General features: G+C 71.1%; 206 protein-coding genes, 4 tRNA genes and 5 pseudogenes (2 of these 215 only partly in view). 95 read left to right on the plus strand and 120 right to left on the minus strand.

The window, feature by feature from the left end; genetic code table 11:
• Nucleotides 1–651, minus strand: the 5' portion of a protein-coding gene (locus tag ACFYYJ_RS01055; RefSeq protein ID WP_385126406.1) for a diacylglycerol kinase. The gene continues 174 nt to the left of window position 1, outside the view; only the first 651 of its 825 coding nucleotides appear in the window; its start codon is at nt 649–651; the stop codon falls past the left edge of the window.
• A 184-nt stretch (nt 652–835) separates the two neighbouring features.
• Here ACFYYJ_RS01055 and ACFYYJ_RS01060 point away from each other — a divergent pair, with 184 nt between their 5' ends.
• Nucleotides 836–2,119 (plus strand): adenylosuccinate synthase, encoded by a 1,284-nt coding sequence (locus ACFYYJ_RS01060; RefSeq protein ID WP_389127578.1) that lies wholly within the window; start codon nt 836–838, stop codon nt 2,117–2,119.
• Nucleotides 2,120–2,211: 92 nt separating this feature from the next.
• Here ACFYYJ_RS01060 and ACFYYJ_RS01065 read toward each other — a convergent pair whose 3' ends face one another.
• The 13 genes from ACFYYJ_RS01065 to ACFYYJ_RS01125 form a co-directional block, all read right to left on the minus strand.
• Nucleotides 2,212–3,843, minus strand: coding sequence for a PKD domain-containing protein (locus tag ACFYYJ_RS01065; protein WP_385126311.1), 1,632 nt, complete (start codon nt 3,841–3,843; stop codon nt 2,212–2,214).
• 380 nt (nt 3,844–4,223) lie between these two features.
• Nucleotides 4,224–5,102 (minus strand): alpha/beta hydrolase family protein, encoded by an 879-nt coding sequence (locus tag ACFYYJ_RS01070; protein ID WP_385359803.1) that lies wholly within the window; start codon nt 5,100–5,102, stop codon nt 4,224–4,226.
• A 171-nt stretch (nt 5,103–5,273) separates the two neighbouring features.
• Nucleotides 5,274–6,506 carry a kynureninase gene (gene kynU, locus ACFYYJ_RS01075; RefSeq protein ID WP_385126307.1) on the minus strand — a complete coding sequence of 411 codons (1,233 nt, stop codon included), beginning with the start codon at nt 6,504–6,506 and terminating at the stop codon, nt 5,274–5,276.
• Nucleotides 6,499–7,344, minus strand: a complete 846-nt coding sequence (locus ACFYYJ_RS01080; protein ID WP_385126305.1) for a tryptophan 2,3-dioxygenase family protein — start codon at nt 7,342–7,344, stop codon at nt 6,499–6,501. Before ACFYYJ_RS01080 ends, kynU begins: the two co-directional genes overlap by 8 nt.
• 170 nt (nt 7,345–7,514) lie before the next feature.
• Complete coding sequence (locus ACFYYJ_RS01085) at nt 7,515–7,928, minus strand: DUF3151 domain-containing protein (protein WP_385126303.1); 414 nt, start codon at nt 7,926–7,928, stop codon at nt 7,515–7,517.
• Between the two features lie 88 nt (nt 7,929–8,016).
• A complete protein-coding gene (locus ACFYYJ_RS01090) occupies nt 8,017–8,820 on the minus strand; it encodes a BTAD domain-containing putative transcriptional regulator (protein WP_385126301.1) in 804 nt (267 codons plus the stop codon).
• 160 nt (nt 8,821–8,980) lie between these two features.
• Complete coding sequence (locus tag ACFYYJ_RS01095; RefSeq protein WP_385359795.1) at nt 8,981–9,697, minus strand: ScbR family autoregulator-binding transcription factor; 717 nt, start codon at nt 9,695–9,697, stop codon at nt 8,981–8,983.
• A gap of 179 nt (nt 9,698–9,876) precedes the next feature.
• The gene (fbaA, locus tag ACFYYJ_RS01100) at nt 9,877–10,899 is read right to left on the minus strand and encodes a class II fructose-bisphosphate aldolase (protein ID WP_385131031.1); all 1,023 of its coding nucleotides are present in this window, start codon (nt 10,897–10,899) and stop codon (nt 9,877–9,879) included.
• A gap of 306 nt (nt 10,900–11,205) precedes the next feature.
• Entirely contained in the window at nt 11,206–11,745 is a 540-nt protein-coding gene (gene pyrE / locus ACFYYJ_RS01105) for an orotate phosphoribosyltransferase (protein WP_385131034.1), read from the minus strand.
• 21 nt (nt 11,746–11,766) lie between these two features.
• Nucleotides 11,767–12,555: an aldose 1-epimerase gene (locus tag ACFYYJ_RS01110; RefSeq protein WP_385359791.1), complete on the minus strand. Its 789-nt coding sequence runs from the start codon at nt 12,553–12,555 to the stop codon at nt 11,767–11,769.
• A gap of 37 nt (nt 12,556–12,592) precedes the next feature.
• Nucleotides 12,593–13,603, minus strand: coding sequence for an SRPBCC domain-containing protein (locus ACFYYJ_RS01115; RefSeq protein WP_389127583.1), 1,011 nt, complete (start codon nt 13,601–13,603; stop codon nt 12,593–12,595).
• A 32-nt stretch (nt 13,604–13,635) separates the two neighbouring features.
• Entirely contained in the window at nt 13,636–15,279 is a 1,644-nt protein-coding gene (locus ACFYYJ_RS01120) for a polyamine aminopropyltransferase (RefSeq protein WP_385359786.1), read from the minus strand.
• A gap of 137 nt (nt 15,280–15,416) precedes the next feature.
• Nucleotides 15,417–15,947 (minus strand): DUF2617 family protein, encoded by a 531-nt coding sequence (locus tag ACFYYJ_RS01125; RefSeq protein ID WP_385359784.1) that lies wholly within the window; start codon nt 15,945–15,947, stop codon nt 15,417–15,419.
• A gap of 270 nt (nt 15,948–16,217) precedes the next feature.
• On the opposite strand from ACFYYJ_RS01125, the gene ACFYYJ_RS01130 reads away from it, so the two are divergent.
• The 3 genes from ACFYYJ_RS01130 to ACFYYJ_RS01140 all read left to right on the plus strand — a co-directional run bounded on the left by ACFYYJ_RS01130 (nt 16,218) and on the right by ACFYYJ_RS01140 (nt 19,166).
• A complete protein-coding gene (locus ACFYYJ_RS01130) occupies nt 16,218–16,379 on the plus strand; it encodes a hypothetical protein (protein ID WP_385359783.1) in 162 nt (53 codons plus the stop codon).
• Nucleotides 16,380–16,664: 285 nt separating this feature from the next.
• On the plus strand, nt 16,665–17,855 hold the full coding sequence (locus ACFYYJ_RS01135) for a pyridoxal phosphate-dependent aminotransferase (RefSeq protein ID WP_385359781.1): 1,191 nt from the start codon (nt 16,665–16,667) through the stop codon (nt 17,853–17,855).
• A 117-nt stretch (nt 17,856–17,972) separates the two neighbouring features.
• Nucleotides 17,973–19,166 (plus strand): hypothetical protein, encoded by a 1,194-nt coding sequence (locus ACFYYJ_RS01140; protein WP_385131052.1) that lies wholly within the window; start codon nt 17,973–17,975, stop codon nt 19,164–19,166.
• A gap of 4 nt (nt 19,167–19,170) precedes the next feature.
• On the opposite strand, the gene ACFYYJ_RS01145 is transcribed toward ACFYYJ_RS01140, so the two are convergent.
• The gene (locus ACFYYJ_RS01145; RefSeq protein ID WP_385131055.1) at nt 19,171–19,710 is read right to left on the minus strand and encodes a YbjN domain-containing protein; all 540 of its coding nucleotides are present in this window, start codon (nt 19,708–19,710) and stop codon (nt 19,171–19,173) included.
• Nucleotides 19,711–19,828: 118 nt separating this feature from the next.
• Between ACFYYJ_RS01145 and ACFYYJ_RS01150 the strand changes: the two genes are divergently transcribed.
• Nucleotides 19,829–20,293 (plus strand): hypothetical protein, encoded by a 465-nt coding sequence (locus ACFYYJ_RS01150; RefSeq protein ID WP_389127587.1) that lies wholly within the window; start codon nt 19,829–19,831, stop codon nt 20,291–20,293.
• Between the two features lie 80 nt (nt 20,294–20,373).
• Here ACFYYJ_RS01150 and clpB read toward each other — a convergent pair whose 3' ends face one another.
• On the minus strand, nt 20,374–22,974 hold the full coding sequence (gene clpB / locus ACFYYJ_RS01155) for an ATP-dependent chaperone ClpB (protein ID WP_385359776.1): 2,601 nt from the start codon (nt 22,972–22,974) through the stop codon (nt 20,374–20,376).
• Between the two features lie 130 nt (nt 22,975–23,104).
• Here clpB and ACFYYJ_RS01160 point away from each other — a divergent pair, with 130 nt between their 5' ends.
• Complete coding sequence (locus tag ACFYYJ_RS01160; RefSeq protein ID WP_389127589.1) at nt 23,105–23,518, plus strand: pyridoxamine 5'-phosphate oxidase family protein; 414 nt, start codon at nt 23,105–23,107, stop codon at nt 23,516–23,518.
• A 159-nt stretch (nt 23,519–23,677) separates the two neighbouring features.
• Here the strand turns inward: ACFYYJ_RS01160 and ACFYYJ_RS01165 are convergent, their stop codons facing one another.
• Nucleotides 23,678–23,959, minus strand: a complete 282-nt coding sequence (locus ACFYYJ_RS01165) for a (2Fe-2S)-binding protein (RefSeq protein WP_051734285.1) — start codon at nt 23,957–23,959, stop codon at nt 23,678–23,680.
• A gap of 353 nt (nt 23,960–24,312) precedes the next feature.
• On the opposite strand from ACFYYJ_RS01165, the gene ACFYYJ_RS01170 reads away from it, so the two are divergent.
• Complete coding sequence (locus ACFYYJ_RS01170) at nt 24,313–25,356, plus strand: helix-turn-helix transcriptional regulator (protein ID WP_385131067.1); 1,044 nt, start codon at nt 24,313–24,315, stop codon at nt 25,354–25,356.
• Between the two features lie 97 nt (nt 25,357–25,453).
• On the opposite strand, the gene ACFYYJ_RS01175 is transcribed toward ACFYYJ_RS01170, so the two are convergent.
• Genes ACFYYJ_RS01175 through dnaK form a run of 4 tightly spaced genes read right to left on the minus strand, consistent with a single transcriptional unit; the run spans nt 25,454 to nt 29,675 of the window.
• Nucleotides 25,454–25,924 (minus strand): heat shock protein transcriptional repressor HspR, encoded by a 471-nt coding sequence (locus tag ACFYYJ_RS01175; RefSeq protein ID WP_385131069.1) that lies wholly within the window; start codon nt 25,922–25,924, stop codon nt 25,454–25,456.
• Nucleotides 25,925–25,926: 2 nt separating this feature from the next.
• A complete protein-coding gene (gene dnaJ / locus ACFYYJ_RS01180) occupies nt 25,927–27,114 on the minus strand; it encodes a molecular chaperone DnaJ (RefSeq protein ID WP_384580352.1) in 1,188 nt (395 codons plus the stop codon).
• A gap of 39 nt (nt 27,115–27,153) precedes the next feature.
• Nucleotides 27,154–27,831, minus strand: a complete 678-nt coding sequence (gene grpE / locus ACFYYJ_RS01185) for a nucleotide exchange factor GrpE (protein WP_385131072.1) — start codon at nt 27,829–27,831, stop codon at nt 27,154–27,156.
• Entirely contained in the window at nt 27,831–29,675 is a 1,845-nt protein-coding gene (gene dnaK / locus ACFYYJ_RS01190; protein ID WP_385131075.1) for a molecular chaperone DnaK, read from the minus strand. Before dnaK ends, grpE begins: the two co-directional genes overlap by 1 nt.
• Before the next feature lie 243 nt (nt 29,676–29,918).
• On the opposite strand from dnaK, the gene ACFYYJ_RS01195 reads away from it, so the two are divergent.
• Both ACFYYJ_RS01195 and ACFYYJ_RS01200 read left to right on the plus strand, forming a co-directional pair.
• Complete coding sequence (locus tag ACFYYJ_RS01195) at nt 29,919–30,449, plus strand: sugar transferase (protein ID WP_389127593.1); 531 nt, start codon at nt 29,919–29,921, stop codon at nt 30,447–30,449.
• A 110-nt stretch (nt 30,450–30,559) separates the two neighbouring features.
• Nucleotides 30,560–32,809, plus strand: a pseudogene (locus ACFYYJ_RS01200) ((Fe-S)-binding protein); the annotation flags it as partial.
• A 627-nt stretch (nt 32,810–33,436) separates the two neighbouring features.
• Here the strand turns inward: ACFYYJ_RS01200 and ACFYYJ_RS01205 are convergent.
• Nucleotides 33,437–34,444, minus strand: coding sequence for a hypothetical protein (locus ACFYYJ_RS01205; RefSeq protein WP_389127595.1), 1,008 nt, complete (start codon nt 34,442–34,444; stop codon nt 33,437–33,439).
• Nucleotides 34,445–34,704: 260 nt separating this feature from the next.
• Here ACFYYJ_RS01205 and ACFYYJ_RS01210 point away from each other — a divergent pair, with 260 nt between their 5' ends.
• Nucleotides 34,705–35,607: a Yip1 family protein gene (locus ACFYYJ_RS01210; RefSeq protein WP_389127597.1), complete on the plus strand. Its 903-nt coding sequence runs from the start codon at nt 34,705–34,707 to the stop codon at nt 35,605–35,607.
• Between the two features lie 108 nt (nt 35,608–35,715).
• Here the strand turns inward: ACFYYJ_RS01210 and ACFYYJ_RS01215 are convergent, their stop codons facing one another.
• Both ACFYYJ_RS01215 and dcd read right to left on the minus strand, forming a co-directional pair.
• Nucleotides 35,716–36,216, minus strand: a complete 501-nt coding sequence (locus tag ACFYYJ_RS01215; protein WP_384748958.1) for a phosphoribosyltransferase — start codon at nt 36,214–36,216, stop codon at nt 35,716–35,718.
• Nucleotides 36,213–36,800, minus strand: coding sequence for a dCTP deaminase (dcd, locus tag ACFYYJ_RS01220; protein ID WP_376660035.1), 588 nt, complete (start codon nt 36,798–36,800; stop codon nt 36,213–36,215). The genes ACFYYJ_RS01215 and dcd overlap by 4 nt, the downstream gene beginning before the upstream one ends.
• 461 nt (nt 36,801–37,261) lie before the next feature.
• Here dcd and ACFYYJ_RS01225 point away from each other — a divergent pair.
• Nucleotides 37,262–37,332, plus strand: a tRNA-Gly gene (locus ACFYYJ_RS01225).
• A 296-nt stretch (nt 37,333–37,628) separates the two neighbouring features.
• Here ACFYYJ_RS01225 and ACFYYJ_RS01230 read toward each other — a convergent pair.
• Nucleotides 37,629–37,883, minus strand: a complete 255-nt coding sequence (locus ACFYYJ_RS01230) for a hypothetical protein (RefSeq protein ID WP_389127600.1) — start codon at nt 37,881–37,883, stop codon at nt 37,629–37,631.
• A gap of 317 nt (nt 37,884–38,200) precedes the next feature.
• Between ACFYYJ_RS01230 and ACFYYJ_RS01235 the strand changes: the two genes are divergently transcribed.
• The 4 genes from ACFYYJ_RS01235 to ACFYYJ_RS01250 all read left to right on the plus strand — a co-directional run bounded on the left by ACFYYJ_RS01235 (nt 38,201) and on the right by ACFYYJ_RS01250 (nt 41,043).
• Complete coding sequence (locus ACFYYJ_RS01235; protein WP_385130196.1) at nt 38,201–38,404, plus strand: cold-shock protein; 204 nt, start codon at nt 38,201–38,203, stop codon at nt 38,402–38,404.
• Nucleotides 38,405–38,714: 310 nt separating this feature from the next.
• Entirely contained in the window at nt 38,715–40,229 is a 1,515-nt protein-coding gene (locus ACFYYJ_RS01240; RefSeq protein WP_385130194.1) for a DEAD/DEAH box helicase, read from the plus strand.
• Between the two features lie 46 nt (nt 40,230–40,275).
• A complete protein-coding gene (locus ACFYYJ_RS01245; RefSeq protein WP_389127603.1) occupies nt 40,276–40,680 on the plus strand; it encodes a CBS domain-containing protein in 405 nt (134 codons plus the stop codon).
• A gap of 51 nt (nt 40,681–40,731) precedes the next feature.
• Nucleotides 40,732–41,043, plus strand: coding sequence for an SCO5918 family protein (locus ACFYYJ_RS01250; protein WP_389127605.1), 312 nt, complete (start codon nt 40,732–40,734; stop codon nt 41,041–41,043).
• Nucleotides 41,044–41,155: 112 nt separating this feature from the next.
• On the opposite strand, the pseudogene ACFYYJ_RS01255 reads toward ACFYYJ_RS01250, so the two are convergent.
• Nucleotides 41,156–41,463: pseudogene (locus tag ACFYYJ_RS01255) on the minus strand (hypothetical protein).
• A 772-nt stretch (nt 41,464–42,235) separates the two neighbouring features.
• Here ACFYYJ_RS01255 and ACFYYJ_RS01260 point away from each other — a divergent pair.
• The gene (locus tag ACFYYJ_RS01260) at nt 42,236–42,574 is read left to right on the plus strand and encodes a helix-turn-helix domain-containing protein (protein WP_376659698.1); all 339 of its coding nucleotides are present in this window, start codon (nt 42,236–42,238) and stop codon (nt 42,572–42,574) included.
• Nucleotides 42,575–42,631: 57 nt separating this feature from the next.
• Nucleotides 42,632–42,757 (plus strand): annotated as a pseudogene (locus ACFYYJ_RS01265) (transposase); the annotation flags it as partial.
• A 73-nt stretch (nt 42,758–42,830) separates the two neighbouring features.
• On the opposite strand, the gene ACFYYJ_RS01270 reads toward ACFYYJ_RS01265, so the two are convergent.
• Entirely contained in the window at nt 42,831–43,136 is a 306-nt protein-coding gene (locus ACFYYJ_RS01270; protein ID WP_384747543.1) for a putative quinol monooxygenase, read from the minus strand.
• A 292-nt stretch (nt 43,137–43,428) separates the two neighbouring features.
• Between ACFYYJ_RS01270 and ACFYYJ_RS01275 the strand changes: the two genes are divergently transcribed.
• Entirely contained in the window at nt 43,429–43,809 is a 381-nt protein-coding gene (locus ACFYYJ_RS01275; RefSeq protein ID WP_389127608.1) for a hypothetical protein, read from the plus strand.
• Between the two features lie 638 nt (nt 43,810–44,447).
• On the opposite strand, the gene ACFYYJ_RS01280 is transcribed toward ACFYYJ_RS01275, so the two are convergent.
• Nucleotides 44,448–45,161, minus strand: coding sequence for a DUF4232 domain-containing protein (locus ACFYYJ_RS01280; RefSeq protein ID WP_389127610.1), 714 nt, complete (start codon nt 45,159–45,161; stop codon nt 44,448–44,450).
• Between the two features lie 329 nt (nt 45,162–45,490).
• Between ACFYYJ_RS01280 and ACFYYJ_RS01285 the strand changes: the two genes are divergently transcribed.
• Complete coding sequence (locus ACFYYJ_RS01285) at nt 45,491–47,008, plus strand: helix-turn-helix domain-containing protein (protein WP_389127612.1); 1,518 nt, start codon at nt 45,491–45,493, stop codon at nt 47,006–47,008.
• Nucleotides 47,009–47,230: 222 nt separating this feature from the next.
• On the opposite strand, the gene gntD is transcribed toward ACFYYJ_RS01285, so the two are convergent.
• The 19 genes from gntD to ACFYYJ_RS01380 form a co-directional block, all read right to left on the minus strand.
• Nucleotides 47,231–48,253, minus strand: coding sequence for a guanitoxin biosynthesis L-enduracididine beta-hydroxylase GntD (gntD, locus tag ACFYYJ_RS01290; protein WP_385127209.1), 1,023 nt, complete (start codon nt 48,251–48,253; stop codon nt 47,231–47,233).
• A 41-nt stretch (nt 48,254–48,294) separates the two neighbouring features.
• Entirely contained in the window at nt 48,295–48,951 is a 657-nt protein-coding gene (locus ACFYYJ_RS01295) for a hypothetical protein (RefSeq protein ID WP_389127614.1), read from the minus strand.
• Nucleotides 48,952–48,953: 2 nt separating this feature from the next.
• Nucleotides 48,954–50,258, minus strand: a complete 1,305-nt coding sequence (locus ACFYYJ_RS01300) for an MFS transporter (protein ID WP_389127616.1) — start codon at nt 50,256–50,258, stop codon at nt 48,954–48,956.
• Entirely contained in the window at nt 50,255–58,576 is an 8,322-nt protein-coding gene (locus tag ACFYYJ_RS01305; protein ID WP_389127618.1) for an amino acid adenylation domain-containing protein, read from the minus strand. The genes ACFYYJ_RS01300 and ACFYYJ_RS01305 overlap by 4 nt, the downstream gene beginning before the upstream one ends.
• Nucleotides 58,576–58,803: an MbtH family protein gene (locus ACFYYJ_RS01310; protein ID WP_385127204.1), complete on the minus strand. Its 228-nt coding sequence runs from the start codon at nt 58,801–58,803 to the stop codon at nt 58,576–58,578. Before ACFYYJ_RS01310 ends, ACFYYJ_RS01305 begins: the two co-directional genes overlap by 1 nt.
• Nucleotides 58,804–58,808: 5 nt before the next feature.
• Entirely contained in the window at nt 58,809–59,885 is a 1,077-nt protein-coding gene (locus tag ACFYYJ_RS01315) for a phosphopantetheine-binding protein (protein WP_385127203.1), read from the minus strand.
• A gap of 102 nt (nt 59,886–59,987) precedes the next feature.
• Nucleotides 59,988–60,986, minus strand: coding sequence for a TauD/TfdA family dioxygenase (locus tag ACFYYJ_RS01320; protein WP_389127621.1), 999 nt, complete (start codon nt 60,984–60,986; stop codon nt 59,988–59,990).
• Nucleotides 60,987–61,080: 94 nt separating this feature from the next.
• Nucleotides 61,081–61,818 carry a thioesterase II family protein gene (locus ACFYYJ_RS01325; RefSeq protein WP_385127200.1) on the minus strand — a complete coding sequence of 246 codons (738 nt, stop codon included), beginning with the start codon at nt 61,816–61,818 and terminating at the stop codon, nt 61,081–61,083.
• A complete protein-coding gene (locus ACFYYJ_RS01330; RefSeq protein WP_385358077.1) occupies nt 61,815–63,044 on the minus strand; it encodes a cytochrome P450 in 1,230 nt (409 codons plus the stop codon). Before ACFYYJ_RS01330 ends, ACFYYJ_RS01325 begins: the two co-directional genes overlap by 4 nt.
• Nucleotides 63,041–64,843 (minus strand): non-ribosomal peptide synthetase, encoded by a 1,803-nt coding sequence (locus ACFYYJ_RS01335; RefSeq protein WP_389127624.1) that lies wholly within the window; start codon nt 64,841–64,843, stop codon nt 63,041–63,043. Before ACFYYJ_RS01335 ends, ACFYYJ_RS01330 begins: the two co-directional genes overlap by 4 nt.
• Before the next feature lie 17 nt (nt 64,844–64,860).
• Nucleotides 64,861–65,619, minus strand: a complete 759-nt coding sequence (locus tag ACFYYJ_RS01340; protein ID WP_385358073.1) for a thioesterase II family protein — start codon at nt 65,617–65,619, stop codon at nt 64,861–64,863.
• A complete protein-coding gene (locus tag ACFYYJ_RS01345; RefSeq protein WP_389127627.1) occupies nt 65,616–65,831 on the minus strand; it encodes an MbtH family NRPS accessory protein in 216 nt (71 codons plus the stop codon). The genes ACFYYJ_RS01340 and ACFYYJ_RS01345 overlap by 4 nt, the downstream gene beginning before the upstream one ends.
• A gap of 71 nt (nt 65,832–65,902) precedes the next feature.
• On the minus strand, nt 65,903–67,303 hold the full coding sequence (locus ACFYYJ_RS01350) for a cytochrome P450 (RefSeq protein ID WP_389127629.1): 1,401 nt from the start codon (nt 67,301–67,303) through the stop codon (nt 65,903–65,905).
• Nucleotides 67,300–67,521: a phosphopantetheine-binding protein gene (locus ACFYYJ_RS01355; RefSeq protein WP_385127191.1), complete on the minus strand. Its 222-nt coding sequence runs from the start codon at nt 67,519–67,521 to the stop codon at nt 67,300–67,302. The genes ACFYYJ_RS01350 and ACFYYJ_RS01355 overlap by 4 nt, the downstream gene beginning before the upstream one ends.
• A 146-nt stretch (nt 67,522–67,667) precedes the next feature.
• The gene (locus tag ACFYYJ_RS01360) at nt 67,668–68,438 is read right to left on the minus strand and encodes a thioesterase II family protein (RefSeq protein WP_385358069.1); all 771 of its coding nucleotides are present in this window, start codon (nt 68,436–68,438) and stop codon (nt 67,668–67,670) included.
• Between the two features lie 85 nt (nt 68,439–68,523).
• On the minus strand, nt 68,524–70,269 hold the full coding sequence (gene leuA, locus ACFYYJ_RS01365) for a 2-isopropylmalate synthase (RefSeq protein WP_385358067.1): 1,746 nt from the start codon (nt 70,267–70,269) through the stop codon (nt 68,524–68,526).
• Nucleotides 70,270–70,772: 503 nt separating this feature from the next.
• Nucleotides 70,773–71,711: a 4'-phosphopantetheinyl transferase gene (locus tag ACFYYJ_RS01370; RefSeq protein WP_389127632.1), complete on the minus strand. Its 939-nt coding sequence runs from the start codon at nt 71,709–71,711 to the stop codon at nt 70,773–70,775.
• A gap of 60 nt (nt 71,712–71,771) precedes the next feature.
• Complete coding sequence (locus ACFYYJ_RS01375; RefSeq protein ID WP_385358063.1) at nt 71,772–73,163, minus strand: helix-turn-helix domain-containing protein; 1,392 nt, start codon at nt 73,161–73,163, stop codon at nt 71,772–71,774.
• A 156-nt stretch (nt 73,164–73,319) separates the two neighbouring features.
• Nucleotides 73,320–74,297 carry a hypothetical protein gene (locus tag ACFYYJ_RS01380; RefSeq protein WP_389127635.1) on the minus strand — a complete coding sequence of 326 codons (978 nt, stop codon included), beginning with the start codon at nt 74,295–74,297 and terminating at the stop codon, nt 73,320–73,322.
• Nucleotides 74,298–75,298: 1,001 nt separating this feature from the next.
• Here ACFYYJ_RS01380 and ACFYYJ_RS01385 point away from each other — a divergent pair.
• Nucleotides 75,299–76,291 (plus strand): LuxR C-terminal-related transcriptional regulator, encoded by a 993-nt coding sequence (locus ACFYYJ_RS01385; RefSeq protein WP_385358059.1) that lies wholly within the window; start codon nt 75,299–75,301, stop codon nt 76,289–76,291.
• Between the two features lie 31 nt (nt 76,292–76,322).
• Here the strand turns inward: ACFYYJ_RS01385 and ACFYYJ_RS01390 are convergent, their stop codons facing one another.
• Complete coding sequence (locus ACFYYJ_RS01390) at nt 76,323–77,474, minus strand: glycosyltransferase family 4 protein (RefSeq protein ID WP_389127638.1); 1,152 nt, start codon at nt 77,472–77,474, stop codon at nt 76,323–76,325.
• A complete protein-coding gene (locus ACFYYJ_RS01395) occupies nt 77,471–78,610 on the minus strand; it encodes a glycosyltransferase 87 family protein (RefSeq protein WP_389127640.1) in 1,140 nt (379 codons plus the stop codon). The genes ACFYYJ_RS01390 and ACFYYJ_RS01395 overlap by 4 nt, the downstream gene beginning before the upstream one ends.
• 142 nt (nt 78,611–78,752) lie before the next feature.
• On the opposite strand from ACFYYJ_RS01395, the gene ACFYYJ_RS01400 reads away from it, so the two are divergent.
• The 3 genes from ACFYYJ_RS01400 (at nt 78,753) to ACFYYJ_RS01410 (ending at nt 81,280) form a co-directional block, all read left to right on the plus strand.
• Entirely contained in the window at nt 78,753–79,997 is a 1,245-nt protein-coding gene (locus ACFYYJ_RS01400; RefSeq protein WP_389127642.1) for a sensor histidine kinase, read from the plus strand.
• Nucleotides 79,998–80,020: 23 nt separating this feature from the next.
• Complete coding sequence (locus tag ACFYYJ_RS01405; protein WP_385127177.1) at nt 80,021–80,686, plus strand: response regulator; 666 nt, start codon at nt 80,021–80,023, stop codon at nt 80,684–80,686.
• Between the two features lie 63 nt (nt 80,687–80,749).
• A complete protein-coding gene (locus ACFYYJ_RS01410) occupies nt 80,750–81,280 on the plus strand; it encodes a GNAT family N-acetyltransferase (protein WP_385127175.1) in 531 nt (176 codons plus the stop codon).
• On the opposite strand, the gene ACFYYJ_RS01415 is transcribed toward ACFYYJ_RS01410, so the two are convergent.
• The 4 genes from ACFYYJ_RS01415 to ACFYYJ_RS01430 all read right to left on the minus strand — a co-directional run bounded on the left by ACFYYJ_RS01415 (nt 81,273) and on the right by ACFYYJ_RS01430 (nt 84,306).
• Nucleotides 81,273–81,899, minus strand: a complete 627-nt coding sequence (locus ACFYYJ_RS01415; RefSeq protein WP_389127645.1) for a hypothetical protein — start codon at nt 81,897–81,899, stop codon at nt 81,273–81,275. The two genes, ACFYYJ_RS01410 and ACFYYJ_RS01415, sit on opposite strands and share 8 nt — an antisense overlap.
• The gene (locus tag ACFYYJ_RS01420) at nt 81,896–83,146 is read right to left on the minus strand and encodes an MAB_1171c family putative transporter (RefSeq protein WP_389127647.1); all 1,251 of its coding nucleotides are present in this window, start codon (nt 83,144–83,146) and stop codon (nt 81,896–81,898) included. The genes ACFYYJ_RS01415 and ACFYYJ_RS01420 overlap by 4 nt, the downstream gene beginning before the upstream one ends.
• A 72-nt stretch (nt 83,147–83,218) precedes the next feature.
• The gene (locus ACFYYJ_RS01425) at nt 83,219–83,761 is read right to left on the minus strand and encodes a toxin (protein ID WP_389128047.1); all 543 of its coding nucleotides are present in this window, start codon (nt 83,759–83,761) and stop codon (nt 83,219–83,221) included.
• A 101-nt stretch (nt 83,762–83,862) separates the two neighbouring features.
• The gene (locus ACFYYJ_RS01430; protein WP_385127170.1) at nt 83,863–84,306 is read right to left on the minus strand and encodes a hypothetical protein; all 444 of its coding nucleotides are present in this window, start codon (nt 84,304–84,306) and stop codon (nt 83,863–83,865) included.
• A gap of 389 nt (nt 84,307–84,695) precedes the next feature.
• Here ACFYYJ_RS01430 and ACFYYJ_RS01435 point away from each other — a divergent pair, with 389 nt between their 5' ends.
• Both ACFYYJ_RS01435 and ACFYYJ_RS01440 read left to right on the plus strand, forming a co-directional pair.
• A complete protein-coding gene (locus ACFYYJ_RS01435) occupies nt 84,696–84,914 on the plus strand; it encodes a hypothetical protein (protein ID WP_385127169.1) in 219 nt (72 codons plus the stop codon).
• Nucleotides 84,915–85,148: 234 nt separating this feature from the next.
• Nucleotides 85,149–86,567 (plus strand): DUF2252 domain-containing protein, encoded by a 1,419-nt coding sequence (locus ACFYYJ_RS01440; protein ID WP_389127650.1) that lies wholly within the window; start codon nt 85,149–85,151, stop codon nt 86,565–86,567.
• A gap of 17 nt (nt 86,568–86,584) precedes the next feature.
• Here ACFYYJ_RS01440 and ACFYYJ_RS01445 read toward each other — a convergent pair whose 3' ends face one another.
• Both ACFYYJ_RS01445 and ACFYYJ_RS01450 read right to left on the minus strand, forming a co-directional pair.
• Nucleotides 86,585–87,142: a hypothetical protein gene (locus ACFYYJ_RS01445; protein ID WP_385358039.1), complete on the minus strand. Its 558-nt coding sequence runs from the start codon at nt 87,140–87,142 to the stop codon at nt 86,585–86,587.
• Nucleotides 87,143–87,283: 141 nt separating this feature from the next.
• Nucleotides 87,284–87,907, minus strand: coding sequence for a TetR/AcrR family transcriptional regulator (locus tag ACFYYJ_RS01450; protein WP_385127163.1), 624 nt, complete (start codon nt 87,905–87,907; stop codon nt 87,284–87,286).
• Between the two features lie 135 nt (nt 87,908–88,042).
• Between ACFYYJ_RS01450 and ACFYYJ_RS01455 the strand changes: the two genes are divergently transcribed.
• Complete coding sequence (locus ACFYYJ_RS01455) at nt 88,043–88,984, plus strand: alpha/beta fold hydrolase (RefSeq protein ID WP_389127652.1); 942 nt, start codon at nt 88,043–88,045, stop codon at nt 88,982–88,984.
• On the opposite strand, the gene ACFYYJ_RS01460 is transcribed toward ACFYYJ_RS01455, so the two are convergent.
• A complete protein-coding gene (locus ACFYYJ_RS01460) occupies nt 88,981–89,904 on the minus strand; it encodes a LysR family transcriptional regulator (protein ID WP_389127654.1) in 924 nt (307 codons plus the stop codon). The genes ACFYYJ_RS01455 and ACFYYJ_RS01460 overlap by 4 nt on opposite strands.
• A gap of 70 nt (nt 89,905–89,974) precedes the next feature.
• On the opposite strand from ACFYYJ_RS01460, the gene ACFYYJ_RS01465 reads away from it, so the two are divergent.
• Together ACFYYJ_RS01465 and ACFYYJ_RS01470 are read left to right on the plus strand one after the other, a co-directional pair.
• A complete protein-coding gene (locus tag ACFYYJ_RS01465; RefSeq protein WP_389127656.1) occupies nt 89,975–90,622 on the plus strand; it encodes a maleylpyruvate isomerase family mycothiol-dependent enzyme in 648 nt (215 codons plus the stop codon).
• A gap of 13 nt (nt 90,623–90,635) precedes the next feature.
• Nucleotides 90,636–91,130, plus strand: coding sequence for an anthrone oxygenase family protein (locus ACFYYJ_RS01470; protein ID WP_389127658.1), 495 nt, complete (start codon nt 90,636–90,638; stop codon nt 91,128–91,130).
• 192 nt (nt 91,131–91,322) lie between these two features.
• Here ACFYYJ_RS01470 and ACFYYJ_RS01475 read toward each other — a convergent pair whose 3' ends face one another.
• Nucleotides 91,323–91,769, minus strand: a complete 447-nt coding sequence (locus tag ACFYYJ_RS01475) for a hypothetical protein (protein WP_385358027.1) — start codon at nt 91,767–91,769, stop codon at nt 91,323–91,325.
• 4 nt (nt 91,770–91,773) lie between these two features.
• On the opposite strand from ACFYYJ_RS01475, the gene ACFYYJ_RS01480 reads away from it, so the two are divergent.
• From ACFYYJ_RS01480 to pucL, 6 genes are all read left to right on the plus strand, one after another.
• A complete protein-coding gene (locus tag ACFYYJ_RS01480) occupies nt 91,774–92,514 on the plus strand; it encodes a PP2C family protein-serine/threonine phosphatase (protein ID WP_385358123.1) in 741 nt (246 codons plus the stop codon).
• Between the two features lie 156 nt (nt 92,515–92,670).
• Nucleotides 92,671–92,874, plus strand: a complete 204-nt coding sequence (locus tag ACFYYJ_RS01485) for a cold-shock protein (protein WP_376659720.1) — start codon at nt 92,671–92,673, stop codon at nt 92,872–92,874.
• 176 nt (nt 92,875–93,050) lie between these two features.
• Nucleotides 93,051–93,419 carry a hypothetical protein gene (locus tag ACFYYJ_RS01490; RefSeq protein ID WP_385127150.1) on the plus strand — a complete coding sequence of 123 codons (369 nt, stop codon included), beginning with the start codon at nt 93,051–93,053 and terminating at the stop codon, nt 93,417–93,419.
• 118 nt (nt 93,420–93,537) lie between these two features.
• Nucleotides 93,538–94,278, plus strand: a complete 741-nt coding sequence (locus tag ACFYYJ_RS01495) for an SDR family NAD(P)-dependent oxidoreductase (protein WP_385358023.1) — start codon at nt 93,538–93,540, stop codon at nt 94,276–94,278.
• Between the two features lie 92 nt (nt 94,279–94,370).
• Nucleotides 94,371–95,732, plus strand: coding sequence for an aspartate aminotransferase family protein (locus tag ACFYYJ_RS01500; RefSeq protein WP_389127662.1), 1,362 nt, complete (start codon nt 94,371–94,373; stop codon nt 95,730–95,732).
• 232 nt (nt 95,733–95,964) lie between these two features.
• Nucleotides 95,965–96,882 (plus strand): factor-independent urate hydroxylase, encoded by a 918-nt coding sequence (gene pucL / locus ACFYYJ_RS01505; RefSeq protein ID WP_376660728.1) that lies wholly within the window; start codon nt 95,965–95,967, stop codon nt 96,880–96,882.
• Nucleotides 96,883–96,924: 42 nt separating this feature from the next.
• On the opposite strand, the gene ACFYYJ_RS01510 is transcribed toward pucL, so the two are convergent.
• Complete coding sequence (locus ACFYYJ_RS01510) at nt 96,925–97,320, minus strand: histidine phosphatase family protein (RefSeq protein WP_389127664.1); 396 nt, start codon at nt 97,318–97,320, stop codon at nt 96,925–96,927.
• A gap of 297 nt (nt 97,321–97,617) precedes the next feature.
• Between ACFYYJ_RS01510 and ACFYYJ_RS01515 the strand changes: the two genes are divergently transcribed.
• From ACFYYJ_RS01515 to ACFYYJ_RS01540, 6 genes are all read left to right on the plus strand, one after another.
• Entirely contained in the window at nt 97,618–97,830 is a 213-nt protein-coding gene (locus tag ACFYYJ_RS01515; RefSeq protein WP_384580282.1) for a CbtB-domain containing protein, read from the plus strand.
• A 43-nt stretch (nt 97,831–97,873) separates the two neighbouring features.
• A complete protein-coding gene (locus ACFYYJ_RS01520; RefSeq protein ID WP_389127667.1) occupies nt 97,874–98,635 on the plus strand; it encodes a CbtA family protein in 762 nt (253 codons plus the stop codon).
• Nucleotides 98,636–98,667: 32 nt separating this feature from the next.
• Nucleotides 98,668–98,931, plus strand: coding sequence for a hypothetical protein (locus ACFYYJ_RS01525; RefSeq protein WP_385358016.1), 264 nt, complete (start codon nt 98,668–98,670; stop codon nt 98,929–98,931).
• Nucleotides 98,932–99,166: 235 nt separating this feature from the next.
• Nucleotides 99,167–99,787 (plus strand): hypothetical protein, encoded by a 621-nt coding sequence (locus ACFYYJ_RS01530; protein ID WP_385358014.1) that lies wholly within the window; start codon nt 99,167–99,169, stop codon nt 99,785–99,787.
• 78 nt (nt 99,788–99,865) lie between these two features.
• Complete coding sequence (locus ACFYYJ_RS01535) at nt 99,866–100,207, plus strand: hypothetical protein (RefSeq protein WP_389127670.1); 342 nt, start codon at nt 99,866–99,868, stop codon at nt 100,205–100,207.
• A 65-nt stretch (nt 100,208–100,272) separates the two neighbouring features.
• Nucleotides 100,273–100,482, plus strand: coding sequence for a hypothetical protein (locus tag ACFYYJ_RS01540; protein ID WP_389127672.1), 210 nt, complete (start codon nt 100,273–100,275; stop codon nt 100,480–100,482).
• A gap of 185 nt (nt 100,483–100,667) precedes the next feature.
• Here ACFYYJ_RS01540 and ACFYYJ_RS01545 read toward each other — a convergent pair whose 3' ends face one another.
• Entirely contained in the window at nt 100,668–101,072 is a 405-nt protein-coding gene (locus ACFYYJ_RS01545; RefSeq protein WP_385358009.1) for a hypothetical protein, read from the minus strand.
• A gap of 250 nt (nt 101,073–101,322) precedes the next feature.
• Between ACFYYJ_RS01545 and ACFYYJ_RS01550 the strand changes: the two genes are divergently transcribed.
• The 4 genes from ACFYYJ_RS01550 (at nt 101,323) to ACFYYJ_RS01565 (ending at nt 106,552) form a co-directional block, all read left to right on the plus strand.
• Nucleotides 101,323–102,150 (plus strand): hypothetical protein, encoded by an 828-nt coding sequence (locus ACFYYJ_RS01550; RefSeq protein ID WP_384752429.1) that lies wholly within the window; start codon nt 101,323–101,325, stop codon nt 102,148–102,150.
• Nucleotides 102,151–102,231: 81 nt separating this feature from the next.
• Nucleotides 102,232–104,226: an FUSC family protein gene (locus tag ACFYYJ_RS01555; RefSeq protein WP_389127674.1), complete on the plus strand. Its 1,995-nt coding sequence runs from the start codon at nt 102,232–102,234 to the stop codon at nt 104,224–104,226.
• A 389-nt stretch (nt 104,227–104,615) separates the two neighbouring features.
• On the plus strand, nt 104,616–105,305 hold the full coding sequence (locus ACFYYJ_RS01560; protein ID WP_389127676.1) for a hypothetical protein: 690 nt from the start codon (nt 104,616–104,618) through the stop codon (nt 105,303–105,305).
• The gene (locus ACFYYJ_RS01565; RefSeq protein WP_385365662.1) at nt 105,302–106,552 is read left to right on the plus strand and encodes a sensor histidine kinase; all 1,251 of its coding nucleotides are present in this window, start codon (nt 105,302–105,304) and stop codon (nt 106,550–106,552) included. Before ACFYYJ_RS01560 ends, ACFYYJ_RS01565 begins: the two co-directional genes overlap by 4 nt.
• 56 nt (nt 106,553–106,608) lie before the next feature.
• Here ACFYYJ_RS01565 and ACFYYJ_RS01570 read toward each other — a convergent pair whose 3' ends face one another.
• The gene (locus tag ACFYYJ_RS01570) at nt 106,609–108,714 is read right to left on the minus strand and encodes a PhoX family protein (RefSeq protein WP_389127678.1); all 2,106 of its coding nucleotides are present in this window, start codon (nt 108,712–108,714) and stop codon (nt 106,609–106,611) included.
• 294 nt (nt 108,715–109,008) lie between these two features.
• On the opposite strand from ACFYYJ_RS01570, the gene ACFYYJ_RS01575 reads away from it, so the two are divergent.
• The gene (locus ACFYYJ_RS01575) at nt 109,009–110,970 is read left to right on the plus strand and encodes a VWA domain-containing protein (protein WP_389127680.1); all 1,962 of its coding nucleotides are present in this window, start codon (nt 109,009–109,011) and stop codon (nt 110,968–110,970) included.
• Nucleotides 110,971–111,069: 99 nt separating this feature from the next.
• Here ACFYYJ_RS01575 and aspS read toward each other — a convergent pair whose 3' ends face one another.
• Nucleotides 111,070–112,887: an aspartate--tRNA ligase gene (aspS, locus tag ACFYYJ_RS01580; protein WP_385127121.1), complete on the minus strand. Its 1,818-nt coding sequence runs from the start codon at nt 112,885–112,887 to the stop codon at nt 111,070–111,072.
• A 136-nt stretch (nt 112,888–113,023) separates the two neighbouring features.
• On the opposite strand from aspS, the gene ACFYYJ_RS01585 reads away from it, so the two are divergent.
• Both ACFYYJ_RS01585 and ACFYYJ_RS01590 read left to right on the plus strand, forming a co-directional pair.
• Nucleotides 113,024–115,228 carry a SpoIIE family protein phosphatase gene (locus tag ACFYYJ_RS01585; protein ID WP_389127682.1) on the plus strand — a complete coding sequence of 735 codons (2,205 nt, stop codon included), beginning with the start codon at nt 113,024–113,026 and terminating at the stop codon, nt 115,226–115,228.
• Between the two features lie 56 nt (nt 115,229–115,284).
• A complete protein-coding gene (locus tag ACFYYJ_RS01590; RefSeq protein WP_385127117.1) occupies nt 115,285–116,340 on the plus strand; it encodes an AI-2E family transporter in 1,056 nt (351 codons plus the stop codon).
• On the opposite strand, the gene ACFYYJ_RS01595 is transcribed toward ACFYYJ_RS01590, so the two are convergent.
• The 4 genes from ACFYYJ_RS01595 to ACFYYJ_RS01610 all read right to left on the minus strand — a co-directional run bounded on the left by ACFYYJ_RS01595 (nt 116,337) and on the right by ACFYYJ_RS01610 (nt 118,824).
• Nucleotides 116,337–116,714 (minus strand): hypothetical protein, encoded by a 378-nt coding sequence (locus ACFYYJ_RS01595; RefSeq protein ID WP_385127115.1) that lies wholly within the window; start codon nt 116,712–116,714, stop codon nt 116,337–116,339. The two genes, ACFYYJ_RS01590 and ACFYYJ_RS01595, sit on opposite strands and share 4 nt — an antisense overlap.
• 70 nt (nt 116,715–116,784) lie before the next feature.
• Nucleotides 116,785–117,780, minus strand: a complete 996-nt coding sequence (locus ACFYYJ_RS01600) for a pirin family protein (RefSeq protein WP_385127113.1) — start codon at nt 117,778–117,780, stop codon at nt 116,785–116,787.
• A 190-nt stretch (nt 117,781–117,970) separates the two neighbouring features.
• Nucleotides 117,971–118,417 carry a hypothetical protein gene (locus ACFYYJ_RS01605; RefSeq protein WP_385366170.1) on the minus strand — a complete coding sequence of 149 codons (447 nt, stop codon included), beginning with the start codon at nt 118,415–118,417 and terminating at the stop codon, nt 117,971–117,973.
• Between the two features lie 26 nt (nt 118,418–118,443).
• Complete coding sequence (locus ACFYYJ_RS01610; RefSeq protein ID WP_385366168.1) at nt 118,444–118,824, minus strand: hypothetical protein; 381 nt, start codon at nt 118,822–118,824, stop codon at nt 118,444–118,446.
• A gap of 362 nt (nt 118,825–119,186) precedes the next feature.
• Here ACFYYJ_RS01610 and ACFYYJ_RS01615 point away from each other — a divergent pair.
• A pseudogene (locus ACFYYJ_RS01615) lies at nt 119,187–119,414 on the plus strand (helix-turn-helix domain-containing protein); the annotation flags it as partial.
• A 156-nt stretch (nt 119,415–119,570) separates the two neighbouring features.
• Nucleotides 119,571–120,929, plus strand: coding sequence for a beta-galactosidase (locus ACFYYJ_RS01620; protein WP_389128049.1), 1,359 nt, complete (start codon nt 119,571–119,573; stop codon nt 120,927–120,929).
• 45 nt (nt 120,930–120,974) lie between these two features.
• On the opposite strand, the gene ACFYYJ_RS01625 is transcribed toward ACFYYJ_RS01620, so the two are convergent.
• On the minus strand, nt 120,975–121,943 hold the full coding sequence (locus ACFYYJ_RS01625) for an ArsR/SmtB family transcription factor (protein WP_389127684.1): 969 nt from the start codon (nt 121,941–121,943) through the stop codon (nt 120,975–120,977).
• 93 nt (nt 121,944–122,036) lie between these two features.
• Here ACFYYJ_RS01625 and ACFYYJ_RS01630 point away from each other — a divergent pair, with 93 nt between their 5' ends.
• A complete protein-coding gene (locus tag ACFYYJ_RS01630; protein ID WP_389127686.1) occupies nt 122,037–122,321 on the plus strand; it encodes a hypothetical protein in 285 nt (94 codons plus the stop codon).
• A gap of 15 nt (nt 122,322–122,336) precedes the next feature.
• Here ACFYYJ_RS01630 and ACFYYJ_RS01635 read toward each other — a convergent pair whose 3' ends face one another.
• The 3 genes from ACFYYJ_RS01635 to ACFYYJ_RS01645 are packed head-to-tail and all read right to left on the minus strand — an operon-like array spanning nt 122,337 to nt 123,884.
• Nucleotides 122,337–122,795, minus strand: coding sequence for an SseB family protein (locus tag ACFYYJ_RS01635; RefSeq protein WP_385133950.1), 459 nt, complete (start codon nt 122,793–122,795; stop codon nt 122,337–122,339).
• A gap of 47 nt (nt 122,796–122,842) precedes the next feature.
• On the minus strand, nt 122,843–123,025 hold the full coding sequence (locus tag ACFYYJ_RS01640; protein ID WP_389127688.1) for a DUF397 domain-containing protein: 183 nt from the start codon (nt 123,023–123,025) through the stop codon (nt 122,843–122,845).
• Nucleotide 123,026: 1 nt separating this feature from the next.
• Nucleotides 123,027–123,884 (minus strand): helix-turn-helix domain-containing protein, encoded by an 858-nt coding sequence (locus ACFYYJ_RS01645; protein WP_389127690.1) that lies wholly within the window; start codon nt 123,882–123,884, stop codon nt 123,027–123,029.
• 120 nt (nt 123,885–124,004) lie between these two features.
• Here ACFYYJ_RS01645 and ACFYYJ_RS01650 point away from each other — a divergent pair, with 120 nt between their 5' ends.
• The 5 genes from ACFYYJ_RS01650 (at nt 124,005) to ACFYYJ_RS01670 (ending at nt 129,090) form a co-directional block, all read left to right on the plus strand.
• Nucleotides 124,005–124,211 (plus strand): hypothetical protein, encoded by a 207-nt coding sequence (locus ACFYYJ_RS01650; RefSeq protein WP_389127692.1) that lies wholly within the window; start codon nt 124,005–124,007, stop codon nt 124,209–124,211.
• On the plus strand, nt 124,208–124,594 hold the full coding sequence (locus ACFYYJ_RS01655; RefSeq protein WP_389127694.1) for an ATP-binding protein: 387 nt from the start codon (nt 124,208–124,210) through the stop codon (nt 124,592–124,594). The genes ACFYYJ_RS01650 and ACFYYJ_RS01655 overlap by 4 nt, the downstream gene beginning before the upstream one ends.
• A 94-nt stretch (nt 124,595–124,688) precedes the next feature.
• Entirely contained in the window at nt 124,689–126,515 is a 1,827-nt protein-coding gene (locus tag ACFYYJ_RS01660; RefSeq protein ID WP_385133938.1) for an acyl-CoA dehydrogenase, read from the plus strand.
• A 440-nt stretch (nt 126,516–126,955) separates the two neighbouring features.
• Nucleotides 126,956–127,699, plus strand: coding sequence for a hypothetical protein (locus ACFYYJ_RS01665; RefSeq protein ID WP_384587337.1), 744 nt, complete (start codon nt 126,956–126,958; stop codon nt 127,697–127,699).
• Nucleotides 127,700–127,797: 98 nt separating this feature from the next.
• Nucleotides 127,798–129,090: a M18 family aminopeptidase gene (locus tag ACFYYJ_RS01670; RefSeq protein ID WP_385128583.1), complete on the plus strand. Its 1,293-nt coding sequence runs from the start codon at nt 127,798–127,800 to the stop codon at nt 129,088–129,090.
• Nucleotides 129,091–129,179: 89 nt separating this feature from the next.
• Here ACFYYJ_RS01670 and ACFYYJ_RS01675 read toward each other — a convergent pair whose 3' ends face one another.
• On the minus strand, nt 129,180–131,027 hold the full coding sequence (locus tag ACFYYJ_RS01675) for an NHL domain-containing thioredoxin family protein (RefSeq protein ID WP_389127697.1): 1,848 nt from the start codon (nt 131,025–131,027) through the stop codon (nt 129,180–129,182).
• A gap of 78 nt (nt 131,028–131,105) precedes the next feature.
• On the opposite strand from ACFYYJ_RS01675, the gene ACFYYJ_RS01680 reads away from it, so the two are divergent.
• Nucleotides 131,106–131,771 carry an MSMEG_1061 family FMN-dependent PPOX-type flavoprotein gene (locus tag ACFYYJ_RS01680; protein ID WP_389127699.1) on the plus strand — a complete coding sequence of 222 codons (666 nt, stop codon included), beginning with the start codon at nt 131,106–131,108 and terminating at the stop codon, nt 131,769–131,771.
• Here ACFYYJ_RS01680 and ACFYYJ_RS01685 read toward each other — a convergent pair.
• Both ACFYYJ_RS01685 and ACFYYJ_RS01690 read right to left on the minus strand, forming a co-directional pair.
• Nucleotides 131,762–132,319, minus strand: a complete 558-nt coding sequence (locus tag ACFYYJ_RS01685) for a DUF4240 domain-containing protein (RefSeq protein WP_389127700.1) — start codon at nt 132,317–132,319, stop codon at nt 131,762–131,764. The two genes, ACFYYJ_RS01680 and ACFYYJ_RS01685, sit on opposite strands and share 10 nt — an antisense overlap.
• Before the next feature lie 28 nt (nt 132,320–132,347).
• Nucleotides 132,348–133,166, minus strand: a complete 819-nt coding sequence (locus ACFYYJ_RS01690; protein ID WP_385363797.1) for a hypothetical protein — start codon at nt 133,164–133,166, stop codon at nt 132,348–132,350.
• A 32-nt stretch (nt 133,167–133,198) separates the two neighbouring features.
• Here ACFYYJ_RS01690 and ACFYYJ_RS01695 point away from each other — a divergent pair, with 32 nt between their 5' ends.
• Entirely contained in the window at nt 133,199–133,684 is a 486-nt protein-coding gene (locus ACFYYJ_RS01695) for an LURP-one-related/scramblase family protein (protein WP_385128588.1), read from the plus strand.
• A gap of 44 nt (nt 133,685–133,728) precedes the next feature.
• Here ACFYYJ_RS01695 and ACFYYJ_RS01700 read toward each other — a convergent pair whose 3' ends face one another.
• A complete protein-coding gene (locus ACFYYJ_RS01700) occupies nt 133,729–134,520 on the minus strand; it encodes a carbon-nitrogen family hydrolase (RefSeq protein ID WP_385128589.1) in 792 nt (263 codons plus the stop codon).
• A 147-nt stretch (nt 134,521–134,667) separates the two neighbouring features.
• Between ACFYYJ_RS01700 and ACFYYJ_RS01705 the strand changes: the two genes are divergently transcribed.
• A complete protein-coding gene (locus tag ACFYYJ_RS01705; protein ID WP_389127703.1) occupies nt 134,668–135,498 on the plus strand; it encodes a maleylpyruvate isomerase family mycothiol-dependent enzyme in 831 nt (276 codons plus the stop codon).
• A 45-nt stretch (nt 135,499–135,543) separates the two neighbouring features.
• Here ACFYYJ_RS01705 and ACFYYJ_RS01710 read toward each other — a convergent pair whose 3' ends face one another.
• From ACFYYJ_RS01710 to ACFYYJ_RS01720, 3 genes are read right to left on the minus strand one after another with little or no spacing between them, the layout of a single operon-like run.
• Nucleotides 135,544–136,527, minus strand: coding sequence for a helix-turn-helix domain-containing protein (locus tag ACFYYJ_RS01710; RefSeq protein WP_389127705.1), 984 nt, complete (start codon nt 136,525–136,527; stop codon nt 135,544–135,546).
• Between the two features lie 19 nt (nt 136,528–136,546).
• A complete protein-coding gene (locus ACFYYJ_RS01715; RefSeq protein ID WP_389128051.1) occupies nt 136,547–137,923 on the minus strand; it encodes a nitrate/nitrite transporter in 1,377 nt (458 codons plus the stop codon).
• 5 nt (nt 137,924–137,928) lie between these two features.
• Nucleotides 137,929–138,603, minus strand: a complete 675-nt coding sequence (locus tag ACFYYJ_RS01720) for a GntR family transcriptional regulator (RefSeq protein ID WP_384587358.1) — start codon at nt 138,601–138,603, stop codon at nt 137,929–137,931.
• 145 nt (nt 138,604–138,748) lie between these two features.
• Here ACFYYJ_RS01720 and ACFYYJ_RS01725 point away from each other — a divergent pair, with 145 nt between their 5' ends.
• A complete protein-coding gene (locus tag ACFYYJ_RS01725; RefSeq protein WP_389127707.1) occupies nt 138,749–139,924 on the plus strand; it encodes a DUF418 domain-containing protein in 1,176 nt (391 codons plus the stop codon).
• Nucleotides 139,925–139,937: 13 nt separating this feature from the next.
• Here ACFYYJ_RS01725 and ACFYYJ_RS01730 read toward each other — a convergent pair whose 3' ends face one another.
• Together ACFYYJ_RS01730 and ACFYYJ_RS01735 are read right to left on the minus strand one after the other, a co-directional pair.
• A complete protein-coding gene (locus ACFYYJ_RS01730; protein ID WP_385128594.1) occupies nt 139,938–140,243 on the minus strand; it encodes a protease inhibitor I42 family protein in 306 nt (101 codons plus the stop codon).
• Nucleotides 140,244–140,274: 31 nt separating this feature from the next.
• On the minus strand, nt 140,275–142,167 hold the full coding sequence (locus tag ACFYYJ_RS01735; protein WP_385128595.1) for a C1 family peptidase: 1,893 nt from the start codon (nt 142,165–142,167) through the stop codon (nt 140,275–140,277).
• 296 nt (nt 142,168–142,463) lie between these two features.
• Here ACFYYJ_RS01735 and ACFYYJ_RS01740 point away from each other — a divergent pair, with 296 nt between their 5' ends.
• Nucleotides 142,464–144,071, plus strand: coding sequence for a PKD domain-containing protein (locus ACFYYJ_RS01740; RefSeq protein ID WP_389127710.1), 1,608 nt, complete (start codon nt 142,464–142,466; stop codon nt 144,069–144,071).
• 30 nt (nt 144,072–144,101) lie between these two features.
• On the opposite strand, the gene ACFYYJ_RS01745 is transcribed toward ACFYYJ_RS01740, so the two are convergent.
• Nucleotides 144,102–145,211 carry an FAD-dependent monooxygenase gene (locus tag ACFYYJ_RS01745; RefSeq protein ID WP_385128597.1) on the minus strand — a complete coding sequence of 370 codons (1,110 nt, stop codon included), beginning with the start codon at nt 145,209–145,211 and terminating at the stop codon, nt 144,102–144,104.
• Nucleotides 145,212–145,394: 183 nt separating this feature from the next.
• Between ACFYYJ_RS01745 and ACFYYJ_RS01750 the strand changes: the two genes are divergently transcribed.
• Entirely contained in the window at nt 145,395–146,375 is a 981-nt protein-coding gene (locus tag ACFYYJ_RS01750) for a TetR/AcrR family transcriptional regulator C-terminal domain-containing protein (RefSeq protein WP_389127712.1), read from the plus strand.
• 62 nt (nt 146,376–146,437) lie between these two features.
• On the plus strand, nt 146,438–147,661 hold the full coding sequence (locus tag ACFYYJ_RS01755) for a DUF1266 domain-containing protein (protein WP_385128599.1): 1,224 nt from the start codon (nt 146,438–146,440) through the stop codon (nt 147,659–147,661).
• 84 nt (nt 147,662–147,745) lie between these two features.
• On the opposite strand, the gene ACFYYJ_RS01760 is transcribed toward ACFYYJ_RS01755, so the two are convergent.
• The 6 genes from ACFYYJ_RS01760 to pdhA (ACFYYJ_RS01785) form a co-directional block, all read right to left on the minus strand.
• Nucleotides 147,746–150,514: a PKD domain-containing protein gene (locus tag ACFYYJ_RS01760; protein ID WP_389127714.1), complete on the minus strand. Its 2,769-nt coding sequence runs from the start codon at nt 150,512–150,514 to the stop codon at nt 147,746–147,748.
• Nucleotides 150,515–150,677: 163 nt separating this feature from the next.
• A complete protein-coding gene (locus ACFYYJ_RS01765; protein WP_389127716.1) occupies nt 150,678–151,454 on the minus strand; it encodes a hypothetical protein in 777 nt (258 codons plus the stop codon).
• A 38-nt stretch (nt 151,455–151,492) separates the two neighbouring features.
• Nucleotides 151,493–152,431, minus strand: coding sequence for a GNAT family N-acetyltransferase (locus tag ACFYYJ_RS01770; protein WP_385363805.1), 939 nt, complete (start codon nt 152,429–152,431; stop codon nt 151,493–151,495).
• A 120-nt stretch (nt 152,432–152,551) separates the two neighbouring features.
• Complete coding sequence (locus tag ACFYYJ_RS01775) at nt 152,552–153,970, minus strand: dihydrolipoamide acetyltransferase family protein (RefSeq protein WP_389127717.1); 1,419 nt, start codon at nt 153,968–153,970, stop codon at nt 152,552–152,554.
• Between the two features lie 12 nt (nt 153,971–153,982).
• Entirely contained in the window at nt 153,983–154,963 is a 981-nt protein-coding gene (locus ACFYYJ_RS01780) for an alpha-ketoacid dehydrogenase subunit beta (RefSeq protein WP_389127719.1), read from the minus strand.
• Entirely contained in the window at nt 154,963–156,162 is a 1,200-nt protein-coding gene (gene pdhA / locus ACFYYJ_RS01785; RefSeq protein WP_389127720.1) for a pyruvate dehydrogenase (acetyl-transferring) E1 component subunit alpha, read from the minus strand. Before pdhA (ACFYYJ_RS01785) ends, ACFYYJ_RS01780 begins: the two co-directional genes overlap by 1 nt.
• Nucleotides 156,163–156,488: 326 nt before the next feature.
• On the opposite strand from pdhA (ACFYYJ_RS01785), the gene ACFYYJ_RS01790 reads away from it, so the two are divergent.
• Both ACFYYJ_RS01790 and ACFYYJ_RS01795 read left to right on the plus strand, forming a co-directional pair.
• On the plus strand, nt 156,489–157,151 hold the full coding sequence (locus ACFYYJ_RS01790) for a response regulator (protein WP_384587384.1): 663 nt from the start codon (nt 156,489–156,491) through the stop codon (nt 157,149–157,151).
• A gap of 152 nt (nt 157,152–157,303) precedes the next feature.
• Entirely contained in the window at nt 157,304–157,720 is a 417-nt protein-coding gene (locus tag ACFYYJ_RS01795; protein WP_389127722.1) for a pyridoxamine 5'-phosphate oxidase family protein, read from the plus strand.
• 76 nt (nt 157,721–157,796) lie between these two features.
• Here ACFYYJ_RS01795 and ACFYYJ_RS01800 read toward each other — a convergent pair whose 3' ends face one another.
• Entirely contained in the window at nt 157,797–159,338 is a 1,542-nt protein-coding gene (locus tag ACFYYJ_RS01800) for a protein kinase (RefSeq protein ID WP_385366292.1), read from the minus strand.
• 239 nt (nt 159,339–159,577) lie between these two features.
• Here ACFYYJ_RS01800 and ACFYYJ_RS01805 point away from each other — a divergent pair, with 239 nt between their 5' ends.
• The 9 genes from ACFYYJ_RS01805 (at nt 159,578) to ACFYYJ_RS01845 (ending at nt 170,738) form a co-directional block, all read left to right on the plus strand.
• Nucleotides 159,578–161,233 carry a protein kinase gene (locus tag ACFYYJ_RS01805; protein ID WP_385366293.1) on the plus strand — a complete coding sequence of 552 codons (1,656 nt, stop codon included), beginning with the start codon at nt 159,578–159,580 and terminating at the stop codon, nt 161,231–161,233.
• Nucleotides 161,234–161,403: 170 nt separating this feature from the next.
• Entirely contained in the window at nt 161,404–161,877 is a 474-nt protein-coding gene (locus tag ACFYYJ_RS01810) for a hypothetical protein (RefSeq protein WP_385128608.1), read from the plus strand.
• Between the two features lie 63 nt (nt 161,878–161,940).
• Nucleotides 161,941–162,672 carry a PadR family transcriptional regulator gene (locus tag ACFYYJ_RS01815; protein WP_389127726.1) on the plus strand — a complete coding sequence of 244 codons (732 nt, stop codon included), beginning with the start codon at nt 161,941–161,943 and terminating at the stop codon, nt 162,670–162,672.
• 24 nt (nt 162,673–162,696) lie between these two features.
• Nucleotides 162,697–163,443: an ABC transporter ATP-binding protein gene (locus ACFYYJ_RS01820; RefSeq protein WP_389127728.1), complete on the plus strand. Its 747-nt coding sequence runs from the start codon at nt 162,697–162,699 to the stop codon at nt 163,441–163,443.
• 101 nt (nt 163,444–163,544) lie between these two features.
• Nucleotides 163,545–166,304, plus strand: coding sequence for an FtsX-like permease family protein (locus tag ACFYYJ_RS01825; protein WP_389128053.1), 2,760 nt, complete (start codon nt 163,545–163,547; stop codon nt 166,302–166,304).
• An 81-nt stretch (nt 166,305–166,385) separates the two neighbouring features.
• On the plus strand, nt 166,386–166,919 hold the full coding sequence (locus tag ACFYYJ_RS01830) for a bacterial proteasome activator family protein (RefSeq protein WP_385128611.1): 534 nt from the start codon (nt 166,386–166,388) through the stop codon (nt 166,917–166,919).
• A 515-nt stretch (nt 166,920–167,434) separates the two neighbouring features.
• Entirely contained in the window at nt 167,435–168,298 is an 864-nt protein-coding gene (locus tag ACFYYJ_RS01835) for an NTP transferase domain-containing protein (protein WP_385128612.1), read from the plus strand.
• Complete coding sequence (locus ACFYYJ_RS01840) at nt 168,295–169,650, plus strand: molybdopterin molybdotransferase MoeA (RefSeq protein WP_385128613.1); 1,356 nt, start codon at nt 168,295–168,297, stop codon at nt 169,648–169,650. Before ACFYYJ_RS01835 ends, ACFYYJ_RS01840 begins: the two co-directional genes overlap by 4 nt.
• A complete protein-coding gene (locus tag ACFYYJ_RS01845) occupies nt 169,638–170,738 on the plus strand; it encodes a potassium channel family protein (RefSeq protein WP_385366725.1) in 1,101 nt (366 codons plus the stop codon). Before ACFYYJ_RS01840 ends, ACFYYJ_RS01845 begins: the two co-directional genes overlap by 13 nt.
• 28 nt (nt 170,739–170,766) lie before the next feature.
• Here the strand turns inward: ACFYYJ_RS01845 and ACFYYJ_RS01850 are convergent, their stop codons facing one another.
• Complete coding sequence (locus ACFYYJ_RS01850) at nt 170,767–171,195, minus strand: nitroreductase family deazaflavin-dependent oxidoreductase (RefSeq protein WP_385366724.1); 429 nt, start codon at nt 171,193–171,195, stop codon at nt 170,767–170,769.
• Nucleotides 171,196–171,297: 102 nt separating this feature from the next.
• On the opposite strand from ACFYYJ_RS01850, the gene ACFYYJ_RS01855 reads away from it, so the two are divergent.
• A complete protein-coding gene (locus ACFYYJ_RS01855; RefSeq protein WP_385128616.1) occupies nt 171,298–172,275 on the plus strand; it encodes an NAD(P)H-quinone oxidoreductase in 978 nt (325 codons plus the stop codon).
• A gap of 166 nt (nt 172,276–172,441) precedes the next feature.
• Here ACFYYJ_RS01855 and ACFYYJ_RS01860 read toward each other — a convergent pair whose 3' ends face one another.
• The 3 genes from ACFYYJ_RS01860 to pdhA (ACFYYJ_RS01870) are packed head-to-tail and all read right to left on the minus strand — an operon-like array spanning nt 172,442 to nt 175,937.
• Complete coding sequence (locus ACFYYJ_RS01860; RefSeq protein WP_389127732.1) at nt 172,442–173,785, minus strand: dihydrolipoamide acetyltransferase family protein; 1,344 nt, start codon at nt 173,783–173,785, stop codon at nt 172,442–172,444.
• On the minus strand, nt 173,785–174,753 hold the full coding sequence (locus ACFYYJ_RS01865; protein WP_385128627.1) for an alpha-ketoacid dehydrogenase subunit beta: 969 nt from the start codon (nt 174,751–174,753) through the stop codon (nt 173,785–173,787). The genes ACFYYJ_RS01860 and ACFYYJ_RS01865 overlap by 1 nt, the downstream gene beginning before the upstream one ends.
• A gap of 47 nt (nt 174,754–174,800) precedes the next feature.
• Nucleotides 174,801–175,937 carry a pyruvate dehydrogenase (acetyl-transferring) E1 component subunit alpha gene (gene pdhA / locus ACFYYJ_RS01870; protein ID WP_385362075.1) on the minus strand — a complete coding sequence of 379 codons (1,137 nt, stop codon included), beginning with the start codon at nt 175,935–175,937 and terminating at the stop codon, nt 174,801–174,803.
• Nucleotides 175,938–176,116: 179 nt separating this feature from the next.
• Between pdhA (ACFYYJ_RS01870) and ACFYYJ_RS01875 the strand changes: the two genes are divergently transcribed.
• Complete coding sequence (locus ACFYYJ_RS01875) at nt 176,117–176,665, plus strand: Lrp/AsnC family transcriptional regulator (RefSeq protein ID WP_385128619.1); 549 nt, start codon at nt 176,117–176,119, stop codon at nt 176,663–176,665.
• A 72-nt stretch (nt 176,666–176,737) separates the two neighbouring features.
• On the opposite strand, the gene ACFYYJ_RS01880 is transcribed toward ACFYYJ_RS01875, so the two are convergent.
• Together ACFYYJ_RS01880 and ACFYYJ_RS01885 are read right to left on the minus strand one after the other, a co-directional pair.
• The gene (locus tag ACFYYJ_RS01880; RefSeq protein WP_385362077.1) at nt 176,738–177,325 is read right to left on the minus strand and encodes a TetR/AcrR family transcriptional regulator; all 588 of its coding nucleotides are present in this window, start codon (nt 177,323–177,325) and stop codon (nt 176,738–176,740) included.
• The gene (locus tag ACFYYJ_RS01885; RefSeq protein WP_385362079.1) at nt 177,322–178,857 is read right to left on the minus strand and encodes a 3-hydroxyacyl-CoA dehydrogenase; all 1,536 of its coding nucleotides are present in this window, start codon (nt 178,855–178,857) and stop codon (nt 177,322–177,324) included. Before ACFYYJ_RS01885 ends, ACFYYJ_RS01880 begins: the two co-directional genes overlap by 4 nt.
• A gap of 124 nt (nt 178,858–178,981) precedes the next feature.
• Between ACFYYJ_RS01885 and paaN the strand changes: the two genes are divergently transcribed.
• Nucleotides 178,982–180,673 (plus strand): phenylacetic acid degradation protein PaaN, encoded by a 1,692-nt coding sequence (gene paaN, locus ACFYYJ_RS01890; protein ID WP_385128622.1) that lies wholly within the window; start codon nt 178,982–178,984, stop codon nt 180,671–180,673.
• Nucleotides 180,674–180,738: 65 nt separating this feature from the next.
• Here the strand turns inward: paaN and ACFYYJ_RS01895 are convergent, their stop codons facing one another.
• The 4 genes from ACFYYJ_RS01895 to ACFYYJ_RS01910 form a co-directional block, all read right to left on the minus strand.
• Nucleotides 180,739–181,368 carry a hypothetical protein gene (locus ACFYYJ_RS01895; protein ID WP_385128623.1) on the minus strand — a complete coding sequence of 210 codons (630 nt, stop codon included), beginning with the start codon at nt 181,366–181,368 and terminating at the stop codon, nt 180,739–180,741.
• Between the two features lie 99 nt (nt 181,369–181,467).
• The gene (locus ACFYYJ_RS01900) at nt 181,468–182,232 is read right to left on the minus strand and encodes a TrmH family RNA methyltransferase (protein ID WP_389127736.1); all 765 of its coding nucleotides are present in this window, start codon (nt 182,230–182,232) and stop codon (nt 181,468–181,470) included.
• A 211-nt stretch (nt 182,233–182,443) separates the two neighbouring features.
• Nucleotides 182,444–183,601, minus strand: a complete 1,158-nt coding sequence (locus ACFYYJ_RS01905; RefSeq protein ID WP_389127737.1) for an HTTM domain-containing protein — start codon at nt 183,599–183,601, stop codon at nt 182,444–182,446.
• On the minus strand, nt 183,589–184,272 hold the full coding sequence (locus ACFYYJ_RS01910) for a DUF5819 family protein (RefSeq protein ID WP_389127739.1): 684 nt from the start codon (nt 184,270–184,272) through the stop codon (nt 183,589–183,591). Before ACFYYJ_RS01910 ends, ACFYYJ_RS01905 begins: the two co-directional genes overlap by 13 nt.
• A 159-nt stretch (nt 184,273–184,431) precedes the next feature.
• Here ACFYYJ_RS01910 and paaA point away from each other — a divergent pair, with 159 nt between their 5' ends.
• The 6 genes from paaA to ACFYYJ_RS01940 all read left to right on the plus strand — a co-directional run bounded on the left by paaA (nt 184,432) and on the right by ACFYYJ_RS01940 (nt 189,315).
• A complete protein-coding gene (paaA, locus tag ACFYYJ_RS01915) occupies nt 184,432–185,442 on the plus strand; it encodes a 1,2-phenylacetyl-CoA epoxidase subunit PaaA (protein ID WP_385124733.1) in 1,011 nt (336 codons plus the stop codon).
• Nucleotides 185,439–185,723, plus strand: a complete 285-nt coding sequence (paaB, locus tag ACFYYJ_RS01920) for a 1,2-phenylacetyl-CoA epoxidase subunit PaaB (protein WP_384757985.1) — start codon at nt 185,439–185,441, stop codon at nt 185,721–185,723. The genes paaA and paaB overlap by 4 nt, the downstream gene beginning before the upstream one ends.
• A 17-nt stretch (nt 185,724–185,740) precedes the next feature.
• Nucleotides 185,741–186,445, plus strand: coding sequence for a 1,2-phenylacetyl-CoA epoxidase subunit PaaC (gene paaC / locus ACFYYJ_RS01925; RefSeq protein ID WP_389128055.1), 705 nt, complete (start codon nt 185,741–185,743; stop codon nt 186,443–186,445).
• A 23-nt stretch (nt 186,446–186,468) separates the two neighbouring features.
• Nucleotides 186,469–186,969 carry a 1,2-phenylacetyl-CoA epoxidase subunit PaaD gene (gene paaD / locus ACFYYJ_RS01930; RefSeq protein WP_385124732.1) on the plus strand — a complete coding sequence of 167 codons (501 nt, stop codon included), beginning with the start codon at nt 186,469–186,471 and terminating at the stop codon, nt 186,967–186,969.
• Nucleotides 186,970–188,073 (plus strand): 2Fe-2S iron-sulfur cluster-binding protein, encoded by a 1,104-nt coding sequence (locus ACFYYJ_RS01935; RefSeq protein ID WP_385362090.1) that lies wholly within the window; start codon nt 186,970–186,972, stop codon nt 188,071–188,073. It abuts the gene before it with no gap.
• A gap of 99 nt (nt 188,074–188,172) precedes the next feature.
• Nucleotides 188,173–189,315: an acyl-CoA dehydrogenase family protein gene (locus tag ACFYYJ_RS01940; protein WP_385124729.1), complete on the plus strand. Its 1,143-nt coding sequence runs from the start codon at nt 188,173–188,175 to the stop codon at nt 189,313–189,315.
• A 9-nt stretch (nt 189,316–189,324) separates the two neighbouring features.
• Here ACFYYJ_RS01940 and ACFYYJ_RS01945 read toward each other — a convergent pair whose 3' ends face one another.
• From ACFYYJ_RS01945 to ACFYYJ_RS01970, 6 genes are all read right to left on the minus strand, one after another.
• Entirely contained in the window at nt 189,325–189,669 is a 345-nt protein-coding gene (locus tag ACFYYJ_RS01945; protein ID WP_385124727.1) for a rhodanese-like domain-containing protein, read from the minus strand.
• Between the two features lie 257 nt (nt 189,670–189,926).
• Nucleotides 189,927–190,751, minus strand: a complete 825-nt coding sequence (locus ACFYYJ_RS01950) for a hypothetical protein (RefSeq protein WP_385362092.1) — start codon at nt 190,749–190,751, stop codon at nt 189,927–189,929.
• Nucleotides 190,752–190,852: 101 nt separating this feature from the next.
• Nucleotides 190,853–192,259, minus strand: a complete 1,407-nt coding sequence (locus ACFYYJ_RS01955; protein WP_385124725.1) for a DUF2252 domain-containing protein — start codon at nt 192,257–192,259, stop codon at nt 190,853–190,855.
• A 60-nt stretch (nt 192,260–192,319) separates the two neighbouring features.
• A complete protein-coding gene (locus ACFYYJ_RS01960; protein ID WP_385362094.1) occupies nt 192,320–192,979 on the minus strand; it encodes a response regulator in 660 nt (219 codons plus the stop codon).
• A gap of 8 nt (nt 192,980–192,987) precedes the next feature.
• Nucleotides 192,988–194,712 (minus strand): sensor histidine kinase, encoded by a 1,725-nt coding sequence (locus tag ACFYYJ_RS01965; protein ID WP_385362096.1) that lies wholly within the window; start codon nt 194,710–194,712, stop codon nt 192,988–192,990.
• 300 nt (nt 194,713–195,012) lie between these two features.
• Nucleotides 195,013–195,095 (minus strand) — tRNA-Leu (locus ACFYYJ_RS01970).
• Between the two features lie 293 nt (nt 195,096–195,388).
• Here ACFYYJ_RS01970 and ACFYYJ_RS01975 point away from each other — a divergent pair.
• The 7 genes from ACFYYJ_RS01975 to ACFYYJ_RS02005 all read left to right on the plus strand — a co-directional run bounded on the left by ACFYYJ_RS01975 (nt 195,389) and on the right by ACFYYJ_RS02005 (nt 204,692).
• Entirely contained in the window at nt 195,389–196,216 is an 828-nt protein-coding gene (locus ACFYYJ_RS01975; RefSeq protein ID WP_385124721.1) for an FhaA domain-containing protein, read from the plus strand.
• 10 nt (nt 196,217–196,226) lie between these two features.
• Nucleotides 196,227–196,727, plus strand: a complete 501-nt coding sequence (locus tag ACFYYJ_RS01980) for an FHA domain-containing protein (protein ID WP_384586105.1) — start codon at nt 196,227–196,229, stop codon at nt 196,725–196,727.
• Nucleotides 196,728–196,865: 138 nt separating this feature from the next.
• Nucleotides 196,866–198,347, plus strand: coding sequence for a PP2C family protein-serine/threonine phosphatase (locus ACFYYJ_RS01985; RefSeq protein ID WP_389127746.1), 1,482 nt, complete (start codon nt 196,866–196,868; stop codon nt 198,345–198,347).
• Between the two features lie 31 nt (nt 198,348–198,378).
• Complete coding sequence (locus tag ACFYYJ_RS01990; RefSeq protein WP_385362101.1) at nt 198,379–199,803, plus strand: FtsW/RodA/SpoVE family cell cycle protein; 1,425 nt, start codon at nt 198,379–198,381, stop codon at nt 199,801–199,803.
• Nucleotides 199,800–201,266: a peptidoglycan D,D-transpeptidase FtsI family protein gene (locus tag ACFYYJ_RS01995; RefSeq protein WP_385362102.1), complete on the plus strand. Its 1,467-nt coding sequence runs from the start codon at nt 199,800–199,802 to the stop codon at nt 201,264–201,266. The genes ACFYYJ_RS01990 and ACFYYJ_RS01995 overlap by 4 nt, the downstream gene beginning before the upstream one ends.
• 215 nt (nt 201,267–201,481) lie before the next feature.
• Entirely contained in the window at nt 201,482–203,497 is a 2,016-nt protein-coding gene (gene pknB, locus ACFYYJ_RS02000; RefSeq protein WP_389127749.1) for a Stk1 family PASTA domain-containing Ser/Thr kinase, read from the plus strand.
• Nucleotides 203,498–203,633: 136 nt separating this feature from the next.
• Complete coding sequence (locus ACFYYJ_RS02005; RefSeq protein ID WP_389127751.1) at nt 203,634–204,692, plus strand: restriction endonuclease; 1,059 nt, start codon at nt 203,634–203,636, stop codon at nt 204,690–204,692.
• 30 nt (nt 204,693–204,722) lie between these two features.
• On the opposite strand, the gene ACFYYJ_RS02010 is transcribed toward ACFYYJ_RS02005, so the two are convergent.
• The 6 genes and pseudogenes from ACFYYJ_RS02010 to ACFYYJ_RS02035 all read right to left on the minus strand — a co-directional run bounded on the left by ACFYYJ_RS02010 (nt 204,723) and on the right by ACFYYJ_RS02035 (nt 208,743).
• Complete coding sequence (locus ACFYYJ_RS02010) at nt 204,723–205,427, minus strand: class E sortase (RefSeq protein ID WP_385362108.1); 705 nt, start codon at nt 205,425–205,427, stop codon at nt 204,723–204,725.
• A gap of 53 nt (nt 205,428–205,480) precedes the next feature.
• Nucleotides 205,481–206,365, minus strand: a pseudogene (locus ACFYYJ_RS02015) (class E sortase); the annotation flags it as partial.
• Nucleotides 206,320–206,958, minus strand: coding sequence for an aminodeoxychorismate/anthranilate synthase component II (locus ACFYYJ_RS02020; protein WP_376657434.1), 639 nt, complete (start codon nt 206,956–206,958; stop codon nt 206,320–206,322). The pseudogene ACFYYJ_RS02015 and the gene ACFYYJ_RS02020, both read right to left, overlap by 46 nt.
• Nucleotides 206,955–207,155 carry a hypothetical protein gene (locus ACFYYJ_RS02025; RefSeq protein WP_329391308.1) on the minus strand — a complete coding sequence of 67 codons (201 nt, stop codon included), beginning with the start codon at nt 207,153–207,155 and terminating at the stop codon, nt 206,955–206,957. Before ACFYYJ_RS02025 ends, ACFYYJ_RS02020 begins: the two co-directional genes overlap by 4 nt.
• Nucleotides 207,156–207,221: 66 nt before the next feature.
• A complete protein-coding gene (locus ACFYYJ_RS02030) occupies nt 207,222–207,998 on the minus strand; it encodes a class E sortase (RefSeq protein ID WP_389127753.1) in 777 nt (258 codons plus the stop codon).
• A complete protein-coding gene (locus ACFYYJ_RS02035) occupies nt 207,955–208,743 on the minus strand; it encodes a DUF881 domain-containing protein (protein WP_385124712.1) in 789 nt (262 codons plus the stop codon). Before ACFYYJ_RS02035 ends, ACFYYJ_RS02030 begins: the two co-directional genes overlap by 44 nt.
• Before the next feature lie 91 nt (nt 208,744–208,834).
• Here ACFYYJ_RS02035 and crgA point away from each other — a divergent pair, with 91 nt between their 5' ends.
• Nucleotides 208,835–209,089, plus strand: coding sequence for a cell division protein CrgA (gene crgA, locus ACFYYJ_RS02040; RefSeq protein WP_384586085.1), 255 nt, complete (start codon nt 208,835–208,837; stop codon nt 209,087–209,089).
• A 115-nt stretch (nt 209,090–209,204) separates the two neighbouring features.
• Here the strand turns inward: crgA and ACFYYJ_RS02045 are convergent, their stop codons facing one another.
• Both ACFYYJ_RS02045 and ACFYYJ_RS02050 read right to left on the minus strand, forming a co-directional pair.
• Entirely contained in the window at nt 209,205–210,089 is an 885-nt protein-coding gene (locus ACFYYJ_RS02045) for a rhomboid family intramembrane serine protease (RefSeq protein WP_389127756.1), read from the minus strand.
• 21 nt (nt 210,090–210,110) lie between these two features.
• On the minus strand, nt 210,111–210,638 hold the full coding sequence (locus ACFYYJ_RS02050) for a peptidylprolyl isomerase (RefSeq protein ID WP_376657449.1): 528 nt from the start codon (nt 210,636–210,638) through the stop codon (nt 210,111–210,113).
• A gap of 174 nt (nt 210,639–210,812) precedes the next feature.
• On the opposite strand from ACFYYJ_RS02050, the gene ACFYYJ_RS02055 reads away from it, so the two are divergent.
• Nucleotides 210,813–211,502: a DUF5324 family protein gene (locus ACFYYJ_RS02055; protein WP_385362115.1), complete on the plus strand. Its 690-nt coding sequence runs from the start codon at nt 210,813–210,815 to the stop codon at nt 211,500–211,502.
• A 77-nt stretch (nt 211,503–211,579) separates the two neighbouring features.
• Here the strand turns inward: ACFYYJ_RS02055 and ACFYYJ_RS02060 are convergent, their stop codons facing one another.
• A complete protein-coding gene (locus tag ACFYYJ_RS02060) occupies nt 211,580–212,125 on the minus strand; it encodes a LysM peptidoglycan-binding domain-containing protein (RefSeq protein WP_389127758.1) in 546 nt (181 codons plus the stop codon).
• 108 nt (nt 212,126–212,233) lie between these two features.
• Nucleotides 212,234–212,713 carry a MarR family winged helix-turn-helix transcriptional regulator gene (locus tag ACFYYJ_RS02065; RefSeq protein ID WP_385124707.1) on the minus strand — a complete coding sequence of 160 codons (480 nt, stop codon included), beginning with the start codon at nt 212,711–212,713 and terminating at the stop codon, nt 212,234–212,236.
• A gap of 119 nt (nt 212,714–212,832) precedes the next feature.
• Between ACFYYJ_RS02065 and ACFYYJ_RS02070 the strand changes: the two genes are divergently transcribed.
• Nucleotides 212,833–214,296 carry an MFS transporter gene (locus ACFYYJ_RS02070; RefSeq protein WP_389127761.1) on the plus strand — a complete coding sequence of 488 codons (1,464 nt, stop codon included), beginning with the start codon at nt 212,833–212,835 and terminating at the stop codon, nt 214,294–214,296.
• 73 nt (nt 214,297–214,369) lie between these two features.
• Complete coding sequence (locus ACFYYJ_RS02075; RefSeq protein WP_385365049.1) at nt 214,370–214,906, plus strand: GNAT family N-acetyltransferase; 537 nt, start codon at nt 214,370–214,372, stop codon at nt 214,904–214,906.
• 70 nt (nt 214,907–214,976) lie between these two features.
• On the opposite strand, the gene ACFYYJ_RS02080 is transcribed toward ACFYYJ_RS02075, so the two are convergent.
• A tRNA-Ala gene (locus tag ACFYYJ_RS02080) sits at nt 214,977–215,049 on the minus strand.
• A gap of 161 nt (nt 215,050–215,210) precedes the next feature.
• Between ACFYYJ_RS02080 and ACFYYJ_RS02085 the strand changes: the two genes are divergently transcribed.
• Both ACFYYJ_RS02085 and ACFYYJ_RS02090 read left to right on the plus strand, forming a co-directional pair.
• Nucleotides 215,211–215,759, plus strand: a complete 549-nt coding sequence (locus tag ACFYYJ_RS02085) for a helix-turn-helix domain-containing protein (protein WP_376657837.1) — start codon at nt 215,211–215,213, stop codon at nt 215,757–215,759.
• Between the two features lie 52 nt (nt 215,760–215,811).
• Nucleotides 215,812–217,260 (plus strand): protein kinase, encoded by a 1,449-nt coding sequence (locus tag ACFYYJ_RS02090; protein ID WP_389127763.1) that lies wholly within the window; start codon nt 215,812–215,814, stop codon nt 217,258–217,260.
• On the opposite strand, the gene ACFYYJ_RS02095 is transcribed toward ACFYYJ_RS02090, so the two are convergent.
• From ACFYYJ_RS02095 to ACFYYJ_RS02125, 7 genes are all read right to left on the minus strand, one after another.
• On the minus strand, nt 217,247–218,566 hold the full coding sequence (locus ACFYYJ_RS02095) for a hypothetical protein (RefSeq protein WP_389127765.1): 1,320 nt from the start codon (nt 218,564–218,566) through the stop codon (nt 217,247–217,249). The genes ACFYYJ_RS02090 and ACFYYJ_RS02095 overlap by 14 nt on opposite strands.
• Nucleotides 218,567–218,679: 113 nt before the next feature.
• A complete protein-coding gene (locus ACFYYJ_RS02100; protein ID WP_208809277.1) occupies nt 218,680–218,814 on the minus strand; it encodes a DLW-39 family protein in 135 nt (44 codons plus the stop codon).
• A gap of 146 nt (nt 218,815–218,960) precedes the next feature.
• Nucleotides 218,961–219,034: transfer RNA gene (locus ACFYYJ_RS02105), tRNA-Ile, on the minus strand.
• A gap of 101 nt (nt 219,035–219,135) precedes the next feature.
• On the minus strand, nt 219,136–219,756 hold the full coding sequence (locus ACFYYJ_RS02110) for a DUF3566 domain-containing protein (RefSeq protein WP_385365045.1): 621 nt from the start codon (nt 219,754–219,756) through the stop codon (nt 219,136–219,138).
• A 3-nt stretch (nt 219,757–219,759) separates the two neighbouring features.
• Nucleotides 219,760–222,375 carry a DNA gyrase subunit A gene (gyrA, locus tag ACFYYJ_RS02115; protein ID WP_385124700.1) on the minus strand — a complete coding sequence of 872 codons (2,616 nt, stop codon included), beginning with the start codon at nt 222,373–222,375 and terminating at the stop codon, nt 219,760–219,762.
• A gap of 41 nt (nt 222,376–222,416) precedes the next feature.
• A complete protein-coding gene (gyrB, locus tag ACFYYJ_RS02120) occupies nt 222,417–224,438 on the minus strand; it encodes a DNA topoisomerase (ATP-hydrolyzing) subunit B (RefSeq protein ID WP_385124738.1) in 2,022 nt (673 codons plus the stop codon).
• 489 nt (nt 224,439–224,927) lie between these two features.
• A protein-coding gene (locus ACFYYJ_RS02125; RefSeq protein ID WP_385365043.1) for a DUF721 domain-containing protein crosses the window boundary here: on the minus strand, nt 224,928–225,101 show its 3' portion. 393 nt of this gene lie beyond the right edge of the window; only the last 174 of its 567 coding nucleotides appear in the window; its start codon lies beyond the right edge, outside the window; the stop codon is at nt 224,928–224,930.

Below are 225,101 nucleotides of genomic sequence, written 5' to 3' on the forward strand. Positions count from 1 at the left end.
GCCCGATCCGGCCCGGACCACCACCTCCGCCAGGCCCTCCCGCGCCGACACCGACACGTCGAGCACCGGCTCGTCCAGGTCCGCCAACAGCACCCCGTCCGCCTCCACCCGCAGCCCGCCGCCCGCCGGCGGGCGCACCAGGGTGCGCACCAGCGAGCGGTACGCGTTCCACACCGACGGGGCCGCCGGACGGGACCCCGACCGCTCGGACGAGGCGATCCGCAGGTCCCCCAGCACCACCCCGTCGCTGTCGTCGACCAGCAGGTCGCAGGCCCGGACCACGCCGTCCAGGACCGCCCGCGCCGCGGAAACGGCCGAAAGCGGCACACCGAGCGATCCCGCCAGCACCAAGGACCCCACGGGCCCCACGGGAATCAGCGAGATCACGCCCCCCGACAGCGCCCGCTCCCGGTGCAACAGCCCGACGGCCCGCACCAGCGCCCTGTCGTCGCCCACGATCACCGGCCGCCTTTGACCCCGGCGGGCAAGGGCCCGCGCGAACTCCTCCCGTGAGTCGGGAAGGCAGATCTTCGCCGCCGCGCCCGCTGACAACACATCTTTCGCGATCCGCACGGACTCGCCGTCAAGACGGCGGGCGACCGGGTCGACGAGCACGAGCAGGCCGCCTACCGGCGCGCCCGCGTGGCTCATGGTGGGCTCTGGAGCCGACACCTCGGTCCTTCCTCGGGTAGCATCTTTGTGCAAGAGGCCCTTGCGCTATTGCGCCAGGGCCTTCGTCTATTCCGGGGTACCGGTCCGACGGCTCAGCCTGCGGTGTACATCGTCGTACGCCCCCTGACCTTGGACATGCCCCATCCGGAAGAGGTGTACGCCTGTGCCCGCTCTTGTGCTGCTCGGAGCTCAGTGGGGTGACGAGGGCAAGGGAAAGGCCACCGACCTGCTCGGTGGATCCGTTGACTATGTAGTGCGCTACCAGGGTGGCAACAACGCCGGCCACACGGTCGTCGTGGGCGACCAGAAGTACGCGCTGCACCTTCTCCCTTCCGGCATCCTCTCCCCCGGATGCACCCCGGTCATCGGTAACGGCGTCGTCGTCGACCCGGCCGTCCTGCTCTCCGAGCTGCGCGGCCTGAACGAGCGCGGCATCGACACCTCCAAGCTGCTCATCAGCGGCAACGCGCACCTGATCACGCCGTACAACGTCACCCTCGACAAGGTCGGCGAGCGCTTCCTCGGCAAGCGCAAGATCGGTACGACCGGTCGCGGCATCGGCCCGACGTACGCGGACAAGATCAACCGCGTCGGCATCCGCGTGCAGGACCTCTACGACGAGTCGATCCTCACGCAGAAGGTCGAGGCGGCGCTGGAGGGCAAGAACCAGCTCCTCGCGAAGCTCTACAACCGCCGCGCCATCGAGGCGGGCGCGATCGTGGAGGAGATGCTCCAGTACGCGGACCAGATCAAGGGCTACGTCGCCGACACCACCCTGATCCTCAACAACGCGCTGGACGACGACAAGGTCGTGCTCTTCGAGGGCGGCCAGGGCACCCTGCTCGACGTCGACCACGGCACGTACCCCTTCGTCACCTCGTCGAACCCGACCGCGGGCGGCGCTTGCACCGGTACCGGTGTCGGCCCGACGAAGATCAGCCGCGTCATCGGCATCCTGAAGGCCTACACGACCCGCGTCGGCGCCGGCCCGTTCCCGACCGAGCTGTTCGACCAGGACGGCGAGGACCTGCGCCGCATCGGTGGCGAGCGCGGTGTGACCACCGGTCGCGACCGCCGCTGCGGCTGGTTCGACGCCCCGATCGCGCGCTACGCGACCCGCGTCAACGGCCTGACGGACTTCTTCCTCACCAAGCTGGACGTCCTGACCGGCTGGGAGGAGATCCCGGTCTGCGTCGCGTACGAGATCGACGGCAAGCGCGTCGAGGAGCTCCCGTACTCGCAGACGGACTTCCACCACGCGAAGCCGATCTACGAAAACCTGCCCGGCTGGTCCGAGGACATCACCAAGGCCAAGACCTTCTCCGACCTGCCGAAGAACGCGCAGGCGTACGTGAAGGCGCTGGAGGAGATGTCGGGCGCCCCGATCTCCGCGATCGGCGTCGGCCCGGGCCGCACCGAGACGATCGAGATCAACTCGTTCCTCTAGGCACGGCGGGCACGGCGAGCGGTACCTGAACGCCCGAAGGGGCGGTGCGCATCTCGCGCACCGCCCCTTCGGCGTACCTGCTCTACCGCGTGTTACTTGGTGTCGTAGAAGCCGAAGAGGTCGACGACGAGGTCGGTGTTGCCCCAGCCCTTGTTCCAGAAGTCGATGATGCCGTTGTTGCCGGTGCTCGCCTGGACGAGGTTCGGAACGGTGTCACCCGAGATCCAGTTCAGGTTCGAGACGAACGGCGGGTTCGGCCAGCCGGCGGTCTTGTTCTTGTACTGCTCGATGGTGTTCGGGTCCGGCGCGACCGTGAGGTAGCCGGGGCTCTTCGTGTTGGTGACGGTGGCGTTCGTCACGAAGGCCGTGATGCTGGGACGCCGGGTGGACAGCGGCGCGTAGATGTAGCTGTCGCTCTCCATCGGTCCGTACACCGGGTCCTGGGGGTCACGGGTGTCGAACAGCCGCTCCGGAGCGATCGGCATGTACGCGCCGGACTCGGACTTGCTGTACGCGCCGACGACGTCGATGACGACGTCGGTGGCGCCGTTCCACGTGCCGTTGAAGACGGTGATCTTTCCGTCCGGCGACACGGGCACGATCACCGAGTTGGCGAGCGTCTGGCCGTAGGTGAAGTTCAGGTTGGACGCGTTCGGGATGGCGCCGCCACCCGGCAGGACGGTCAGGTAACCCGTGGACTTCGGGTTGGTGACCGTCACGTTGAGCGCCACGGCGGAGATGCCGCTCGGCACGCCGCGCATGCCGGCGATCTGGGTGGTGAAGCTGCCCCGCGCGGGAACCTGACCCTGCTTCGTGCCGAGGCCCTCACGGGTGTCGACGAAGCGGACCGGGTCCAGCGACTTGTAGCCGCTGGCCGAGGACTGGCTGAAGTAACCGGTGACGTCCGCGATCAGGTCGACGGTGTCACCGGCGTTCCAGGCGCCGTTGTACAGGTCGACGTAGCCGTTCTTGCCGACCGGCACGACCACCAGGTTGGGGATGGTGTGACCGGCGTGGAAGTTGACGTTCGACGAGTTCGGTCGGTCCGAGCCCTCGGGGTACGCCGTGATGAAGCCGTTGCTGCGCGTGTTGGTCACGGTGACGTTGAGGACGACGGCGGTGACCCCCTGGGGGATGCCGCCGTTGCCGCCGACCTTCACGCGGGTGATGCCACGGCCGGGAACCGGGGCCACGGGGGCTCCGATGCCTTCGCGGGTGTCCAGGAGGCGGGTGGGCCCGTACGGGGTGAACTCCGAGCCGACCGTCCCGACGTTCTCCAGAACGTTGGTGACTTCCTTCGCGTTCGCGGCGTCCGTCACCGTCACGGTGACCTGGTACTCGCCGAGCTCCGCGTAGACGTGCTTGTTGTTCACCACGCCGGGGCCGCCGGCCGGGGTGACGTCCTTGGGCGAGCCGTCGCCCCAGTCGACGGTGAGGGTGAGCGAGACGTCCGGCGCGCTCAGGATCTCGGTGTCGAGGCTGAAGCCGTGCGCGGAGATCGGCGTGGCGTTCAGGACCATGTTCAGGTCCGGGTTCCCCGCGGAGACACCCTCGGCCTGGAGGGTGGCGGCGCCCTGGTTCTTCGCGCCCAGGTTCTTCTTGACCGACTTGTCGGCCGAGCTGTGGTACGTCTTGAAGTTCTGCGACGCGGCCTTCGTCAGGTCGACGGCAGGCGCGGACACCCCCCTGGTGCCGTGCGAGCCCGGGTCGGCCGCGTGGGCCATACCCGGCATGAGACCTACACCGGCCGCAACGAGTGCGGCAGCGGACATTACGAGACGGCGATTGCGCACCGGCCCCCCATTTTCGTTTTTGAACGCGATCAGGAACGCAAGCGAGCCCAGAGTACACAGCCGAGTTGGACGGTCAACGGCGGGTCAGTGTTATTCGCCCGGGCCCCCCGGCCCGGGCGTCCGTCGCCGGCTTCGTGTCACGCTTCCACGCCGCCGTCCGCCCGTGCTGCGCGGGCTCCGACCTGAAGGAGAGCAGCAATGCCGGACAGGATCAACCCCATTTCCCGGATGTCCGGACCCGGCGCCCGCCCCGATGCCCGGCCCGCTCCCCGGCCCGCTCCCCGGCCCGATGCCCGGCCCGATGCCCGGCCCTACCAGGCCAGCTGCGAGATCTCCTCCGCGACCACCGCGCACGCGTCCGCCGCCGGATCGATCAGCGGGAAGTGACCGATCCCGTCCAGCAGGGTCAGCCCCACCGTCTCCCCCGCCTTCGCGGCCGCCGCCACGTACGACTCCGCCACCGCCGCCGGGACGACGATGTCCTGCCGCCCCTGTACGACCGCCGTGGCGATGCCCGTCGGGAGCAGCGCCGCCGGGTCCGCGTACGGCAGGCGGGCCGTGAAGTGCGGATCCCCGCCGAGCAGCTGGGCCGAGGCTCCGCCGCACACGCCCAGGTCCTCCGCCACCGCGAAGTCCGCGATCGGGGCCAGCGCCACCACGCCGCGCAGTTCCGGCGGGGCGGGCAGCCGCCACGGGGAGTCGGACGGGAGCACGTGCCGGGCGGCGACCCACAGCGCGAGGTGGCCGCCCGCGGAGTGGCCGGTGACGACCACGCGGCGGACGTCGGCCTGTGGGAGGGCCGTCGCCACGAGGCCCGGGAGGGCGTCCATGGCGGCGGCCACGTCGTCGAAGGTCTCCGGCCAGCGACCGGCGACGGGCCCCTCGGCGTCCTGGTGCGGCAGGGAACTGCCACGCCGGTACTCGACATTGGCGACGGCGAAACCCTGCCGGGCCAGGAAGTCCGCGAGCGGGGTGACGTGCAGGCGGTCGTACGGGGCCCGCCACGCCCCGCCGTGCAGGAGCACCACCAGCGGGGCCGGGCCCGCTCCCGCACCGCGCGGGGCGTAGAAGTCGACCACCTGGTCCGGGTGTTCCCCGTACGCGGCCGTAGCGTCCGGCGCGACGGCCGGATGGGAGAAGGCCGAGGCGGCCTCGGCGGCGTCCCGTTCCACGGCGGCGGGGTCCGTCATCGGCTCAACCTCTCGGTAACGCGTGGGACAGCGGGGACAGATGTTCCGGTGGTCCGGCAGAGCGGGACCGTATCAGTCTGGAACACGGCGTTCCGTGCGAGGCCCGGGATGTGGCGGGGCGGGCGGAGCCGTAGCCCCGCCCGCCCCGCGCCGTGACGTTTCGCTACCGGGTCACCCGAAAATGTGACCCAGCGTGCGCGCGGCGCGCTCCGCGTCGGCGAAACCGACGTAGAGCGGCGTGAAGCCGAAGCGCAGGACGTCGGGGGCCCGGAAGTCGCCGATCACGCCCCGGGAGATGAGCTCGCCCATGACCTCGCGGGCGTTCTCGGTGCGCAGCGACACCTGGCTGCCGCGCTCGGCGTGGCCGGCCGGGGTGACCGTTTCGACCTTGCCCTGCGGGACGTACGCCGCCACGCATTCGAGGAAGAAGTCGGTCAGCGCGAGGGACTTGGCCCGTACGGACTCCACGGAGACCCCGTCCCAGGCGTCGAGCGCCGACTCCAGGGCCAGCATCGACAGGATGTCCGGAGTACCGACGCGGCCGCGGCGCGCGTCGTCCGCCGGCCGGTAGTCCGGGGTCATCGCGAAGGGTTCCGCGTGGCTGTTCCAGCCGGGCAGGGGGGAGTCGAAACCTGCCTGGTGGCGAGCGGCGATGTACAGGTACGCGGGCGAGCCGGGGCCGCCGTTGAGGTACTTGTACGTGCAGCCGACGGCCAGGTCGACGCCGTGGGCGTCGAGGCCCACGGGGAGCGCGCCGGCCGAGTGGCACAGGTCCCAGACCGTGATCGCCCCGGCCGCGCGGGCGGCGGCGGTGAGGGCGGGCAGGTCGTGGAGGCGGCCGGAGCGGTAGTCGACGTGGTTGAGGAGGACGACGGCGGTGTCGCCGTCGATCGCCTCGGCCGCGCGGCCCGGTTCCACCGGGGTGACGGTGAGGCCGGTCATCCGGGCGGCGGACGCGGCGATGTACCCGTCGGTGGGGAAGGTGGTCGCGTCCACCAGCAGCTTCGTCCGCCCCGGGAGGGCGAGGCGGGCCGCGCCGACGAGGGCCTTGAAGAGGTTGACGCTGGTCGAGTCGCCGACGACGACCTGGCCGGGGGCCGCGCCGACGAGGGGGGCGATCCTGTCGCCGATCCGCTCGGGGGCGGTCCACCACTCGCTCTCGTCCCAGGAGCGGATGAGGAGTTCGCCCCACTCGCGGGAGGCGACGTCGGCGAGCCGCTCGGTGACCCCGGCGGGGAGGGCGCCGAGGCTGTTGCCGTCGAGGTAGACGACTCCGTCGGGCAGGACGAAGCGCTCCTTGAGCTTGGCGAGCTCGTCGGCGGCGTCCAGGGCCGCGGCCCGGGCGCCGAGGTCCTGCGCGGCGGGGGCGGCGGGCGCGGCGGGTATCAGGGTCTCGTCAGACATGGCTGCGGGCCGTCCAGAGCTCGGGGAAGACGTTCTTCGTCGCGCGCTTCTCCAACCAGGTGACCCCGGCGGAGCCGCCCGTGCCCGTCTTCGCGCCCATCGCGCGGCGGGTCGCCACCAGGTGGTCGTTGCGCCAGCGCCAGACCAGTTCGGCCACGTCCGTGAGGACCTCGCCGAGGCGGTGCAGGTCCGGGTGCTCGTCGGGGGCGGCGTACAGGCCCGTCCAGACGGCTTCGACCTCGGGCGAGGCCTCGTACCGCAGCGAGAGGTCGCGGTTCAGGACCTCCGCCGGGACCGGGAACCCGCGGCGGGCCAGCAGGCGCAGGACCTCGTCGTAGAGGCTCGGCTCCTGGAGGGCCTTCTCCAGCTCGGCGTGGACGCGCGGCGCACCGCGGTGCGGGACGAGCATGGAGGAGGACTTCTCGCCGAGCAGGAACTCCATGCGCCGGTACATCGCCGACTGGAAACCGGAACCCTCGCCGAGCGCGGCCCGGTAGGCGTTGAACTGGCCCGGGGTGAGCTGGGCGAGCGGACGCCAGGAGTTGTTGAGGGCCTCCAGTTCGCGGAGGGATCGTTTCAGCGCGTCCATCGCGACGGGGATCCGGTCCTCGCCGAGCGCGCGGGCGGCCGTCTCCCATTCGTGGACGATGACCGTGAACCACAGCTCCATGACCTGGGTCGTGACCAGGAAGACCATCTCGCCCGGATCGTCCGAACGGGGGTGCTGGAGGTGGGTGAGGACGTCCGCCTGGACGTAGTCCTCGTACGGGGTCGTGCCGGCGAAGTCGAGGTTCGGGGTGTCCGAACCGGCTCCGGAGGCATCAAGGGTGTTCGACATCGCTGTCTCCTCGACACGTGCTTCCGGGTAGCGGTCCGCTCCTTCCGTGAGGCAAGTGGAGCCCCGGTCCCCTGCCCGCATCGTAGGACACGGTCGGGGCGGGGCTCCAGCGGAGAGTGACACAGGTCACAGCGGGCCTCGCGTCACACCCTTCGTACGGACCTGTGGACTCAGGCGGTCAGGACGTCGGCCGCCGTCGGGGAGGAGTCCCGCAGGAAGGTCGAGCAGCGCTCGTACTCCTCCTTCTCGCCGATCGCCTCGGCCGCGCGGGACAGCGCGTACAGGGCGCGCAGGAAGCCCCGGTTCGGCTCGTGCTCCCACGGCACCGGGCCGTGGCCCTTCCAGCCGGCGCGGCGCAGGGCGTCGAGACCGCGGTGGTAGCCCGTACGGGCGTACGCGTACGACTCGACGGTGCGGCCGGCCTCGAAGGCCTCGTCGGCGAGGACCGCCCAGGCGAGGGAGGAGGTGGGGTGCGCGGCGGCCACCTCGACGGCGGGGGTGCCGGCCGCGACGGCCTCGCGGCCCGGCTCGTCGGGGAGGTGGGTGGGGGCGGGGCCCCCGAGCAGGTTCTGGTGAATCGACATGCCCCCAGTCTGCCGGGCCCCCCGTCCCGACGGCATCCGCCCCACCCGGGTGGGGCGGCGCGGACGGCGCGTCGGATCCCGGGCGGGATCAGCGGGCGTGCGTGCGCCGCATCCGGCAGGCCGCGAGGCGGATGCCGCCCCGGTCGGCGGCGTCAGGGGCGGTCGTACGGGAGGATGCCCGTCCGGGACGCATCCGGTTCCATCCGGAGTCCCCCGCGGCGACGAGCGCGAACTGCCGGGGCAGCGGCCGGAGTCCCGGCACGGGCGCGGGTCGGTTCTCGCGCGCCCCGTCGAACGCCGGGGCCGGTTCTCCCGCCCCTCCCTCCGCCCCGTCGAAGGACCGGCGCAGCCTGTCGAGCTCCAACTGGGCCTCCACCCAACCTTCCACGGCGCTCTTGCGGGCCGACTCCAGCTCCACTATGCGCGCGGTGAGGCGGGGCCCGGGGGTCACCCCGTCGAAGGCCGGGCCCTTCCAGAGGCGCAGCGCACCCCGCAGCCGGACGGCCGCCGTCGCGTACTCCCCGCGGGCCAGGGCGAGATGTCCCGCGTCCGCCTCGCGGGCGAACTCCCGTACGTCGAGGCCGCCGCCGTCGGTGTCGAGGCGGTAGCCGTGTGCCGTCCGCACGAGCGCGGATCCCGCCGTACGGTCACCGCACGGGGCGACGGCCGCGTCCAGCCGCTCGTACAGCCGGCGCACGGCGGCCCGCAGCACCGGATGCGTCTGCTCCCGCGGCACTAACGCCCGGAGCTCCTCCGCGAGTACGTCGACCGGCACCACCCGGTCGGCGTGCGCGGCCAGGACGGCGAGGACCTGCCTCTCCGACGGTGCGGCAGGCGCGATGGCCACACCGTTCTCGAAAACGTCCAGCCCTCCGAGCACGTCAATGTCCACAATCTTCTCCCAGGCAGGCGGAGTCCGCGTCGGCACGGACTCGACTCGATCCAAAAAAGAATATCGAGGTTTATGTTTCAGCCATCACCGGCCCCCGGGGCGGGAGTTGCCCCGGGGGCGGGCACACGGGCATGCCCGTACGCGGCCCCGCGTACGGACGTCAGCCCGCTGTGAGCGCCTCCACGAGCGGCTCCGCGGCGGACCGTGCCGCGCAGTCGCACGACAACGCCCCGTCCGGGCCGTGCAGGGCCCTCGCGCCGCGACCCGGCGCGGTGTCGAGCCGGGCGGCCACGGCGGGGAACACCAGGCTCTGCATCACGCCCGTGTAGAGCGCCGAAACCTCGCGGTCCAGGTCGAACCCGAGCGTCTGCGACATCACGTTGAGCCCGGCGAAGGCCCCGACCACCAGCCGCGCGGGCTGCCCCGGATCCACGTGCGGAAGCAGCTCGCCACACTCCTTGGCCTCCACCATCAGGGCCGTGTGCAGGTCGATCCACTCCTGGTACGGCGCCGCCCGGTGCAGCCTGCGGCAGCTCTCCTCCAAGGTGAGCCGTGCGCTGCCGCGCGTCAGCACGTCGTGCCGGAGCCGGTGCGAGAAGACCATGCCGACGTCGACGAACTCCTGCGCCTTGAACTCCTGCGGCACGAAGGGCGGGTGGGTGCTCGCCTGGGCCTCGATCACCGCCTGCGCGATGTCTTCCTTGGACGCGAAGTGGAAGTAGAGCGCGCCCTTGGTGACCTTGGCCAGCCCGGCTATGTCCGACAGCGTGGCGCCGTCGTAGCCCCGGTCCTCGAACAGCGCTGCGGCGGCTTCCAGGATCGCCCGGCGCGTGCGCAGCGCGCGGTCCTGCTTCACCTGCGGTCGGTCAGCCCTCATCACGAACATACCTCCAGGTACGCACCTTTGCCGACAGTCCACCCCATCCCCGGGCATCCGTCCACAGGCGTCTCACCCCTGTACCGCTGTTGTCCCACCCCTCATGTGAAACACGAGGGGCCCGGCCCCCGTCGTGAGACGGGGGCCGGGCCCCTCGGAGTGCCGGTGCCCCGGAAGTGCTACTTCAGGCGGGTACCGGTGGAGCGCAGGTTCGCGCAGGCCTCGGCGACGCGCGCGGCCATGCCCGCCTCGGCGGCCTTGCCCCAGGTGCGCGGGTCGTACTTGGACTTCGTGCCGACCTCGCCGTCGACCTTCAGGACGCCGGCGTAGTTGCTGAACATGTGGTCCACGACCGGGCGGGTGAAGGCGTACTGGGTGTCGGTGTCCAGGTTCATCTTCACGACGCCGTTCTCCAGCGCGGTGGCGATCTCCTCGGCCGTGGAGCCCGAACCGCCGTGGAAGACGAAGTCGAACGGCGAGGCCTTGCCGAACTTCTCCGCGACACCGGCCTGGAGGTCCTTCAGGAGCTCGGGGCGCAGGACCACGTTGCCCGGCTTGTAGACGCCGTGCACGTTGCCGAAGGAGGCGGCCAGCAGGTAGCGGCCCTTCTCGCCCAGGCCGAGGGCCTCGGCGGTGCGGATCGCGTCCTCGACGGTGGTGTACAGCTCGTCGTTGATCTCGTGGCTGACACCGTCCTCCTCGCCGCCGGTCGGGGTGATCTCGACCTCAAGGATGATCTTCGCGGCGGCGGCCTTGGCGAGCAGCTCCTGGCCGATGGCCAGGTTGTCGGCCAGGGTCTCGGCGGAGCCGTCCCACATGTGCGACTGGAAGAGGGGGTTCTGGCCCTTGGCCACGCGCTCGGCGGAGATGTCGAGCAGCGGGCGGACGTAGCCGTCCAGCTTGTCCTTGGGGCAGTGGTCCGTGTGCAGCGCGACGGTGATGTCGTACTTGGCGGCCACGATGTGGGCGAACTCGGCCAGGGCCACGGCGCCGGTGACCATGTCCTTGTTGTGCTGGCCACCCAGGAACTCCGCACCACCGGTGGAGATCTGGATGATGCCGTCGCTCTCGGCCTCCGCGAAACCGCGCAGGGCGGCGTGCAGGGTCTGGGAGGAGGTCACGTTGATGGCCGGGTAGGCGAACTTGCCTGCCTTCGCCCGGTCGAGCATCTCGTTGTAGACCTCGGGGGTTGCGATGGGCATCTGTCCGCTCCTTGGGATGTGCGGGGAGTGTGCTTATTACGGCCCTGACCTGGGGGCGACGTCATCGTCGCGCCTATCTTTCCAGACTCGGCGCGACCGTCCAGCCCACCTGCGTACCGGTACGGGCACGGCCGGCCTGGACGTTTCACGTGAAACATCCGGGCCGGCCGGGAAAGAGCAGGTCAGGGCCTTGATCAGGACATCTCGGGACCTTGGTCACGAGTCGTCCCGGAGCACCGGGCGCCCGGTACCGGCACGCTGACGATCACCGCACGATCACCCCACGGGGAGATTCCCGGGCGGGACCTAGGCGAGACCGAGGTCCTCGAGGAGGTAGCCGGTGAGGTACTGCAGGCCCGCTTCGGCGATGGCGTCGGCCGCGCCCCGGTCGACGATCGTGGCGACCGCGACGACCTCGCCGCCGGCCTCGCGGACGGCCTCGACGGCGGTCAGCGGGGAGCCGCCCGTGGTCGAGGTGTCCTCGACGACCAGGCAGCGCTTGCCCTTGACGTCGGTGCCCTCGATGCGGCGCTGCATGCCGTGAGCCTTCTGCGCCTTGCGGACGACGAAGGCGTCCAGGCGCCGGCCGCGCGCGGCGGAGGCGTGCAGCATCGAGGTCGCGACCGGGTCGGCGCCCAGGGTCAGACCGCCGACGCAGTCGAAGTCGAGGTCCGCGGTCAGGTCGAGCATGACCTGACCGACCATGGGGGCCGCCTCGCCGTCGAGGGTGACCCGGCGGAGGTCGATGTAGTAGTCGGCCTCGCGGCCGGAGGAGAGGATCACCTTGCCGTGCACGACGGCCTTGTCCTTGATCTGCTGCAGAAGCGCATCGCGTACGTCAGTCATGGTCCCGAGCTTAATTGCGCGCTAGGAGAGCCGCCGCCAGGTCCACGTCGTGGAGATCTCCAGCGGATCCACCGGGGTGACCAGGCGCGGCAGCGTGTTCAGGCCGTTCGGCGGGCCGGACTGGGGCTCCACGCAGACGGCCTCGGGCTGCTCGTCGTAGACGACCACCCATTCGGCCCGGCTGGTGACCCGCAGTTCCAGGGCCCCGGGCCAGGTGAGGGTGACGTCGACCCCGTCCGGCATGCCGAAGCAGTCGTCCCACGGGCCGGGCTGGGGCTCGATGCGGTGGCCGTTGGGCAGGTGGTCGGGGCCGCGCTCCTCCTGCCAGGCGGCCTCGAACCAGACCTCCACGTCCCCGCCGCCGGGCGTGAGCTCGCGCAGGAACCAGGGGTGCCAGCCGGCCTGGGCCGGGAAGGAGTCCTGGTACGTCTCGACGCCCATGGTGAGGGTCAGCGAGTCCTCGGCGAGCTCGACGATCTGGGTGACCTTGCCGGGGTAGGGCCACGGGTCGGCGAGGTCGTACGTGAACACCGCCTCGGTGTCGGTGGCCCGGGCCCGGCGCCAGGGCGCGTCGCGGCCGAAGCCGTGGAGGGCGTGCGGCGGGTGGTTGACCGGCATCTGGTGGAGGGCGGCGCCGTCGCGGAACTGACCGTTCTCGATCCGGCCGCACCACGGGACCATCGGGAAGGCCCCGTAGTGCGGGCCCTGGCGGAGCAGCTCGGTCCCGTCGATGCGCAGGCTGCCGATCCGGCAGCCGTTCTCCTGGTCGACGGTCAGCTCGGCGCCGCCGGCCTTCAGTTGCGTAGTCATGCGACCGAGATTAGGGGGTGTCCGGGACCGTCCCCGCTCAACGGCGGCGGCGCAGCGCCCGCCCGAGCACCACGGCCGAGGCCAGGGCGAGGGCGGCGGCCGGGGCGATCCAGCGCAGGCCCGCCCCGGCGGTGGTGGCGGCGGGTGCGGGGACCGGGGCGTACCGGCCGCGCGGCGGCGCGTGGTCGACCTCCTCGGCGCTCCGGCCGATCATCGTCCGGCGGGCGTGCGCGGCTTCGGCCGGGGGGCGGGGGGCGCCTTCGAGCGCGTCGAACTCCCCGGCGAGGAAGGGATCGAGCGGCACCGGTTCCCCCGCCGGTTCGCCTGCGGCGGGCTCGGCGGGCTCGGCGGCCGGTTCGGCTGCGCCGGGCTCGGCGGGCTCGGCTGCCGCGTCGGCTGCGCCGGACTCGGCCGGCTCGGCTGCGCCCGGCCGGTCGTCCTCGGCTCCGCCGGGCTCGGCCCGGTCCGCGGCACCGGGCAGGCCGTCCCCGGCTGCTCCGGACTCTGGCCGGTCGGTGTCGGCGAAGTCCGCTTCGGCCTCCTCGGCTTCGGCCACGGGGTCCGAGACGCCGGCGTCGGCCAGGTCCGCGGTGACGCTGCCGGGCGGCAGTTCGGACGTGGTCGGAGGGGTGGTCAGGCGGGTGGTCGTGCGGTCCAGGAGGCGGCGTACGGCGGCGGTCGCGGACTCCGGGCCGAAGGCCGCCGCGCGGCCGTCGGCGGCGGCTTCGGCGGTGAAGTCCAGCCGGGTCCCGCCGCCCTCCGGGGTCAGCGTCACGTCGAGGGTGAGCTTGACCGTGCCACTGCCCCGCACCTCGGTGCCCTCGCCTTCGAGGACGAAGTGGTCCGGGTCCCGCTCGGTCAGGGACAGCGCCCCCCGGTACGTCACGGTGTGCCCGTCGACCCGGATCCTGAGGCGGCCCGCGAGCGGCCCGGCCTCGGTGTCGGCGTCCTGCTGGAGCCCCGGTACGCACCGGGCCACCCGGGCAGGGTCGCGCAGCGCGGCGCGGAGATCGTCTGCGGGTACCGGAACGAACACCTGATGCTCCATGCGGTCGAGCCTACCGACGACACACCTCACGGTCACGAATACCGCGGATGCGGAAGCGTCGACGGCGGCAGTCCCGGCACCCTGGTCCGCTCCGCGTCGCGCGCGGAGTCCAGCAGGGACGCCGTCGACAGGGACCGCAGCCCCGGCGTGTCGCGGTCCACCCGCAGGACCGGCGCCGCGTCGCGGGCGGCGAGTACGAAGCCCCAGTCCTGCGGCCGCGTGCCGGTCACGCCCAGCGGGCTGCGGTCGGGCCCGGCGGCGAAGCCCGAGAGCCGGCCGCCGGCGCTGTACGGCGCGGTGCGCAGCCCCGCCGCGCGCAGCGTGGACTCGACGGTCCAGTACGCCCGCGGCCGGGTGGCCACCGGTCCGGCGTGCACGGCGATCCGGCCGCCGGGGCGCAGGGCCCGCGCGGCCAGCCCGTAGAACTCCTGCGAGTACAGCTTCGTACTGGGGGTGATCCCCGGGTCGGGGAGGTCGGAGACGATGACGTCGAAGCGGCCCTCGGCGGCGGGGCCCCGCAGCCAGCGGAAGGCGTCCTGGGTGACGACGCCCAGGCGCGGGTCCTCGTAGACCCCCGCGTTGAGCGCGGAGAGCATGGGGTCGGTGCGGGCGAGACGGACGACGCCCGGGTCGATCTCGACGACGGTGACGGAGTCGACGTCCCGGTAGCGCAGCACCTCGCGGGCGGCGAGGCCGTCGCCGCCGCCGAGGACCAGGACCCGGCGGTGCGGTCCGGTCATCGCGGGGTGCACGAGTGCCTCGTGGTAGCGGTACTCGTCGTAGCCGCTGACCCGCAGCCGCCCGTCGAGGTAGAGGTCGAGGGAGCGCGGGGAGCCGGTCGCCGGCCCGGTGAGGACCAGTTCCTGCACCCCGGTCTGGACGGCGACGCGGACCTCCGCGCCGTAGACGGCGCGCCGGGCGATCCTCTCGAAGTCCCCGGCGAGGACGGTCGCGGCGGCGAGCACGGCGAGGACGGTGACGTTCGCGGCGATCAGCAGCCAGCGGCCGCGCCGGCTCAGGTCGCGGCGGAACAACCACAGCACCAGGACGCCCCCGGCGACCGCGTTGACGGCGCCGGTGACCATGGCGCCGGTGAGCTGCCCGAGCAGCGGGAGCAGCAGGAAGGGGAAGGCCAGCCCGCCGACGAGGGCGCCCACGTAGTCGGCGGCGAACAGGTCGGCGACGGCCCCGCCCGCGTCCTGTCTGCGGATGCGCTGGATGAGGACCATCAGCAGCGGGATCTCCGCGCCGATGAGCACCCCGATGGCGAAGGAGAAGCCGACGAGCGCCGGCCGGGACTCCCCCAACCAGGCGAAGCTCGCGTACAGCGCCATGGCCGAGAGCCCGCCGAGGAGCGCCAGCACGGCCTCGATGGCGCCGAAGCCGAGGGCCGGGTGGCGGCGGAACCGTTTGGCGAGCAGGGAGCCGACGCCCATGGCGAAGACCATGACGGACAGCACGACCGACGCCTGGGTGACGGAGTCGCCGATGAGGTAGGAACCGAGGGCGAGCAACTCCAGTTCGTACACGAGCCCGCAGGCGGCGCAGACGAACACGGTGGCCAGGACGAGGAGTCGGCCGGTCCGGGGCCGTACGGGCAGGGCGGACGGGACGGCCGACGCACCCCTCGGCTCCGGTGCCGGGAGCACCCGGCGCGGGACGGAACGGTCGATCATGAAGCGAACCGTACGTCACCACCCACTCGCACCCGGTCACCCACATGGGTGCAAGTGGCGTACTGATCCACCCGGTTGGCGTAACCGCGGAGCGGGCGCCCGCGCCCCGAACAACAGATCTAGAGCAGTGCGGGGGATTACGTGGGCACGGGCGCCGGGGCGCCCATCCGCACGCCGACGCGCGTACGGGTGGCCACCAGTTGGCCCTCCTGGGGGTACGCGTGCCAAGTGCGCCACCGCACCTGCCCCTCCCAGCGCTGCGCGAGCATGGCGGTGAAGGCGTGCGGGCTGCCCGGGAAGGTTCCCGCGAGCCCGTTCGGGTGATCCGCCACCAGGGCGAGCAGTTCCTGCGCCCGCCCCGCGAAGGACCCGCGGGAGAGGGTCTCGACGCGCGCGGCGAACTCGTACTCCCAGTCGCCCACCCGCTTCGCGACGCCGAGCGGCAGCGGCGTGCTGCTGCCGGGCATGCAGGCGACCGTCTCCGAGCAGAGCACCTCGCCCTCCTCCAGGAGTACCTGATGGGAGGCCCCGAGCAGACGCAACTCCACTTTGGCGTCAGCCAGTTCGAGGTTCAGTACGGCCAGGGCGGGCAGCCGGTCCCGTCCCAGGGCCCAGGCGAGATCGGCGGCACGCGTGTCGGTGTAGGAGGTCTGGAGGGTCGTGAGCATGAGTCGGCTCCGCAAACGCGCGAGGGAGATGGCCGGGGTCCGCCGGCGGTAGGCAACGGGCGGGGGGACACCGGCACGGGTCCACAGGAAGTCCGGGTGGGTCCGAGGACTGGTCTACTCAACCGAGGGAATCATGAAAGGCACGGCACTCACAGCGTTTTTACCCAACTTGACGTGGTTTACATCCCCCCGGGGGCTCCACAGTTCAGGTGTTCAACCGGCCGGCGCCGGCGCGTCGCGGTGCGGTGGTCGACGAGAGGGCGCCCGGCGGTGTCAGGACCGCCGGGCACCCCGCTCGCCGCGGTGCCCGCTGCCCCGTGTCAGCTGGAACCGCCGCACCCACCGCCGCCGCCACAGGAGGACGACGAGCCGCAGGAGGACGAGGAACCGCAGGAGGACGAGCCGCCGCAGGAGGAGCCGGATCCGGAGTGACCCCCCGCCCACCAGCTCCTGCTGCTGCTCGAACCCGAGCCGTATCCGGAGCCCGAGCCGGAGCCCGAGTACCCCTTCATGAACCCCCGGATTGCCATGACCACTACGAAGATGAAGACGAAGACGGCAAGGCCCACCACAAGGACGAACGTCATGGTGGTCACCTCCTCTCTCACACCCCGGTCCTCCCGGGGAGCGGGATCCCCTCGTCCCGCGTGCAGGGTGGATGCCCCCGGGCCACGCGGCCCAAAGCACACTTGAGCAAGTCCAGAGGTTGCCCGCAGGATGGCGCCCATGAGCGCACCCGTGAGCAGCGACCGCCCCTTCCTGAACCGCCGTCTGGCGGCCTTCGGCACCACGATCTTCGCGGAGATGTCGGCGCTGGCCGCCCGCACCGGCTCGATCAACCTGGGCCAGGGCTTCCCCGACACCGACGGCCCGGCGGCCATCGCCGAGGCCGCCTCCCGCGCGGTCCTCACGGGTCTCGGCAACCAGTACCCGCCCGGCCCCGGCGTCCCCGAGCTGCGCACCGCGATCGCCGCCCACCAGCAGCGCTTCTACGGCCTGTCCTACGACCCCGACACCGAGGTGCTGGTCACCGCGGGGGCCACCGAGGCCATCGCCGCCTCCCTCCTGGCCCTCCTGGAACCGGGCGACGAGGTCATCGCCCTGGAGCCGTACTACGACTCGTACGCGGCCTGCATCGCCATGGCCGGTGCGGTCCGCGTCCCCGTCACGCTGCGCCCGCACGCCGGGACCTTCGCCCTCGACCTCGACGAACTGCGCGCCGCCGTCACCCCGCGCACCCGGCTGCTGCTGCTCAACACCCCGCACAACCCGACGGGCACCGTCCTGACCGGCGAGGAGCTGGCCGCGATCGCCGCCCTCGCCGTGGAGCGCGACCTCCTCGTCGTCACGGACGAGGTGTACGAGCACCTGGTCTTCGAAGGCGTCCACACCCCGCTGGCCGGGCTGCCGGGCATGCGCGAGCGCACGGTCACCATCTCCTCGGCCGGCAAGACCTTCTCCTTCACCGGCTGGAAGGTCGGCTGGGTCACCGCGCCCCCGGAGCTGGTCACGGCGGTCCGCTCGGCGAAGCAGTTCCTCACCTACGTGTCCTCGGGCCCCTTCCAGTACGCGATCGCCGAGGCCCTCGCCCTGCCCGACGCCTACTACGACGGCTTCCGCGCCGACCTGGCCGCCAAGCGCGACCTGCTCTCCGAGGGGCTGGCGGCGGCCGGGTTCGAGGTCTTCCGCCCGCAGGGCACCTACTTCATCACCACCGACATCACCCCGCTGGGCGAGAAGGACGGCCTCGCCTTCTGCCGCGCCCTGCCCGAGCGCTGCGGGGTCGTCGCCATCCCCAACCAGGTCTTCTACGACGACACGGCCGCCGGGGCCACCCAGGTCCGCTGGGCCTTCTGCAAGCGGACCGATGTGCTCCAGGAGGCGGTTTCCCGCCTGCGTGCGCTCTAGGGCATTCGTGCGTGCTTGCGAGGTGGCTGAGGCCGATGTGAAGCTGTCGGTGCGAACGTGCCCGAAGCCACTCACGACGCCGTGAGGGGAACCATCACGAGCCGAAAGTCGGGACACATGGCAACGGGCAGAGCGACGGTGACCTCGTCGCCCCTGGAGATCCGCGCGCTCAAAGTCGTTCGGTCCGCCGCGCCGACGAGCCTCATCGCACTCGCCCTGTTCGCCGCCGTACGCGGGGCCGGCGTGCTGGTGCTCGTCATCGGGTCCTGGTGGGCCGGGCGCTCTCCCATGAAGGTGCTCGGGGTCTCCTGGGACTCCGTCTGGTACCTGAAGATCGCCGCGAACGGCTACGGGCGGACCCAGATGTGGCCCAGCCCCCACGCCACCGGCACCGGGCTGATCCAGAGCGACTTCGCCTTCTTCCCGCTCTACCCGACGCTGATACGGCTCCTCGGCTCCGTGCTGCCCGGCGGGCTCGTCCCCGCCGGGATCCTCATCGCCTGGGTGTCGGCCGCCGTGGCCGCCGTCGGGGTGTACAAGATCGGCGAGATGGTCATCGGCCCGCGGGCCGGGCTGCTGCTCGTGGGGCTCTGGGCGGCCCTCCCGCACGCGGTGGTGCTGTCCCTGGCCTATACCGAGGCCCTGCTGGCCGCGCTCGCCGCCTGGGCCCTGTACGCCCTGCTGCGGGGGCGCTGGCTGTGGGCCGCCGGCCTCGCCGTGCTCGCCGGGCTGACCCGGCCCACGGGGCTGGCGGTCGCGGCCGCCGTGTCGGCCATGGCGCTCCACGCGATCGTCGTACGGAAGTCCCGCGCGCCCGAGGTGTGGGCGGCCGGGCTGCTGGCGCCGGCGGGCTGGGCCGCGTACGTCCTGGCCGTCGGGGTGCACGTGGGCGATCCCCTCGGCGGCTACTTCGCCGTGCAGCGGAACTGGGGGTCGAGGTTCGACTTCGGCGTCGGGGCGCTGCGCTCGGCGGAACAGGTGCTGACCGGCGGGCACGTGCCGCTCGCCACCACCGTGACGGTGGTGCTGCTGTCCGTCGCGGGGCTGCTCGCGATGCTCCTCGTACTGGACCGGACGCCGCTGCCGCTGCTCGCCTACACCGGGATACTGCTGCTCATCGCCTTCGGCGGGGCCGGCTACTTCGAGTCGAAGCCGCGGTTCCTGCTGCCGGCGTTCCCGCTGCTGCTGCCGATGGCCGCCGTGATGGCCAGAGCCCGGCCGCGCACCGCGATCGTGGTGACCGCGGTGCTGGCCGGGCTCGGTTACGGCTACGGGCTGTACCTGTTGCTGGTCGCCCGCGTACCGCTGTAGCCGTCTAGTTGGTGTCGTCGCCTTCGCCGTCGTCCTCGGAGGAGTCGATCTCCTTCTCGAGGCCGAGCTGCTCGACGAGCCACTTGTCGAATTCGATGGAGGCGCGGACCCAGCTGACCGTGGAGGACACGAAGTGCTCCAGGTTGACGCCGGTGCCGATCAGCATCTGCGCCTCACCGATCAGACGGACCGAGCCGTCGTCGTGCGTGTGGCTGTAGACCTTCGGCCACAGGGTGCGGCGGTTCCAGTCGTCGATCGACTCGAGAAGCTGCGGCTTCTCGTCGATCTTGTGCGGACGGTCGTAGAAGGTCCGCACCGAGAAGACCTGCTGCTCGTCCTCGCCGCGGAACATGAAGTACGTGCGGAAGTCCTCCCACGGCGCCGCGAGGTCACCCTCGTCGTCGACGACGTACTTGAGCTCCATCTGCTCCAGAAGCTGCTTGACCAGATCCTGGTCGGGGACGACGGGGCCCGCCGGTCCTGAGGCCTGCGGTTCGGGCTGCTGCCCTCCGAAATTCGGAATCGAGGCCGGGTCGATGCTCACCGTGTTCTTCCCTTCGTGCGGATACCTGCATCCTCCCCCATCGCGCCCACCTTGTGTCCAGCCCCGCACGTACGATCCGCTCCGGGCGGAACGAGTAAGAACCGATCAAGGGGAATGCATGGCCACGCGCGGTGCGTCGAAGCAGGTCCTGGGGGTGGCGGTGGTCGTCGGCGTCGCCGCGGGCGCCGCGGTGCTGTGGTCGGTCGTGGGGGATCCGGACGACCCCGACGGGCCCCGGGGGACGGCCGACTGCGCGGAGGTCCTGGCATTCGCCCGGATGGCCCCTCCGGCGGACTTCCGGGACGGGAGGTGCGACCGGCGCACGACGGCGGACGGCCGCGCGACGGTCCTCGGCACGTTCCGCATGGAGCACGCCGACGTCGAGGCCTGGGTCGCGTCCTTCCCGAAGGCACCGGAGCCGGTCGCCTGCCCGGGGCCCCGTCCGGAGAACTACGACCCGGAGAGCGAGGGCTGCTTCACCCTGGCCCACGACACGCCGCAGCCCGGCCGGGCGGCCGGGCTGCGGCTGCGGATCACCCCGGAGGTCGGGACGACCGCGAAGGTCCGCTTCGACGCGTCCTGAGACGCCCTGAGACGTTCCGAGGCGTTCCGAGGCGTTCCGAGGCTTCCTGGGACGAGCCGAGCGGCTCGCGGCCGCCCCGCTCAGAGGGCCTTGCCGACCAGCAGGTCCTCGCCCGCCACGTCCACGCGCACGGTGTCGCCGTCGCGGACCTCTCCGGCCAGGATCTCCTTCGCCAGCCGGTCGCCGATCGCCGTCTGGATCAGGCGGCGCAGCGGCCGGGCACCGTACGCCGGGTCGTTGCCCTTGTCGGCCAGCCAGGCCAGCGCCTCGGGGGTGACGTCCAGGGTCAGGCGGCGGTCGGCCAGCCGCTTGGCGAGTCGGCCGATCTGGAGCTCGGCGATGTGCGCCAGCTCGTCCTCGCTCAGCGCGGAGAAGACCACCAGGTCGTCGAGGCGGTTGAGGAACTCCGGCTTGAAGCTGGCCCTGACCACGTCCAGGACCTGCTTCTTCTTCTCGTCCGCGGGTGTGACCGGGTTCATCAGGAACTGGCTGCCCAGGTTCGAGGTGAGGATCAGGATCGCGTTGCGGAAGTCCACGGTGCGGCCCTGGCCGTCCGTGAGGCGGCCGTCGTCGAGGACCTGGAGCAGGACGTCGAAGACCTCGGGGTGGGCCTTCTCCACCTCGTCCAGGAGGACGACGGAGTACGGGCGCCTGCGCACGGCCTCGGTGAGCTGGCCGCCCTCCTCGTAGCCGACGTACCCGGGCGGGGCGCCGACGAGGCGGGACACGCTGTGCTTCTCGCCGTACTCCGACATGTCGATGCGGACCATGGCCCGCTCGTCGTCGAAGAGGAAGTCGGCGAGGGCCTTGGCCAGCTCGGTCTTGCCGACGCCGGTGGGGCCGAGGAAGAGGAAGGAGCCGGTCGGGCGGTCCGGGTCGGCGATGCCGGCGCGGGTGCGGCGCACGGCGTCCGAGACGGCCCGCACGGCCTCGGTCTGGCCGATCAGCCGGCGGCCCAGCTCGTCCTCCATGCGGAGCAGCTTCTGGGTCTCCCCTTCGAGGAGGCGGCCGGCCGGGATGCCGGTCCAGGCGCCGACCACGTCCGCGATGTCGTCGGGGCCGACCTCGTCCTTGACCATGCTGTCCTTGGCCGCACCGGCCTTGGAGGCCTCCTCCTCGGCCTCGGTGGCCTCCGCGAGCTCGCGCTCCAGGGCCGGGATCTCCCCGTAGAGCAGCTTGGAGGCGGAGTCGAAGTCGCCGTCGCGCTGCGCGCGCTCGGCCTGCCCGCGCAGCTCGTCCAGGCGCTCCTTGAGCTCGCCGACCCGGTTGAGGGACTGCTTCTCCTTCTCCCAGCGGGCGGTCAGGCCGCGCAGCTCCTCCTCCTTGTCGGCGAGGTCCTTGCGGATCTTGTCGAGGCGTTCGCGGGAGGCCGGGTCCGACTCGTTGTTCAGCGCCAGCTCCTCCATCCGCAGCCGGTCGACGGAGCGCTGGAGCTCGTCGATCTCCACGGGTGAGGAGTCGATCTCCATGCGCAGCCGGGACGCGGCCTCGTCGACGAGGTCGATGGCCTTGTCGGGGAGGAAGCGGGAGGTGATGTACCGGTCGGAGAGGGTCGCGGCGGCGACCAGCGCGCTGTCGTTGATGACCACCTTGTGGTGGGCCTCGTAGCGGCCCTTGAGCCCGCGCAGGATGGCGATGGTGTCCTCGACGGACGGCTCGGCGACCAGCACCTGCTGGAAGCGGCGCTCCAGCGCCGGGTCCTTCTCGATGCGCTCGCGGTACTCGTCGAGGGTGGTCGCGCCGACCATGCGCAGCTCGCCGCGGGCCAGCATGGGCTTGAGCATGTTGCCCGCGTCCATGGCGGAGTCGCCGCCGGCGCCCGCGCCGACGACGGTGTGCAGCTCGTCGATGAAGGTGATGATCTGGCCCTCGCTCGACTTGATCTCGGCGAGGACGGTCTTGAGGCGCTCCTCGAATTCGCCGCGGTACTTGGCGCCGGCGACCATCGCACCGAGGTCGAGGGAGACGAGGCGCTTGTTCTTGAGGGACTCGGGGACGTCGCCCTTGACGATGCGCTGGGCCAGGCCCTCGACGACGGCGGTCTTGCCGACGCCGGGCTCGCCGATGAGCACCGGGTTGTTCTTGGTGCGGCGCGAGAGCACCTGGACGACGCGGCGGATCTCGTGGTCGCGGCCGATGACCGGGTCGAGCTTGCCGTCGCGGGCGGCGGCCGTGAAGTCGGTGCCGAACTTCTCCAGGGCCTTGTACTGGCCCTCCGGGTCGGGGGTGGTCACCCGCCGTGCTCCTCGTGCGTTCTGGAAGGCGTCGAGCAGCTTCTTCGCCGTCGCGCCCTGGGCGGAAAGGACCTCACCGGCCGCGCCGCCCTTGGCGGCGACGGCGATGAGCAGGTGTTCGGTGGAGAGGTACTCGTCGCCGAGCTTGCCCGCCTCCGCGTCGGCCTCGGCGAGGACGGCGAGCAGGTCGCGGCTGGGCTGCGGGGGCGCGACGGTGGAGCCGGTGACGCTGGGGAGGGCGGCGAGCAGCCTTTCGGCGCCGGCCCGGACGGCCGCCTGGTCGGCGTCGGTGGCGACCAGCAGGTCGATGACGTTCTCGTTGTCCTCGCCGGCGAGCAGTGCCAGCAGCAGGTGTGCGGGGGTCAGGTCGGCGTGGCCGTCCTTGACGGCCCTGCTGGTCGCCGCGTTCAGGGCGTCCCGGCTCTTGTTGGTCAGCTCGGCGTCCACTGCGTCTTCTCCTCTCCGGAGGGCTACACGGTTCGTGCGGACAAGAATTCTGACAGGATCAGCGTATGCAAACTTGAGTCTATTCCACTCAAGGACGATTCGGGGCCGGTCTGCCCGTACCCTTCGGGCCATGTCCCATGACGTACTCAACCCGACGCCCGAGTACCTCGCCTTCTGGCGGGAGCGGCACGTCTGCACCCTGACCACCTCGCGGCCCGACGGCTCTCCGCACGTGGTCCCGGTGGGCGTGACCTACGACCCGGAGGCCGGCCTGGCCCGGGTCATCAGCAACAAGCACAGCAAGAAGGTGCGCAACGTCCTCGCGGACCAGGCCGCCGAGCCGGGCGGGGCCCGGGTCGCGGTCTGCCAGATGGAGGGGCGCCGCTGGGCGACGCTGGAGGGGCGCGCGGTGATCCGCACGGACGAGGCCTCGGTCGCCGAGGCCGTGGCGCGCTACGCGCAGCGGTACGGGCGCACTCCCTCGCCCAATCCCGACCGGGTGGTCCTGGAGATCACCCTGGAACGGGCGATGGGCCGGGCCTGAGCGAAAGCGGAGGGGTGCGGGCCGGAAATCGTCCCGCGCATATTGTCCCGTTCAACCACTGGACGGGGACATCACAACGGCGCCATCGTGGTCAGGTCCACGATGGCGCCGTTGTGTGGGGGTAGCACCTGAGCGATCTGGAACGACGGGGGAATCGCGTCAGGCACTGCGGGGGGTGGCGGTGGTGATATCGGGTTCGAAGAGCTGGTGGTCGCGCTGATCGAGATTGACGAAGACCATTCCGTAGCGCACCTCGCAGCGGACGGGCTGCGGCGCGCCGCGCGGCCGGCGCAGGCACCTGTAGGCACGTACGTCCTCGTCCTCCTCGCGCACGATGACGATCGGCTGTCCGAAGAGCGTGACCATCAACGAGTCGCCAGGGTGGGGGATGGCCGTGGCGAGGTCGATGAACTGCCAGCCGGATCGGTAGGCAGAGGCCATTTCGCGGCGGAAGCCGCGGTCGTCGGGGGTCACGCCGCCCTCCCTCCGGCCACGGGGACGCCGTCCGTACGCATGGGGCTCGAATCCCATCCACTGTCCAGCCGCCCGGCCTGTACGCTGTCCCACCCGCTGTCGACCGGGCTGTTCGCCTGGGTTGCGACGGCTCCGAGGCCCGCGCCGATCAGCCCCCCGAAGCCCACGGTCGAGAAGATGACGGTGGCAAGCGTCGAGCGAAGCATTCTTCTGTACATGGTCGGCTTCGTCCTAACTTGATGAAATCCTCTCCCCCGCGAACTAGACGATGGCTCATTCGGGCACGTCGATGCCACAGGGACGATGCATCATGTTCTTGCATGTTCAGGACCCTGGGGGGTGGAGATTTGCCTCAAAGCAGCACGAAAACGACACATCACCACTCCATTGCAGACCTGTGCCCCGAGGGCACCCGTCTGTACGCGAAGGCGCTCGGCGCCGGCCGGATCGCGCGCGCAGACGTGCAAGCGGCCCCCTGCCTGCTCGAATTCGCACTGCTCCACCCCGATCCTGACGACGCGAACCTGCTGCGCCCGGTTCCCCCGTCCGTCGCACTCGCACAGCGTCTTCACCCCATCGAGCGGGAGATCCAGGACCGGCGCCGGCATTCCATCGAACTCGCCGAAGCTTTCGAGCCCTTCCTCGCCATCAGCACGCAGATGCCGCCCAACGCGGACGCCATCACCGTGCTGGAGGGGTTCGACCGCATCAACCTGGCGCTCAACCTCGCCACCGCCGACTGCCGCACCGAGATGCTGACCATCCAGCCCGGTGGCGCCCGCAGCGCGCCGGCCCTCACCCAGGCCCTGCAGCGCGACCAGCCGCTGACCGACCGGGGGGTCAGCATACGCACGCTGTACCAGCACACCGTCCGGCACAGCCCCGGCACCCTCGCGTACGTGGAGCACATTTCCCCTGGAAAGGTGGAAGTCCGCACCCTGGAGCAGCTGATCCCGCGGCTGATTGTCTTCGATCGCACGGTCGCCTTCATCCCGGCGAGCGACGACCGCAGCGTGGCCCTGGAACTGCGTCACCCCGGGCTGGTCGAGTACCTCATCAGGGTCTTCGAGGCACTGTGGCACCTCGCCACACCGCTCACCGAGCAGGTGACGTACGACCCCATGCCGTCGGGCATCTCCGGCGTGCAGCGCACCATCGCCCAACTCCTCATCGAGGGGCACGTGGACGAGGCCATCGCGCGCCGGCTGGGGATGAACGTACGCACCTGCCGCGCGCACATCGCGAAGCTCGCCACCGCCCTGGGCAGCGGCAGCCGCGCCCAACTCGGCTTCCTCATCGCCCAGTCCGGCATCCTGGGCCGACCCGAGGACCCCACCAAGCCCGACGAGGGCCCGGTGGCCTGAACGGCGGCCGCCGCGCACGGAACGCGAGAAGGGCCCCCGGTCGGACGGCTGTCCGGTCCGGGGGCCCTTCTCGTACGCGGACGTCCGCGAGGTGCGCTCAGTCCATCGGACGCTTCGGTGCCGGGCGCCACACCACCAGGGCGTTGCCCGGCTGCGGGGGCTGGTACGGGACCAGGTCGCGGCGGTAGGAGGCGTGGACCTGGGCCTCGCGCTGCTGGAGGACCGCCGCCGCGCCGTCGACCGCCGCGGAGAGCTCGGCCACGCGCTGCTGGAGCGCGGCGACCTGGTTCTCCAGCTCGATGATCCGCTTGATGCCCGCCAGGTTGATGCCCTCGTCCTGGGACAGCGCCTGCACCGTGCGGAGCAGTTCGATGTCCCTGGCCGAATACCGACGGCCGCGCCCGGCCGTACGGTCCGGGGAGACCAGGCCGAGGCGGTCGTACTGGCGGAGGGTCTGCGGATGCAGGCCCGAGAGCTGGGCGGCCACCGAGATCACGTAGACCGGGGTCTCGTCGGTGAGCTGGTAGCCCCCGCCCAGGCGGGAGGACTGTCGTCGGCGGCCGTCCATGGTCATGCTCCCTTCGCGGACTCGAACAGCGCGGAGCGCGGGTCCTCGGACTCCGTCGCCTCGCGGTACATCTCCAGCGCCTCGCGCGCCTTGTCCGACAGCTGCGACGGCACCGCGACCTCGACGGTGACCAGCAGGTCGCCGCGGGTGCCGTCCTTGCGGACCGCGCCCTTGCCGCGGGCCCGCATGGTGCGGCCGCCCGGAGTGCCCGGCGGCAGCTTCAGCGTCACCGAGGGGCCGTTCAGGGTCGGCACCTTGATGTCGGCGCCCAGGGCGGCCTCGGCGAAGGTCACCGGGACGGTCACCGTCAGGTTGTCGTCCTTGCGGCCGAACACCGGGTGTGAGCCGACGTGCACGACGACGTAGAGGTCGCCGGCGGGACCGCCGCGCTCGCCCGGCGCGCCCTTGCCGCGCAGCCGGATCCGCTGGCCGTCGGAGACGCCCGCCGGGATCCGGACCTGCATGGTGCGGGAGGACTTGGCACGACCGCTGCCCTTGCAGACGTCACAGGGGGTCTCCGCGATCAGGCCGCGGCCCTTGCAGTCGGCGCACGGGTCGGTCAGCGAGAAGCCGCCGCCGCTCCCCCGGGAGACCTGGCCGGTGCCGACGCACGTCGGGCACACGCGGGGCGTGCCGTTCTTGTCGCCGGTGCCCGCACAGGCCTTGCAGGGCGCCTGGGAGGACATCCGGAGCGGGACCGTGGCCCCGTCCACCGCCTCCGTGAAGGAGAGGGTGACCTCGGACTCGATGTCCTGGCCGCGGCGCGGCTGGGTCCGGGTGCCCGGACCCGCCGTGCCGCCCCGGCCGCCGAAGAGGCCGCCGAAGACGTCACCCAGGCCGCCGCCGAAACCGCCGGCCCCGGCGCCACCCGGCTGGGTGCCGCCGAAGAGGTCGCCCAGGTCGAAGTTGAACGAGCCGCCGCCCGCGCCGGGACCGGGGCGGAAGCCACCGTTCCCGAACAGCGCGCGGGCCTCGTCGTACTCCTTGCGCTTCTTCGGGTCGCCGAGGATGTCGTTCGCCTCGGAGATCTCCTTGAAGCGCTCCTCGGCCGAGGAGTCGCCCTTGTTGGCGTCCGGGTGGAACTCGCGGGCGAGCTTCCGGTACGCCTTCTTGATCTCGGCCTCGGTGGCGTCCTTCGGGACACCGAGGACCTTGTAGTAGTCCTTCTCGACGAAGTCCTTCGTGTTCATCCCCGGTGTCCCTCCTCCCGTGCCACTACTGGTTCAAGCTCAGCCGTTGTCGGCTGCATCCGCGTCCTTGTCGGACGACGCGTCGCCTTCCGACGACTCGGACTTGGGGGCCGCGCCCGGCTGGGGCTCGGCCACCGCGACCCGTGCGGGACGGATCGTACGCTCGCCGATCCGGTACCCCGGCTGCAGGATCGCCACGCAGGTCGTCTCGGTGACGTCCGGCGCGTACGAGTGCATCAGGGCCTCGTGGACCGTCGGGTCGAAGGGCTCGCCCTCCTTGCCGAACTGCTGCAGACCCATCTTGGCGGCGACCGTCTCCAGCGATTCGGCCACCGACTTGAAGCCGCCGACCAGCTCGCCATGTTCCCGCGCCCGGCCGATGTCGTCCAGGGTCGGGAGCAGCTCCGTCAGGAGGGACGCGACCGCGATCTCCTTGACGGTGATCCGGTCCCGCTCCACCCGGCGGCGGTAGTTCTGGTACTCCGCCTGGAGCCGCTGGAGGTCCGCGGTGCGCTCGGAGAGCGCCGTACGGGCCTGGTCCAGCTGCGCCAGAAGGGCCGTTTCCTGGCCTGCGGCCTGTGCTGCTGCGCTGTCGTCCCCGGCCGGGGCCGCCGTGTCCTTGGCGGACTCGGCGGACTCGGCGGCCTTCGACTCCTCGGGCTTGCCGTCGGCGGGGACTTCGGGCTTCTCCTCGAAGCCCGGGGTCTCCTCCGACATCAGGCAGCGCCGCCCTTCGGCTTCTCGTCGTCGACGATCTCGGCGTCGACGACGTCGTCGTCGGCGGCCTTGTCCTGGGCACCCGCGGCGCCGGCGGCACCCTGGGCGGCCTGCGCGTCGGCGTAGATCGCCTGGCCCAGCTTCTGGCTGACCGCGGCGAGCTTCTCGGTCGCGGTGCGGATCTCGGCGGTGTCCTCGCCCTTGAGCTTGTCCTTCAGCTCGGCGACGGCGGTCTCGACCTCGGCCTTGACCTCGGCCGGGACCTTGTCCTCGTTGTCCTTGACGAACTTCTCCGTCTGGTAGACGAGCTGCTCGCCCTGGTTGCGGGACTCGGCCGCCTCCTTGCGACGGAGGTCCTCGTCCGCGTACTGCTCCGCCTCCTGGCGCATGCGGTCGACCTCGTCCTTGCCGAGCGAAGAGCCGCCGGTGACGGTCATCTTCTGCTCCTTGCCCGTGCCGAGGTCCTTCGCGGTCACGTGCATGATGCCGTTCGCGTCGATGTCGAAGGAGACCTCGATCTGCGGGACGCCACGCGGGGCCGGCGGCAGGCCGGTCAGCTCGAACATGCCGAGCTTCTTGTTGTACGCCGCGATCTCGCGCTCGCCCTGGTAGACCTGGATCTGCACGGACGGCTGGTTGTCCTCGGCCGTCGTGAAGATCTCGGACCGCTTGGTCGGGATCGTGGTGTTGCGCTCGATGAGCTTGGTCATGATGCCGCCCTTGGTCTCGATGCCGAGGGACAGCGGGGTCACGTCGAGGAGCAGGACGTCCTTGACCTCACCCTTGAGGACACCGGCCTGGAGGGTGGCGCCGATGGCGACGACCTCGTCCGGGTTGACGCCCTTGTTGGCGTCCTGACCGCCGGTGAGCTCCTTGACGAGCTCGGCGACGGCCGGCATGCGGGTGGAGCCGCCGACCAGGACCACGTGGTCGATCTCGGACAGGTTGATGCCCGCGTCCTTGATGACGTTGTGGAACGGGGTCTTGCAGCGGTCGAGCAGGTCCGCGGTCAGCTGCTGGAACTGGGAGCGCGTGAGCTTCTCGTCCAGGTGCAGCGGGCCCTCGGCGGAGGCCGTGATGTACGGCAGGTTGATCGAGGTCTCCGTGGAGGAGGACAGCTCGATCTTCGCCTTCTCGGCGGCCTCGCGCAGGCGCTGGAGCGCCATCTTGTCCTTGGAGAGGTCCACGCCGTGGCCGCCCACGAACTGCTTCACCAGGTAGTCGACGACGCGCTGGTCCCAGTCGTCGCCACCGAGGTGGTTGTCACCGTTGGTGGCCTTGACCTCGACGACGCCGTCGCCGATCTCCAGGAGCGACACGTCGAAGGTGCCGCCACCGAGGTCGAAGACGAGGATGGTCTGGTCGTCCTTGTCGAGACCGTAGGCCAGGGCGGCGGCCGTCGGCTCGTTGACGATGCGCAGGACGTTCAGGCCCGCGATCTCGCCGGCCTCCTTCGTCGCCTGACGCTCGGAGTCGTTGAAGTAGGCCGGGACGGTGATGACCGCGTCCGTGACCTTCTCACCCAGGTAGGCCTCGGCGTCGCGCTTCAGCTTCTGCAGGATGAAGGCGCTCATCTGCTGCGGGTTGAAGTCCTTGCCATCCAGGTTGATCTTCCAGTCAGTGCCCATGTGGCGCTTGACGGAGCGGATGGTCCGGTCCACGTTCGTGACCGCCTGGCGCTTGGCCACCTCGCCGACGAGGACCTCGCCGTTCTTGGCGAAGGCGACGACGGACGGCGTGGTCCTGGCGCCCTCGGCGTTGGTGATGACGGTGGGCTCGCCGCCTTCCAGAACGCTGACGACGGAGTTAGTGGTGCCCAGGTCGATGCCGACCGCACGTGCCATTTTGATTCCTCCAGCTGACTTGAGTGGAACAGACTCAACCATGACTCATCGCGGCGCGCACGTCAACAGAACTGAGTCGAGTCGACTCAACCTTTAGGCCGCCCTTACACGCAACCCTGCCGAATCAAGCCCGCCGGCGCTTGAGGCGCGGGGTCCGGGGCGGAGCCCCGGCGGCGCAGCCGAACGGGTCACCCGGCCGCGCGGCACCCACCCCCGCCGGGAGGCGTACGGCACGGTGCTGGCATGGCAACGTCCCTCATCGCCCGGTCAGTACCACGGCCGGCCAGGCCCTCGGCGAAGCGGGTGTTCGACCTGCTCGGCGCGGCCGCCCTGCTGGCCCTGTGCGCCGTACCGCTCGCGCTGGCCGCCGGACTGCTCTGCGCGACCCAGGGCGGGCGGGTCTTCGTACGGGAGCCCGCGGCGGGGCTGTCGGGGCGGCCGTTCCGGACCTGGAGGTTCCGCACGGCGCCGGCGGGCCGCACCGGAGCGGCGGTCGAGCGCTGCGCCCTCGACGCGCTGCCCCAGCTGCTCAACGTGCTCCGCGGGGAGATGTCCCTCGTCGGCCCGCGCCCGGAATCCCGCACCGATCGCGCCGACAGACTGCTCGTACGTCCCGGAATGACCGGCTTGTGGCAGGTCAGCGCGCGCTCCGACCTGCCCTGGGAGGAGATGGCCCTGCTCGACCGGCATTATGTGGAGAACCATTGGCTCGGGATGGACCTGGCGATCCTCGCGCAGACCCCTCGGGCGGCCTTGCGGCAAAGGCTCGCCTGAGCGACACAGATCACCGCACGCTCGGCTACATTGCGGCGTCGGGAATGGGTAACCTCAAGCCTTGACTTCATAAGTTACCGCTTAGTAAGTGCTGCCCGAGGAGCCCGCCCATGCAACTCGCCGCGATCATCGTGTCGCTGGTCATCACGGTGGTAGCCGTCGCGCTGTTCGGCCGTGCCATCGCGCAGATCTACAGATTCGTGCGCCTCGGCCAGCCTGTGCCCGCGGGCACGCGCACCGGCGACCCCACGCAGCGCACCATCACCCTGGTCAAGGAATTCCTCGGCCACACCCGCATGAACCGCTGGGGCATCGTCGGCTTCGCCCACTGGTTCGTGGCGGTGGGCTTCTTCTCGCTGCTGCTGACGATCGTCAACGCCTTCGGCCAGCTCTTCCAGGCCGACTGGCTGATCCCGATCATCGGCGACTGGCTGCCGTACGAGATCTTCACCGAGTTCCTCGGCCTGATGACCGTGCTCGGCATCGTCACCCTGATCGTCATCCGGCAGCTGAGCCGGCCGAGCAAGGCGGGCCGCAAGTCCCGCTTCGCGGGGTCCAAGACGGGCCAGGCGTACTTCGTCGAGGCCGTCATCCTGATCGTCGGCGTCTGCATCATGACGCTGCGCGCACTGGAGGGCGTCCAGCACCACGTCGACGGCTGGGAGCCGGGCTTCTTCGCCTCGTACCCGCTGATCGCCGCCTTCGACGGGCTGAGCCTGGGCACGATCCAGCACCTCACGTACTTCTTCGCGGCCCTCAAGATCGTCACGTCCTTCACCTGGATGATCACGGTCTCGCTGAACACCAACATGGGTGTCGCCTGGCACCGCTTCCTCGGTTTCCCGAACATCTGGTTCAAGCGCAACGCGGACGGCGCGACCGCGCTGGGCGCGCTCCAGCCGATGACCAGCGGTGGCAAGGAGATCGACTTCGAGGAGCCGGGCGAGGACGACGTCTTCGGCGTCTCCCAGGTCGAGCAGTTCTCCTGGAAGGGCATCCTCGACTTCTCCACGTGCACCGAGTGCGGCCGCTGCCAGTCGCAGTGCCCCGCCTGGAACACCGGCAAGCCCCTCTCCCCGAAGCTCCTGATCATGTCGCTGCGCGACCACGCGCACGCCAAGGCCCCGTACCTGCTGGCCGGCGGCGGCAAGACGATGGAGGGCGAGGAGAAGGCGTCGGCGGAGCAGCTGAAGGACGTCCCGGCGGCCGCCCTGGCCGAGGCCGAGCGCCCGCTGATCGGCACCGCCGAGGAGAACGGCGTCATCGACCCGGACGTGCTGTGGTCCTGCACGACCTGCGGTGCGTGCGTGGAGCAGTGCCCGGTCGACATCGAGCACATCGACCACATCGTCGACATGCGCCGCTACCAGGTGATGATCGAGAGCGCGTTCCCGTCGGAGGCGGGCACGATGCTCAAGAACCTGGAGAAGAAGGGCAACCCCTGGGGCCTGGCGAAGAAGCAGCGCGTCGAGTGGACCAAGGAGGTGGACTTCGAGGTCCCGATCATCGGGAAGGACGCGGAGGACCTCTCCGAGTTCGACTACCTCTACTGGGTCGGCTGCGCCGGCGCCCTGGAGGACCGGGCCAAGAAGACCACGAAGGCCTTCGCGGAGCTCCTGAACATCGCGGGCGTCAAGTTCGCGATCATGGGCGGCGACGAGAAGTGCACCGGTGACTCGCCGCGCCGCCTGGGCAACGAGCCGCTGTTCCAGCAGCTGGGCCAGGAGAACGTGGCCATGCTGAACATGGCGTTCGGCGAGGACGACGACGACCCGGAGACGAAGAAGCCGAAGTCGGCGAAGCGGATCGTCTCGACCTGCCCGCACTGCTTCAACACCATCGCGAACGAGTACCCGCAGCTCGGCGGCGAGTACGAGGTCATCCACCACACGCAGCTGCTCCAGCACCTGATCGACGAGGGCCGGCTGACGCCGGTGACTCCGGTCGACGGTCTGATCACGTACCACGACCCGTGCTACCTGGGCCGCCACAACAAGGTCTACACGCCGCCGCGCGAGATCATGTCGGCCGTTCCTGGCCTGCGGCAGCAGGAGATGCACCGCCACAAGGAGCGGGGCTTCTGCTGTGGCGCCGGTGGTGCGCGGATGTGGATGGAAGAGCGCATCGGCAAGCGCATCAACAACGAGCGCGTGGACGAGGCCCTGTCCCTGAACCCGGACATCGTCTCCACCGCCTGCCCGTTCTGCCTGGTCATGCTGACCGACTCGGTCAACGGCAAGAAGAACGAGGGCCAGGCCAAGGAGTCCGTCCAGGTGGTGGACGTGGCCCAGCTGCTCCTGGAGTCGGTGAAGGCCCCGGGCCCGACGGAGGCCGAACTGGCCGAGGCCGCTGCCGCCGAAGCCGCTGCCGCGGAGGCCGCTGCCAAGGCCGAGGCGGAAGCGAAGGCCAAGGCCGAGGCGGACGCCAAGGCCAAGGCCGAGGCGGACGCCAAGGCCAAGGCGGAGGCCGAAGCGAAGGCGGAAGCCGAGGCCAAGGCGGAGGCCGAAGCGGACGCCAAGGCCAAGGCCGAGGCCGAAGCGAAGGCGGAAGCCGAGGCCAAGGCGGAGGCCGAGCCGGAATCCGAGGCCAAGGCCGAGGTAGCGGCGGAGCCTGTGGCTCCCGCGGCGGAGGTGGAGGCCGAGGCCCCCGCGGCCGAGGCGGAAGCCGCCGCCGAGCCGGAGGCGAAGCCCGAGACCGAGGCTGAGGCCAAGGCCAAGGACGAGGCCGAGCCGGCGACGGCGGACGACGACGCCGAGGCGAAGCCCGGGGCGGTCAAGGCCGAGGACACCAAGTAGGCCCTGGGTTCCACCCGCACCACACCGGAACGGCCGGTCCCCCACCCGGGGGGCCGGCCGTTCCGGCATGTCCGGCGCCCCGCGAGGGGGCCGGCCGGGCCGCGACGCGTTCCACCCGGCCCCACAGGGGTCCCCGGTCCGCCCCCGGGGCCCGGGAGGGGCGGCGGGTTCGGAGGAGCGGGAGTCCGGGGGTCAGGTGCGGTTGCGGCGGAGCATCGCGAAGCCCAGGCCCGCCGCGCCGACCGCGGCCATGCCGCCGCCCGCGGCCGGCAGCAGCAGGGTGTCGGAGTCCGCCGTGGCGACCCCTTCCGCACCCGCCTTGACCCCGCCCTTCGGGACGATCCGCTCGACGGCCGGCTTGGCGACGTCCTTCGCGACGTCCACCTTCCCGGTCTCCCGCTTCGTATCGCGCTTCGTGTCGCGCTTCGCATCCACCGTGTACTTCTCGATCAGCCTGCCGTTGAAGTCGTACACCCAGCTGTTCCCGCCGCCCCTGCCGTCGATGACGACGAACTTCACGCGCTTGCCGTCCCGGACGAGCTCGTACGTCCAGCCGTCGTTCTGCACGCTCGGGCGCTCCAGGTCGATCGTGCCGAGAGCGTTCCCGTTCGGCATGGAGATGTGGACGCGCTTGCCGTTCGGGCCGTCGACCAGCTTCGCGATCCGCCCGTCCGGCATGGTCAGCCGGACCGAGCTCTCCTTCTTGACCTCCGGCTTCGGCTTCTCGGCGCCCTCGACCCACGAGGTCACGGTGCCGTTCGGCTGGAGCACCACGTGCAGGCCATTGCTCCGGCCGTACGTCGCGGCCCCGCCCTTGCTGACCAGCGTGTCCAGCTTCGTCCTGCCGGAGAAGATGTCCGCCTCGAAGTGGTTGTCGGAGATCTTGTAGACCTTGGCGATCGAGCCGTCCGCCAGCTTCACGGTCGTGACGTACGCCCGCACACTCAGCTTCGGCTTCTCGACCGGCTTCTCCACCGGCTTCTCGGACGGCTTCACCGGCGGCTGGATCTCCGGCTTCACCGACGGGTCCACCGGCGGCTCGACCGACGGCTGCTCGATCCCCGGCAGTACCTGCGGCTCGGGGACGGCCGGGGAGTCCGCGAAGGCAGAGCCCGCCGGGAGGGCCATGACGGCGGCCGCGCCGGTGACGACGGCGGCGGTGCGGAGGGCGGTACGGCGAGTGCGGGCAGTGCTGCGCATGACGGGCGGCTCTTCTCGTTCGTTCGTTGATTCGTTGATGCGTTCATTCGTTCAGCGACACTCACGAAGCTACGGACCCGATATGTGCGTATTCCGTCGACAACGTAACGAAGACCCGCAGAACCCGACGCAAACGCGTAAACCGGACAGCTCGGGGTCCCCCCGGACATCCCCTAGGGGATGTCACAGCTCAGCCGCAAAGGGTGCTTCTTTCCGCCGCCCGGTCACCGGACACCGCAGGACCAGGTACGTTCGATCACGTGGCTGGATTCAGGATCGGACGCGGCCGGGACAACAACCGCCCGCCCCAACAACCCCCGCAGCAGCAGCCGTACGGTCAGCAGCAACCGCAGCAGCCGTACGGCCGGCAGGCCTACCCTCCCGGCCCTCCGCCCCCGCAGCAGCAGTGGCCGCAGCCGGGCGCAGGCGGTGGGCACGGCGAGCCCGAGTACTTCGACCCGTACGGTCAGCAGCAACCGCAGCAGCCGTACGGCCACGGAGCGCCCGGACCGGGTTACACGAACGACAACCCGGGGCACACCCAGGTCTTCGCCTTCGGCGAGGACCCGTACGGCCAGGGCTCGACCTACCAGGCCGGTGCGGCCGCGGTGGCTCCCGCCGGGCCGCGACTGCCCTGGAAGGAACTGCTCCGCGGCATCGTGACCCGACCCGGGCAGACCTTCCTCCAGATGCGCGACCACGCCGTCTGGGGTCCGGCGCTGACCGTGACCTTCCTCTACGGCCTCCTCGCGGTCTTCGGCTTCGACGACGCCCGCAAGGACGTGATCAACGCGACCCTGTCGAAGGCCGTCCCGATCGTCCTGTCCGCCGGAGCCGCCTTCGTCATCTGCGGCCTGCTCCTGGGCGCGGTCACGCACACGCTGGCCCGCCAGATGGGCGGCGACGGGTCCTGGCAGCCGACCGTGGGCCTGTCGATGCTGGTCATGTCGCTGACCGACGCCCCGCGCCTGCTGTTCGCGGTGTTCCTGGGCGGGGACAACGGCCTGGTCCAGGTCCTCGGCTGGGCCACCTGGGTGGCGGCCGGTGCGCTCTTCACGTCGCTGATCAGCAAGTCGCACGACCTGCCGTGGCCGAAGGCCCTGGGCGCGTCCGCGATCCAGCTGATCGCCCTGCTGTCGATCATCAAGCTGGGCACGCTGTAGCCCTGCCGCACACGCCCCCGCACGCACGCGAAAAGGGCCCGCCGCGCGATCCTCCGCACGGCGGGCCCTTCCCTTTGCCCACGCCCGTGGAACTCCACGGGCGTGGAACTAGGCGTCGAGCACCTGTCCCTCACGCTTCACGACGGGCGGCAGGACCGACCACGGGAACTCGATCCAGTCGTCCGTGCGCTTCCACACGTACTCGCACTGCACCAGGGAGTGCGACTTCTCGTAGATGACGGCGGAGCGCACCTCGGCGACGTGGCCGAGGCAGAAGTCGTGGACCAGCTTCAGCGTCTTGCCGGTGTCGGCGACGTCGTCGGCGATCAGCACCTTCTTGTTCGTGAAGTCGATCGCCTCGGGCACGGGGGCCAGCATGACCGGCATCTCCAGCGTGGTCCCGACGCCCGTGTAGAACTCGACGTTCACCAGGTGGATGTTCTTGCAGTCGAGCGCGTACGCCAGCCCGCCCGCGACGAACACCCCGCCCCGAGCGATGCTCAGGATGATGTCGGGCTCGTAGCCGTCCTCGGCGATGGTGGTCGCCAGCTCGCGGATGGCGTTCCCGAAGCCCTCGTAGGAGAGGTTCTCGCGTACTACGTCACTCATGCCTCGTGCCTCACCTGGGTGCGGTGGAAGTTCTGGAAGGAGCGCGAGGCGGTCGGCCCGCGCTGCCCCTGGTACCTGGACCCGTAGCGGTCGCTGCCGTACGGGAACTCCGCGGGCGAGCTGAGGCGGAACATGCACAGCTGCCCGATCTTCATGCCCGGCCAGAGCTTGATCGGCAGCGTGGCGAGGTTCGACAGCTCCAGGGTCACGTGACCCGAGAACCCGGGGTCGATGAACCCGGCGGTCGAATGCGTCACCAGGCCGAGACGGCCGAGGCTGGACTTCCCCTCCAGTCTGGAGGCGATGTCGTCGGGGAGCGAGATGACCTCGTACGTCGAGGCGAGGACGAACTCGCCCGGGTGCAGGATGAAGGCCTCGTCGCCCTCCGGCTCGACCATGCGGGTCAGGTCGGCCTGCTCGATGGCGGGGTCGATGTGGGCGTAGCGGTGGTTCTCGAACACCCGGAAGAACCGGTCGAGGCGCACGTCGATGCTGGAGGGTTGGATCATCGACTCCTCGAACGGGTCGATGCGAACCCGTCCGCTGTCGATCTCGGCCCGGATGTCTTTGTCAGAGAGAAGCACGTCCCGAGGATACGCAGCCGCACGGGCCACCCCCAATCGAGAGCGGCACCGCGCGCGCCTCCCGCCTCCTGCTACCGCTTCACGCCACCGACGGGCACGGCCTGGCGCAACCGCGCACACCGCGGACACCGCAGCAGCCGTCCCGGCCCGATCCGGCCGGCACCGAGGTGCTGCAGCGGGAAGGAGGCGGTACTGAACACGTGCCCTTCGGCACAACGGACGACGGTGTGCTCCATCAAGTCCCTTTCCCCTACATGCTGTACTGCGACGAATCGCCACATTAGGGGATGATCGCGACCCAGCTCCAGCCGCCGCTCCGAGCCCATACGGTACGCCCCAACTCCCGCACGCACACGCCTCGGTGCACGCCACACACGACAACGACCCCGCGGCGAACGCACCGGGGGTCGATCATGAGGTAGAGTGTGCAACGGTAAGGATCCAGGCAACTGGTCCACCATGCGGATGTAGTTTAATGGTAGAACATGAGCTTCCCAAGCTTATAGCGCGGGTTCGATTCCCGTCATCCGCTCAGATACGAAGGCCCAGGTCAGCGACCTGGGCCTTCGTTGTTGTCCAGACCCCTCGACCCTTGCCGTGCCCTCTACATGCCCCAACTCGCGGGATTGACCAGGTCGGATGGGATTCCGCTCGCAACACGCACCCCCGCACCACACGTCGATGCCGTTGCCGTCGGCATCCTGGGGAAGCTGTCCGGCCATGGTGATCACTCCCTGCGTCTACGAAGGCGCCCCTCCCGGCGTGGGGGTACGGGTCACGTACTGCACCGGTCGCGGGCGTCCCGGCGGAGCTGTTCGGCGTGTCGGGTCATGGCGTCAATGCGCTCGGAGAGCTCGGCGTCCTCGGGCCGCAGGCGGCGCGGGTGCCGGTCAGGGGGCGGACGAGGCGGGCGGTGTCGTTGTGGGCAAGAGCGCGGTTCAGCTCGCCGATGGCCCCCTCGGCGCCGTCGGCCAGGCCGGTGAGGGCGGTGACCTGGCCGGCGAGTCGACGCAGGTCGGCGGCGGAGCGAGCGTCCCGTAGACGGCCGCCACGATGCAGGTGGCTGCCGCCATCGTCGGCCACGCGATGCCCTTGATCCCGCAACACCGCACTCGGGGGAATAAATATCTGCGCTCGCCGTCAGAGAATTTAACCGACCCCGCAGGGAGAGTTTTTCCGCACCACGAGCAGTGGAGATATTTCACGCAGCACAGACAGCCATGACGTGCTACTGTCGATCTCGGTTGCAGTTTTGGTACCCAAAAACTTCAAGCGCCCCAGTCGGCTTCACCGAACTCGAGCGCTTCATATTTCCGGTCATTTTCCGGCGGGGCATCATCGCGGCGACACGGCGTCCGTACAGTGCGGACGCCGGTGTACTGCCCCAAGGGAGATATGACATGGCATCTGGCACCGTGAAGTGGTTCAACGCAGCAAAGGGCTTTGGCTTCATCGAGCAGGACGGTGGCGGCGACGACGTCTTCGCCCACTTCTCGAACATCGCCGCCCAGGGCTTCCGCGAACTGCGGGAAGGCCAGAAGGTCACCTTCGACATCGCGCAGGGCCAGAAGGGCCCGACGGCCGAGAACATCGTTCCGGCCTGACGCTGGCGCGCATTTCGTAGCTGGGGCCCGCATCCCTCGGGGTGCGGGCCCCAGCTGCACTTATTTCTCGCAGTGGCATCAACTGCGCGACGAAGCATTCCGGGTTACGACCCGATCGGCGCTTCGCCCCCTCAAGTTTTCTAGGTTTCGCGTCGGAATGACGCCATCCCCCCTCAGCGCAGGCGCCCGTACCGAATCCCGGTAGGCCGGAGTCGCTTTCGCATTCCATTCGGCCCGTTCTTGTGATTTCCCGCGCCGCGTTTCCGCTGCGGAAATTCCTTGATATGAGCCGCGTCAAGGAAGGTTCTCAATGAACCGCACACGTACGAACGGCCGTTCCTCTCGCACCCGCAACCGCGCCGGCGTTCCCGTTTTCGGGACCGCCGCCGGTTCGGAGCGGGGCAGCCGTTTCGGCTCGTCGGCCCCGAGCCGTTCCACGGCTCCGCGGCGATCGAGGGTCCCTGGCCGGCGACCCGCCGCAGTACAGGGCGAGTTCGCCCTGCCGAAGACGATCACTCCCGCTCTGCCCGCCGTCGAGACCTTCGCCGACCTCGCCATGCCGGCCGAGCTGTTGGCCGCTCTCGGCGCGCAGGGCGTGACCGTACCCTTCCCCATCCAGGGCGCCACCCTGCCCAACACCCTCGCGGGCCGTGACGTGCTCGGCCGCGGACGCACCGGCTCCGGCAAGACGCTCGCCTTCGGCCTCGCCCTGGTGGCCCGCACCGCCGGGCAGCGCGCCGAGCCCCGCCAGCCGCTCGCCCTCGTCCTCGTCCCCACCCGCGAGCTGGCCCAGCAGGTGACCGACGCCCTCACGCCGTACGCCCGCGCCGTGAAGCTGCGGCTGACCACGGTCGTCGGCGGCATGTCGATCGGCAAGCAGGCCGGAGCGCTGCGCGGAGGCGCGGAGGTCGTCGTGGCCACGCCCGGCCGGTTGAAGGACCTCATCGACCGCGGTGACTGCCGGCTGAACCAGGTCGCGATCACCGTCCTCGACGAGGCCGACCAGATGGCCGACATGGGCTTCATGCCGCAGGTGACCGCTCTCTTGGACCAGGTGCGTCCCGAGGGGCAGCGGATGCTGTTCTCCGCCACCCTGGACCGCAACGTCGATCTGCTGGTCCGTCGGTACCTGACCGACCCGGTCGTGCACTCGGTGGACCCCTCGGCCGGTGCGGTGACGACGATGGAGCACCACGTGCTCCACGTCCACAGTGCCGACAAGCAGCGGACGACGACGGAGATCGCGGCGCGCGAAGGCCGGGTGATCATGTTCCTCGACACCAAGCACGCCGTCGACCGCCTCACCCAGGACCTCCTCAACAGCGGGGTCCGCGCCGCGGCCCTGCACGGCGGGAAGTCGCAGCCCCAGCGCACCCGCACCCTGGCCCAGTTCAAGACCGGACACGTGACCGTGCTGGTCGCGACGAACGTGGCGGCGCGCGGCATCCACGTCGACAACCTCGACCTCGTCGTCAACGTCGACCCGCCCACCGACCCCAAGGACTACCTTCACCGCGGCGGCCGCACCGCCCGCGCCGGCGAGTCCGGCAGCGTCGTCACCCTGGTCACCCCCGACCAGCGCCGCGACATGACCCGCCTCATGCAGGCCGCCGGCATCACCCCGAAGACCACCCAGGTCCGCTCCGGCGAAGAGGCCCTGAACCGCATCACCGGCGCCCAGGCACCCTCCGGCGTCCCCGTCGTCATCACCGCACCGGTCGTCGAACGCGCCAAGCGCACCTCGGCCTCCCGGGGGAGGCGCCGGCCCGCTGCGACGGCCCGGCGTGCGAGCGTACGGCAGTCCGCCTTCGACGCGGCGGCCTGAAAGCCACGTGATCAGGAAACTGACCCACCTTTGCAGGAGGCACCTTTTGACACTGGTCCAGATGCAGCCCCGCCCGGCGAATGCCAGCCCTGTTCACCGGACGGTGGGCGACGCGATGGAGGCGGCCGGTCCACAGGTGTGTGACGACATGACGGTCGAGGTGGCCCTTGCCGTCATGGCCAGTGCCCGCACGGAGCACCTGCTCGTCTGCGACGAAGACGGCCTGTGCACCGGGCTGGTCACCCGGGCCGGGCTCGCCACCGTCCGCGACGGCGCGGCGTACACGGACCAAGTCCGTCTCCGCGACCTCCCGGGAGACCGCGGACCGGTCGCCTCATACGTGACCACGATGGCCGAAGCCCAACACGCGATGCGCTACCGCCGGCTCGATGCCCTGCCGGTCGTCGACGACCAGGGCAGCGCTCCGGGTGTCCTCGCCCTGGCCCGCTGAACCACCTCACCGCGGCACGACCGTCCCCCTTTCTTCTTCCTGTGAGGCAACATGCGCTGTGTCATCGCCCGTTTCCCGTTCGACCTCACCAAGAGCGGTGTCCTGGAGTCGATGAAGGGCGTCAAGCCCGAGCAGGTCGTCGGCGAGTCAGTGACCATCGGGCGCCGCACGTACCCCGTCAAGCAGGTCGGTCAGGTCATCACCCGCCAGGACAGGCGTGACTTCAGCGCCGGTGAAGTGCTGAGGGCCATGACCCGGCTCGGGTTCACCTGCTGCGGCCTCCCCCGGGCCGCCGTGCCCACGCATGTCCTCAGCCCGCTCCAGCAGGCTTCCGCGATGCTCGGCATCCCGGTGACCGTCTGACGGACGGAGAGGACCGGCGCGAGCCGACACCCACCCGGACAGCGAAGAGGGCCCGACCGGCAAGCGCCGGTCGGGCCCTCCCGCACACCGGGGGGGGTACGCGAAGGTGGGGTCAGTGGTCGGAGTAGCTGAAGACGCCCACGGTCCAGTCGCTGACATCCGCAATCGAGACGCGGTACGTCCCACCCGTCTCCGGGATCCCCACCGTGCCCTGCAGGATGCGGGCCACATGGAAGTGGAGATGGGTAGGCGGCCCCTCGTGGGGTGTTGTGGTTGTGAAGATCGCGGCGAACTCGCCCAGGCGGACGGAGTCCGTCAGAACCTCCGACACCCGCTGCCTCCATTCGGCTCGGGTGCCAGCCGACCGGTGACGACAGCGCCACCGGTGAGCACGGTCAGGACCCCTGACCTGCTGTGCAACCCGGTCTGCGCATCCTGAACCGGCCATGCAGGTCTACCTCCCCTCCGTAGGAACGAAAATCTATGACGGCCAGAGTAGACATTGCGCTGTGGCAGGGTTACGGTTTCTCTCGTAGCCCAGAGAGACAGCAGGGCCCGGCAGAGACGAACTGCCAGGCAGCGGTACCCGCAGTTGCAGTACGCAGGACGGTGCGGTGGTGGAGTTCCGAAGCCAGGTTGTTGCAGGACGGCGACGGGGCTGACGACCGGACCGGGTGGCCCGCAGTCGCAGGGGCCGCCGAGAGCAGTACCGCAGTTATCGCAAGTGCAGTGCCCGCAAGTGCGGTACGCAGTACCAGCAGTGAAGTAGTGAGCAGCACCTCGGTGAAGGCGTCGGCTGCAGGCGCGCGCTCCGGGAAGTTCGGCAGTGGGGTTCCAAGCCAGAGCAGACGCAGGACGGGCAACGGGGCTGGCTGCCGAAGTGTGGCGCCGAGACGGGCCACCAGCAGTACGAGCGGTAAGCAGTTGATCACTGAGGGAAGAACGGAGGAGCCGAGCACCATCAGGATCGCCCGGGCAGAAGTCTTGAGTCCGGGTACCGCAGGACATCGATAGCGAGGTGGTCTCCGGTCAAGCAACCGCGATCCCCGCACTCCCGGCAGCGTGTCGGCCGGGTCGGCGGAAACATGGGGTCGGCGCAGTATCAGGGCCGACAGATGGTGTAGTAGTTCCTTCGGGGCCCTGGTGCCGTACGGCACCAGGGCCCCTCCATGCGTTCCATGAGAGAGGTTCAATGACAGCAGACGCCTCGTTCGGCCGTCTCGACGACGACGACTATCCCGCCTACACCATGGGCCGGGCCGCAGAAATGATCGGCACCACCCAAGGCTTCCTCCGCGCCCTCGGAGAGGCCCGCCTGATCACCCCGCTCCGCTCGGAGGGCGGCCACCGCCGCTACTCCCGCTACCAGTTGCGCCTCGCGGCCCGCGCCCGGGAACTCGTCGACCAGGGCACCCCCATCGAGGCCGCCTGCCGCATCATCATTCTCGAGGACCAGCTCGAGGAAGCCCAGCGCATCAACGCCGAGTACCGCCGCGCCGCCGACTCATCCGCACCGCCGCCCTCAGCCTGAACCGAGCGTGCCCGTCGAAATCGGCGGTCCTCGGTCGTCGGAGAGGGCCCCCGGCGAGTGGTGCCGCCGGCTCCGGTTCGCCCGCAAGGTGGAGGCCATCGCCGGCGCGGGGACCGCGAGGTGCTCGCCGCGATCATCTTCGCGGCCGCATCAGGCTGCACATGGAACCAACTGCCGCCCGGCTTGTGGCGCCTCTTGTTCGGGCGCCGGCCGGGACCAGTCCGACGCGCCGGGCGCGGACAAGGCAGTTCGGCCTTCAGGGGAGTTTGTGGGCGAGGACGTCCAGTTGCTCGACGGAAGGCGGTTGGGCGAACAGTTCACCCGCTCGTTCCATCAGGGCACTGCCCAGGCGGCCGGCGAGGTGGGCCTGGCGTGCGTCGTCGTGGGGGAAGGCGTCGAAGATGGCGAAGGTGGACGGGCTCAGGCGTACGGCGAACCAGGCGACGGTGCCGGGCTCCTCCTGCACGATGGCAAGGCCGTCACGGAGAAAGGCGGCGACCTCTTCCTCCTTGCCGGGCTGGGCCTCGACCTGTACGTGTAGCGCGACGTTGATGTCAGCCATGAGGGGACTCCTTCAGGCGCTCGGTCGCCCGGGAGCGGCCGGGCACTGCCGTGACCGGATGGCGTCGAACGGGTCTCTTGTACGGCCGCGCCGATAAGAGGGTCTGGAGGAACTACCAGGCCCATCCGCGCCGGAAACACTCCTTCCTTCACGTCGCCGACCTAGGGTCTGATGCCAGCACAACAACAAAGGAGCCCAGCATGGATCCGATCACAGCAGCCGCCCTCGCAGCACTGGCTGGCACCGTTGGCACTGAGGCCGGCCGCCAGACCTGGGAAGGCACACCACGCTGGTGAGGCGCCCGTTCCAGCGCGGCACAACACCAGGAACCGGACAGGACGGGTCGCCACAGATCAGCTCCGGCGAACTGGAGGTCGCCGCGCTGGAGGACAGTCACACCGACCCGGCCCGGGCGCAGGCGCTGGCAACTGCCATCGGCGTACGGGCAGCCTTGGACGTAGATTTCCGCGTACGCCTCGACGAGTGGTGGCGGCACGCTCAGAGCACCGGCGGTGAGGTCCACAACAGCGTCAACGGGGGCAGGCAGAACGGTCCGGTGGTCCAAGGCCGGGACTTCTCCAACCTCACCTTCAACATGACCCGCGGTACGGCGGTCCCTGACGGTGATTGGCGGGCGGGTTCAGGCATCCCTGCGGACCCGTCCAGGTCGTGATCGCAGACAACGGCGCGGGTCCGGGCGTACCTAGCGCCCGAAGGTGACCGGCCTCATCGTCGGCCAGGTGTGCGCCGGGCAGATCGCGACTCACCCCTTCGACTACTGCTGCAGCCCTGAACGCCCCGGGGTCCGTAGACATCACCGGGCGCCTGAACATCGAAGGACTAGCCGGTCAAAGGCTCATGTTTCACCGCTTGCGGGCGCGATCCCGGGCGACAGCCAACGTGCAAGGGCCTTGGCCCGGAGGTTCTTGGGGCAACTCGGGACGCCTTAAGGTCCCACCACTGGGGCGTGCCCCAGCCGTGCCCTTCGGGGCGGTGAACAACGGCCAGAACCGGTGCATAAAGGTAGTCCCAGCGCGGTTGCCGTTAACGGAAACCTGCAGGTCAAAGGCCCTTCGGGTCATGCTTGCACAGTAGATTCCCAAGCTTGTAGCGCGGGTTCGATTCCCGTCATCCGCTCCATAACAAAGCCCCAGCTCAGAGACCCGGGGCTTTTGTGTTGCCTAGACCTTTCTCATGGCCTCGTGCCAGATCCGTGCCGGACGCCTTGACCCGGCCCGCAGCATCGTGCCCTTGCCCGCCCGGCGACACGCCCCGTGGGACAGCCGGGGGCCGCGGCCCCCGGAAATGCGTTCAGAAGGCGCTCAGCGCGTCGCGGGTGTTGGTGCGGTACAGGCCGACCTTCGGGTTGGCGACGCTGCCCGGCTTGGCCAGCTGGAGGCTGACGCCGTCCGCGTTCGGCATGTGCTCCTTGTCGGCGAGGACGTTGACCTCGTCGGCCACGGGGCCGTTGCCACCCGACGGGTTGAGGTCCACGGCCGCGTACGCGGTGGCGCCGGGGTGCACCGGGTACGCCGGGGCGCCGCCCAGTCCACCGGGGGCAGTGGCCTGGAGACCGAGCGTGCCGCCCTTGGCGCTGAAGCCGACGGTGGGGAAGTAGTCCAGACCGCAGGAGGTGGAACCGTTGTTGGTCACGGTGATGACGCGGACGGTGGCCGGAGCGCCCGTCGGGGAAGTGACCTTGACGGTCAGGTCGCGCGCCGAGCAGGGGTGGGTGTAGGCGTAGGAGTCACCGGTGGTGTCCCCCTTGTTCATGCCGCCCGAACCGGCCTTCGCCGGGGTGGCCGTGCCGGTTCCGGTGACCTTGCCGGCGGACGGGGCGGCGGATGCGCCCTCCCCGGACGGCGTCACGGTCCCGGTCGAGACCTGCTTGTCCGCGCTCTTGGTCGCGGCGGGGTTCGCGGTCGGCCCGCCGGCGCTGTCCGAGCCGCCGCAGGCGGTCAGGGCCAGAGCGAGGCCGGCGGTGGCGGCGGCCAGGGCGGTGGTGCGGAGTCGGTAGGTGCGCATGGGAACTCTCCGTGTCGGTGCGGTCGTCAGACGGAGGCTTCCGCTTTCCGCCTGACGAGACGTTGGGTGGGGCTGCTGTTCCGGTCGGCTGCAACCGCAGGCGACCGAGGGCGGTCGGCGGGGCGGGTGGGGGCCCTCCCGTTGCGACCGCCGAATCCGACCGCCGATCCGATCTGCGGACCGACGGGCTGATGACGCAACTGTGGGGCTGGTTTTGTCCCAGTGGCGCCTGGACCGGGATAGTAGGAACCCTGGAACGCCCCCGACCCCTCTCACCTGGGCGATCGGGCGTGCCTGGAACGTGCTTCCGGGATGAGGGGGAGGGTGGAATGGCCACGGAGACTGAGCGGTTCGCGGAACTGATGCGCGGATTCAAAGAGCGCTCGGGGCGCAGCTACGGCACGCTCGCGAAGCGTCTGCACTCCAGCAACTCGACGCTGCACCGCTATTGCAGCGGCGCGGCGGTGCCTACGGATTACGCCCCGGTGGAGCGGTTCGCCCGAGTCTGCGGTGCCTCGGCCGACGAGCTGCTCGCGCTGCACCGGCAGTGGCTGCTGGCACTGGTGGAGCGGCGGCGTGGGGCGACGGAGGAGCAGGCATCGAGGTCGGGGGCCGCGAACTCCGCGGCGCCGCGGGGCGGTGACGCCTCGCCGGAGGTGCCGCCTGCACCGGCGGTGGTGGTGGCCGGGGAGGCTTCGGAGGTCCGGCCGCAGGCGGAGACCGAACCCGAACCCGAACCGGCCCCGGCGTCCGCAGCCGGGTCCGCCCCGGCGCCCGGACCTGCCTCTGCGAAGGCACCCGCCCAGGCGCCTGCCCCCGCTCCCGCTCCCGTGCCGGCACTGGCGGAGGCCCCCGCCCCGGCACCGGCACCGGCACCGGCACCGGAAGCACCCGCTCACGACCCCGCCGCCCTTGTCCAGCCGGGCCCCGCCCGGGCCTCCGCACCGCGGGCCCGGCGTCCTCGGCTGCTGCTCGCCGTTGCGGCCGCCGTGGCCACCGCCGCGGTGGCGGGGACCGCCGCCGCCGTCTCCGCCATGGGAGACACGGGTCACGGTAAGCCGTCCTCCCGCGAGCGGGCGGCGGCGGGCCCGGCCCTGCCGTCCGGCGGGCCGTCGTCACCCACGCCCACACCCGATTCCGCACCCCCGTCCAGCCCCGGACCGTCGTCCCCCTCGGCAACGTCCGCGTCCGCCTCGCCGGCCACCGCCAAGGCGGGGGCCTCCCCCACCGCCCCGTTCACGGTCAACGTCCTGCCCGACAACTGGGACAGCCCCTGCGGCCAGTGGTTCGCCCTGGACAAGGCACCCGGCACGGTTCCCCCGCCCCCCGCCGGGCAGGCGACCGAAGGGTGGGCCCGGGCCCTGGACGCCGTCCCGGCAGGGCACCTGCGCATGCAACTGACCGTCCAGGGCACCGAGAGCAAGGCCGCAGTCCTGCACGCGCTGTACGTCCATGTCGTGAGCGGCCGCAAGGCTCCCGGCTGGAACGCGTACACCATGGGAGCCGGTTGCGGCGGCGCACTGGTGCCGGCGTCCTTCGCCGTGGACCTGGACGACGCCTCCCCGAGGGCCAGGCCCGTACCTGGCAAGGAGGGCGAGCGGCCGACGGCCTCGACCGACTTCCCGTACAAGGTCTCCGCCACCGACCCCCAGGTGCTGAACATCGACGCCGCCACACTCGGTCAGGACGTCAGCTGGTACCTGGAGCTGGCCTGGAGCAGTGGCGACCGCAAGGGCACCACCCGCATCGACGACCACGGCCGCCCGTTTCGCACGGTCGCCCTGAACGCCGGGCACAGCTACTGGTACAACGAGAACAACAACGCCTGGCTGCCGGACACGGGATGAAAGACCCACTGCACCTGACCGCTTGAGAGCGGGTTCGATTCCCGTCATCCGCTCAGGTGCGAAGGCCCAGGCCGGCGACCTGGGCCTTCGTCGTTGTCCAGATCCGTCGCGGACTGTCGTGCCATCCGCGTGCCCTGGTGTCCGCGATGGGCGAGAGGCACGACAGAGGCTCCATCCGGGAACGGATGGAGCCTCTGATCCCGAGCATCCCGAGCATCCGGGTCAGCTCAGGAGGCGTCCTGCGGCGGACTCACGCGCCGACCTCGACTTGCGGAGATCACGGGTGACGACCGCCTTCTGCAGCCAGCGGTCGGCTCCGTCGTAGCGTGCCGTGAACGCGCGACGACCGTGCACGGCGAGGTAGTTGTCGACGACCAGCAGGGTGCCCGCCTCCACCACCACGTCCTGCTGCACGCGCTCCAGCTCCGTCACCAGTTCCTTGAGCGCCACTTCCGCTTCGGCGTCGCCGTCGACGCAGCGCATGAAGAAGGGGTCGATGCGCAGGTACGGAGCGTCCCTGGCGCCGAAGAGCACGGCGACGGGCTCGGGGTTGTCCCGCATCTCCTGCATCCGCAGCAGTCCGGGGTCATTGGGCCGCTCAACGGCGAGCTGACGCAGGTGCTCGTCGTCCGGCAGGATGTAGAACCGCGGTTCGGACAGCACCCGTCGCGTGTCCGCCGACAGTTCCACCTCCTGGACCGAAGCCAGCGTCGTCGGAACCCGGTCGTGGTTGCGGATGCCGAAGAGGGCCAGGTAGTCACAGCGGTAGGGATGGAAAGCGTCCTCGGTGTGCCATTCGAGGAGCACGTCACTGCCGTGTCCGTTCTGCTCGCCCTCTTCGCCGGCGATGGGCAGCACGTTCTGGATCATTCGTCCGGACTGCAGCGTGGGCCAGCTGAACACTTCGCCGAGGCACTGGCCCATCAACGCGAGGAACAGCTCTTCTCGGTGGGTACGTCCGGCGGCCGCGGCCTCGGCCCAGTTACCGGGCGTCGGGCCGACGGCGTCGTCGTCGACGCCGAAGCCGCGCAGCAGGAAGCCGGCAGCCGCGTCATTGCGTCGAAAATCCTCCAGGAACCGACGAAGTCCGATCGGTACCTCCGACATCAGCTCCCAGGCGTTGTCATAGAACGTCTCCTTGCCGGGATCGTTCTGTGCCACCTTCGGGTCGGCGAGCAACTGCTCGAGGGACGATACTTCGTCGGCGGAGAGGTCGTAGCTCAGGATGCCGCGGTACTGACTCATGGGTGCCTCACTTCTGGTGTCGAATGTTTGCCGTCAACCTTTTAAAGGCCGGCGTGCACGAGACGGTCCTGCTGCTCTTTCGCCGTGCTGGTGCCCTCGGGGACCCACCATGGAATGTGGTTGCCGATGGGGTCGATCGGCATGACGGCCTTGAAGATGTCGTTCTCCAGATTGGCCAGTTCCGCATCGTACGGTTTGCCGACCGCGGCGAAGGCGCGTTGGATTCCCGTACGCTGCCGATCGATGAATTTGGCATTCCGCACGAAGGTGCTGGCGGGTTGCAGCAGGAAGAAGGTCCGTTGATCGCCGTACGTGTACCGCGGTGAGGTCTCCGGATAGCAGGGGGCGAAGGAGACCAGGAAGGTCATTTCACCTTCGATCATCGCGTACCAGCGTTCATCGGGCTGCGGATCATCGGGAATGTATACGCTCGAGAACATCTGGCTGAGCGTGGTGTAGAAGCGTCGAGTGAGATCCGTCAGCGCGTCCAGCGTGATACCGAGTGCCGGCTCCTCGAAGGTGATGATCATGCCGTCGCGTGAGAGCTCGGATGCCGTGCGGAAGAATTCCGCGATGATGTCACGGTGCTGCGACAGCTCATTCTCGACGTCATCGGTCCGAATGGTGATCCCAGGCCCCATCTTCGATGGCTTGGCGAAGGGGCAGTACGACTTCTTCGCGATCTCCTCGAAGCTCATTTCTAATTCCCCACCTTCACTGATTGGACACCCACCGGTACCGGTTCGTCATGGGCTGCCGTGACCCGGCAGCCGATGACGTAGAACCACCAGCTGGCCAGCACGACGGCGATCAGGACGTAGAACATTGCGACCGGCGCGAAATGCTGGAGCAGAAAGCCGCAGAGTATCGGCCCCAGGGCTATGCCTATATGGATGAGATTCTGTGCGCCGAAATAGCTGCCGCGCAGGTTGTCGGGGGCGATGGAATCGATGAACGTGAACTCCGCCGGCACCAGGATGACCTCGCCGAGACTGAAGATCACCACGGCGATGACGATGATGGCCGCATTCGTGGACAGCGACATCGCGACCAACCCGACAACGAAGGCGCCGATCCCGACGGTCAGCCACTTCAGGAGGTTGTCCTGCTTCAGGCGGCTGCCGAGGGCGTACTGGGCGCCGATGACCGTGACGGCGTTGGCGGCGGAAATGTAGGCGACCAGCTTGTAGGCGGTGTCGCGGCCCTCCACCAGGACGAGGTACTGCGACATGAAGGTCAGGAGCGGCCCGTACACCACGATGCTGAGAATTCCACCGATGGTGAAGTAGGTCAGCCTCCGGTCCGCCCCCATCACCTTCAGCACTTCACGGAACTTGGGGGTCTCCTCCGCGTCCCGCTTCTCTGCGCTCTGCTCTTCTGCACCCTGCGCCGCAGCCCCGGCCGGTGCCGTCGTACCACTGCCGGCGGGCAGGAACCGGTGGCGAAAAATTATCAGAGGCAGCAAGGAGGTGCCAATGACGGTGACGCTGAGAAAAAACGGCCCACCGGATCCGGCCGCGAGCGCGGCAATGCCCAGGAAGGGACCTGCTGCTGCGCCTATGTTCTGCAAGGAATAGCGCAGGGAAAACACCTTGACGCGATTCTCGGACGGCACCAGTTCGGAGAGCAGGGCACTGCCGGCGACCCCCATCGACCAGGAGGCGACGTTGGCCATCAGCAGGATGGCCGTGACGGTGACCGGATCGTGGAACACCGTCAGGCCGAGATAGAACAGTATGAGCGCGAAGTCCAGCACGATGACCAGGTCGACTTTCCTGAACCGGTCAGCGAGATAGCCACCGTAAACGCCCGCCAGCGTGCCGACCAGGACGCTGCCACCGATCACGTAGCCGATGGTGGCGCCGTCCATGCCCACCGTGTCGTACAGGTAGATGGGCATGTAGGCCAGGATCGCGAAGGAACTCAGGCTTCGCGCGGCAGCGGAGGCCAGCAGGACCTTCATCGCGAACGGAAGTCCACGGACCATCGTCAGGAAATTCTTCATCCGCGTTCCCCTGCCGCGATCGTTTCGAGGGTACCGATGATGGACTCCTTGATCTCGTCGATCTGGCCGTCGTCGAACAGATGGGGGTGGTACCCGACGACGAACTTGATCTGTCGGCCCGGAATTACCGTGATGCTGAGCGGGTAATGCGGAAGCCCCTCCGCACCCTGTCCCCGTTCACGCACCCGCAGTCCGTCGGTCTCGCTCTCCTCAAGGGAATCCGCGGGGTAGCTCTGGAAGACGTAGCAGGCGTCGAACAGTTCGCCTGCCCCGACCAGTCGCTGGATTTCGGTGAGTTCGAGGGAGCGGTGCGGGAATATGTCCAGCTGCGATTCCTGCACCCGCGCCATGGTCGTGCCGACGGGTTCGCCCGGCTGGATGCGCACGCGCAGCGGCACGGTGTTGAGCAGCAGTCCGACCATGGACTCGACGCCGTCGAGTTCGGCCGGCCGCTCGGAGACGGTGTTGCCGAACAGCACGTCGTCGCGACCGGTGAGACGGCCGAGCGCGATGCCCCACGCCGTTTGGAGGGCCGTGTTGAGAGTCATCCCGGCCTGTGCGCACCGCTGCTGCAGTGAACCGGTCAGCTCCGGTGTCAGCGAGACACCCAGGGCGCGCAACGAGACGTCCGGCGCCGGCTTGGCGGCATGGACCCTGGTCGGGCCGTCGACGTCCGTCAGGTAGCTTCGCCATGCCGACACCGCGGCATCGCGGTCGCACGACGCGAGCCACGCCAGGTAGTCACGGAAGGGCGGCGCCGCCGGCAGCCGCTCGCCGCGGTACAGGGCGAACAACTCCTGCCACACGAGCGAGTTCGACCAGCCGTCGAGCAGGATGTGGTGGTCTCCGACGAGCAGCCGATGCCGGTCCGTTCCGAGGCGCAGCAGGGTGAAGCGCATCAGCACGGGCGTCGACAGGTCGAACCGTCGGTCCCGGTCCGCGGCGAGGATCTCCGCCTCCCGGCGCTCCTGCTCCGCGGGTGCGAGCAGGGACAGATCGTGCTCGGTCCACGGCACCTCGACCTGTTCCCGCACCACCTGCACCGGGGCCTGAAGGCCTCTGTGGGTGAAGCCGGCGCGCAGGTTGGGGTGCCTCATCAGGAGCGCGTGCGCTGCCTGTCGCAGCCGCTCGGTGTCCAGCGGTCCGTCCAGGTCGAACAGGCTCTGTCGCTGATAGGGATCGGGGCCGTTGTCGTCGGCGGCGGTGTACAGCAGGAAGCCCTGCTGGAGCGGGGTGAGCGGCAGGATGTCGCAGAGGCCGGGGTAGTCGGTCTCCAACTGCTTGATGGTCGACTGTTTGACATCGACCAAGGCGACGTCCGAAGGAGTCAGCCCACCGAGCTCCGGACGCTCCACGAGGTCCGCCAGCGCGATCAGGAAGGTCACCCACCGGTCGGCGAGTTCCCCCACGGCGGCTTCGGTGAACCGTGTGGCGTCCCAGGACCAGACGGCCTCCAGAGCCTTGCCGTCATCGGCCGGCCGGACATCGATGCCGAGAGCGGGTTCCGTACCGTCGTCCGCGAAAGGCACGTCGGCATCGGCCGTACCGGCGGGCATCACCCGGAAGCGCACCTGCGAAGCGCCGTACGAGGACAGTCGCTGCGCGGCCGCGGGGTCGGCGAGCAGCGCGGGGTGGTTCCGGCCGCCTTCCGGCACGGCGCGCACCTGCTCCTTGACCCGCTTCAGCACACGCGCCAGCTCCAGCGGTTCGGCCAGAGCCTTGTCCGGGTCCGGGGTGCCCGGATTGAGACGCACCGGGTACGCGGTCGGCGAGCCCGCCGGGGCCAGGTCGAGTCGCAGCCAGGCTCCGGCCTCCGGCAGCCGCGTACGGCGCCACTCGATGAGCACCGGAGCGAGCGCGGCCACCGCGATGTGTTCGGGGTCGCAGCGGTACAGGCGCGGCAGGCCGGTCAGCAGCCGCTCGGCGTCCTCGCCGACGACGCGCCGGGTGATGCGCCCCCGATCCACGGCGGGTGAGGCGTCGGACACCGGGTAGGCCGGATCGGGAGTCCGAAGGATCTTCTCCCAGGCTTCCACGTCCACGACCGCGGCGTCGTCCGTCGGGTGCGCCTCGGCGTTCTGAGCGGCCCGGGCCACCAGTGCCTCGACCGTCTGCTCGTGGAACACATCGCGCGGGGTGATGTGGAAGCCCTCCGCGCGTGCCCTGCTGACGAGTTGGATGGACCGGATGCTGTCGCCGCCGAGGTCGAAGAAGCGGTCGTCGGCGCCGACGGCCGCCAGGCCGAGGACGTCGGCGAAGAGTGCCGCCATCGTCGCTTCCTGCGGCGTGGCCGGCGGCCGTCCCGTCCGGGAGCCGAACTCGGGTGCGGGCAACCGCCGGGTGTCCAGCTTGCCGTTGGGCGTCAACGGCAGCGCGTCCAGTACGACGACGGCGGCGGGCACCATGTGGTCCGGCAGCCGTCGTGCCGCGTGGCGTCGCAGTTCGGTGGCGAGGTTGCGGCCGCGATCGGAGGCCTGGGGGTCGTTGGCGAGCTGCCACAGCGGACGCTCGTCCTCGTCCGAGGCCAGGAACACATCGGTCAGCCCTTGCCCCGCGCCATGCCCGGCAGCGAGGAACACCACGTCGAAACGGTCGCCCTCCTCGGTGTCGGTCCACGTCGGGTGCACGGTGTAGCCGAGCCTGGCGCCGATCTCGCACAGGGTCTCGGGGTCGACCCCGGACCGTACGTCGGTGGCCTCGGACAGGCTGCGCACGAGAGCGCCGGTCCCGGAAGCCACCCGCTCCGCGATCGCCACCTGTGCCGTCACGCGGCCGTTGGGAACACCGGTGACACGCAGTGCCTGCGGCCGGGCAGCACCCAGATGGGTGTCGACGTCCTCGGCGCTGATCCACTCGCGCGCCGGCACGTCGGCGAGGGACACCAGGTCCGCTCCCCGCTTGTGCAGGACCACGTCGTAGCGGAAGTCCGTCAACTCGTTGCGGAAGGAAGCCCGCTTGAGCTGTACGTCCACACCGGCGACGTCCGGAACCAGATCGCCTATCCGGGCGAAGAAGGCCGGGTCGAGCAGCAGCTCGCTCTCCAGCTCCTGCTGGTGGGCGACGATGTCCCGCACCGTGGCCAGGGACTCGTCGGCGTGCGCGCCGTCGTGCAGGACGATGGCGGTGACGAAGGCCCGCATCAGCCGCAGATTGCGGATGTCACCCAGCACGATCCGTCCGCCGGGAGCGAGCATCGCCATGGTCTGGCGCACGACGTCGATCAAGTAGTCGACGCTGGGGAAGTACTGCGCCACCGAGTTGATCACCACGGTGTCGTAGCGGGCGGGCTCCAGCGCACCGACCTCGTGGGCGGCCATGGTGTGCAGATCGACCCGGTCGCACAGGTCGCTGCCCTCGATCGCCCTGCCGAGGGTCTGGATCAGGGCGTTGGAGAAGTCCACACCGGTGTACGCGGTGCAGTGCGGTGCGACCGGTCGCAGGATCAGACCGGAACCGACCCCGACCTCCAGCACCCGGGCCGGCCGCAGGTCGAGAATGCGCCGGACCGTGGCCTCCTGCCACTCGGTCATGTGCTCCAGTGGCAGCGGCTCGTTGTCATAGCTGGAGTTCCAGCCGGTGAAGTCCTGCTCGGTGCCGAGGTCGCTCTGCTCGCTGTACCCCTCCTCGTGGATCTGGTGCCACTTGTCGACGTGCTCGATGTCGTGGGCCCCGCCGTGCGCCCGGGGAACCACATAGCCGACGAGCTGCTGATGGCCGGGGGTGTCCTCGCGGACGACGACGACGGACTGCGCCACCTCCTGGTGGTCCTGCAGCACCGCGTCGATCTCGCCGAGCTCGATGCGCATCCCGCGGATCTTGACCTGGTCGTCCGTGCGGCCGACGAAGTCCACCACACCGTCAGCACCGTTCGCGCGCCAGCGCGCCAGGTCTCCGGTGCGGTACATACGGCTGCCGGGGGCACCGAACGGGCAGGCCACGAACCGCTCGGCGGTCAGGGCCGGCCTGCCGAGGTAGCCGCGAGCCAGACCGTCACCGCTGATGTACAGCTCGCCGGTGACACCGGGCGGCACCGGGCGCAGCTCGGCGTCGAGGATGTACACCCTGGTGTTGCTCAGCGGACGACCCACCGGCACCGACGCGTCCTCGAAGCCGTCCGGGCCGGTGCCGCACTCCCAGTACAGGGTGTCGACGGTGGCTTCGGTCGGCCCGTACGCGTTGATCATCCGGCGGCCCGGCGCCCAGGCGGCCACCAGTGCGGGCGGGCAGGCCTCACCGGCGACCATCACGTTGCCGCAGTCCGCGAGCGCGTCCTGGGTCATCCCGCCGAGGATGGTGGGCGAGAAGGTGATGTGCGTCGGCCGGTACCGGGCCATCACCTCACGCTGCCGGTCGGCGGAGAGCAGCTCGTCGGGCGAGGTGAGCACGACGGTCGCGCCGGCGAGCAGGGTGCAGCACAGCTCGCAGAACGTCGGGTCGAAGTTGATCGAGGAGAACTGCAGGAACCGCGAGCCCTGCTCCAGCCGGAACTGCTTGAGGTAGCTGTGGGCGAGGTTGGGGATGCCCCGGTGCGTGACCGCGACGCCCTTGGGGCGCCCGGTGGAGCCGGAGGTGTAGATGACGTACGCCAGGTCGTCCAGGCGCAGCGGCTCGCGGCGGTCCGCATCCGTCGGCGCGTCGGTGCGGTACCGCGCCAGCTCGCCCGCCGTGTTCGGGTCGTCGAACTCCAGGCGGGGCAGCTGCCGCGCCTCGTCGGTCAGCTTCGTGACGACGTCGCTCGTGGTCAGGAGGATGATGGGAGCACTGTCCGCGATCATGAAAGCAAGGCGGTCCTGCGGATAGTCAGGGTCGAGCGGCAGGTACACACCTCCGGCCTTGATGATTCCGAGCAGTGCGCACAGCAGTTCGGGACTGCGCCGCATCGCGAGTCCGACCACGTCGTCACGGCCGACGCCACGGGAGATCAGCCAGTGGGCGATCCGGTTCGACCGTCGGTCCAGTTCGGCGAAGGTCAGCTCCGTGTCCTCGTGGACGAGCGCGACGGCGTCCGGGGTACGGGCCACCTGGTCGGCCAGGAGCTGCGGGTAGGTCGCACCCGACAGCTCCAGGTCGGTGTCGTTCCACTCGTGCAGGATCGTGCGCCGCTCGGCTTCGCCGAGGACGTCGATGGACGCCAGCGGACGCGCCGGGTCGTCGGCCACCGACCGCAGCACCCGCAGGAGCCGTTCGATCAGGGTCTCGGCCGTGGACCGGTCGAACAGATCGGTCGCGTACTCGATCTCACCGCGGAGCCCGTCCGGCCGGCCGCCCTCGGTGAACCGCTCGGTCAGCTCGAAGGTCAGGTCGAACTTCGAGGTGCGGGTCGGCACCACCTCGTGCGCCGCCGCGAGCTCGCCGAGGCGCCACTGCGGGGCCACGTTGTTCTGCAGCACCAGCATGACCTGGAACAGCGGGTGGTGGCTGGTGCCGCGGACCGGGTTCAGCACCTCGACGAGGTACTCGAACGGCAGGTCCTGGTTCTCGTACGCGGACAGGTTGGAGGTCCTGATCCGGGCCAGCAGGTCGGTGAAGGTCGGATCGCCCGACGTGTCGGTGCGCAGCACCAAGGTGTTGACGAAGAAGCCGACGTTGTCGTCGACGGCACGGTCGGCGCGCCCGGCGAGGACGCTGCCCAGGGGTATGTCGGTGCCGGCGCCCAGCTTGGTCAGCAGCGTCGCCGTGGCCGCCTGGAGCACCATGAACAGGCTGACGCCCTCTTGCTTCGCCAGCTTCGTCAGCCGGTCCGCGAGCGAGGCCGGCACGTCGAAGGGCACCACGTCGCCCTGGTAGGTCGCCGTGACGGGGCGCGGACGGTCGACGGGCAGCTCCAGCAGTTCGGGCGCTCCGTCGAGCTGCTCGCGCCAGTAGCCGAGCTGTCGCGCCATGAGGCTGTCCGCGTCGTCGGTCGAACCGAGGAGTTCGCGCTGCCACAGCGTGTAGTCGGCGTACTGGACCTCCAGCGGCGGCGTCGTCGGAGCCGTGCCCGCACGGTGGGCGGTGTACGCGTCGCACAGGTCGCGCACCAGCGGGACCAGCGACCAGCCGTCGCTGGCGATGTGGTGGATGCCCAGCACCAGCACGTGCTCGTGTTCGCCGGTGCGGAACAGGTCGACGCGTACGGGAATGTCGGTGGTGAGGTCGAAGCAGTGTCCCACCGCGATGTCGATGGCGGCCGGCAGTTCCTCGTCCGTGACCTCGTGCACGGAGATGTCGGCAGCGGCGGCCACGGCGGGGTCGGAGCCGGCCACCACCACCTGCTCCGCACCATGGGGCCCGTCCGTGAACCGGGTGCGCAGGCTTTCGTGTCGCTGCAGCAGGTGGACGACGGCCGCGCGCAGCGCCGCCATGTCGAGCTCACCGGTCAGCCGCACCGCGACGGGCATGTTGTAGGTGGCGCTGGGACCTTCCATCCGGTGGAGGAAGTACAGGCGCTGCTGGGCGTACGACAGCGGCAGCGAGTCGCCGCGGTCCATCGGGCGCAGGGCGGGGCGGGCCTGGTCCGCCCCGGTGAGCAGGGTTGCGAGGGCGGCCGGGGTGGGCTCGTCGAAGATGGCCCGGATGGGTATCTCGACGCCGAGTTCGCCGCGGATGCGGGCGACGAGGCGGTTGGCGGCGAGCGAGTTGCCGCCGCGGTCGAAGAAGCTGTCGTCGGCACTCACGTCGTCGAGCCCCAGCACCTCGCCGAACAGCTCGGCCAGCACCCGCTCCTGCGGGGTGGCCGGGGCCCGGCCCGATCCGGTACCGGAGCGGGTCGCCGACGGCAGCGCCTTGCGGTCGATCTTGCCCGCCGGAGTCAGGGGGAAGCGGTCGAGAACCCCGATGCCGGACGGCACCATGTGCGCCGGGAGCCAGGCGCCGAGGGCGTGGCGCAGCTCGTCGGCCGTGGGGCTGTGGCCGGCCGTCGGTACGACGTACCCGGTCAGCTGGGCCACGCCCGAGACGTCCTCGCGCATGATCACACGCGCCTGGGCCACCTGGGGGAGCCGACGCAGCGCTGCTTCGATCTCACCGAGTTCGACGCGGTAGCCGCGGATCTTCACCTGCTCGTCGACCCGGCCGACGAAGTCCAGCGTGCCGTCCGCACGCTCCCGCACCAGGTCTCCGGTGCGGTACATACGGCTTCCCTGGGCGCCGAACGGGCAGGCCACGAACCGCTCGGCGGTGAGGGCGCCGCGCCCGCGGTAACCGCGGGCCAGGCCGTCCCCGGAGAGGTAGAGCTCGCCCGTCCCGCCCTGCTCCACCGGTGCCAGGCGATCGTCCAGGACATGGACTCCGGTGTTCCACATCGGGCGTCCGATGGTGACGGGCTCCCCGCCGACCACCGGTGCCAGGAGCGACCAGATGGTGGTCTCGGTCGGGCCGTAGAGGTTCCACACCGCGGCCGTGCCGGCGGCGAGGAAGTCGGCGAGGTCCTGCGGAAGCGCCTCGCCGCCGCACAGCAGGCGTGCCGAGCCGGGAAGTTCGTCCGCGGTCCAGCCGGCCTCCCGCAGCAGCTGCCACAGCGCCGGAGTTCCCTGCACCAGCGTGGGCCCGGCCGTGGCCAGGTACCGGCGCAGCGCCACGCCGTCCACGGTGGTGGTCCGCGGCACCAGGTGCACCACGGCACCGTTCACCAGCGGCAGGTACAGCTCGAGGCCGGCGATGTCGAAGGAGATCGAGGTGGTGGAGAGGACGACGTCACCCGAGTGCACCTGGAACCGGTCGGTCAGGCAGTCCAGGAAGTTCGCGAGCGAACGGTGCGTGACGACGACGCCCTTGGGGCGCCCCGTGGAGCCCGAGGTGTAGATGGTGTAGGCGCCGCGGTCCGGATCGAAGTCCGTACCGACCGTACCGACCGTACCGACCGGAGCCTGGTCACGCCGGTCCTCGTGCCGGTCCTCGTGCTGGTCCAGGTACAGCACCGCGCCGGTGTCGACCTCGGACAGGCCGTCGAATCCGGCCTCTGCCTCCCGGGTGGTGATCAGCGCCCGGGGGGCGGCGTCGGCCACCATGTAGGCGAGCCGGTCCGGCGGGTAGTGGGGGTCCAGCGGCAGGTACATCGCCCCGGCCTTGAGGGTGCCGAGGAGCGCGGCGACCAGGTCGGGAGAGGTCGGCAGGAGGATCCCGACGATGTCCTCCGCCTTGATGCCCTGGTCGGTCAGCCGACGCGCCACCCTGTTGGCACGGTCGTCGAGTTCGCCGTACGTCACGACGGTGTCCCCGGCGATCAGTGCCGGTGCCTCAGGGGCGCGGGCGACCTGTTCCGCGAACCGGCCGATGAGACCGGTCGCCGGTTCCGCTCCCTGCACGAGGGTGGCGAAGCGTTCGAGTTGCTCGGTCATCAGGCCAGTTCTCCCGCCGCGGCACCCGGGCGCACGGGGCCGAGGTCCGTCCAGTTGCTCTCGATGTACTCGGCGCAGGCCGCCCGCGGTCCGGGGCCGAAGTCGGTGTGCCATCCGGCGGGCACGTCGACGAACTCCGGCCACAGGGAGTACTGACCGGCGGTGTTGCGCAGCACGAGGTACACCCCGGTGGTGTCCTCGAACGGGTTCGTGGCTGTGTTGTCCATGCTGATCAGTTCTCGCCCAGGTAGTTGATGGTGCGGGCCACGAGATACGGGGCCTCTTCGATGCAGAGCCGCTGGCCGTAGAACTCGGAATCGAGCACTTCCGCGGTCAGCTCGCCCTTGATGACCGAACTCCAGTCTTCGAGCGTGGGGTTGTCCTGCGCGAGGAGCAGGAGCAGATCGACGTCGGCGGGCTCGGGGCGGTACGACTCCGACGCCCGCGCGGTGCTGACGAACGAGGTGTAGAGGCGGCGGCAGAACGCCTCGGCCCGCTCGTCGAAGCCCAGGCCCGTGCCGAACATGGCGGCGGCCGAGTTGCGCAACGCCACGTCGAGGTCGGCGTCCTGCGGGCTCATCGCCGGAAACTGTTCCGTGGTGCCCGACATGCGCAGGAGACCCGCGTAGAAGTCCACGATCAGCTCGTCGTCGGACATCACGCCGTCGGGGTTCCGATAGACGTAGCCGTCGACCACGATCGTCCGGCCGATGGTGAGCCCGCGATCGGCGGCGATGCGGTTGAGTTCCAGGCAGAGCGCGCCACCCGCGCAGGAGCCGAAGAGATGGAACTCGTCCTCACCGAATTCGTCCTGCAGCGCGTCCGCGTAGAGCCCGGCAAGACCCGGGATGTCGTCCGGTACGCTCCCGGCGCCCTCGACCAGAAGGGGGGACTGCAGCCCGTAGCAGGCCCGGTCCGTGCCCAGCTCCCGGATGAGCCGGCCGTAGCCGTCGACCATGCCGTGCCCGGCGTGGACGAAGACGATCGGAGTGCGCGACCCCTGGTTGCTCATCCGGATCAGCGCGCTCTCGGCGTTGGCGGCCTGCGGCTGCGCCTTCTCCGCGCTCAGTTCGGCGATGGTCTGGAACCGCATGAGGTCGCCCATGTTGAGCCGCCAGCCGAGGCGCTGGTTGATCTGCTCGATGGTGACGAGGGCCGTCAGCGAATCGCCTCCGGCTTGGAAGAAGTTGTCGTGCACGCTCACGTCGTGCCCGAGCGTGGTGCTCCAGATGTCCAGGAGGATCTGTCGCACCAGGCTCTGCGCCGCCGGTTCGGCCGACGGGATGACAGCCGTCTGGGCTGCGTTCATATGCTTAGTCCTTTTCGGGAATCTCGCGGACGGTCGGCCGGGAGCCGTCCGGCGGATCAGGCCGGGGGCCTGATCCGGCCGGGGCTCGGCACGGCACGGCACCTAGGCCAGAACGGGCCCTGGACCGATCCGGTGCGACAGGCTGGGTCGCCCGTCCAGATGGACGTAGACCCGGTGCAGCCAGCGGTCGTTGCCGTCGTAGCGGGGTGTGAACTCGGTACGGCCGTGCACCACGAGTCGGTTGTCCAGGAACGCCATGTCGCCCGGACGCAGCACCAGTTCCGACGCCACCTCGGCCAGGGCGGCGCCGAGCCGGCGCAGCGCCGCGCCGGCCTCGTCGTCGAGTGCCCTGGTCGCGTTGAAGTCGACCTGGATGTCCGGGTCGTCGAACGAGCCGTTCAGGACGCCGTGCGCGGTGGCCGCGTCGCCCGCACGGAACGACGGCGGCGCCTCGGTGACGAAGCGGGGCTGCCGCAGGATCGCCACGTCGCCGTCGTCGAGCAGCACCCGCGCCCGCCTTACGGAGGAGAACAGGGTGCCCGCCGTGCCCTCGTGATCGCTGCGCAGGCACAGCAGCCCGATGAGGTCCGGCCGGTGCGGATGGAAGGCGTTCTCGTTGTGCAGTTCGAGCTCGACGGAACCGCCGTTGCTCTGCGAGGCGGCCAGTGCCGGGACCGGCACGACGTTGTGCACCAGCGCACCGTGCTTCTCGTTGCGGAAGGCGAACACGTCGCCGAGCTGCTGGCCGAGGAGCATCGCGGTCGTGGCGGGCACCGTGGCCCTGCGCTCCACCGAGTCCGGCACCGACGGAGTGTCGGGCAACGTCTCCGCGTCGACGGGGAGGTTCCCGACCAGCAGGGTTCCGCCGGGGCCGGGCTCGGAGCGGAAGTCGCGCAGAGCTTCCAGCAGCCGGACCGGCAGCCGGCAGCTGTGCCGCCGAGCCTCCGCCAGCCAGCGGGGATCGTCGACCTGACCGGCGGCCGGAGACCGGTGCAGTTCCTCCGCCAGGGCGCGCACCTCGGTGCGCTCCCGGTCGGTCAGCGTCACGCTCGGTCGGTCGATGTCCCCGGGGGTTCGATGGCTCAACACGTGAATGGTCATGTCTGGTCCTTTGAGCGTCTGCGCGGACTTGGTGCTGAATGCCACGCCGCGTTCGTTCGCGTGGTGTCCGGCGGTCACGAGCCGCGTCGGTCGTCTACTTGCCGATCGCGGCGGTCATCTCGCGCTCGATGAGGTCGCGCAGTTCCCGGGGGAAGCGAAGGAACTCCCAGTGATCGCCGTCCAGGACGTGGTAGGTCGCCGAGGCGCACTCGTCCCATCCGGGCCATACCTCGGCCTGGGGGACGACAGCGTCCTCGGTCCAGCCGATCACCGAGACCGGGATGTCCCGGCTGGGCAGTGCCTCGGCCCGGTAGCCGCGCTGCAGCCGCACATCGGCGAGCAGGGTCTCCGCGGCCATCTCGAGGAATTCCGGCGGCAGCCGGTAGCCCAGAGCCGCGGACCGCTCCTCGATCTCGGCGACCATGTCGACCTCGTCGAGGTCGACGAAGTTCAACCTGCCGTAGAGCCCCTTGTGCGGAGCACCCCACCCGGAGGCGAAGATCCGCTCGGGAGTCGGCAGGCCCCGCTCCTCCAGGTGTGCCGCGATCTGCAGCAGGAACGGCACCGCACCGCAGTGCCCGATCAGCGCGTACGGCCGGTCCAGCCGGTCGGCGATCTCCGCCACCAGGCCCTCCGCGAACTCCTGGTGGCTGCCGACGTGGGCTTCGCCGAACCGGTTCTCGCGGCCCGGCGGCTGCACGGCGCAGAACCGGCCCTCGCCGAGCTCTCGCGGCCACGCCTTGAACGAGGCGGCGCCGGTGCCCGCGTACGGCACGCCGAAGACCAGGTAGTCGCCGTCGGCCGGAATGGGCTGCAGGGTCCAGACCGTCATGCCGCGGTCACCTCGACGGGAACGCTCTTGTACTCGAGCATGAAGTTCGACCTGAGCCGGACCGTCGGGCCGGCCGGGAGCAGCCGGCCGGGCCGCTCGCGCAGGCCCTGGAGCAGGGCGGCGAGCGCGGTACGGCCCATCGCGGCACCGATGCAGTGATGCGGTCCGCTGGCGAAGCCGACGTGGCGGTTGGGGGTGCGGCCGAGGTCGAAGCGGTTCGGTTCGGGGAACTGGTCCTCGTCGCGGTTGGCGGACGCCGTCCACAGCGTGACCGAGTCGCCCTCCGCCATCTGCACGCCGCGCAGAACGACGGGCTTGGTGAGCTGCCGCTGCACGTACGAGGCGGTGGACGTCCAACGGACGAACTCCTCGAGACCGGTGCCGACCAGCTTCCGGTCCGCCCGCAGCCTTTCCCACTGCGCCGGGTCGTCCATCAGCGCGAGCAGACCACCACTGGCGCTGTGCTGGGTCGTCTCGTTGCCGCCGATCGCCAGGTTCATGAGGTTGAACAGGAGCGTGTCCTCGTCGAGTTCACGCTCACCCGGCTCGGGTCGGAGCAGGATGCTCACCGCGTCGTCGCCCGGATTGACCCGGCGCTCGGCGATCAGGTCCAGGAAGAAGTCGAAGACGTCGGCCTGGGCGGTCGCGAGCCGCAGCCCTTCGTGCGCGATGCCGAGGCTGTGGTCCTCGTCCCGGTACCCGATCATGGTCTGGGTGAGGCGCAGCAGGTGCAGCGCGTCGGCGTGTCCGATGTTCAGCTGGGCCATCAGACCACTGGCCGGCAGCTCGCGGGCCACGTCGGTGGCGAAGTCGCCGCCGCCGTCGGCCCACATCTTGTCCAGCACTACGGCGACCCGCTCGCGGACCGTCTCCGTCACCCGCTCGACCATCTTCGCGGAGAACACCCGGTGCATCCGGCGGCGCAGCTGCCGGTGGCGCTGGGCGTCGGAGGTGACGAGCATGCGCCCGGAGGCGGTGTCGACCTCGTTGCGGTACGAGCCGCCGATGACGGTTCCGTGCTCCGAGCTGAACGTCTCGGTGTCCCGGAAGCCCATCAGCACGTCGTCGAACTTGGTCAGGGCCCAGAACCCGCCCTCGGGCGTGGGGTTCCAGTGGACCGGGTCCTCCGCGCGCAGCCGCGCCCACAACTCGTGGGGGTCGCCGGTGACGAAGGCCTCGGTGTCGTTGAGGTCGATGTCGGCGGCCGACATCAGGAGCTGCGTCATTCGTCCTCTCCCTTGCTCCGCGACGCGTCGAGGGCGAGAGCCATGTCGCACAGCACGGTGTTGCCGAGCACGTCTTCCAGACCGATGCCCGCCGCCTGGTCCCGGTTGATCCGGCGGCTCATGCGGAAGGCCAGCATCGAGTTGCCGCCGAGCTCGAAGAAGTCGTCGTTGACGCTGATCCGCTCGGTGCCGAGCAGCTCCTCCCAGACCTTGGTGAGGTAGCGCTCGCTGTCCGTGCGCGGAGCCACGTAGTCGCTGCGGCGCCGGTCCCGGTCGCCCAGGAGCTCCAGCAGCGCCGCCGTGTCGCGCTTGCCGTGCGCGGTGGACTGGATCTCCGGCACCTGAACGAACTCGGAGGGCACCTGGTAGTCCGGGATGGTCGCCTCGGCGTACGCACGCACCTCGGGCATGGTGGTCCGGCCCTGGGGCACGACGAACGCGACGAGCCGCTTGTCCTGGCCCTCGCCCTGCGGCAGCACGGCGACGTCGAGAACGCCGGAGCAGGCCAGCAGCGAACGCTCCACCTCGCGCGGCTCGACCCGGTAGCCGCGGATCTTCACCTGGTCGTCGTTCCGGCCGAGGTAGTCCAGTACGCCGTCGGGGCGCTCGCTGACGAGGTCGCCGGTCGCGTACATCACGGATCCGGGGGTGCCGAACGGGTCGGGCAGGAACCGCTCCGCCGTTCGCGCGGGATCACGCAGATAGCCGCGGGTCACGCCGGCTCCGCCGATGTGGAGCTCGCCCGCAGTGCCCTTCGGGACCGGGCGCAGCTGCGCGTCGAGGACGTGCAGCTGCACGCCCGCGAGACCGGCGCCGATGGGCACGCTCGTCGCGTCCGGCGCGACGTCGGTGATGGTGAACGCGGTGGCCGCGGTGGTTCCCTCGGTGGGCCCGTACAGATTGACCAGCCGGCCCGAGAACTTGCTCGCGAGCACGTCGCGGCAGGCGGCGGGACGGACCACGTCGCCACCGGTCTGCAGGACGCGGAGCGAGGAGAACACGTCGGCGTCCTCGGCCGCGATGTGGTTGAAGGCCATGGTCGGCGAGAGCAGTGCGGTGATCCGACGGCGGCGCAGCTCGCGGCCGGGGTCGCCCTTCACCAGGTCGGGCACCGAGGGCATCATGACGATCTCGGCGCCGGCCCAGAACGAGCTCCACAGCTCCCAGTGGAAGGTGTCGAAGGAGATGTTCGCGATCTGGGCCACGCGGTCGGCGGGGCTGAGCTCCGGCAGCAGCGGGTTCGCCGCGAAGTGCACGAGGTTGTGGTGCTCGACCACGACGCCCTTGGGGGTGCCGGTGGAACCGGAGGTGAACAGCACGCACGCGGCGTCCTGCGGGGCCGCCTCGGGCAGGTCTGCCTTCGGCGCGTCGGCCTGGGCGCGTTCGGCGTCGTACTCCCAGACCATGGTGCGCATCTGGTCACCGAGCTGCTCCCGCTCGCCCGGGCCGACCAGGGTCAGGCGGCCGTCGGCCGCGCGGAGCATGAGCTCGCGCCGGGCCTTCGGGTAACGCAGGTCCACGGCCGCGTAGGCCGCGCCGGCTCGCAGTACGCCGAGAATGCTGATGACGAGGTCGACATCGCGCTCGCGGTGGATGCCCACCCGGTCCTCGCGGCGTACGCCCTCGTCGATGAGGCGCTGGGCCAGCTCCGCCGAGGCGCGGTCGAGCTCGGCGTAGGTGAGCCGGCGGCCGGAGTCGTCCGACACGGCCGGAGAGTCGCCGTGCGCGGCGGCTGACCGGGCGAAGAGCTCGGTGAGGGTGAGGGGCGCACCCAGGTCAGTGCGGTCGTCCGTGTTCACGGTGTGAGCGCTCCTATTCATTCGGGAAGACCGTCTGCGATGACCTGAAGCAGGTCCGCCGGTGCCGATCGGTGGGTGTGGTCGTCTCCGGTCAGCAGGATTTGGTGCACATTTCCGTAGGCCGACCACTCGTCCATCTCCTCGGGACGCATGTGCGTGTCCCCGGTCCAGGAGATGGTGGTTACGTTCAGGGGGGTGCTGCCCGCGCCCGAGGGCTGGTAGCCGCAGGTCAGGGCGATGTCGGCGCGCAGCACCTGGATGGACAGGGCGAGCAGCTCGTCCGGGGGTGTGGGCTCGCCGCGCTGCTCGCAGCCGTGGCGCAGCTCCTCCATGTACTCCTCGTCGGTGGTTTCCGGCGTGAAGGGGCCGGAGCGACCGCCGCCGAAGTAGCCGCCTCGGTGGGGGGCCAGGCAGGAGGAGGCGAAGATCTGCCGGGGCATCGGACCGCCACGGGCGGCGAGCTCGACCGAGAGGCCGTAGGCCAGGCGCGCTCCGAAGCAGTGGCCGAAGAAGGCGAAGGGCTTGTCCAGGTAGGGCTGGAGTGCGTCGGCCGCGTCCTTGGCGAACACGTCCATGGACGTGTGGGCCGGGGACCTGAACCGGTTCTCACGGCCCGGGAGCTGGACGGGACAGATCTCGATGTCACCTATCCGCGTGGGCCAGCCGCGATAGGCGGATGCGCCCATGCCGGCGACCGGGAAGCAGAACACCCGGGCTCGCGCGTCGGGGTCGGTGTCGCGGACGAGCCATTGCCGACCGCCTTCTCGAATGCTCAAGTCTGCACCCGACCCACACCGGCCGGTCGCGAGTCCACCCAGTTGTCCGATATCCACTCCAGACAACCGGACTTGTCGCCGCGGTATCCGGCCTCGCTCCATCCGGTGGGTATGGAAAGGTCGACAGGCCAAATACTGTGCCGTCCTTCCTCGTTGTGCACGGCCAGCCATTCGGCATTGTCCGCTGCTTCCAATGAGGTATTGCTCATCATTGCTCCGGTCGGGAGGTGGGTGGGTGGGCTCGAAGATGGTGGCCCTGCCAGATGAAGCTCAGAAAACCAGGCTAGGACCCGGAATTCACTTTCATCGGCACCTGCTGAGGCAGAACGGCGGCAGATACCGGGCACTCGACTGCCGGTGTTTCGGCAGGCCGTGCGGCGGCGTCGGTTCCGGCTGTTGCGGAATCGGCGCTGCGCTGCCCCTCGAAGTGGCGACCGTCGTGTCGCCTCTTGCGGACGGTGATGGGAAAATTGGTCATCCCCGCAATGAAGATCGACCGCAGATGCTGCGGATCTCCGACGGGTTCAATCGATTCGCACCGCTGAAGAAGTTCCTCGAAGAAGATGCGCAGGGTCATCCGGGCCAGCGGCGCCCCGATGCAGAAGTGCGGTCCGAAACCGAAGGCGACTTGACGCTTCGCATTGCCGCGCGTGATGTCGAATCGGTGCGGGTCGGGAAACTGGGACTCGTCCCGGTTGGCCGATCCGATCCATGCGACAACCGCTCCGCCGGCGGGGATAGTGCCCCCGCCGATCTCGACGTCGTGCACCGCGTACCGCATGAAGTTGCACGCGGACGACGTCCAGCGCAGCCCCTCCTCGACGAGGTTGGGCACCAGGGACAGGTCGGCGGCGGCCCGCGCGTACTGCTCGGGGTGTTCGATGAGCGCCTGCACCGTGCCCGAGATGGTGGACGGGGTCGTGATGTTGGCGCCCAGGAGGATGCTGTAGCCGTCGAGGGCGATCTCCTCGTCGGTCAGCGGCGCGTCCCCCGCGCGGACGCTCATCAGGTGGTCGAGCAGACTCCCGTCCTCGCCACCGTCCGACCGCCGCCGTTTGACCCATTGGGTCACGTAGTCGACGAGTTCGTGGTGGGCGATGGCCAGTGTCGCCGCTTCGCTGCCGAGCTTGAAGTGCGGGTCCGAAGGGGCCATCACCATCGACGTCAGCTGGACGAGTTCGTCCCAGTCCTTCTCCGGGATTCCCAGGAGGGGACCCGTGACGATCGCGGGCAGGCGTTGCACCTGCTCGCCCAGGTCGAAGGTGGAGCCGTCGAGGGCCGGTTCGAGGAACCGTACGATCGCCCGCCGGATGCCGTCCTCCCAGGACTTCACCGCCCGTGCGGTGAGCTTGGGAGCGATCGGCCTGCGGACCTCGGTGTGCCGGGGCGGGTCGGTGGACGTCAGCAGCACGCCGGCCGCGACGTCGTCCTCCCCGAGATGAGTGATCACCGTGCCGCGTTCCGAGGTGAATTCCCGGTGGTCGCCGAGTACGCGGCAGACGTCGTCGTAGCGGGTCACCGACCAGAATTCCCGGCCGTCCGCCAGCGTTTGGTGGTGCAAGGGCGCCTCAGCCCGCATCACGTCCCAGATACGGTGTGGATCGCCCGATGTGTAGAGGTCCAAGTCGAGCAGATCGACATCACCGAGGTCGATGTCGCGGACGGCGCCCGGTGTCAACCTCACGTCCGGGCCCTGCCCTGTTCGATCAGCTCGGCGACCCGAGCCGGGGTCTGCGCCAGGTAGAAGTCACGTACGGACAGCTGGACTCCGTACCTCTGCGACAGCCCCTCGAGGATCCGGATGCCGATCAGCGAATTCCCGCCGATCTCGAAGAAGTTGTCGTCCGCTCCGACCTCGCGGTCGTCGAGAAGTGATGACCACAGCTCCGCGATTTCCCGCACAAGTGGAGTGGAGGAGTCAGGGCATGTGTCCGGCCTTTCCGATGTCCCGCCCTGTTCGCCCTGCTGAGGGACGGTCTTCGATGACGATTCCATTGACTGTCTTTCCTTCTCGGTCGGGTCGATCTCGTACTTCGGGTGGACTGTGATCACAGCGCTGCCGTCTGCTTGACCTTCGCCATGTCCTCGGCCATGTACCGGGCCAGGCCTTCCGCCTGCTCGAACAGGTAGAAGTGGCCTCCGGGCAGGTGGTGGAACCGCACGGGCCGGGTGCAGTACGACTGCCAGTCGTCGATCAGCTCGGGCGTGGACAGCTCGTCCTCGACGCCCATGAAGACCGACATCGGCACCGTGACGGGCGGCCCCTCCGCGTACTCGTAGGTGTCCACCAGGTGCAGGTCACCCCGCAGGATGCCGACCATCCAGTCCGCTATGTCGGGGTCGGTCAGCATCTCCTCCGGGGTGCCGCCCAGCCTCCGCATGAAGCTGATCAAACGCTCCGACGACCACAGGTCGCGGCGCTCGGAGAAGCGGGCGCACGCCAGCTTGGGCGCGGGCATCGCGGACACCCCGAGCCAGACCGGCGGGAGACCGGCCCGCTCCAGTTCCCGGACGAGCTCGTATCCGATCAGGGCGCCCATGCTGTGCCCGAACACGGCGTACGGGCCGTTCACTTCGGCCAGGATGGCGGGCTTGAGCAGCTCCACGGCCTCCGCCGCGTCACGGCAGTGCGGCTGATGGGAGGCCGCGCCGCGGCCCGGGAGGTCGATGGCGCGCAGTCGCCAGCCAGGCGGGAAAGCCTGCGCCAGCGGCATGTAGCCGGCGGAGGAACCGCCCGCATGGTGAAGGAAATAGCAGGTCAGCTCCTCGGGCGGCCCACTGGAGGACGTCCCGGGACGCTTCCGGAGATCTCTGAACATCGTTTTTTGCCTATCTCATGGGCCCGGTCACCGAGCTGACGGTGCCGTGGCGGGGCGCCCCGGTCCGAAGTGGCGTGCCGCGGTGTTACCGGGCGGCCCGGTTGACCGCGGAGGCTATGGCGCGCACGGCCGCCCCGGCCTCGTCGGAGTGGAGGCCGACACCCCAGACGCTCTCCCCGTCGACCGTGCACTCGGCGTAGACGACGACCGAGGAGTTCTCGGCGCCGGGCGGCTGGACGGTGAGGGACTGCGCGACCACGTCCGTCCCGGCGCCCCGCAGCGCCTCGGCGAATGCCTCGCCGCCGTCGGCTCGGAAGTAGCGGGTGGATCCGTCGAGTTCCGCCTCGACCACGCCGTTCGCCGTGTCGCTCACCCGCAGCCGCAGGCCCTCGGCCAGGAACTCCCGGGTGAAGAGCTCCCACACCTGCGCGGATCCGACCTCGGTGGCGCACTCCTCGCTGTGCCGCTGGACCATGCGGGAGACCTCCACCTGGAGGCGGCGCGGAAGGTCGAAGCCGTGCCCCGTCTTGAGCAGGTAGGCGACCCCGCCCTTGCCCGACTGGCTGTTGACGCGAATGATCGCCTCGTACGAACGGCCGATGTCCTTCGGGTCGATCGGCAGGTAGGGAACGCCCCAGGGGGTCTCGCCGACGAGGATCCCGACGCTCTGCGCGGCTCGCTCCATCGAGTCGAGCCCCTTCTTGATCGCGTCCTGATGGGAACCGGAGAACGCCGTGTACACCAGGTCGCCCGCGTACGGGTGGCGCGGATGGGTCGGCAACTGCGTGCACTCCTCGGCGACCTGCCGGATCGTGGCCATGTCCGAGAAGTCGATCATCGGGTCGACGCCCTGGGAAAAGAGGTTCATGCCGAGCGTCACCAGGTCCACGTTGCCGGTGCGCTCGCCGTTGCCGAACAGGCAGCCCTCGACCCGGTCGGCCCCGGCCAGGACCGCGAGTTCGGCCGCGGCCACTCCCGTGCCCCGGTCGTTGTGCGGGTGCACGCACAGGGTGATGTGCTCGCGACGGCTCAGGTTGCGGTCCATCCACTCGACCTGATCGGCGAACTCGTTGGGCAGGGTGCACTCGACGGTCGCGGGCAGGCTGATGATGATCGGACGCCCCGGAGCCGGCTGCCAGACGTCCATGACGGCCTCGCAGATCTCCAGCGCGAAGTCGGGTTCGGTCGCGGTGAACGACTCCGGCGAGTACTCGAACAGGATCTCTCCGCCGACATGTTCCGCGGCGAGCTTGGTGATCAGCCGGACCGCCTGCACCGTCATGTCGAGGATGTCCTCGCGGTCCGCGCCGAACACCACCCGGCGCTGGAGCGGCGAGACGGAGTTGTACAGGTGGGCCACGGCGCGCCGGGCGCCCCGCAGTGCCTCGAAGGTGCGCTCGATCAGTTCGGTACGCGCCTGCATGATGACCTGGATCGTCACGTCGTGCGGGATCAGGTCCTGCTCGATCAGCTCGCGCACGAAGTCGAAGTCGACCTGGCTCGCCGACGGGAAGCCGACCTCGATCTCCTTGAAGCCCATGGCGACGAGTTGCCGGAACAGCCGGTGCTTGCGCGCCAGGTCCATGGGCTCGGGCAGCGCCTGGTTGCCGTCGCGGAGGTCCACCGAACACCACAGCGGAGCCTTGCGGAGCTTGCGCGCCGGCCACCGGCGGTCCGGCAGGTCCGGGCCGTCGAAGGGCTTGTAGCGGTGCACCGGCATACCGCTCGGCTGCTGAACGCTGCCGGTCAGGGAGGCGGCGGTCGGGGTGGTGGCGGTCAGGGAGGTGGCGGCCACGGAGGCGGGCCGTTCCACGAGTGTGCTCGACATCATTGGTCCTCTGCCCAAATCGGAAGGGAATGTCCGTGTACTGAGGGGCGCGCTCACCCCGGAAGTCGGCCTGTGCCGGTGCCTGTCGCGCCGAAGACTCGCGCGATGGTGTGCGCAGGGTCGAAAGCGCTGTTCAAAGGCCTGGTACGCCTTCGGAAGGGGACGCTCGCTGATCCCCCGACTTGCTTGTACGGCGATCTGATCGTCATGCGCGATGGATGAAGACCTTAGGAGTGCCGACGCCCCGGGATCGGCAGGGAAAGAGGCGACCGGGCGGCGACTTCCGCCCGATACCGCCGGTCGGAACCGCACCGGCTCCCGCGGCGAAAACCAGGACGTCGAGTCGCCTCTTCAGGGGTGGTCCACGCCATACTCAAGGGTCCGGGCCGCAAGTAATCTGAGCCGCATGACAGCCCGTTTGGACGACGACGGTGACCATGAGGACGCCCCCTCTCCCGGGGAGGAGGTGGCCGACCAGGAGCGTGACTACTGGGAGAATCGGCGACTCACCCAGGAACTGGACGACGATGAAGCCGGACGGCGGGAACGACGTCGACTGAGGGTGCGGGAACGGAAGATGCATCTGCGGGTCCGTATGCATCGCTACGCACGTCAGCAGGACCAAGGACCGCTGCCAAGCGCCCTGGTGCTCCCGCCGTTGCCCGAAGACGGTGATCCCTACGGTCCTCACGACGGCACGAGGTCCGACGACGACCGGTACTGACGATCGGCCCCTTCACGGGTCCGGCCCGCGCCTCGTTGCCGACGCCACGTTCACTCGTACGCCGATACGGCACGGCGATGGCGGTGAGGAGAAGGCCGTCCGCGTGCAGCCAGGTGCCGCTGAAGCCGTCCAGGACTTCCCCGTCCAACGTGGGCCCCTCGACGAGCAGTTGTGCTTCGAAGGTTCCTGCGGGGCTGATCCTCACGATTGCCTCTTCGAATCCGAGCCAGCGCCCGGTCAGTGGGAACCAGGCCTTGTAGACGCATTCCTTCGCGCTGAACAGCAATCGGTCCCACGCGGTTCCGCAGGCGGGCAGGGCCGCCAGGAGGTCGATCTCCTCACGGTGCGCGATCACGTTCAGCAGGCCGTCGCCGTCGGGCAAAGGAGCATTCGGTTCGGCGTCGATGCCCAGTGCGGCGATGTCGCGATCGTGCGCGACCGCCGCACCCCGGTAACCCGTGCAGTGGGTCATGCTCCCCACGATTCCGGCCGGCCAGCGAGGTTCCCTGTTCTCACCGGGAACCAGGGCCACGGGAGGCTGCCCGAGCTTCGTGAGCGCGTCACGTGCGCAGGCGCGCACTGTCGCGTACTCCGCCTGGCGGGAGCTGACGGCCGTGGCGACGGCGGGCCACTCCTCGGGGAACAGCAGGGCCCCGGCGTCGGCTCGATCGCTCAGCGAGTGGGCGGTCTGGACCGTGGGGGGAACTATGTGCTCGAGCACGTGCTCTCGATTCTCCTCGTGTTCCGCGGGCCCACTCGACGATCGGGCCCGTTCACGCACTCAAGCCGCATAGGACGTGGACTCCACGCTCGCGGCGGGTTGCCAACGCAGAGGCCCCCTGGATTCGACTGCGGGGGCCGCCGGTGCGGCGCTCTCCGCCAGCAGATGGCGGACCAGGTTCAGCACGGTGAACCTGGGGGTGCCGCCGGCGTCCCAGTTGGCCGGGCGCACCAGGCCCCGGGTGCACAGCAGGTGGATGGCGCTCAGCGTCGAGTCGCCGACGTGCTCCGGCGAGGCGAATGCCTGGGCCATGGTCCAGGGGAGCGAATGGGCGGCGAGCCCGCGCAGGACGTCGGCGTCGCGCGGATGCAGCGACTTGATCGACGCTTCGAGCACCGCCCGCAGGTCGGCGGTCTCGTTGCCGGGTGGGGTGGCGAGCTTGAACGGATCGCGCCTTGCCAGGCTCAGGAGCTGGTCCGGACTGTAGAGGAGGAGCCAGGCGGCGGCAGCCTCGATCGCTTGGGGGATGCCGTCGAGGCTCTGGCAGATGCCGGCGAGCGCGGCCGTGATCCGGCTGTCGGCCAGCGCCTCGCGTTCGAGGGAGCCGCAGCGCGACAGCATCAGCTGCAGAGCGGGGCTGACCGCCGACTCACGGCCCGTGGGACCGACCGAACGGTCTGCCACGGACAGCGGAAAGACGGGGTAGTCGGTGCCCGCGCCCGACTTCGAGCCCTCACGGGCCTCGTACAGGACGTGCAGTCCCCGGCACTGCACCAGCAGGCGGCGCAGCGCCGCCTCCGCGCCGGGGCTCATGGTGACGTCGGGCACCACCAGCAGGATGTAGTCGGTGCCGAAGGCGGTGGCCAGGTGGTCGAGCTCGGATTCACCGCGGAGCAGGGCGGCGACCTGAGCCTGTAGGCGGTCTGCGGGCTTGCCGGTGGGCCCGCCCTCCGGCTCCGCCCAGACGACCGGCATCTGGGCAGAGGCGTCCATCGCCCCGGCGACCTCCTGGATCAGCCGGGACTTGCCGACTCCGGCCATGCCGACCACTCGGATCAGGCGGTGTCCGCCGAACTTGATCAGACCCATGAGGGCTTCGATGTCGCGCTCGCGCCCGATGGTCGGTTCGAGGACGGCGGGCGGCGGGGCGAGGGAGTCGGCCGGTATGCCGCGAGTGGACGGCCCGGCGGCCGCTTCCTCGACTCTGGCCCGCTGGACTCCGGTCAGCCGCAGACCGTCCAGCAGGAGTCGGAGGGTTTCCCGCCGAGGGTTCTGGGTGAGATCGAGTTCGAGATCGCGAATCGTCCGGACGCTGACGGACGACAGGTCGGCGAGCTGGGTCTGGGTGACGCCGATGCGTCTGCGCGCCGCCTTGAGTTCGGCCCCGAGGCTCGGAGACGCCTGATGGTCCGGCGTTGCGGTGCGCTCGTCGCGGTTCTGAGTCGAATTCAAGGCATCCTCGCCACTGTGTCTCGTGCTGCGGACAGCAAACTGATTCTGGTCGCACACCGTCGCCGCATCCTCCCGAGGCGATGTCGACGCGGGAACCGGCATCCGTGACGCCCTACTCCCGGCGCCGTCCGGAAGGAGCCGCGGTCGGAAGGGCGTTCACCCGGCAGGCGTCCACGGCTCTTCCCCGTACCGTTCCACCGAGGACAAGGCCGCGACGTAGTCACGTTCCACGGTCTGTTCGTCGGCGTGGAGGAACTGAACCCGGGTCACCGGCGGAGCTCCTCCCACCACTGCGCCCTGGTAACTCTCCAGTGCCTTCAGTTCCCGCATGAGGCTGCGGAACCTCGCGGAACCGGACGCCGCAGTGGGCAGGGCGACCCAGGCCGCGTGCCGTAGCTGCCGGTAGGGCCTGGCGGCACGCAGCCGGAACCATTCCGGGGCGAGATAGGCGAAGACGGTCCAGTCGGCCTGTCCTTCGCCGACCGCAGCGCGCGTGAGCAGCGGCTCGTCTGCCGCGCAGATGCCCGCGCTCGGGGCGAGCCGGACCGGACCGTGCGCGGTGTGCTCGAACTCCGTGCAGGCCGGACCGTTGCGCAGCCCTGCGGCGTCGAGTCCTCTCAGGGTCAGGTCCACCAAGCGGTCCTCCCGCACCCCCCGGCGGGCGAGCAGCCGCGCACCGCGCGGCCGTCCCTCCGCTTGCAGCGAACCGGTCCGCCGTGTCTCCCAGATATCGCAGATGTAGTGGACCCCGTCCAGACTCACGGAATGCACCTTGAATCCCGCCAGACCGGCCGTTTCCGCAGAATTCAGCTGAGCCGGGCTCCGTCGCACACCACTGCTTCGCAGACCCAGACCGGCGCTCAGAGCCGCAGCGAGTCCGACCCCCGTGCCGAGTCCGGGCAGCACGGCTACCGGCTGGTAGGAGGATACGCGGTCCAGTGTGTCCGTGAATTGACCGTGGTGCACCACGAGGTCACGGAAGTCATCGCAGCGAAAGGGCGATGCAAACCATTCGGATATCGCTGGGGTGCTCTGCACATGGACGATTTCATAACCTCGATCCCGGATCGGGGGAACGAGCAGTCGCGCACTGGAGTAAGCATCGACCAGGGCCACCACGGGCCGATCGGTCATCCTGACTCCTCCTCCTTCATATCAGGCATTTCATTCAGGCACTGCCGCATCTGTCGGTGACTCACAGAAGGGCCCGACCCCCCGGTGGCGTGCGCCACGCGCAACCCCGGCCACGGGGCGGCGGCGAATGAGGGTCGCGAAGGTGAATTCCGAGACGTGGAGCCACGCGGCGCCCTACCGGCCGCCGCGCCGGACACTGCCGGACGACGACCCTCCGAGACGCTTCGGACCCCCTCAAATACCGTCCCCCACTGATCAGTTGCCGGCGAACGCGCATGCACTTCGGCCTGCTCACCGCGTTGCGCCATGCCGTCGGCTCCCGGTGGCGCCCGTCAGGTCGGCGGTCCGTCGAACCCGCCGGCACGAAGACGCTCACCCCGGGGTGCCCGGTACCGTGGCCGGCCGGCATTCCCGCGCGAACCGGCACACGCGGGAGTGCGCACTTTCACTCACGGGCAACATTCCGAATCGCCGACAAGAGTGCACTGGAATGCGCCGGTTTCCGCCCGGTTCGGCCGGATATCGGATACGAGTCACGCCGGTTCTCGCGAGGTGCGAGAATCAGCGTTCCTCATGCCGGGTCACCCGGGCGATTTCACCGTGGCCGCCCTGACGTTCGGATCCCCGCCCGCTCGGACCGCATCCCGTCCGGACGGTTGCGGGAGTACGGCGGGAATTAACCCCACGCGGAGTCGCCGAGAGCGACGGGTACGGAACCCTGCGAGGCGGACGCCGCGTATTCGGTATTCGCCGGCGTCGCGCTGCCCACAAGGACATTGACGGCACCGAAGGCCAGCAGAGCGGCCGTTCCGAGTGCGACAGAGATGGTGCGAATGCGGTCAATCATGATTCCCCCTGGATTCAAAACTTGAGTTCCCCGTTGCGGTCTTCATAATCATCCACCGCCGTTCGCCGCGAGTGAAGGCTCAAATGGCATCATGAGTGGGCAGTGCAAGAACGTGAAGGGTGGACAAATGTGTACAGAGCATGATCAGGTGGGGGTGACGAACCTCCCTGAGCTGTGCGAGGCAGGCCTGAAGCGCTATCGCGACGCGCTGGCAGCGGGTGGCGCCACGGCGGAGCGGATCCCTGACTGCCTGATCGACCTGGGGTTGCTCCGGTTCCTGCCGGACAACCCCGGCTCTGTCACTCCGGTCCCCCCGGACCTTGCCGCTGCCTCACTTTCCCGGCCCATCAAGCGGGCCATCGCGGAGCACCAGGACACCCTGATGGCGATCCGCACCACGATGGCCCGGGCGGAGGCCGTCTACGCGGAGGCCCAGCAGGACGGCGGCACCTCGATCCAGGTGCTCTCCGGCGCGAGCGTGATCGCGGCCGCCCTGGAAGAGGCGGTGGAGTCCTGCCACGAGGAGCTGCTGACCGCCCAGCCCAACGGCGGCCGTTCGCCCGAGCTCCTCGCCGAGGCCCTGCCGCGCGATCTCGCCCTGGCCGCCCGCGGCGTCAAACAGCGCACGTTGTACCAGCACACGGTGCGGGCGCACGGACCCACGCTCTCCTACATCGAGCAAGTGGTGTCCGCGGGCGCGGAGGTCAGGACGATCGACGAGGTGTTCGAGCGGCTCATCGTGTGTGACAGGAGGACCGCCTTCATGCCCGGTCCGCACGACCGCCGCCAGTCCGCTCTGGTCATTCGGCACCCCAGCGTCATCGACTACCTGGTGAAGGGCTTCGAGCAGGCGTGGAGCCGTGCGGCAGCCGTGGGGGAGGCCCCTTCCCGGCTGCGCCCGCCGCCCCTCACCGACGAGACCCGAAGGGCCGTGCTGCGGCTCATGGTGGAGGGCTACACCGACGAGGCGATCGCGGGGCGTCTGGGCATCAGCAGGCGAACGGTGGGCACCCACGTCCAGAGGACCTCGGAAGTCCTCGGCAGCCGCAGTCGCGCACAGCTCGCCTACCTCATCGCACAGACCGACCTTCTGGACCACTCCGATCTGGGTGTCGTGGAGGAGGCTCCGGCCGCGACGGCACCGTGAGGAGCGGCGACTTCGTCGTTGTCCGGGTCTTTCACGGTCCGTCGGGGCCCGATCGGTGGAGCAGTCCGGCCAGGGTCTCGTAGGAGCGGTCCCAGCTCCATTCGTTCCGTACCCAGCTGCGGCCCTTCTCGCCCATCTCGCGGGCGAGCCCGGGATCGCGGAGGAGTCTGGTCAGGCGGTCCGCCGTCGCGGCCACCGAGCGGCCGTCGACGACGTAGCCGGTCTCGCCCTCGCGCACCGCGTCGGGGGCTCCGCCCGAGTCGCCTGCCAGGACGGGGAGACCGGACGCGGCGGCCTCCAGGTAGACGATGCCCAGGCCTTCCACCTCCAGGCCGTGTCTGCGGGTGCGGCAGGGCATGGCGAAGGCGTCGGCGGCGGCGTAGAAGGAGGGGAGGGCGTGGTGCGGGTGACCGCCGGCGAAGACGACCGCGTCCATGACGCCTTCGGCCAGGGCGAGCCTGCGTAGTTCCGGGGCGTGAGGGCCGTCGCCGACCAGGAGGAGCATGGCGTCCGGGAGCGACCTGCGGATCCAGGGCAACGCCCTGATCAGGGTGTCCTGTCCCTTGCGCGGGACCAGTCGGGCCGCACAGAGGACGACCGGGCGGCGGCCCAGACCGTAACGAGCGCGCACCGGGCCGCCGTCCAGGTCGGGACGGAAGGCCGTGGTGTCCACCCCGGGGACCAGGCGTGCGGTGCGGGTCCCGGGGGCGAGGGCCGCCTCGATCGGTCGGCGGGTGCTCGCGCCCAGCCAGGTGAGGACGTCGACCTCCGTGCCGACGCGGCGCAGCAGCGCCCTGGTCCCGGGGGTGCGGGCCCACCACACCTCGTGCCCGTGCGTGGTGGCGACGGCGGTGCCGATGTCCGTCGTCCGGCGCAGACGGCCCGCCATCAGGCCGAGCGGTGCCGCCGCACCGAACCACACCCGGTCGCAGCCGTACCGGCGGGCCACGGACGCGGCGTGCGCGGTCGCCCGAGGGGTGGGCAGGAGGGTGCGCACCCGGTGGCGTATCACCGGGTAGGGGAAGGGGTCGCCGGTTGACGGGGGTGGGGACGAGGTGAAGACGACCACCTCGTCGGGAGGGAAGCGGTCGGCCAGTTCGCGGACGAACGTCTCGATGCCGCCCTGCCGGGGCGGGAAGTCGTTGGTGACGATCAGCGTGCGGGGGCGGGAGCTGCGCTTCATGGGGCGGCGACCTTCTTGGGATCGGAAGGGGTGGCGGGGGTGCCGGCGCGTTGCCGCGTCCGGTACGCGAGGGCACCGAGCGTCAGCGGGTAGACCAGGTATCCGAAGCGGGTCGAGGGCATCAGGGTCATCGCCAGGCCCAGGCCGAGGGCGAGCCGGGTGGCCGCCGCCCGTGTCGTCATCGGCGGTCGCACCACCAGCGACACCGCGATCAGCAGCGCGCCCACCGCGAGGAGCGCGAGGGCGATCACCGTGCCGCCGGGGGCGTACGCCGCGAGCAGATGGCCGGGCAGCGGGCTCGCCGCCGGGGAGGCGGTGTCGGTGAGGCCCAGCGGGAAGGCGACGACGTTCCGGTGGAAACCGGAAGGGTCGGAGAGGACGAAGGGCAGCACCACCGCCGCCGCGGTGGACAGGGCCACCGCGGCGTGCCGCAGTGCGGGCCGGCCGCCCCTGCCCGCCGCGATCAGCGCCAGAGCCACGGGCAGCGCGGGCCACGCCGTCCACTTGAGCGCGGCGGCGGCGCCGAGCACCAGCCCCGCGCGCCCCGGCCGCCCCCGCCCGGCGAGGACGACGCCGAGGCACATCAGGGCGGCGACCGGGAGGTCCGTCCCGCCCACCGCGAAGGGCAGCGCGATCAGGGGGCAGGCAAGCAGCCGGACCCGGTGCAGCCCGGCCGCGGCCAGGGCCGCCACGAAGACGCCGCCCAGCCACCAGCGCGGATCCCCGGGCAGCACGCCGAAGAGCGCCATCCCGGGCAGGTACGGGTTGAAGTCCGCGACGGCGGTCGGGTCGGTGCCGTACGGGCTGCCGGTCGTGAGCAGCAGCCGCCCCGACCGCTCGACGACCGCGACCTCCAGTTGCCCGAGTCCGGCCGCCACCGACGAGACGAGCGGCACCACGACGGCCCCCGCCACCGCGACCACCCGGGCGGCGGGACGGGACCGCTCGGCGCGGGCCAGGACCGCCGCGACCGCGTAGCCCGCCCCCGCCACCGCCCCCCACACCCGGTGCGGTCCCAGATCCGAGACCAGGGCCAAGCCCAGCGCGGCGAAGGCGCAACCGGCCCACGCGTACCGCTCATGACGGGCGGACCGGAGGTGACCTGCGTACCGTTCGAGTCGGAGGTTCTTCGTCATGCCCACCGACGGTAGGAATCCAGGGGGCGGAGGGCGTCAACCGAGGCTCCGGACCCGGTACTCGACCCGTGGCATGACATCCGTCCGCGGAGTCAACCCGTGCGGTGACGCGCGCGGCCGCGTCGGCACGGACCATGGACGCATGAGTACGCCCCTCCAACAGCGGTTACGTGCCCGGATCGCCGCGCCCGCCTATCCCTGGGTCACCGGCGGTGCCCTGACGGTCGGTGCCGTGGCGGAGCTGATCGCCTTTCCCGGATCCGTGACCACCGTGATCGGTGTCCTCGTCTCCTCCGCCTCGCTGATGTGGCGGCGGTCGTTCCCGCCGGTCGCGGTACTCACGGTCGCCTCGGGGCTGATCGGGTTCGCCGGCGACGTCAGCCTGTACGTCTCGATCATGGCCAGCGGGTTGATCGGCTGCTACACCCTGGGCCGCAACCGGGTACTGCACCCCGCGGTGACCGTGGCGGGCGCCGCGCTCGGGGCTCTGTGCGTGAACCTCGTGCACATCAACACCTGGTCGCGGATGGACCTGCCCGTGCCCGCCCTCTGGGAGAAGGGATCGCTCAGCCTGTTCGCCGAGTCGTTCCTGCTGACCGTGGTCGTCTTCGGAGCCGTCATGATGGGCGACGCGGTGCGTTCCAGGGAGGAGACCCGCGACGAACGGGATCTGGCCCAGGCCCAGTTGATAGCGATGGAGCGACAGCAGGCCGCCGAGGCCGAACGGGCGGCCATCGCCCGCGAGCTGCACGACATCGTCTCGCACTCGGTGTCGATGATCGCCGTGCAGGCCGAGAGCGCCACGTACACCACGCCCGGACTGTCCCCCGAGGCCCGCGACGGCTTCCAGCAGATCGCCGGTACCGCCCGCTCCTCGATGGCCGAACTGCGCCGCCTGCTCGGCGTACTGCGCACCCCCCAGGGCCAGGGGGACGCGGCGCTCACCGCCCCGCAGCCGACCCTCGACCATCTCTCCGAACTGGTCGAGCAGCACCGGGCGGTGGGCGGCGAGGTCACGTTGCGGATCACCGGGGAACGGGTGCCGCTGCCCGCCGCGTGGGAGCTGTCCGCCTACCGCATCACCCAGGAGGCGCTGACCAACGCGCGCAAGCACGCGCCCGGCGCCCGTACCGTGGTGGAGATCGACTACGGCGCCGACCGGCTGCTCACGCTGCGCGTCCGCGACGACGGTCCGGGCCCGGTCTCCGGTCCGGGTCCGGGTCCGGGATCGGGTTCGGGGCCGGGTTCCCGTCCGGGTTCCGGCGCGGGCCACGGTCTGACCGGGATGCGGGAGCGGGCCGCCCTGGTCGGCGGTCGGCTCAGCGCGGCCGCGGGCCCGGACGGGGGCTTCCTGGTGGAGGCGGAGCTTCCCTGGGGGGCCGGGTGACGGGCACGGAGAAGGAGAAGGTTGTGATCAGGGCGCTGGTCGCCGACGACCAGGCGGTCGTCCGTACGGGCTTCGTCAACCTCCTGAACACCCAGGAGGACATCGAAGTCGTGGGTGAGGCCGAGGACGGCGTGCAGGCGGTGCGCATCGCCGCCGAGACCAGACCCGACCTCGTGCTCCTCGACATCCGGATGCCGCACAAGAACGGCATCGAGGCGGCCCGCGAGATCCTGGCCCGGCCCGGGACGACGACCAAGGTGTTGATCCTGACGACCTTCGGTCTCGACGAGTACGTGTACGACGCGCTCGCGGCCGGGGCGAGCGGCTTCCTGCTCAAGGACGCCACCTTCCCCGAACTGCTGCACGCGGTACGGGTGGTGGCGGCCGGGAGCGCGTTGCTCTCACCCGAGATCACCAAGCGGGTGATCGGCGAGTTCGTGCACGCGCGGACCCCGCGCCCGCCGGTCCACTCCGTGGGGGAACTCACCGCGCGCGAGGCGGAGGTGCTCGCACTCATCGCCCGGGGACTGTCCAACGCGGAGATCGCGAGCCGTCTCACGATCACGGACCACACCGTGAAGACCCACATCAACCGACTGTTCGCGAAGCTGGAGCTGCGGGATCGGGCGCAGGCCGTGATCGCGGCCTACGAGTTGGGACTGGCGCGGGTGGGAGGCGGGTCCGGTTGACGGCCCGGGTTCGATCCCGTCATCCGCTCTTCCGTGTCACGGGCCTGCGGTAGGTTCCCCGCCATGACCGGACCCGGAACCTTCGCCTGGCCGCCCGCCCCGATACCGACCGAACGGCTCGTGCTCCGCGAGTCCGAGGCCCGGGACCGCGCGGTGTTCGTCGAACTGTTCGCCTCGCCCGAGGTGGGCGCCCACGTCGGTGGCGCCCGGCCCCGCGACGAACTCGAACGCGCGGTGCCCGAAGTGCCCGGCCGGCGCCCGGGCTGCTTCGTGGTCGAACTCGACGGAACGATGATCGGCATGATCACGCTCGACCCGCGTGGCCCCGAGCGCCGCGAGGCCGAACTCGGTTACCTGTTCCTGCCCGGGGCGTGGGGACGCGGTTACGCCTTCGAGGCGTGCGCGGCGGCGCTCGACTGGTTCTCCGGCGCCCGTCCCGGCGACCCCGTGGTGCTCACCACCCGGAGCGCCAACGACCGCGCGATGCGCCTCGCGGCGAAGCTGGGCTTCACCGAGGTCGAGCGGTTCGAGGAGTACGGCGCCGAGCAGTGGTCCGGGGTGCGCCACGGCCGCCCGGTCGGCGGGATCAGGTGAAGAGGAAGGCGGCCGTGGTGCAGGCGCCGAGGGCGGCTCCGGCGATCGTCTGGGCCACCGTGTGGTAGGTCAGCGCGACCCGGGACCAGCACATGGCGGCCGTGAGCGTGTAGGCGAGCAGCCACCACGGCGAGTGCACGACGGCCAGCAGGGCCACCACCCCCGAGGCCACGGCGGCGTCCACCGAGATCTTCCAGACGGTGTTCACGGTGAGCAGCCCGATGGTCATCACCCACAGGCCGAGCATCGCGACCAGGATGGGCTCGGGGGCCCCGCCGAGGACCATGACCACCGAACCGGTGCCGATGGAGCCGAGGATGACGAAGAAGATCGGCGCTCGCTGGGTGCGGTCGACGACGTGGCGGTCGCCCCAGGTGCCGCGCTTGCGCTCCCACTCGATGTAGCCGGCGGGGATCAGCCCGGCGCACAGGGCGCCGAGCAGACCCCAGGGCAGACCGGTCCAGTCGCCGGCCGCGGCCAGGCCGATCCCGAGCATGCCGACGAGCAGGGCGTTGCGGGGTTGCAGGACGTCGGTGACGACGCGGGCCACCTTGGTCGTGGTCGTGGTGTCCGTTGTCGTGGTGTCCGTGGCCGTGGTGTCCGTTGTCGTGTCGCTCATGCGTTGTGCTCCAGGGTGGACCGCAGGACGGCGCGGGTCCGCTGTTCCGGGATGGACTTGTACGCGGCGGCCACCTGGACGAGCCAGGCGACTTCGCCGTCCTGGTCGGTGGCGTGCTTGGTCTCGAAGGCGGCCGCCTTGCCCGCGGGCGCCCCCTCGGCCTTGGCCGCCAGGGCCGCCTTGATCCAGTGGGCGTCGGCGAGCGAGCCGGCCTTCGCCGGGTCGGCGCCCTCGTCCGCGGCGGCCTCCTTGGCGGCGGTCAGCAGGCTGTCCGGTACGTAGTGCCGCAGCTTCTCGACCGCGTCCGCGATGTCGGCAGCCCAGCGGTCGACACGCAGGTCGGCGGGGGTGTCGAAGCGGGTCATCTCGCGGGCGAGGGAGGCCGGCGGGGCGAAGGGCTGGTCGGGGAAGGCGGTCATCAGCTCGCGCCACAGCGGATGCAGGTTCGCCTGGGCCCGCCACAGCCGGGCCCGCCGCCAGCCCTTGCTGAAGGCGGGGATGGAGGCGCCGAGCGCGAAGAAGACGAAGAGGACCACCTGGGCGGCCTCGGTGGCCTCGTCGAAGGCCAGCGCGAAGTCGTCGCCGGGCCGGTCGAACACGCTGATCCACAGGAACAGGGTCCGGCTGAGGGTGTAGCCGACCCCGATGAACATCGCGAAGGTCATCATGCCGAGGCCCACCCGGAGGTGGAGCAGCCGGGCGTCGACCGTGGCCAGCGCCCACTGGTAGGCGCAGACGGCGGACGCGGCGCCCAAGTAGAGGTAGAAGACGCTCATGTAGAGCGTGGCGCCCCATTCACCGGCGTGTTCGGCGACGAACCGGTCGGCGGGGACGGAGCGGTCGACCACCGTGAAGAACAGCACGGTCAGGAGGACGAGGGTGACCACGGAGGCCTTGGCGGCCACCTGCTGCACGAGGCGGGCGAAGCGCACGTGGCGGGGTATCTCCCCGTCCTTGGGGAAGTGGCCGTAGATGGCGACGATGTAACCGAGGATCGCCAGGATGGCGATGGTGGACGTGTAGTGCTTGATCAGCACCGCGAGGTCCACGACGGGGCTGTTGTTGAGGCCTGTTCGGACCACCTGGGTCTTGGTCCACAGCGCGACGGCGAAGCCGGCGTAGCAACCCCACAGCGCGCGGCGGCGCTTGTCCTCCTCGTCTCCCCAGAGTGCGGCGGGCATGCGCCACAGGGCGACGGCGGTCATCAGTCCGGCGACGAGGTAGCCGGCGAGGTCGAGCGCGGTCACGTGAGTTCCTCGGGGTGGTCTTCGTACGGGCGTGGGGGGATCGGGGTCGGCGGGGAATCGGTACCGGTGGGGCTACGAGCGGCGGAAGAGGCCGCGGCGGCGGTGGGCGACCGGCCGGGAGAGGGAGTTGGCGAGCCGTCCGACCATGTCGTCGCTCGTCACGTCCCGGGCCATGCGCGGGATGAGGGAGGCCCCGAACTCGGCGACCCGCTCGTCGTGCGTGTCGTACTGGGCACGGGCCTGGACCGTGTCGGAGGAGAGCACCCGGTTGATCAGCGAGGTGTCGAACATCGGCAGCAGCGCCCGCAGCCGATCCGCGTCCATGCCGGTGCCGTGGTCGAACCACTCGTGGCACAGCTCGTGCAGGATGACGTGCTGGGTCTGGTACTCGGTGGGGCGGCGCCGGTAGAGCACGTAGCTGGTGGTGCCGGACTTCAGCCGCAGGCCGCACGCGGCGTTGACGCGCGCCAGTCGTTCGGGCAGTTCCCGCAGGACGATGGTCCGGCCGCGGGCCGACTCCATGTTCGCCACCAGTCCTTCGATGGTGAACGGGGCCGGTATCGGAAGGTCGGCCAGGCCGGCTTCACACTCTTTGCGCAGTTCACGCAGGGACATTGAGGCCTCTTGGTCGTCGTCACGCGTGTGTGACATGCGGTCGGCGAGTCTAGCCAACGCCGTTCGACGACATGAGGGCACGTGTCCGCCGCCCCTCCCGGTTACGCGTCCTGTGCGCCTTCGGGCCGCTGCTCGGCCTTGGCGTCCGCCAGCAGGGAGAGCGCGAACTCCAGGAGTTCCGCGGGCAGTCCGTCGTCGTCGACGCCCCGGCCGGCCACCCCGCTGATCTCGCCGGTGCGCCGCTTGGCGAGGAACCGGAGCCCGGCGACCACGTCGCCGACGACCTCCGACTCCTCCTTGAAGAACCGCCAGTCGACGCCGAAGCCGAGTCCGAGCGCCTTGAGGATCTCCTCGGAGGGCTGTGTGACCTTCCCGGCCAGGATGTTGGAGAAGTAGCTGTGGGAGAGGGAGCCGCCGCGCTCCTTGACCAGCTCGGCGAAGGTCCGCCCGGACACCTTCTGCCCGGGGAAGGTCTTCTCCAGCATGTACTCGACCTTCTGCTGCAACGACCGCAGCTCGGGCGCGTGTTCTTCGCCGATGTCCATCCGGGTTACCTACGTTCGCATCGCGCACCGGCGCAAGTACCGGGCTTGCGTAAACACTCTACGTCACTGTTAACTGCAAAAAACACGGGCAGGGGACCACAGGGGAGTCCCCTGCCCGTGGGACATCACGTGTGCCGCGCCGATGCCGTCGGCCTACAGGTATAGCCCTTCGCGACGGGGGATGCACGAAGGGCTATACCCGTGCAGTATGCCGGCCTGTCAGGGGTCGCTGCACTATGCACCCATGACACCTTTCGGCCCCCTCGGGCCGGGGCCCGGTGGTTTCACCCGGGTGCTCCGGTTCGTGGGCGACCTGGTGCAGAGCGTCACCGCGCGTGTCAGCGTGTTGCGGGGGGAATTCCGTACCCCAATCACGAGGAGTCGCCATCATGGGCGGTAAGCACGAAAAGCGTCAGCAGCCGGGCCGGAGCCGCGAGGCGCAGGGGCACCAGCGCCCCGGTGACCCGGCGCGGCCGCAGCCGGGCCGGCAGTCCCGCGAGCAGGGCCAGAAGGAACAGGGTCAGAAGGAACAGGGCCCGCAGGAGAGCTCGCGCCGCCGTGAGGACGACCTGCTGCGCGAAGAGGACCTGCACGGCGAAGCGTTCTGACCGTCCGTACCCGTGACGGAGCCCGGCCGGGGCGACCGCGCACCGGCCGGGCTCCGGCGCGCGGCGACCCGGAGGCAAGACGGCGGGCCGGGAGGTGTGAAAGCCGGCCCGAGTCGCCGGAGGCACCGCCCGCGGATACGTTGGGAGGCGGAAACGAGAGCCGTACCAGGGCATCGGGCGGACGCGTACCGCGCGTCGGCGGCCGTGTTCGTGGAGCGTCCGGGAGTGTCCGCCATGACCGAGAACCATCTCTCCGGCGACGAGATACGGAACCTCACCCCGCAGGAGCGCGCCGCCCGCGGCAAGGCCGCCCGCGCCGAAGTGCCGCGCTCCGGCCACGCCGAGTACGCGCCCGCGCCGGACCGCCCGGACCCCGTGGACATCATCGAGAAGCAATCCGCGAGGCGGGTGCCCGAGCTGGTGCCGATCCGCTACGGACGGATGAGCGAGTCGCCGTTCCGGTTCTACCGGGGGGCCGCCGCGATCATGGCCTCGGACCTCGCGAACACCCCGCGCAGCGGGCTGCGCGTGCAGTGCTGCGGGGACGCGCACATGCTGAACTTCCGGCTGTTGGCCTCGCCGGAGCGCCGCCTGATGTTCGACATCAACGACTTCGACGAGACGCTGCCCGGGCCCTGGGAGTGGGACGTCAAACGGCTGTCGGCGAGCCTCGTCATCGCGGGCCGCGCCAACGGGTTCAGCGCCAAGGAACGGGCCACGGTGGTGCGGGCGGCCGTGGCGGCCTACCGCGAGCGCATGCGGAGCTTCGCCGGGATGGGCAACCTGGAGGTCTGGTACACCAGCGACTCCGCGGAGACGCTGACGGCACAGTGGGGCCCGATCGTGGGCTCGGGGCAGCTCGAACGCTGGAACCGGGCCCAGAAGAAGGCGTACGAACACGACACGCTCCAGGTCTTCGACAAGCTCACGCAGGTCGTCGACGGAAGGCGTCTGATCACTCCCGACCCGCCGCTGCTGATGCGGCTGCACGACCTGTTGGAGCCGGCCGAACGCGGCCCGATGGAGAAGGAGATCAGCCGGCTGGTCGAGCACTACGGCAAGACCCTGCAGACGGACCGCAGGTTCCTGCTGAAGGGCTACCGGATCGGCGACATCGCCCGCAAGGTCGTCGGCGTGGGCAGCGTGGGGACCCGCTGCTGGGTCATCCTGCTGCTCGGCAAGGACGACGGGGATCCGCTCCTGCTCCAGGCCAAGGAGGCCGACCAGTCGGTCCTCGCGCCCTACGCCGGCGCCAGTGCGTTCCGCACCCAGGGCGAGCGCGTCGTCGCCGGCCAGCGCCTCATGCAGGCGACCAGCGACATCTTCCTCGGCTGGGAACGCATCCAGGGCATCGACGGGAAGCGGCGCGACTTCTACATACGCCAGCTGCGGGACTGGAAGGGCATCGCCGTCGCCGAGGAGATGTCACCGAAGCGGATGGCGAACTTCGGCAGGCTGTGCGGCTCCACGCTGGCCCGCGCCCACGCGAGGTCCGGGGACCGCATCGCCATCGCCTCGTACCTGGGCGGCGGCGACGTCTTCGACCGGGCGATGGCGGACTTCGCCGAGCTGTACGCGGACCAGAACGAGAAGGACCACCAGGCGCTCCTCGACGCCGTCAAGGCCGGCCGGGTGCGGGCGGAGGCCGCCTGAGAGGTGTCGCCGTCGGATCAGGTGTTGCTGTTGAGGAAACCGATGACCACGGCGCCCCACCAGCAGATCTGCGAGACGAGGGCGGTGGCGCCTCCCCAGACGAGCAGCTTGCGCTCGATGGTCTCGCCGGTGGCTTCGAGGCGGCGGGCGAGGAGCCCCGCCTGGAGGCCGTTGACGGTGAGCGCGGCCACCAGGCCGAGCTTGGTCAGGGTCAGCGGGGAGTCGATGTCGGGGTGCAGCATCAGTCCGCTGAGGACGAGCCCGCCGAGGCCGGCCCAGATCGGCACGTGGAGCCGGGCGGTCGCGCCGACCACCTCGGCCAGCGTGCAGCGTCCCGTGGCCCACAGCAGGCCGTGGTAGTCCGCGGACAGCACCGCGCCGAAGCCGAGCACGAGCGAGGCCAGGTGCGCGAAGAGCGCCACCGTGTGCATCGACTCGTCCGCCTGCATGTGCAGGGAACACCACACCCCGGCCGTCAGCACGACCATCGCGAGGAGCGCTCCCGCCGCCACCGTCCACCACGAGTCGAAGAGACGGATCGGGCGGGAGGTGGGTCTGACTGCCGTGGACGACATGTGAGCTGACTCCGGTAGACGGCGGACGGGCGGGACTCCCGACAGCCGGAAGCTAGGTAAGGCTTACCTAAAGCGCCGCTGTCGTCAATGCGCGCCCACCCCTCAAGACCATGAATCGGGCCACAGGCCCCGCCGGGGCCGCTACCCGGCCGCCGGCTCCTCGCCCGCCCGGAAGATCCGGTCGAGGTGGTGGTCGAGCACGGCGAGGGCGGACTCCGGGCCGCGTTGACCCACGAGGATGCTGGTGCCCATCGTCGCCGTCATCGCGAGCAGGCTGATCGCCTCCGTGCGCGCGTCGATGCCGGGATCTGCGAGGCCCGACGCCTTGGCCCCTTCGAGCAGTCCGGCCACGGCGTTCTCGGCGGCGTCGGGGTTGTCGATGAACGGCTGGGCGGCCAGCGCCTCGTCCGTGACCGACAGGATCGAGTACGAGCTGTAGAGCAGGTGGAAGGTGCGGCCCTCCTCGTCGGTCGGGAGGGAGGCCAGCAGCAGCGCCTCGATGGTCTCGCGCGGGCCCGGGGCCGGGCCGATCGCGGCGAGCCGGGCGCCGACCCGGGCGGTGAAGCGGTCGGTCAGGTGCTGGAGCCCGTAGAAGAGCAATTTCTCCTTGGTCTCGAAGTAGTACTGCACGAGCCGCAGCGACACGCCGGCCTCCGCGGCCACGTCGCGCATGCCGACGGCGTGCAACCCCTGCCGCCCGGCGACCCGGATGAGCGCCTCGGCGATCTGGGTGCGCCGTTCCTCGTGATCCACGCGCTTGGGCATGTGCCGTCGTCTCCGCCCGTCCTCGGTGGTGCGTTCGTCAGCGGTCCGGACTCCCCGGCCGATTTTCATGGTACCGCCGTACCAACATCATGGTACGGTCGTATCACGAAGAACGGATCTTCCCGGAGGTGCCCCGTGCCCGAGAACACGACCCGTAAGCCGCGCCGCGACATCGGCCGTTACGTCAGCGACGAGCTGCGCGACCGCTACTTCGCCACCTGCGACGCGCTCTTCGCGATGGGCGCGCCCATCCGCTCCGAAACGGACGTCGAGACCAGCTTCGGCACCACGCACGTCTACCGGTACGGACCCACGGACCCGGCGGCCGAGTCCCGTACGCCGATCGTCCTGATCCACGGCTCCGGCGGCTGCTCCGCGCAGTGGTACCCCAACACCCGTGCGCTCAGCGCCGATCGACCCGTCTACGCCCTCGACACCCCGGGCGACCCCGGGCGCAGCGTCCAGCGCGAGCCCATGTGGCAGCCCGAGCGGGCCGCCCAGTGGATGGACGAGGCGCTCGACGCCCTCGGCCTGGACCGGGTCCACCTCGTCGGCTCCTCCTACGGCGGCTGGCTGGTCATCAACCAGGTCCACCTGCGGCCCGGACGCCTGGCCTCGGTCACGGCCCTCGACCCCGGCGGCCTGGAGAAGGTGGGCCTGCGCTTCTTCGCCTGGATCTTCGCGAGCCTCTTCGCCACCTTCGCCCCGAAGGCGCTGCGCCCGACCCTCGCCAAGTGGCTGGAGCAGCCGGTGCTCGTCGTCCCCGAACTGCGCAGGTCGATCCAGGCCGGGGTGCGGGCCTTCCGGATCCGCCGGCCCGCTCCGCTGCCGCTGTCCGACGCGGAACTGGGCTCCATCCGCACGCCGTTCTACCTGATCATGGGCAAGCGCAGCCTGCTGGTGCACCCGAAGCTGCAGCTGGAGCGCGTGCCCCGGGTGATACCGGGGGCCCGCGCCGAGATCGTCTCCGCGACCGGTCACGGCCCGCAGATCGACCACCCCGAGATGGTCAACGCCCGGATGTTGGGCTTCATGGAGGACGTCGACTCCCTCGACCCCGTCGAAGCGGCGGCCTAACGGGGAACGGGCGGCGGGAAGCTGCCGCGCAGCAGCTCCAGGAACGCGGCGGCCGCGGGACCGGAGGGGCCGTCCGTCCGCCAGGCGATGGCGGCCCGGGCGCGCAGCCGGGGCTCGGTGACCTCCAGCATCCGCACTCCCACGGCCGCCGCCGCGTCGGCGGGGAGCTCCGGGACCACCGCCACCCCCAGCCCGCGCGCCGCGAGTTGCGCGAGGAACGGCGGGGCGCTCGCCTCGAAGGCGATACGGGGCCGGAACCCCGCCGCCGCGCACGCCCGGTCGAACACCCCGCGCAGGCCCGTGCCCCGGGGCGGGCTGATCAGCGGACGGTCCCGCAGCTCGGCCAGGGCGATGACCGTACGGTCCGGTGACGTGAGGGCGGGGTCGTCCGGGGCGACGGCCGCCACGAGGGGTACGTCGGCGACGACGTGGAGCGAGATCCCCGGCGGCGGCTCCTCGTCCGCGAGTCCTATCACCGCGATGTCCAGTTCCCCCCGGTGCAGCGCGGCGAGCATCCGCTCGGAGGTGTCCTCGGTCAGCCCGATCTCCACCCGGGGGTGCGCCTCGTGGAAGCCGGCCAACACGGCAGCCACGTCGAAGCCGCTGCCCGCGGCTGCCGCGCCCGCGACGAGGCCCAGGGCGACGCGGCCCCGCAGCAGCCCGGTGAACTCGTCCGCGGTCTGCCGTACCACCTCGACGGCGGCGAGCGCGGCCCGCGCGTACGGCAGTACGGCCTCGCCCACCTCGGTCAGGGTCACCGACCGACCGGAGCGGTCGAGCAGCCGGTGCCCGAGCTCCCGCTCCAACTGCCTTACCTGTGCGCTCAGTCCGGGCTGCGCGAGATGCAGACGGGCGGCGGCGCGAGTGAAGTTGGCTTCCTCGGCGACCGTGACGAAGTACCGCAGCTGCCGAATGTCCATAACGAATCATGCTAGTTGCGAGACGTACAGACTCTTGGACTTGTGGCGGACGGGCCAAGAGCCTTGAACCATGGGGAACGAAGTCATGGGGAACACGGACATCAAGGCCGCCATCGCCGCCGAGCGCCGCGAACTCGCGGCCGTACTGGACGGTTTGACGGTCGATCAGTGGGACACTCCGAGCCTGTGCGCCGGCTGGACGGTACGGGAGGTCGCGGCGCACATGACGATGGGGTTCCGCTACTCGCTCACCAGGACGGTCCGGGAGCTCGTCCGCTCCCGGGGCAGCCTGCACCGGATGACCGACCGGTGCGCGCGCGAGGACGCGGCCGCGCACACGACGCGCGAACTCTCCGCGCTGCTCGCGGACAACGCGGACCACCCCTGGCGGCCCCCGGTCGGCGGGCTCGCGGCGGCCCTCGGCCACGACGTGGTCCACGGCCTGGACATCACCGTCCCGCTGGGCCTGGACCGCCGGGTGCCCGAGGACCGCGTACGGATCGTCCTGGCGGGCGTCAACGCCAGGTCCCTCAGGTTCTTCGGGGCGGACGTGAGCGGCGTCGAACTCCGCGCCACCGACCTCGACTGGTCCTTCGGCACGGGAACGCCCGTGTCGGGCGCCGCGCAGGACCTCCTCCTGCTCGCGTTCGGACGCCGCCTCCCGCCGGGACGCCTCCACGGCGACCCGACCGGCCGCTTCCTCCTCGCGCGGGCGTGAGGGCGACCCACCCATGACGCCGACGAACACGCGCGTCCGACTCCTCCAGGGGCTCGCCCTCATCGCCACCGGCCTCCTCGCGGGTGCGTTCGGGTACGGCGCGGCCAACCTGGTCCCCACCTTCGGCGCGGTACCGCTCGACGTGCGGCTGTCGTTCCACGCCGAGCTGATGAAGATGAACGGCATCACCATGCAGGCGGCGATGGCCGTGTCGACGCTGGGTTCCCTCACCCTCGCCGTCGTCACCCGGGGGCGCGCCCGGCTGATCGCCGGTGCGGCGGGACTGCTGACCCTCGCGTCGTTCCTGATCACCCGGTTCGGCAACGTGCCGATCAACGGCCGGATCAAGGAATGGGCGCGCACCTCGGCGCCGCCGCCCGACCACGCGGAGATCCTGCGGCGCTGGGAGCTCTTCAACGACCTGCGCACGCTCACCGCCGTCGCCGCCTTCGTCCTGCTCACCGTCCTCGTCCTCGCCCGGCCGCACTCCTCTTCCGACAGGGGGTGACGGGCCTCTGCCTGTGGGCGGAGGCGGGCGGGACGGAGATCCGTCTTGCGGTCCATGCCCTCGCGTGGGGGACCCTGCTGCTCGTCTGCCTGGCCTTCCTCGCCGTCGGCCCGGCGGCGGCGATCGTCCCGGCCCGCCGGGCCGCCGCCCTCGGTCCCCTGCGGGCGGTCGCGCAGGCGCAGGGCCTTGTCCTCAAGGATGCAGGTAGCTGTAGCCCACCTCGTAGCGTTCGACCGTGATGATCCGCTGGCCCTCGCGGTGGGCGGACTCGGCGCGGAGGCGGGTGGCCCGGTCCTCGCTCGCCATCATGGTCTCCTCGTCGTCCCACAGGGTGAGCGACTTGGCCTTCCCCGAGACCCGGTCGACGAGGTAGTACGCGCCCCGGAAGCCGGGGGCGTCCCGGATCTGCTCGACGATCGCCTGCGAATTCGCCGCCAGATCCCCCTCCGCCGGAAGCGGTGATCCCTGGTAGGTGCTGAGCCTCGCGAACATCTCCGGCAGTCCTTCCTGACCGGGCTGCCCGTCTGGGGACGGCAGCTCCACGACCAGAGTGCTCTGGCGGGCCGCCCGGCGCATGCCGAGCGGACAATGGGTGACGGGGAACGCTTCACCGGGGAGGACCGATGAGAGGCGGGACACCGTAGTGCCGTACGTAGCCGTGACCGCCCTGAGCCACACCGGGCTGGTGCGCGATCACAACGAGGACAGCCTGGTCGTCGGGCCGTGGACGCTGTGCGGGACGGTGACCGAGAGCCCCCAGACCTTCCTGTTCCCGCTAGGCCGTCCGCTGGTCGTCGCGGTCGCCGACGGGCTCGGGGGGCAGCCGGCCGGCGAGGTGGCCAGCGCCCTCGTCGTACGCCGGCTCGCCTCGCTCGGCCCCTCCCTGGTGGGCGAGGAGAGCGTCGGCGAGGCGCTGCAGCTGTGCAACGGCATGGTGTACGCGGCCGCCGAAGGCCGGCCGGAGCTGACCTCGATGGGCACCACCGTGGCGGGCGCCCTCGTCCTCGGGGATTCGCTGCTGGCCTTCAACATCGGCGACAGCCGGGTCTACCACGCCGACAAGGGCGGGCTGCGCCAGGTCAGCGTGGACGACAGCCCGCCGCCGGAGCCGGGGCACCGCACCACGTCCCTCGTCACCCAGACCCTCGGCGGCAGCCGCGGCCACAACACCGTCACCCCCCACATGGCGTCCTTCCCGCTGACCGGGGACGACCGCTACCTGCTGTGCAGCGACGGGCTGACCGACCCGCTGCCCGACGAGGAGATCGACGGGCTGCTGCGGGTCCACGACGACGGCAAGGCCGCGTTCGAGCTGTGGAAGGCGGCCATCGAGGCCGGGGGCCCCGACAACATCACCCTCGCGCTGGTCCGCGTCAGCGCGTAGCGATCATAGGAATTTCGCACACGGATTTTAATTATCGGCGGTCCGGAATTTACCGGCTCTCGATTTCCGCGTCGACGACCCCGCCCATGCTAGTGTTCCGACATCCGCAATCGCGGCCGAAAATACTTTCCCTTTATTTCACGAAGGAGAATTCATATGGCATCTGGCACCGTGAAGTGGTTCAACTCGGAAAAGGGCTTCGGCTTCATCGAGCAGGAAGGCGGCGGCGCCGACGTGTTCGCCCACTACTCGAACATCGCCGCGTCCGGCTTCCGCGAGCTTCAGGAAGGCCAGAAGGTCACCTTCGACGTCACGCAGGGCCAGAAGGGCCCGCAGGCCGAGAACATCGTTCCCGCCTGACGAGCGGACGCGCACGGACCCGCGGACACACGCGAGCTCGCGGACACGCGAACTCGCGGACACGCGGGCGTACGAACTCGCGGACACGCGCACGGGCCGGGACCCGCACTTTTTCGGTGCGGACCCCGGCCCGTTCGCACTGCCCTCCGCCACGAATGCCGCTAGAGTGCCTGGGCATGTCGATTCCTGATGAGCTGCTCATCGACCTCGCCGCCATGGTCGAGTCGGAGCAAACCAATCAGATGTCCCTGACCGTCGTGGTCCACGGCGCCGTCATCACCGGCCGGCTCGCTCCCGAACGCGTCTGGCGCCAGCGCGTCGCGGAAGTCCTGCGGGATTCCGATCAACTGGGCCCGTTCGCCGAGATCTTCAGCGCCCCCGGCGAATCCGACCGCACCGGGTCGCCGCCGTCCCATCTCCATTTCCACGTGGCCCGCATCCTCCAGGGCACCCTGGGCATCCCCGAAACCGGCGGGATGTACCGGATCGCCATCGCGGACGTCGGCGTCTGGACCGTGGGGGACTTCCGCTACTCGGACCGCTGACCTCCCCCTCTCCCCCCTCGACGCCCACGGAACTTTCACATCGCGGAAACGGAATTCCGCGATGTGACAAGTTACGATCGCCTCCCCCGTCACGATCAAGAACCGCAGGAGGCAGACCATGACCGAGAGCCGCGTCGCGCTCATCACCGGCTCCTCCTCCGGCATCGGAGCCGCCATCGCCCGCCGACTGAGCTCCGAGGGCATCCGCGTCGTCGTGAACTCCGCCCGCAGCGAGAGCGCCGGACGGGCGCTGGCCGCCGAGCTGCCCGGGGCGGTCTACGTACAGGGCGACGTCGCCGACGCGGCGGACGCGCGGCGGATCGTACGGAGCGCCGCCGACGCCCACGGCCGGCTGGACATCCTGGTCAACAACGCGGGCGTCACCCGCTTCATCCCGCTCGACGACCTGGAGGCCGCCGACGCCGCCGCCTGGCGCGAGATCTTCGACGTCAACGTCATCGGCGCCTGGCAGATGATCACCGCGGCCGTCCCGCACCTGCGCAAGTCCGAGTCGGCGTCCATCGTCAACGTCTCCTCCGTCTCCGCCACCCGCGCGCTGGGCAGCTCCGTCCCGTACGCCGTCAGCAAGGCCGCGCTCAACCACATGACCCGCCTCCTCGCCTCGCAGCTCGGCCCCGCCGTCCGCGTCAACGCGGTGGCCCCCGGCCTCATCGACACCCCCTGGTACGAGGACGCCGAGCAGGTCTGGGAGAGCTCGCGCGACTGGATCACCGAGAACACCCCGCTGCGCCGCGTCGGCACCCCCGAGGACGTCGCGGAGGCCGCCCTCTACCTCGTCAATGCCGCGTACACCACGGGAGACGTCCTCACCGTGGACGGCGGCCGCCACGTCGTGTGAAGCCCGACCGTCCGACAGACGGCCGGGCCCCGGGCCGTCCCGCGGTGTGGACACGGCCTCGTGTCCACATCCTGGACGACTACCCTCGTTTCATGAACGCAGAAGCCGACGCCCTCTCAGCAGCACGAGACGCAGTCAAGGACGCCGACCGGAAGCACGTCTTCCATTCCTGGTCGGCGCAGGAACTCATCGACCCGCTCGCCGTGGCCGGGGCCGAGGGTTCCTACTTCTGGGACTACGACGGGAACCGCTACCTCGACTTCTCCAGCGCCCTCGTCTACACCAACATCGGCTACCAGCACCCCAAGGTCACCGCGGCCATCCAGGAGCAGGCGGCCAAACTGTGCACCGTGGCGCCCGGCTTCGCCGTGGACGTGCGCTCCGAGGCGGCCCGGCTGATCGCCGAGCGCACCCCGGGCGAGCTGGACAAGATCTTCTTCACCAACGGCGGCGCCGAGGCCGTCGAGAACGCCGTCCGCATGGCCCGCCTGCACACCGGCCGGCCCAAGGTGATGTCCGCGTACCGCTCGTACCACGGCGCCACCTCCACCGCGATCAACCTGACCGGTGACGCCCGCCGCTTCGGCAACGACACCGCCACCGCCGGCGTCGTGCACTTCTGGGGCCCGTTCGCCTACCGCTCGCCCTTCTACGCGGCGAACGAAGCCGAGGAGTGCGAGCGAGCCCTGCGCCACCTCGAGGACACCATCGTCTTCGAGGGCCCGCAGTCCATCGCCGCGATCGTGCTGGAGACCGTCGCGGGCGCCCCCGGCGTGCTCGTCCACCCCGACGGCTACCTGACCGGCGTGCGCGCCCTCTGCGACCGCTTCGGCATCCTGCTCGTCCTCGACGAGGTCATGGTCGGCTTCGGCCGCACCGGCACGTGGTTCGCCGCCGACCACTGGGGCGTCGTCCCCGACCTGCTGTGCTTCGCCAAGGGCGTCAACAGCGGCTATGTGCCCCTCGGCGGCGTCGCCATCTCTCCCGCCGTCGCCGCCACCTTCGCCACCCGCCCCTACCCGGGCGGTCTGACGTACTCCGGGCACGTCCTGGCCTGCGCGGCCGCCGTCGCCACCATCAACGTCATGGCCGAGGAGGGCATCGTCGAGCAGTCCGCCCGCACCGGCGCCGAACTCCTCGGCCCCGGCCTGCGCGCGCTCGCCGAACGGCACCCCTCGGTCGGCGAGGTCCGCGGCCTCGGCACCTTCTGGGCGCTGGAACTCGTACGGGATCCGGCCACGCGCGAGCCGCTCGTCCCGTACAACGCGGCCGGGGCGGACAACGCGCCGATGGCCGCCTTCGGCGCCGCCTGCAAGAAGGGCGGGCTCTGGCCGCTGATCGCGGGCAACCGCATCCACATCGCGCCGCCCTGCAACATCTCGGCCGAGGACGTCGCGAAGGGGCTGGAAATCCTCGACGAGGCCCTCTCCGTCGCCGACGCGCACATGGCCTGAGCTGCACAAATGTACGGTCGCCCAATCCGTGGGTGCCTGTCTTGGACGTTCCGCGCCATTACGAACAACGCGTGAACGTGCTGAAATCCGACACAGAGCACCTACGGACCGGGATGCACGTCAGTCCCGGGGCGGTCCTCCGGACCGAACGGCGGGGAGCGGGCCTTACCGCTGGACGCCGGGCGTACGGGATCCAGTCAGCCGGACTCCGTGTACCCGAAGGAAGACAGCCATGAGCAAGCACGTCCTGGGCCAGAACCAGTACGGCAAGGCCGAGAACCGCATCGTCAAGGTCACCCGCAAGGGCAGCGACGGTTCCTGGGCCGAGATCCGCGACCTCAACGTCTCGGTGGCGCTGCGCGGTGAGTTCCGCGACGTGCACCTGACCGGCGACAACGCCAACTGCCTGCCGACCGACACCACCAAGAACACGGTGTACGCCTTCGGCAAGGAGCACGGCATCGAGTCGCCGGAGGCCTTCGGCATCCTGCTCGCCAAGCACTTCGTCTCCTCCCAGTCCCCGATCCGCGAGGCGCAGATCCGCATCGAGGAGTTCGCCTGGGACCGCATCCCGGTCCCGACCCGCAAGGAGCAGCACTCCTTCGTCCGCAAGGGCCAGGAAGTGCGCACCGCGCAGATCACCTACAGCGAGACCACCGGCCTCCAGGTCATCTCGGGTCTGAAGGACCTGACGGTGATGAACTCGACCAACTCCGAGTTCCACGGCTACATCAAGGACAAGTACACGACGCTGAAGGAAGCGTACGACCGCATCCTGGCGACCAAGGTCACCGCGCGCTGGGCCCACTCGGCGCTCGCCGCGGACGACACCGAGTACGACTGGGACCAGTCGTACAAGAAGGTCCGCCGCAACATGCTGGAAGCCTTCGCGGAGACCTACTCCTACTCGCTGCAGCAGACCCTGAACGCGATGGCCGAGCGCGTGCTCGACAACTGCCCCAAGGTCAACGAGGTCCGCCTCAACCTCCCCAACAAGCACCACTTCCTCGTCGACCTGGAGCCCTTCGGCCTCAAGAACGACAATGAGGTCTACTTCGCGGCGGACCGTCCGTACGGCCTGATCGAGGGCACCATCCACCGTGACGGCGTCCAGCCCGTGATCGCCACGTCCGACTGGATCACCGCGTAACGCACGGCACTCGGGCCCGTGGGCCCTCGGGCCCTCGGCCCTTCAGTTCGGCCCGGACCGCGTCGCGGGGTCCGGGCCGTCCTGCTGTCCGAGCAGCAGGTTCCAGCGGCCCGCGCGGCCGGTGAGGGTGGTCACCGACTCCGGGCGTACGTCGAGCCGCCAGAAGGCCGCCACCGGCAGCTCCAGCGCGTGCACCACCGCCGCCCGTACGACGGCCTGTTCCACGGTGAACCGGTGCGTGCCGGGGGGAAGCGCCGCCAGCTCCGCCCCGACGCGGGCGATCAGCGCGACCGTCGACTCCCCACCGGGCGGCGCGTATCCGGGATCCGTCAACCAGGCGTGCACTCCGGCCGGATCCGCGGCGGCCACCTCGTCCAGGGTCCGCCCCGCCCACTCGCCGGCGTCCAACCCCCTCAGCCCCTCGTGCCCCTCGGGCATCGTGCTTCCCGCGCGTCCCACATTTCCCGGGTTTGGGAAACGTCCTTGGCGGGCAGCCGCGTCGAGCGGGAATCTCACGAGATGAACTCGTACCAATGGGGGGTTCATAAGGTGAGCGTAAGCGCGGTACGGTCTCGGACGACACAACTGCATGACGACGGTACGACGGAAGCATCGGTGAAAATCCGGCACGGTCGCGCCACTGTGAACCCTCCCCCAGGGGAGGCGAGTCAGACCCGCCCCCGTCGTCGCGAGCACCACTGACCGGGACGCGTGTTCCCTCTGGAGGTACCTGACATGGCCAACACCGCCGTGCCGACGACGGCTCCCGCCGTCGCCCCGATCTCGCTCTCCGCGCTCGCCCCCTGGGCGGCCTTCGTCGCCGTCCTCATGCTGGTCCTGCTGTACTTCGTCGGCATCGAGCAGGGCGCCACCGCCGTCTTCCAGGGCGAGAACATCCACGAGTGGCTGCACGACGGCCGCCACCTGCTCGGCTTCCCCTGCCACTGATCCCCCTGCCGGATCATTCGCCTCCGCAAGGGGATCGCCACACATGAATACCGTCTCACCCCGCATCCTCCTGGTCCGGGGCATGCTGGCCGGTGCCCTCGCGGGCCTGGCCGCGTTCCTCGTCGCCTACCTCCTCGGCGAGTCCAAGGTCGACGCGGCCATCGCCATCGAGGAGGCCGGCCACCTCGCGGCCGGTCACGACCACGGCGCCGAGGAGGCCCCGGTCAGCCGGGCCCTCCAGGCGACGGCGGGCCTCGGCACCGGCGTGATCCTCTACGGGGTCGCGCTCGGTGGCATCGCCGCGCTCGTCTTCTGCTTCGCCCTGGGCCGCATCGGCCGCTTCGGCCCGCGCTCCACGGCGGCACTGGTCACCACCGGGCTGTTCGTGACCGTCACCCTGGTCCCGTTCCTCAAGTACCCCGCCAACCCGCCCGCCGTCGGCGACCCCGACACGGCCGCCCGGCGAACCGCCCTGTACCTGATGATGATCGCCCTGAGCGCCCTGCTCGCGGCGGGCGCGCTGATCCTCGGGCGCCGACTCACGCCCGGGCTCGGCAACTGGAACGCCTCGGTCGTCGCCGGCCTGGGCTTCGTCCTGCTCGTCGGAATCTCGTACGCCGTCCTGCCCGGGATCAACGAGGTCCCGGCGGACTTCCCGGCCACGCTGATCTGGGACTTCCGCCTCGCGTCACTGGCCATCCAGACCGCGCTGTGGACGACTTTCGGCCTCGCCTTCGGTTTTCTAGCCGAACGCGCACTTGTGCCGCCCGCCGCACCCAAGGAGGCTTTGCAGCCGACGAGTTGACGCCTGGGCGATCCCGAGGGGGCCGGAAGTAGATGCCGTACGCGCCGTACGTGCCGACGGCGGTCAGGGAATGGCGGGGATGGACGGGCGCCGGCCCGTTCTGGCTGAACTCGCTCCTGCTGCTCCTGGCCCCCTTCACCGCCGTCACCCTGTTCGGCCAGATCGGCCTGATCGCCGCCCTCGCCGCACTGGGCGGGCTGGTGCGGCACCTGTGGTCCGGCGACTACGGCCATCCGGCCATGCACCTGGCGGCGGCGGCAATGGGTGCCGCGGCCGCGCTGACGGTGCTCAGGTAGCCGCGGCCCGCGAGAAGCCGGAGGGCCTCCCCGCGTCTCACTCGTTCGGGTGCAGGCCCCCCATCTTCGGCGGCCGACCCGCGGACCGGCCGCCATCTGCGAAGACGCCCCGGTTCCGGGCGGGACCACCCGTGACGCACCGTCAGTCTCGGGTGTTTCACACGGTGCGGACGGGCAGAGGAGGTGTCCACTGCTCACATGAACCGGCTGTCCGCGCCGGACGGGAAGGATCGCCATGCCCCGCGCCAAGTGGGTCGTCGCCGCGCTGACGGTGACTCTGCTGTGTACCGGCATCGGGGTGTTGCAGAGTACCGAGGGCGCCCGGCCCTCCACCTCGACCCCGACCACCGACGACTCGCTGCCCTCACGGGCCCTGGGCCTGTCCGGCCACCGCCGTCTCGTCCGGCAGCTGGAGCACGCCGGGGAACACACCCCCGGCACGGGGGCCCGGTCGCCGAGGACCGCCCCCGGACCGCTGCGAGCGGTCCACGGTCCGCTCCGGGCCGCCCGGCCGCTGCGGCTGCGGATCCCGAGCCTGCGCCTCGACGTGCCCCTGACCGGCCCCAAGGGGGCGGCCTCCTGGGACTCCGGCAGTCCGGCGCCCGGCACCGCCGGTACCGCCGCGGTCACCGGGGCAACGCTCCGGCTCGACGAACTGCGGCCGGGCCGGACCGTCGAGATCCCGCGCGCGGACGGTCGTACGGCCGTGTTCACCGTCGTACGGGTCTCCCCCGGCGAGGTCTCCCCCGGCGAGCTCTCCGGGAACGACGCCCAGGAGGGGCGGCCCCAACTGCGCCTGGTCGGCGGCGAGACCGCCGTACTGGCCCGACTCACGGGGCAGCGCCGCACCCGCTAGGGGGGTCTTCGTCCCCCGGTCGGGGGACGCTCGCGGCGCGGCCGGGTGCCGGCGCCGATGCCGGGGCACACCCCTCGCATGAGCGGGAGGCAATGCGCGCTTGCGGCACTGACCCGGGCCCTGACAGCGGTCTGCGTCGTGCTGCTGTGCGTGTTCGGAGCCGGTCCGGCCGCCGCGACGGCCGCCGAGTCGCGGCCCGCCTCCACCGCGCCCGCGGAACCCACCGAGGGGCCGTCCGATCCGGGCTCCGAGCCCGAACTGCGCGCTGCGGTACGACCGGCCGAGCGCGGGATCCCCGGCGTACGACTGAGGCCGCTCCCGGTGTTTCACGTGAAACACCCCGGGGCCGCCGGCGTGTGCGGGTCGATCGAAGCGGTGCCGTCCAGGGGGACGGCGCGGAGTGTGGTCCTGCGCTGCTGACCGGGCCGAGCCCGAGAGCAGACCCACACCCCCCACTCGCACACCGCACCCCGTGAGGTTCCGTCATGCCCATCGACCCGTACGCCGCGCTGAACGCCATGCTCCGTGCCGAGGCCGCCCGCTTCGCCCCGCCGGCTCGGCAGACCGAACCGGCACGGCCGGCCCGCCCGGCCCGCCCGGTACAGCCGGTCCAGCCCGTCCAGCCGGTCCAGCCCGTCGGCTCCGACCCTGAGCGGGAGCAGAACGGCACCGCCCCGGCGGACCCGGCCGCGTAAGGCCCCGCAGGAATGAGGGAGCGCCGGTTCCCGTGCCCTCGGCAACGGAGGGTGGTCACGTGAGGTTCGACCACGGCACGGGAACCGGCGCCACTGTTCAGTCTGGTGCGTGCGGCCCTTCGGCCGCCTCGGGCGGAAGTACCGACCCGCCCCGGCCGAAAGTACCGCCGCGGACGGGACCTGTCTCACTCCTCGTGGGTGTGGAAGCGGTAGAACGCCGCCGCGCCGACGCCGATGCCGACGAAGAGGCCCACCACGACGGCTTTGAGGATCGACTGGTCGGTGAGGCTGTGCAGGTATCCCGCGGCGATACCGCCGAAGGCGCCGTACGCCGCCGCACGGACCTCCTGCATGACGTTCGTGCCCATCCGGCCGAGGCCGAACGCGATCGCGGCGAAGAGCACGCCGCACAGGATCCCGTAGAACACGTTGGCCACGGTGACCGGGCCCGCCTGCCGCTCGATCCAGGCGGCCCAGAGGCCGTAGACGATTCCGAGAAGCAAGGGCCCTGCGTAGGCGAGCACGCCCGGGTGGGTCATGTCCGCCATCTGCCGGTGCTGCCGATGGGCAGCGGGTGCCGCATGTGCCATGACGGGCTCCTCTCTGCTCCATCCAGGGCACACCCGGCACCTCGGACCGGCAAGTGGATCACCCGTGCGGGCCGGCCGCGCACGGCCACGGCGTCGATCGCGAAGAGCGTGCAGGGCAGGGCGAGGGCGGCGACCACGTCCATGGGCGGGAGGGAAGGGTGCCACGCCGTTACCGGGCCCGAGGACGCCGCGCCACCCGCCCGCAGCAGCACCGCTCGCGCCCGGGCCCGCGCCCGCTTTCCCTGGTGACGTGCGCACCATCCTGTCGGCGGTCCTCATCGTGCTCATGACGCTGCTCGTGCCCGCGAGCGCCGTCGCGTACTGGGCCGACCGCGAGTTGGGCGACGCCGATCGCTACACCGCCGCGATGTCCCCGCTCGCCGAGGACCCCGCCGTACGGAGCGTCGTCGTCACCCAGGCCGGCCGGGCCCTGTCCGGGCAGATCGACGCGGGTCCCTTCCAGAGCGGCGTGGACACCCTGCTCGGCGAGGCGCTGCGCTCCTTCGCCGGCACCCCCGCCTACCGGACGGCCTGGGACGCCGCGAACCGGGCCGCGCACGCCGCCTTCCTCGAAGCGCTCACCACCGGCCACGGGGACGCCGTCACCATCGACCTCGCCCCCGTGATCGCACAGGTCAAGGGAGAACTCGTCGACGACGGCGTGCCCTTCGCCGACCGGATCCCGGTGACCCACATCTCGGTGAAGGTCATGGAGTACGACAACCTCGGTGCCCTCCGGAAGGGGTTCCACATGCTCCAGATCGCGGGCATCTGGCTTCCCGTGCTGACCCTCTTCCTGGCCGCCGCCGCCATCGCGGTCTCCATCCGACGGCGCAGCGCGGTGATCGCCACGGGGCTGGGGCTCGCCATCGGCGCCGGTCTGCTGTGGGTCGCGGTGGACCTGTGTCGCAGGCTCACCCTGGACGACCTGCCCGCCGACATCGACCGGGCGGCCGCCGGGGCCGTGTACGACGCCCTCACCGCGTTCCTGCGGACGACCTCCTGGGTGGTGCTGGCGGTCGGCCTCGCCACCGCGCTGGCGGCCTGGCTGACGGGACGACGCCGCCGCACCCCATAAGCTCGGAAGGTACCCACGTACGTAGAACGACGTGTAAAACACCAGAAGAACCGATTCGCGAGCGGCGGCACGGAAACGGGAATGAGCACCGAACGCACCGAACACATAGCTTCGCGGCGAGCCCGGCACCATCCGCTGGCCCCGCCCGACTGGCTCCTCTCGGGACTGAAGCCGAGTTCGGCCCCGATCCCGTGGGCCGCGGTCGTACGGGCCGCGATCGCGCTGGCCGTCCCGCTCGCGGTGGGTTTCGCGCTGGACGAGCCCGAGTACGGCGCACTCGTCTCCATGGGCGCCCTGTCCGGAGTCATCAGCGACACCGCCGACGCCTACCGGATGCGGATCCTGAACATCGCCGTACCGCAGTTCTTCGGCGCGGTCGGCATCGCGCTGGGCACCCTGGTCTTCGGGCACGGCTGGGTGGCGGTCGGCGCCCTCACCTTCGTCGCCCTGGTCTCCGGGATGATCTCGTCCATCGGCACGGTCGCCTCCGCGTCCGGGCTGCTGCTCCTGCTGAACGCCGTCGTCGGCGCCGGGCTCCCGATGCCCCGGCCCTGGTGGATCGCCCCGCTGCTGCTGAGCGCGGGCGGGCTGTTCGTCCTCGTCCTGACCCTGCTGGGCTGGCCGCTGCGCGGGCGGCAGCCGGAGCGGGCCGCCGTCGCCGCCACCTACCGGGCCCTGGCCGACGCCCTGGAGGCCGCCGGCGGGCCGGGCGCCGCCTTCGACGAGCGCCGGCGGCAGGTCACCCAGTCCCTGAACCAGGCCTACGACCTCGTGCTCGGCCGACGGACCCGGGTGCACGGCCGCAGCCCTTCGCTGGTGCGGATGCTGGCCCAGCTCAACGTGGTGATCCCGCTGGTGGAGGCCGTGCCCGCCGCGCACCAGCGCCGCCGACCGGTACCGCCCGAGATCCCTGCGGCCGTGAGGGAGCTGGCCACGGCCGTCGAGGAGGGCCGCACCGGAACCCCGGCTCTGGACCTGCCCGAACCGCACACCCCGGCCGAGCGGGCCGTCGACGCGGCGCTGCGGCACGCGGCGGCCATCGTGTACCTGGCCGAGCCCGACGTCCACAACGTCGACGACCGCCTCGGCCGCCCCGCCGCCCTGCGACTGCGGGCGCGGCGGGCGGTGCGCGGGATGGTGCTCTCCGGCGCCTCCTGGCGGTACGGCCTGCGCCTCGCGCTGTGCATCGGCCTCGCCCAGTCGTTCGTCTCCCTCATCGAGGTCGAGCGGTCCTACTGGGTCGCGCTGACCGTCACCTTCGTCCTCAAGCCCGACTTCGGCTCGGTGTTCTCACGGGCCGTGCTGCGTGCGCTGGGCACCGCCGGGGGGCTGGTGATCGCGGCCGCCGTGCTGTCGGAAGTACCGCGCGGCTGGTGGGACGTGCCGGTGATGATGGTCCTGGCCGCCCTCATCCCCGCCTTCTCCGCCAAGGGGTACGCCTTCCAGACCGCGGCGATCACCCCGGTCATCCTGCTCCTCTCGGACCTGCTCAACCACCAGGGCTTCGACCTGATCCGGCCGCGGCTGGTGGACAGCCTGATCGGCTGCGCCATCACCCTGGTCTTCGGCTACCTGCTGTGGCCCGAGAGCTGGCACACCCGGATCGGCGACCGGCTGGCGCGGGCCGTGGACGACGCCGCCGGGTACGTGGAGCGGGCCTTCGCGCCGGTCGCGGACGACGCCGAACTCCGGGCGGTCCGGCAGGCCCGCCTCCAGGCGCGGCGGCGGATCTACCGGGACCTGTCGGGCGTGCGCAGCGAGTTCCAGCGGGCCCTGACCGAACCCCCGCCGACGGGTACGCGTGCCACGGCGTGGTGGCCGCTGGTGGTGGCCGTCGAACGGATCGTGGACGCGACGACGGCGGCGCGGGTGCGGGTCAACCACGGAGCGCTGCCGCCTGCGGCGGGCGAGGTCGAGTGGATCGCGCGGCAGTTGCGCGAGCTGGCGGAGAACGTCCGTTCGACGACGACCCCGTTCCATGTGGACGTCCCCCTGGACCCGGACGAAGCCGGCGTCCTGGCCCCGGTCCGCCAAGAGGTAGTGGCCGCCCGAGCCATCACCCGCCAGGACCCCTGACCCCGGCCCGGCTGCCCGTACCGCCGCGCCGTCGGGGTCCGCTGCGCGGAGCGTGTCCCCTACCCGCCCTTCCACCGTTCCCCGGGCTCTGCCCGGACCCGCCCTGGGGCTCCGCCCCAGACCCCGCGCCTCAAACGCCGGCGGGGCTGGATCTGCCCTGTGGGCAATTCAGCGCGCACCTGGCGGACGGCAGCAGCCGGATCCAGCCCCGCCGGCGTTTGAGGCGCCTCCGGAGGCAACCAGCCCGTCCGGCGATTGAGGACCGGGGTGCAGAGGCGGTGCGTCCGGCCCCGCAGGCGTTCGGGGTGCGGGGCGGAGCCCGGGGCGGGCGGTAGCCCGAACAGACGTGGGGCCGGGCCGGAGGGCGGCCGACGGGGGAGCATCGAAGCATGCGCAGCCGCCACATCCTGGCCACCGCCGCCCTCCTGGCGGCCACGGCGGGCTGCGCCGATGCCGAGGGCCTCCAGAGCTCCGGCGACCTCGGCACCGTGCACGCGCCCCAGAGCCTGTGGAAGGAGTACCGCCCCGAACAGCCCGACCCCGGCCAGCAGCCCGGCACGGCCGCCGTCGTGCCGGGGATACCCAAGGTGACGGGGACCGTCGAGAAGGGAATGCGCGGCGTGGACCCCCTCGCCGTCGTACGGGCCGACATGAAGGCCTCCGTCACCCAGGACCACGGCACCGGCCGCCTCGTCGACCCCCGCGCCCTCCAGCGGCTCGCGCTCTGCACACAGGCTGTGGACGACGACTGCCCCCTCCGCCCGGCCGTGCTGCACGACCTGACCGGCGACGGCCGCGACGAGCTGATCACCGCCCTGGACCTCGACGGCCGCCTCAGCGAGCTCCGCGTCTACACCCTCCGGGACGACGGCCGCGTCGCCCGGATCCTGTCCCGCCGCGCGGTCCTGGAGGGCGTGGAGGTGGCCGCCGAGCACTTGGCGGTCCGCGAGCCGACCTCGAACCCCGCCTACGTCGCCGTCTCCGACTACGTGTGGGACCCCGCGTCCGGGACCATGAACCTGTCCCAGCTCACCCTCGACGACTGCCCCGGCGGAAACGGGGCACGATGCGCGCCATGAGCAGTCTGCGCTGGCGGATCGCCCTGACCACCACGATGGTGTGCTGCATGGTCGCCGCCGCCCTCGGCATCCTCGTGCACAACGTGGTCGCCCGGCAGATCGTCGGCGAGGTCCGCAAGGAGGCGGACCGGGACCTGGACCACGCCCTCGGCCACTACGAGTACGGGACGGCGCACGGCGATGTGAACGCCGTGCTGGACCCGGCAGACCTGCCCGGACCGCTGCGCACCCTCGTCGCGCGCGGGGACACCGGGAGCATGGTCGGCTCGTACAAGGGGAAGCCGGTGATGTGGGCCGCCGGCCCCGCCGACGACAAGGCCCTCGCCGTGTGGATCCCGTTCGAGAACACCCGCAAGCGGCTGCGGGACGTCGACACCGCGATCCTGGCGTCCGCCGTGGTCGCGGCCGGGGTGGTGGCACTGGCCGGGCTGTTCCTCGCCAACCGGATCAGCCGGCGGCTCACGGCCACGGCCGCGGTGGCCCGCCGGATCAGCGCCGGTGACCTCGACGCGCGCGTGGACTTCCCGGCGGACAGCGACGATCCCTTGCGGACCGGCTCACGCGACGAGGTACGGGACGTGGCCCACGCGCTGGACTCGATGGCCGGCTCGCTCCAGGAACGGCTGGAGGCGGAGAAGCGGTTCACGGCGGACGTCGCGCACGAACTGCGCACCCCGCTCACGGGCTCGCTGGCCGCGGCGGCGCTGCTGCCGGAGGGCCGCCCCAAGGAGATGATCAACGACCGGCTCAAGGCCATGCACCTGCTGACCGAGGACCTGCTGGAGATCTCCCGGCTCGACTCCGGGGTCGAACGGGCCGACCTGATCCGGATGGAACTCGGACGGGCGGTGGAACGGGCCGTCGCCGCGACCGGGCTGCCCGTCTCGGTGACGGTGGTCCGTGACACGGAGGTGCTGACGGACCGGCGGCGCCTGGACAGGATCCTGGCGAACCTGCTGGCCAACGCCCACAAACACGGTCGGCCACCGGTGGAGGTGACGGTGGACGGGCCCGTCGTGGTGCTCCGCGACCACGGGCCCGGCTATCCCGCCGAACTGATCGAGCACGGCCCGCAGCGCTTCCGCACCGGGGACCCGGGCCGTGGGCGCGGCCACGGACTCGGTCTGACGATCGCGGCCGGGCAGGCGGCGGTACTGGAGATCGAGCTGAGCTTCGCCAACGCCCCGGACGGAGGCGCGATCACGACGCTCAGACTTCCCGTGGGCCGCCTACCCGGAGGCAGTTGAGGGAGTTGAGGGGTGTTTCACGTGAAACTGTCAACTGCCGGACTTCAACGCGGCGGTCAGAGACCGATGTTCTTTCCGTCCTTGCGCCAGACCGACACGACCGCCGGGCGGACGATCTTGCCCGGACCGTCGGGCCACACCGACTGCGGCTTCTCGACGGACGCGCCGTCGATCTCGCCCGGGTGCTGGACGGCGACCAGGACGCGCTTGTCCTGGACCAGCGGACCACAGGTCTCGGCGCCACGCGGCACGGTCAGGAACTGCTTCAGCTCACCGCGGCGCTCACCGGCGGTGGCGACGCCGAACAGGCCGTCGTGGGAGCCGAGCTGGTTGCCGTCCGTGGAGATCCACAGGTTGCCGTGCGGGTCGAAGGTCACGTTGTCCGGGCAGGAGATCGGGCTGACCTTGTCCTTCGGGAAGCCCGCGAAGTAGGTGGCCGGGTCGGTCGGGTCACCGGCGACCAGGAACAGGCGCCAGGCGAAGCCCTCGCCGGCCGGGTCGTCGAAGAACTCGGCGAGCTCCAGGATCTGGCCGTGCTTGTTCTGGTTGCGCGGGTTCGCCTCGTCCGCACCGGGCTGACCGGCCTTGCCGCGGTTGGAGTTGTTGGTCAGCACCACGTAGACGCGGCCGGTGCGCGGGGACGGCTCGATGTCCTCGGGACGGTCCATCTTGGTGGCGCCCACCTTGTCGCCGGCCTGGCGGGTGAAGGTGTACACCTCCTCGGCGGTCATGCCCTCGACGTGCGAGACGGCGCCGGTCGCGGTCGCGGTGGCGAGCTTGATCCACACACCCGTGCCGTCGAACTCGCCGTCGTTGGGGAGCTTGCCCGAGCCGTCGATCTGCTCGGCCGGGGAGTCACCGGTGAGCTTGGCGACGTAGAGGGTGCCCTCGTCGAGGAGCGTCAGGTTGTGCTCCTTCGCCGCGCGGCTGTTCCCCTTCTTCATCTGCTTGCTCGACACGAACTTGTAGAAGTAGTCGAAGCGCTCGTCGTCGCCCATGTAGACGACCGGGCGGCCGTCCTCGGTCAGGCGGGGCTGCGCGCCCTCGTGCTTGAAGCGGCCCAGCGCGGTGCGCTTGCGCGGGACGGAGTTCGGGTCGTACGGGTCGAGCTCGACGACCCAGCCGAAGCGGTTGACCTCGTTGGGCTCCTGCGCGACGTCGAAGCGCTTGTCGAACCGCTCCCACTTGCGCTCGGTCTCGCCGGTCGTCACGCCGTAGCGCTTCAGGCGGGCGGCCTGGACGGGCTCGGTGACCTTGCCGGCGTTGGCGAAGTACTGGTTGATGTTCTCCTCGCCGTGGAGGGTGGTGCCCCAGGGGGTGGTGCCGCCGGAGCAGTTGTTCAGCGTGCCGAGGACCTTGGTGCCGGTCGGGTCGGCGGAGGTCTTGAGCAGGGCGCTGCTCGCGGCCGGGCCGGTCAGCTTGAACACGCTGGTGGCGGTGAGGCGACGGTTGAGCTCGTGGCGGCTGACGGAGGTCAGCTTGCCGCTGCGGTGGTCCTCCTGGACGACGACGACACCGAGGCCGTGGGCGGCCCAGGCGATCTCGACCTGCTCGCGGGTCGGGTTGGCCGGGTCGTAGCCCTTGAACATGAGGTTCTCGTCGGTGTACTCGTGGTTGGCCACGAGCAGCTGCTGGCGGGCGTACTTGTCGCCGAGCGGGAGAAGGCTCAGGAAGTCGTTGTTGTAGCCGAACTGACCGGCCTGGGCGGCGGCGGTCTGCTTGTCGGCGTTGAAGCCGGGGGCGCCCTTGACGATCGGGTCGCCCCAGCGGATGACCACGTTCTGGTCGTGGCCCTCGGGGATGGTGACCTGGTCGGCGGTGTTCGGCGCGACGGGCGTGAAGCGCAGACCGCGGGCGGCCTCGCCGGCACCGGTGCCGGCTGCACCGGCGGCGCCGGCCTCACCGGTCGGGGTGGCGTTGGCGCTCTGGCCGGGGCCGGTGAGGGCGATGGCCGTACCGCCGGCGGTGGCGACGGTCACGACGGCGGCCGTACGCAGCATGGAGCGGCGGGAGTAGGCCTTGGCGATGACGTCGCCGACGTACTCGTTGTCGCTGGTGTTGGGCACCTCGTGGAAGCATGCGTCGCCGCAGCGGTAGCGGCAGGTGAGGGCGGAACGGCCGCCCCCATGCGGGTTGCCGATGAGCGGGAGAAGCTTGCGCACGAGTGTCCTCCGAGTAGCTGCGTGGGCGCCGACAACGTGTCGGAACAATCCAGCGGCGACGCTAGGCGCGGGTTGCGCCGAAGCGGCGGCGGAGGGATGAACGATTGGTGAACCCGGCACGTCGGAGCGGCAGTTCGGTGGAGGGCCGGGTGGGGTGGTAAAGGCGCACGCCACGAAAGGTGCCCCTCCCGAAGATCGCGCTCGGCGGCCGATAACCTTACGTGTCCACTCTGGGCAGGGATCATCCGCGCAGCACGGACAAATGACGCACGCACTCCCGCGAAAGGCCTGGCCATGGGTATTCGGAGCTTGTTGCGCAAGGTGTTCGGACGGTCTGCGGAACCGGTTCCGGAGACTTCGGACGCCCCTTCGGCGGCTGTCCCGAACCAGGCGGAACGCAACCCGCTCGACGCGGCGGCCGAATTGGTTGCGGCTTCCTTCGACAACCCCTCCGTTCCGCCGCAGTCCGCTCCGCGGGACCGCGAGGCGGGCGCCCTCCTGACGGCCCCCGCCCCCACGACGGACCCCACGGTCCCGGAAGCCCGGCGTGCGCCTGCGGCGAAGCCCGGCCCGGACACCCCCGCCAAGCCGGCTGCCGCCGAAGCTGAGCCGGTGACCCCTGCTGCGGAGCAGCCCGAGACCGACGCCCCGCAGGCGCAGGACCAGGCCGAGGTTCCGGCAGAGCCGACCACCACGCCGGAGGCTCAGGACGACACCCCGGCGGAGCCGGTGACGGCCGCTGCCGAGCAGCCCGACACCGACGCGCCGCAGGCGCGGGACGAGGCCGGGGCCGAGGCCCAGGACGACGCCCCGCAGGCCGCGGTTGTGCCGGATGCACGGGACGAGGCCGAGGTTGTGGCGGAGCCGGCAACCGCGCCGGAGGCGCAGGAAGACACCCCGGCTGAGCCGGTCGCCGAGGCCGAGGCTGCGGCGGAGCCCGTGGCCGCGGCTACGGAGCCCGAGGGCGACGCGCCGCAGGCGCAGGCGCAGGCGCAGGAAACGGCCGAGGCCGACGCCCCGGCGGAGCCGGTGGCTGCCGCCGATGCGACGGAGGTGGAGCCGGTCGCCCCTGCTGCGGAGCAGACCGAGGCCGACGCCCCGCAGGCGGAGGACCAGGCCGAGGCCACCGCGCCGCAGGCGCAGCCCGAGGTTGCGCCGGAGCCGGTGGCAGTCGCCGAGGCGCCCGAGGCAGAGCCGGTCGCGGCCGAGGCCGAACCGGCCGCCGCCGAAGCCATCGCGCCGGAGGCGCAGGACGAGGCCGAGACCGAGACCGACGCCCCGGCGGAGCCGGCCGAGGCCGAGCCCGTGGCCGCCGAGGCCGCAGAGCCGCAGGCACAGGAGCCGGCCGAGGCCGACACCCCGGCGGAGCCGGTGGCTGCCGCCGAGGCGCCGGAGGCGGAGCCGTCGGCCGACGCCCCGGCCGAGCCCGTGGCCGCCGAGCCGCAGGACGAGGCCGAGGTCCAGGACGACGCCCCCACCGAGCCCGTCGCCGCCGAGCCGCAGGACGAGGCCGAGGTCCAGGACGACGCCCCCACCGAGCCCGTCGCCGCCGAACCGCAGGACGAGGCCGAGGAGACCTCGCCGGAGGCGGAGGCCGCGGCCGCGCACGCGCTGGCCGACGTGAAGCGCGTCGCGCCCGGCGTCGTGGCGGCGTACAAGGCCGTCGGTCAGGTGCTCCGCACCAAGGGCAAGGCCGGGGCGCGGGCCAAGGTGTACCTCGTGCTGGACCGCTCCGGGTCGATGCGCGGGTTCTACAAGGACGGCAGTGCGCAGCACCTCGCCGACCACGCCCTCGCACTGGCCGCGCACCTCGACGAGGCGGCGACCGTGCACACGGTCTTCTTCTCCACGGAGGTGGACGGCACCGCCGACCTCGCCCTCGACGCCCACGACGCGTCCTGGGTCGAGGCCCGCCACGCCGAGCTCGGCCGGATGGGCCGCACCAGCTACCACGTGGCCGTGGAAGCCGTCGTCGAGCGCTACCAGAAGGACGGCGGCGAGGGCCCGGCCCTGGTCGTGTTCCAGACGGACGGCGCGCCCGACAACGTCCGCCCCGCCCGCCAGGCGATCACGGACGCCGCCACCGCCGCCCCCGGCATCCACTGGCAGTTCGTCGCCTTCGGCGAGCACGACTCCAAGGCCTTCGACTTCCTGCGCAAGCTGGACGCCGAGAACGCCGGCTTCTTCCACGCCGGCCCGGCCCCCGCGGAGCTGACCTCCGCCGCCCTGGTCAAGGGCGTGCTGGAGCGCTTCTGAGGAACCGGCGGTACGACGAAGGGGCCCGGGATCACATCCCGGGCCCCTTCTTCACGGCCTCACGGCCTCACGGCCTCACGGCCTCATGCCGTACGAGAACTACCGCGCCGCATCCGGGTGCACGGCCTCCGCGACCGGCTTCGCGTCGGCCGCCTTCGTCTCGACCGGCTTGCGCAGCGCGATGTTCAGCTCGCGCAGACGGGCCTCCTCCAGCACCGTCGGCGCGCCCATCATCAGGTCCTGCGCGTTGCCGTTCAGCGGGAAGGCGATGGTCTCGCGGATGTTCGGCTCGTCGGCCAGCAGCATCACGATGCGGTCCACGCCCGGGGCGATGCCACCGTGCGGCGGGGCGCCCAGGCGGAACGCGCGCAGCATGCCCGCGAATTCGCGCTCGACGGTCTCGGCCTCGTAACCGGCGATCTCGAAGGCCTTCAGCATGACCTCGGGCTCGTGGTTGCGGATGGCACCCGACGACAGCTCGATGCCGTTGCAGACGATGTCGTACTGCCACGCCAGGATGTCGAGCGGGTCCTTCTCCTCCAGGTCCTTCATGCCGCCCTGCGGCATGGAGAACGGGTTGTGGGAGAAGTCGATCCGGCCGGTCTCCTCGTCCTTCTCGTACATCGGGAAGTCGACGATCCAGCAGAAGCGGAAGACGTTCTCCTCGAACTGGCCCGCACGCTTGGCCGCCTCGACGCGGACGCCGGACATGATCTTGGAGACCTCGTCGAACTCGCCCGCGCCGAAGAACACGGCGTGACCGGCGGCCAGACCCAGGCGCTCGGTGAGGACCTTGACGTTCTCCTCGGTGAGGAACTTGGCGATCGGGCCGGTGAGGGCGCCGTCCTCGCCGACGCGGACCCAGGCCAGGCCCTTCGCGCCGAGGGAGACCGCGTAGTCGCCGAGGCCGTCGAAGAACTTGCGCGGCTGCGCGGCGGTGTCCGGGACGGGCAGGGCGCGCACGTGCTTGCCGGCGAACGCCTTGAACTCCGAGCCCTCGAAGACGTCGGTGATGTCGACGAGCTCCAGCTTGGCGCGCAGGTCGGGCTTGTCGTTGCCGTACTTCAGCATCGACTCGCGGAACGGGATCCGCGGGAAGGGGGAGGTGACCGCGCGGCCGTTGCCGAACTCGGTGAAGAGCTCGGTCATCAGGCGCTCGATCGGCTGGAAGACGTCCTCCTGCTCGACGAAGGACATCTCGACGTCGAGCTGGTAGAACTCGCCCGGCGAACGGTCGGCGCGGGCGTCCTCGTCGCGGAAGCAGGGCGCGATCTGGAAGTACCGGTCGAAGCCGGAGATCATCAGCAGCTGCTTGAACTGCTGCGGGGCCTGCGGCAGGGCGTAGAACTTGCCCGGGTTCAGGCGGGACGGGACGACGAAGTCACGGGCGCCCTCGGGGGAGGTCGCGGTGAGGATCGGGGTCGCCATCTCGTTGAAGCCGAGGGCCACCATCTTCGAGCGGATCGAGGCGATGACCGCCGAGCGCAGCATGATGTTGCGGTGCATGCGCTCGCGGCGCAGGTCGAGGAAGCGGTACTCCAGGCGCCGCTCCTCGTTCACACCGTCGTCGGTGTTGATGGTGAAGGGCAGCGGGGCGGCCGCGCCGAGCACCTCGACCTCGGCGGCCTCGATCTCGATCTCGCCGGACGGCAGGTCGGGGTTGATGTTCTCGGTGCCGCGGGAGACGACCTTGCCGTCGACCCGGACCACGGTCTCCTTGGAGAGCTTGTCCAGGACCGCGGCGGCGGCGGTGCCGGGACGGGCGACGAGCTGCGTGATGCCGTAGTGGTCGCGCAGATCGATGAAGAGGATGCCGCCCAGGTCTCGACGATTGTGCAGCCAGCCGCTCAGCCGGACGTCGGTGCCGACGTCAGAGGCTCGGAGCTCGCCGCACGTGTGGGACCTGTACCGATGCATCAGTCATCCAGTTCTTCGCGATACCAGGGTGGATTCAACCCTCCCAAGGTTACCGTCCGGGAAGCGGCCGGGTCGGGCACGCCCGGTGGACCCGGAGAACAGGCACGTCAGGTGTACGACCTGTAAAGATGACCGGGTGCGCACCGAGGACGTCCTGGCCGCCATCGCAACGGGCCTCTGGAGATGGGACAACGCCTCCGGGACGGTCTCCCTCGACAGCGAGGCCGCCCGGCTCCTCGGTCTGCCCGCGGAGCCCACCGAGCTCGCGGAGGTCGCCGTGCGTTCCCGCTTCCACCCGGTGGACTGGAACGAGATCAACGGCATCGTCAACCTGGCCGTCGCCGAGGGCACCCTCGCCGAGGCCCGGCTGCGGATCATGGACGAGGACGGCCGGGTGCTGCGCACCGTACGCAGCCGCTCCAAGCCCCTGGAGAACCGGACGGCCGACGGCCGCGTCGACTACGAGCTGATCGGCACCATCCAGGAGATCGCCGAGCCGCAGCCCGGCACCACCGCCGCGCACACCCCGATCACCGGTGACTGGCGGCGCTCCCGCGAGGCGTTCCTGCTGGACGCGGGACGGGCGCTGGCCGAGGCCCGGTCCACGGCCGAGGTGCTGCGGGTCGCCGCCTCGCTGTCCATGCCGGGCTTCAGCCCGGACGGGCTGGCCGTCTTCGGCGTGGCCGGGGACCGGCTGTCGGTCATCGGCCACCACGGGCACGGCCCGGGCGACGAGGGCCCCTTCTCCGACATGCGGCTCGACACGGCCTACCCGGCCGCGGACGTCGTCCGTACGGGCCGGGCGATCTACCTCCCCAACCCGGAGGACTACAAGCGGCGCTTCCCGGCGACCTGGCCGCTCGCCCAGCGCTTCGGCCGGACCTCCTGGGCGTTCCTGCCGCTCATCGTGGCCGGGCGCACCATGGGCGCCTGGATGGCCGCCTTCAAGCACCCGGTGTCCTTCTCCCCCGACGAGCGCTCCGTCCTGACGACGGTGGCCCGGATGCTGGCCCAGGCGCTCCAGCGCGCGGGGGTGGCCGAGTCCGAGCGGGAGCTCACCACGGGCCTGCAGCGCTCGATGATGCCCCAGCTCGGCCCGGAGATCCCCGGCATGCGGATCGCCGCGCGCTACGTCCCGACGGGCGGCGGGCTCCAGGTCGGTGGCGACTGGTACGACATGATCCCGCTGCCGTCGGGGCGGTTCGCCCTGGTCATCGGCGACGTCCAGGGGCACGACGTACGGGCGGCCGGGCTGATGGGCCAGCTGCGGATCGCCGTGCGCGCGTATGCCTCGGAGGGCCACCGGCCCGACGCGGTGCTCTCGCGCGCCTCCCGCTTCCTCGCGGGTCTGTGCTCCTCGCAGGAGGCCGACCCGTACGACTCCGACGTGGACTCCGACCTGCAGAGCCCGCGCTTCGCGACCTGCCTGTACGCGGAGTGCGACCCCCGGACCGGGGTGCTGGAGGTGGCCCGCGCCGGCCATCCCGACCCGGCGATCCGGATGGCCGACGGCACCGTCCTGATGCGGCCCACCGCCGGCGGGCTCCCGCTCGGGATCGTCCCCGACACGGACTACCCCACGACCCGCTTCACCCTGGAACCCGGCGAGACGATGATGCTCTGCACCGACGGGCTCATCGAGACGGGCGGGCACGACCTCGACACCGGCTGGGCCCGGCTGCGCGCGATCCTGGAGTCCGAGACCCCCGTGCCCGGAGACCCCGAGTCCGAGCCCCTCGACGGCGGCCCGGTTGACGGCGATCACCTCGAAAAGCTCGCCGACCTGCTGGTCCAGGCCGTGCACGGGCCCTCCTCGCACCACACCACGGGCCCGCTGGCCGACCGCCGCGAGGACGACATAGCCGTCGTGCTGCTGGGCCGCGAGGGCGAGGGCCGCGGCCGCGGGACCCCGCTGCCGCACCCGTCCCGCCCGGCCCGCCGGACCATGCTGACCGTGGCGCAGGCCGAGCCGGAGCGGATCGCGGGCGCCCGGCAGCAGATCCGGGAGCTGCTGCACGACTGGGCCGACGAGGAGCAGCTGGACTCGGCGGTGCTGATGGTCTCCGAGATGGTGACGAACGTGCTCGTGCACACCGACGGCGACGCGCTGCTGGTCGCGGAAGCCGTCGGCGAGCTGGGCGAACGCCGGCTGCGCGTGGAGGTCGCGGACACCAGCGACGAACTCCCCCACAAGCGCCACCCCGGCGAGATGGCCTCCAGCGGGCGCGGAGTGCTGCTGATGGAGATGCTCGCCGACAGCTGGGGCGTGGACCCGCGCGGCGAGGGCAAGACGATCTGGTTCGAGCTGTACGAACAGTCGAAGCACCCCGACCCCGACTGATCACGGACCCCTGGGCCGCCGCTGAGCCGTTCACCCGAATTGATCATCCGAAGTGCTTGGATGACGAGGTGCCGAACTCCCTGCTCCCCGAGCCCGTGCGGCGCCTCGCCGCCTGGTGCGCCGTCGCCCTGCTCGTCGCGGCCGTACTGGCCGTCGTCGTCTGGCTGTGCACCGTCTTCCGGACGGTCGTCACGCCCGTGCTGCTCGCCGTGCTCGGCACGGCCCTGCTGGGGCCGCTGCACCGGCGGCTGGTCCGCGCCGGGGTGAACCGCACCCTCGCCGCGGCCCTCACCTGCCTCGCCGTGACCGCCGTCGTCGGCGGGGCCGGGTACGTCGTCGTCCTCGCGGTCGCCAAGACCGGCGACCAGATCGTCGACGCGCTCCGGCGGGCGGGCGAAAACCTCGCGGAGCACTTCGGAGCGCTCGGCACCTCGCTGGAGGACGTCGCGAAGAACTCACAGGAGCTGCTGGCGAAGTTCGGCGGCACGGCGGCCTCGGGCGTGGTCGCCGGGCTCAGCGTGGTCGCGACGATGGTCGCCACCGCCCTGCTGGCCCTCGTACTGATCTTCTTCTTCCTCCGTGACTCCGACCGCGCCGTGGGGACCCTGCGCTCGCTCGTCCCGCGTCGCTCGGGCGACCTCATGGAGGCCATGGGCCGACGCGCCTTCGGGGCCGTCGAGGGCTTCATGCGGGGGACCACCCTCGTGGCCCTGGTCGACGGCGTGCTGATCGGCGCGGGGCTGCTCGTGCTCGACGTGCCGGGAGCGGTGGGGCTGGCCGCGCTGGTCTTCGTGACCGCCTACATCCCCTACCTCGGCGCCTTCCTCTCCGGCGCCGTCGCGGTCCTCGTCGCCCTCGTCGACCGGGGCTGGGTCATCGGCCTGTGGACGCTCGCGCTGGTGCTCCTGGTCCAGATGGTCGAGGGGTACGTCCTCCAGCCGCTGGTGCAGAGCCGCACCGTGCAGATGCACCCGGCCGTGGTCATGCTGGCCATCGCGGCCGGGGCGAGCGCCGCCGGGGTCCTCGGCATGCTGCTGGCGGTACCGCTGACCGCGGCCGCCTTCGGGGTGGCCTCGGAGCTCAGGGCCCGGTACGGCGAGGAACCCGTCTAGGCCGGCGGGTCCGGGTAGTAGCTGAGAATTACCAGGATCGCTGTGCACTCGGCGAGGAGCTGGGCGCCCAGCGCCCACTGGCGCACCCGCAGGCGGGGCGCGGCCAGCGCGACGAGGAAGGCCACGCCCGCGGCGCCGGCGCTCCACAGGAACAGCCACCCGGGCAGCCCCCGGGTGCACTCCACTCCGTAGGTCACGCAGCCCGACACCCGCACGGACGACAGGAGCAGGACGACCGCTCCCACGAAGGCGACGGGGAAGAGCCCCGCGGACACACCGGCCCACAGACGGGTCCGGTCCCCGGCCCCCGCAGGAGCCGGGGCCTGGGCCTGGGCCGGAATCGGGGGGATCGCGGAGGAGGGGGCATTGTCCATGCCCCGATCCAACGCGGCTCCCGTGCCCGGCACAGGCGCCCGGCTACTCACCCGCCGGGCGCGCTCGTACTCAGTTCTCCTCGGCCTCGCCCGTACCGCGGTGACCGAGGCCGGTGCGCGCGGTGGTGGGGATGCGGCCCAGGCGGCCGGCCTGGAAGTCGTCGAAGGCCTGCTGGAGCTCGTGCTTGTTGTTCATCACGAACGGCCCGTAGTGCGCCATCGGCTCGCGGATCGGACGCCCTCCGAGGAGGACGACCTCCAGGGCCGGGGCGTTGGAGTCCTGGGACTCGTCCGCCCGCACCGTGATCGAGCCGCCCTCGCCGAAGACGGCCGTCTGCCCGGTGTGGATCGGGCGGCGGTCCTCGCCGACCGAGCCGCGCCCGGCCAGGACGTACGCGAGGCCGTTGAAGTCCTCGCGCCACGGGAGGGTGATCTGCGCGCCCGGGCTGACGGTCGCGTGGATCATCGTGATCGGGGTGTGGGTGATGCCCGGGCCCTGGTGGCCGTCGAGCTCGCCGGCGATCACGCGGAGCAGGGAGCCGCCGTCGGGGGTCGTCAGCAGCTGGACCTGGCCGCCGCCGATGTCCTGGTAGCGCGGGGGCATCATCTTGTCGGAGGCCGGGAGGTTGACCCACAGCTGGAGGCCGTGGAACAGCCCGCCGGACACGACGAGGGACTCCGGCGGGGCCTCGATGTGCAGCAGGCCCGAACCGGCGGTCATCCACTGGGTGTCACCGCCGTTGATGACTCCACCGCCGCCGTTGCTGTCCTGGTGGACGAAGGTTCCGTCGATCAGGTACGTGACGGTCTCGAAGCCGCGGTGCGGGTGCCAGGGGGTGCCCTTGGGCTCGCCCGGCGCGTACTCCACCTCGCCCATCTGGTCCATCATGATGAACGGGTCGAGGTACTGGTAGTTGATCCCGGCGAACGCACGGCGCACCGGGAAACCCTCGCCCTCGAACCCACCGGGAGCATCGACGACGGCCAGCACCTTGCGCGCGACGGCGGCCTGCGGCTCGGCCACTCGCGGAAGGGTCAACGGGTTCTCAACAGTCACTGCGGGCATGGTCAGGACCTCCTTCTGCGTCGAGTTTAGTTGAAACTCGAACTTCCTGCCACCGGACAGAACAGAAGGAGCCCCGGAGACATTCCCCGGGGCCGCGAAGCCCGGCCGCAGGACCCGGGCGGGCCCGCCCCGAACGGGGACGAGCCCCCGCCGGCAACGCCGGCGGGGGCTCGTGGACTGCTCTCCGGGCTCAAGGGCAATAGCTTGCCGACTGCCCCTTGATGTAGGCAGTCCCCCAGTTCTCGACCTTCACGTACACCGGCGTCGACTGGCCCCGCCGGTCATAGCGCACGTCCCACGTCTTGCCGGGCACTTCCAGCCTGACCCAGTAGCACCATCCCGCGTCGACGCGGAACACGTCCCAGTCCTGGCCGCCGGGCGTCTTGGATCCGCTGGGCAAGCCGTACGTCGCCCCACCCGCGCATCCGGTGGACCACGAGCCCGTGGTGCCCCAGTCGCACGTCCAGTTCTTCAGGGCCGTCGCGTACGTCCCCGATTGGTTGTACGTCTCCGAGCAACCCGCCAGCGTGCACGATTCGCCCGCGTACGCGGGCGACGGGGCCATCAGCCCCAGCCCCGCGCCCACAGCGAGGACCGCCGCCGCTCCGGACACCCGCCCCTTGATCCTGCCGAGCATCGCTCCCCCTCCGTGTCGCACGGGATCTAGTACTTGCTGAGCTTGATCGAATTCATCGGCGAGAGATCGACCCACCAGGTGGTACCGGGCGGCTGGACGTACGAGTCGCAGTTCTGCCCGTTGGAGTCGAAGCAGAGGCGGTCGACCCACCCCTCGGTCTGGTTGTTGACCACGAAGTGCATCCCCTCCTGGTCGTAGAGCCGGTAGACCCCCTCCCAGTAGATGTTGGAGGGCCGGTCGTTGTTCCAGCCGGCGTCCCGGGGGTAGACGCACACGGCGCCGGACGGACACCCGTGCCACGTGCCCGCGGCGTGAGCGGGCGACGCCGCCAGGACCCCCGTGCCCATCGCCATCACACCGGCCGCCGCAACAGCGGCTGCCTTCGTGCGGATCTTCATACGACTCATTGCGTTGTCTCCCTTGCGTGTCGATGGAGCAGGGGGCGACTCCCCCGTGCTCGCCCCCTGCGGCACCGATGCTCCGCCGGAGGGGGACCGAGTTGCGATGGTTTCGGGCGTGGCCGAAAAGATCTTGCACCGGCCCCGCGCGCCGGCTTTACACAGAACAGACGAATTCCCGTGCAACCGTTTGTCCGCGGCGGGTCCGACCTTCGCCGCGACACAGCCTGCAGAAAGTCCCAGCCACCCCGCAACGGTGTGGTCTAAGCTGGGACGCTGGGATGGTTCACCCGTTCTGACCTGCGGATATGCTGGGTTCTGGGACAGGCGCCCGGCGCTGAGGGGGGATTTTCTTGAGCGAGTCGACCGAGGTGCACAGGGAAGGCAGACAGCCGGGGCCGACCGGATCGGCCAGGGCCCGGCAGCAATTCACCGATCTCCTCACCGAGCTGAAGGACCGGCGCGGATACAGCTACGAAACGCTCGCCCGTAAAGCCCATATGAGCCGCTCTTCGGTGCACCGCTATTGCCGGGGAATCGTGATTCCCGTCGAATTCGGCACGGCAGAGCGAATCGCCCGGTTATGCGGCGCGGACAGCGGTCAGTTATCCGAGCTGTACCGCCTTTGGGCCGCGGCCTCCGTTCCGGATGCGGAAGCGGTTACCGGCACGGATACCGGGACAGCGGAAGCGCACGCGGACCCGGGTGGTCCGGGTCCGGGCCCGGAAGCCGAACCGGACACCCCCGTCGCGCCGGTGGCCGCGGCCCCGCTCGTGGCGCGGGAACCCGCCTCCGCGGCGCTGCGCCGACCGGCCGGGAACGCCCGCGTCGCCGTGGCCTCGTTGGCCTTCGTCCTGCTGTGCGTCGTCTCGCTCGGCGGCTCCGCGCACTCCACCGCCCCGGACCCCGCCGCCTCGGCCTCCCCGGCACCCGCCCCGAACGCGGCCGCACCGTGGACCCAGGCCCCGACCCCCGTGCCGAACGGCCTCTTCGGCATGACGCTCAACTCCTCGACCGGCGCCATGCCCACCTTCCGGATCGACACGGTCCGCCTGTGGGACAGCCGGACCCGGTGGTCGAACATCCAGCCCCGGCGCGGCGAATTCGACTGGTCGATCCTCGACCGGCTGGTGGAGGGCGCGACCCGTGCCGGTCTGCCCGTGCTCTTCACCATGGGGGGAACGCCCGGGTGGGCCAGCCCCAACGGACCGCACACGGCCTACGACGACGGATCGCGCACCAGCCCTCCCGACGACCCGGCCGACTGGAAGGCCTTCGTCTCCGCCGTGGCCGAGCGCTATCGGGGCCGCATCGGCGCCTACGAGCTGTGGGTCATGGGCAACGACCCCCACTACTTCAGCGGGAGCCCGGAAACCCTCGTCGAGATGACCCGGAGCGCGAAGGCCGTGCTCGACGCGGTCGATCCGGACGCGACCGTCGTCTGCCCCTCCATGGGCCGGCTCTGGGACGCGGAGGGGATGCGCGGCCTGGAGCGCTTCTCCGAACTGCGCGGGTACGACTCCTGTGACGTGGCGGGGGTCAAGTTGCACCAGCGCACCGCCTCGGACCCGCCCGAGCAGCTGCTCGGCCTGGTCGACGAGATCGACCGCGCCTTCCACCGGGGCGGCTCTCACCCCAAGCTGTGGAACACGGGCACCACGTACGACATCCCGCTCCAGCAACCGCTGCAGGAACCGGCGGCCTCCGCGAACGCCGTCCGCTTCTTCCTGGTCGGGCTGTACGCCCGCTACCAGCGCATGTACTTCTACAACTGGGGTGGCAGCAAGATCCCCATCGTGATGCAGCCCGACGGGCAGCCGCCGACCCAGGCCGCCCTGTACGTCGAGGAGCTGCGCCGCTGGCTGCACGGATCACGGATCCACTCGTGCGGGAACGGCGTGCCGGCGGGGCTGCCGGTCGGCGTCTGGCAGTGCCGCTTCGACCGGGACGGGGCCGAACTGGTCGTCGTCTGGCACGCGACGGGCTCCGCACGCGTCCCCGCACCTCAGGACACGACGACGGTGCGCCACCTCGACGGCACGGTCACGGCCGTCGGCACCGACCGGACGGTCGAGGTCACCACTCTTCCGGTCCTCCTCGGCTCGGCTCCCTGACACGGCGTAGGTGCCGCCGGTGGGTACGCCGGCGGCACCGGGGGCTCAGCCCCCGCTGCGCAGCAGGTCCACGCCCAGGCCGGTCGCCGAGTGGAGCACCGCCTTGCCGTCCCGGCGCGTGGTGATCAGGCCGGCCGCGCGCAGGGTGCGGGTGTGCTCCGAGACCGAGGGGAGGCTGATGTCGAGGTCCCGGGCCAGCTCGCTGGTCGTGCGCTGCTGGACCAGCAGCTGGAGCACGGCCGCCCGCGTCCGGCCGAGCAGCGCGTCCAGCGCCCCGTCGGCCCGACCCGGGTCGACCAGCGGGAGAGGGGTCAGCGCCGGGTACATCAGCAGGCGCGCGCCGTCCGGCCCACCCGGACCTTCGGCCAGCAGCGGGCGGCCCGTCCAGAACGGCGAGGGCATCAGGATCAGGCCGCGGCCGCCGAGCGCGCACTCGAAGTCCGGCCCACCCGGAACCTCGAAGACCGTGCCCGCCCAGCCGGCCCCGGGATGCGTGCTCGCCAGGCACGCCTTGATGCCGTGGGCCGCCAGCAGCCTGGTGCGCCAGGCCACGTCCGCATGGAAGGACTGCCGGATGCGCGGCCAGTGCGGGGCGATGACCAGATCGTGGACGGAGCGCAGCGCGCCGTCGAGCTGCCGCCACGCGTCGCGGTCCTCGGCCCACAGCGCGCGCAGCCAGGAGGCGGAGCCGGGGGCGCGGGCGGCGGTACGGGCCAGCTGCTCGCCGGTGAGCGACCCGGAAGCGTCCCGTACGGCGGCCAGCCCCTCCTCCAGCGTGGGGGTGAAGGGCTCGACGAACTGGAGGTTGTCGCCGTCGGGCCGCAGCAGGTCCAGCAGCGGCCGCGCCCGGCCCGGTAACTCCCGGCTGACGTGGCCGCGCCAGCGGCCGAAAACCTCCTGTGCGTCGCGGCGCTGCCAGGCGACGACCGCCATGCCGAGCTCCACGAGCGGGAGCGGCTCGCGCGCGAAGGTGACGTTGAACAGGTCCTCGGCCGTGAAGTGCACCCTCAGCATCGTCCGCCCCCCGTCAGGCGCCAGGCGTCAGGCAATCCCTGCCCGGAGATCGTACGTACTCCATGAGTAGGCACTCCGTGAAAGGAAGCGATCATGAACCAGCTGAAGCGAGCCGCGCTCATCCTGGCCTCCGCCGCCCTCGCCATGGGCGCTGCGGGCATCTCCGCCGCCCCCGCCTTCGCCGGCCAGCCCGGCGCGTCCTGCGAGGACCCGGCCACCAGCGTCCGCCCCGGCCACTCCGCGAGCGCCCCCGGCTCCGCCTTCAACGAAGACGGCGTCGCCGGCACCCGCTACGCGGGCGAGCAGGACCAGAACGACAACAACCCCCACTCGGTCTCCCAGTACGACGTGGCCTGTCTCCAGGTCTCGACGCACTGACCCTGCCGTTACCCCTCAGCCGTACATGCGACGCATCGCGAAGTCGACCATCTGCTCGACCGCCTTCGCGTCGAAGACCATCCGGTGGTCGCCCTCCATGTCGAGGACGAAGCCGTAGCCGGTGGGCAGCAGGTCGATGACCTCGGCGCCGGTGATCACGAAGTACTTGGACTCCTTGCCGGCGTACCGGCGCAGCTCCTTGAGCGTGGTGAACATCGGGATCACCGGCTGCTGCGTGTTGTGCAGCGCGAGGAATCCCGGGGTGTCGCCGCGCGGGCAGTAGACCTTCGAGGAGGCGAAGATCTGCTGGAAGTCCTCGGCGGACAGCGACCCGGTCGTGAACGCCCGGACCGCGTCCGCGAGGGAGGGCGGCGAGGGCTCGGGGTACAGCGGCGGCTGCTGCCCGTAGCCCTGCGGCGGCGGCTGCTGGGCGTACTGCTGCTGGGCACCCGGGTTCTGGTCGTAGCCGTACATGAGCCGAAGCCTACCCAGGCCTCGGCCGGCCGGGCGCGCGGTTCAGGTCAGCTTGCCTTGAGGGTGGCGACGAAGGGTCCCCACGCCGCCGCCGAGACCACGAGGGTCGGCCCGGTTCGTCGCTTCGAGTCCCGTACGGGCACCCATCCGGCGACGCCGTCGGCCACCTCGACGCAGGTGCCACCGTCGCTGTTGGTGTAGCTGCTCGTGCGCCAACGTGCGGCGCTCAAGTCAATGTTGCTGATTGCCATTTCGGTAGTCCTCTGCGGCCGCCTCCATCATGGCGAGGGACGCCTCTGGCGGTAGCGCGGCGGCCCTCAGCAGATCGTACGACCTTCGATAGCGCTTCACGAGCGCCGGATCGTCGATGGTGACGCCACTGTGCAGCGACTCCGTATAGACCAGTGGTGGCGCCTCGGCGAAGGTCATGATGATGGTTGTACCGGCCGACATGAAAGGGTGCGCTCCGGCGTTCCACGGGACGATCTGTGGAACGATCCGATTGCGGCGGACCAGGGCCGTTACGTGGTCGAGCTGTTCCGCCATCCGGTCGGGTGGGACGACTGGCAGCCGTAGCAGCGACTCGTGCAGGACGACCCAGTACTCGGGCGTTCCGTGATCGCCCTCGAAGAGGTCGGCCCGCGCCATCCGGGCGTTGACCTTCACATCGGTCTCCTCCCGGGCCTCCAGCGGCCGTTCGGCCCGGGCCAGGGCGCGTGCGTACGCGGCCGTCTGCAACAGGCCCGGAAAAGCGGTCGGGCACCATTCCTCAATAGTCTCGGCGACCTTCTCCGCGTCCAGGACCTTCTCCGCGTACCGGGCGAGGCCAACGCTCCGGGCCTTGCGCACGTCCTCGCAACGCCGCTCGAAGAACCCATCGGTGTCCAATACCCGGTCGACGTGGCGTGCGAGATCCAGCGGCATGCGCCGCTGACCGAGCTCGATCTCGCTTAGATAACTGGCCGCGTAGAAGCTGCCGTCCACGGCCTGCTGGAGTGTGCGGCCCGCGTTCTCCCGCTTCCACCGCAGTTCCTTGCCGTAAAGCGCCGGAACACTCGCCGAACCGTCAATGTCCTTACGCGCGGCCACGATCGCCCGCCTTCCACACCTCGCACTGTGGACTCGAAACCCTTCCCACGCTACGCCGACCCCCGCCAGCCTGTGAGCAGTTCGTCACACTCCGCACCCACAGGAACGGCAGGCACCGCCATGAGCGAGCACGACCGCGACCACGAGGCCCAAGAGGCCCTCACCGCACTCCGGACCGCACTGGACGCGCACGGGATCACGCTCCCGTCCCTAGGCCTCCACCTCCTCTCCTACGCCGGCCGCTACACGACCCCAACCCTCATCACCCTCGGCAACTGCAACGCCGCCACCGCGCAGCGACTGGCCGCCGCCCTGGCCACGCAGTGAACGGGCTCACCATCCGGCTGCTCGCCACCCCCGGGTCCGTACCCCTGGCCCGCCACGCCGTGCGCGAGCACCTGGGGGCCGCCGACTCCCCCGACGCGGAGCTGTGCGTCAGCGAGCTGCTGACCAACGTGATCACCCACCTGGGCACCGGCACGCCCGTCACCCTGCGCGTCACCGGAAGGGCAGCCCGTACGCGGGTCGAGCTCACCGATCCCGACGCGCACGCGCGGCCCGTACCGCGGCGGGCCGCAGACGGGGACGAGTCCGGCCGGGGCCTGGCCCTACTGGCCGCCCTGTCCCTGCGCTGGGGCGTCGCTCAAGGGCCCCGGGGGAAAACCGTGTGGTGCGAGCTGCCGAGAGCGTCGTCACAGTCCCAGCGGTAAGGGTTGCGTCTTATTACCGACGGGTAGCATCATGACGTTACCGATTGGTATGTACGAGGAACCTGTCTCCCCGAGCCTTAACGGAGCCGTCGCCATGGGGCACTACAAGTCGAATCTCCGCGACATCGAGTTCAACCTCTTCGAGGTGCTCGGCCGCGACAAGCTGTACGGCACCGGTCCGTTCGAGGAGATGGACTCCGAGACCGCCAAGGACGTCCTGTCCGAGATAGCCCGTCTCGCCGAGAACGAGCTCGCCGAGTCCTTCGCGGACGCCGACCGCAACCCGCCCGTCTTCGACCCGGAGACGAACACGGCGCCGGTCCCGGCCTCCTTCAAGAAGAGCTACAAGGCCTTCATGGACTCCGAGTACTGGCGCATGGGCATCCCGGAGGAGATCGGCGGCACCGTCTCCCCGCGCTCCCTCGTCTGGGCCTACGCGGAGCTGCTGCTCGGCTCGAACCCGGCCATCTGGATGTACTCCTCCGGCCCGGCCTTCGCCGGTGTCCTGCACGAGGAGGGCAACGAGGCCCAGAAGAAGATCGCGCAGATCGCCGTCGAGAAGCGCTGGGGCTCCACGATGGTCCTGACCGAGCCGGACGCCGGTTCGGACGTCGGCGCCGGCCGCACCAAGGCCGTGCAGCAGGAGGACGGCTCCTGGCACATCGAGGGCGTGAAGCGCTTCATCACGTCCGGTGAGCACGACATGGAGGAGAACATCCTCCACTACGTCCTCGCGCGCCCCGAGGGCCACGGCCCGGGCACCAAGGGCCTGTCCCTGTTCCTCGTCCCGAAGTTCCACTTCGACTGGGAGACCGGGGAGCTGGGCGAGCGCAATGGCGTCTACGCGACGAACGTCGAGCACAAGATGGGCCTCAAGGCCTCCAACACGTGCGAGATGACCTTCGGCGACAAGCACCCCGCCAAGGGCTGGCTGATCGGCGACAAGCACGACGGCATCCGCCAGATGTTCATGATCATCGAGTTCGCCCGCATGATGGTGGGCACGAAGGCCATCGCCACCCTCTCCACCGGCTACCTCAACGCGCTGGAGTACGCCAAGGAGCGCGTGCAGGGCCCGGACCTGGCCGACTTCATGGACAAGACGGCCCCCAAGGTCACCATCACGCACCACCCCGACGTGCGCCGCTCGCTCATGACGCAGAAGGCGTACGCGGAGGGCATGCGCGCCCTGGTCCTGTACACCGCCTCCGTCCAGGACGACATCCAGATCAAGCAGGCCGCGGGCGAGGACACCAGCGCGCTGGTCGGCCTCAACGACCTGCTCCTGCCGATCGTGAAGGGCTACGGCTCGGAGAAGTCCTACGAGCAGCTCGCCCAGTCCCTGCAGACCTTCGGTGGCTCCGGCTACCTGCAGGAGTACCCGATCGAGCAGTACATCCGCGACGCCAAGATCGACACCCTCTACGAGGGCACCACCGCGATCCAGGGTCAGGACTTCTTCTTCCGCAAGATCGTCCGCGACCAGGGCGCCTCCCTGAACGTCCTCTCCGAGACGATCAAGAAGTTCCTGGCGGAGGCCGTCGGCGGCGAGGACCTCGCCCCGGCGCGCGACGCGCTCGCCAAGGCCGCCGTGGACCTGGAGGGCATCGTCGGCCAGATGATCGTCGACCTCACCGCCACCGGCGAGGACGTCAAGAACATCTACAAGGTCGGCCAGAACACCACCCGCCTGCTGATGGCGTCGGGTGACGTGGTCGTCGGATACCTGCTGCTCAAGGGCGCGGCCGTGGCCGCCGAGAAGCTGCCGACCGCCTCCGCGAAGGACGCGCCGTTCTACACCGGCAAGATCGCCGCCGCGAAGTTCTTCGCGTCGCAGGTCCTGCCCGGCGTCTCCGTCCAGCGCGCGCTGGCCGAGGCCGTCGACAACACGCTGATGGACCTGGACGAGGCCGCCTTCTAGGCTGCGCCGCCGCCGGGCTGCGCAGCCCGGCAGGCAACTCGTACCCGGTAGCCGGTACAGCGGCCGGACCCTCCCGCACGGGGGTCCGGCCGCTGCCCGTCCGGCGACAGCCCGCACCACCTGCCCACAGGCAGGACCGCAGCGGGCCCCGTGTGCCACGCCGCGCCCGCATCCGGAGGGGACGGGCGCGGCGAAATCAGCCCCTCCGGCGTTTGAGGAGCGGGTCCGGGGCGGAGCCCCGGGATGCCGCGCAGCGGCATCCTCGGCCTCGCCGGCAGGGCCCGGGGCACCGGCGGCGGGGGGGGGGGGCCCGGGGGGGGGCCCCGGGGCCCCCCCCCCCCGGCCCGTGCCCGGCCCGCCCCGGTCAAGCGCGGCACGGCGCAGCGCCTCCGTACTGCGGTTTTTCTCCGTTGTCAGCCGTTCATGGGACGCTCGTACGCATGAGTCCACAGGATCACCACGGCAGCAGGGGGTACTCCGTCCCCACCGGGCGCCCGTACGCCCTCAAGGAGCTGCAGGCGAGCCTGGGCAGTCTCGGCGACCACCTGCGCGAGCTGTACGACGGCGCGCACCCCGCCGAGTACGAGACCATCGCCGACGCCCTCTACGTGGCCTTCCAGACCGCCGCCGGCCTGGCCCCCGCCAAGAGCTACACCGGCTGCCCCGAGCACCCCAACGGCGCCCTCGACCCCGAGGCACCCGAAGGCTGGGGCCGCTGCCTGATCTGCAACGACCGCCGCCGCCTCGGACAGCGGCAGCGCATGAACGGCGCCCGCCAGGCCGCCCCCGCGCCCGCCACCGGCGAGCAGCGGCGCCTCGGCTACCCCGTGCCCGACGGCCCGTACACCCTCCAGGTGCTGCGCCAGTACCTGCGCACCGTCGAGGACCAGCGCTTCCACCTGGGCCTCTCCTCGCCCTCCGACGAGTTCGTGCGCATCGCCGACGACCTCCACCGCGCCTTCATCGTCGCCCGCGAACTCTCCCGCCCCCGCAACGCCTCGGGCTGCTCCGAGCACCCCGGAGCCCCCATCGACCCGGACGCGCCCCCGGGCGAGGCCTGTATCTTCTGCGCCGGACGCAAGAGACGCGCGCAGCGCTCCGCGCAGACCCCGGAGATGCTCCCGCGCATCCGCCGGGGCGAGCGCAGACAGCTGCAACGCCGCTTCGAGCGTCCGCCGGGCTGAGACTCCCCGGGCCCCGGACCACACCTCCCGGACCCGTCCTCTCGGCTATCCGCCGCAGTCCGGCCATGGCGTACACGACCGTCGTTAAGGTGAACCACATGAGCTCTCCCGCCCGCTTCGACCGCGGCCACACCGACGACCTGATGACCTTCCTGACGGCCAGTCCGTCGCCGTACCACGCCGTGGCCAATGCGGCCGAGCGGCTGGAGAAGGCAGGCTTCAGGCAGTTGTCGGAAACGGACGCCTGGGATGCCGGAACCGGGGGCAGGTTCGTGCTCCGCGGCGGCGCGCTCATCGCCTGGTACGTCCCCGAAGGCGCGGACGCGCACACCCCGTTCCGCATCGTCGGCGCCCACACCGACTCCCCGAACCTCAGAGTCAAGCCGCTGCCGGACACGGGCTCCCAGGGCTGGCGGCAGGTCGCCGTCGAGATCTACGGCGGCACCCTGCTCAACACCTGGCTCGACCGGGACCTCGGCCTCGCCGGGCGGCTCACCCTGCACGACGGCACCGAGCGGCTGGTCAACGTGGACCGCGCGCTGCTGCGCGTTCCCCAACTCGCCGTGCACCTGGACCGGTCGGTGAACTCCGACGGGCTCAAGCTCGACAAGCAGCGCCACATGCAGCCGATCTGGGGCCTCGGCGACGTCCGGGAGGGCGACCTGATCTCCTTCCTGGAGGAGGAAGAGGGCCTGGAGCAGGGCTCGGTGGCCGGCTGGGACCTGATGGTCCACTCCATCGAGCCGCCCTCGTACCTGGGCCGCGACCGCGAGCTGCTGGCCGGACCGCGGATGGACAACCTGCTGTCCGTGCACGCGGGCGTCGCCGCGCTGGCGGCGGTGTCCGCCTCCGGCAAGCTGGACCACATCCCGGTCCTCGCCGCCTTCGACCACGAGGAGAACGGCTCGCAGTCCGACACGGGCGCGGACGGCCCCCTCCTGGGCAATGTGCTGGAACGTTCAGTCTTCGCGCGCGGCGGCTCGTACGAGGACAAGGCCCGCGCCTTCGCCGGCACCATCTGCCTGTCCTCGGACACCGGCCACGCGGTCCACCCCAACTACGGCGAGCGGCACGACCCCACGCACCACCCGCGCGCCAACGGCGGCCCCATCCTCAAGGTCAACGTGAACCAGCGCTACGCGACGGACGGCAGCGGTCGCGCGGTGTTCGCGAGCGCCTGCGAGCGGGCCGGGGTGCCGTGGCAGACCTTCGTCTCCAACAACTCGATGCCGTGCGGCACGACGATCGGCCCGATCACGGCCGCCCGCCACGGCATCCAGACGGTCGACATCGGCGTCGCGATCCTCTCGATGCACAGCGCCCGCGAACTGTGCGGCGCGGACGACCCGTACCTCCTGGCGAACGCGCTGGTGGCCTTCCTGGAGGCCTGACGCACCGTCCGGCACGGAAGACCCCGCCCCGAACTCCTCGTCCGGGGCGGGGTTTCCGCGTGTGCGGCTCGGCTCCTACTCCCGGTCGTCTACTCCCGGTCGTCCATGCCCGCCAGGACCAGCGCCAGCCGGGCGGTCCCCTCGGCGGACACCGTGACCGGGACGCCCCAGTCCTGCTGGTGGACGTGGCAGGCCGGGTACTCGTTGTCGGGGTCGTCGTCGCAGGACGCCGCCATCGCCGAGACGTGCAGGACGCCCTCGGTGACGTCCGGGTTCAGCGCGATCTCCCGGAACAGGTCGGTGCCCGCGCCGTCGCCGGCCGCCAGCAGTTCCGGCGGGGTCGAGGAGACCAGCAGGCGGGTGGAGGGGCCGTAGCGGGTGTCCAGCTTCTGGCCGCTCGGCGCCTGGAAGACGACGTCGAGGCGGAGCGTGCCGGGGGCGACCTCGGTGGCGGCCCGCTGGGTGCGGTGCGCGACCGCGTCGACCCGTACGGCCTCCTCGGGCAGCCGCAGCCGGGTCAGCCGGTGCCGGGCGGACTCCACGACGACGATGTCGTCCCCCACCAGCACGGCGTCGCTCGGCTCGCGCAGGTCGGTGGCGAGGGTGGAGACCTGGCCGGTGGCGGGGTCGTAGCGGCGCAGGGCGTGGTTGTACGTGTCGCACACCGCGACCGAGCCGTCGGGCAGGGCCGTCACGCCGAGCGGGTGCTGGAGCAGGGCCTGGGCCGCGTCCCCGTCCCGGTGACCGAAGTCGAACAGCCCGGTGCCGACGGCGGACTTGACGACGTACCCGTCGCCTTCCCCATCCGGCTCGACGTAACGCAGGGCGCTGGTCTCGGAGTCGGCGATCCACAGCCGGTCCCCGGCGGCGGCGAGCCCGGACGGCTGCGCGAACCAGGCCTCGGCGGCGGGCCCGTCGTGCAGGCCCTCGTTGGTGGTTCCGGCGGCGACCTCGACGGTGCCCGCCTCCGGGTCCCAGGTCCACAGCTGGTGCACGCCCGCCATGGCGATCCACACCCTGCCCCGCCACCAGGCCACGTCCCACGGCGAGGACAGGTCCACGTCGAGGGCCGGCCCGGAGGTCGGCGACCCCTGCCACCACTGCCGTCCGGTGCCGGCGACGGTCTCGACGGCCCCGCTCTCCAGGTCGAGGACGCGCAGCGCGTGGTTGACGGTGTCGGCGACGACGACCCGCCCGTCGGGCAGCAGCGCCAGCCCCTGCGGCTCGCTGAAGGCGTCCGCGCCGAAGCCGCGCTCGCCGCTGCCGACGCGCCGTACGACGCTCTCGCCGTCGGCGGCCAGCTCGACGAGCTGGTGCCGGGTCGAGTCCGACACCAGGAAGTTGCCGCTGGGCAGCAGCAGTGCCTTGCCGGGGAACCGCAGGTCGGTCGCGACGGGCTCGGGCGCCACGTACGGCCCGTCGCCGCGCCGCAGCGTCCCCTTGGCCTCGTGCTCGGCCTCCAGCTCCTCCACCAGCCGCGCGATGGCGTGCGCGTGCCCCTCGCCGGCGTGCTGGGCGACGATGTACCCCTCGGGGTCGATCACGACGAGCGTGGGCCAGGCTCGTACGGCGTACTGCTTCCAGGTGGCGAGCTCGGGGTCGTCCAGCACCGGGTGGTGCACCTCGTACCGCTCGACGGCGTCGACGACGGCGGCGTGCTCGGCCTCGTGCACGAACTTCGGCGAGTGCACGCCGATGATGACGACGGTGTCGCGGTGCTTCTCCTCCAGCTCGCGCAGCTCGTCGAGGACGTGCAGGCAGTTGATGCAGCAGAACGTCCAAAAGTCGAGGATCGTAATGCGTCCCCGCAGGTCGGAGAGGGTGAGCTCCTTGCCACCCGTGTTCAACCAGCCACCCTTGCCGATCAGCTCGGGGGCACGGAGACGGGCACGGCGGGGCGCGGGCGCGGGGGTGGGCGCCGGGGCGGAATCGTTCATGCTTCAAGCTTGCCATCCCGGTGTGAACACCGGACAACACCCGTACGGCGATGATCACGTCCGATAACGTGCGTGCACGTGACAGCCACCACGCCGCCGAGCAGGCGCATATTCGACGCCCTGGACGCCACCGCCGTCCGGAGCATCTCGCAGTTGGGCGAGTTGTACGAGGAGCCCAGTGAGCTGGTCCGGCGCAAGGCCGTGGACCGGATCCACGACGTGGCCCGTGCGGTCATCGGGCGGTCCTCGCTGGTGTTCCTCGCCAGCGCCGGGGCCGACGGGAGCTGCGACGTGACCCCTCGGGGCGGACCGGCCGGATTCGTGGCCGTCCTGGACGAGTTCACCCTCGCCATCCCCGACGCCACCGGCAACAAGCGCATCGACACCATCCGCAACATCGTGGAGACGGGCCGGGCCGGGCTGATCTTCGTCATCCCCGGCCGGACCACCACCCTGCGCGTGAACGGGCGGGCCTGCGTCTCCGCCGACCCCGAGCTGCTGGAGCGGCTGACGCCCGTGGGCAAGCCGCCGCGCAGCGCGATCGTCGTGGGGGTCGAGGAGGTCTACCAGCACTGCCCGAAGGCGTTCCTGCGAAGCAACGCCTGGAAGCCCGAGCAGTGGGTGGCCGCCGACGCCGTCCCCACGTCCGCCGAGGTCACGCAGTCCCACCTCGACATGCCGGACCTGACCATCGAGGACATCCTGCAGAGCGAGCGGGATTCCTTGCTGTACCGCTACGAGTAGTCGAAGAGGGCGCTGAGGCGGGGCAGGCGGGCGGCGGTCTCCGCCGTGTCGTCGAAGTCGAAGTCCCAGGACGGGTCCAGAGCCGGGTAGCTGATCGTGAAGGAGTCCGCGGGCAGTTCGCCGCCGGTGGCGGACTCGTAGGCGGTCCAGGCGATCGAGAGGGCGTCCTCGTCCCAGAGCTCCAGGCCCTCCGCCGCGGCCTCCCGGACCGCGGGGTGGGCGGCCAGGGAGTCAGGGTCGGCCAGGGCCGCCTCGAAGGCCGCCTGCCCCTGCGTGAGGAGCCAGCCGCGGAAGTAGTCGAACCCGTCGTCCGAGCAGCCGCCGTTGATGACGTACGCCGCGGCCCAGAGCGGGGCCCGGTAGGACTCGGAGAGCAGGTCCCACAGCACCTGCTGGGCCTCGGCTATCTCCGCCGGCGGGAGCGCGGCGAGCAGCTCCGCGGCGCGCTCCGACACCTCCTCCGACTCCGACCCCGAGCCCGACTCCGAGCCCGACTGCGCCTGCTCGCGGGCCGAGTCGATCAGCTTCCAGAACGTCTGCTTGTCCATGGGGAAAGCGTGGCAGCCGGGTCTGACATCAGGGCGTGGTGGAGCCGAGGAAGGAGTGCAGGGATCCGGTGAGCGCCGCCACGAACGCGTCCTGGACGTCGGGGGCGACGAGGTCCAGGGAGAGGTACGGGTTCAGGTCCTCCAGCTCGACGAGGAGCAGCTCGCCGGAGGGAGCCCGGCAGGCGTCCACGCGCTGGATGCCGTGGGCGAGGGTGTTCCACTCGACGAAGGACCGGGCGAAGTCCAGGTCGGCGGGGGTGGGCTCGTAGGGGACCAGCTCCCAGCGGCGGGCCGGGTCGGGGGCGTACAGGGCGTACTGGAAGGCGTCGTCGACGAAGTAGAAGGACACCTCGTAGGCGAAGTCGACGCGGGGCTGGATGAGGACCGATCCCGCCGGGCCCTGCGGGTCCTCGGTGAAGACGAGGCCGATGGAGTCCGCGCCCTGCTTGGGCTTGACCGCGTAGACGGGGACCTTCGGCAGCTCGGACAGCCTGGCCGGGTCGTCGACCGTCGGGATGACCGGGTAGCCGGCGGCGGTGAGGTCGAGCAGGTACTCCTTGCCCGCCATGTCGGCGCGGCCGGTGAGCGGGTTGTAGACGCGGGTGCCGGCGGCGAGGGCGGCGGCGCGGAAGGAGTCGTAGGCCTGCTGGTAGTGCAGGACCGGGCCGCTGTTGCGGACGATCACCGCGTCGAAGCCGAGGGGCGCGAGGGCCTGCGCGTCGGCGGGGTGACAGAGGGCGAGCTCGAAGCCGGCGGCACGGAGGCGGGAGGTGAGGAATATGTCCTCGTCGCAGTAGCGGCGGCCGCGCGCCGGGTACGCCAGGTCGGTCACGTAGAGGAGAGGCATGCCCGCAACCTATCGCGGGCACGGATCACCGCATGAAATACCTCGTACGGGACAAAATGCTGGCCATCGGGGACGACTACTGGATCGAGGACGAGGACGGCCGCCACGCCTTCCTCGTCGACGGCAAGGCGCTGCGCTTCCGGGACACGCTGGAGCTGAAGGACCCGGACGGCCTGATCCTGATCACCCTGCGGGAGAAGCTGCTCGGCTTCCGCGACACGATGACCCTGGAACGGGACGGCCGGCGACTCGCGCGGATCCGCCGCAAACGGTGGTCGCTGCTGCGCAACCACTTCCTCGTGACCCTGATCGAGGGCACGGAGCTCGACGTCAGCGGTCGGATCCTGGACCGCGAGTTCAAGATCGAGTACGAGGGGGAGCTGCTCGCGCTGGTCTCCCGGCAGTGGTACCGGATCCGGGAGACCTACGCGGTGGACGTGATCCGCGAGGACGCGGACGCGGCGCTGTTGGTGGCGGTGGCGGTGTGCGTGATCCGCATGGCGGAGGCGGAACTGTAGAGGGGCCGCCGTCGGGGCTGGGCCGTCTCTTCCGGAGAGACGACCTAGCGCGGCGGGCGCAGGCCGAGCATGCGGTCCTTCAGGGCCGGGAACTGCTCGCGGGTCTCCTCGACCTTGGCGGGGTCCAGGTCCACCGTGAGGACGTCCTCGCCGGGGCCCGCCTCGGCGAGGACCTCGCCCCACGGGTCGACGACCAGGCTGTGCCCGGCCTGCTCGACGCCCGCGTGCGTCCCGGCCAGGCCGCAGGCCAGGACGTACGACTGGTCCTCGACGGCGCGCGCCCGGTTGAGCAGGGTCCAGTGGGCGCGGCGGCGCGCCGGCCAGCCGGCCGCGACGACCATCGTGGTGGCGCCGGCGTCGACGAGGCCGCGGAAGAGCTCCGGGAAGCGCAGGTCGTAGCAGGTGGCGATGCCGAGGGTCTGTTCCGGCAGCCGCACCGTGGTGAGGGAGTCGCCGGGGGTCATCATGACCGCCTCGCCCTGGTCGAAGCCGAACCGGTGGATCTTGCGGTAGGTGGCGGCCAGCTCGCCCTCCGGGGAGACCACGAGGACGGTGTTGTAGAGCGAGCCGTCGCCGGCGCGCTCCACGACCGATCCGGCGTGCAGCCAGACCCCCGCGTCGCGGGCGGCCTTGGACATGATCTCGAAGGTCGGGCCGTCGAGCGGTTCGGCCTCGGTCTCGAAGAGTTCGTAGGCGAACGCGCCGACCGTCCACAGTTCGGGCAGGACGACAAGATCGGACCCGGCCTGTTCCCGTACGAGATCGGCCACTCGGGCACGTCGGGAAGACACCGACTCGCCCTCGTTCACTGCGATTTGGATCAGCGAGGCGCGCACATTACCACCGTCCTGGCGTTCAAGCCGTCAACTCGGGCCTACGATCGTCACACGAAAGCACTGCCGGGGTGCTCACAGGCAGCGTAGTTTTGGATGGCGAGCCACTGCTTCCGAACGCGCCACTGAACAGCACCGCGAGGGGTCCCGTTGACCGTCCATCCGCATCCCAGCCTCCAGCCCTATGCCGAAGCGTGGACGCACTCCATCGAGGCGATATCCGAGCTGGTCCTCCCCCTGACGGAGGGCGAGTGGAACCGTGCGACGCCGTGCCCGGGCTGGTCGGTCCGTGACGTCGTGTCACACATCATCGGCATCGAATGCGAGATGCTCGGCGACCCCAGGCCGATCCACACCGTCGCGCGGGACCTGCGGCACGTCGTGGACGAGTTCAGCCGGTACATGGAGGTGCAGGTCGACGTACGCCGTCACCACACCGCGCCGGAGATGACCTCGGAGCTGGAGTACACCGTCATCCGCCGCTCGCGCCAGCTGCGCAACGAGAAGCGGGATCCGGACACCGTGGTGCGGGGTCCGCTGGGCGACCAGGTGACGCTGGAGCACGCGCTGCGGCTGCGCGCGTTCGACGTGTGGATCCACGAGCAGGACCTGCGGGCGGCGCTGGGAGCGCCGGGCAACTGGGACTCGCCCGGCGCGTACGTGGCCCAGGACATCCTCCTCGCCGGTCTGCCGAAGGTGGTCGCGAAGCTGGCGGGGGCGCCCGCGAACTCCGCGGTGGTCATCGACGTCCACGGCCCGCTGGAGTTCATGCGGACGGTACGCGTGGACGCGGAGGGCCGCGGGACCCTGGACAAGTCGCCGTCGCTGGGCCCGGCGGTCACCCTCACCCTGGACTGGGAGACGTACGTCCGCCTCGCGGCGGGCCGCGTACGACCGCGCGCGGTCGCGGACCGGGTGAAGGTCGAGGGCGACCCGGAACTGGCGGAGGCGATCCTGGCGAACTTCTCGGTGACTCCGTGACTCCGTGACTCCGTGACGCCGTGACGCCGTGACGCCGTAGCCGGCCTACTCGGCGCGCGACCGGGAGCCCGCCGCCCGGCGGAGCTCGGTCGGGGTGAGGCCGTACGCCTCCCGGAACGCTCGGCTGAAGGCCGCGGCGTTGGGGAAGCACCAGCGGGCGGCGATCTCGTGGACGGGGCGGGACGCCATGCCCGGGCGCGTCAGGTCGGCGTGGCAGCGGGTCAGGCGGCGGCGACGGACGGACGCCGCCACCGTCTCGTCGCCCGCCGCGCGGAACAGCGCGTGCAGGGCGCGTACGGACAGGCCGTGCGCGGCGGCGATCGTGCCGGGGGCGAGCCCCGGGTCCCCGAGGTGGCGCTCGATGAAGGCGTCGATCCGCTCGCGCAGGGCGCGGGTACGGGTCTCGACGGGGAGTTCCCCGTAGGCGTCGAGGCGGTGCGCGAAGCACGCGGCGGCCAGGTCGGTCGCCGCCGCGCCCAGCTCGCCCAGCTCCCGCGGGGTGCAGGCGGAGGCGTGTTCGGCGAGCGAGGCGACGAACCGGGCCAGGACCGCCGCCGTGCCGCGGTCCGCGGCGATCCGCCGGCCGAGGAGCCGGTCGACGCGGCCGGGGCGCAGCGGCAGGACGTCCTTCGGCAGGTGGACGATGACCGAGCGGCTCGGACCGCGTCCGGGGTGGGCGACGGTCTCCTGGGGGCGCGAGGTGTCCCACAGGATCATGTCGCCGACGCCGAACTCCTCGTCGGCGCCGCTGTGGGACATCCACCACCGGCCGCCGGTGATCAGTGCCAGCTGGTACTGCTCCGGGTCGCCGCGCCGGATCAGGGCGGGCGTGCGGCGCGAATGCAGGGGCGAGTGCGAGAACGTCGACAGCCGCGTGGCGCCGAGGGCGAGCGTCGACGCTTCCGCGTGGAAGTCGGCGTGGCGCTCGCTGACGATGGCGGTGGGGATCAGCGCGGAGGCGACGACGTCGCTGAACCACTCGAACCTGTCCGCCACCGGCACCGCGGTGGCGGAGGCGCTGGTCCACATTCCGGCGCTTCCCCCTCGGCTACTGGGACCCGTTCCCCGAGGTCTCCGGAACGGGACACGCGCGGGACGCCCTGTCCGGTTGCGGGGACGACAGGGGCGAAGGCGCAGGCGAAGGCGCAGGCGCAGGCGCAGGCGCGGGGATCGTGACGCGGGCCCGGGTCGCCTCGCGGGCCAGGGCGCGGCCGCGCAGCCGCAGGATCTGGGTGATGCCCAGCGCCTCCAGCACGAACACCGTCGAGAAGGCGATGCGGTAGTCGTCGCCGGTGGCGTCGAGCAGGATGCCCACCGCCAGCAGCGTCGTCATGGAGCCGATGAAACCGCCCATGTTGGTGATCCCGGAGGCCGTGCCCTGACGCTCCGGCGGATTGGCCGGCCGGGCGAAGTCGAAGCCGATCATCGACGCCGGACCGCAGCCCCCCAGCACCAGGCACAGCGTGACCAGCAGCCACATCGGCGCCCGGTCCCCCGGATAGGCCAGGACCGAACCCCACAGCAGCGCGGTCACCCCGACCGTGCCGAGCGCGAGCGGGATCCGGGAGGACTGGCGGCGGCCGATGATCTGGCCGTAGACCAGCCCGAGCGCCATGTTCGAGGCGACGACCAGCGTCAGCAGCCCGCCCGCGGTGGTCCGCGACAGTCCCTGCGCCTCCACCAGGAACGGCATGCCCCACAGCAGCAGGAACACCATCGCCGGGAACTGCGTCGTGAAGTGCACCCACAGCCCGAGCCGGGTGCCGGGCTCGCTCCAGGACTCCTTGATCTGGCGGCGTACGAACCCGCGCCCGCCCCGCGACCGGGCCGGGGCCGGCTCGTGCCCTTCGGGGTTGTCCCGCAGGAACAGCACCAGTGGCACCAGGACGACCAGCCCCGCCACCGCGCTCCCCGCGAAGGCCGCCGTCCAGCCGACCCCGTGCAGCACGGGCGCGAGGACGAGGGTGGAGACGAGGTTGCCCGCCATGCCGACCAGGCCGGCGAGTTGGGCCATCAGCGGGCCGCGGCGGGCCGGGAACCAGCGGGTGCCGAGCCGCAACACGGATATGAAGGTCATCGCGTCGCCGCAGCCCAGCAGCGCGCGGGCGGCGAGCGCCATCCCGTACGAGGGCGAGAGCGCGAAGCCGAGCTGACCGATGGTGAAGAGGGTCGCGCCCAGGGTCAGCACCTTCTTGGTGCCGAGCCGGTCCACCATCAGGCCGACGGGGACCTGCATGCCCGCGTACACGAGGAGTTGGAGGAGCGAGAACGTGGCGAGGGCGGAGGCGCCCACGTGGAAGCGGTCCGCGGCTTCGAGGCCGGCCACGCCCAGGCTGGTGCGGAAGATGACCGCGACGAAGTAGACGGCGACTCCGATGCACCAGACGGCGACGGCCCTGCGCCCGCCCGGCGGATCCTCGGGCAGCCCGGTCACCGGCCCTGCCCCCGCACCAACGCTTCGACCCGGCCGATGTGGCCGCGGACGGCCGCCGCGGCCGTGTCCGCGTCCCCGGCGCGCAGCGCGTCGAGGATCTCGGTGTGCTCGGCCAGCGTCCGCTCCAGCCGCTCGGGGTGGGCGTGCAGCACGGCGACGCCCATCCGCAGCTGCCGGTCGCGGAGCTGGTCGTAGAGCCGGCCCAGGATCTGGTTGCCGGTGGCGGCGACGATCTCGGCGTGGAAGGCCCGGTCGGCGGCCGTCATCGCGGGGAGGTCGCCCGCGGCGGCGTGACGGCGCTGCTCCTCGATCAGTCCGGCGAGCCGGTCGAGCAGGCCGGGCGGCGCCGGGACGGCCCTGCGTACGGTGAACTCCTCGATCAGCAGCCTGGTTTCGAGGACGTCGTTGATCTCCTGCGCGGAGACGGGCAGGACCAGCGCGCCCTTCTTCGGGTACAGCTTCAGCAGCCCCTCGGTCTCCAGCCGCAGCAGCGCCTCGCGGACGGGGGTGCGGGACACCCCCACGGCCTCGGCGAGTTCGCCTTCGGTGAGGAGGGTGCCGCCTTCGTAACGACGGTCGAGCACGCCCTGCTTGACGTGCTGGTAGACGCGTTCGGCGGCGGTTGCGGGGGTGGTGGCGGGGGCGGCGCTCGTGACCGCGGCGGCTGGCATGCGCACAGCATAGATACAACAGGGGTGCAAGCCGGGCGGCGTCCAGGATGCGGACGCCGCCCGCCCGTCGCTGCATCGAAGGGTGTACCCGGGCTTCGTCCACCGGCAGGACGTACCGGGCCGCGCCCGCCGGGACCCTGAAGTCATGGCCGACACACTCCTCGCCGGCGCGGACCGCACGACGACCGCCCGGCTGCCGCTCCTCGACGTCCTGCGCGGCGCCGCCGTACTCGGCACGCTCATGACCAACGTCTGGATCTTCGCCTCCCCCGGCTCGGAATGGAGCGTCCTCCAGGGCGGGCTCACCTCGCCCGACCCGGTCGCCGACCCCTCCGCCGCCACCGTCGCGGAGAGCGTCTTCCGCTTCCTGGCCGACGGCAAGTTCCTGTCCCTCCTCACGATCCTGTTCGGGGTCGGCCTGGCCATCCAGTACGACTCCGCCGCGCGGCGGGGCGAGTCCTGGCCTGGGCGGTACCCGCGCCGGGCCGCCTTCCTCTTCCTGGAGGGCACCGTCCACTTCCTGCTCGTCTTCGCCTGGGACGTGCTGATGGGGTACGCCGTCACCGCCCTCCTCGTCGCCTGGCTCCTGGCCCGCTCCGAGCGGGTGCGGCGGGTCGCCCTGTGGACGGCCGCGGGGCTGCACCTGGCGCTGGTCGGGCTGGTGACCCTGGGGGACCTGGCCAAGCCGGACTCCGGCCCGAAGACCCCCGACCCCGAGGCGGTACGGCTGTACGCCCACGGCGGCTGGGCCGACCAGATCGTCTTCCGGCTGGACCACTTCGCCGCCCTGCGCATCGAGCCCGTCTTCTCCTTCGGGCTGCTCGTCTCCCTCTTCCTCCTCGGGGTCCGGCTGCACCGCGCCGGCGCCTTCACCCCGACCGCCGCCGGGCGGCGCGTCCGCGTCCGGATGGCCGCCTGGGGGCTGGGTCTCGGGCTGCCGCTGGGCGCGGCCGCGACCCTCGGCGGCCAGGACTTCTTCGTGCTCGGCCGCTACGGCATCGCACCGCTGATCGCGGTCGGGTACATCGGCCTGATCGGCACCGCCCTCGACCGTTTCGCGGTGCCCGGCGCGAAGGCGCTCGGCTCCGTCGGACGCACCGCCCTGTCCTGCTACGTCGCCCAGAACCTGCTCTGCGTGCTGCTCTGCTACGGCATCGGCCTGGGCCTGGCCGAGCGCCTCGGCGGCAGCGGCCCCTGGTGGGTGATGGGCCTGTGGGCGGTGGTGTCCCTCGCGCTGGTCGCCGGCTCGGGGCTGTGGCTGCGCCGCTTCGAGCGGGGCCCGCTGGAATCCGTACAGGGGTGGGCGCTCGGGAGGCGGTGACCCCCGCCCCGGCTCAGGAGGCGGTGACCTCCACCTCCAGGACGAACTCGTCGTACGGGGCCTCCTGCGGGTACGGCGGCCGGACCTGCGCGAAGCGGATCCGGGCCCGCCCGCCGGGACAGCGGCCGCGGACCACGTACGTCCGCTCCAGGGCGGCCCCCGGCAGCACCCGCACCGGGGCGGGAGCGGACTCGGTCACCGAGACGGCGTCCTCGTCGCCGGTGACCTGCCAGGTCCACACGTACCCGCGCGCCCCGCGCCCCGCGAGCCTCAGCTCGTACGACTCGCCGGCGGCGAGCGCGACCTCGCGTACTTCCACCCGCACGACCTCCCGGCTCCGGCCCAAGGCCTCACACGGGGCCGATCACCGACCCCTCGTGCCAGCCCGCGCCGTCGCGCCACCAGTGCTGGAGGGTGCGGTCGGTACGCAGCACGATCACCTCCAGGTTGAACCCGAAACTGCCCTGGAGCATCCCGGTGACCGAGGCGACGTCGTGCCCGAAGACGGCGCCGCGGGTCCAGGCGGCCCCGGAGGCGTTCCCCCGCCACCAGTGCTCGACACGGCCGCCGGCCACGGCCACGCACAGCTCGTAGTTCCCGGCGGTGTCCTCGTCGGCGGCTCCGTACTGGGCCTCGATCAGGCAGGGCGCGGAGACGGCCGCCGTGCCGCTGCCGAAGACCTCCCCGGGCCGCCAGGCGAAGCCGTTCGGATCGTCGCGCCACCACAGCTGCATACGGCCGTCGGTGCGGGCGGCGACCAGGTCGAGCCGGCGGCCGCGGGTCTGGACGAGCGCGGGGCCGTAGTGGGCGATGCCGGAGGCGAAGCGGCCGCCGTCGTTCCACGTCCAGGGGGCGCCGTTGATCCGCCACCAGTGGTTGAGGCGGCCGTCCGCGGTCCGTACGACCACCTCGAAGTTGCCCGGCTTGCCGTAGTCGCTCTGGATGAAGGCCGGGGTGGACCCGACCGCCGCGTCGCCCGGCCCGAAGGCCCCGCCGTCGCGCCAGACGCGGGCCGACTGCTCGTAGTACCAGTGGCGCAGCCGGCCGCCCGTGGTGACGTGCAGGGACTCCATGTTGCGGTTGTAGGTGGTGCCGGTGAAGGCGGGCTGGCCGGAGGCGTCGTTCGCGAAGACGCCCCCGCGGGCCCAGAGGAAGGGGGAGTCTCCGTCCCGCCACCAGTGCTGGAGGCGGGCGCCGGTGGTCGTCCCGAGCAGCTCGAAGTTGCGGTGGGCGCGGCCGTTGCCGCTCTCGTAGACGTTGCCCGCGTGCAGGCGGCGCTTGCTCCAGGGGTCGATGTTGGTGCCGCGCAGACCGCACTTGGCCCAGTGGTCGATGTTGACCTCGCCGTACGCGATCCGGCCGTAGCCGCCCACGTGGTAGCCGGTCCCCCAGGAGTTCTTGAACAGCCAGCAGCCGGCCGCGTCGTCGTACCCGACGATCAGCACGCAGTGCCCGCCGGCCAGGTGGTCGCTGGTGCGGTGGTAGACGCCCGCCCCCAGCGCGAAGAAGTCGTCGTACACGTCGAAGCAGGCGGTGAGCGGGCCGACGGTGTCCAGCCAGACCTTCTGCTGCTCGACGTCGCCGAGGCGGACGTAGTCGGTGATCCGGACGGTCCGCCCCGAACGGTCCCAACTGGGCGTGTACTCGGCCCGCCAGGCGTCGCGGCGGGAGGCGGGCAGCCCGTCCGGCGGGACGCTGTACGGCCAGCAGTCCGGGTCGGCGAGCCCGCCGTTGTCCCTGACCCAGTCGAGCGCGGTCTCGGGATTGGAGCCCTGCCCGCAACTGAACCGCAGACCGTCGTGCACGTCCCCCTCGGAGCGCTCCGCCCACACCCCGTGCTCGATGCGGGCCATCGACTCCACCAGGCCGGCCGCGCCGAAGGCCCAGCAGGAGCCGCAGGGGTTCTGGTCCTTGACCTTGGTGAGCCACGGCCATCCCCAGCGGCTGCGCCAGTCGACGGCGGCGGGCCGGGCGGCGGCCGTGGTCGGCGCGCCCGGGATCAGCCCGTGGGCGGCGCGGCGCCGGGTCAGGTGCGCGTTGCCGCTCGCGTGCCCGATCAGCTCGCGCAGATCGACCGCTCCCGCCTCCTCGGCGGGCGTCAGGTTCGCCCCCGGCTCCAGACCGAGCGAAGGCCTCGGTACGGGCTCCTCGTCGGCCAGGTGTTCCGAGACCGACCACCGTGCCCCGCGCGACGCGAGCCGCGCCCTCAACTCCCCTGCGGACAGGACGTGTTCCTCCGGCATGACGCCCCCCAGCTGCAACCGTTCGAATGCCAGACCCGGGAGCGTCCCCCCGGGCACGGGGGCCGTCAAGGGGGTCGGCGCGGTCGCGCGGGGGCACACGGGGGCACGTACGCGACGGGGCCGATCCGAGGTCCGCACGCGGCCCAATCCCCTTTGCCTCGCCTGTGCGGATCTGTACTCTGAGCGGGCTTTCGAACTCGTTCAATGAGTAACTGAAAATGGGGGGGCCGGTGCGCAGTCGCCGACTCATGGTTTCAGCCGCCTTCATCGCGGCAGGTGTTGGTCTCGTACCGGGCATGGCGCAGGCCGCCGGTCCGGCGGCGCCGGGGGGCTCCGTTCCACCGGCTTCGGTGGCCGCCGACGGGACCGGGGCGTTCGACAGCCCGGGGGACCGCACGGTCCGGACGGCTCTGCCCGGCAACACGGCGGCGGGCAAGCCGGCGCAGGCCTCGGCCGAAGCGTCGAACCTCGAGCTCTACATCAGCGGTGACATCAAGTCCGCCCGCGGGATGTCCCTGAACATCAACCTCTACAACGGCGTGCGCGTCGAACACAAGGTCACCATCGACTGGGGCGACGGCACCACGGAGACGGTCACCGCCCTCGGCGGTGAGATCGTGGGGGACCGGAGGCACACGTACCCGAGGCCCGGCGACTACCTCATCACCGTGACCGCGACGGACACCGTGAACCAGGTCCAGGCCGTCAACCAACTCCCCTTCTCGACGGCCGGTTCCTTCTTCGCGCCGCACGCCCCCACCCGGCTGCTCGACACCCGGGCGGGCATCGGCGCGGCGAAGGCCAAGGTCGGCCCGTACTCGCCGGTCCGGTTCAAGGTCGCGGGCAACGCGAAGGTCCCGGCGCGGGCGGCCGCGGTGGTCCTCAACGTCACCGTCACCAACACCACCGCCGGCGGCTACGTCTCCGCGTACCCCGGGGGCACCAAGCGGCCGGAGTCCTCGAACCTGAACTACGTCGCGGGCCAGACCGTCCCGAACCAGGTGATCGTGCCGATCGGCAAGGACGGTTACGTGGAGCTCTACAACGGCGGCTGGAACGCGGCGGACCTGATCGCGGACGTGACGGGCTACTTCGACCGTTCGGCGTCCAACGGCTACTCCTCGCTCGATCCGGCCCGTCTGGTCGACACCCGTGAGGGCCTCGGTGCGTCGCGGCGCCAGATCGCCGGCCAGAGCGCCATCGGCGTGCAGATCACCGGCAAGGGCGGCGTCCCGGCCGGAGCGACCGCCGTGGCGCTCAACGTGACCGTGACCAATCCCCGGCAGGCCGGGCACCTGACGGTCTTCCCGAGCGGTCAGACCGCTCCGACCACCTCCAACCTCAACTTCGGCGCCGGTCAGACGATCGCCAACTCGGTCATCATCCCCATCGGCGCCGGCGGAAAGATCGACATCCGCAACGGAGCCTGGGACGGAACCGATGTCGTCGTCGACGTCGTCGGCTACTACAGCCCCGACAGCAAGGCGGCCTTCACCAGCACGAGGTCCAGAAACACCAGCGCCCCTGTGCGGCTCATGGACTCCCGTCGATGGACGGGCTGGCCGTGCCTCGCCGGCGGCTACATGGAGATGAACATGGACTCCATGAACCGCGGCGGGCTCCCCATCGAGGCGTACGTCCTGAACGTCACCGTCACCAGCACGACCGGTCCGGGGTACCTCTCCGTCTCCCCCGACCCGTACCCGCAGGACGCGTACCGGAACGGGCGCCCGGTCCCGCCGCCGCGGCCCGGCTCCTCCGCGCTGAACTGGACCGCGGGCGCGAGCGTCCCCAACCTGGTCCAGGCGAAGCCGGGCCCGTACGAGCTGATCGACTTCTGGAACCAGAGCAACCGGGAAGCCCACTACATCCTGGACTGGCTCGGCGAGTACGACACCTACTGATCCCGCCCGCGGCGCTTGACCCCGGCCGCGTCACGCGTCCAGGGAGATGGCGTTCTTGGCCCGGTCGACGGATTCCTCCGAGGCCGGGCCGCCCGGGTTCTCCGTGGCCAGCGCCTGGTTGGCGGCGACGAACGGGCGCATCCGGCGCTCGTAGGCGGCGTACGCGGTGCGGTGGTCGCCCCGCGCCGTGCCGAGGCAGTCCGCGAGGACGTACGCGCCCACCAGGGCCAGGCTCGTGCCCTGCCCCGAGAGGGGCGACGGGCAGTACCCGGCGTCCCCGAGCAGGGTCACCCGGCCCTTCGACCACCCGTCCATGCGGATCTGGGCCATGGCGTCGCAGTAGAAGTCGGGCGCCGTGCGTGCGGCCTCGGCCAACCGCGCCCCTTCCCAGCGCAGGGCCCCCAGCCGGCCGACGACGAGCGCGCGCAGGGCCCCGGGCTCGCGCAGGTGGTCCGGGAGCGGGCCGGACTCGAAGCCGAAGGCGACCCTGAGCTCGGTGTTGTCGCGCACGGGCATGATCCCGAAGCCCGCGTCGCCGTCGCGCAGCCACAACTGCCAGTCGTCCAGGCCCGGGAAGTTCTCCGCGGTGAATACCGAGAGGTGGCTGCCGAGGTGGTGGGTGAAGGACTCCTCGGGGCCGAAGGCGAGCCGCCGCACGGTGGAATGGAGCCCGTCGGCCCCGACCACGAGGTCGAAGGTACGGGAGGGCCCGCGGGCGAAGTCGACGCGCACGCCCGTCTCGTGCTCCTCGATGGCGGTGATCGTGTCGTCGAAGAGGTACTCGGCGTCGTCTCGGGTGTGCTCGTGCACCATCCGCACCAGGTCCTCGCGCAGCACCTCGATGTCCTCGCCGTCGAGCCGCCCGCTGCTGAAGGTGGCCTCGGTGGAGCGGTGGACCTCGTTGCCCTCCGGGTCGAGGACCGACATGCCGCGCATCCGGGTGCGGACGCCGCTCAGCCGCTCCAGCAGGCCCATCCGGTCCACGACGTCGAGGGCGACACCGCGGATGTCGACGGCCTGGCCGCCCGCGCGGGGCCCCGGGGCGCGTTCGACGACGGTGGGACGCAGGCCGCGGCGGCGCAGCCAGTGTGCGAGCACGGGGCCGGCGATCCCGCCACCCGAGATGAGTACGGTCTGCATGGCATTTCCCCTTCGACGTGTGGAGCTACAGCTGTTCGTACGGTGTACGCAGGACTGAACGTACGGCGCACGCGCAGCCGCTTCAACTGCCCAAATTCCGTTCCTGTACTAGGGCAGTTACGCCGCGAGCGCGATCACCGCTGCTACCCTCTGCACTAGTACAGGACAGAGAGGAGACGGCACGTGACGAAGGCCACAGGGGCGGGGGCGGCCGGGGATCCGCCGTACCTCCGCATCGTCGCCGAGATCCGGCGGCGCATCGCCGAGGGCGAGCTCGGGCCCGGGGACCCGGTCCCCTCGACCCGACGGATCGCCCGCGAGTGGGGGGTCGCGCTCGCCACCGCCACCAAGGCGCTGACCACCCTCCGCCTGGAGGGGCTCGTCGAGACCCGGCCCCGGACCGGCACGGTCGTCGCCGGAACCGCGACCGCGCCTCGCAGGCGTCCGTCACCCGCCCCGGACCCCGAACGGGAGCTGAGCCTCGACCGGATCGTGCGGACCGCCATCGACGTCGCCGACGCCGAAGGGCTCGCCGCGCTCTCGATGCGCGGGATCGCGGCCCGGCTCGGGGTCGCGCCGATGTCGACGTACCGGTACGTGCCGAGCAAGGAGGACCTCGTCCTGCTCATGGCCGACGCGGCGTTCGGCGAGGAGTCCTACCCGGCCGAGGCGCCCGGGGACTGGCGCTCCCGCATCGAGCTGAGCGGGCGGACCCTGTGGCGCCTGTACCGCAGGCACCCGTGGCTGGCCCAACTCGGCTCGCTCACCCGCCCGTTGCTCGCGCCGAACCTGATGGTCCACGGCGAGTGGGTGCTGGGCGCGCTCGACGGGCACGGCCTCGACCCGGAGACGGTGTTCGACATCCACGTGCTGCTCTACAGCCACGTACAGGGTCTGGCGGCGCACCTGGAGACGGAGGCGCAGGCGGAGGCCACGACGGGCCAGTCGGAGGAGCAGTGGATGGACAGCCGCGCCGGCGCGCTCGGGGACCTCGTGGCGTCCGGTCGCTTCCCGGTGTTCGCCAAGGTCGTCGGCTCCTTCGAGGACGGCTACGACCTGCGACTGGACAAGCTCTTCGAGTTCGGCCTGAAGGCCCTCCTGGACGGCCTGACACCCGTCATCGAGGGCCGATCTCCCGGCGGACCTGCCGGAGGCCCGGGTTGACCATCGCGGGATGGACCCCGACGGCCGAACTGGTGATCGGTGGGCCCGGCTAGGGTTTGCGCATGGGGAACTGGACCGCTCCGAGCGCCGTGGAACGAGAATTGGCAGAGGCCAGGGCACACGGCGACTGGCCCGCCTTCTTGGACGCCCTCTCACTCACCGAACTCTTCGTCCCGCAATCCCGCGCGTACCAGGACGCGCATCCCGACTCCATCCGACGGGAGCGCACCTACTTTCCCCAGATCGCCGCCGAGGCCTACGTCGCCTTCACTGCCGGCATGCTCCCCGCCCCGACCTCCGAGCTGGTCTTCGAGCGCACGACGCTCGGCTGGTGGATCGACGCCTATCCCGCCGGCGGGCCCCCTTACCTGGCCGTCAATCCCGGCACCCCCTTCGAGGTCTTCCTCCCCGCCACCCCGGCCCACCGTGCCACCTGGGCCTACCACTTCGACCGCAAGCCCCGCTACGCCGGCCAGGAGTACAACAAGGTCCACGCCCTCCACGTCGGTGGTCCCCTGCGCGGGCCCGTCGCGTTCGGGCTGGCCTGCGGCGCACATCTCTCCGTCCGCAACGGGATGTTCTGGAACGCCATCGGCTACCACGGCGAGGGCTACACGAGGGAGCGCGAGAAGCTCAAGGACTCGTGGGGCGTCACCACCCGCGAGGAGTGGTTGCGCAGCACCGAGCGACTGCTGAACGCCGACATGGTCAGCCCGGTGTGGGAGTTCGCGCTCCGCGTCCGCTCCTCCCTGGCCAGGGACTTCGCCGGGCCGGTGGAGATCGAGCACTGGCGGCACGCCACCGAGGCCACGCTCCGGGCCAACGCCGAGCGGGCCGGCGAGCCCCGCATCACCCTCGACGGAGTCACCGTCGCAGAGCCGCGCCCCACCGCCGAGATCGAGGGCGAGATCGCGGGTGTGCAGCGGGTCATCGGCCGGATCGCGCGCTACGAGCAGCGTTTCCGGGCCGACGGGCTTCTGAGTGACAACAAGTACGTGCGATCAGTGGAGGCCTGGGACTACGGCCGGGCCTCCCAGATGGCCCGCTGGGGCCTGGGCGCCCGCTTCGGCAGCCTCGCCGAGACCGAGGACGCCGTCGTACGGGCGGGCAAGGTCTGCCGGCTCGCGTACCGCTCCTGGGAGGACCTCTCCGTCGGCTTCATCCTCGGGCGCTGCCTGCAGTTCGACGAGGAGGAGTACGGGCACTGGTACGAGGAGATGGCCGCCGCTCACCGCGCGCTGATGACCGATCCGGGCAGTCCCTGGCTCAACCTCGCCTGGTCGTGACGAGGACGAGGCGTCCGGCCGCGAGCACTGAGCCCCGGCCCCCGCGTGGTGCGCGGGGACCGGGGCTCCGGAAGATCGGGCCGATCAGCCCTGGGTGAAGTAGCCCAACAGGTCGGTGATCACGTGCGTCGAACCGCCCCAGGGGCCGTTGTAGACGCTGATCCTGCCGTCCCCGACCGGGGTGGTCACGTGGTTCGGGACCGTGACCCCCGGAAGGGTGTTCAGGCTGCTCGCGTTCGGCCGGGCGGCCCCGAATCCGTACGCCGTCAGGTAGCCCGCACCGGCGGACTCGGTCGCCGTCAGGTTCACCACGGCGCCCACCGCGCCGGCCGGCACGCCCGCCGCCGTCGTGGTGGCGCCCTGGGCGAGCTTGCCCGTGTCCCGGGTGTCGGCCAGACGCTTCGGCACGACCGGCGTGAACAGCGCCTTGCCGTCCTTGCCGTAGAAGCCCACCACGTCGACGACCAGGTGCGTCGAACCCCAGTGGTTGTAGAGGGTGATCGTGCCGTTCGGGCCGACCGGGACGATGGCCTGGTTCGACTTGGCCTTGCCCGGCTCCGGGTTCAGGTTCGAGGTCGCCGGTCGCTTCGCCGGATCCGGGTAGGCCGTCACGAACGTGCCGGCCGTCGTGTCCGTGCTGGTCAGGTTGAGCGCGACCGCACTCGCACCGGCCGGGATGCCGGCCGCGCCCGCGACCTTCACCGTACGGGTCTGACCGGCGCCCAGCGCGCCGCCCGCCTCACGGGTGTCGGCGAGCCGCGTCGGGCTGACCGGGCTGAACTTCTGCCCGACGTTGGGCTGGTAGTAGCCGACGAAGTCCACGACGAGGTCCGCTTGGCCCGCGTTGAGCGTGAACCACGCCTGTCCGAGGGCGCTGACCGGGACGGTGACCGTGTTGGACGCGGTCGTGCCGGCCCGGACGTTGAGGTTCGAGGTCGAGGGGTTTTCCTGGGCGTACGGCGTCACCGCGACGAACGCGTCCTGGGTGGGGTTGGTGACCGTCACGTTGAGGACCACCGAGGCCATGCTGCCGGACATGACGTGCCCCGGCAGGTTGATGCCGACCGGGAGGAGCGTCGACAGCGGCACGCCACCGCGCAGCGGACCGCCGGTGGTCCGGGTGTCCAGCAGGCGGAACGGCTCGGTGGCCACGTAACCCGACGCCGCGTAGTCGACACGGACGTTCCGGCTGACCTCGGACTTGGTGCCCTTCGAGTCGTAGAGGGTGAACGTCACCTGGTAGTCGCCGGGCCGGCTGTAGGTGTGATCGAAGGCGCGGTCCATGTGGTCGCTGTGGTCCCAGGCACCGTCACCGAAGTTCACGTACACGTCCGTCACCGGCCACGGTGCCGCGGTGGCGGGCCGGGGGTCGACCGTCATGGTCAGGGGCGCGATGCGCCGGATCGGGTCGTCCGAGGTCGGCAGCACCGGCGCGGAGGTGAAGCCCGCCGTCAGCGGGCCCGGTGCGGTCACCTTGGTCGTCTGCTCCGCGGCGACCTGCTTCCCCTCGGCGTTGAACGCCGTCACCTTGACCACGCACTCGCACGCAGACGCGTAGACGTGCGTGGCGCTGCGCTCCTTGGTGACGAACGGAGCCGTCCCGGCGCCGAAGTCGTAGCGGTAGGTCAGGGCGTCGCGCCACTTGTTGTCGGGAAAGACCTTGGCCGTCACCGGGGTGCCGGCCGGCGCCCAGGGCTGGTCGATCTCCAGCTTGACGCCGCGCAGATCGTCCTGGGTCTCACGGGCACCGCGGTCGATGAAACCGCCGTCCTTGCCCGTGTTGGGCACGCGCGGGTCGTCCGCGGTCGGGTAGCCCCACTTGTCCGTGGGCAGCACACCCGGCGCCGTCGGGTCACCGGAGTCGATGGTCGGGGAGCCGTCCACCCCGTCCACCACGCCGAAGGGCCCCGGGACGAGGATGTCGTGCGCGCCCTGCCCGGTCGCGGCCTTGAGCGCCTCGGCGGTCTCGTAGGCGGTTCCGGCCCAGCTGTAGGCGTTCAGAGCACTGTTGGCCCCGTCGATCAGCAGGTTGTAGTCGGCGCGCGTACCCGCCACAGCGCTTTCCGACACCGAGATGCCGGTCATCCGCTTGTCGATCGTGCACGGGACCCACTGAACCGGATGGACGAGGTTGTTGAACACGGCGGACCCGGCGGAAGTGCCACCGAGCGAAATGGTCGGCGTGCACGCGCTGAGGTGGAGGGTGTTGTTGGTGACCACCGTGCCGGGTGCGTCCACCGCCGTGACCGGCGGCTCGGCGTAGGCGCGGATGAGGTTGCGGCCGAGGACGGTCCCCCGGGAACCGCCTTCGATCCGGACTCCGGTCACATCGCTCCGGGTGAGGCGCACGTCGGTGCTCGCGCCGCCGACCACGACGCCGTAGTCGCGGGCGGTCATACGGTCGAGTTCGACATCCGTGGAACCGCTGACCGTGACGGGTCCGTTGGGACTCAGTTGGCGGATCACCACGTGGGAGGCACCGCTGACGGTCAGGGGCTTGTCGACGCCCGTCGCCACCGGGATCGGGATGCCGCTCTGGTCCAGGACGCGCTCGGCGACGAAGGCGATCGGCTTGCCCGGTTCGCCGGAACGGTCGACGGTGACGGCCTCGTCGTACCGCTTGCCCGGCTTGATCTGCACGGTCTGGCCCGGCCGCACGGCCTTGGCCGCCGCCGAGATGCTGCAGAAGGGGACGGCTTGCGTACCGGCTCCGGTGTCGGAGCAGTTCGAGCCGTCCTGGTTGTTCACGTAGAGGTTGGCCGGGGCCTCGGCCGCCGCCGCAGCGCCGGCGGGAGCACCGAGAAGGGTGACGAGACCTGCGGTCAGCAGGGCCGTCGCACGGGTGGGACGCACCAGAAGGGATTCCTTCGCGAAGAGAAGACGTGGAGACACGAAGGACCCTGCGGCGCCGCACGACTGGTAGACGTCCTGTTCCCCCAGCGACAGTCGGGCGCACGCGACCCCCCGCGTACTCCGATCATCATGCAATGTCCGAAAGCCGATGTCATCCCTCACCTCAGGGCAAAAGCGGACGGACCGCCTCCCACGCGTCCACCGCCCCCGCCAGCGGATCCCCGTCCGCGAGGTGCGGACGTACGAGGACCAGCCACGGGATCAGGAACTTGACGCGCCTCAGGTGCAGGATCTCCGCGGCCGGCAGGTCCCGCCAGACCCGCCCCCGCGCGGCGGCCTCCGCCGGGGTCAGGTCGATCAGCGCCAGCAGCTCCCGGCAGAGCTCCACCGGGTCGCCCCCGCGTTCCGGACCCGGGCCCGGGCCGAAGGTGCGGATCAGGTAGCCGCGTACGTAGGCCACCTCGGGCGCCCTGACCAGGTCGCTCGTCCCCTCGGCCCGTGCGCAGCGGTACACCGCGGCCAGCGCCACCCGGCCCCAGCGCAGCCGGATGCCGTCCGCCAGCCGCTCGTCCTGCATGCGCGAGCCGGCCATGACGCGCAGGGCGCGCGGCGCGGGCTCGTCCAGCAGCGGCGGATCGGTGCCCAGCCAGGCCTCCAGGTCGGCGAGCGCGTGCCCGTCGGGCGGTACGGAGGTCAGCACCTGGCCTCGGCTCAACAGTCCGACCACGGCCCCCGTGAGGCGGACCGTCGCGGTGTGCCCGGCGTCGAAGGAGCCGACGGGTCGGCCGTACCGCTCGATCCCGCGCAGCCAGAGCCGGAGCTCCCCCACCGCGTAGACCTGCCCGGCCCGCGCGACCCCGCCGACGCAGCGGACGACGCACACCCCGCCCGTGACGTCGGCCTCCTCGACGGAGTACACCTGCAGTTCGGCGAATGGCACCCCGACCCCCCTTCGGGTCGGAGGCTACCGGGCGCGGCTCAAGCCCCGGACGGCTCCTCCAGGACGAGGCGGATCTCCGTGACCTCGTACCCCGCGCGGTCGAAGGCGGCGGCCATCGGGACGTTGACCGTGTCCGTGGTCGCGGTGATCCGCTCGGCGCCCTCGGCCGCGTGGAAGCGGGTGATCTCGGCGAGGATCTCGTCGATGAGGCCCCGGCCGCGCTGCTCCGGTACGACGCCCAGATAGCCGACGTTGCGGTGGTACGGGGTCGCCGAGGGGATCGCCATGCCCGCGAGGGTCCCGTCCGGGAGGTCGGCCAGGCGCCACCAGGAGCGCTCGCCGGGGCAGTCGAGGTAGAACGCGACGTCCTCGCGGGCCAGCTGCTCCGCGTCCATCGACCGCAGCTCGGCCTGGGTGTGCAGGTCGAGGCTGCCCGAGGACAGCCGGGCGAAGGCGTCCAGGAACTCCTCGTCGGTGCCCTCGCGGAAGACGAGCCGGCCGGTGGGCTCGGGGGTACCGGCCTCCGGGGTCCACTCGTAGCGCAGCCGCTCGATCCCGTTCGTCAGGCCGGCGGCGCCCGCGGCCTCCGTGCGCCAGGCGACCGCCGCGGCCAGCTCCGGGTCGGTGCGCCAGTCGCGGGGCAGCGACACGTTGTAGATCGGCAGGTTCCCGAAGGCGGCGTGCCCGGCGGCGAGCAGCCCGGCGGCGACGGCGGCCGGGTCGGCCACCGAGGAGCGCACCTGAAGGCAGTCGAGGGCGATGGGCCGCTCGCTGTCGGCGCGCCCCCACCACAGGGCGCGGGCGAGGACCTCTCCGTCCTCGTCCTCGGCGAACCAGATCCACTCGGCGCGGAATCGGTTCCCCGCGAGCTCCTCACGGATCCGGTCGGCGGTCAGGGCTGCGACGGGGCCGTCGGCCGGATAGGCGAGGGCGCGGTCGATGTCTGCGGGGTCTGCGGTGGCAGCGCGAAAGAACATCCGGCGATGATCACACGGTCGCACCGCGCCGGCCGGCGATTTCCCTCCTCGGGGGAGGACGCCGACGGCCGGCCTCCCGGAAGGAGACCGGCCGTCGGCTGGTGCGTGTCGTGCGTGCCGCTACGCCCAGGTGATCAGGCGGCGCGGGTGTTCCAGGACCGCCGCGATGTCGGCGAGGAACTTCGAGCCCAGCTCACCGTCGATGAGGCGGTGGTCGAACGACAGGGCCAGGGTGGTGACCTGGCGCGGCTTCACCTTGCCCTTGTGGACCCACGGCTGGAGCTTGATCGCGCCGACCGCGAGGATCGCGGACTCGCCGGGGTTCAGGATGGGCGTACCGGTGTCGACGCCGAAGACGCCGACGTTGGTGATGGTGATGGTGCCGTTCTGCATGTCGGCCGGGGAGGTCTTGCCGTCGCGGGCCGTGGCGACCAGCGAGGACAGGGACTCCGAGAGCTCGCCGAGCGTCTTGGCGTGGGCGTCCTTGATGTTCGGGACGATCAGCCCGCGCGGAGTGGCCGCCGCGATGCCCAGGTTGACGTAGTGCTTGAGCACGATCTCCTGGGCCGCCTCGTCCCAGGACGCGTTGACGTCCGGGTTGCGGCGGATGGCCACCAGCACGGCCTTGGCGATCAGGAGCAGCGGGTTGATCCGCAGACCGGCGAGGTCCGGATCGTCCTTGAGCTCCTGGACCAGCTTCATCGTGCGGGTCACGTCGAGGGTGATGAACTCGGTGACGTGCGGCGCGGTGAAGGCGGAACCGACCATGGCCTGGGCGGTGACCTTGCGGACGCCCTTGACCGGGATACGGGTCTCCCGCGCCGACGGCTCGACCGCGAGGGCCGGGGCCGGGACGGCCTGGGCGACCTCGGCCGGAGCCTGCACCGCCGCGGCGGCCGGTACGGCCTGCGGGACGATGGCCGCGGCGGCCGCCGCGTGGACGTCCTCGCGGGTCACGACCCCGCCGTCGCCGGTGGGGACGACGGCGGCCAGGTCGATGCCGAGGTCCTTGGCGAGCTTGCGCACGGGCGGCTTGGCCAGCGGACGCTCGCCGGCCGGCTGCGCCGGGACCGCGGGGAGCACCGGGGCGGCGGGAGCGGCCGGGGCGGCCACCGGAGCCGTGCCGTTCTGCGCGGGCGCACCCGCCGGCGCCTTGCGCGGGCGGCGCTTGGTGGAGGCGGTGGAAACGCCGTATCCGACCAGGACGGGCTGGCGCGCCTCGGCGGCCGGCTCCTCGGCGGCGACGGGGGCGGGCGCGGCGACGGCCGGGGCCGCCTCCGCCGCCGGGGCGTCGCCGCCCGCGGTCTGCACCGAGATGATCACCTGGCCGACGTCGACGGTGACGCCCTCCTCGAAGAGGAGCGCGTGCACGACGCCGTCGAAGGGGATCGGCAGCTCGACGGCCGCCTTCGCCGTCTCGACCTCGCAGACGACCTGACCGTCGGTGACGGTGTCACCCGGCTGGACGTACCACTTGAGGATCTCGGCCTCGGTGAGGCCCTCGCCCACGTCGGGCATCTTGAATTCGCGGATGGTCATGAACGTGGCTCCTCAGTACGCCAGCGAGCGGTCGACGGCGTCGAGCACCCTGTCCAGGCCCGGCAGGTACTCGTCCTCCAGGCGGGCCGGCGGGTACGGGGCGTGGAAACCGCCCACGCGCAGCACCGGCGCCTCCAGGTGGTAGAAGCACCGCTCCGTGATGCGCGCGGCGATCTCGGCGCCCACGCCCAGGAAGACGGGGGCCTCGTGGACGACGACCAGCCGGCGGGTCTTCTCGACCGACGCCTGGATCCCGTCGAAGTCCACCGGGGACATCGAGCGCAGGTCCACGACCTCGACGGACTTGCCCTCCTCGGCCGCGGCGGCCGCCGCCTCCAGGCAGACCTTCACCATCGGGCCGTAGGCCGCCAGGGTGACGTCCGCGCCCTCGCGCGCCACCCGCGCCTTGTGGAGTTCGTACGGGATGGCCTCGGTGTCGACCTCGCCCTTGTCCCAGTAGCGACGCTTCGGCTCGAAGAAGATCACCGGGTCGTCACTGAGGATCGCCTGCTGGAGCATCCAGTACGCGTCCGAGGCGTTCGACGGGGAGACCACCTTGAGGCCCGGGACGTGCGCGAAGAGCGCCTCCGGGGACTCGCTGTGGTGCTCGACCGCGCCGATGCCGCCCGCGTAGGGGATGCGCACGACGACCGGCATCTTGATCTTGCCGAGGGCACGCGCGTGCATCTTCGCGAGCTGCGTGACGATCTGGTCGTACGCGGGGAAGACGAACCCGTCGAACTGGATCTCCACGACCGGCCGGTAGCCGCGCAGGGCCAGGCCGATGGCGGTGCCGACGATGCCCGACTCGGCGAGCGGGGTGTCGATGACCCGCTCCTCGCCGAAGTCCTTCTGCAGGCCGTCGGTGATGCGGAAGACACCGCCCAGCTTGCCGACGTCCTCGCCCATGATCAGGACCTTCGGGTCCTGCTCCAGGGCCTTGCGCAGCGATTCGTTGAGCGCCTTCGCGATCGACATCTTCTCGACAGCCATCAGTGACCCTCCTCGAAGGACGCGAGGTAGGCGGCGAACTGGGCGCGCTCCTCGTCGACGAGCGCGTGCCCGTCCGCGTAGACGTTCTCGAAGATCGCCATGGTGTCGGGGTCGGGCATGGCGCGCACGACCTCGCGCACCCGCTTGCCCAGGGTCTCGCTCTCGGCTTCCAGCTCCTCGAAGAACGCCTCGTCGGCGCCCCCGGAGGCCAGCAGGTGGGCCTTCAGGCGCAGGATCGGGTCCTTGGCCTCCCAGGCAACCGTCTCCTCGTCCCGACGGTACTTCGTCGGGTCGTCGGAGGTGGTGTGCGCGCCCATGCGGTACGTGAACGCCTCGACGAGGGTCGGGCCCTCTCCCCGGCGGGCCCGGTCCAGCGCCCAGCGGGTGACGGCGAGGCAGGCGAGGACGTCGTTGCCGTCGACGCGGACGCCCGGGAAGCCGAAGCCCGAGGCGCGCTGGTAGAGCGGCACGCGCATCTGGCGCTCGGTGGGCTCGGAGATCGCCCACTGGTTGTTCTGGCAGAAGAACACCACGGGCGAGTTGTAGACGGCGGAGAAGTTGAAGGCCTCCATCACGTCACCCTGGCTGGAGGCGCCGTCGCCGAAGTAGGCGATGACCGCGGAGTCCGCGCCGTCCTTGGCCACACCCATCGCGTAACCGGTCGCGTGCAGCGTCTGCGAGCCGATGACGATCGTGTAGAGGTGGAAGTTGTTGGTGTTCGGGTCCCAGCCGCCGTGGTTCACGCCGCGGAACATGCCGAGGAGGTTGGTCGGGTCGACGCCGCGGCACCAGGCCACGCCGTGCTCGCGGTAGGTCGGGAAGACGTAGTCGTCGCTGCGGAGCGCCCGACCGGAGCCGATCTGCGCGGCTTCCTGGCCGAGGAGCGAGGCCCACAGGCCCAGTTCGCCCTGACGCTGGAGCGCGGTCGCCTCACCGTCGAAGCGGCGGGTGAGCACCATGTCGCGGTACAGCCCGCGCAGGTCCTCGGTGGTGATGTCGGCGACGAAGGATGCGAACTCGGCGTTCGCCGCGTCGTCGACGCGAACCCCTTCGGGCGTCAGCAGCTGTACGAGCTGAGGTTCAGCGTCCTGCGTCTGCGCGGTGGCGGCGGCGGGCTTCGCGGCGCTTGCCGCGCCTGCCGCCCGCTTGGTGCCGCTGCTGCGTCGCGGCTTGCGCGCGGCAGTGCTCTCCACGGTCACTTGGTGCTCCTCCGTCGGTCCGGCACCCGGGTTCTCCGGGGTCCAGTGCGGCTCACCTCGATCCGTACCAGCGCACGGGGTGGGTGCGCTTCACGTACGGGATCAAGGCGTGACAGGTGCCCCGGCGCGTGCCCTGCGCAATGCACGTTACCCAGTGCGCCGCATAACTGCGAAACCCCGTTTGACCTGCGTTTTTGCTTGGATTTCCAAGTAAATCCGCAGTGGCGGGAACAACCACTGGTCACAGCCTTGCAGGGGCCGGGAACAACGGCACGTTATCCCGGGTAACTCCGGCAGGGAAGGGGTGAGTGTGTGAAACTGACTTCGTGCGCGAAGACGGAAAAATCAAGGTATTCCTCCTGGACGACCACGAAGTGGTACGTCGGGGCGTCCATGAGCTCTTGTCGGTCGAAGAGGACATCGAGATCGTCGGCGAAGCCGGTACGGCGGCGGACGCGCTGGTCCGCATCCCGGCCACCCGCCCGGACGTGGCCGTGCTCGACGTGCGCCTCCCGGACGGCAGCGGCGTGGAGGTCTGCCGCGAGGTGCGCTCCCAGAACGAGGACATCAAGTGCCTGATGCTGACCTCGTTCGCCGATGACGAGGCGCTGTTCGACGCGATCATGGCCGGGGCCTCCGGTTACGTCCTCAAGGCGATCCGCGGCAACGAGCTGCTCAGCGCCGTCCGCGACGTGGCGGCCGGCAAGTCCCTGCTGGACCCGGTGGCCACCGCCCGGGTGCTGGAGCGGCTGCGCGACGGCAAGAACGGCAAGGGCGACGACCGCCTGGCCAACCTCACCGAGCAGGAGCGCAAGATCCTCGACCTGATCGGCGAGGGCCTGACCAACCGCGTCATCGGCGAGCGGCTGCACCTGGCCGAGAAGACGATCAAGAACTACGTCTCCAGCCTGCTCTCCAAGCTGGGCATGGAGCGCCGCTCCCAGGCAGCGGCCTACGTGGCCCGCCTCCAGGCCGAGAAGCGGAACTGACCCCTCGCGGTCCGGCCCGCCCGATCACACGGCGCGACGCCCCGCGGTCCGACGGATTCCACGGGGCGGGCCGTTCCATTCGGGACCAACGTCCCCGATCATGGGGGCGGCCTCCTCTTCCCGGCACGCGGTCGGTACCCGAGAGTGGGGGCATGTCACCGGAGGAACTCCACGCCATCGAACTGCTGCGCCAGGTGCCTTACGGCCGGGTCGCCACCAGCATGCGCGCGCTGCCCTTCCTCGCCCTCGCCCGCCACATCGTGGTGGACGGCAAGGTCGTCCTGAGAATGCACGCCGGCTTCGGCCACCACCAGGCGTGCAACGGCAGCGTGGTCGCCTACGGGGCGGACAACTTCAATTCCCGGGACCGCAGGCTGTGGTCGGTGCAGTTCACCGGAACGGCCGAGATCGTCGAGCCGACCACGGCCGAACTGGAGCTTTTCGGCCCGGGTCCGCATTTCGTGGACGGTGAGGTCTTCGACCCCGTCTACATGCGCATCGAACCCCAGTTCGTGACCGTGCACTCGCTCGCCGGGAATCCGGACCGCGAATACCAGCACGCCCTCTGACGCGCCGGTATCCCGTCCCTCGCCGAACTCCCGGAACTACCGGAACTACCAGAACTACCGGCCTCCCGAGCTACCGCTATTGCGGCTCGTTCACCCGGCCCGGGTCGGCACCGTCGCTCTTCGACGGCGTGGGCGTCGGCGTCGGGGTGGTCTTCGACGGCGTGGGCGACGGCGAGGTGCTCTTGGACTCCGAGGGCGACGGCGAGGCCGACGCCGACGGGGTGGTCGACGGGGTGCTGCTCGGCGTCCGGCTGCGCGTCGGGGCGAGCGAGGACTCGTTGGACGAGGGCGTGTTCTCCGAAGCCTGCTGCGACGGCGGGTTCGCCGACGCCCCGGGGGTGTTCTGCTGGCCGCCGGGCGAGCTCTGCTGGACGGCGGGGGGCTTCCCGCTCTCCTTCTTGGTCACGTTGTTGACGGCGTACGCGACACCGCCCGCGACCGCGATGATCGCCAGCACCGCGAAGAGCCACATCTTCCAGCGGCCGCCGCCGCGGTCGTCGTAGCCGTCGTAGCCCCGGCCCGAGACGCCCGGACCGCCGCCGGGGAAGGCGGAGCCGTCGTCCGGGTTCAGCCCCGGCACCATCGGCTGCTGGAACTGCGAGGTCATCGCGTTCGCGGCGTAGGCCGGGCGGCCGCCCGTGCCGCCCACGGGCATGGCCGTGGTCTGGGCCGCGCCGCCGCGCCCGTGCGGCAGGGCCATGGTGACCGGGCCCGTGTTCCAGGTGCCGGTGCCCGGCCCCTGGTCGTGCAGCATCTGAAGCGCGTACTGGACCAGGCCGCGCATCTCCTCGGCGCTCTGGAACCGGTCGTCCGGGTCCTTGGCGAGGGAGCGCATGACCAGACCGTCGAGCTCCGGCGGGATGCTCTGGCCCTCGGGCAGCTGCGAGGGCGGCACCGGGGCGTCCTGCACGTGCTGGTAGACCACCGACAGCGGGGTCTCGCCGGTGAAGGGGGGCCGCAGGGCCAGGAGTTCGTACAGCAGGCAGCCGGTCGCGTACAGGTCGGAGCGGTGGTCCACGGCCTTGCCGAGGGCCTGTTCCGGCGACAGGTACTGCGGGGTCCCCATGACCATGCCGGTCTGGGTCATCGTCGACTGCGCGCCGTGCAGGGCGCGGGCGATGCCGAAGTCCATCACCTTGACCGCGCCCGCGTCCGTGATGATCACGTTCGCCGGCTTGATGTCACGGTGCACGATGCCGTGCTGGTGCGAGTACGCCAGCGCCTCCAGCACGCCGGAGACGATGATGAGCGCCTGATCGGGGCCCGGGGCCTCGGCGCTGAGCAGCAGGTCGCGGATGGTGCGGCCCTCGACCAGCTCCATCACGATGTACGGGACGGTGTTCGGTCCGACCCGGTCCTCGCCCGAGTCGTACACGGCGACGACGGCGTGGTGGTTCAGTCCGGCGACGGACTGCGCCTCGCGCGTGAAGCGGGCCTTGGACACGGGGTCCTCGGCCAGGTCGGCGCGGAGCAGCTTGACGGCGACGGTGCGGCCCAGGCGTACGTCCTCGGCGGCGAACACCTCGGCCATGCCGCCGCGGCCGAGCCGGTGCGTCAGCCGGTAACGGCCGTCTCCCACCAGGCCGCCGGCGCCCCAGTGCTCAGGACCATCGGTCATCCCGGCGCCGTTTCCCTCGGGTTCGGGTGCCATCAGTCCTCGCCGTCGTCTCTCTTGGCCGCTGCTGGGCGGTAGTCCTCTTCTTAGTGCTCCGATGAACGCTACAGCCTCGAACCCGGTCACCGTTCGGACAAGTCGTCCTGTGGCAGGCCGGTCACAGAACGGGCCACTGGCTTGACTGGTGCTTGCCCTCCGGCAGACTGGGCCCGACATCGACAGCTCGAGGGGAAGCAACAGTCATGAGCCAGGACGGCACTCAGGGCCGGTACGCAGGCGGTTCCCTGGCCCGCGGCCGTTACCAGCTACGGGATTTGCTCGGCGAGGGCGGCATGGCCGCGGTGTACCTCGCGTACGACACGGCGCTCGACCGCCAGGTGGCCATCAAGACCCTGCACACGGAACTGGGACGCGAGCAGTCCTTCCGCGAGCGGTTCCGTCGCGAGGCCCAGGCTGTAGCGAAACTGTCGCACACCAACATCGTCTCGGTCTTCGACACGGGTGAGGACGAGTTCGAGGGCTCGCTCATGCCGTACATCGTCATGGAGTACGTGGAGGGGCAGCCGCTCGGCTCCGTGCTCCAGGCGGACATCGCGCAGTACGGGGCGATGCCGGCGGACAAGGCGCTGAAGGTGACGGCCGACGTGCTGGCCGCCCTGGAGACCAGCCACGACATGGGGCTCGTCCACCGCGACATCAAGCCCGGCAACGTGATGATGACCAAGCGCGGCGTGGTCAAGGTCATGGACTTCGGCATCGCCCGTGCCATGCAGTCGGGGGTCACCTCGATGACGCAGACCGGCATGGTCGTCGGCACCCCGCAGTACCTGTCGCCCGAGCAGGCGCTGGGGCGCGCGGTCGACGCCCGCTCCGACCTGTACTCGGTCGGCATCATGCTCTTCCAGCTGCTGACCGGGCGGATCCCGTTCGACGCGGACTCGCCGCTGGCCATCGCGTACGCGCACGTGCAGGAGGAACCGGTCGCTCCGTCCTCCATCAACCGCTCGGTGACGCCGGCGATGGACGCGCTGGTGGCGCGCTCGCTGAAGAAGAACCCGAACGAGCGCTTCCCCTCCGCGGCCGCCATGGCGGACGAGATCGCCCGGGTGCTGTCGGTCGGGCAGACCGGTGCTCCGGTCATCGTCCAGGGCCTCGGGCCCACGAACAGCGGCGCGGGCGTCGGCTCGGCCGTGTTCCCGCCGCTGGACTCCGGCTTCCAGGCCCCGCCGCAGTCGGTGCAGCAGCCGTACCAGTCCCCGCAGACGGCCTCGCCGTACGGTCCGCCGACCCCGGCTCCGCAGCCGCAGACGCAGGGCGGCTACGCGTACCCGCACACGCCCCCGCCGCAGCAGCAGTACGCGGCGCCGACCCCGCCGCCGTACACGATCTCGCCCTCGCAGTCCCAGTCGGGCTCGGGCGGCGGAGCGGGCGGCGCGGGCGGCGGCAAGAAGAACATGCCGGTGGTCGTGGGCGCCATCGCGGTGGCCGTGCTGGCGATCGGCGGCCTGATCGCGGTGATCGCCAACGGGGACGACGACAAGGACGCCAAGAACGTCGCGTCGCAGGGCAGCTCCAGCGCCCCCGCCACGGTTCCCTCCGCCAAGGCGAGCACCAAGGGGCCCGACCCCTCGCGCACGATCGACCCGAAGCTCTGCAAGGAGCCGGTGAAGAGCTTCAGCGACGCCGGCAAGTACTCGGCGCCCGACCTGCGGTACAAGGACCTGCGGTCGGTCAAGGAGTGCATCCAGGCCTCGGGCGGCAGGTACGACGTCGTCTACAAGGACGAGGCCGTGTACGGCAAGGACCAGGTGCTCGAACAGAACCCGCGCCCCGGGGACAAGATCGACAAGGAAGGCACCCAGTACACGCTGACCGTGTCGAGCGGCAAGCCGGAGTAGCCCACGCGTAGGTGACACTGCTCCACACCGGCATCCCGGGCTCCCCGTTGGGGCGCCCGGGATGCCGCTTTTGCCCCGCTATGTAAATCTGAGCGCAGCGCGTATCTCCACACGATCGCGCGCTCGATCCGCGCGCTCGATCCGCATGCTCGGGACGGGAGGGGCACCCCGTGATCCTTGGCTTCCGCCCGGCCCGCTGGGCGGCCTGCGCCGCACTGGCCGCCGCCGCGCTCGCGCCCACCGCCCCCGCGTACGCCTGGCCCCCCTCCGCGACCGCGCGCACCGCCCCCGCCACCGAGCCCGCCCCCGCGGACGAGCCGTTCGAGGAGCTGGCCGGCTCCGCCGCCGGGGCCGGGCGGGAGCGACCCGGCAGACCGCCCGGCGAACCCGCCGACCCGGAGCTGACGGTGGCCTCCCGACCCCTGCCGGCCCGCCCGCGGACCGAGCCGACGCACCCGGCACCGCCACCGCCGCCGGCGGCCGTGCCGACCCCGCCCGCGCCCGCGGCCGTCAGGGCGCTGGGCACCGAACCGAACGAGCGGGCCGCCGATCTGGCCGCGCACATACTGCCGCTCGGGACCGGGTTCGCCCTGATGGGACTGGGTCTGGGCTACCTCGGAGTGCGGCTGCGGCGCAGCGCCTGAAGGGCCCGAACCGCGATCCGAGGTGGTTGCCGTGCGTGAACATACTCGGTATACATACCGAGTATGTCGATCCGTCACGGCCTGCTGGCCCTGCTCGAACGGGGCCCCAGGTACGGCTCCCAGCTGCGCACCGAGTTCGAATCCCGCACCGGCTCCACCTGGCCGCTCAACGTCGGGCAGGTGTACACCACCCTCGCCCGCCTCGAACGCGACGGCCTCGTCGCACCCGACGGCGAGGACTCCGCCGGACACACCCTCTACGCCATCACCGACACGGGCCGCACCGAACTGCGCGAGTGGTACGAGCGCCCCGTAGACCGCGCCAACCCGCCCCGCGACGAGCTGTCGATCAAGCTCGCCATGGCCGTCGGCGCCCCCGGTGTGGACATCCGCGCCGTCATCCAGTCCCAGCGGCACGCCACCATCAGGGCGATGCAGGACTACACCCGGCTCAAGGCCACCGCACTCGCCGCGATCGAGAGCGGACAGTCCCGCGAACGCGACGACGTGGCCTGGCTGCTCGTCCTGGAACAGCTGATCTTCCAGACCGAGGCCGAGGCCCGCTGGCTGGACCACTGCGAAACCCGGCTGGTCCGGCTCTCCCTGTCGGCCGACCGGAGAGCCGCACGGCCAGGACCGCACCAGGCCGAACCGGCTGACGGCGAACCGACCCACGCCGATCCGGCCCACGCCGACGAGGACTCCGGGGCCGCGGCCCCGGCTCCGGCTCCGGCCAAGACCCCGGCCCCGACCGCCACCGCACGGCCCCGTACCGCCCGCACACGGCGGGGCTGAACCACCGTTCCAGGGGGACCCCTCATGTCCGAACAGCACCAGTCCCGGCAACCCGTACTCCAGTTGGACCGGCTCGTCCGCACCCACGGCAGCGGCACCACCGAGGTGCACGCCCTGCGCGGCATCGACCTGTCCGTGTACCCCGGCGAACTCGTCGCCGTCATGGGCCCGTCGGGCTCCGGAAAGTCCACGCTGCTCACCCTCGCGGGCGGCCTCGACACCCCGACCGGCGGCCGGGTGATCGTCGAGGGCACCGACATCACCGCCGCGAGCCGCAAGCAGTTGGCCGCACTGCGCCGCCGCAGCATCGGCTACGTCTTCCAGGACTACAACCTCATCCCGGCGCTCACCGCCGCGGAGAACGTGGCCCTGCCCCGCGAACTCGACGGCGTCTCCGCCCGCAGGGCCCGCGTCTCCGCGCTCGCCGCGCTGGAGGAGATGGGCCTGGGCTCGCTCGCCGACCGCTTCCCCGACGAGATGTCCGGCGGCCAGCAGCAGCGCGTGGCCATCGCCCGCGCCCTGGTCGGCGATCGTCGCCTCGTCCTCGCCGACGAGCCCACCGGCGCCCTCGACTCCGAGACCGGCGAATCCGTGCTGGGCCTGCTGCGCTCCCGCTGCGACGCGGGCGCGGCCGGCATCCTCGTCACGCACGAGCCGCGCTTCGCCGCCTGGGCCGACCGCGTGGTCTTCCTCCGCGACGGCAGCGTGATCGACGAGACCCTGCGCAGCGGGGCCGACTCCCTGCTCTCCGGGCGGGCGGCCGCCCAGTGACCTCCTCGCTCCAAGTCTGGTACCACTCCTGGATCGCGGCGCTGCGCATCGCCCGCCGCGACGCCTGGCGCGCAAAGGGCCGCAGCTCCCTCGTCCTCGCCATGCTCGCCCTGCCGATCGTCGGGGTGAGCGCGGCCGACTTCACGCTGCGCAGCGCCCAGCTCTCCCCCGATCAGGCCGTCACCCGTCGGATCGGCGCCGCCGACGCCCGCGTGGCCTCCTCGAACATGGGCGTGCCCGTCTACCAGAAGCCCGACGGCTCCAGCTACGCACCCGTCGGCGGCTTCAAGGACTACGACGGCGGGTCCCGGCCCGAGGAGGGCGGCCCGGATCCGGTGAAGCCGGCGCTCCCGGCCGGCGCCGAGGCCGTCAAGGACTCCACCGCCTACTCCAAGGTCCGGACCCGGCACGGGCTGCTCGACACGGAGCTGCGCGAACTCGACACGAACAGCCCGCTGACGGCCGGCCTGATCACCGTCGACCACGGCCGGCTGCCCGGTACCGCGGGCGAGGTCGCCGTCACCACGGCCTTCCTGAAGAACTCCGGCTACTCGGTCGGCTCCTCGGTCACCCCGCGCGGCTCGAACTCCTCGTACGTGATCGTCGGAGCCTACGAGCTGCCCGGCGAGCTCAGGAAGGAAGAGGTCCTCGCCCCGCCCGGGACCCTCCTCGCCCCGCTCGACGCGGTCCTCAAGGCCTCCGGAGCATCCGGGCTGCACCCCCAGGACTCGTATCTGGTCCGGGTCGGCGGGGATGGTTTCACGTGGAACATCGTCAAGGAGGCCAACGCCAAGAGCCTGGTCGTCGTCTCCCGCGCCGTCGCCCTCGACCCGCCGGCCGACTCCGACGTCCCGCTGTACCGGCAGGAGCCGAAGGAGCAATTCGAACTCGGCACCGGCGGCTCCCCCGTCGAACTGGCCACCGCTGCCACCGTCGTGGGCCTCGCGATGCTGGAGATCTGCCTGCTCGCCGGACCCGCCTTCGCGGTCGGTGCCCGGCGCTCGCGCCGCCAGCTGGGCCTGGTCGGCGCCAACGGCGGCGACCGGCGCCACATCCGCGCGATCGTGCTCTCCGGCGGCCTGGTCATCGGAGCCGTGGCCGCCGTCATCGGCACCGCCCTCGGCGTGGCACTCACCGTCGCGCTCCGGCCGGTCCTGGAGGACTACCTCGGCGCCCGGTTCGGCGGTTTCGTCCTGCGGCCGCTGGAGCTGGGCGGCATCGCCCTGCTCGCCGTGGTGACCGGGCTGCTGGCCGCGGTCGTCCCGGCCGTCACGGCCTCCCGGCAGACCGTGCTGGCCTCGCTGACCGGCCGCCGCGGGATCCGCCGCGCCAACCGGGTCCTGCCCGTCCTCGGCCTGATCGCCGTCGCGGGCGGCGCCGCGATCGCCCTGTACGGCACCACCGCGCGGATGAGCCCCACCGTGGTCGCGGGCGGCAGCGCCATCGCCGAGCTCGGCGTCGTCGCCCTCACCCCGGTCCTGGTCGGCCTGTTCGGGCGGTTCGGGCGGTGGCTGCCGCTGTCACCGCGGCTCGCCCTGCGCGACGCCGTGCGCAACCGGGGGCGTACGGCCCCCGCAGTGGCAGCCGTACTGGCCGCCGTCGCGGGAAGCGTCGCGGTGGCCACGTACGAGCACAGCCAGGACGTGCAGAAACGACACGAGTACGTGGCCAAACTGCCGCAGGGCACCGGGCTGTTGCAGACCTCGTCGAACAGCGCCCACAAGGAGGTGCCCGCCCTGCGCGAGGCCCTCGCCAAGCAGATCCCGCTGACCCAGCGGGCCGACGTCGACCGCCTCGTCGTCGGCAAGCCAGGCTGCGAGTCGTACTCCACGGAACCGGGCTGCGGCCGGGTCGAGGTCATCGCTCCGAAAGAACAGCGCTGCCCGCTCGACGAAGCCCCGAACGGGCCCGCCTCCTTCTCCCCGCAACAGGCGAAGGAACTGCGCCAGGACTGGCGGTGCAAGCGGGACGAGTACAACGCTCAGCAGGAGGTCGTCGTCGCCGACGAGAAGCTGCTCTCCGTACTGGCCGTGACCGATCCGGGCTCGGTGGCCGCCCTCAAGGCCGGACGGGCCGTCTCCTTCGACAAGCGCAAGGTCAAGGACGGCAAGTTGACCCTGCGGATCATCACCGACCCGAAGGCCTCCAGGGGCTTCGGCAAGCCCGGCGAGGAGCCGCCGGGCGAGGACAGGGTCCTCCCCGTCCACCAGGCGCCCGACGGCGCCCAGGGCTGGGGCATCCATGTGGTCCTGCCCGCGGCGGCCGTCAAGGCCACCGGGCTGACCACGGCACCGTTCGGCTCCTACTTCAGCCTCGACGGGACGCCGACCAGCGAACAGAAGCAGAAGATCGACGGGGAGATCGACCGGATGGGCGTGGACGCGTCCGTGCGCATCGAGGCGGGCTACCAGGGCGACGACAGCCTCACCCTGCTCGCCCTCACCCTCTTCGCCGGCCTGGTCACCATCGGCGCGGCCGGCATCGCCACCGGGCTCGCCCAGGCCGACGCCGAGGCCGACCTGAAGACCCTGGCGGCGGTGGGCGCGGCGCCGCGGGTGCGGCGCACGCTCAGCGGCTTCCAGTGCGGGCTGATCGCCCTGATGGGCGTGGTCCTGGGCTCGGCGGCCGGACTCCTGCCCGCGGTCGGGCTGCGGCTCACCCAGGAGCGGGAGCTGGAGCGCCTCTACGAGTACGGGCTCGCCAGGGGCTACACGTCGGTGGAGGACATCCCGTACGTGCCGATCTCGGTGCCGTGGGAGACCCTCGGCGGGCTGCTGGTCCTGGTCCCGCTGGGCGCGGCGCTGTTGGCCGCACTGGTCACCCGCTCGAACGGTGCGCTGGCCCGGCGGGCGGCCGGCTGATCTCGTGCCCCCGTACAGGGTGGATCACGCTCGTACGGGGGCACACGTCTGCTGACGAAGGTGTGCGAGAGAATGAACGGCATGGAGATGCCGAGGAGTGAACGGTCGCAGGACAGCCCCCCGCACGTCATGATCGTGGGACAGGACGGGATGGCGGTCGGCGGCGCCGATGACGAGTCGCGCGAGGTCCCGGTGACGGAGATGGTCGAACAGCCCGCCAAGGTCATGCGGATCGGCAGCATGATCAAGCAACTCCTGGAAGAGGTACGCGCAGCGCCTCTGGACGAGGCGAGTCGAGTCCGGCTCAAGGACATCCATGCCGCCTCGGTGAAGGAGCTGGAGGACGGCCTGGCCCCCGAGCTCGTGGAGGAACTGGAGCGCCTGTCCCTCCCGTTCACCAACGAGGCCATTCCCTCGGAGGCGGAACTGCGCATCGCGCAGGCACAGTTGGTCGGTTGGCTGGAGGGCCTCTTCCACGGCATCCAGACGGCCCTGTTCGCGCAGCAGATGGCGGCGCGGGCCCAACTGGAACAGATGCGCCGGGCCCTCCCGCCGGGAGCCCCGACGGACGACGAGGACGGCCACGGCCCGGTCCGCTCGGGCCCGTACCTCTAGCCCCCGGCGGCCACCCGAACGAAGGCGGACCCCCGCTCCCCGGAGCGCGGGGACCCGCCTTCCCCCTTTCCGTGTGCGGCGCCACTGCCGGGGCTCCGCCCCGGACCCCGCGCCTCAAACGCCGGCGGGGCTGGGGGGTGCGGTTCGCGAGCGCGTCGGCGGGACGCCGCGCAGTACCTGAAGACTCGGGGCCCCGACCGGCACATCCAGCCTCGCAGGGCAATGGCGCAGGGGCCGCAGGTTTCGGGCCCCGGCACATCCAGCCTCGCCGGCGTTTGAGGCGCGGGGCCTGGGGCGGAGCCCCGGTCTTTGAGCCGCACGGGCAGGCGGCATCAGCCAAAACCAGCCCCGCCGGCGTTTGGGGCGCGGGGTCCGGGGCGGAGCCCCGATCCTTGAGCCGCACGGGCGGGCGGCACCGGCCAAAACAGCCCCGCCGGCGATGCGGGGCCGCACCCCGTAAGCCGCCCATAAGCCCGCCTCCCCGCCAGGGACACGGTCGACGCATACTCAGGGGCATGACCTACGACGCGATCGTCCTGGCAGGCGGCGCCGCGCAGCGACTCGGTGGGGCCGACAAGCCCGCGCTGAGCGTCGGCGGCCGCACCCTCCTCGACCGCGTCCTCGACGCCTGCGAGGGCGCCCGCACCACCATCGTCGTCGGTGGCCGCCGCACGACGACGCGCCCGGTGCGCTGGGCCCGTGAGGAACCGCCCGGCGGCGGCCCCGTGGCCGCACTGGACGCCGGGCTCCGCCAGACCACCGCCGAGCTGGTCCTCGTACTCTCCGCCGACCTGCCGTTCCTGGACCGCGACACCGTACGGGCGCTCCTCGACGGCGTCGGCCCCGCCGACGGGGCCCTGCTGCGGGATCCCGACGGCCGCGACCAGCCCCTGGTCGCCGCCTACCGGGCCGAGCCACTGCGCCGCGAGATCGCCCTGCTCGCCACCGAGCACGGCCGCCTGACAGGGCTCCCGCTGCGCGGGCTCACCGCCGAACTGGACCTCGCCCGCCTCGCGGCACCGCAGCCACTCGCCTCCTTCGACTGCGACACCTGGGACGATCTCGCCGCCGCCCGGGCCCGGATCAGGGAGCATGGGACCGTGCTGGACCAATGGATCACCGCCGTCAAGAACGAGTTGGGCATCGACCTCGCCGTCGACACCAAGACCCTGCTCGACCTCGCCCGTGACGCCGCCCACGGCGTCGCCAGGCCCGCCGCTCCACTGACCACCTTCCTCGTCGGTTACGCGGCCGCCCAGGCCGAGGCCACCGGCGCCGACCCCGCCCAGGCCGTCGCCGAGGCCTCCCGCAAGGCCGCCGATCTGGCGCTGCGCTGGGCCGCCGAGGCGCAGACCGACGAACAGAACGGCTCCGGATGACCCCCACCGACGCCGACCACGCCCTCGACCAGGCACTGGCCCTGGTCAGCCGCAGCGCCCCCGGCCACGGCCCGCACGACGGCTCCGTCGGCCCCGGCGGGTCCGGTGGGTCCGGCGGGTCCGGCGGGTCCGGCGGGTCCGGCCACCGCGTCACCCCCTGGCCGGCGGCCCGGGAGGCCGCCGTCCGCGCCGGGAACGGCGCCCGGGCCCGCACCCACCGGGTGCCGCTCTCGGACGCGATCGGCGAGGTGCTGGCCGCGCCCCTGGACGCCCTGACCGACCTGCCGTCGTTCGACACCTCGGCCATGGACGGCTGGGCCGTCGCCGGACCCGGCCCCTGGACCGTGCGCGGCGGCGCCGACGTCCTCGCCGGGACCGACCTGCCCGAACCCCTCGCGGACGGCGAGGCCGTACGGATCGCCACCGGCGCCCGGATCCCGGCCGACGCCACCGCCGTCATCCGCAGCGAGCACAGCCGCGAGTCCGGCAGCCAGCTCTTCGCCGACCGGACCGTCGTCACCGGCCAGGACATCCGCCCGCGCGGCCAGGAGTGCCGCTCCGGCGACCTGCTGCTGCCCGCCGGCTCCCTGGTCACCCCGGCCGTGCTCGGGCTCGCCGCGGCGGCCGGGTACGACGAGCTGACCACCCGGCCCCGGCCCCGCGTGGAGATCCTCGTGCTCGGCGATGAGCTGCTCACCGAGGGGCTCCCGCACGACGGCCTCATCCGCGACGCCCTGAGCCCCATGCTCGGCCCCTGGCTCACCCGGCTCGGCGCCGAGGTCGTGTCCACCCGGCGCCTCGGCGACGACCCCGCCGGGGTCGAGGCCCTGCTGAAGGCCGTCACCACCTCCACCGCCGACGTCATCGTCACCACCGGCGGCACCGCCTCCGGGCCCGTGGACCACGTCCACCCCGTGCTGGAGCGGGCCGGCGCCGAACTCCTCGTCGACGGTGTCGCCGTGCGCCCGGGCCACCCCATGCTGCTGGCCCGCATCGGCGACCGGGCCGACGGAAGGCACCTGGTCGGGCTGCCCGGAAACCCCCTCGCCGCGGTCTCCGGGCTGCTGACCCTCGCCGAACCGCTGCTGCGCGCCCTCGCGGGCCGCCGCCGGCGCCCGCGCTACACGGCGACGATCGAGGGCGACGTACCGGGCCACCCGTTCGACACCCGGCTCGTCCCGGTCATGCTGGGCGACGAACACGCGGTGCCGCTGCGCTACCACGGCCCCGCGATGCTGCGTGGTGTGGCGGCCGCGGACGCGCTGGCCGTCGTACCGCCCAAGGGCGCTCGGTCCGGGCAGGAGTTGGAGATCCTGGACCTGCCCTGGGCCTCGGGGGGATGTTTCACGTGAAACTTCACGGCCACGACGCCATGGCCCGTGGCGCCGACGAGAAACTCGCCGCCCGGCGGATCAGGATGCCCAAGCGCGCCGTCGAGAAGCCCTTGCGGCAGGTGTCCAAACGCCTGCTGATGGCCCTGGGCGTGATGGCCCTGACGGTCCTGATCGTGTGGCTGGACCGCGGCGGCTACCACGACAACGCCAACGAGACCGTCGACTTCCTCGACTGCGTCTACTACGCCACCGTCACCCTGTCGACGACCGGATACGGCGACATCGTCCCGTACAGCGACAGCGCGCGGCTGATCAACATCCTGCTGATCACCCCACTGCGCGTACTGTTCCTGATCATCCTGGTCGGCACCACCCTGGAAGTCCTCACGGAGCGGACGAGGGAAGAGTGGCGGCTGAACCGCTGGAGGAAGAACTTGCGTGACCACACGGTCGTCGTCGGCTTCGGCACCAAGGGCCGCTCCGCCCTGCAGACGCTGCTGGCCACCGGGCTCCCCCGGGATCACGTCGTCATCGTCGATCCCAGCGCCAAGGTGATCGACACGGCCAACGCGGAGGGATTCACGGGCGTGGTCGGCGACGCCACCCGCTCCGACGTACTGCTGCGCGCCGAGTTGCAGAAGGCCCGTCAGATCATCATCGCCACCCAGCGGGACGACACCGCCGTACTGGTCACGCTGACGGCCCGCCAGCTCAACCGGGGCGCGAAGATCGTCGCCGCGGTCCGCGAGGAGGAGAACGCGCCGCTGCTGCGCCAGTCCGGCGCCGACGCCGTCATCACGAGCGCGAGCGCGGCCGGCCGCCTGCTGGGCCTCTCCGTCCTCAGCCCGAGCGCGGGCACCGTGATGGAGGACCTGATCCAGCAGGGCAGCGGCCTCGACCTCATCGAACGGCCCGTGAAGAAGGCCGAGGTGGGCAAGTCCGTACGGGAGACCCCCGACCTGGTGGTGAGCGTGCTGCGCGGCCACCGGCTGCTGCCCTACGACGATCCGCACGCGAGCCCGCTCCAGCTGACGGACCGTCTCATCACCATCGTCCGCGCGACCTCGCACGGCCAGCCGCCCGTGACCCTGGGCCCGGCGGAGTAGCACCGCGCCCAGGGCAGGCGGTCGTCCGCTACGCGGCGCCGTCCGCGGGGGCCAGCGCGATGACCGGAACGGTACGTCCGGACCGCTCCTGGAACCCCGCGAGGAACGGGGTCCGCTCCACCTGGAGCTCCCAGAGCCGTTCCCGCTCGGCGCCCTCGGTCTCCACCGCCGTCACCTCGTACGCCTCGGTGCCGACCTCCACATGGGCGGAGGGGTCGGCGAGCAGGTTGTAGTACCACCCCGGGCGGTTCTCACGGCCGCCGTTGGCGGCGAAGACCACCAGCCGCTCCCCGTCGCGCAGATAGGCCATCGGCATGGTGCGCCGCTCGCCACTGCGGGCGCCGGTGGTGGTGAGGAGCAGCAGCGAAAACCCCGCGAAGTCCCCGCCCACCTTCCCCCCGGTGGCGCGGAACTCGTCGATCACCAGCTGGTTGCGCTGTAAGCGTTCATCGGACATATCGGCTTCCCTCCAAGGAAGTTGACGATTCCTCTCGGCCCAGCGCCACCCAGCATCCCAGGTGCTTGGGCGGCGCGGGCGGCGTCGCGTAGCCTCCGGGCCATGCATGCGATCACCATCGAGCAGCCCGGCGGCCCCGAGGCCCTCGTCTGGACCGACGTACCCGATCCGGTCGCGGGCGAGGGCGAAGTCCTCGTCGAGGTCGCGGCGAGCGCCGTGAACCGCGCCGACCTCCTGCAACGGCAGGGCTTCTACGATCCCCCGCCCGGTTCCTCCCCCTACCCCGGCCTGGAGTGCTCCGGGCGGATCGCCGCGATCGGGCCGGGCGTCTCCGGCTGGGCGGTCGGCGACGAGGTCTGCGCCCTGCTGGCGGGCGGCGGGTACGCGCAGAAGGTCGCCGTCCCCGCGGGCCAGCTGTTGCCGGTCCCGGCGGGCGTGGACCTGGTGACGGCGGCCGCGCTGCCCGAGACCGTCTGCACGGTCTGGTCCAACGTGTTCATGGTGGCCGGCCTGCGCCCAGGGGAAACGCTGCTCGTCCACGGCGGGGCCAGCGGCATCGGGACGACGGCCATCCAGCTCGCCAAGGCGATCGGCGCGCGCGTGGCGGTGACCGCGGGCGGCAAGGAGAAGCTGGAGCGCTGTGCGGAACTGGGCGCGGACATCCTGATCGACTACCGCGAGCAGGACTTCGTGGAGGAGATCAAGGCGGCGACCGGCGGGGCCGGGGCGGACGTGATCCTGGACATCATGGGCGCGAAGTACCTGGAACGGAACGTGGCGGCGCTGGCCGTGAACGGCCGGCTCGCGGTGATCGGCCTCCAGGGCGGCCTGAAGGCGGAACTGAACCTCGGCGCCCTGCTCGCCAAGCGCGCCGCGATCACGGCCACTTCCCTGCGGGCCCGCCCGCTGGAGGAGAAGGCGGCGATCGTCGCGGCCGTCCGTGAACACGTCTGGCCCTTGGTGTCGACGGGCCGGGTCCGCCCGGTGATCCACGAGACGTTCCCCATGACCCGGGCGGCCGACGCCCACCGCGTACTGGAATCCAGCACCCACGTGGGCAAGGTCCTGCTCACCCTCTGACCCCGGTTCGTGTGCGGCACCGCTGCGGGGGCTCCGCCCCGAGGTCTTTCAGCCCGTCCGGCGTTTGAGGACCGGGGTCCGGGGCGGAGCCCCGGGGAACGGTGGAAGGGCGGGTAGGGGACGGGCCCCGCGCAGCGGAACCCGCACCCGCCCACCCGCCGGACGGCTAGAGGCTGCGCAGCAACACCGCCGGCGACTCCACACAGTCGGCGACGTACCGAAGGAACCCGCCCGCCGTCCCCCCGTCGCACACCCGGTGGTCGAACGTCAGGGACAACTGCACGACCTGTCGGACCGCCAGCTCCCCCCGGTGCACCCACGGCTTCGCCATGATCCGGCCGACGCCGAGCATCGCCGCCTCCGGGTGGTTGATGATCGGCGTGGAGCCGTCGACCCCGAACACCCCGTAGTTGTTCAGCGTGAACGTCCCACCGGTGAGGTCCGCCGGGGACAGCTTCCCGCCCCGCGCCAGCTCCGTCAGACGCGCGAACTCCGCCGACAGCGCCTCCGGGTTCATGACGTGCGCGTCCCGGACCACCGGGACCATCAGCCCGCGTTCCGTCTGCGCGGCGAAGCCCAGGTTCACCGACGGCAGCCGGACGATCTCGTTCGCCGCCAGATCCACGGTGGAGTTGAGCTCCGGGTACTTCGCGAGCGCGGCCGTGCAGATCCGGGCCAGCAGCGCCAGCACCGAGATCTTGGGCCCGCCGACCGCGTTCATCGCGGCCCGCGCCGCCATCAGCTCGGTTGCGTCCGCGTCGACCCAGCACGTGGCGTCCGGGATCTCACGCCGGCTGCGCGACAGCTTGTCCGCGACCGCCCCGCGCACGCCCTTGAGCGGCACCCGCTCGCCCTGCACCGCCACGGGGGCGACCGCGGCGGCGACAGGGGCCGCGGGAGCCCGCAGAGCCGCCAGCGCGGCCTCCACGTCCGCCCGCATGATCAGCCCGTCCGGCCCCGAACCCGCCAGCCCGCGCAGATCGATCCCGCCGTCCCGCGCGAGCTTGCGCACCAGCGGCGAGATCACCGGAACGGGCCCTGCCACAGCGACCGGAGCGACCGGCACAGCAGGAGCCACCGGAGCCGCCGGGGCCACCGGCACGGCCGGTGCGACCGGCGCCGACACCGCGGCGGTGACGGGTCGCACCCGTCGCCGACGCGCCGGGCGCGAGTCGTCCGAGCCGTAACCGATCAGGGGCCGGGGCGCGTCGCCGGAGCCCGCCGCCCCGTCCACGGAAGCTGCGGTGTCAGCCGGCAGGACCTGCGCCCCCACCGCCACGGTGATCAGCGGCGCCCCGACGGGGAGTTCCGTGCCCTCCTCCCCGAAACGGGCGGTGACGACACCGCCGTAGGGGCACGGAACCTCCACCATCGCCTTGGCCGTCTCGACCTCGACCACGGGCTGGTCGATGGCGACGACATCGCCGACCGCGACCAACCAGCGCACGATCTCGGCCTCGGTCAGGCCCTCCCCGAGATCGGGAAGCTTGAACTCCATTACCTGCGCCATCAGTTCTCCCACTGCAGGCGGGCCACGGTGTCGAGGATCCGGTCGACACCGGGCAGGTGGTGCTTCTCCAGCATCGGCGGCGGGTACGGGATGTCGAAGCCCGTCACGCGCAGCACCGGAGCCTCCAGGTGGTGGAAGCAGCGCTCCGTGACGCGGGCGGCGATCTCCGCGCCCGGTCCGCCGAAGCCGTTCGCCTCGTGGACCACCACGGCGCGGCCGGTCCGGCGTACGGACTCGACTACCGTCTCCTCGTCGAACGGCACGAGCGAGCGCAGGTCGACGACCTCCAGGTCCCAGCCCTCCTCGCGGGCCGCCTCGGCGGCCTCCAGGCACACCGGCAGCGAAGGCCCGTAGGTGATCAGCGTGGCGCTCGTGCCCGTGCGGCGCACCAGCGCCTTCCCGATGCCCGGGACGGCCGTCGGCGCCTGCGGGGACCAGTCGGACTTGGACCAGTAGAGCCGCTTCGGCTCCAGGAAGACCACCGGGTCGTCGCTCGCGATCGAGGCGCGCAGCAGCCCGTACGCGTCCTCGACGGTCGCCGGGGTCACCACGTGCAGGCCGGGGGTGGCCACGTAGTACGCCTCGGAGGAGTCGCAGTGGTGCTCCACGCCGCCGATCCCGCCGCCGTACGGCACGCGGATGGTGATGGGCAGCGGCATGGCGCCGCGCGTGCGGTTGCGCATCTTCGCGACGTGCGAGATCAGCTGCTCGAAGGCCGGGTAGGCGAACGCGTCGAACTGCATCTCCACGACCGGCCGCAGCCCGTACATGGCCATGCCGACGGCCGCGCCCAGGATCCCGGCCTCCGCGAGCGGGGTGTCCGTGCAGCGGTCCTCGCCGAACTCCTTGGCGAGCCCGTCGGTGATCCGGAAGACCCCGCCGAGCGTGCCGACGTCCTCGCCCATGACGTGGACGGTCGGGTCCTCGGCCATCGCGTCGCGCATGGCCCGGGTCAGGGCCTGGGCCATGGTCGCGGGCTTGACGCCCGACTTCGCGGACTTCGCCGCCACCGTCGTCACTCCTGGTCCCCGGCTTCGAGCTCGGCACGCAGCATGGCCGCCTGTTCGCGCAGCAGGCCGGTCTGCTCCGCGTAGACGTTTTCGAACAGGTCCATCGGGTTGAGCACGGGGTCCGCGTTCATGCCCTCGCGCAGCGCGGCCGCCATCGTCTCGGCGTCGTCGCGCGCCTGCCGCACGCCGTCCTCGTCGAGGATCCCGCGGGCGGTGAGCTCGCGCTCCAGCAGCTCGATCGGGTCGTGCGCCTTCCAGGCCTCGACCTCGGCGTCTCCCCGGTAGCGGGTCGCGTCGTCGGCGTTCGTGTGGGCCTCCATCCGGTAGGTGACGGCCTCGATCAGGGTCGGACCGCCACCGGACCGGGCGCGCCGGACGGCTTCGGTCAGCACTTCGTGCATCGCCGCGATGTCGTTGCCGTCGACCAGCCGGCCGGGCATGCCGTATCCGACGGCCTTGTGCGCCAGAGTCGGGGCGGCGCTCTGCTTGGCGAGCGGGACGGATATCGCGAAGCCGTTGTTCTGCACGAGGAAGACGACGGGGGCCTGCCAGACGGCGGCGAAGTTCAGCGCCTCGTGGAAGTCGCCCTCGCTGGTGCCGCCGTCGCCGACCATGGCCAGGGCGACGACGTCGTCGCCGCGCAGCCGGGCCGCGTGGGCCAGGCCCACGGCGTGCGGCAGCTGGGTGGCGAGCGGGGTGGACAGCGGGGCTATCCGGTGCTCACGGGGGTCGTAGCCGGTGTGCCAGTCGCCGCGCAGCAGCGTGAGCGCCTGGACCGGGTCCAGTCCGCGCGCCACGGCGGCCAGGGTGTCGCGGTAGCTGGGGAAGAGCCAGTCCTGGTCCTCCAGCACCATGGCGGCCGCGACCTCGCAGGCCTCCTGCCCGACGGTCGACGGGTACACGGCGAGCCGCCCCTGCTTGGTCAGTGCCGTGGCCTGCGCGTTGTAGCGGCGGCCGCGCACGAGCTCGGCGTAGCAGCGGCGCATCAGCGCGGGGTCCAGCCGCTCGGCCGCCGACGTGCCGAGGACCCGGTAGGGCTCGGCGTCGGGCAGCAGCGGAGCGGCGTCCGTACGGGGCCTCCAGGCGGGCGGCGGGGTGGAACGGTGGGACGCACCGGCACCGGGCAGCTCTTGGACCGTCATGGCGGCGTACACCTCCTCGTGGGAAGCGGGCAGGGCGACGGCTCGGGTGTGAGGCGCCTCACCTACCGATTGTTCGGTTGTCCGCGCAATTTGGCTACAGGCGACTCCAGGCTGTGGACAAACGGGCGCCGGGGCTCTGGGATGGATGCAGGACGTCCAGGAGAGGGAGGCATCGGGCAATGCCGGATGAACAAATGGCCGGAGCGGGTCCCACACCGGCCGCGGCGGGAGGCACCCCGGCAGCGCCCCGGCCCCTGGATCCGATCGACAGATCGATCATCAGACTGCTCCAGGCGGACGGCCGGGCGTCGATACGGTCGGTGGCGGAACAGGTGCACGTCTCGCGCGCGAACGCCTACGCCCGTATCAACCGGCTCATCGACGACGGGGTGATCCGCGGGTTCACGGCCCGCGTCAACCACGAAAGGGCAGGCCAGGGCGCCTCTGCCTACATCACGCTGAAGATCGTCCAGAACTCCTGGCGGACCGTGCGCGAACAGCTCCGCGAGCTTCCGGGCGCCGCCCACATCGCCCTGGTCAGCGGCGACTTCGACGTCCTCCTGCTGGTCCACACGCCGGACAACCGGACCCTGCGCGAGCTGGTCCTGACCCGCCTCCAGGCCATCCCGGAGGTGCTTTCGACGCGGACCCTGCTGGTGTTCGAGGAAACGGATCTCCTGGATTCCGGCCCGGGCCGGGCGGCAGCGCAGGCGATCTCGGAGGAATAGGCCGTCCGGGCGGGCGGGCGGGCGAGCCGGGCGGGCGACGTCCAGGCGCCGTACCCGCCCGCGCGGGCCGCCTCAGCGGGCCGTGCGCAGCCCGTCGAAGGCCATGTGGACCACCGCGTCGGCGAGCTGGGCGTGGCTCGTCCCCGGGTGCGGGCGGTACCACTCGACCAGCGAGTTCACCATGCCGAAGAGCAGCCGGGTGGCGAGCCGGATGTCCACGTCCGCCCGCAGGTCGCCCTCGGCCGCGGCGGCCTTGAGGAGGTCCGCCACCTGGTGGTCGAACTCGCGGCGGCGCTCCAGCGCCCAGCGCTCGGTGCGGGTGTTGCCGCGCACGCGCAGCAGCAGCGTCACGTACGGCAGCTCCGAGACCAGCACCTCGACCGTGCGGCGCGTGACGTACTCGACGCGCTCGACCGCCCGGCCCCGCGTGGCGCCCGACTCCTCCAGGATCCCGAAGAGGCCGTCGAGGGCGCGGCTGACGGCGCGGCGCAGCAGCTCCTCCTTGCCCGTGACGTGGTGGTAGATCGAGGACTTGGAGATCCCGGCGGCCTTGGAGAGGTGCTCCATCGAGGTGCCGTCGTAGCCGCGCTCGTTGAAGACCTGGACGGCGACGGACAGCAGGGTCTCGGGCGTGTAGGTGTCCCGCTTGGCCGTGGTCATTCCGTCTCCCCCGTGTCGTCCTCGGTGTCGTCCGCGTCCTCGTCCGCCTCGTAGCCCAGCTTGAACAGCGCGAGCGAGGGCGCGTACCGGCCGCCGGGACAGCGCTCGTCCAGGTGGTGCAGCAGGTCGTACGCCCAGTCCCGGCCGAGCCGGTCGTGCCATTCGGAGGGGCCCAGCGGGTAGTTGACCCCGAGCCGCATCGCCGTGTCGATGTCCTCGGCGGAGGCGACGCCGCGCGCTACGGCGTCGGCCGTGAGGTCGATCAGCATCGCGACGGTCCGGGCGACGATCATGCCGGGGACGTCGCCGATGACGGAGACCTGCTTGCCGAGCTTCTGGAAGAGGCCGATCGCCTCGGCGAGGGTCCGCTCGCTCGTGTCGGTGCCGGCCGAGAGCGCGATCCGGGTGGCGCCCCGGTAGTCGAGCGCGAGGTCGAAGTAGACGACGTCCGTGAACTCCACGGAGGTCTTGCCGTCGGCCAGGACCAGCTGGCCGTCGCCGGGCAGCTGGATGTACGGGCCTCCCGCCTCGACGGCCTTGACCGCGATCCCGGCCTCCTCCATGAGGTCGGCCAGCTCCGCCGCGGGGCCGAGGTCGCCGACGACGGTGACCTTCTCCGGGGCGTCCTCGGGACCGGCGGTGTGCGGGCCGGGCACCTGCGCGTCCGGACCGTACGGGTACCAGCCGTGCCCCGACTTGCGGCCGAGGCGACCCGACTGGACCAGCCGGCGCTGCGCGAGGGACGGGGTGAACTTGGGGCTGCGGAAGAAGGACTCCCACACCGAGCGGGTCACGGCCTCGTTGACGTCCTGGCCGATCAGGTCGGTGAGCTGGAACGGGCCCATCTTGAAGCCGCCGCTCTCGCGGAGCACGGCGTCGATGGTGGCCGGGTCGGCGCCCTGCTCCTCGTAGACCGCGAAGGCCTCCGCGTAGAAGGGGCGGGCGATCCGGTTGACGATGAATCCGGGGGTGTCGGCGCAGCGGACCGGGGTCTTCCCCCAGCCGAGGACCGTGCGGTACGCGAGCTCGGCGGCGGCAGGGTCGGTCGCGAAACCGCTGACGACCTCGACGAGCGGGAGCAGCGGAGCCGGGTTGAAGAAGTGCAGGCCGAGGAAGCGGCCGGGGTGCGCGAGTCCGGCGGCGAGCTCGGTGACGGAGAGGGAGGAGGTGTTGGTGGCCAGCAGGGCGTCCGGCGAAACCACCTCTTCGAGGGCCTTGAACAGGGCGCTCTTGACGCCGACGTTCTCGACGATCGCCTCGATGACGAGGGCTGCGTCGGCGAGGTCCGCGAGGGAGCCCGCCGCATCGATCCGGCCGATCGCGTCCTCGGCCTCGGCGCGGTCGAGGCGGCCCTTCGCGGCCATCCGCTCGACGCGGTCCTGCACCATGGAGACACCGTCGGCGGAGAGCGCGGCGTCGATGTCGTGGATCAGCACGCGGTGACCTGCGAGAAGGGCGACCTGGGCGATGCCCTGCCCCATGGTTCCCGCGCCGATGACCGCCACTGTGCGGGACCGCTCGATTGCTGTCATGTCCTGATCCTCCCGCACCGACTTATCCACAGGTCCGCCGGGCCCTCTTGTCCCGACCGATCGTTCGGTTACTCTAACTCCAGTCTGCTCACCTTCGCCCGGCTCAACGAGGAGTTGGTCCCTGATGGCCGCCGAGCTCACCGTCCCCCAGCTGTCCGCGCTCGCCGAACGGCACCGGCCCACCCTGGACCAGGCCCTGTCCGCGATCCGCAGCCGTGCCTACTGGTCCCCGCACCCCGAGCACCCCAAGGCGTACGGCGAGACCGCCCCCGCCGACGGGCTCGCCGCGTTCCAGGCGCTGAACGGCACCCGGTTCGAGCTGGACCAGCCCGGCACCGACGGCTGGACCGGCGGCGAGGTGTCCCCGTACGGCCCGGAGCTGGGCGTGGAGTACCCGCACGCGGACATCGACGTACTGCTGCCCGCGATGAAGGCCGGCATGGGCGCCTGGCGCGACGCGGGCCCCGAGGCCCGCGCCCTGGTCTGCATCGAGATCCTGTCGCGCATCTCCGCCCGTACGCACGAGTTCGCGCACGCGGTCATGCACACCAGCGGCCAGGCCTTCATGATGGCCTTCCAGGCGGGCGGCCCCCACGCGCAGGACCGCGGCCTGGAGGCGGTGGCCTACGCGTACGAGGAGCAGATGCGGGTCCCCGCGCAGGCCGACTGGTCGAAGCCGCAGGGCAAGAAGGAGCCGCTGGAGCTCGGCAAGACCTTCACCGCGGTCCCCCGGGGCATCGCCCTGATGATCGGCTGCAACACCTTCCCGACCTGGAACGGCTACCCGGGCCTGTTCGCCTCCCTGGCCACGGGCAACGCGGTGCTGGTCAAGCCGCACCCGCGCGCCGTCCTCCCGCTGGCCCTCACGGTGCAGGTGGCCCGCGAGGTCCTCGCCGAGAACGGCTTCGACCCGAACCTGGTCGCGCTCGCCGTCGAGCGGCCGGGCGAGGGCATCGCCAAGACCCTGGCCGTCCGCCCCGAGATCAAGCTGATCGACTACACGGGCTCGACGGAGTTCGGCGACTGGCTTGAGGCCAACGCCCGCCAGGCTCAGGTCTACACCGAGAAGGCGGGCGTCAACACCGTCGTCATCGACTCGACCGACAACTACAAGGGCATGCTGTCCAACCTGGCCTTCGCGCTGTCCCTCTACAGCGGCCAGATGTGCACCACCCCGCAGAACCTGCTGATCCCGCGCGACGGCATCGACACCGACGCCGGCCACAAGACGTACGACGAGGTCGTCGCCGACCTCGCGGCGTCCGTCGGCGGCCTGCTGGGCGACGACGCCCGGGCCAACGCCCTGCTCGGCGCGCTGGTCAACCCGGACGTCAAGGCCCGCCTGGAGGCCGCGGCCGCCCTCGGCGAGGTCGCGCTGCCCTCCCGCGAGGTCACCAACCCCGAGTTCCCGGGCGCCGTGGTCCGCACCCCGGTGATGGTCAAGCTGGACGCGGCCAAGCCCGACCCGGAGGCGCCGTACCTCTCGGAGTGCTTCGGTCCGGTCTCCTTCGCGGTCGCGGTGGACTCCACGGCCGACGCCCTCGACCTGCTGCGCCGCACGGTCCGCGAGAAGGGCGCCATGACGGTCGGCGCCTACACCACCTCCGCGGACACCGAGCGGGCGATCGAGGAGGTCTGCCTGGAGGAGTCCGCGCAGCTCTCGCTGAACCTGACCGGCGGGGTCTACGTCAACCAGACCGCGGCCTTCTCGGACTTCCACGGCTCGGGCGGCAACCCGGCGGCCAACGCGGCGCTCTGCGACGGCGCGTTCGTCTCCAACCGCTTCCGCGTGGTGGAGGTCCGCCGCCAGGCCTGAGCCGCGCCCGGCGTCCGGGGCCGTGCGACCTGCACGGCCCGGGACCCGGCGGCGGGTCGCTCCGCTCAGCCGCGGACGAGGGCGACCAGGTCCGCCCGGCCCGACGCCGCGATCAGCGGCGCCTGGTCCCGGGAGCCCGCCGCGAGGCTGACGCGCGCCGCGTTCACGGCCCGCACCACCGGGTTGTCGGCGCCGCCCTGCTCCTGCGACTTCGCGTGGAGCGCCTTCGGGTCCACGTAGTCGTAGGTGTCGCCCCGCAGCCGGCGGGCGGAGATCTCGTCCTCGACGCGGCGCAGGTCCCGGGCGGCCAGGTAGTCGGCCTGGGAGATCCTCGCCCAGACCCCGGTGCCGCCCGTGATGAAGAAGTGGTTGGGCGAGCCGTTGGGGTTGAGGGCGCTGTTGTCGACCAGGTAGGTGCGGCCTGACCGGACCGTCAGGTCCTTGCCGAACAGGTCCGCCCACCTGCCGCTCGACTTCCGCAGCAGCCCCTCGACGAACTCACCGACCTCCACGGCCTCGGCGAGGATCGTCGCGTCGGCGACGGACGCGTGGAAGAGGCTGTTGAGCGCCACGGCGGCCGGGCTGCTGCCGCAGTGACGGTAGGAGTGGCGCTGCAGGGACATGCCCAGCCGGAGCGGCCAGGTTCCCTGCACATCGACGTTGACGACGTTCCCGGTGATCGTTGCGGTGGCCATGGCGGGTCCCCCTCGCAGACGGCGGCTTCACGACACGACCACGATGCGGGGAAGCCGTGGACGTCCCCTGAATGTCCTTTGAACGAACCGACGACCGACCTACCGAACAGATTCTCGGGGACCACCCCAGTGGAACAGGGTCATCGCGACGCTCGTCGCCAGGTTGTAGCTGGAGACCTGCGGCCGCATCGGCAGGGACACCAGGTGGTCCGCGCGGTCCCGCAGCTCCGGCGAGATGCCGTGGCGTTCCGATCCGAAGGCGAGCACGGCGTCGTCGGGGAGGGTGAGGGACCGGATGTCCTCGCCCTCCGGGTCGAGCGCGTAGAGCGGCCCGGGGGGCAGCGTGTCCAGCGTGACCCGCTCGACCGTGGTGGCGTAGTGCAGTCCGGCGCCGGCCCGGACCACGTTCGGGTGCCAGGGGTCGAGGTCGCCGCGGGTCACGACGCCGGTGGCGCCGAAGCCGGCGGCGAGGCGGACGACCGCGCCGACGTTGCCGAGGTTGCGCGGGTTGTCGAGTACGACGACCGGCGCGGGCCGCGGCAGCCGTCCCAGCCCGGCGAGCCCCCGCGCCCGGTCGGGCCGGCGGGCGAGCGCGGCGACGCCGGTGGGGTGGACGCGGGGCAGCAGTGCCTTGAGGTCGGCCCTCCGCACCAGCCGTGCCACGTCGTGCTCGACGTCCGGAGCCAGCTCCCGGGCCAGTGCCCGTACGGCGTCCGGGTCGTCGGCGACGACCATCCGCACGTCGGCGCCGAACCGCAGGGCGTGCTTCAGCGCGTGGAACCCGTCGAGCAGCACGAGCTCCCCACCCCCGGCGGCCTCCCGCCACTCCCGCCCGACCTGCTGTACCCCCTGCGCCTCACTCATACCCCGACCCTACGGCCCGCCCACCCTCCGCCCGCTGCGCGGGGCCGCCGCCATGGCCCAGCCCGGTGCCGACCGCTGCGCGGGGGGCCCGTCCCCTACCCGCCCTTCCCCCGTTCCCCGGGACTCCGCCCCGGACCCCGCGCCTCAAACGCCGCCCGGGGAACGGGGGAAGGGCGGGTAGGGGACACGGCCCCGCAGGGAACGGGCCGGCTCAGCCGCCGGTCGTGCTCGGGGCCGGCTCCGCAGGAGCAAGCGCCGGCTCCGCCGGCACGGCCCGCCGCACGGCGACCCGCGCCCCCACCCACACCAGGAACCCCGTCGGCAGGAACACCGCATCGGCCGCGATCATCGCCAACGAAAAGAACGGCAGCCCCAGCAGCACCGCGATCCCCGCGTGCTCCAGCATCATCACGCCGAGCAGCACGTTCTTGATCCGCCGGTTGAACAGCGTGAACGGGAACGCCACCTGCGCCGCCACCGTCCCGTACGTCAGCAGCATCACCACCGTCCCGCTGCCCGCCAGCATCCCCGACAGCCCCGGCCACGGCGTGAAGTAGTCCAGCCCCAGCGGGTAGTACAGGGCCGTGCCGTCCTGCCACCGCGAGCCCTGGATCTTGTACCAGCCCGCCGTCGCGTAGATCAGGCAGACCTCCGCCATGATCACCAGCATCCCCGCGTTGTGCAGCAGGTTGGCCAGGACGTCCAGGACGGCCCGCCCCTCCCCCTCCGGGTCGTGGCGGTCCACCAGCCACCACAGCCCGCACATCACCCACACCGCGGCGAAGGCCGCGAGCCAGCCGGCGCCGAACCGCCCGCTCGCCGCCCCGTACGCGTACACCGCCCCCAGCGCGCCCCACAGCACCGGCCCGGCCGCGCCCGCCGTCGCCGAGCCGCGCCTGCGGGCCCGGCGCGCGTCCAGCGACCACACCTGAGCGCACCGGGTCAGCACCAGGTAGATCGCCATCAGGTGGATGACGTTGTCCCCGCCGTCGCCCATGAAGACGCTGCGGTTCTGCAGCGACAGCACGCCGACCATGAACACCACGGAGGTGGCCCTGGTCCGCCAGCCCAGCAGCAGCCCCGCGCTCGCCAGGACCGCGACCGCGTAGACGATCTCGAACCACACCTCCGATCCGGACCACATCAGCACGCTGAACGCCTCGTTGGAGGCCGTCAGCCGCTCCGCGAGCGCCCAGCTCCACGGCCCGTCCGGCCCGTAGAGCTCGCCCCGGTTCGGGAACTCCCGCAGCAGGAAGAAGAGCCACGTCCCGGCGAAGCCGATGCGTACGACGGCGCTCTGGTAGGGACCCAGCGCCCGCCCCGTGACCTGCTCCAGCCCCCTCGCCAGACCGGATCTCACACGGTCCACCACGGCAGCTCCCGGTAGTACGTCTGGGTGTCGGTGGTCTCGTCGCTCCACTCGGGCGCGGCCACCGCCGTCGTCGCCGAGCGCATCTGGACCCGCAGCAGGCGCCCGCCCTCGCGGTCCACGAGCTGAGGTGTCAGCCGGTCCAGGGCGATCCGCCGCAGGTACTGCTCGGACAGCTCGCCGCGCTCCCCGTTCGGCCGGTTGTCGTCGTCGTGGGAGCCGGTGAAGAAGTCCCAGGCCCGGCGCAGCTCGTTCTGCTCGGTGTGGCTCGGCAGCAGGCTGTGCCGGATGGCCGCGCCGTCCTCGGCGCTCAGGTCGCGCCAGTCGGTGGTGACCAGCTCGCCGCCGGCGGTGCGCACCTCGGCGCGCACCTGCACGGCGATGTTCTGCTGGAGCGGGTTGGGCGCGAAGAGCTTCCAGTTCTGTTCGAACTCGGGATAGATCCACGCGTCGATCGTCTTGGCGTGCCGCTTGCTGAGCGTGTTGGACGGGGCGACGTGCAGGAAGACCAGCGCGAGGTGCGCGCAGGCGGCCACCGCCACGACCCCCAGGGCGAGGGCGGCGACGACACGGAAGCGAGGGGACAGACCGGCGATCCCGGATGCCCTCGGGGGCGCCGGAACGGGTGGCTCGGCGGCCCCTCCGGCGCTCTCGTGCTCGTACGAATCCATCCCGCCCCGATCGTCCGGCGTCCACAGAGCCGGCCACAGAGGTTGACCACAGAGGTTGACACCCTACGGGCCGCCGTCTCACCATTGAAGAGCATGAACCGAACGATCGGTCGGTCGGGCGGCAGGCACTGGCAGAACAGACACTGACGAGGGGCCGGGATGGTGGCAGTGACCCCGGAAACAGATCCGGGCATGACCGCGCAGCTCGCGGCGGCGTTCGACGCGGCCGTGGCGGCGGAAGAGCGCGTGGAACCGCGCGACTGGATGCCGGAGGCGTACCGCAAGACCCTGGTCCGCCAGATGGCCCAGCACGCCCACTCCGAGATCATCGGCATGCAGCCCGAGGCGAACTGGATCACCCGCGCCCCCTCGCTGCGCCGCAAGGCCATCCTGATGGCCAAGGTCCAGGACGAGGCGGGCCACGGGCTGTACCTCTACAGCGCGGCCGAAACCCTCGGCACCAGCCGCGACGAGTTGCTCGACATGCTCCACGAGGGCAGGCAGAAGTACTCCTCGATCTTCAACTACCCCACCCTGACCTGGGCGGACGTCGGCGCCATCGGCTGGCTCGTGGACGGCGCGGCGATCACCAACCAGGTGCCGATCTGCCGCTGCTCGTACGGGCCCTACGCCCGCGCCATGGTCCGGATCTGCAAGGAGGAGTCCTTCCACCAGCGGCAGGGCTTCGAGCTGCTGATGGCCCTGTCCAAGGGCACCGAGGCCCAGCACGCGATGGCGCAGGACGCCGTGAACCGCTGGTGGTGGCCGTCGCTGATGATGTTCGGCCCGCCCGACGACGAGTCCTCGCACTCGGCGCAGTCGATGGCATGGCGGATCAAGCGGCACTCCAATGACGAGCTGCGCCAGCGGTTCGTGGACATCGCCGTCCCGCAGGCGGAGGCCCTGGGCCTGACCCTGCCCGACCCGGACCTCAAGTGGAACGAGGAGCGCGGGCACCACGACTTCGGTGCCATCGACTGGGCCGAGTTCTGGGACGTCCTCAAGGGCAACGGCCCCTGCAACGAGCAGCGGCTCGGCCAGCGGCGCGCGGCCCACGAGGAAGGCGCCTGGGTGCGCGACGCCGCCGCGGCGTACGCGAGCAAGCAGACGGCGAAGACCGTCGCAGAGAACGCACGGAACGCACAGAACGACGTGGAGGCACGGGTATGACGCAGAACTGGCCCCTGTGGGAGGTGTTCGTGCGCTCGCGCCGCGGCCTCTCGCACACGCACGCCGGAAGCCTGCACGCCCCCGACGCGGAAATGGCCCTGCGCAACGCCCGCGACCTGTACACCCGCCGCAGCGAAGGCGTCTCCATCTGGGTGGTGCCCTCGACGGAGATAACCGCATCCTCGCCCGACGAGCGCGACCCCTTCTTCGCGCCGTCCGCCGACAAGCCGTACCGCCACCCCACCTTCTACGACATCCCGGAGGGGGTGAGCCACCTGTGACCGGCACCGACGTCACGATGTCGGCCGCGCTCGCCCTCGGCGACGACGCGCTGATCCTCTCCCACCGCCTCGGCGAATGGGCCGGACACGCCCCCGTCCTGGAGGAGGAGGTCGCGCTCGCCAACATCGCCCTCGACCTGCTGGGCCAGGCCCGCATCCTGCTCTCCATGGCGGGCGACGAGGACGAGTTGGCGTTCCTGCGCGAGGAGCGCTCGTTCCGCAACCTCCAGCTGGTCGAGCAGCCCAACGGCGACTTCGCCCACACCATCGCCCGCCAGCTGTTCTTCTCCTTCCACCAGCACGAGCTGTACGGGGAACTGGCGGGCGGGGACGGTCCGTTCGCGCCGCTCGCGGCCAAGGCCGTCAAGGAGACCGCGTACCACCGGGACCACGCCGAGCAGTGGACCCTGCGCCTCGGCGACGGCACCGAGGAGAGCCACGCCCGCATGCAGGCCGCGCTGGACGCGCTGTGGAAGTTCACCGGTGAGATGTTCCAGCCGGTGGAAGGGCTCGACGGCGTGGACTGGGCCGCTCTGGAGCAGCGCTGGCTCGCCACCGTCGGCGACGTGGTGGAGCGGGCCGGGCTCGCTCTGCCCGTGGGGCCGCGCACCGGGGCCTGGGCGGCCGGCGCCGGACGCCAGGGCCTGCACACCGAGCCGTTCGGCCGGATGCTCGCCGAGATGCAGCATCTGCACCGCAGCCATCCGGGGGCGTCGTGGTGACGGCGGGCACCAGGGGCGGCCCCGTGGCCGGCACCGGGACGAGTCGCCTGGAGGCCGAGCTGGCCGCCCTGGCCGGATCCGTGCCGGACCCCGAGCTGCCCGTGCTCACCCTCGGGGAGCTCGGCGTGGTCCGCGGCGTGCGGATGCACGAGGACGGCCACGCCGAGGTCACCCTCACCCCCACCTACACCGGCTGCCCGGCCATCGAGGCCATGTCCGCTGACATCGAGCGGGCCCTGACCGGTCACGGCATACCCGAGGTGCGGGTGACCACGGTGCTGTCCCCCGCCTGGTCGACCGACGACATCAGCGCCGAGGGCCGCCGCAAGCTCGCCGAGTTCGGCATCGCCCCGCCCCGGCCGCACGCGGCCGGGGGGCCGGTCCCGCTCACCCTGTCCGTCCGCTGCCCGAACTGCGGATCGACCGACACCGAACTGCTCAGCCGGTTCTCCTCCACCGCGTGCAAGGCGCTGCGCCGCTGCGTCGCCTGCCGCGAACCGTTCGACCACTTCAAGGAGCTGTAGATGGCCGCACCCCGCCACGGCGCGTTCCACCCGCTGACGGTGGCGGCAGTCGACCGGCTCACCGACGACTCGGTGGCCCTGACCCTGCGGGTTCCCGGCGAACTGCGCGAGGACTACCGGCACGCCCCCGGCCAGCACCTGACCCTGCGCCGCACCGCCCCCGAGGGCGGCACCGAGGTCCGGCGCACCTACTCGATCTGCTCCCCCGCCCCGGCGCCGGACGGCCCGGGCCCGGAGCTGCTCCGGGTCGGGGTGCGGCTGGTGGAGGGCGGCGAGTTCTCCACGTTCGCGCACAAGGAGATCGCCGCCGGTGACGTGCTGGACGTGATGGTCCCGGCCGGCCGGTTCGTGCTGGAGCCGGCCGCGGCCCCGGCCGCGGGGCACTACGCGGCGATCGTGGGCGGCAGCGGCATCACGCCGGTGCTGTCGATCGCCGCCTCGCTGCTGGCCGCACGGCCCGACGCCCGCTTCTGCCTGTTCCGCAGCGACCGCACCGCGGCGTCGACGATGTTCCTGGAGGAGGTCGCCGACCTCAAGGACCGCTACCCCTCCCGCTTCCAGCTGGTCACGGTCCTCTCCCGCGAGGAGCAGGAGGCCGGGCTGCCGACGGGCCGGCTCGACGAGGAGCGCCTGGCCGCCCTGCTGCCCGCGCTGCTGCCGGTGACCGAGGTGACGGGCTGGTTCCTGTGCGGCCCGTACGGGCTGGTGCAGGGCGCGGAGCGGGCCCTGGCCGCGCTCGGCGTCGCCCGGACCCGGGTGCACGAGGAGATCTTCCACGTCGAGGACACGGCCGGCCCGGTCCGCACCGCGGCCCCGACGGCCGCCTCCCACGTGCGGGTCACCGCCCGGCTCGACGGCCGCTCCGGCACCTGGCCGGTCCAGGACGGCGAATCCCTCCTCGACGCGGTGCTCCGCAACCGCGCGGACGCCCCGTACGCCTGCAAGGGCGGAGTCTGCGGCACCTGCCGGGCGTTCGTGGTGTCGGGCGAGGTCACGATGGAGCGGAACTTCGCGCTGGAGTCCGAGGAGACGGAGGCCGGTTTCGTCCTGGCCTGCCAGTCGCACGCGGTGACCGAGGAAGTGGAGATCGACTTCGACCGCTGAGGCGCCGCACGCCCGCCCCCTGTGCAATTACAGGAACCTGTTCTATCTTGACGCACCGTCAGATCGAACGGATCCGGTGCGCGCACGGGAGGACAGGCAGTGGACTTCACCTTCACCGAGGAGCAGCAGGCGGCCGTCGAAGCGGCCAGGGCCGTGTTCGCGGACGTCGCGGCCGACGGCGTGCCCAGCCCCGCCCTCACCCCCGGGGCCGTCGCCGACGACTTCGACCGGCCGCTGTGGGCCAGGCTCGCCGGATCCGACCTGCTGAGCCTGGTCCTCTCCGAAGAGCACGGCGGCGCCGGCCTGGACGCCATCGCCCTGTGCCTGGTGCTGCGCGAGGCGGCGAAGGTACTGGCCCGAGTGCCACTGCTGGAGCACTGCGCCACCGCCATGGCCGTCCAGACCCACGGCGGCCCCGAACTCACGGCCGCCCTGCTGCCCGGCGCCGGCGACGGCACGCTCGTCCTGACCGTCGCCGCGCACGGCCGCTCCGGCCACGACCCGGCCGAACTCGCCGTCACCGCCCGCCGGGAGGGCGCCGAGTGGATCCTGGACGGCACCCAGACCGCCGTCCCCTGGGCGCAGAGCGCCGACTGGATCGCCGTACCGGCCCACACCGGCGAAGGGGACGCCGTCCTGGCGGTCGTCGCCCGCACCGCCCGCGGCCTCGCGCTCGCCGAGCAGGTCTCCACCAACGGGGAGCGGTTCGCCGAGCTCGCCCTGGACGGCGTACGGGTGGCCGCCACGCACCTCATCGAGGCCCCCGGCGCCTGGGAGGCGTTGCGTCAGCTGCTGGCCACCGGGACCTGCGCCCTCGCGCTCGGACTCGGCGAGGGCGTCCTGGCGATGACCAGCCAGTACACGAGCAAGCGCGAACAGTTCGGCTTCCCCGTGGCCACCTTCCAGGCCGTCGCCGTCCAGGCCGCGGACCGCTACATCGACCTGCGGGCCATGGAGGTCACCCTCTGGCAGGCCGCCTGGCGCCTCGACGCGGCCACGGCCGGCGCGGGCGGGCCGCTGCCGAGCTCCGGTGACGTCGCGGTGGCCAAGATCTGGGCCTCGGAGGGCGTGCGCCGGGTCGTGCAGACCGCCCAGCACCTGCACGGCGGCTTCGGCGCCGACACCGACTACCCGTTGCACCGCTACCACGCGTGGGCCAAGCAGCTGGAACTCCAGCTCGGCCCGGCCGCCGCGCACGAGGAGGCCCTGGGCGACCTGCTGGCCGCCCACCCCCTCGCGTGACGGGAACCGCTACAGCACGAAGGCCGGGTTCCCGTTGTCCGTCACCATCGGGCGCCCGGCACGCTCCCAGGCCTGCATGCCGCCGTCCACGTTCACGGCGTCGATCTCCTGGCGCACCAGGTACTGGGTGACCTGAGCGGAACGCCCGCCCACCCGACACATCACGTGCACCCGGCGGCCGTCCTCGACGGCCTCCGTCAGCTCGCCGAAACGGGCCACGAAGTCACTCATCGGGATGTGCAGCGCACCCTCGACGTGCCCGGCCGCCCATTCGTCGTCCTCACGGACGTCCAGAACGAAGCCTTCAGCGGGCACCGAGCCGGCGTCCACCGAGGGAAGCGGTCCGAAGTTCATACGTCGCCTTCTCTCATCACAGATCCGACTCCCAACCTATCCGACGGCCCGAACATCCAGCCCCGCCGCCAAATCCAGCAGGGGCCGAATCCAGCCCCGCCGGGGGCACCTCCCAGCGGTAGCCGGGGGAGTTCGAACCGTCCTCGGGGCAAATCCAGCCCCGCCGGCGTTTGAGGCGCGGGGTCCGGGGCGGAGCCCCGGAAAGCCGGGCGCAGCCCGGGCCGCCCACGTCGCGGCGGCCCGCCCACCGGCCCCGCTCAGCCCGCGGCGGCAGCCAGCTCCGCGGCGAGCTCCGCCTCCCGCTCGGAGACCTCCGCCAGCAGCTGCTCCGCGATCTCCTCCAGCAGCCGGTCCGGGTCGTCCGGGGCCATCCTCAGCATGGACCCGATCGCACCGTCCTCCAGCTCCTTGGCCACCAACGCCAGCAGCTCCTTGCGCTGCGAGAGCCACTCCAGTCGCGCGTACAGCTCCTCGCTCTCGCTCGGAGCCGGCGGCGCGACCACGGGTCCGGCCGCCCACTCCTCGGCCAGCTCGCGCAGCATCTTCTCCTCGCCCCGCGCATACGCCGCGTTGACCCGGACGATGAACGCGTCGCGTCGCTCCCGCTCGGTCTCGTCCTGGGCGAGGTCCGGGTGGGCCTGGCGGACCAGCTCGCGGTACAGCCGCCGGACCTCCTCCGTCGGCCGCACCCGCTGCGGGGGCCGCACGGGCTGATCGGTGAGCATCGCGCCCGCGTCGTCGGCGATCCCTTCCGAGCCCATCCAGTCGTGGAACAGCTCGTCCACTCCGGGCATCGGCATGACCAGCGAACGCGCGTCCCGCGCCCGCCGCAGATCCTCGGGATCCCCGGTGCGCGCCGCCTTCGCCTCGGCGATCAACGCGTCCAGTTCGTCGAGCCGCGCGTACATCGGGCCGAGCTTCTGGTGGTGGAGGCGGGAGAAGTTCTCCACCTCCACCCGGAAGGTCTCCACCGCGATCTCGAACTCGATCAGCGCCTGCTCGGCGGCCCGCACGGCCCGCTCCAGCCGCGCCTCGGGCCGCTCGTCGGCGGTCTGCTCAGACTGCTCGGTGTGCTCACTCACCCGGCCAGCCTACGGCGATGTTTCACGTGAAACACCACCCCGCCCACGCCCGGCCCGCGGGACCCCACCAGGACCCGCCGGGCCCGGACCGGGGCGACGGGTCAGACGCCCATCTCCGCCGCGATCCGCCCGCTCCGTATCGCCGCCACCAGATCCGCGTGGTCGGCCTCCGAACGGTCCGCGTAGGCCACCGCGAAGGTGGCGATCGCCTCGTCCAGCTCGTCGTTCTTGCCGCAGTACCCGGCCAACAGCCGCGGATCGGCACTGTGCGCGTGCGCCCGGGCCAGCAGGGCCCCCGTCATCCGCCCGTAGTCGTCGATCTGGTCGGCGGCCAGCGCCGCCGGATCCACGCTGCCCTTGCGGTTGCGGAACTGCCGTACCTGGAACGGCCGACCCTCCACCGTGGTCCACCCGAGCATGATGTCGGAGACCACCTGCATCCGCTTCTGCCCGGCCACCACACGGCGGCCCTCGTGCTCCACCGGCGCCATCTCGAAACCGGCCGGCAGGTGCGGCAGCAGCACCGACGGCCGCGCCTCCTTCACCTGGAGCACCAACGGCTCGCCGCGGTGGTCCAGCAGCAGCACCACGTACGAACGCGTGCCCACGCTTCCGGTGCCCACCACACGGAACGCCACGTCGTGGATCGCGTAGCGGGCCAGCAGCGGCAGCCGGTCCCCCTGGAGCGTGCTCAGGTACGGACCCAGCGAGGCCGCCACGGCCGCCGCCTCCCCGTCCCCGACCCGGCGCAGCACGGGCAGCGCGTCCACGAAGCGGCGGCCGCCGTCCGGCCCGATCTCCGTCGACTTGGCCGCGAAGCGGGCCGAGGTGTTGTTGCGGGCCTTCTCGGAGACCCGCTCCAGCGTGCCCAGCAGATCACGGGCATCGGTGTGCGATACGAGCTCCTCGTCCGCGATGGCGTTCCACGAGTCCAGCGCCGGCAGCTTGGCCAGCAGCCGCATGGTCCGGCGGTACGCGCCCACCGCGTCCAGCGCGGCCGCCCGGCAGGTGTCCTCGTCCGCGCCGGCCACGCGCCCGGCCAGCACCAGAGAGCTCGCAAGCCGCTTCACGTCCCACTCCCACGGACCGAACACGGTCTCGTCGAAGTCGTTCAGGTCGATGACGAGTCGTCCGCGCGCATCACCGTAGAGGCCGAAGTTCGCCGCGTGCGCGTCGCCGCACAGCTGCGTGCCTATGCCGGTCACCACGCCGCCGGACAGGTCGTGCGCCATCAGCCCGGCCGCCCCGCGCAGGAAGGCGAAGGGGTTCGCGGCCATCCGGCCGACCCGTATCGGGGTGAGCTCGGCGACCCGCCCCGCGTTGGACTCCTCCACCGCCCGCACGGCGTCCGGCCGCCCGGAGGGAGCCTCGAAGCGGGCGTGCGCCGACCTCGGCACACGGCCGCGCAGCGCCTTGCCCTCCTCCTTGGGCGAGCCCGCCGCCACCTTCGGCCCGAAGCCCGCCACCACCGGTATCCGCTGACCGGCAACCGTCGAAACCGCAGCCATTCGCGCCGCCCCCACCCATCACCCGTGCATTGATCGCTTCTCGAACGGGCTGAACCGTATCTACAGCCCGGCGTCCCTGGCCAGCAGCGCCGCCTGCACCCGGTTCTCGCACCCCAGCTTCGCCAGGATCCGGCTCACGTACGTCTTCACGGTCGCCTCGCTCATGTGCAGCCGCCGGCCCGCGTCCGCGTTCGACAGGCCCTCCCCCAGCAGCGCCAGCACCCCGCGCTCCCGGTCGCTCAGCGCCGCGACCTGCCGCCGGGCCTCCTCGCCGCGCACGGCGGCCTTCCCCGACGCCAACTGGTCCACCACGTGCCGGGTCGCCGCCGGCGAGAGGTACGCGTCCCCGGCCGCGGCCGCCCGCACCGCGCCGATCAGTTCGCCCGGCGCCGAGTCCTTCAGCAGGAAACCCGCGCCGCCCTGGCCCAGGGCGCGCAGCACGTTCTCCTTCTCCCCGAAGGTGGTCAGGATCAGCGCCCGCACCTGCGGCACGGCCCGCCGCAGTTCGCCCAGCGCCGTCAGGCCGTCCATCACGGGCATCTGGATGTCCAGCAGCACCACGTCCGGCGCGTGCGAACGGGCCAGTTCGACCGCCTCCCGGCCGTTCGCCGCCTCCGCCACGACCTCGATGTCCGGTGCCGAGGTGAGGATCATCCTGATCCCGGCCCGGATCAGCGGCTCGTCGTCGGCGATCACCACTCGGATCACTTCGGCTGTCACCCGCGCTCCTACTGCTTGACCTCGTAGACCTGCTTGTCCACGAGCTTGCCGTCCTTGAAGCAGAACCGGAAAACGGTGTCGGTGGTCAAGCTCTCCTGCGGCGCGGTCGACAGCAACGTCAGACAGCTCGAACCCTCCGGCCGCGGCGGCCCCTTGCGGTCCAGCCCCTGCGTCAGCACGTTGTCCCCGTCGGGCAGCCTGCTCCGCACCGCCTGCTCGGGCTCGCCCATCTTCACGGCGTCGAACTCCGCCCGGTCGATCATCGCCTGGTTCGCCGACCCCACCAGGAACACCAGCCCGGCGCCGAGCACGATCACCAGCAGCACCAACGCCGCCACCGCGATCCCACACCCCATGGCGACGCCCCCCGAGCGACCGCGCACCTTCACGGCCAACTCGCGGTCCACCGCGTCCCAGTCCATCGGCGGCACGTTCTTGGGCGCCCGCGCGCCCCACAACCCCCGCGCCTGTGCCTGCTGCCCGAAGTCGTCGGCCACTTCCTCGGCCCCGGCCGGCTCCTCCTCGACACCGGCCGGCCCCGCCCCGTACGGCAGCACCCCGGCCACCCGGAACCCACCGCCCTCGGTCGGGCCCGCGTGCACCATCCCGCCGACCAGCCGCGCCCTCTCCCGCAGCCCCGTCAGCCCCTGCCCGCCGGAGACCACGTCCCCGGCCCCCGGACCGACAGCGGGCCCGTTGGCGATCTCCACCACCAACGAATCGTCCTCGTAGCGCAGTTCCACCGTGATCGGGGCACCGGGAGCGTGTTTGTACGCGTTCGTCAGCGCCTCCTGCACGATCCGGTACGCCGCGTGGTCGCAGGCCGCGACCAGCGGCCTGGACTGCCCCGACCTGGTCAGCCGTACGTCCGTACCCGCGACCCGCGCGGCCTCCACGACGCCCTCGATGCCCGCCACCCCGCGCGCCGCGGGCTGGGCCGCCTCCTCCACGGGCAGCGGCGCCTCCACCCCGTCCCGCAGGATCCCGACGACCTCCCGCAGTTCGTGCATGGCCGCCACCGAGGCCTGCCGCAGCACCCCCACCGCCTCGCGCTGGCGGTCGGTCAGCTTCGGATCCACCTCCAGGGCCCCCGTGTGCACGGAGATCAGCGCCAGTTGGTGGCCCAGGCTGTCGTGCATGTCCTGCGCGATGCGCTGCCGCTCGCGCAGCCTCGCCTGACCGGCGACCATGGCTCGCTCGCGCAGCAGTTGGCCGTTGCGCTCCTGCAGCGCGCGCAGCAGCGTGCGGCGCTGCGACCAGTACCGGCTCGCCAGGCCCGGCATCAACGTGGTCACCACGAACATCAGCGTGGAGAAGACCAGCACCAGCAGCGGCCGCATCTGCGCCCACTGGTCCCACACGCTGAGCCCCACCGCCGCGAGGAAGGCCAGCGTGAACGCGGCCAGCGCCCGGCCCACCCCCACGATCCGGCGCCCCGCCGACCAGCCGAGGAGCACCGTCACCAGGAACGCCCCGGGCAGCACCGCGCCGGCCGCCGAGCCGGCCACGAGGGTGGTCCCCGGCAGCCGCCGGCGCAGCAGGGTCAGCACCGCCACGACCACCACGGACAGCGCCATGCGCAGCCCGGAGCCCTTGTCGAGTTCCTCGACGCCCAGCCCGAGCACGCCCATCACGACGACGAGGGCCAGGTCACCGGCCGCCATCCGCCGCGTCCAGGGTTCGGGCCCCTTGAGCCAGTCCCAGCCCGCCCGCGCCTTCGCCTTCACATCCACGCGCCGACCCTAGACACCCGGGCCTCCGCGCGGCCTCCCCCTTTCGTCGCGTCCCGCTCGACGAAAGTCGGACGGCCCCGCCGTCAGGCCCTGCGGACGGAACCGATCGACGGGCTCGTCCGGAGCGAACCGCCCCCGGCCCACCGGAAGTCCTCGACGCGGGCCGGGGCAAGCGGAATGGGATGCGCGTCACATCCGTACACCCTCCACGGCGGCACACGGGAAAACACGCACCGGGAAGAACACGAACAAAGCGAAACGGCCGCCACCGCTTTCGCGATGACGACCGTTTCGTCGATGTGGGCGAGGGGGGATTTGAACCCCCACGTCCCGAAGGACACTGGCACCTGAAGCCAGCGCGTCTGCCGTTCCGCCACTCGCCCGAGCAGCGTCCCAGTGGTTCTTCCCTTTCGGGCCGTTCCCCTGGCGACATCGGAACATTAGCACGTCGGACGGGGTGGATTCACATCGCTTTCCCCGGGCCCCCGCACCCTGCCGTGGACAGCCCCTCCCGCACTGCGCTCCCGGTGCGGGACACTGTCCTCGGGCCGCCCCTACGATCCCTTGTGAGGACCAACACTCGTCCGCACAGGACCGATGGGGAACCAGCCGAATCCGCCACGCGTGGATACGATCAGTAAGCAGTACAGGGCGACAACGACGGAGGAGGTGCCCCATGGGAGTTCTGAAGCGGTTCGAGCAGCGACTCGAAGGTCTGGTGAACGGCACCTTCGCCAAGGTCTTCAAGTCCGAGGTCCAGCCCGTGGAGATCGCCGGCGCCCTCCAGCGCGAGTGCGACAACAACGCCACGATCTGGAACCGCGAGCGGACCGTCGTCCCCAACGACTTCATCGTCGAACTCAGCGCCGGCGACTACGACCGCCTGAGCCCCTACTCCGGGCAGCTCGGCGACGAGCTCGCGGGCCTCGTCCGCGACTACGCCAAGCAGCAGCGCTACAGCTTCATGGGCCCCATCAAGGTCCACCTGGAGAAGGCCGAGGACCTCGACACCGGTCTGTACCGGGTCCGCAGCCGCACCCTCGCCTCCAGCACCTCCCAGCCGCAGCAGCCCCAGGCCCCGCAGGGCCAGGCCCCTCAGGGCCAGCAGGGCGGCTACGGCTACCCCCCGGTCTCCGCCCCGCCGATGCCCGCAGGACCGCCCCCGGGCGCCCCGCGCCGGCCGGCCGCGGGCGGACCGGCCCCCGTACCCGCCTCGGGAACCCCGCGGCGCCACTGGATCGAGATCAACGGCACCCGCCACCAGATCTCGCGCCCCACGCTCGTACTCGGCCGAAGCACCGAAGCCGACGTGCGGATCGACGACCCCGGCGTATCCCGCCGGCACTGTGAGATCCGGACCGGAACGCCCTCGACGATCCAGGATCTCGGGTCCACCAACGGCATCGTGGTGGACGGGCAGCACACCACCCGCGCTACGCTCCGCGACGGCTCGCGGATCGTCGTGGGCAGCACCACCATCATTTACCGGCAAGCCGAAGGGTGAAGCGGGGGCAATGTCAGAGCTGACCCTGACGGTCATGCGGTTGGGTTTCCTGGCCGTTCTGTGGCTGTTCGTCATCGTGGCCGTACAGGTCATCCGCAGTGACCTGTTCGGAACCCGAGTGACCCAGCGCGGCTCCCGCCGCGGCGGGAACACGAGTGCGCCCGCGCAGTCCGGCGGACGCCAGGCGGCCCCGCCGCAGCAGCGCCAGCGCCGCGGAGCGCCCACCAAGCTCGTCGTCTCCGAGGGCACCCTCACGGGCACCACCGTGGCCCTCGCCGGCCAGACGATCACGCTCGGCCGCGCCCACGACTCCACGATCGTGCTGGACGACGACTACGCGTCCAGCCGCCATGCCAGGATCTATCCCGACCGGGACGGACAGTGGATCGTCGAGGATCTCGGGTCCACCAACGGCACGTATCTCGACCGGACCCGCCTGACCACCCCGACGCCCATTCCGCCGGGCGCCCCGATCCGCATCGGCAAGACCGTCATCGAGCTGCGGAAGTAGTACGAGAATGAGCGAGCGGAGCGAGCACGCTGCGGTGATCCGTCCCACCGAGGACACGGACACGCGCGCGCTCCCGACCGGAGGGTGGGCAGTGTGGCTCGAGACCGGTTGTACCCGGAGCCGACCGGCGAGGTGCGCATGAGTCTGTCCCTGCGGTTCGCCGCCGGATCGCACAAGGGCATGATCCGCGAGGGCAACGAGGACTCCGGCTACGCCGGACCCCGTCTCCTCGCGATCGCCGACGGCATGGGCGGCCAGGCCGCCGGCGAGGTCGCCAGCTCCGAGGTGATCTCCACCCTCGTGCAGCTCGACGACGACGTCCCGGGCTCCGACATCCTCACCTCCCTCGGCACCGCCGTGCAGCGCGCCAACGACCAGCTGCGCCTGATGGTCGAGGAGGATCCCCAGCTCGAAGGCATGGGCACCACCCTGACCGCCCTGCTGTGGACCGGCCAGCGCCTCGGCCTCGTCCACGTCGGCGACTCCCGCGCCTACCTGCTGCGCGACGGCGTCCTCACCCAGATCACCCAGGACCACACCTGGGTGCAGCGCCTCGTCGACGAGGGCCGCATCACCGAAGAGGAAGCCACCACCCACCCGCAGCGCTCACTGCTGATGCGCGCGCTGGGCAGCGGCGACATCGTCGAACCCGACCTCTCCATCCGCGAGGTCCGCGCCGGCGACCGCTACCTCATCTGCTCCGACGGGCTCTCCGGCGTCGTCTCCCACCAGACCCTGGAGGAGACCCTCGCCGACTACCACGGCCCCGGCGCCACCGTGCAGTCCCTGATCCAGCTCGCCCTGCGCGGCGGCGGACCCGACAACATCACCTGCATCGTCGCCGACGTCCTCGACACCGACAGCGGCGACACCCTCGCCGCCCAGGTCAGCGACACCCCCGTCGTCGTCGGCGCGGTCGCCGAGAACCAGCACCAGCTCTTCGACGGCGGCAACGCCATGCAGAGCGCCGCCGGCCGCGCCTCGGGCCTGGGCCGCCAGGTCCCGCCGCCCGCGGGCGCCTTCGGCCCCCCCGGCAGCGGCGAGGCGCCCGGCTACGGATACGCCGACCAGGGCCAGGCGGCCCCCGGCGGCGGCGCGTACGGCACCTTCGGCGAAGCCGACGGCTACAACGGCGACTCCGGCTACGAGGACACGTACGACAAGCCCCGCAGCAGGCGCCGCGGCGGCAAAGGCCGCAAGTGGGCCACCCGCACCCTGACCCTGCTGATCATCGCGGGCGTCGTCGGCGGCGGCGTCTACGCCGGCTGGCGCTGGACCCAGAACCAGTACTACGTCGGCGTCAAGGGCGACCACGTCGCGCTCTTCCGCGGCATCAGCCAGAAGCTGGGCCCGCTGGAACTCTCCAAGGTGGAGACCGACCGCCCCGACATCGAACTGAAGTACCTCCCGCCCTTCAAGCGCAAGCAGGTCGAGTCGAGCATCAGCGAGGAAACCCTCCAGGGCGCCCGCGAGAAGGTCGACGAACTCGGCATCCAGGTCACCGCCTGCCAGAAGGACGAAAAGCGCCGCAACGCCGAGGCGCAGAACCAGACACCCGGCACCGACACCACGCTGACTCCCCAGGAGCAGCAAGTGGTCGGCCTGTGCGGCAAGCAGTAGACACCCGCGGGCACAGGGGGCCTGCCACACCATGAGCGTTGTCACCAACACGACCACCATCGGAGCCATCGAGCTGCCGAGCCGGCGGAACACCGAGCTCCTGCTGCTCGGCTTCGCCGTGGTCATCTCGATGTTCGCCTACGCCAACGTGGGCCTCGCGATCAACGGCAAGTTCCCCCCCGGGATGCTGCTCTACGGCCTCGGCCTCGGCGTCCTGGCCGGGATCGCGCACCTCGTCGTGCGCCGCTACGCCAAGTACGCCGACCCGCTGCTGCTGCCCCTGGCCACCCTCCTCAACGGGCTGGGCCTCGTACTGATCTACCGCCTGGACCAGTCCGAGCGGCTCCAGAACCTCGCCAAGCGCTCCTTCGGCGGCTTCAGCGAGTCCGCGCCCCGTCAGATGATGTACACGGCGGTCGCCATCGCCATGTTCGCCGGCGTCCTGCTGGTCCTCAAGGACCACCGCGTGCTCCAGCGCTTCACCTACATCTCCATGGTGACCGCGCTGGTCCTGCTGATCCTGCCCGTCATCCCGGGCCTGGGCGCCGACGTCTTCGGCGCCAAGATCTGGATCAGCGTCGGCGGCTTCTCCATCCAGCCCGGTGAGTTCGCGAAGATCGTCATCGCCGTCTTCTTCGCCGGCTACCTCATGGTCAAGCGCGACGCCCTGGCCCTGGCCAGCCGCCGCTTCATGGGCCTCTACCTGCCGCGCGGCCGCGACCTCGGCCCCATCCTGATGATCTGGGCGATGAGCCTGCTCGTCCTCGTCTTCGAGAACGACCTCGGCACCTCGCTCCTCTTCTTCGGCATGTTCGTGATCATGCTGTACGTGGCCACCGAGCGCACCAGCTGGATCGTCATCGGCCTGCTCATGAGCGTCGGCGGCGCCGCCGTCGTCGGAGCCACCGCCAGCCACGTGAAAGTCCGCGTCACCGCCTGGCTCGACCCCTTCGCCTGCTACGGCACCTCCGGTGCCTGCGAGCAGGTCGGTCAGTCGATCATGAGCTTCGGCTCCGGCGGAGTCCTCGGCACCGGCTGGGGCCAGGGCAACTCCGACCTCATCGGCTTCGCGGCCAACTCCGACTTCATCTTCTCCACCGTCGGCGAAGAACTCGGCCTGACCGGCGTGATGGCCTTCCTCCTGCTCTACGGGCTCATCATCGAACGCGGCGTCCGCACCGCCCTCGCCGCCCGCGACCCCTTCGGCAAGCTCTTCGCCATCGGGCTCTCCGGCGCCTTCGCCCTCCAGATCTTCGTCGTCGCCGGCGGAGTCATGGGCCTCATCCCCCTCACCGGCATGACCATGCCCTTCCTCGCCAACGGCGGTTCCTCCGTCCTGGCGAACTGGATGCTCATCGCAATCCTCATCCGGATCAGCGACACGGCACGCCGCCCCGCCCCGGCCCCCGCCCCGTCCCCCGACTCCGAGATGACCCAGGTGGTCCGCCCGTCATGAACAAGCCCCTGCGCCGCATCTCGCTGTTCTGCGGGCTGCTCATCCTCGCCCTGCTGATCCGGACCAACTGGCTCCAGTACGTCCAGGCCGAGGAACTCGGCACGCGCAAGGAGAACCGTCGGGTCCAGATCGCCCAGTACGCCACCGAACGCGGCAACATCATCGTCGGCGGCCAGCCCATCACCGGCTCCGCGGTCACCGACGGCAGCGACTACAAGTTCAAGCGGACCTACGTCGACGGCCCCCTGTGGGCACCCGTCACCGGCTACGCCTCCCAGGCGTTCGGCTCCACCCAGCTGGAATCCCTCGAAGACGGCATCCTCACCGGCAACGACGACCGGCTCTTCTTCGACCGCACCATCGGCATGTTCACCGGCGAGAAGAAGGCCGGCGGCAACGTCGTCACCACGCTCAACCCCGCCGCCCAGAAGGCCGCCTACGACAAGCTCGGCAACAAGAAGGGCGCCGTAGCCGCCATCGACCCGCGCACCGGCGCCATCCTCGCCCTCGTCTCCACCCCCTCGTACGACCCCTCCCGCTTCGCCGGCAACTCCAAGGCCGACGGGCAGGCCTGGAACGAGCTGAAGGACAGCGAGGACAAGAACCTCGTCAACCGCGCCCTGCGCGAGACCTACCCGCCGGGCTCCACCTTCAAGGTCGTCACCGCCGCCGCCGCCCTGGAGAACGGCGTCGTCTCGGACATCAACGCGCCGACGGACACCCCCGAGCCGTACATCCTGCCCGGGACCAAGACCCCGATGGTCAACCACGCCGCGGGATGCGAGAAGGCCAGCCTCAACGACGCCCTGAAGGTGTCCTGCAACTCCGTCTTCGCCAACATGGGCGACAAGGTGGGGCGGGACAACATGGTGAAGACGGCCGAGAAGTTCGGCTTCAACAACACCAAGATCGACATTCCGGTCCGCGCCTTCGGCAGCGTCTACGACAAGACCATGGGCAAGGACGGCAACGCCCTGAGCTCCATCGGCCAGTTCAACACCGCGGCCACCCCCCTGCAGATGGCCATGGTCGCCTCCGCCATCGCCAACGACGGCAAGCTGATGAAGCCCTACATGGTCGACCAGCTCACCGCGCCCAACCTCGACGTCATCGAGAAGCACGAGCCGCAGGAGATGAGCCGGCCCGTCTCCGCGGAGAACGCCCAGAAGCTCCAGCAGATGATGGTCAACGTCGTCGAGAACGGCACCGGCACCACCGCCAAGATCAAGGGCTCGGTCGTCGGCGGCAAGACCGGCACCGCCCAGCACGGCGAGGGCAACAAGAAGCGCCCGTACGCCTGGTTCATCTCGTACGCCGAGCTCCCCGACCACAGCTCGCCGGTCGCCGTCGCCGTCGTCATCGAGGACAGCAGCGCGGACCGCGAGGACATCTCCGGCGCCGGCCTCGCCGCCCCGGTGGCGAAGGTCGTCATGGAAGCCGTGCTCAACAGCGGCAAGGGATGACGGGCGGGACCGGGCACCACACAAGAGTCGCAAGGGGCACCACGGGTGTGATTCGGATCACCGTTCCCGCCCGGATCCGAGCGTACGGTACCGGTCCAGTATCAGCCTGTGGCCGCGAACCGATCACAGACGATCGGCCGGTAGCCTTTGCGCGAACAGCACACCGCCGGACCACACACAGGTGCGGTCGGGACTGACGGAGAGGGCTGCACGTTATGGAAGAGCCGCGTCGCCTCGGCGGCCGGTACGAGCTGAGCCACGTGCTCGGCCGCGGTGGCATGGCCGAGGTCTACCTCGCCCACGACACCCGGCTCGGTCGTACCGTCGCCGTCAAGACCCTGCGCGCCGACCTCGCACGCGACCCGTCCTTCCAGGCCCGGTTCCGCCGCGAGGCCCAGTCGGCCGCGTCGCTGAACCACCCCGCGATCGTCGCCGTCTACGACACCGGCGAAGACTACGTCGACAACATCTCCATCCCGTACATCGTGATGGAGTACGTCGACGGCTCCACCCTGCGCGAACTCCTGCACTCCGGCCGCAAACTGCTGCCCGAGCGCACCCTGGAAATGTGCATCGGCATCCTCCAGGCTCTGGAGTACTCGCACCGCGCCGGCATCGTGCACCGCGACATCAAGCCCGCCAACGTCATGCTGACCCGCACCGGCCAGGTCAAGGTCATGGACTTCGGCATCGCCCGCGCCATGGGCGACTCCGGCATGACCATGACGCAGACCGCGGCCGTCATCGGCACCGCCCAGTACCTCTCCCCCGAGCAGGCCAAGGGCGAACAGGTCGACGCGCGCTCCGACCTCTACTCCGCCGGCTGCCTGCTCTACGAGCTCCTGTGCGTACGGCCCCCGTTCGTCGGCGACTCCCCCGTGGCCGTCGCCTACCAGCACGTACGGGAAGAACCGCAGCCCCCGTCGAACTTCGACCCCGAGATCACGCCCGAGATGGACGCCATCGTCCTCAAGGCACTGGTCAAGGACCCCGACTACCGCTACCAGTCGGCCGACGAGATGCGCGCCGACATCGAGGCCTGCCTCGACGGCCAGCCCGTCGCCGCCACCGCCGCCATGGGCGCCGCCGGCTACGGCTACCCGCACGACCAGGGCCACGGCTACGGCCAGCAGGGCTACGACCAGCCCACCACCGCCCTGCGCGCCACCGACGCCGGCCAGACCTCCATGCTCCCGCCGATGAACGCCAACGACGGCGGCTACGGCTACCCCGACCAGGGCGGCCACGGCGGCTACGACCAGGGCCCGCACCGCCGCCAGAGCCAGAAGAAGAGCAAGGCCTCCACCTTCCTCCTGGTCGCGGCCGGCCTCCTCGTCCTCATCGGCGCGATCCTCATCGGTCGCGCCCTCCTGGGCGACGGCGCCGACAACCGGCCGTCCGTGCCCAAGCTCATCGGGCAGACCCTGGAACAGGCGCAGAAGAGCGGCGAGAACGTCGGCATCAAGGTGGTCAAGGGAGCCGACGAACCCTGCGCGGACCAGCCCAAGGGCAACGTCTGCAAGCAGGACAAGGCCCCCGACACCAAGGTCGACAAGGACTCCACGGTCTCGGTGACGATCTCCACGGGCGCGCCCAAGGTGGCCATCCCCAGCGTGACCGACCTGCTGGTGGACCAGGCCGAGGCGAAGCTGAAGGAGGCGGGCTTCCAGGTCGACCGCAAGACCCAGGAGTCCCCCCGCGCCGCCGGCACCGTCCTGGAGCAGAACCCGAAGGCGGGCGGCGAGGCGGAGAAGAACTCCGTGATCACGCTGACCGTCGCCAAGGAAGTCTCCAAGGCCACCGTCCCGAACCTCCTGGGCAAGACCAAGGAGGAGGCGCAAGCCCTCCTCGCCGCCGCCAACCTGAGGCTCGGCAGCACGACGGAGACCGAGTCCCCCGGTGCCCCGCCGAAGACGATCATCCAGCAGCAGTACGCGGCGGGTGAGCAGTTGGAGGTCAACAAGACGGTCAACGTGACCATCGCCAAGGCCACCCAGGCGACCACGGTCCCGGCCCCGGCCAACCGGACCCTGGGCCAGTACAAGGACGAGCTCAAGCGGGCCAACCTGAAGCTGGGCAACATCACCGGCCCGACGGACGACAACGCGATCGTCATCAACACCAACCCGGGCCCCGGCCAGCCGGTCAACACGGGCTCGAACGTCGACGTGTGGACGATGGCCGGCCAGCAGGACGGCGGCTTCTTCGGAGGCCTGGGCAACCGCCGCTAGTCACCCCCGCTCGAAAAGGTCCGGCCCCCTCTCTTCGGAGAAGGGTCCGGACCTTTTTCCGTACGTGTCTTCATATGTGCGAATTCGTTAGCCCGGACGGGGGAGGGCGTCGGGCCCCACCCGGGAGGGACGGAACATGATCGACGAATCGGTGCTGCTGGAGTCCAGGACGATGCGCACGAGCGTGCTGGAGCGGACGGAAGTGCTGGACAAGGTGAAGACCCTGTCGCTACTGCCGGACGGTTTGCATGTGACGACAGCGATGGTGGCGATGTACTACGAGGTCGCCGAGAACGCGATCCGGCAGGTGGTCAAGCGTCACCGCCAAGAGCTGATCGAGAACGGCATGCGCACGCTCCGCGGCTCTGACCTGCAACGGTTTGAAAGTGACAACCTGTACCTTTCAAACGAGAGTTATCCACAGGGCCGCGCCCACCTGGCTGTTTACACACGACGCACGATCCTCAACATGGCAATGCTGCTGCGCGACAGCGAGGTCGCCCGTCAGGTGCGCACGTATTTGCTCGACCAAGAGCAGTCGTCCCGGGCGCAGCCCGTACCCAACGACATCGAATCGCTCGACGATCGGATCACCAGGCTCAGCGAAGCGAGCTTCACCAAGCTGCTGGGCCGGACCGTCGTCCCCATGCTCAACGCCCTCGTCGAAACGGCAGGGGAACAGCGCAGGGAGCTCCTCGGCCTGCGCAATGACGTGGAGCAGATCCAGATCAAGCTCATCGAGCACGACATCCAGCTCAGCCGCCTCCAGCGCGGCCAGGACGTCAAGGCCCTCACCGGTGTCATCGGGACCATCGACGCGATGAACTGGCGGGAGTTCGAGGAGCACGTCGCCCAGCTCCTGCGGCGCGACGGCTGCACGGACGTCGAGCTGCACGGCGGGCACGGCGGCGACCGCGGGGTCGACATCTCCGCCCGCACCGCCGACGGCCGCACCGTCGCCGTGCAGTGCAAGAACTTCGCGCCCTTCCGGCACGTGCTCAGCGGAGAGATGCAGAAGTTCCTGGGCGCCTCCAAGGTCATCCACGAGGCCGACGTGGCCCTCTACGTGGCCACGTGCGCCTTCACCCGGGAGTCCCTGGCCCTCGCCGCCCAGGGAGGCGTCACAGCCGTCCACAGGGGCCTTCTGGAGGCTTGGAGCGCCGGCGTCAAGCTCCAGGTCCTGCGGTCTTCCTAAGCTGCGGGGTGCAGCTTAGGAAGAGCGCACTCACCGCAACTCCGCCGGCGGCGTCCTCTTCCCGTCCACCTTCTCCGTCCGCACCAGTTCGCCCCACACCACGTACCGGTACTTCGACGTGTACACCGGAGTGCACGTCGTCAACGTGATGTAGCGCCCCGGGGCCGTCTTGCCCGACTCCTTCGGGACCGGGTTGATCACGTCCGTGTTGTACTTCGACGTCTGCCGCAGCTCCGCGAAGACCTTGTAGACGTACCAGGTGTCCCGCGTCTCGAAGACGATCGCGTCGCCGTTCTTCACCTTGTCGATGTTGTGGAACTTCGCACCGTGTCCGTCCCGGTGCGCGGCGAGCGTGAAGTTGCCCTTCGCCTCCCACGGCAGCGCGGACTTCACCGGCTGCGTGTAGTAGCCCGCGACGCCGTCGTTGAGGACGTCCGGGTCGGTGCCCTTCTTGACCAGCACCTCGCCGTTCTTCATCGCCGGGACGTGCAGGAAGCCCACCCCGCCCTGGACGTCGAGCGCGCCCGGCTCCGCGGGGGCGCCCGCGGCCGGGGCCTGCCACTGCTCGCGGATCCTGTCGCCCCGCTCCGACGCCTGCCGGTCCGCGAGGACGTTCGTCCACCACAGCGAGTACGCCACGAACAGGCCCAGCACCAGGCCCAGGGTGATCAGGACCTCGCCCAGGAAGCTCAGGAATCCGGCGAGCAGGCTGCGGTGGGGGGCACGGGAGGACACTGCTGGTTCGTCCTTAGGGCGGCGAAGGCGGCGGAGGCAGGCGACGGCAACGGCTACGGGCTGGTCAGCGCGGGCGGCGGACCCTGGCTGCGGGGGCGTTCATCCGTCATCCTGCCCCATACGATCATCCGGTAGGTGCTGGTGAACTCGGGCGTGCACGTCGTCAGGGTGATGTAGCGCCCCGGCCCGGTGAACCCCGAGCCCTCCGGCACCGGTTTGATCACCGACACGTTCGTCGGCGGGGTCTGCGGCAGCGACGAGGTCATCTCGTACGTGTAGTACGCGTCCCGGGTCTCGACCACCACGGGGTCCCCCGGCACCAGCCTGTTGATGTATCGGAACGGCTCGCCGTGGGTGTTGCGGTGGCCCGCCACCGCGAAGTTGCCCGTCTTGTCGGCCGGCATCGCCGTCTTCAGCGCGCCCTCGCCGTAGTGCCCGACCATCCCCTTGTCGAGGACCTTCGGCTTGCTGACGCCCTCGGCGACCGGCACCTTCAGGTCCAGCTTCGGGATGTACAGGATCGCGAAGCCCTGGCCCGGCTCGAAGGCCGTCACGGGCGGCGCCGCGGCCCCCGCGGACGCGCCGCCGCTTCCGCCCGGGTCCTTCTGCCAGGTCTGCTGGAGCGAGCCCGCGGCGCCGTCCGCCGTCCGCTGCGCCAGGAGGTTCGTGTACCAGAGCTGGTAGGCGACGAACAGCAGCATCACCAGCCCGAGCGTGATGAACAGCTCCCCGCCCAGCCGGCTCAGGACGATCACCGGGCCGCCCGACGCCGGCCGCCTGCGCCGCCGCCCGCCCCGCCTCCTGCTCTGCCTGGCGGAGCGTTTGGCGGCCTCCTGCGCCGCCCTGCGTCGCGCGGCCCGGCCCTCCGTGGGCGCGGACGGCGCGACCGCGGTCACGCGACGGCCTTGCCCACCACCGGGGCGAGCCCCACCGACCGCTCCACCGCGCCCGCGTCACCGCAGCGCACCAGCCAGTTCGCGAGCATCCGGTGGCCCCACTCCGTCAGCACCGACTCGGGGTGGAACTGCACGCCCTCGACGTCGTGCTCGCGGTGGCGCAGGCCCATGATGATGCCGTCCTCCGTCCGCGCCGTGACCTCCAGCGAGTCCGGCAGGGTCGGCGGCTCGGCGGCCAGCGAGTGGTAGCGGGTGGCGGTGAAGGGCGAGGGCAGCCCGGCGAAGACGCCCAGGCCCTCGTGGACCACCGGGGAGGTCTTGCCGTGCAGCAGCTCCGGCGCCCGGCCCACGACACCGCCGTAGGCGACCGCCATGGACTGCATGCCGAGGCACACGCCGAAGACGGGGACGCCGGTGTCCGCGCAGTGGCGGACCATGTCGATGCAGACGCCCGCCTCCTCCGGCGTACCGGGACCCGGCGAGAGCAACACCCCGTCGAAACCGTCCTGCGCGTGCGAGAGCTCGACCTCGTCGTTGCGCAGCACCTCGCATTCGGCCCCGAGCTGGTAGAGGTACTGGACCAGGTTGAAGACAAAGCTGTCGTAGTTGTCCACGACCAGAATGCGCGCGCTCACGGAGTGACTCCCGATCCCTCGTCCACCGTCACGTCATTGAACGGAAGGAGCGGCTCGGCCCAGGGGAAGACGTACTGGAAGAGCACGAAGACCACCGCGAGGACCAGCACGAGCGAGATCAGCGCGCGTACCCACGCGTTTCCCGGCAGATGGCGCCAGATCCAGCCGTACATGCCGCCTGTTTCCTTTTCGTCCACGTATGTTCCACGCACCGCGAAGGGCGGTACGCGAACAGACTAAAGGCAGCGGCCCGGCGGGGTGGGTCAGCCGGTCAAACCCTCCGGCTTCCCCTCTCCGACGGGTCGCGTGCCGGTCAGTTCCGCCCATACGACGAGGCGGTGGCTGTGCCCCCATTCCGGGTCGCAGGTGGTGAGGGTCAGATAGCGGCCCGGGGTCGTGAACGGTGATTTCGCCGGGACCGGGTCGACCACGGCGACGTCGGTCGGCAGGGTGCGCAGGGGGCCGCCGCGCACGGTGTACGTGTACCAGGCGGAGGCGTCCTTGAGGATCACCTCGTCGCCCGGGCGCAGCTCGGGGAAGTCCTTGAAGGGGTCGCCGTAGGTGCGGCGGTGTCCGGCCACGGAGAAGTTGCCGGTGGCGCCGAGGCGGGCGGTGCCGGAGTAGTGGCCGAGGCCCTTCTTCAGCACGTCCGGGTCGGTGCCCTCCAGGACGGGCTTGTTCCAGTCCCGGCCGAAGCGCGGGACGTACATCTCGGCGAAGGCCCTGCCCGCCGGGTAGGCCGCCGGCTCGGGAGTCGCGGGCGGCACCGACTGCTGCGGCACTGCCGACGGAGAGGGAGAAGGAGAAGGCGACGGGGCGGGGGCCGCGGCCGGGGCCGCCGCCCAGCGGTCGCGCAGGGCCGACATCTCCCCGTCCATGGCCCGGTCGGCCTTGACCCCGGTCCAGAACAGCACGTACGCCACGAACAACACGATCAGGGTGCCCGCGGTCAGGCACACCTCGCTGAACGTCCGCACCACCAGGCGCAGTACGACGTCAGGGCTGACTGGTCTCGGAGGAGGGGCCGACCGGCTTCGCATAGTGGAGGTCCACTGTGCCGGAGTAACCCGGAAGTGTCAGCGCCTTGTGCTCGTCCACTTTCCAGCCGAGCCCGTAGGCGTTCACGTACAGCTGGTAGTTCTGCAGGGCCGGCGAGGCCGCCAGCGCCTTGCGCAACGCGCCCGGGTCGCCGACCGCCGACACCTTGTAGGGAGGGGAGTAGACCCGGCCCTGGAGGATCAGGGTGTTGCCCACGCAGCGCACCGCGCTGGTGGAGATCAGCCGCTGGTCCATGACCTGGATGCCCTGGGCGCCGCCCTGCCACAGGGCGTTCACCACGGCCTGGAGGTCCTGCTGGTGGATCACCAGGTCGTTGGGCTGGGGCTCGGGCACGTTGGGGATGCGGGCGGTGGCGTTCGGCGGGGCGTCGTTCAGGGTGACCGTCAGGCCCTTGCCGGGCAGTTCCTCGGTGCCCGAGGCCGCGCGCAGGGCGGTGAGCTTGGCGTCCTCCGCCTTGGTGCTGCCGTCGTCACGGTCGGCGAGGGCGTCCACCTTGTTGCGGACCGGTTCGAGGCTCTGCTCCAGCTCGGCGTTGTCCTGGCTGCGCTCGTGGATGAGGTCCGACAGCTTCAGCATCGAGGCGTCGGTCCGGATGTTCGTACCCTTGGAGGTGTTGAAACTGGTGACGAAGAGCAGGCCGGCCAGGGCGAAGACGGCAGCGGTCAGCAGCCGGACCGTTCCGGCCCGACGCCGGGGACCCTTGGAGGAGTCGTCGGAATTGCTCAACGTACCCTTCTCCTTCAACGCCACAGGTCCACTACGCTAACGGACGCCCGGGGCAGGCAAGGTCCCCAGCCCATCGACAGGAGAGCCCCTCGTGCCGAAGTCACGTATCCGCAAGAAGGACGACTACACCCCGCCGCCCACCCGGCAGCCGCAGAGCATCCGACTGACGAACCGCAGCTGGGTCGCTCCGGTCATGCTGGCGCTCTTCCTCATCGGACTCGCGTGGATCGTCGTCTTCTACGTGACCGAGACCCGCATGCCCATCGAATCGCTGGGCAATTGGAACATTGTAGTCGGATTCGGATTTATCGCGGCGGGATTCGGCGTCTCCACGCAGTGGAAGTAGCACCGATCTCCCTCCGGTGGAAGCTCTCCCCATGAGTTATCCACAGCGTCATCCACACCTGAGGAAAAGACAGAAGATCTGTGGATAACTCTGTGGAGGGTTGACGCCGATGTGATCAGGTGAGTTCCGTGAGTTCTGCCGTACGGAGCAGGATCACGGAGGCCGCCAGCACGAAGACCACCGCGCAGGTGCCCCACTGGACCAGTGCGCGGTTCCTGCCGGTGGCGGGCCACAGCATGGCAAGACCGAGCACCGCTCCCGTGATCAGGCCGCCCACATGGGCCTGCCAGGAGATGGAGAGGGCCCCGCCGAACGGCACGAAGGTCAGCACCAGCATCAGCACGACCATCACGATCACCGGCCGCATCTCGTAGCGCAGCCGACGTGCCAGGACGACGGTCGCGCCGAGCAGGCCGAAGATGGCGCCGGACGCGCCGAGGGCCGGGGTGTTCGACGGGGTCAGCAGGTAGACCAGGGCGCTGCCGCCCAGGCCCGAGAGCAGGTAGACGGCCAGGTAGCGGGCCCGCCCCAGCGCCGCCTCCAGCGGGCCGCCGATGAACCACAGCCCGAGCATGTTCCCGACCAGGTGCCACCACTCGACGTGCAGGAACACCGAGGTCAGCAGCCGGTGGTACTGGCCGGTGGAAATCCCCTCGATGGGGGCGCCGGGGAACTCGCGGTACCGGCCGAGCAGCTCCAGCTGGATGACGACGGCCGGGGCGATCAGCGCCACGAAGAACACCGCCACGTTGATCCCGATCAGGATCTTGGTGACCAGCTGAGGGTCGGCCGCGACCACCCCGCCCGCGAGGTTGCGCGGCGCGTTGGCGGCGGGGCGGTGCCCGGTGCCGGAGCCCTCACGGACGCATTCGGGGCACTGGAAGCCGACCGAGGCGCTGATCATGCACTCGGGGCAGATGGGGCGCTCACAGCGGGTGCAGCTGATTCCCGTGTCGCGGTCCGGGTGGCGGTAGCAGCGCGGCAGTCGGCCGGTGTCCATCGGTTCCCCCGAGGTCGTGGTTCAGCGCTTCTCGATGACGACGGACTTGATGACCACGTCCTCCACCGGCCGCTCGGTCCGCGGGTTCGTGGCGCTGGACGCGATGGCGTGCACGACCTGCCGGCTCGCCGGGTCGGTGACCTCGCCGAAGATCGTGTGCTTGCGGGTGAGCCAGGCGGTGGGCGCGACGGTGATGAAGAACTGCGAGCCGTTGGTGCCCGGGCCGGCGTTGGCCATGGCGAGCAGGTAGGGCTTGGTGAAGGCCAGGTCGGGGTGGAACTCGTCGGCGAACTGGTAGCCGGGGCCGCCGGTGCCGTTCCCGAGCGGGTCACCGCCCTGGATCATGAAGCCGCTGATGACGCGGTGGAAGACGGTGCCGTCGTAGAGCGGGTCGGTTGTCTTCTGGCCGTCCGTGGGACGGGTCCACTCCCGCTCGCCGGTGGCGAGCTCCACGAAGTTGCGGACGGTCTTCGGGGCGAAATTCGGCAGCAGCTCGATCTCGATGTCGCCTTGGCTGGTCTTCAGGGTGGCGTAGAGCTTCTCGGCCACGGATCTGCCTTCCATAGTCATCACTGTCGGTCCAGATGGTCGCACGGAGGGCTGTACGGCACAGAAATCCTCCACCCGTATGCCCTGTCGCGCATGCCCGGAGGCCTTATGCCAGGCATGATCCGGTAAAGGGTGGAAAGGTGAGCTGTGTCCACCGCCGAGGAGGAGGTTCCAGTGACCCGCAAGGACATGCACCTGGCCGCCGAACATGCCAGGGAAGCCGTGAAGTACGCGGCGGAAGCCGTGGCGCCGTATGCCGGATCCGCCAGGGACGCGGCGGTGCAGTACGCACACGACACGAATGAGTTCCTGGCGCCGAAGGTGTCGACCGCCGCCCAGGAGGCCGCGCGGCAGGCGCGTTCGACGTACGAATGCCACGTGCAGCCCCGGATCAGGGCCGCGCGCACGCACGTGCCGGCGAACGTGGACCGGGCGGCGACGAGGGCGGTGGAGCAGACGCGGCTGGCGGCTCGCCAGGCAGCCGATTACACGCAGCCGCGCATCGAGAGCGCGATCGCGGCCGCCACCCCGGTGGCCGAGGAGGCGGCTTCGCGGTCGGTGGCGGCCTTGGCGGCGCTGCGCGGCCAGGTGTCGGCCAAGGAGGTGCAGAAGCTGGTGCGGCGCCACGAGCGGCGGGCGTGTGCGGGCAAGTGGGTCAAGGGCTTCGTGATCGCCGGTGTGGTCGCGATCGGCGCCTACGCCGCGTGGAAGTGGTGGGACCAGCAGGCGAACCCGGACTGGCTCGTCGAACCGCCGGCGGCGACGGAGCTGTCGGCGAGCGACGCCGAGCCGGCGAGCTTCGACGACGAGCTTGCGGAGAAGGAGCGCGAGGCGGGGTCGTCCTCCGACGACAAGCAGATCTGACGGGGACCGCAGTGCACGGGCGAGGGGCCCGGATCCGATGGGATCCGGGCCCCTCGCCCGTTTCGTCCGCCGCGCCCTCAACTGGGGAGGGTGAGGATCTGGCCCGGGCGGATGAGGTCGGGGTTGGCGCCGATGACGCCCCTGTTCATCGCGTAGAGCTCGCGCCAGCGGGCCTCGTTGCCCAGCTCGCGGCGGGCGATCGCGGAGAGCGAGTCGCCGGACTGGACGGTGTAGGTGCGCTTCTTGGCCGCGGCCATCGGCTTGGACGCCGGCGCCGCGGGGACGGCTTTGTGCGCAGCGGACATCGGGGTCGGGGTGTGCGGGGCGCCCGGCACGGCGCCCGCGGCCATGGGCTTCGGCGGCATGGGGGTCGGGGTGGGGGCGACGGGCACGGCCTTGTGCGCGGCCGACCCGGGGGTCGGGGCAGCGGGCTTGGGGGGCGCGGGCTTGGGAGGAGCCGGCTTGGGGGGCGCGGCGGCGGCCATGCGCTCGGCGGCGGCCCGGGTGGCCGAGGCGGCGTCGGCCGCCTGGCTCTCCATCCGGTGCTCGCTCTGCCCCTTCGTCTTCTCGGCGGCCTCGTCGTGCTTCTTCTTGTCGGACTTCAGGAAGTCGAAGAGTCCCATGTCTGTACGCCTCCGGCGTGGGTGTTGCCCCCCTCGGCTCGGTGCCTTCCCCCACTGTCCGTCACGGGGAGGCGGGCGGCCGTGTGACTGGGCCGTTCGGGGGACCCGTCACTGGCGGGCGCGGCGGGCCGGGCGGGGGGTCTCGGAGGGGGTGGCGAGGTCGCCTTCGACGAGCAGGCCGAGGACGCGCAGCAGGGCGGTGCGGTCGGCTTCGGCGAGGGCGGCGAGGGCGTCGGCGTGGACCTGGTCGACGATGCGCTGACTCTGTACGGCGACGGCCGCGCCCGCGTCGGTGACGGCGATGACGCGGGCCCGGCGGTCCTTGGCGGAGGGGCGGCGCTCGGCGAGACCGGCCTTCTCCAGGGCGTCCACGGTGACGACCATCGTCGTCTTGTCCATGTCGCCGATCTCGGCGAGCTGGATCTGGGTGCGCTCCTCCTCCAGGGCGTGGACGAGGACGCAGTGCATGCGCGCGGTGAGACCGATCTCGCCGAGGGCGGCCGCCATGCGGGTGCGCAGGACATGGCCGGCGTGGTCCAGGAGGAAGGAGAGGTCGGGCTCGGGCCGGGTGGGTGCCAGGGCTGTCATGGATCCACTGTAGCGATTCGATCCGAAGAAAATAGTCTGCAACAAAACCATCTGGTACGGTCGCATCAGTGGCCGCACCGCACCTGCGGCCACTGCCGCCCCCATGACTGGAGAGTCCGATGCCTGCCGCGCTCACCTCCGCTCTTCCCGACACGCCCACCGCGCCCACGGCCGGCCCGCACGGGCTGCGCTCCCGCTGGACCGCCCTCGGCGTGCTCTCGACGGCCATGCTGATGACGGTCCTCGACGGCAGCATCGTCACCGTGGCCATGCCCGCCATCCAGAACGACCTGGGCTTCTCCCCCGCGGGCCTCAGCTGGGTCGTGAACGCCTACCTGATCGCCTTCGGGAGCCTGTTGCTGCTCGCCGGACGCCTCGGCGACCTGATGGGCCGCAAGAAGATGTTCCTGGCCGGGACCGCCGTCTTCACCGGCGCATCGGTGCTCGCCGGTTTCGCCGGCTCCTCCGCCGTGCTCATCGCCGCCCGCTTCCTCCAGGGGGTCGGCAGTGCGATGGCCTCCGCCGTCAGCCTCGGCATCCTGATCACCCTGTTCACCGAAGCCCGGGAGCGGGGCAGGGCGATCGCCGTGTTCTCCTTCACCGGCGCGGCCGGCGCCTCGCTCGGCCAGGTGCTCGGCGGAGTGCTGACCGAGGCCCTCGACTGGCACTGGATCTTCTTCATCAACCTGCCCATCGGGCTGGCCGCCCTGCTGCTGGCGCTGCCGGCCCTGCCCGCCGGCCGGGGCCCGGGGCTCGGCGCGGGCGCCGACGTACTGGGCGCGCTCCTGATCACCGGCGGGCTGATGCTCGGCATCTACACCGTGGTGAAGGTGGAGCAGTACGGCTGGACCTCCGCGCGCACCCTCGGCCTCGGGGCGCTCTCCCTGGCCCTGCTGGCCGGCTTCACCCTGCGCCAGGCGAAGGCCCGCACCCCGCTGGTACCGCTGCGGATCTTCCGGTCCCGCACGGTGACCGGCGCCAACCTGGTCCAGATGATGTTGGTGGCCGCCCTGTTCTCCTTCCAGATCCTGGTCGCGCTCTACCTCCAGAAGGTGCAGGGCTACGGGGCCGCCGCCACCGGCCTGGCGATGCTTCCCGCCGCCCTGCTGATCGGCGCGGTCTCCCTCGGCGTCTCCGCCCGGCTCAACGCCCGCTTCGGCGAGCGCAACGTGCTGGTGGCCGGCCTCGGCATGCTCGTCGCGGCGCTGGGACTGCTGACCCGACTGCCGGTGCACGCCGACTACGTCACCGACCTGCTGCCGGTGATGCTGCTGGTCTCCGGCATCGGCCTGGCACTGCCGGCCCTCACCACGCTGGGCATGTCCGGCGCCGACGAGGCCGACGCCGGGCTCGCCTCGGGACTGTTCAACACCACTCAGCAGATCGGGATGGCGCTGGGCGTGGCCGTCCTCTCGACCCTCGCGGCCTCCCGCACGGAATCCCTCGCCGGGAGCGGCAGTTCACCGGCCGAGGCCCTCACGGGCGGCTACCACCTGGCGTTCGGCATCGGCGCCGCGCTGCTCCTCACCGGCATCGTCCTGGCCGTGACCCTTCTCCGGGCGGGCGGCGCCTCCCGGCGATAGCCGGGAGGCAGGCGGGCGGCCGACCCCGGTCGATGTTTCACGTGAAACATCGACCGGGGTTATCGTCCGGAGCATGCCCGAACTCGTCACCCCCACCACCCGTCTGCACGCTTCCTGGCTCGACGCGCAGGAGGAGTGGGGCCCGGACGCCCACATGGACGGGGCCGGACTCGGCTCCGAAGACGACGTGGAAAGCGCCGAGGGGTTCGCGGCCTGGGTGGAGAAGCTGCACCGCCAGGCCGACCGCACGGCCCCCGTCGAACAGGGCCGTGTCCACGCCACGTACTGGTGGATCGCCGAGGGCGACACCTACCTGGGCGCCATCGACCTGCGGCACTACCTCAACGCGTTCCTGCTCGACGCGGGCGGCCACATCGGCTACGGCATCCGCCCCTCCGCACGCCGTCGGGGGTTGGCCGGCTGGGCGCTGGGCGAGGTCCTGTACGAGGCGCGGCTGCTGGGCCTGGACCGGGTCCTGCTGACCTGCGACCCGGACAACACCGCGTCCGTACGCACGATCGAGGCGAACCGCGGGGTCCTGGAGGACCTCCGCGAAACCCTGATCGGCCCCAAGCTCCGCTACTGGATCGATCTCCTCCCGGCCCGCTGACGAAAGCCCCGGCACAACGAAAAGAGACCTCCCCGACCGCGTTTCCGCAGGTCGGGGAGGTCTCTTGCTGTGGAGCCTAGGAGATTCGAACTCCTGACATCTGCCTTGCAAAGGCAGCGCTCTACCAACTGAGCTAAGGCCCCTCGGAACTGGACGCACCTGTCCCCCGAAAAAAAGGGGTCGTTCCGCAGAACAGAGTACCGGGTGTACCCCCTCATCTCGCAAAATGATAGGGACTCCCGCCCTGCGACCACTCTCCGTAAGATGCTCGCGAGGTTCGCACCAGCGAAGGGGAGTAGTAAGAGTGGACGCTGTTCAGCAAGAGGCCACGGCCAGAGCCAGAGAGCTTCAGCGCAGTTGGTACGGGGAGCCGCTGGGCGCGCTCTTCCGCCGACTCATAGATGACCTCGGCTTGAACCAGGCGCGTCTCGCTGCGGTGCTCGGACTGTCGGCACCCATGCTGTCCCAGCTGATGAGCGGCCAGCGCGCCAAGATCGGCAACCCTGCGGTCGTGCAGCGCGTCCAGGCGCTCCAGGATCTCGCCGGCCAGGTGGCCGACGGAAGCGTCAGCGCCGTGGAGGCCACCGACCGGATGGACGAGATCAAGAAGACCCAGGGGGGTTCCGTCCTCAGCAACAGCGGCCAGACGCCCACCAGTTCGGGCGCCCCCACCGTCAAGCGGGTCGTCCGCGAGATCCAGTCGCTGCTGCGTTCGGTCTCCGCGGCCGGCGACATCATCGACGCGGCGGACTCCCTCGCCCCCAGCCATCCGGAACTGGCAGAGTTCCTCCGGGTGTACGGAGCGGGCCGTACCGCCGACGCGGTCGCCCACTACGAGGCGCACCAGAACTGACGGCCGGACAGCCGGGCGGGCGGACAACGGGTGACGGGGGACGGGCGCAGCGATGGGTGAGATCTTCGCCGGCCGGTACGAGCTGATCGATCCGATCGGCCGCGGTGGCGCGGGCGCCGTGTGGCGGGCCTGGGACCACCGCCGTCGCCGGTACGTCGCCGCGAAGGTCCTGCTGCAGAGCGACGCGCACACCCTCCTGCGGTTCGTGCGGGAGCAGGCCCTGCGCATCGATCATCCGCACGTCCTCGCCCCGGCCAGTTGGGCGGCCGACGACGACAAGGTCCTGTTCACGATGGACCTGGTCGCCGGCGGCTCCCTCGCCCACGTGATCGGGGACTACGGGCCCCTGCCGCCGCGCTTCGTGTCCGCACTGCTCGACCAGCTCCTGTCGGGCCTGGCGGCGGTGCACGCGGAGGGTGTCGTGCACCGCGACATCAAACCGGCCAACATCCTGATGGAGGCCACCGGAACCGGGCGGCCGCACCTGCGGCTGTCCGACTTCGGCATCTCCATGCGCAAGGGCGAGCCGCGGCTCACCGAGACCGACTACGTCGTCGGCACGCCGGGCTACTTCGCCCCCGAACAACTCCTCGGCGCGGAGCCCGACTTCTCCGCCGACCTCTTCGCCGTCGGACTGGTCGGCCTGTACCTGTCGCAGGGCCGCAAACCCGACTCCCGGGCCCTGGTGGAGCACTTCCTCGCCCACGGGACGCCCGACGCACCCGAAGGCGTCCCGGCGCCGCTGTGGGAGGTCCTCGCCGCGCTGCTGCAGCCCGACCCCCAGAGCCGGTTCAGGACCGCCACGGGGGCCCGCAAGGCCCTTGCGGAGGCCGTGGAGCTCCTCCCGCCACCCGCCCCGGACGAGGATCCGGTGGAGGTCTTCGACCAACTCGGGCCGCTCCCGGCCGGTTTCGGCCCCGAAGGCCCGCACACCACCGCCGCGGTCACCCCCGAAACCCCGACCGTGGGCATCGTGGGCACGGCAACCCCACCGACCGCTCCCACCACGGCCCCCCTGGCCGGCTCGGGCGCCGGCACGACGGCCGCGACCCCACCGACCGCCACCGGCACGACGGCCGCGACCCCGCCGACCGCCTCCGGCTCCAACGCGGTAGCCGCGGACCCCGGTCCGACCGCCCCGGCCGACCCGCGCGGCCCGGCGACGCCCCCCAGTCCGGCGCCCGCGGCACCCGCCACCCCGTACCCGGCCGGCCCCGCACAGACGCCGGGTGCCGGGTTCGGGCCCGCGCCCGGGTCCCCGTACGAGTACGCGCCCACCGCACCGCAACTCCCCGCGCAGGCAACCCCGGACGGCCCCTCCCCGACGGGCGGCTTCCACCTCTCGCCACCCGCACGACCGGCACCCGCACCGGCCCACGCACCGGCTCCGCCGGCCCGACGGAACGGCATCGCCCCGCCGCCCCCGAAGGCCGTCGCCGCCCTGCTCGCCGCCGCGCTGCTCTGCTTCGCGGCCGGCGTCTGGGCCCTCACGCAGATGTAGTGCCGCGTCCCCGCCGCCCGAGCAGCACCCAGCCGCCCAGCACCAGCAGCAGCACCGTCCCGGTCCCGAACCCGGCCCCCGCCACCACCCGCATCACCGAGGCGTTGTCGGCGGCCTCCGCGGCCTCCGGGGCGGTCAGTCCCGCCTTGGCGGCTTCCCGGTCCCCGGCCCCGACCCCGAAGCCACCCGCGGCCGGTTCCTCCTTGTACGCGGGCGCCTTGCCCGGGGTCCCGGCGACGTCCAGGCGCAGCGTCAGCGGCACCGTCGTCCCGTCCGCGGTGAACTCGGCGGCCTTCGCGCCCATGGTGACCGCGACGTAGTACCAGCCGGCGATCGACGCGTGCTGCACGTCCTTGTCGTTGGAGAAGCGGTTCTCGTAGGCCACGGGCGGGGTCTTCCCCAGGATGACCCCGGCCTGCTTGCCGTCGTAGGAGGTGTCCTTCTCCGAGACCAGCCCCCGGAAAGGGCTGTACAGCGAGACGACGAGCCCGCCCGAGGCCGAGCCGGACGGCTTGGTCATCGTGGCCGCGGACAGTTCGGCTCCCAGGCCCAACTGCTGCCCCCAGTCCAGCGGCACCCGGTACCAGCGGGTCTGCCCCGCCCGCAGCTCGTCACGCCACACCCCGGCGCCCAGCGCCCGGGCGTCGTTGAAGCCGGTGCCGCCGCTGCGCCCCGAGGCCTCGGTGCCGGGCAGGGCCGCGGGCCCCGAGGGCCAGGCACCGGGTGCGGCCGTGGGGCCGCCGGGACCGCGGCCGGGCTCGCGCTGCACCCGCAGTTCGAGCGGCCACTCGCGCGGGTCGGAGTCCTTGGCCGAGGTGCGGGTGACCTTCACGTAGTAGACGCCGCCCTGCGCGCAGTCGAGGTCCTCCGCGCCCCACCGCACTCCGACGGCGCTGATCGGCACGGGGTCGTAGCCGAAGCCGGCGCGGCCCGAGGAGTCCGGGCAGGACCGTCCGGCGGTGGTCATGATCTCCACCTGGATGCCGTCGCCGTAGGAGACCTTGGCTCCGGCGGCGGGCCGCGCCACGGCGGAGACGTACACGTTCGACTGGTCCTGTTCGAGCACGAGCCGGTAGACGCGGTCCCCCGGGGCGATCCTGTCCGTGTAGGTGCTCCCGGCCTGCAGCTGCGGGGCGTCGGCCGTGGAGGGCCTGCCCTCCACGGGCTTCGCGCCGTCGGCGGGGCGGTAGGCCGGCAGCGGCTGGGGCGCCGGGGCCGCGAGGGCCACCGCCGGCAGGGCCGTCGCCACCGTCAGACCCAGGGCCGCCGCCACCGTCGTCGTCCGCACCCGACCCACCACGTCCACCCCGATTTTGCTAGCGCAAGCGAAATCTTTGCATAACGTAAGTTTTCGTCACAGAACAGCACAAAGCCCCGGCCGCAGCGGCAGCCGGGGCTTCATGGGATCAGCCTTCGGTCTCACACACCGGAACCAGAGGGCACGGAGTCGGTTGCCTCCGTCCACAGGTCCTGCTCGGCGCGGTCCGCCTGGATCTGGCGGTACACGAGGAGCCCGCCGATGGCGGCCAGTGCGACCAGGAGCAGCTTCTTCACCGCGCGACCTCGTCTTTCGTTGACGTAGGGGACTTCCTGACGCCCAACAATACACACGGACCGATACCGTTCGGTGACCTGCCGGCCCACCAATCGGCCCAACGAAGAAGACCCCCAGGCCTTGGGCCTGGGGGTCTTCGACACTGTGGGGCTAACAGGATTTGAACCTGTGGCCTCATCCTTATCAGGGATGCGCTCTAACCAACTGAGCTATAGCCCCATCCGCCTTCGCTGCGCTTACCGCGCCGCGCGCTGACTCCTGAAGATTAGCGCACAGACGCGGTAGCTCCAAAATCGGTTCTCACGCAGCGTCTGCGCAGGTCACTCGTCCTCGGCGAGCGTCAGCTCCACACCGCCGACGAAGCCCGCCGACAGGTTGTAGATGAACGCGCCGAGCGTCGCCAGCGCCGTGGCCAGCACGACGTCGATGACCGCGATCACCGACGTGAAGATCAGAACGCGCGGAAGCGACAGGAACGACTGGAGGTCGAATCCGTTGCTCTCGTTGGAACCGGTCGCCTCGCTGATCGTGCCGCCGACGGTCGAGAAGACGCCCATCGCGTCCATGACCATCCACAGCACCACCGCGGCCACGATCGTGCAGATGCCCAGCGCGATCGACAGCAGGAAACTGACCTTCATCACCGACCACGGGTCGGCCTTGGCCACCCGCAGCCGCGCCTTGCGCGTCCTGGGGGCCGTACGGACCCCCGTGCGCGGCTTGCGCTGCGCGGAGGTGCCCTCGCCGGTCCGCGGCGAGCCGGGGCCCTGGGGGGCCGTGTACGCCTGCGGCGGCTGGTACGGCGGCTGCGCGGGACCCGCGCCGGCGGCCGGCTTCGGTTCTCGGGTGTCCGTCACGGTTCCCCCCTGGGAGTCCGCGGCGGGGCCACGGGCACCGTTCGCTCCAGTCTTGGCCGGTCCGGCGCCCGTGGCTCCACTCACGACTTACTCCTCGTGCTCCCCGACCGAAGGCTGCGTGCCTTCGGCGGCCTCGGCGGCCTGTCCTTCGGCCACGTCGGTCCCAGTGTCGTCGGTCTCGATCTCGTCCGCCTCGTCGGCCTCCTGGCCCGCTTCGGCGTTACGAGCGATGCCCACCACGGCATCCTTCTTGCCCAGGTTGATCAGCTGGACGCCCATCGTGTCACGGCCGGTCTCCCTGACTTCGTTGACGCGCGTACGAATCACACCACCGCTGAGGGTGATTGCGAGGATTTCGTCGCTTTCGTCCACCACGAGCGCGCCCACGAGGGACCCGCGGTCCTCCACGATCTTCGCGGCCTTGATGCCCAGACCGCCGCGACCCTGGACGCGGTACTCGTCGACCGGCGTCCGCTTGGCGTAGCCGCCGTCGGTCGCGGTGAAGACGAACGTACCGGGCCGGACCACGCTCATGGAGAGCAGTTCGTCACCCTCGCGGAAACTCATGCCCTTCACGCCCGACGTCGCACGGCCCATCGGACGCAGCGCGTCGTCGGTCGCCGTGAAGCGGATCGACTGCGCCTTCTTGCTGATCAGCAGCAGATCGTCCTCGGCCGACACCAGCTCCGCGCCGATCAGCTCGTCATCGCTGCCGTCCTCCGTCTCCCGGAGGTTGATCGCGATCACACCACCCGAACGGGGCGAGTCGTAGTCCTTGAGCGCCGTCTTCTTCACCAGGCCGCCCTTGGTGGCCAGGATCAGGTAGGGCGCCGCCTCGTAGTCGCGGATCGCGAGGATCTGCGCGATCTTCTCGTCCGGCTGGAAGGCCAGCAGGTTCGCCACGTGCTGCCCGCGCGCGTCACGGCCGGCGTCCGGGAGCTCGTACGCCTTGGACCGGTAGACCCGGCCCTTGTTCGTGAAGAACAGCAGCCAGTGGTGGGTCGTGGAGACGAAGAAGTGGTCGACCAGGTCGTCCTGCTTCAGCTTCGTGCCGCGCACGCCCTTGCCGCCGCGCTTCTGCGAGCGGTAGTCCTCGGTCTTGGTCCGCTTGACGTAACCGCCGTGCGTGATCGTGACGACGATGTCCTCCTCGGCGATCAGGTCCTCGATGGACATGTCACCGTCGAAGGGCACCAGCTTGGACCGCCGGTCGTCGCCGAACTTCTCGACGATCGCCGCCAGTTCCTCGCTCACGATCGAACGCTGGCGCTCCTCCGAGGCCAGGATCGCGTTGTACTCGTTGATCTTGGCCTGGAGCTCGTCGTGCTCCGCGACGATCTTCTGCCGCTCCAGGGCGGCGAGGCGGCGCAGCTGCATCTCCAGGATCGCGTTCGCCTGGATGTCGTCGATCTCCAGCAGGCCCATCAGGCCCTCGCGCGCGATCTCGACCGTGTTGCTGCGCCGGATCAGCGCGATGACCTCGTCGATCGCGTCCAGCGCCTTCAGCAGACCGCGCAGGATGTGCGCGCGCTCCTCCGCCTTGCGCAGGCGGAAGCGCGTACGACGGACGATGACCTCGATCTGGTGCTGCACCCAGTGCCGGATGAACGCGTCGATCGACAGCGTGCGCGGCACACCGTCCACCAGCGCCAGCATGTTCGCGCCGAAGTTCGTCTGCAGGTCGGTGTGCTTGTACAGGTTGTTCAGCACGACCTTCGCCACGGCATCGCGCTTGAGCACGATCACCAGGCGCTGACCCGTGCGCGACGAGGTCTCGTCACGGACGTCGGCGATGCCGCCGATCTTCCCGTCCTTCACCAGGTCGGCGATCTTCTGCGCCAGGTTGTCCGGGTTGGTCTGGTACGGAAGCTCCGTCACCACCAGGCACTGGCGGTTCTGGATCTCCTCGACCGCCACCACCGCGCGCATCGTGATGGAGCCGCGACCGGTCCGGTACGCCTCCTCGATGCCCTTGCGGCCCACGACCAGCGCACCGGTCGGGAAGTCCGGGCCCTTGATCCGCTCGATGAGCGCGTCCTGCAGCTCCTCGTGCGAGGCCTCCGGGTGCTCCAGCGCCCACTGGGCACCGGCCGCGACCTCGCGCAGGTTGTGCGGCGGAATGTTCGTCGCCATACCCACGGCGATACCGGCGGAGCCGTTCACCAGCAGGTTCGGGAAGCGCGCCGGCAGGACCGTCGGCTCCTGGTTGCGGCCGTCGTAGTTGTCCTGGAAGTCGACGGTCTCCTCGTCGATGTCCCGGAGCATCTCCATGGCCAGCGGCATCAGCTTGCACTCGGTGTAGCGCATCGCGGCCGCCGGGTCGTTGCCCGGGGAGCCGAAGTTGCCGTTGGAGTCCACCAGCGGCATCCGCATCGACCACGGCTGGGCCAGACGGACCAGGGCGTCGTAGATCGAGGAGTCACCGTGCGGGTGGTACGTGCCCATGACGTCACCGACGACGCGGGCGCACTTGTAGAAGCCCTTCTCGGGCCGGTAGCCGCCGTCGTACATCGCGTACAGCACACGACGGTGGACGGGCTTGAGGCCGTCCCGCACGTCGGGGAGCGCACGCGAGACGATGACGGACATCGCGTAGTCGAGGTAGGAGCGCTGCATCTCCGTCTCGAGCCCGACGGGCTCGATCCGCATCTGCGGCTGCTCCTCTTCGGTGTTCTCGGCGGTGGGAGTGTTTTCGTCGGCCATCGCTGGTCAAAGATCCTTTCAGGCGGTCAGCAGAGACCGACTCAGATGTCGAGGAAGCGGACGTCCTTGGCGTTGCGCTGGATGAAGGAGCGTCGCGCCTCGACGTCCTCACCCATCAGCACCGAGAACAGGTCGTCGGCCTGCGCCGCGTCGTCCAGCGTGACCTGGCCGAGCACGCGGTGGTCCACGTCCATGGTGGTGACGCGCAGCTCCTCGGCGTTCATCTCGCCCAGACCCTTGAAGCGCTGGATCGAGTCTTCCTTGATCCGCTTGCCGTTCTGCTTGCCGAGCTCCACCAGCGCGTCGCGCTCACGGTCCGAGTACGCGTACTCGAAGTCGTCACGGCCCCACTTGATCTTGTACAGCGGCGGGCGGGACAGGTACACGTGACCCGCCTCGACCAGCGGCCGCATGAAGCGGAACAGGAACGTCAGCAGCAGGGTGTTGATGTGCTGGCCGTCGACGTCGGCGTCCGCCATCAGGATGATCTTGTGATAGCGGAGCTTCTCGATGTCGAAGTCCTCGTGCACACCCGTGCCGAAGGCACTGATCAGCGCCTGGACCTCGGTGTTCTGGAGGATCTTGTCGATGCGCGCCTTCTCGACGTTCAGGATCTTGCCGCGGATCGGCAGGATGGCCTGGTACATCGGATTGCGGCCCGACTTCGCGGAGCCGCCGGCGGAGTCACCCTCGACGATGAAGATCTCGCACTTGGTCGGATCGTTCGACTGGCAGTCCGACAGCTTGCCCGGCAGCGACGCCGACTCCAGCAGACCCTTGCGGCGCGTCAGGTCGCGCGCCTTGCGGGCCGCGACGCGGGCCGTGGCCGCCTGGATCGACTTGCGGATGATGTCCGCCGCCTCGACCGGGTTCCGGTCGAACCAGTCGTTCAGGTGCTCGTGGACGACCTTCTGCACGAAGGTCTTCGCCTCCGTGTTGCCCAGCTTGGTCTTCGTCTGGCCCTCGAACTGGGGCTCGCCCAGCTTCACCGAGATGATCGCCGTCAGACCCTCGCGGATGTCCTCACCGGCGAGGTTGTCGTCCTTCTCGCGCAGCAGCTTCTTGTCACGCGCGTAGCGGTTGACCAGACCCGTCAGCGCCGCACGGAAGCCCTCCTCGTGCGTACCGCCCTCATGCGTGTGGATCGTGTTCGCGAAGGAGTACACACCCTCCGTGTACTGCGAGTTCCACTGCATCGCGATCTCGACCGAGAGCATCCGCTCCTTGTCCTCGGCCTCGACGTCGATGACCGTCGGGTGGATCAGCTCGCCCTTGCGCGAGTTCAGGTACTTCACGAAGTCGACGATGCCGCCCTCGTAGTAGTACTTGACCGTGCGCGCCTTGGGCTCGGCCGTGTCCGCGTCCGGGTCGTCGGCGCCCGCGGTCGCCTTCGCCGACTCCCGCTCGTCGGTCAGCGTCAGGGTCAGGCCCTTGTTGAGGAAGGCCATCTCCTGGAAGCGCCGCGACAGCGTCTCGAAGGAGTACTCGGTGGTCTCGAAGATGTCGCCGTCGGCCCAGAACGTCACCGACGTACCGTGCTCGTCGGTCTCCTCGTGCTTGGCCAGCGGCGCCGTCGGGACGCCCAGCTTGTAGTCCTGGGTCCAGCGGTGACCGTCCGTCTTGACCTCGACCGCGACCTTGGTCGACAGCGCGTTCACGACGGACACACCGACACCGTGCAGACCGCCGGAGACGGCGTAACCGCCGCCACCGAACTTGCCGCCCGCGTGCAGGACGGTCAGGACGACCTCGACGGCCGGCTTGCCCTCGGACGGAACGATGCCCACCGGGATACCGCGACCGTTGTCGACCACGCGCACCCCGCCGTCGGCGAGGATCGTCACGTCGATGGTGTCCGCGTGCCCGGCCAGCGCCTCGTCGACCGAGTTGTCGACGACCTCGTAGACGAGGTGGTGCAGACCACGCTCACCCGTCGAGCCGATGTACATACCCGGCCGCTTGCGGACCGCGTCCAGGCCCTCGAGGACCTGGATCGCACTGGCGTCGTAATTCTTCTCGTTGGAGTCGCCGGAATCGGCCACGAAGCGCCCTCTCTGGCACAGCGCAGCCCGTACTCCGGACCAGCGTGTGCGCCGGAGGAGCGGCCGCGTCGATCTGCGTTGTCTGCGTGATTCCCGCGAGCGGGCGGGATTCTTCTCCAGTCTACCGGTACCACGGACATGAATGGGGGTTTGCCGGTACCTGAGTCCGCATGTGCCGCCCTGAACCGCCACTCTCCGACTCCCCATATCCGGGAAGGGGCTCAAAGAGGCTCACACGGGCATCCAGCGCTTCGGCCTGTCAACCTCCCACTACCGTGAGGGACACCACCCGCACCACGCACCCGATCCGGCCCCATCAAGGCGTAAACCCGACCCCAACCGCGCGCAAAACCGGCCCCGACCGGGGACACGTCCAGCCCCGCCGGGGACACATCCAGCACCGACCGGGGACACATCCAGCCCCGCAGGCGTTTGAGGCGCGGGGACCGGGGCCGAGCCCCGGGTCCCGGCGAAGCCGGGCTCACCCCACCCGGGCCCAGCCGCCGGGGGCTACCCGTACGTGTCCCCGGGGCCGGTACTCCCCGGCGCCCGCCACGGCCCGTGCCGCTTGGGCCGCCCCCCGGGCCCCCGCACGAGAAGCACCCGCACCGTCCCCTGCCCCAGATCCGCGTTCAGCCGCGCGACCAGCTGCGGCGCCAGCAGCTTCAGCTGCGCCGCCCACGC

It is taken from the genome of Streptomyces sp. NPDC002467, from assembly GCF_042889825.1.
Classification (GTDB): Bacteria; Actinomycetota; Actinomycetes; order Streptomycetales; family Streptomycetaceae; genus Streptomyces.

Coding starts and splice junctions, on each gene's coding strand:
- ACFYYJ_RS01430 (WP_385127170.1), bottom strand. CDS start 84,306: ATGGACATCGGCGAAGAACACGCGCCCGAGCTGCGGTCGTTGCAGCAG.
- ACFYYJ_RS01820 (WP_389127728.1), top strand. CDS start 162,697: ATGTCCGAACAGCACCAGTCCCGGCAACCCGTACTCCAGTTGGACCGG.
- ACFYYJ_RS01895 (WP_385128623.1), bottom strand. CDS start 181,368: ATGGCCACCGCAACGATCACCGGGAACGTCGTCAACGTCGATGTGCAG.
- fbaA (WP_385131031.1), bottom strand. CDS start 10,899: ATGCCCATCGCAACCCCCGAGGTCTACAACGAGATGCTCGACCGGGCG.
- ACFYYJ_RS01300 (WP_389127616.1), bottom strand. CDS start 50,258: ATGAAGAATTTCCTGACGATGGTCCGTGGACTTCCGTTCGCGATGAAG.
- ACFYYJ_RS01825 (WP_389128053.1), top strand. CDS start 163,545: ATGCTCGCCCTGCCGATCGTCGGGGTGAGCGCGGCCGACTTCACGCTG.
- ACFYYJ_RS02030 (WP_389127753.1), bottom strand. CDS start 207,998: ATGCGAAGCCGGTCGGCCCCTCCTCCGAGACCAGTCAGCCCTGACGTC.
- ACFYYJ_RS01295 (WP_389127614.1), bottom strand. CDS start 48,951: ATGAGCTTCGAGGAGATCGCGAAGAAGTCGTACTGCCCCTTCGCCAAG.
- ACFYYJ_RS01850 (WP_385366724.1), bottom strand. CDS start 171,195: ATGTCCGATGAACGCTTACAGCGCAACCAGCTGGTGATCGACGAGTTC.
- ACFYYJ_RS01500 (WP_389127662.1), top strand. CDS start 94,371: ATGAACGCAGAAGCCGACGCCCTCTCAGCAGCACGAGACGCAGTCAAG.
- ACFYYJ_RS01410 (WP_385127175.1), top strand. CDS start 80,750: ATGACCGGACCCGGAACCTTCGCCTGGCCGCCCGCCCCGATACCGACC.
- ACFYYJ_RS01305 (WP_389127618.1), bottom strand. CDS start 58,576: ATGACCGAGCAACTCGAACGCTTCGCCACCCTCGTGCAGGGAGCGGAA.
- ACFYYJ_RS01465 (WP_389127656.1), top strand. CDS start 89,975: ATGGGGAACGAAGTCATGGGGAACACGGACATCAAGGCCGCCATCGCC.
- ACFYYJ_RS01650 (WP_389127692.1), top strand. CDS start 124,005: ATGAGCGAGCACGACCGCGACCACGAGGCCCAAGAGGCCCTCACCGCA.
- paaA (WP_385124733.1), top strand. CDS start 184,432: ATGGTGGCAGTGACCCCGGAAACAGATCCGGGCATGACCGCGCAGCTC.
- ACFYYJ_RS01630 (WP_389127686.1), top strand. CDS start 122,037: ATGAACCAGCTGAAGCGAGCCGCGCTCATCCTGGCCTCCGCCGCCCTC.
- ACFYYJ_RS02070 (WP_389127761.1), top strand. CDS start 212,833: ATGCCTGCCGCGCTCACCTCCGCTCTTCCCGACACGCCCACCGCGCCC.
- ACFYYJ_RS01445 (WP_385358039.1), bottom strand. CDS start 87,142: ATGTCGTCCACGGCAGTCAGACCCACCTCCCGCCCGATCCGTCTCTTC.
- ACFYYJ_RS01805 (WP_385366293.1), top strand. CDS start 159,578: ATGAGCCAGGACGGCACTCAGGGCCGGTACGCAGGCGGTTCCCTGGCC.
- ACFYYJ_RS02045 (WP_389127756.1), bottom strand. CDS start 210,089: ATGGACACCGGCCGACTGCCGCGCTGCTACCGCCACCCGGACCGCGAC.
- ACFYYJ_RS01260 (WP_376659698.1), top strand. CDS start 42,236: ATGACAGCAGACGCCTCGTTCGGCCGTCTCGACGACGACGACTATCCC.
- ACFYYJ_RS01795 (WP_389127722.1), top strand. CDS start 157,304: ATGTCACCGGAGGAACTCCACGCCATCGAACTGCTGCGCCAGGTGCCT.
- paaB (WP_384757985.1), top strand. CDS start 185,439: ATGACGCAGAACTGGCCCCTGTGGGAGGTGTTCGTGCGCTCGCGCCGC.
- aspS (WP_385127121.1), bottom strand. CDS start 112,887: ATGCATCGGTACAGGTCCCACACGTGCGGCGAGCTCCGAGCCTCTGAC.
- ACFYYJ_RS01685 (WP_389127700.1), bottom strand. CDS start 132,319: ATGGACAAGCAGACGTTCTGGAAGCTGATCGACTCGGCCCGCGAGCAG.
- ACFYYJ_RS02090 (WP_389127763.1), top strand. CDS start 215,812: ATGGGTGAGATCTTCGCCGGCCGGTACGAGCTGATCGATCCGATCGGC.
- ACFYYJ_RS01450 (WP_385127163.1), bottom strand. CDS start 87,907: ATGCCCAAGCGCGTGGATCACGAGGAACGGCGCACCCAGATCGCCGAG.
- ACFYYJ_RS01665 (WP_384587337.1), top strand. CDS start 126,956: ATGAGTCCACAGGATCACCACGGCAGCAGGGGGTACTCCGTCCCCACC.
- ACFYYJ_RS01605 (WP_385366170.1), bottom strand. CDS start 118,417: ATGCTCGGCAGGATCAAGGGGCGGGTGTCCGGAGCGGCGGCGGTCCTC.
- ACFYYJ_RS02005 (WP_389127751.1), top strand. CDS start 203,634: ATGATCGACGAATCGGTGCTGCTGGAGTCCAGGACGATGCGCACGAGC.
- ACFYYJ_RS01440 (WP_389127650.1), top strand. CDS start 85,149: ATGACCGAGAACCATCTCTCCGGCGACGAGATACGGAACCTCACCCCG.
- leuA (WP_385358067.1), bottom strand. CDS start 70,269: ATGATGTCGAGCACACTCGTGGAACGGCCCGCCTCCGTGGCCGCCACC.
- ACFYYJ_RS01975 (WP_385124721.1), top strand. CDS start 195,389: ATGGGAGTTCTGAAGCGGTTCGAGCAGCGACTCGAAGGTCTGGTGAAC.
- ACFYYJ_RS01695 (WP_385128588.1), top strand. CDS start 133,199: ATGAAATACCTCGTACGGGACAAAATGCTGGCCATCGGGGACGACTAC.
- ACFYYJ_RS01840 (WP_385128613.1), top strand. CDS start 168,295: ATGACCCCCACCGACGCCGACCACGCCCTCGACCAGGCACTGGCCCTG.
- ACFYYJ_RS01770 (WP_385363805.1), bottom strand. CDS start 152,431: ATGTTCTTTCGCGCTGCCACCGCAGACCCCGCAGACATCGACCGCGCC.
- ACFYYJ_RS01110 (WP_385359791.1), bottom strand. CDS start 12,555: ATGACTACGCAACTGAAGGCCGGCGGCGCCGAGCTGACCGTCGACCAG.
- ACFYYJ_RS01670 (WP_385128583.1), top strand. CDS start 127,798: ATGAGCTCTCCCGCCCGCTTCGACCGCGGCCACACCGACGACCTGATG.
- ACFYYJ_RS01995 (WP_385362102.1), top strand. CDS start 199,800: ATGAACAAGCCCCTGCGCCGCATCTCGCTGTTCTGCGGGCTGCTCATC.
- ACFYYJ_RS02075 (WP_385365049.1), top strand. CDS start 214,370: ATGCCCGAACTCGTCACCCCCACCACCCGTCTGCACGCTTCCTGGCTC.
- ACFYYJ_RS01390 (WP_389127638.1), bottom strand. CDS start 77,474: ATGAAGCGCAGCTCCCGCCCCCGCACGCTGATCGTCACCAACGACTTC.
- paaN (WP_385128622.1), top strand. CDS start 178,982: ATGGCCGCCGAGCTCACCGTCCCCCAGCTGTCCGCGCTCGCCGAACGG.
- ACFYYJ_RS01575 (WP_389127680.1), top strand. CDS start 109,009: ATGGGTATTCGGAGCTTGTTGCGCAAGGTGTTCGGACGGTCTGCGGAA.
- ACFYYJ_RS01135 (WP_385359781.1), top strand. CDS start 16,665: ATGGCGCCCATGAGCGCACCCGTGAGCAGCGACCGCCCCTTCCTGAAC.
- ACFYYJ_RS01205 (WP_389127595.1), bottom strand. CDS start 34,444: ATGCGCAGCACTGCCCGCACTCGCCGTACCGCCCTCCGCACCGCCGCC.
- ACFYYJ_RS01945 (WP_385124727.1), bottom strand. CDS start 189,669: ATGAACTTCGGACCGCTTCCCTCGGTGGACGCCGGCTCGGTGCCCGCT.
- ACFYYJ_RS01235 (WP_385130196.1), top strand. CDS start 38,201: ATGGCATCTGGCACCGTGAAGTGGTTCAACGCAGCAAAGGGCTTTGGC.
- ACFYYJ_RS01315 (WP_385127203.1), bottom strand. CDS start 59,885: ATGAACGCAGCCCAGACGGCTGTCATCCCGTCGGCCGAACCGGCGGCG.
- ACFYYJ_RS01120 (WP_385359786.1), bottom strand. CDS start 15,279: ATGATCGACCGTTCCGTCCCGCGCCGGGTGCTCCCGGCACCGGAGCCG.
- ACFYYJ_RS01435 (WP_385127169.1), top strand. CDS start 84,696: ATGGGCGGTAAGCACGAAAAGCGTCAGCAGCCGGGCCGGAGCCGCGAG.
- ACFYYJ_RS01330 (WP_385358077.1), bottom strand. CDS start 63,044: ATGACGCAGCTCCTGATGTCGGCCGCCGACATCGACCTCAACGACACC.
- ACFYYJ_RS01880 (WP_385362077.1), bottom strand. CDS start 177,325: ATGACCACGGCCAAGCGGGACACCTACACGCCCGAGACCCTGCTGTCC.
- ACFYYJ_RS01565 (WP_385365662.1), top strand. CDS start 105,302: ATGAGCAGTCTGCGCTGGCGGATCGCCCTGACCACCACGATGGTGTGC.
- pucL (WP_376660728.1), top strand. CDS start 95,965: ATGAGCAAGCACGTCCTGGGCCAGAACCAGTACGGCAAGGCCGAGAAC.
- ACFYYJ_RS01535 (WP_389127670.1), top strand. CDS start 99,866: ATGAGCGGGAGGCAATGCGCGCTTGCGGCACTGACCCGGGCCCTGACA.
- ACFYYJ_RS01720 (WP_384587358.1), bottom strand. CDS start 138,603: ATGCCAGCCGCCGCGGTCACGAGCGCCGCCCCCGCCACCACCCCCGCA.
- pknB (WP_389127749.1), top strand. CDS start 201,482: ATGGAAGAGCCGCGTCGCCTCGGCGGCCGGTACGAGCTGAGCCACGTG.
- ACFYYJ_RS01215 (WP_384748958.1), bottom strand. CDS start 36,216: ATGAGTGACGTAGTACGCGAGAACCTCTCCTACGAGGGCTTCGGGAAC.
- ACFYYJ_RS01400 (WP_389127642.1), top strand. CDS start 78,753: ATGAGTACGCCCCTCCAACAGCGGTTACGTGCCCGGATCGCCGCGCCC.
- ACFYYJ_RS01625 (WP_389127684.1), bottom strand. CDS start 121,943: ATGCTGAGGGTGCACTTCACGGCCGAGGACCTGTTCAACGTCACCTTC.
- ACFYYJ_RS01125 (WP_385359784.1), bottom strand. CDS start 15,947: ATGCTCACGACCCTCCAGACCTCCTACACCGACACGCGTGCCGCCGAT.
- ACFYYJ_RS01285 (WP_389127612.1), top strand. CDS start 45,491: ATGGCCACGGAGACTGAGCGGTTCGCGGAACTGATGCGCGGATTCAAA.
- ACFYYJ_RS01855 (WP_385128616.1), top strand. CDS start 171,298: ATGCATGCGATCACCATCGAGCAGCCCGGCGGCCCCGAGGCCCTCGTC.
- ACFYYJ_RS01755 (WP_385128599.1), top strand. CDS start 146,438: ATGGGGAACTGGACCGCTCCGAGCGCCGTGGAACGAGAATTGGCAGAG.
- ACFYYJ_RS01800 (WP_385366292.1), bottom strand. CDS start 159,338: ATGACCGATGGTCCTGAGCACTGGGGCGCCGGCGGCCTGGTGGGAGAC.
- ACFYYJ_RS01510 (WP_389127664.1), bottom strand. CDS start 97,320: ATGCCCGAGGGGCACGAGGGGCTGAGGGGGTTGGACGCCGGCGAGTGG.
- ACFYYJ_RS01830 (WP_385128611.1), top strand. CDS start 166,386: ATGGAGATGCCGAGGAGTGAACGGTCGCAGGACAGCCCCCCGCACGTC.
- ACFYYJ_RS01490 (WP_385127150.1), top strand. CDS start 93,051: ATGTCGATTCCTGATGAGCTGCTCATCGACCTCGCCGCCATGGTCGAG.
- ACFYYJ_RS01140 (WP_385131052.1), top strand. CDS start 17,973: ATGGCAACGGGCAGAGCGACGGTGACCTCGTCGCCCCTGGAGATCCGC.
- ACFYYJ_RS01070 (WP_385359803.1), bottom strand. CDS start 5,102: ATGACGGACCCCGCCGCCGTGGAACGGGACGCCGCCGAGGCCGCCTCG.
- gyrA (WP_385124700.1), bottom strand. CDS start 222,375: ATGGCCGACGAAAACACTCCCACCGCCGAGAACACCGAAGAGGAGCAG.
- ACFYYJ_RS01095 (WP_385359795.1), bottom strand. CDS start 9,697: ATGAGGGCTGACCGACCGCAGGTGAAGCAGGACCGCGCGCTGCGCACG.
- ACFYYJ_RS01360 (WP_385358069.1), bottom strand. CDS start 68,438: ATGTTCAGAGATCTCCGGAAGCGTCCCGGGACGTCCTCCAGTGGGCCG.
- ACFYYJ_RS01085 (WP_385126303.1), bottom strand. CDS start 7,928: ATGTCGATTCACCAGAACCTGCTCGGGGGCCCCGCCCCCACCCACCTC.
- kynU (WP_385126307.1), bottom strand. CDS start 6,506: ATGTCTGACGAGACCCTGATACCCGCCGCGCCCGCCGCCCCCGCCGCG.
- ACFYYJ_RS02060 (WP_389127758.1), bottom strand. CDS start 212,125: ATGGGACTCTTCGACTTCCTGAAGTCCGACAAGAAGAAGCACGACGAG.
- ACFYYJ_RS01540 (WP_389127672.1), top strand. CDS start 100,273: ATGCCCATCGACCCGTACGCCGCGCTGAACGCCATGCTCCGTGCCGAG.
- ACFYYJ_RS01710 (WP_389127705.1), bottom strand. CDS start 136,527: ATGTGGACCAGCGCCTCCGCCACCGCGGTGCCGGTGGCGGACAGGTTC.
- ACFYYJ_RS01555 (WP_389127674.1), top strand. CDS start 102,232: ATGAGCACCGAACGCACCGAACACATAGCTTCGCGGCGAGCCCGGCAC.
- ACFYYJ_RS02065 (WP_385124707.1), bottom strand. CDS start 212,713: ATGACAGCCCTGGCACCCACCCGGCCCGAGCCCGACCTCTCCTTCCTC.
- ACFYYJ_RS01635 (WP_385133950.1), bottom strand. CDS start 122,795: ATGTACGGCTACGACCAGAACCCGGGTGCCCAGCAGCAGTACGCCCAG.
- ACFYYJ_RS01415 (WP_389127645.1), bottom strand. CDS start 81,899: ATGAGCGACACGACAACGGACACCACGGCCACGGACACCACGACAACG.
- ACFYYJ_RS01515 (WP_384580282.1), top strand. CDS start 97,618: ATGGCCAACACCGCCGTGCCGACGACGGCTCCCGCCGTCGCCCCGATC.
- ACFYYJ_RS01530 (WP_385358014.1), top strand. CDS start 99,167: ATGCCCCGCGCCAAGTGGGTCGTCGCCGCGCTGACGGTGACTCTGCTG.
- ACFYYJ_RS01560 (WP_389127676.1), top strand. CDS start 104,616: ATGCGCAGCCGCCACATCCTGGCCACCGCCGCCCTCCTGGCGGCCACG.
- ACFYYJ_RS01195 (WP_389127593.1), top strand. CDS start 29,919: ATGGCAACGTCCCTCATCGCCCGGTCAGTACCACGGCCGGCCAGGCCC.
- pdhA (WP_385362075.1), bottom strand. CDS start 175,937: ATGACGGTCCAAGAGCTGCCCGGTGCCGGTGCGTCCCACCGTTCCACC.
- ACFYYJ_RS01845 (WP_385366725.1), top strand. CDS start 169,638: ATGTTTCACGTGAAACTTCACGGCCACGACGCCATGGCCCGTGGCGCC.
- ACFYYJ_RS01325 (WP_385127200.1), bottom strand. CDS start 61,818: ATGACGGTCTGGACCCTGCAGCCCATTCCGGCCGACGGCGACTACCTG.
- ACFYYJ_RS01980 (WP_384586105.1), top strand. CDS start 196,227: ATGTCAGAGCTGACCCTGACGGTCATGCGGTTGGGTTTCCTGGCCGTT.
- ACFYYJ_RS01740 (WP_389127710.1), top strand. CDS start 142,464: ATGGCGCAGGCCGCCGGTCCGGCGGCGCCGGGGGGCTCCGTTCCACCG.
- ACFYYJ_RS01860 (WP_389127732.1), bottom strand. CDS start 173,785: ATGGCGCAGGTAATGGAGTTCAAGCTTCCCGATCTCGGGGAGGGCCTG.
- ACFYYJ_RS01875 (WP_385128619.1), top strand. CDS start 176,117: ATGCCGGATGAACAAATGGCCGGAGCGGGTCCCACACCGGCCGCGGCG.
- ACFYYJ_RS01690 (WP_385363797.1), bottom strand. CDS start 133,166: ATGCCTCTCCTCTACGTGACCGACCTGGCGTACCCGGCGCGCGGCCGC.
- ACFYYJ_RS01725 (WP_389127707.1), top strand. CDS start 138,749: ATGGCCGACACACTCCTCGCCGGCGCGGACCGCACGACGACCGCCCGG.
- ACFYYJ_RS01865 (WP_385128627.1), bottom strand. CDS start 174,753: ATGGCCCAGGCCCTGACCCGGGCCATGCGCGACGCGATGGCCGAGGAC.
- ACFYYJ_RS01280 (WP_389127610.1), bottom strand. CDS start 45,161: ATGCGCACCTACCGACTCCGCACCACCGCCCTGGCCGCCGCCACCGCC.
- ACFYYJ_RS01935 (WP_385362090.1), top strand. CDS start 186,970: ATGGCCGCACCCCGCCACGGCGCGTTCCACCCGCTGACGGTGGCGGCA.
- pyrE (WP_385131034.1), bottom strand. CDS start 11,745: ATGACTGACGTACGCGATGCGCTTCTGCAGCAGATCAAGGACAAGGCC.
- ACFYYJ_RS01250 (WP_389127605.1), top strand. CDS start 40,732: ATGCGCTGTGTCATCGCCCGTTTCCCGTTCGACCTCACCAAGAGCGGT.
- grpE (WP_385131072.1), bottom strand. CDS start 27,831: ATGTCGGAGGAGACCCCGGGCTTCGAGGAGAAGCCCGAAGTCCCCGCC.
- ACFYYJ_RS01495 (WP_385358023.1), top strand. CDS start 93,538: ATGACCGAGAGCCGCGTCGCGCTCATCACCGGCTCCTCCTCCGGCATC.
- ACFYYJ_RS01815 (WP_389127726.1), top strand. CDS start 161,941: ATGTCGATCCGTCACGGCCTGCTGGCCCTGCTCGAACGGGGCCCCAGG.
- ACFYYJ_RS01775 (WP_389127717.1), bottom strand. CDS start 153,970: ATGACCATCCGCGAATTCAAGATGCCCGACGTGGGCGAGGGCCTCACC.
- ACFYYJ_RS01380 (WP_389127635.1), bottom strand. CDS start 74,297: ATGACCGATCGGCCCGTGGTGGCCCTGGTCGATGCTTACTCCAGTGCG.
- ACFYYJ_RS01835 (WP_385128612.1), top strand. CDS start 167,435: ATGACCTACGACGCGATCGTCCTGGCAGGCGGCGCCGCGCAGCGACTC.
- ACFYYJ_RS01985 (WP_389127746.1), top strand. CDS start 196,866: ATGAGTCTGTCCCTGCGGTTCGCCGCCGGATCGCACAAGGGCATGATC.
- ACFYYJ_RS01485 (WP_376659720.1), top strand. CDS start 92,671: ATGGCATCTGGCACCGTGAAGTGGTTCAACTCGGAAAAGGGCTTCGGC.
- ACFYYJ_RS01345 (WP_389127627.1), bottom strand. CDS start 65,831: ATGATGAGCAATACCTCATTGGAAGCAGCGGACAATGCCGAATGGCTG.
- ACFYYJ_RS01175 (WP_385131069.1), bottom strand. CDS start 25,924: ATGGACGGCCGCCGACGACAGTCCTCCCGCCTGGGCGGGGGCTACCAG.
- ACFYYJ_RS01675 (WP_389127697.1), bottom strand. CDS start 131,027: ATGAACGATTCCGCCCCGGCGCCCACCCCCGCGCCCGCGCCCCGCCGT.
- ACFYYJ_RS01310 (WP_385127204.1), bottom strand. CDS start 58,803: ATGGACAACACAGCCACGAACCCGTTCGAGGACACCACCGGGGTGTAC.
- ACFYYJ_RS01735 (WP_385128595.1), bottom strand. CDS start 142,167: ATGCCGGAGGAACACGTCCTGTCCGCAGGGGAGTTGAGGGCGCGGCTC.
- ACFYYJ_RS01660 (WP_385133938.1), top strand. CDS start 124,689: ATGGGGCACTACAAGTCGAATCTCCGCGACATCGAGTTCAACCTCTTC.
- ACFYYJ_RS01900 (WP_389127736.1), bottom strand. CDS start 182,232: ATGAGTGAGGCGCAGGGGGTACAGCAGGTCGGGCGGGAGTGGCGGGAG.
- ACFYYJ_RS01780 (WP_389127719.1), bottom strand. CDS start 154,963: ATGGCTGTCGAGAAGATGTCGATCGCGAAGGCGCTCAACGAATCGCTG.
- ACFYYJ_RS01595 (WP_385127115.1), bottom strand. CDS start 116,714: ATGGACAATGCCCCCTCCTCCGCGATCCCCCCGATTCCGGCCCAGGCC.
- ACFYYJ_RS01270 (WP_384747543.1), bottom strand. CDS start 43,136: ATGGCTGACATCAACGTCGCGCTACACGTACAGGTCGAGGCCCAGCCC.
- dnaK (WP_385131075.1), bottom strand. CDS start 29,675: ATGGCACGTGCGGTCGGCATCGACCTGGGCACCACTAACTCCGTCGTC.
- dnaJ (WP_384580352.1), bottom strand. CDS start 27,114: ATGAACACGAAGGACTTCGTCGAGAAGGACTACTACAAGGTCCTCGGT.
- gntD (WP_385127209.1), bottom strand. CDS start 48,253: ATGAGTCAGTACCGCGGCATCCTGAGCTACGACCTCTCCGCCGACGAA.
- ACFYYJ_RS01160 (WP_389127589.1), top strand. CDS start 23,105: ATGTCCCATGACGTACTCAACCCGACGCCCGAGTACCTCGCCTTCTGG.
- ACFYYJ_RS01470 (WP_389127658.1), top strand. CDS start 90,636: ATGACGCCGACGAACACGCGCGTCCGACTCCTCCAGGGGCTCGCCCTC.
- paaC (WP_389128055.1), top strand. CDS start 185,741: ATGTCGGCCGCGCTCGCCCTCGGCGACGACGCGCTGATCCTCTCCCAC.
- ACFYYJ_RS01320 (WP_389127621.1), bottom strand. CDS start 60,986: ATGACCATTCACGTGTTGAGCCATCGAACCCCCGGGGACATCGACCGA.
- ACFYYJ_RS01610 (WP_385366168.1), bottom strand. CDS start 118,824: ATGAGTCGTATGAAGATCCGCACGAAGGCAGCCGCTGTTGCGGCGGCC.
- ACFYYJ_RS01460 (WP_389127654.1), bottom strand. CDS start 89,904: ATGGACATTCGGCAGCTGCGGTACTTCGTCACGGTCGCCGAGGAAGCC.
- ACFYYJ_RS01150 (WP_389127587.1), top strand. CDS start 19,829: ATGGCCACGCGCGGTGCGTCGAAGCAGGTCCTGGGGGTGGCGGTGGTC.
- ACFYYJ_RS01080 (WP_385126305.1), bottom strand. CDS start 7,344: ATGTCGAACACCCTTGATGCCTCCGGAGCCGGTTCGGACACCCCGAAC.
- ACFYYJ_RS01955 (WP_385124725.1), bottom strand. CDS start 192,259: ATGGCTGCGGTTTCGACGGTTGCCGGTCAGCGGATACCGGTGGTGGCG.
- ACFYYJ_RS01525 (WP_385358016.1), top strand. CDS start 98,668: ATGCCGTACGCGCCGTACGTGCCGACGGCGGTCAGGGAATGGCGGGGA.
- ACFYYJ_RS01990 (WP_385362101.1), top strand. CDS start 198,379: ATGAGCGTTGTCACCAACACGACCACCATCGGAGCCATCGAGCTGCCG.
- ACFYYJ_RS01520 (WP_389127667.1), top strand. CDS start 97,874: ATGAATACCGTCTCACCCCGCATCCTCCTGGTCCGGGGCATGCTGGCC.
- ACFYYJ_RS01545 (WP_385358009.1), bottom strand. CDS start 101,072: ATGGCACATGCGGCACCCGCTGCCCATCGGCAGCACCGGCAGATGGCG.
- ACFYYJ_RS01170 (WP_385131067.1), top strand. CDS start 24,313: ATGTTCAGGACCCTGGGGGGTGGAGATTTGCCTCAAAGCAGCACGAAA.
- ACFYYJ_RS01165 (WP_051734285.1), bottom strand. CDS start 23,959: ATGGCCTCTGCCTACCGATCCGGCTGGCAGTTCATCGACCTCGCCACG.
- ACFYYJ_RS01425 (WP_389128047.1), bottom strand. CDS start 83,761: ATGTCCCTGCGTGAACTGCGCAAAGAGTGTGAAGCCGGCCTGGCCGAC.
- ACFYYJ_RS01910 (WP_389127739.1), bottom strand. CDS start 184,272: ATGGATTCGTACGAGCACGAGAGCGCCGGAGGGGCCGCCGAGCCACCC.
- ACFYYJ_RS01115 (WP_389127583.1), bottom strand. CDS start 13,603: ATGGAGCATCAGGTGTTCGTTCCGGTACCCGCAGACGATCTCCGCGCC.
- ACFYYJ_RS01065 (WP_385126311.1), bottom strand. CDS start 3,843: ATGGCCCACGCGGCCGACCCGGGCTCGCACGGCACCAGGGGGGTGTCC.
- ACFYYJ_RS01600 (WP_385127113.1), bottom strand. CDS start 117,780: ATGCCCGCAGTGACTGTTGAGAACCCGTTGACCCTTCCGCGAGTGGCC.
- ACFYYJ_RS01885 (WP_385362079.1), bottom strand. CDS start 178,857: ATGACAGCAATCGAGCGGTCCCGCACAGTGGCGGTCATCGGCGCGGGA.
- ACFYYJ_RS01240 (WP_385130194.1), top strand. CDS start 38,715: ATGAACCGCACACGTACGAACGGCCGTTCCTCTCGCACCCGCAACCGC.
- ACFYYJ_RS01395 (WP_389127640.1), bottom strand. CDS start 78,610: ATGACGAAGAACCTCCGACTCGAACGGTACGCAGGTCACCTCCGGTCC.
- ACFYYJ_RS01745 (WP_385128597.1), bottom strand. CDS start 145,211: ATGCAGACCGTACTCATCTCGGGTGGCGGGATCGCCGGCCCCGTGCTC.